Consider the following 226,565-nt stretch of genomic DNA (forward strand, 5'->3'; position numbering starts at 1 on the left):
ACCAGGTAGGGCAGCGCGATGTTCAAGGCAACCAGTACGACCACCAGCCCGGCGACGGTCCATAGTGGCCAACTGTAGCGACGTTTCATTGGGCAATTCTCCTTGCAGTTAGGAGATTGACTGTTTGGGTGGCGCCAACGTTCCTCCGACTGGACGCTTTGAAGGGTGAGGCATACCCTTGGACTTTCCTGAAAACCGCCCAATAGGACCCGTCATGAGCCGCATCTTTGCAGACAACGCGCACTCCATCGGTAATACGCCCCTGGTTCAGATCAACCGTATCGCACCGCGGGGCGTGACCATCCTGGCCAAGATCGAAGGGCGTAACCCGGGGTATTCGGTGAAGTGCCGCATTGGCGCCAACATGATCTGGGACGCCGAAAGCAGCGGCAAACTCAAGCCAGGCATGACCATTGTCGAACCCACCTCCGGCAACACCGGCATTGGGCTGGCGTTTGTCGCCGCCGCCCGGGGCTACAAGCTGCTGTTGACCATGCCGGCGTCCATGAGCATCGAACGGCGCAAGGTGCTCAAGGCCCTGGGCGCCGAACTGGTGCTGACCGAGCCGGCCAAGGGCATGAAGGGTGCTATTGAAAAAGCCGGCGAAATCGTCGCCGGCGACCCGACCACTTTCTTTATGCCGGCCCAGTTCGAAAACCCGGCCAACCCGGCGATCCACGAGAAAACCACCGGCCCGGAGATCTGGAACGATACCGACGGCGCGGTAGATGTGTTGGTGGCGGGCGTGGGCACCGGCGGCACGATCACCGGTGTGTCACGCTATATCAAGAACATCCAGGGCAAGCCGATCTTGTCGGTCGCCGTTGAACCGAGCGTCTCGCCGGTCATCACCCAGGCGCTGGCCGGTGAAGAGATCAAGCCCAGCCCGCACAAGATCCAGGGCATCGGCGCCGGTTTCGTGCCGAAAAACCTCGACCTGTCGATGGTCGACCGCGTGGAGCTGGTGACCGACGACGAATCCAAGGCCATGGCCCTGCGCCTTATGCAGGAGGAGGGGATCCTGTGCGGTATCTCCTGCGGCGCCGCGATGGCCGTGGCGGTGCGCCTGGCCGAGAAACCGGAGATGCAGGGCAAGACGATCGTGGTGATTTTGCCGGACTCCGGTGAGCGCTACCTGTCGAGCATGCTGTTCAGTGATTTGTTTACCGAACAGGAAAACCAGGCTTGATTTGAGTCAGCGCCGATAAACCGGGCCTTCTGCATACTCGCCCAAATGTTTATCATGGCCGGCTGCTACGTCTGCTGGCCAGGCGCTTATTTTCAGGAGTTGCTGCATGACCTTTTCTTTGGCCACCAAACTGTCGGTATTGCTGCTGTTCATCGGCAGCACGCTGTACGTGCACCTGCGCGGCAAGGCCCGTTTGCCGTTGTTGCGCCAGTTCGTCAACCATTCGGCGCTGTTCGCTCCGTATAACGCGTTGATGTACCTGTTCTCCGCCGTGCCGTCCAGGCCTTACCTGGACCGCAGCAAGTTCCCGGAACTGGATGTGCTCAAGGACAACTGGGAAGTGATCCGCGAAGAGGCCATGCACCTGTTCGACGAGGGCTACATTCGCGCCGCCGAAAAGAACAACGACGCCGGCTTCGGCTCGTTCTTCAAGAAGGGCTGGAAGCGGTTCTACCTCAAGTGGTACGACAAACCGCTGCCCTCGGCCGAAGCGCTGTGCCCCAAGACCGTGGCCCTGGTGAGCGGTATTCCCAACGTCAAGGGCGCAATGTTCGCGCTGTTGCCGGGCGGCAGCCACCTCAACCCGCACCGCGACCCGTTTGCTGGTTCGCTGCGGTATCACTTGGGGTTGTCCACGCCGAACTCCGACGACTGCCGCATCTTTGTTGACGGCCAGGTCTATGCCTGGCGCGACGGCGACGACGTGATGTTCGATGAGACCTACGTGCATTGGGTCAAGAACGAAACTGAAAAGACCCGCGTGATCCTGTTCTGCGACATCGAGCGACCGCTGCGCAATCGCCTGATGACCCGCATCAACCGCTGGGTCAGCAAGCAACTGGGCCGCGCGACTGCGCCGCAAAACCTGGACGATGAGCGTGTGGGCGGGATCAACCAGGCCTATGCGTGGAGCAAGACGTTCAGCGACAAATTCAGCGGCGTGGTCAAGCAATGGAAGCGCAAGCATCCCAAGGCTTACCGGATTGCGCGGCCGGTGTTGGCGGTGGTTGTTCTGGTGCTGCTGTGGAAGTGGCTGTTCGGTTAAGAGTTGAAATGCGTTCAAAACTGTGGGAGCTGGCTTGCCTGCGATAGCGGTCTATCAGTGAATATGTGGGGGCTGATCCACCGCTATCGCAGGCAAGCCAGCTCCCACATTTGATTTGCGTCGTGGTTCAGGACGCGATCAACTGGCGCAACACGTAGTGCAGGATACCGCCCGACTTGAAGTACTCCACTTCATTAAGCGTATCGATCCGGCACAGCACCTCGACCTTCTCGCTGCTGCCATCCTCCCGCGTAATCACCAGGGTCAGGTTCATCCGCGGCACGATCTCAACGTCGGTCAGCCCAAGAATGTCGACCTTCTCCTTGCCCGTCAGCTTGAGTGACTTGCGGTTCTGATCCAGCTTGAACTGCAACGGCAGCACACCCATGCCCACCAGGTTGGAGCGGTGAATCCGCTCGAAACTCTCGGCAATCACCGCCTTGACGCCCAGCAGGTTGGTGCCCTTGGCGGCCCAGTCCCGGCTTGAACCCGTTCCGTATTCCTGGCCGGCGATCACCACCAATGGCGTGCCCGAGGCCTGGTACTTCATCGAGGCGTCATAGATCGCCATCTTCTCGCCGGTCGGGATGTACAGCGTATTGCCGCCTTCCTCGCCGCCGAGCATTTCATTGCGGATGCGGATATTGGCAAAGGTGCCACGCATCATCACTTCATGGTTGCCCCGGCGCGAACCGTAGGAGTTGAAGTCGCGCGGCTCCACGCCTTTTTCCCGCAGGTAGCGGCCGGCGGGGCTGTCAGTCTTGATGTTGCCGGCGGGGGAGATGTGGTCAGTGGTCACCGAATCCCCGAGCAACGCCAGCACATTGGCGCCTTTGACGTCCTGGATCTGCGGCAGTGGCCCGGCAATGTCATCGAAGAACGGCGGGTGCTGGATATAGGTCGAGTCCTCCTGCCACACGTAAGTCGCCGCTTGTGGCACTTCGATGGCCTGCCACTGTTCGTCGCCGGCAAACACCTCGGCGTATTCCTTGTGGAACATGCCGGTGCTGACCTGCGCCACCGCGTCGGCGATTTCCTGGCTGCTGGGCCAGATGTCCTTCAGGTACACCGGATTGCCATTCAGATCGTTACCCAAAGGCTCGCTGCTGATATCGATGCGCACGGTACCGGCCAGCGCATAGGCAACGACGAGGGGTGGCGAGGCCAGCCAGTTGGTTTTCACCAGCGGGTGCACGCGGCCTTCGAAATTGCGGTTACCGGACAGCACCGAGGCGACGGTGAGGTCGGCTTTCTGGATGGCTTTCTCGATCGGCTCAGGCAACGGACCGGAGTTGCCGATGCAGGTGGTGCAGCCGTAACCCACCAGGTCGAAGCCGAGCGTGTCCAGGTACTGAGTGAGGCCCGCCGCCTTGTAGTAGTCGGTAACCACTTTGGAGCCTGGGGCCAGGGAGGTTTTTACCCACGGCTTGCGGGTCAGGCCCTTTTCCACGGCTTTTTTCGCCACCAGACCGGCGGCCATCATCACGCTGGGGTTGGAAGTGTTGGTGCAGGATGTGATCGCAGCGATCACCACGGCGCCGTTCTTCAGGCGGTAGGTCTGGCCTTCGTACTCATAGTCCGCTTCGCCCACCAGATCGGCATTGCCGACGGCAACGCCACCGCCGCCTTCGCTTTCCAGGCGGCCTTCTTCCTTGTTGGTCGGCTTGAATTGCAGGTCGAGGAAGTCGCTGAACGCCTGGGCGACGTTCGGCAGGGCCACACGGTCCTGCGGGCGTTTCGGCCCGGCCAGGCTGGCTTCCACGCTGCCCATGTCCAGGGCCAGGCTGTCGGTGAACACCGGTTCCTGGCCGGCGTTGCGCCACAGGCCTTGGGCCTTGGTATAGGCCTCGACCAGTTTGACCGTTTGTTCCGGGCGCCCCGACAGGCGCAAGTAGTCCAGCGTCACTTCATCCACCGGGAAAAAGCCGCAGGTGGCGCCGTATTCCGGGGCCATGTTGGCGATAGTCGCACGATCCGCCAAGGGCAGGTCGGCCAGGCCGTCGCCATAGAATTCGACAAATTTACCCACCACGCCTTTCTTGCGCAGCATCTGGGTCACGGTCAGTACCAGGTCGGTGGCAGTGATGCCTTCCTTCAATTTGCCGGTGAGCTTGAAGCCGATCACTTCCGGAATCAGCATCGACACCGGTTGGCCGAGCATCGCCGCTTCCGCTTCGATACCGCCCACGCCCCAGCCCAATACGCCGAGGCCGTTGATCATGGTGGTGTGGGAGTCGGTGCCGACCAGCGTGTCCGGGAAGGCATAGGTGCGGCCGTCTTCGTCCTTGGTCCAGACGGTGCGGCCCAGGTATTCGAGGTTGACCTGGTGACAGATGCCGGTGCCCGGTGGCACCACGCTGAAGTTGTCAAAGGCGCTCTGGCCCCAGCGCAGGAAGGCGTAGCGTTCGCCGTTGCGCTGCATCTCGATGTCGACGTTTTGCTCGAAGGCATCGGCATTGCCGAACTTGTCGACCATCACCGAGTGGTCGATCACCAGGTCCACCGGCGACAGCGGGTTGATGCGCTGCGGGTCGCCCCCGGCCTTGGCCACGGCGGCGCGCATGGCGGCCAGGTCGACCACGGCGGGTACGCCGGTAAAATCCTGCATCAATACGCGGGCGGGGCGGTACTGGATCTCGCGGTCGGACCGGCGTTCCTTGAGCCAGGCGGCAATTGCCTTGAGGTCGGCGCCGGTGACGGTCTTGTTGTCTTCCCAGCGCAGCAGGTTCTCCAGCAGCACCTTGAGCGACATCGGTAGCGTATCCAGGTCGCCCAGGCTCTTGGCGGCCTCGGGCAGGCTGAAGTAGTGGTAGGTTTTGCTGTCTATTTCCAGGGTCTTAAGGGTTCTCAGGCTATCAAGCGATGACATGATATGGCTCCTTATGGTCCGCACGGCTACGGACTGACGGGACGAACAGAGCTATCAAGGTAGCCCTGTTTTCATTAGCAGACTAATAACTGGACTCTATGGTTAAGTCCAAGGTTCCGATCAGCTATCATGCGCGCGTTTTCATGACAGGCATTGCGATAGCGCAAGCCGGTTACCAGGAGAGTTGATGAACACCCTTTTTATGCACTGCCGCCCGGGTTTTGAAGGCGAAGTCTGTTCCGAGATAGCGGAGCACGCCGCGCGCCTGAACGTCTCCGGCTACGCCAAGGCCAAGACCGGCAGCGCCTGCGCCGAATTTGTCTGCACCGAGGACGACGGCGCCCAGCGCCTGATGCACGGCCAGCGCTTTGCCGAGCTGATCTTCCCCAGGCAGTGGGCGCGTGGGGTATTCATCGACCTGCCGGAAACCGACCGCATCAGCGTGATCCTGGCGCACCTGCAAGGTTTCCCGCTGTGCGGCAGCCTGTGGCTGGAAATGGTCGACACCAACGACGGCAAGGAACTGTCGAACTTCTGCAAGAAATTCGAAGTGCACCTGCGCAAAGCCTTGTTGAATGCCGGCAGACTGGTGGACGACCCGAGCAAACCGCGCCTGCTGTTGACCTTCAAGAGCGGCCGCGAAGTGTTCATGGGCCTGGCCGAGTCTAACAACTCGGCGATGTGGCCGATGGGCATCCCGCGCCTCAAGTTCCCGCGTGACGCGCCCAGCCGCTCGACGCTCAAGCTGGAAGAGGCCTGGCACCACTTCATCCCCCGCGACCAATGGGACGAGCGCCTGCATGGCGACATGACCGGTGTCGACCTCGGCGCAGCCCCCGGCGGCTGGACCTGGCAACTGGTCAACCGTGGCATGCTCGTCACCGCCATCGACAACGGCCCCATGGCTGAAAGCCTGATGGACACCGGCCTGGTACAGCACTTGATGGCCGACGGCTTCACCTTCGTGCCCAAGCAGCCGGTGGACTGGATGGTCTGCGATATCGTCGAGAAACCGGCGCGTAACGCAGCGCTGCTGGAAACCTGGATCGGCGAAGGGTATTGCCGTGAAGCGGTGGTGAACCTGAAGCTGCCGATGAAGCAGCGTTACGCCGAAGTGAAGCGCTTGCTGGAACGTATCGAGGAAGGCTTCAAGACGCGCGGCATCCGCGTGGAGATCGGTTGCAAGCAGCTGTACCACGACCGTGAGGAAGTGACCTGTCACCTGCGCCGGTTGGTGGACGTAAAGAAACCCAAGCGACACTGATATCAACTGTGGGAGCGGGCTTGCTCGCGAAAGCGATATAACTGTCGAAATTTATGTTGAATGTGCCCGCGTCTTCGCGAGCAAGCCCGCTCCCACAGGAGATCGGGTTGGTTTTAGGAGTGAAGTATGAGTCTTGAACTGCCCGTCGACGCGACCTTGGATGCCACCGGCCTCAACTGCCCGGAACCGGTGATGATGCTGCACCAGCACATCCGTGACCTGCCGGCCGGCGGCCTGCTCAAGGTCATCGCGACCGACCCGTCGACGCGCCGCGATATCCCCAAGTTCTGCGTGTTCCTTGACCACGAACTGGTGGATCAGCAGGAGCAGGCCGGTACTTACCTGTACTGGATTCGCAAGAAAGCCGATTAAGCCAGCACCTTGTCCGCGCGGATGCGCCGGCGTGCACTGCGCGCCAGGCGCACCAGCAGCATCCCCGCCGCGCAGCTCAGGCCCACGATCAGTCCTTGCCACAAGCCACTCGGGCCGCTCGGCTCGCCCAGCCAATCGGTCAGCCCCAGGGCGTAGCCTACCGGCAGGCCCACGCCCCAATACGCGAACAGGGTCAGCACCATGGTCACCCGCGTGTCCTGGTAGCCACGCAGCGCGCCCGCCGCCGTGACCTGGATCGAGTCGGAGAACTGGAACAGCGCCGAGAACACAATCAGCATCGACGCCAAGTGAATCACCACCGGGTCCGGGGTGTAGATCGCCGCGATCTGCTCGCGAAACACCAGCATCAGGCTGCAGGACAGGCAGGCGTAGGCCAGCGCTGTGCCCATACCGACGCCGGCGGCGAAGCGTGCCTCGCGCGGTTCGCCACGCCCCAGCGCCTGGCCGACGCGCACGGTCACGGCCATGCTCAACGAGTAGGGGACCATGAACACCAGCGAGCTGACATTCAGCGCGATCTGGTGACCGGAGACCACGGTGGCGCCCAGGCTGCCGAGCAGCAGGGCGATTACCGCAAAAATGCTCGACTCGGCAAAAATCGCAACGCCGATGGGCAGGCCGATGCCCAGTACGCGCTTGATCACCGCCCATTGCGGCCAATCGAAACGCTTGAACAACTCGCTGCTCTGGTAGGCCGGGCCCCAACGGGTCCACACCGCCAGGCCCAGCAGCATCACCCACATCGCAATGGCCGTGGCCCAGCCACACCCGACGCCGCCCATGGCCGGCACGCCAAAGTGACCATAAATGAAGATGTAATTCAGCGGAATATTCAGCGCCAGGCCGCACAGGCCCATGACCATGCTCGGCCGCGTACGGCCCAGGCCATCACTGAAGCAACGCAACACGTAATACAGCGCAATGGCCGGCATGCCAGCGGCGATGCCGTGCAGGTAACCCATGGAGGGCTCGATCAGGTCCGGCTCCACCTTCATCGCCCGCAGGATCGGTTCGGCGCAGAGCAGCAACAGCGCCCCCGTGATCCCGACCACCACCGCCAGCCACAAGGATTGACGCACCAGCGGCCCGATCTCACTGAACTGGCCGGCACCGTAGCGCTGGGCGACTTTTGGCGTGGTGGCCAGCAGCGTGCCGGTCATCAGCAGGTACACAGGGATCCAGATTGAGTTGCCCAGGCCCACCGCCGCCAGGTCCTGCGGGCTGACACGTCCCGCCATCACCGCATCGACAAAGCTCATCGCGGTGGTGGCCAGTTGGCCGATGATAATCGGCAAGGCAAGCGTCAGCAGGCCGCGCACTTCCCGGCGGATGCGGGCGGGGCGGGTGAGGGGGGCGGTGGCAGTGTTCACGTACGGGTGTCCAGTCAAAAGGCAGGTTCAAGGACGGCGCAGTCTACGCCTTGACGCATTGGTCAGGAAAAAACCTGTGTTAGCGATTTGTAAACGATCCCCCATGCACTGCGGATTTTCTGTGGGAGCTGGCTTGCCTGCGATGCGGACAACCCGGTGTATCAGGCACACTGAGTTGATGCCATCGCAGCGGTGCGGCGATCCTTTGATCTGTACTGGAACCCAAATCGCATCCCTGTACACTGCGGTTCCGCCAAAAGGAGCCCGCCATGCTGATTGTTGCCGACGAAAATATCCCGCTGCTCGATGCATTCTTCCAGGGTTTTGGCGAGATTCGCCGCGTACCCGGCCGTTCCATCGACCGCGCCACGGTCGAGCAGGCCGATGTGTTGCTGGTGCGCTCCGTGACCAACGTCAACCGCGCTTTACTGGAGGGCTCCAAGGTGCGCTTCGTCGGCACCTGCACCATCGGCACCGATCATCTGGACTTGGATTACTTCAGGCAGGCCGGTATCCAATGGTCCAGCGCGCCCGGCTGCAATGCGCGCGGCGTGGTGGATTATGTGTTGGGCAGCCTGATGACACTGGCCGAGATCGAAGGCGCCGACCTCAGCCGGCGCACTTATGGCGTGGTCGGCGCCGGTGAAGTCGGCGGGCGGCTGGTCGAGGTGCTCAAGAGCCTGGGCTGGAACGTGCTGGTCTGCGACCCGCCCCGGCAAATCGCCGAGGACGGCGATTACGTCAGCCTGGCGCAAATCATCGAGCACTGCGATGTGATCAGCCTGCACACGCCGCTGACCAAGTCCGGCAACGGCTCCACCTGGCACCTGTTCGACCGTCAGCGCCTCAACCAGCTCAAGCCCGGCACCTGGCTGATCAACGCCAGCCGTGGCCCGGTGGTGGACAATGCCGCCCTGCGCGAAGTGCTGCTGGAGCGTGAAGACCTGCAAGCGGTGCTGGATGTGTGGGAAGGCGAGCCCGAAGTCGACGCCGATCTGGCCGATCTGTGCGTACTGGCCACGCCGCACATCGCCGGCTACAGCCTGGACGGCAAGCAGCGCGGCACCGCGCAGATCTACCAGGCGTTCTGCGCGCACCTGGGCCAGGAGGCAAGCATTCAATTAAGCGATCTGCTGCCGCCGCCCTGGCTGGCCGAGGTGCGCCTGAACGCGTCGACCGACCCGGCCTGGGCGCTGGCGACCTTGTGCCGCAGCGTGTACGACCCGCGCCGCGATGATGCGGATTTTCGTCGCAGCCTTGTGGGAACCGTGGACGAACAGCGCAAGGCCTTCGACCTGCTACGCAAGCACTATCCCGAGCGCCGTGAGATCGATGGGCTAAAGGTACGTATTAACGGCGATTCGGCCGTGTTGTCGAACATCGTGACCGCACTGGGCGCGGCGTCCGTTTAGACGCCCATAAAAACCCGGCCACCTGGGCCGGGTTTGAAAAGCGAGCGTCGGCGTTTCAGCCTTGCTGTGCAGGCTTGACCAGGCGCTGTTCCAGTTCGCTGCACGCTTGCTGGATCATTTCTTCGGTAATCTGCACTTCGTGGCCCTTGGCGTCGATATACGAGCAGGGCAACTCCTGCGGTTGGCGGATTACTTCAATCTTGGCTTCGCTGCTGTTTTGCAAGGTCATGGCCTGTCTCCTCATCAGGTTGTGTACCTACACTAATCCCACCGCGTGACCAGGCTGTTACAACTCCCTGCAAGGTCACCGGTTCGAATGCCCAGTCCACCAGAAAGCGCTATAAATATCCAGCCTGGGGTTAGACCGATAGCCTCTAGCGGCGCATATCAGTGGGCATAATTAATCTGACTCATTGCGTTCAGGAAAGTTGTTATTGAGCCAAGTTCCCCCCATGTGGGTGTACAGGTTCCTCCATTGGTGATGCCCTCCATGTTCTCAACCCGTCAACGCCGCGCGATTCGCCTGGCCAGCCGCTTCATTGCGCCGTACCGCTGGCAGGCACTCGGTGCCCTGTTGGCGCTTATCGTCACGGCCGGTATTACCTTGTCCATGGGGCAGGGCATTCGCCTGCTGGTGGACCAGGGTTTCATGACCCAGTCACCGCACCTGCTCAACCAGTCCATCGGCCTGTTCATGGTCCTGGTCCTTGGCCTGGCGGTGGGCACGTTTGCACGGTTTTACCTGGTGTCGTGGATCGGCGAGCGGGTAGTAGCGGATATCCGTCGGCAGGTGTTCAACCACCTGATCTACCTGCATCCGGGCTTCTATGAGAACAACCGCAGCTCGGAAATCCAGTCGCGGTTGACCACCGACACCACCTTGCTGCAATCGGTGATCGGTTCGTCGCTGTCACTGTTCCTGCGCAATGCCTTGATGGTCATCGGCGGCATCGTGTTGCTATTCGTGACCAATCCCAAGCTCACCAGCATCGTAGTGGTGGCTTTGCCGCTGGTGCTGGCGCCGATCCTCATTTTTGGCCGGCGCGTGCGCAGCCTGTCGCGCCAGAGCCAGGACCGCATCGCCGATGTGGGCAGTTATGTGTCCGAGACCCTTGGCCAGATCAAGACCGTGCAGGCCTATAACCATCAGGTGCAGGACGAACAACGCTTCGCCGTGACCGTGGAAGAGGCGTTCACCACCGCACGCAAACGCATCACCCAGCGCGCCTGGCTGATTACCCTGGTGATCATGCTGGTGCTCGGCGCCGTGGGCGTGATGCTGTGGGTGGGCGGCATGGACGTGATCAGCGGGCGCATTTCCGGCGGCGAGCTGGCGGCGTTCGTGTTCTACAGCCTGATCGTAGGCAGTGCGGTCGGCACGCTCAGTGAAGTGCTCGGTGAGTTGCAGCGCGCCGCTGGCGCCGCCGAGCGTATTGGCGAATTGTTGCAGTCGAACAACGAAATCCAGGCGCCCACCACTGGAACGGTGCAATTGCCTGCGCGGGTCAGCGGTCGCATGGAGCTGCAAGCGCTGCGCTTTGCCTACCCCTCACGGCCGGACAGCTACGCCATCGACGGTTTGAGCCTGAGCATCAACCCTGGAGAGACCTTGGCGTTGGTGGGGCCGTCCGGTGCCGGTAAGTCGACCCTGTTCGACCTGTTGCTGCGTTTCTACGACCCCCAGCAAGGCCGCATCTTGCTCGAAGGCCACGCGCTGACCGAACTCGACCCCATGGACCTGCGCCGCCACTTCGCCCTGGTGTCCCAGAGCCCGGCGCTGTTTTTTGGCAGCGTCGAAGACAACATCCGCTACGGCAACCCGTCCGCCACCCCGGAGCAGGTCGAAGCCGCTGCGCGCATCGCCCACGCCCACGACTTCATCCTGCAAATGCCCGACGGCTACCAGACCCACCTCGGCGACGGGGGCATGGGCCTTTCCGGCGGCCAGCGCCAACGCCTGGCCATCGCCCGCGCCTTGCTGGTGGACGCTCCGATTCTGTTGCTCGACGAAGCCACCAGCGCGCTGGATGCCCAGAGTGAACACCTGATCCAGCAAGCGTTGCCGCAGTTGATGCAGGGGCGCACCACGCTGGTGATCGCCCATCGACTGGCGACGGTAAAGAACGCCGACCGGATAGCGGTGATGGACCAGGGCAAGCTGGTGGCGGTGGGCACGCATCAGCAGTTGATCGCGAGCAATGCGCTGTATGCGCGGTTGGCGGCGTTGCAGTTCAGTGATGGAGTGGAAGTGGATTGAAGCTGCGCGATACCAGGCCCTTAAGGCATCATGTGGTCTTTCGTGAGTGAACTGGATGAGGACATGAGCCGTTATCAACCTCCGCTGACCCTGACTGCAAAGATGCTGACGCTGGTCGCCGCTATCAGTGAGCAGATCGGTCAGCTTTCAGTCGGTGACGATAAGCGTCAGACGCCCCAACTCAGGCGCGGCAATCGAATCCGCACCATCCAGGCCTCTCTGGCCATTGAAAACAACACCCTGAGTGTGGAGCAGGTAACTGCTGTCCTGGAAGGTAAGCGGGTGTTGGGGCTGCCTCGTGAAATCCAGGAAGTGCGCAATGCATTCGCTGCATACGAAGCCTTGCCCCAGTGGGCTCCGAGTGATCGAGCGCACCTGCTCAAGGCCCACGAACTGTTGATGTACGGATTGGTCGACGATGCGGGGCGGTTTCGCCAGGCAGGTGTTGGCATTTATCGCGGCAAGCAATTGGTGCATATGGCGCCACCTGCGAGTCGTGTGACGCATCTGATAGATGATCTGCTGCAGTGGTTGTCGGCTTCTGACTGGCACCCATTGATCGCGAGTTGCGTGTTTCATTACGAATTCGAGTTCATCCATCCGTTCGCAGACGGTAACGGGCGAATGGGCCGTCTCTGGCAAACCTTGATCCTCAGCCAATGGCGCCCTGTATTGGCTTACTTGCCAGTGGAAGCGGTGATTCGCGATCAGCAGGACGCCTACTATGCCGCGCTGTCGGCGGCAGACCAGCGAGCCGAGGCGACTCCCTTCGTTGAGTTCATGTTGCAGACGTTGAACCTGGCATTGGCCGAAGCGGTGCAAAGCGAGCGCCCGGCGACCCAATAAAAAATGCCCGCATCTTTCAACGCGGGCATTGCTCTTGGCGCTTCAAACTTACCGCTCGAAGTTGTGCCGCTTACTGATCATCAAAATACCGCTCATGCCAATCCACCAACGGCTGCGGTGAGTTGAGCTTCTGCCCGTAGATCACCGAATAAGACAGCACGTTCTGCACATACTGGCGGGTTTCGTCGAACGGGATGCTTTCCACCCACACATCAAAACTCAGGTGATCCGCACCGCGCAGCCACTGGCGCACGCGCCCTGGGCCGGCGTTGTAGGCGGCGGACGCGAGCACGCGGTTGCCGTTGAACTGGCTGTGCACCTGGCTCAGATACGCGGCGCCGAGCTGAATATTCTTGTCCGGGTCTAGCACTTGGGCCGGGGAGGCCAGGGGAATGCTGAATTTGCGTGCGGTTTCCTTGGCGGTGCCGGGCATCAGTTGCATCAGGCCGCTGGCGCCGACGCCGGAGCGGGCGTCGTCCATGAACGCACTTTCCTGGCGGGTGATGGCAAAGATCCAGCTGGAATGCAGGCCGCGCACCTTGGCCTCGCGCACCAGGGTATCGCGGTGGGCCATCGGGAAGCGGATGTCCAGGTCGTCCCAGTACTGCGCCTGGCTGATGGTGCGGATGGCCGGGAAGTACCACTTCATGTCGTAGGCCAGCTTGGCCTGGGCGACCATTTCGTCGCGGTTGAAGTGTCGGCTGACGTGGTACCACTCGCGGCGCCCGTCGACGATCTGGCCACGCGCATAAAATTCTAGTGCGCGCCGCACGCCGGGGGTGTTGCGGACCTTGTTGACCAGCGCCTGGCTCATCACCAGAGGCCTGTTGTTCAACTGGTAGGGCGATTTCGAGCGGTCAGCGGCAAGGAAGCCATAAAAGTCGCGTTCCTTGGCCACGTTTTTGTACAACACCAGCGCTTGCGGGTTTTTCGGCTCGGCCAGTTCCAGGCTGCGGGCCTGCCAGTAGCGCCAGCGGTTGGTGGTGGCCAGGTCCTGCGGCAACTTGCGGGTCAACTGGTAGGCATCTTCCCAGCGGGCCAGGCGCAACAGCAGGCGCAGACGCCACTCGGAGACGGTGTTGTCGCGCAATTCGGGGTCGTATTGGGTCATCACCTCAAGGGCGCGCGGGTCGTAGCGCTTGGCCAGGGTCAGGCCGATTTCCCGGGCGATGGACACTTTTTCGTCACGGGAGAAGCGCATGCTGCTGGCGTAGCCGTCGAGCAGGGTCATGGCTTTGTCCGGGTCCTGGCGTGCCAGGCGGCGCAGGCCCAGGCCCACGGCGTCCGACATGGCCTCGGTGGCCGGCAGGAACCGTGATGGATCGCTGAGCATGTCGGGCTTTTGCGCAACGTCCACCATCAAGCGGCCTTGGGCGGCGAGGGTGGGCAGAGTTTTGACTAGGCTGTTGGCCAGCGCGTAGTTGCGCGCTTCGGCGGCGAGTTTGGCGCGGTCCCAGATCTTCTGCTCGGTGAGCTGGCCGTCAGCCGCCCATTGGCCGAACGTGACATCGCAGGCCGCCGGTTGGGACTTGCCGGTCATCCAGAGTTTTTCGGCGGTCTTGTAGCCTTCGGCTTTCTGGTTGTGGGTGAGCTGGTACTGGCCATGCAGGCAGTCCAGTTCGACGAAATTGAGCTTGGCGTCGTAGTACTTTTCAAAGGTCTGCCAGTCGCCGCGCTCGGCCAGCCAGCGCAACCAGCGCAATTTCATCCAATTGGCCTGGGGCAGGTCACCGTTTTTGGCCAGGAACTGTTCGATTTCCTGGTTACTCGCGGTTTTCAGACGCGCGGTCAATTCGTCGTAGGCCAGGTACGGCGTCAGCGGATAGTCGGCCAGAGCCTGGCTGTATTGCATGTACGGGCCGGTGTCGCCTTTGGCCAAGGCGCGTTTGGCTTCATCGTAATATTGACGTTGGGTGGTGAGGTCCACGGCCTGGGCGGATTGAACGGCGGTGGCGGAAAGAAGCAGACAAGATAAAAAGTTGAAAAGGCGACTGCGCATGAGACGTCCGTGCAGAGAAATCACGACTAGCACCGGCACCGCCGACACTGATTGCCCCTAGCTTAGCCTGTTGCCTGACGCCTGAGAAAGCTTTGCTGGCCGGTTCGTTCAAGTTCGTTGGAAATGTCCTACAGAACGTGTCGGCAGCGAAAATCCCAGCCGCATCCCACCCTCAACTCAGGTAGAATGCGCGCCCGGTTTTTGGAGAAGCGTATGACCCTGCTCAAATTCAGCGATGTGTCCCTTGCTTTCGGCGCTATGCCGTTGTTGGACAAGGTGTCCTGGCAGATCGCCCGTGGTGAGCGGGTGTGCATCATCGGCCGCAACGGCACCGGCAAGTCCAGCATGATGAAGCTGGTCAAAGGCGACCAAAAGCCCGATGAGGGCTCTGTCTGGCGCGCCCCGGGCCTCAAAATTGGCGAATTGCCGCAGGAATTGCCGGTAGCCGACGAGCGGACAGTATTCGACGTGGTTGCCGAAGGCCTCGATGGCGTGGGCGCCTTGCTCGCCGAGTACCATCACCTGGCGCAGAACTGCGTGACCGAAGCCGACCTGGACAAACTGATGCACGTCCAGCAAGACCTCGAAGCCCGTGACGGCTGGCGCCTGCAGCAACTGGTCGACAGCACCCTGAGCCGCCTGCAGCTGCCGGCCGACAAGACCCTCGCCCAGTTGTCCGGCGGCTGGCGTCGTCGCGTGCTGCTGGCCCAGGCCCTGGTGTCCGAGCCGGACCTGCTGCTGCTCGACGAGCCGACCAACCACCTGGATATCGGCGCGATTGCCTGGCTCGAAGAAGCCCTCAAGGATTTCCAGGGCGCCGTGCTGTTCATCACGCACGACCGGTCCTTCCTGCAAAACCTGGCCACCCGTATCCTGGAACTGGACCGTGGCGGCCTGATCGACTGGAACGGCGACTACGCCAGCTTCCTGGTGCACAAGGAAGCCGCACTCTCGGCTGAAGAGACCGCCAACGCCCTGTTCGACAAGAAACTGGCCCAGGAAGAAGTCTGGATCCGCCAGGGCATCAAGGCGCGCCGCACCCGTAACGAAGGCCGCGTGCGTGCATTGAAAGCGCTGCGTGTTGAGCGCAGCGAACGTCGCGAGCGCACCGGCAAGGCCAACATCCAGCTCGATACCGCCGACAAGTCGGGCAAGCAAGTGATGGTGCTGGAAAACGTCAGCTTCCATCACCCGCAAGGCCCGTTCCTGATCAAGGACTTCTCCATGGTCCTGGCACGCGGCGACCGTATCGGCCTGCTGGGTGCCAACGGCACCGGCAAGACCACCTTGCTCAAGCTGATGCTCGGCGGTCTGCAGCCGACCAGCGGCAAGGTGGAAGAGGGCACGCGGATCGATGTGGCCTACTTCGACCAGTTGCGTCACCAGCTGGACCTGGAAAAGACCGTGATCGACAACGTTGCCGAAGGTCGTGACTTTATCGACATCGACGGCCAGAGCCGCCACGTGCTCAGCTACCTGGGCGACTTCCTGTTCAGCCCGCAACGTGCGCGTACCCCGGTGAAAGCCTTGTCCGGTGGCGAGCGTGCGCGCCTGCTGCTGGCCAAGCTGTTCAGCAAGCCGGCCAACCTGCTGGTGCTCGACGAACCGACCAACGACCTCGACGTGGAAACCCTCGAGCTGCTCGAAGAAGTGCTGCTGACCTTCAACGGCACCGTGCTGATGGTCAGCCACGACCGGGCATTCCTCGACAACGTCGTCACCAGCACCCTGGTTTTCGAAGGTGAAGGCAAGGTGCGTGAATACGTCGGTGGTTACCAGGACTGGCTGCGCCAGGGCGGCTCGCCGCGTCTGTTGGGCGTGACCGAGAGCAAGTCCGGCAAGGCCGACCTGACCTCGGCAGTCGTCGCCCCCGTGGCCGCCGCTGCTCCGGCACAGGAAGCCGCGCCGGCCGCGAAGAAAAAACTCAGCTACAAGCTGCAGCGTGAGCTGGAAGCCTTGCCGGGCGATATCGACGCCAAGGAACAGCAGATCGCCGCGGTGGAAGCAGAAATGGCTGACGCGGCGTTCTACCAGCGTCCGGCGGCAGAGACGGCCAAGGTCATTGCTTCGCTTGAGAAACTGAACCAGGAGCTGGAAGTGCTGGTTGAGCGCTGGGCCGAGCTGGATGGCTGAGTGATCGGCACGCAATAAAAAACCCGGTGTTCATCTGATGAACGCCGGGTTTTTCATATGGAATACAGTTAAAAATGTGGGAGCTGGCTTGCCTGCGATAGCGATGTATCAGCCACCAGATGTATCAACTGACACACTGCTATCGCAGGCAAGCCAGCTCCCACCTTTGATCTTCATTGATCTTACGAACTCTTCACCAGCTTCACGGCCAGCACATCACACGGCGCGCCATGCAGCACATCATTGGCGGTGGAACCCAGCAACAACGCCAGGCCGTGACGACCGTGGCTACCCACCACGATCAGGTCGCAAGCCTTTTCCTTGGCCAGGTGGTGGATTTCCTGGCGCGGTTGGCCATATGTCAGGTGGCAGTCTTCCTTTTTCAGGTGCGGGTATTTGAGAATCAAACGATCCAAGCGCTCCTTGGCCTGGTCAAATTGTTGTTGCTGCAACTGGGAAAGGTCCATCGGCACGTCACCGCCAAAGGCCATAGCCATGGGCTCGACGATATGCACCAGCGACAGTATGGCGCCATTGGCCAATGCAGATTCCTGCGCGCGCTTGATCACTGGATCGCACTCTTCTGTCAGGTCGACAGCGACCAGAATATGTTCGTAGGGCATGGGGCGTTCCTCCAGGGGACTGCAATAAATTCAGTATGGCTGCTTTCAAGCGGATGGGGTTGCCCCAAGTCAAATCCGCTCATCGGGAAAATCGGGAGTACACATATGACGGTCTGGATAGTGGTGTCAATCCTTCTGGTGGTTCTGAGCCCTCTGGTGTGGCTGCGCCCGTCGCGCCATCAGAGCGGACGCATGGCCCTGCGCATGGAGGCGCGACGCATTGGCCTGGCCATGCAACTGTCGCCGCAAGCGTGGCCGCACTGGCTCAAGCACCAGCCGCCGAGCCCCTGCGCGCAGTACTGCCGGCCACGGCGCAGCAGCACGCCGGCAGTCTGGAGCTACTGGCAGCTGGAACCGGGGGTGTGGGTGAATCAATGGCGCGAAGTCTGCGTTGATGAAAAGTTGTTGCCGTATTTTGCGAAGCTGCCGGGCAACGTCTACAAGATCGAGGCCGACAAGCAGATGATCGCGCTGTACTGGGGCGAGAAGGGCGAGGCGAGCGTCCTGCGCGAGATCGATACGCTGCTCAAGGCCCTGGCCTGATAAACAACAGGTAATAAAAAGCCCGACATCATCATCGGGCTGGAGTTGGCCAGGCAGGCCGGTAATGCGGTGCTGCCCGCGTGGAATGTTCATCCCGTCGCGTTACGCTTGTCGCTAGCCTAGCGGCATATCAGGTTCTGTACAGCCATTTCCCTGATCTTTTGTCTTATTGATTCCATGAATAATCAAATATTGACGAGTCGCGCATTCAGGGCCAGGGTTCTTAAATGACTGGAAAGTCGCGTTTTTCCTAGCCTTTGGAGCGATTGACAATTGCCTGGAATTGGATGAAGGTGGCGTACCCGAATCAAACGGGCGTATGAATTGAGCGTTTGTCTGTCAGACGACTCATACAGAATCCCGACTATCGCATTGGCGGGTGTGCCTGGTGCAATGGCGTGAGCATTGACGAATTCGTCAATGTCCAACCAGAGGCCAGCGTCCAGTGTGTACTGTTCAGCTTCCATATCGTGGAGATCAGTTGATGATTTACGAAGGTAAAGCCATCACGGTTAAGGCTCTTGAAAGTGGCATTGTCGAGCTCAAGTTCGACCTCAAGGGTGAGTCCGTCAACAAGTTCAACCGTCTAACCCTGACTGAATTGCGTCAGGCCGTAGACACCATCAAAGCAGATGCATCGATTAAAGGCGTGATCGTCTCCAGCGGCAAGGACGTGTTTATCGTCGGCGCGGACATCACCGAATTCGTCGACAACTTCAAGCTGCCCGATGCCGAGCTGGTGGCTGGCAACCTCGAAGCCAACAAGATTTTCAGCGATTTCGAAGACCTCAACGTACCGACCGTTGCCGCGATCAATGGCATCGCGTTGGGCGGCGGTCTGGAAATGTGCCTGGCGGCGGACTTTCGCGTCATGTCGGCCACGGCCAAGATCGGCCTGCCTGAAGTCAAGCTGGGCATCTACCCGGGTTTCGGCGGCACTGTACGCTTGCCGCGCCTGATCGGTGCCGACAACGCCATCGAATGGATCGCCGCCGGCAAGGAAAATGGTGCTGAAGACGCGCTGAAAGTCGGTGCCGTCGATGCCGTGGTTGCCCCGGACAAACTGGCCGAAGCGGCACTGAATTTGGTCAAGGGCGCCATCAGCGGCGAATTTGACTACAAGGCCAAGCGTCAGCCGAAGCTGGAAAAACTCAAGCTCAACGCCATCGAGCAGATGATGTCGTTCGAAACCGCCAAGGGTTTCGTGGCAGGCCAGGCCGGCCCGAACTACCCGGCGCCGGTCGAGGCGATCAAGACCATCCAGAAAGCCGCGAACTTCGGTCGCGACAAAGCTCTGGAAGTGGAAGCGGCAGGCTTCGTCAAACTGGCGAAAACCTCGGCAGCCCAGAGCCTGATCGGCTTGTTCCTGAACGATCAGGAACTGAAGAAAAAGGCCAAGGCCTACGACGAAATCGCTCGCGACGTGAAGCAGGCTGCCGTACTCGGCGCCGGTATCATGGGCGGCGGCATCGCCTATCAATCGGCGTCCAAAGGCACGCCGATCCTGATGAAGGACATCAACGAACACGGTATCGAGCAGGGCCTGGCGGAAGCCGCCAAGCTGCTGGTGGGCCGCGTTGATAAAGGTCGCATGACCGCGGCGAAAATGGCTGAAGTGCTTAATGGCATTCGTCCTACGCTGTCCTACGGCGATTTCGGCCACGTCGACCTGGTGGTCGAAGCGGTTGTCGAGAACCCGAAGGTCAAGCAAGCTGTACTGGCCGAAGTGGAAGCCCAGGTCAAGGACGACACCATCCTGGCGTCCAACACCTCGACCATTTCCATCTCGCTGCTGGCCAAGGCCCTCAAGCGTCCGGAAAACTTTGTCGGCATGCACTTCTTCAACCCGGTGCACATGATGCCGCTGGTGGAAGTGATCCGTGGCGAGAAGTCCAGCGAGGAGGCGATTGCCACCACCGTTGCCTACGCCAAGAAAATGGGCAAGAACCCGATCGTGGTCAACGACTGCCCGGGCTTTTTGGTCAACCGCGTGTTGTTCCCGTACTTCGGCGGCTTCGCCAAGCTGGTCAGCGCCGGTGTGGATTTCGTGCGCATCGACAAAGTCATGGAGAAATTCGGCTGGCCAATGGGCCCGGCGTATCTGATGGACGTGGTCGGCATCGACACCGGCCACCACGGTCGCGACGTGATGGCTGAAGGCTTCCCGGACCGCATGAAGGACGACCGCCGCTCGGCGATCGACGCGCTGTACGAGGCCAAGCGCCTGGGCCAGAAGAACGGCAAGGGTTTCTACGCCTACGAGGCCGACAAGAAGGGCAAGCAGAAGAAAGTTGCCGACCCGTCGGTGCACGAAGTGCTGGCCCCGGTCATCTACGAACAGCGTGAGGTGTCGGACGAAGACATCATCAACTGGATGATGATCGCCCTGTGCCTGGAAACCGTGCGTTGCCTGGAAGACGGCATCGTCGAGACCGCCGCCGAAGCCGATATGGGCCTGGTGTACGGTATTGGTTTCCCTCCATTCCGTGGTGGTGCGCTGCGTTACATCGACTCGATCGGTGTGGCCGAGTTCGTTGCCCTGGCTGACAAATACGCTGATTTGGGCCCGCTGTACCACCCGACCGCGAAGCTGCGCGAGATGGCCAAGAACGGCCAGAGCTTCTTCGGTTAAGTGCCCAGACGACTAGAGCGAGAATATTTATGAGCTTGAATCCAAGAGACGTCGTGATTGTCGACTTCGGTCGCACGCCGATGGGCCGCTCCAAGGGCGGCATGCACCGCAACACCCGCGCCGAAGACATGTCGGCGCACCTGATCAGCAAACTGCTGGAACGCAATGTCAAGGTCGACCCGAACGAAGTCGAGGACGTGATCTGGGGCTGCGTCAACCAGACCCTGGAGCAGGGCTGGAACATCGCGCGCATGGCGTCGCTGATGACCCAGATCCCGCACACCGCGGCCGGCCAGACCGTGAGCCGCCTGTGCGGTTCGTCGATGAGCGCGCTGCACACCGCCGCGCAAGCGATCATGACCGGCAATGGTGATGTGTTCGTGGTCGGCGGCGTGGAGCACATGGGCCACGTCAGCATGATGCACGGCGTCGACCCTAACCCGCACATGTCGCTGTACGCGGCCAAAGCCTCGGGCATGATGGGCCTGACCGCGGAAATGCTTGGCAAGATGCACGGCATTACCCGTGAAGCCCAAGACGCGTTCGGCCTGCGTTCCCACCAGCTCGCCCACAAGGCGACCGTGGAAGGCAAGTTCAAGGATGAAATCATCCCGATGAACGGCTATGACGAGAACGGCTTCCTGAAACTGTTCGACTACGACGAAACCATTCGTCCGGACACCACCCTGGAAAGCCTGGCGGCGTTGAAGCCTGCGTTCAATCCAAAGGGCGGCACCGTGACAGCCGGTACTTCGTCGCAAATCACCGACGGTGCATCGTGCATGATCGTGATGTCGGCGCAGCGTGCCCAGGACCTGGGTATCCAGCCCCTGGCGGTGATCCGCTCGATGGCAGTGGCAGGTGTGGACCCGGCGATCATGGGCTATGGTCCAGTACCGGCGACCCAGAAAGCCTTGAAGCGCGCAGGCCTGACCATCGCCGATATCGACTTCTTCGAGCTCAACGAAGCTTTCGCCGCACAAGCCCTGCCGGTGCTGAAAGATTTGAAAGTACTCGACAAGATGAACGAGAAGGTTAACCTGCACGGCGGCGCGATTGCCCTGGGCCACCCATTCGGTTGCTCCGGTGCGCGTATCTCCGGTACTTTGCTCAACGTGATGAAGCAAAATGGCGGCAACCTCGGGGTAGCTACCATGTGCATTGGTCTCGGCCAAGGCATTTCAACCGTCTTCGAACGCGTCTAAGCGTTGGGTTGACGGAAGCCGGGGCCCAGTGCCCCGGTTTTTGTTTTTTGGAATTTTTAATATTTTTTTTCAACACATTTTGTAAGAGGGCCAGAGCATGAAAGTCGAACCCGGGCTCTATCAGCATTACAAAGGTCCGCAGTACCGTGTTTTCAACGTGGCGCGGCACTCCGAAACCGAAGAAGAAGTGGTGTTTTACCAAGCACTGTATGGCGATTACGGTTTTTGGGTGCGCCCCTTGAGCATGTTCCTTGAGTCCGTCGAAGTTGACGGCGAACAGGTCCCGCGCTTTGCTTTGGTCCGGGCCGAACCCAGTCTTTTTTCAGGGCAATAACCGCAGGCCGCGCAGAATGCTGCGCTTGACCTCACCTTGTTGCCACTATATATAGCGTTGCCGCGACAGGCGCCAACTGCCTTTCACTTCTCGAATTCAGGAATTTTCCGATCCATGGGCAAATCGCTGGTCATTGTGGAATCCCCGGCTAAGGCCAAGACCATCAACAAGTACTTGGGCAACGAGTACGTGGTGAAGTCGAGTATCGGCCATATCCGAGACCTGCCCACCAGCGGTTCGGCTAGCGCCAGCAAGGAGCCTGCCGCCAAGCGCGGCAAGGCGGCCGCGGGCGAAGGTCCGGTACTCACCCCTAAAGAGAAAGCGCGCAAGCAACTGGTCTCGCGCATGGGTGTGGACCCGGATCATGGCTGGAAGGCCAAGTACGAAATCCTTCCGGGCAAGGAAAAGGTCATCGAAGAGCTGCGCCGGCTCGCCAAGGATGCTGACACCATCTATCTCGCAACCGACTTGGACCGCGAGGGGGAAGCCATTGCCTGGCACCTGCGCGAAGCCATCGGCGGCGACGACAGCCGCTACAAGCGCGTGGTGTTCAACGAGATCACCAAGAAGGCCATCCAGGAAGCCTTCTCCAAACCGGGCGAACTGGACATCGACCGCGTCAACGCCCAGCAGGCCCGCCGTTTCCTCGACCGCGTCGTGGGCTACATGGTCTCGCCGCTGCTGTGGGCCAAGATCGCCCGTGGCTTGTCTGCCGGCCGTGTGCAATCGGTCGCGGTGAAACTGGTAGTGGAGCGTGAACGCGAAATCCGTGCGTTCAACCCTGAAGAGTATTGGGAAGTCCACGCCGACCTGGGCACCGCCAAGGGCGCCAACGTGCGCTTTGAAGTGGCTCGCGAGAAGGGCGAAGCCTTCAAGCCGCTCAACGAAGCCCAGGCCATGGCCGCGCTGGAAAAGCTCAAGGCTTCCAGCTACAGCATCGTCAAGCGTGAAGACAAGCCGACCAGCAGCAAGCCGTCCGCACCGTTCATCACCTCCACCCTGCAACAGGCCGCGAGTAACCGCCTGGGCTTTGGTGTGAAGAAAACTATGATGATGGCCCAGCGTCTCTACGAAGCCGGCTACATCACCTACATGCGTACCGACTCCACCAACCTGTCGCAGGACGCGGTGGCGATGGCGCGCACTTATATTGAAAGCGAATTCGGCAAGAAGTACCTGCCGGAGAAGCCAAACGTCTACAGCAGCAAGGAAGGCGCGCAGGAGGCTCACGAAGCGATTCGTCCGTCCGACGCCAACACCGAGCCAAGCAAGCTCAGCGGCATGGAGCGCGACGCCGAGCGCCTCTACGAGCTGATCTGGCGTCAGTTCCTGGCGTGCCAGATGTTGCCCGCGCAGTACCTGTCGACTACCGTCAGCGTTGCTGCATCCGACTTCGAGCTGCGCGCCAAGGGCCGTATCCTCAAGTTCGACGGCTACACCCGCGTCATGCCGCAGATCGCCAAGCCAGGCGATGACGATGTGCTGCCGGACATGGCCCAGGGCGATACGCTCAAGCTGATCAAGCTCGACCCGTCCCAGCACTTCACCAAGCCGCCGGCGCGTTACTCGGAAGCCAGCCTGGTGAAAGAGATGGAGAAACGCGGCATCGGGCGTCCTTCGACCTACGCGGCGATTATCTCGACGATCCAGGACCGTGGCTACGTGGCGCTGCACAACCGTCGTTTCTATTCGGAAAAGATGGGCGACATCGTTACCGAGCGTCTGTCCGAGAGCTTCTCCAACCTGATGGACTACGGCTTCACCGCCGGCATGGAAGAGAACCTCGATGACGTCGCCCAGGGTGAGCGCGACTGGAAAAGCGTGCTGGACGAGTTCTACGGCGACTTCAAGAAGAAACTCGAAGTAGCAGAAAGCCCTGAAACCGGTATGCGCGCCAACCAGCCGGTGATGACCGACATTCCGTGCCTGACGTGCGGCCGGCCGATGCAGATCCGTACCGCGTCCACCGGCGTGTTCCTCGGTTGCTCGGGCTACAGCCTGCCGCCGAAAGAGCGCTGCAAGGCCACCGTCAACCTGGTGCCGGGTGATGAGATTGCCGCTGACGACGAGGGCGAATCCGAGTCGCTGGTACTGCGCGGCAAGCACCGCTGCCCGATCTGCAGCACGGCGATGGACGCCTACCTGCTGGACGAGAAGCACAAGCTGCACATCTGCGGTAACAACCCGGATTGCGACGGCTACGAGATCGAAGAGGGGACTTACCGCATCAAGGGCTACGAAGGTCCGAGCCTGGAGTGCGACAAGTGCGGCAGCGAGATGCAGCTCAAGACCGGCCGTTTCGGCAAGTTCTTCGGCTGCACCAACCCGACCTGCAAGAACACCCGCAAACTGCTCAAAAGCGGTGATGCGGCGCCGCCGAAGATGGACCCGGTGAAGATGCCCGAACTCAAGTGCGAGAAGGTCAACGACACCTACATCCTGCGTGACGGCGCTTCAGGGCTGTTCCTGGCCGCCAGCCAGTTCCCGAAAAACCGCGAGACCCGTGCACCGCTGGTGCTGGAGATCGTGCCGCACAAGGACGAGATCGATCCGAAGTACCACTTCCTGTGCGAAGCGCCGAAGAAGGACCCGGACGGTCGCCCAGCCGTGATCCGCTACAGCCGCAAGACCAAGGAGCAGTACGTGCAGACTGAAGTGGACGGCAAGCCTACCGGCTGGAAAGCGTTCTACGACGGCGGCAAGTGGAAGGTCGAGGACAAGCGCCAGGGCGCTTGATCGGCTAAGACGCTGCGAAAACAAAGGCCGCCTGCAACAGGCGGCCTTTTTTTTGCGCTTGCAGTGTGCTCGGCTGATCCGTGACACTGTTCAGCCAGCATTACGCTTCATTCGTTGCGGAGACTGCCTGTATGGCCAACGAACTCTATACCCGTACCAATCAGAAAATCTACTTTGCGGGTTTAGCCCTGGAAGCCCTTGGCCGCGCCGAGGAAGGGAAGGAGATGAATGCCATCGCGCTGGTCCAGGCCGGCCGCGAAGCGGCGTTGTTCCACCTGTATGGCGCCTTGCTGGGCCTGTGCCATGAAATCGCCGGGTTCTATCGCTTGCCTCAAGCCGGTTCGCCTCGCGCGGAGATGATCATGAACCGAGAAGTGCTCGAATCCATGGCCATTCCTGAATTGGCCGAGCTGGTTGAAATGGCGCAAAGCCCAGACAGCTGGATCGCCCGCTTGCTCAAGGCGCACGCCGATATGTTCCAGCCGCCGCGTGTGCCTCATGTGCCCAAGGGTGATGTCACCCAGCCGCTGATCGTGGCAGTTACGGTGCAAGAGGACGAGCCCAAGCCGTTGAGCCGCGAAGAACTGGAAGGCTGGCGCCAGGCGCTGAAAAAGATGGCACTGCGCTTTCGCGAAGGCTTGAACGAGTGCTAACGCCTGCTCAGGTCCTGAAAGCACCGTTCATCAAGCTGTAAAGAAACCTGTTCAGATCCTCTGCGGGGCTGGGTGGATGACTGATATAATCTCGGCCTTTCGTGGAGAACAGACTTTTATGCCAACGTCCTTTCTGGAAATTGTTGAGTTGCCTGACGGCCGTATCGAGCTGCGCCGGGCGGAGGACGAGGGTTCTCTGGTTATTCTGGATTTTTCCGAGGACGCCAAGGTGTTTCTGCAAGGCCAGCACGTGGAAGTGGCAAAAGCCATGTTGAGCGTGGGTGTGCAGATGGCGGGTCGCCTGGCTGAAGGCGAGCCGGAGAAGGACGATGGGCCGCGGGTGCTTCACTGAGGTCTGTGACGATCAGGCTTTTTGTGCCGCATTGATCTTGTAGTGAGCGGGCTTGCCCCGCGCTGGGCTGAAGCGGCCCCAAAACCAGACACTGTGGGTTAGCTGATATACCGCATTCATCTATGTCAGGGCCGCGCAGCCCAGCGCGGGGCAAGCCCGCTCACTACAGAGCCCATCAGAGACGCTCGATGTTCAAAGGGCCGCCTCAAGTAGTTATCCCAATCGAATATTCAAGCTCTGTGCATCGCCCACGCGCGCGGCACTGATCAACTGCTGCTTGGCGCTGGCATTCAGCGGATTAAGCCAACTCACCACCGTATGGCTACGGCCCAGGCGCAAGGCTTCGCAGGTCAACAACTGGGCACTTTGCATGCCGCGCGGCTGCAGCAACAGGATACGCTCACGGTTTAGACCGGCGTCTCGCAACCAGGCCTGGGTCAGGCTGGCGGGCGGGGCGATCAGTGTCAGCCAGCGGGCGTCCTGTTCCTCGCTCAATTCACGCAGGATCGGCGCCAGCAGGCTCAGGCAGCTGCCCGCTGCACCGCGCAACGACAATTCACTGAACACCTCCGGCTCGGCGCCCCAGGGTGCCTCGACCGTTTCCTTGAGGATAGGCGCAAGAGGTTGGGCCATAAAGGCCTCGAACAGCGACAGTTGCGTGTGTTGTGGGGTGTGGACGAGCTGCATGATGCCTCCTTTAGCGGCGAATTACGCCGACGCTCAAGCCTTCGATCACCAGGTCCTGGTCTTTCAGGTTCACTTCAATCGGGGCGAACTCAGGGTTCTCGGCCATGAGCCAGACCTTGCTGCCCTCGCGCTTGAAGCGTTTGACGGTGACTTCATCGCCGATGCGGGCGACGACGATCTGGCCATTACGGGCTTCGCGGGTGGTGTGGACAGCCAGCAGGTCACCGTCGAAGATGCCCACGTCCTTCATGCTCATGCCATGGACCCGCAGCAGGTAGTCGGCGCGAGGATGGAAGAAGGTCGGGTTGATATTGCAGGACTCTTCGACGTGCTGCTGTGCCAGGATCGGCGCACCGGCGGCGACGCGGCCGATGATGGGCAGGGTCGATTCGTCTGCCTTGGCTTCAAAGCCAGGGATGCGAATGCCGCGCGAGGCACCGGGGGTCATTTCGATCGCGCCTTTGCGAGCGAGGGCCTTGAGGTGTTCTTCGGCGGCGTTGGGGGACTTGAATCCCAGTTCCAGCGCAATTTCCGCTCGCGTCGGCGGGTAGCCGTTGTCATCGAGGCAGCGCTTGATAAAAGCCAGAATCTCAGCTTGGCGTGGCGTCAGTTTTAGCATGTTGATCGCTCTGTCTTTTTATACAGTGACTGGGATTATATACAGTGAACTGCGCTTGGCAATCATCCTTTTCCAACGCTCCGCTGGACGGTCATCGCGCCAGCTTCCCACAAGGTAGAGATAGCGCTGCCTACAGAGAGCCAGGGATGTGATTAAATAGCGATGAAATACATGACTGACCGGCCGCAAAGCGAACCCGCAGGCTTGACAAGACACAACCTGAAACGTATGTTTCAAACAAGTGTTTGTCAGGCGGAGTAGCCATGGCCCAGTCGGAAACCGTTGAACGCATTCTCGATGCTGCCGAGCAATTGTTCGCGGAAAAAGGATTTGCTGAAACTTCACTGCGGCTGATCACCAGCAAGGCTGGCGTCAACCTCGCCGCGGTGAACTACCACTTCGGCTCGAAAAAGGCCCTGATCCAGGCGGTGTTCTCGCGCTTCCTGGGGCCGTTCTGCGCCAGCCTCGACCGTGAGCTGGAGCGTCGCCAGGCCAAGGCTGACCACAAGCCGACCCTGGAGGACCTGCTGGAAATTCTGGTTGAGCAAGCCCTGGTGGTCCAGCCCCGCAGCGGCAACGACCTGTCGATCTTCATGCGCCTGCTGGGCCTGGCCTTCAGCCAGAGCCAGGGGCACCTGCGGCGTTATCTGGAAGACATGTACGGCAAGGTATTCCGTCGCTACATGTTGCTGGTCAACGAAGCGGCGCCGCGTATTCCGCCTATCGAACTGTTCTGGCGCGTGCATTTCATGCTTGGTGCGGCCGCGTTTAGCATGTCCGGCATCAAGGCGCTGCGCGCCATTGCCGAGACCGATTTCGGCGTCAACACCTCCATCGAACAAGTGATGCGCCTGATGGTGCCGTTCCTCGCCGCCGGCATGCGCGCCGAAACCGGCGTGACCGACCCGGCCATGGCGGCCGCCCAGTTGCGCCCACGCAGCAAAACCACGTCGGCCCCCGCCAAGGTTTGACCGCCCTGGGTGTGCGCGGCTGCCTGCATCCGCTAAGCTAGCCGCCATGTCGATTTCAGCTATTTACTCACGACCCGTTGCCTTCATCGAGGGCAACGGGTCGTGTGCGTTATTTAAGGAAGGTTTATGAGTGCTGCCCTGCAAGGTTCTTTGATGGTTGACGTTGCCGGCACCTGGCTCACGGCCGAGGACCGCCACCTGTTGCGCCAGCCTGAAGTGGGCGGCTTGATTATCTTCGCGCGCAACATCGAACATCCACGGCAGGTGCGCGAACTGAGCGCGGCGATTCGTGCGGTGCGCCCGGACCTGCTCCTGGCGGTCGACCAGGAAGGCGGTCGCGTACAGCGTCTGCGCCAGGGGTTTGTACGCCTGCCAGCCATGCGCGCCCTGGCGGCTCACCCCAACGCCGACTACCTGGCCGAGCAGTGCGGCTGGATCATGGCCACCGAAGTATTGGCGGTGGGCCTGGATTTGAGCTTCGCCCCGGTGCTGGACCTGGACTACCAGCGCAGCGCCGTGGTCGGCACCCGTTCCTTTGAAGGCGATCCCGAACGCGCCGCCGTGCTGGCCGGTGCCTTTATCCGTGGCATGAACAGCGCCGGCATGGCCGCCACCGGCAAACACTTCCCGGGCCACGGTTGGGCCGAGGCGGATTCCCACGTCGCCATTCCAAATGACGAGCGCAGCCTGGAACAGATTCGCACGAACGACCTGGTGCCTTTCGCACGTCTGAGCAAGCAGTTGGCGGCCGTGATGCCGGCACACGTCATCTACCCGCAGGTTGACGCCCAGCCGGCCGGCTTCTCGCGCCGCTGGTTGCAGGACATCCTGCGCGGCGAATTGCAGTTCGACGGCGTGATCTTCAGCGACGACTTGTCCATGGCCGGTGCCCACGTGGTCGGTGATGCGGCCAGCCGCATCGAAGCGGCGCTGACCGCGGGCTGCGACATGGGCCTGGTGTGCAACGATCGTGCGGCTGCCGAGCTTGCGCTCACCGCCGCTCAGCGCATGAAGGTCACGCCATCGGCGCGGATTGCGCGCATGCGGGGTCAAGCAATTGCCTCGACGGACTACAAGCAGGATCCGCGTTGGCTGGCGGCGCTGACTGCGTTGCGGGATGCTCAGTTGGTCGACTGAAAACTGCGGCGTCGCTATCGCAGGCAAGCCAGCTCCCACATTTTGATTTGTGAATACATTCAAGTGTGGGAGCTGGCTTGCCTGCGATGACGGTTTAACAGTCAGCGCTTCTCTTGTTTATTGGGCAACGGCGCAAACAACGCTTCAATATCCTCATTGCCCAACTGCCAGTCCCCGGTCGTGCGCCCATCCAGCACACCCGCCGCCAAGTCTGACTTCTCCTTTTGCAGGTGCTGGATTTTCTCCTCCACCGTGCCCCGGGCAATCATCTTGTACACGAACACCGGCTTCTCCTGCCCGATGCGATACGCACGGTCAGTCGCCTGGTTTTCCGTGGCCGGGTTCCACCACGGGTCGTAGTGGATCACCGTGTCGGCTTCGGTCAGGTTCAGGCCTACACCGCCGGCCTTCAGGCTGATCAGAAAGATCTGCAGCTTGCCGCTCTGGAAGTCCTTCACCGGCGTGCGCCGATCACGGGTCTGGCCGGTCAACAAGGCGTAGGCGACGCCGCGCTTCTGAAGCTCGAGTTCGATCAGGCTCAGCATCGAGGTGAACTGGGAAAACAGCAGGATGCGCCGACCTTCCGCAAACAGCTCCTCAAGCATCGCCATCAGGCTATCGAGCTTGCCCGAGCTGCCGCCACGGGCGGGCAGGGTGGCGTCGTTGACCAGCCGTAAGTCGCAGCACACCTGACGCAACTTGAGCAGTGCTTCAAGAATGATGATCTGGCTGCGCGCCACGCCCTTGCGCGTGATCTCGTCGCGCACCTTCTTGTCCATGGCCAGGCGCATGGTTTCGTACACGTCACGCTGGGCCTCGCTGAGGTCCACCCAGTGGATGATTTCGGTCTTGGGCGGCAATTCCGTGGCCACCTGTTCCTTGGTACGACGCAACAGAAAAGGTTTGATCCGACCGTTGAGGTGCTGCAGTCGTACATCACTGGCGCGCTTTTCGATGGGCACGCGGTAATCGCGGTTGAAGCTTTTTACGTCACCCAGCCAGCCCGGCAGCAGGAAGTGAAACAGCGACCACAGCTCGCCCAAGTGGTTTTCCAACGGCGTGCCGCTCAGGCACAGGCGCTGTCGCGCATTCAGCTCGCGCGCCGCCTGGGCTGCCTTGCTGGACGGGTTCTTGATGTACTGGGCTTCGTCGAGGATCAGTACGTGCAAAGGCAGGGCGGCGAGGTGGTCGATGTCCTTGGGCAACAGGGCATAGGTGGTCAGCAGCAGGTCATAATCCTGCAGGCCGTTTTCCTTTAAAGGCGCGAAATGCTTCTTGCGTGACGCGCCATACAGGGCCAACACCTTCAGTTGCGGTGTGAAATGCGCCGCTTCATCCAGCCAGTTGGGAATCAGGCTGGTCGGCATCACCACCATGCAGGGTCGATCCAGGCGCCCGGCGTTTTTTTCCGTGAGAATATGCGCCAGGGTCTGCAGGGTTTTACCCAGCCCCATGTCATCCGCAAGAATGCCGCCGACATCGAGCTGACGCAGCGACTGCATCCAGCTCAAGCCTTCGAGTTGATACGGGCGCAAGGTCGCGTTCAACCCTTCGGGCGCCACGCAGGTGAAGTCTTTGATATCCCGCAGGCGCTGGGCGAAGTTGCGGATCTTTTCGCCGCCTTCCCATTGCAGCGGCAGGTCTTCCAGCGGGTTCAGGCGAATCGCATCGGCCTTGGCCAGGCGCAAGGTGGTTGTGCCGGGCTCTTGCAGGTAGAACTCGCCCAAGGTAGCCAGCACCGGTTTCAGGCGTCCGTAAGGCAGCGCGACTTGCAGTGGGCCATGGCCGCCGTTGGGCAGGCCAGGGATGTTCACCAGGATCAGTTCATCATCGCGGCGCCGCGCCAGTTTCTCCGGGTTGAGGATCTCGGTGTGGGAGCGCATCAGGTTCAGCAGAATCGGCAGCAGGCTCAGGCGCTCACCGTTGACGATGATCCCCAGTTCCAGGTCGAACCAATCGCGCTCCGGGCCTTCGTCGACGGTGGCGTACCAATCGTCGACGGGGCTCAGGTCGAAGCCGAAATCTTCTTCGATCTGCAGCTCCCAACCCTCGGCCCGCAAGGTGGGCAGGGCGTTGAGGGTGAAATTGAGCCAGGCGCTGTCATTGACCAATTCGAACAGCTCGCCGGCGCTTTCCGGCAAGGCCTTGCTCTGGCGCGTGGCGATCTTGAAACCGAGCAGGCGCAGTTGTTCGCGATACGGCTGCTCAAGCTCGGGATGGCGCTTGATGCGCAGGCTCTGGGTGTCCTGGCGCACGATGATGTCGGCGTTTTTCTGCCCGCTGACATAGTTGCCCAGGTAGTTGAACGACAACGCCGCGCGATGCTGGATATAGCGCTGCATCTTGCCGTTGCGCGGTTCAAAGGCGCTGAATTCGACGCTGGCCAACCACAGGCGTGGCACGGGCAGCACGTCCTCCATGACCACCTGCGGCAGCACCGGGCGGTTTTCCAGCACGGCCTGGAGTTTTCCCAGCAGCTCGGCATCCTGGGCGGCGGCCGGGTAGGCCAGGGTTTCCTGGACCTTGAGCAGCACCGCCGCGATATGTTTGCAGTTGGTGTGCACCGGGCAGGTACAGCGGCTGTCCACCAGGATCAGCATGCCCTTGGCCGATTCGCGCAGCGAGATGGTCTGCCGGTAGACGTTGCCGCCCGAGCCTTCGCAGCTGGCGGTGATGGTGCTGTCGCCGGACTCGACGATGCGCACCCGGTTCTCCAGGGCATACCGCCGCCCGCGCTCAAGGCTCTGCTCTTTGAAGCGATTGGCCCACGAAGGGGCCAGGGGTTTGGTCAGCGACGACGTCAGGGGCATGGCGCGGGATCAGTCCTGCAGGTCGGGCGGTGGTGCGCTGGGTGGCTTGGCGGTCAACGAGGTGATCTTGATCAGCAGCGCCAGGTGGCCGCCGTCCAGGTAGTTGAGTTGATTGTTCTTGGTGCGCACGTCTTTCTGGGCCAGGTGTTCGCTGGCGATCACGCTGCCGTTGCCGTCGAACTGGTTGATCCAGAAGTCCGCATCGATGTCGGTGAAGCGGCCCAATTGCAGGTTCAAGACGCCTTCGATGGGGAACTGCCCGAACTGCTCCTGGCCGTCAGTAATCGCCAGCTTCACCGGTTGCTCGCCGAGGTTCTGCTCCCACGCCTTGTGCAGCAGCACCGTGTAGGTGGAATCGGCGCGCAGCTTGTCGACAATGTTGGAAAGGCGCGGCGGGCTCAGTTTATCGCCCAGGCGCACCGCCCCGGTGTCCCAGTCTTCCGGCGCGGCGCGGCTGTTGATCACAGGCTCGGCGTTCTGGCGCACCAGGATCATCTCCACCTGGTACGGGCTGTCGGCGAACGCCGCAGGTGCCGCTACCACCAACAACAGGCTCAACATGCGGAACAGGCGCATCGGGGCGTCCTTCAAGCAGATTTCGGGATGAGGCGCTCGAACAGCGCCTCCAAGGTATTAAAGCGTTCTTCGGCACGTTCCATCGGCACCATGAACTTGAACAGCGTAGCGCCTTCGAACTTGTAGCGGTTGGGTTGGCCCTGGATCAGCTTGATCAGCACCAGCGGGTCCACCGGCGTCTGCGCTTCGAACTCGATACGCCCGCCCTGCGGCCCGGCGTCGACCTTCTTGATGCCCAGTTGCTCGGCCTGCAGTTTGAGCAGGGTCAGGCGCACCAGGTTCTTGGTCGGCTCCGGCAGCAGGCCGAAGCGGTCGATCATTTCCACTTGCAGGTCCTTGAGGCCTTCTTCGTCCGTGGCCGAGGCGATGCGCTTGTACAGGATCAGCCGCGCGTGCACATCCGGCAGGTAGTCTTCGGGGATCAAGGCCGGCAAGCGCAGGTTGATTTCCGGACCGCCGCCGAGCGGTTGATCCAGGTTCGGCTGTTCACCCTTGCGGATGGCTTTGACCGCGCGTTCGAGCATTTCCATATACAGCGTGAAACCCACCGCCTGGATCTGCCCGCTCTGGCCGTCGCCCAGCAGTTCGCCGGCGCCACGGATTTCCAGGTCGTTGGTGGCCAGCACAAAACCTGCGCCCAGGTCTTGGGTATTGGCGATGGCTTCCAGGCGCTTTTCCGCGTCGGAGGTAATCTGTTGCCGTGGCGGCGTCAGCAGATAGGCGTAGGCCTGGTGGTGACTGCGCCCGACCCGGCCACGCAGCTGATGCAGTTGGGCCAGGCCGAACTTGTCGGCACGCTCGATGATGATGGTGTTGGCGCTCGGCACGTCGATGCCGGTCTCGATGATGGTCGAGGCGATCAGCACGTTGAAGCGCTTGTGGTAGAAGTCGCTCATCACCTGTTCGAGTTCGCGCTCGCGCATTTGCCCGTGGCCGATGGCGATACGCGCTTCAGGCACCAGTTCGGCGAGGTCGGCGGCGCATTTTTCGATGGTCTTGACGTCGTTGTGCAGGTAGTACACCTGGCCGCCGCGCAGCAGTTCACGCAGCAATGCTTCCTTGACCGTGCTTTTGTTCTGCTCCATCACGAAGGTGCGCACCGACAAGCGCCGCGCCGGCGGCGTGGCGATGATCGACAGGTCGCGCATGCCCGACACGGCCATGTTCAACGTGCGCGGGATCGGGGTGGCGGTCAGCGTCAGGATGTCGACTTCGCTGCGCAGGTTCTTCAGCTGTTCTTTTTGACGCACGCCGAAGCGGTGTTCTTCGTCGATGATCACCAGGCCCAGGTTCTTGATCTTCACATCGTCCGACAACAGCTTGTGCGTGCCGATGACGATATCGATCTTGCCTTCTGCCAGGTCGGCGACGGCGGCGTTCACTTCCTTGGCGGACTTGAAGCGGCTCATCACTTCCACGCTCACCGGCCAGTCGGCAAAGCGGTCGCGGAAGCTGTTGTAGTGCTGCTGGGCGAGCAGGGTGGTCGGCACCAGGATTGCCACTTGCTTGCCGCCATGCACCGCGATGAAAGCGGCACGCATCGCCACTTCGGTCTTGCCGAAGCCCACGTCGCCGCAGACCAGGCGGTCCATCGGCTTGGGCGCGAGCATGTCGGCGCGTACGGCTTCGATGGTGGTTTGCTGGTCCGGGGTTTCTTCGAAGGCGAAGCCGGCGCTGAAGGTGGCGTAGTCGGCTTTCGGGTCAGCGAACGCATACCCTTCGCGTGCTGCGCGGCGGGCATAGATGTCGAGCAATTCGGCGGCCACGTCGCGCACCTGTTCGGCGGCCTTGCGCTTGGCTTTCTGCCAGGTCTCGGAGCCCAGGCGGTGCAACGGCGCCAGGGCGTCATCGCTGCCGGTGTAGCGGGCGATCAGGTGCAGGCTGGCCACCGGCACGTAGAGCTTGGCGCCCTCGGCGTATTCCATGGTGAGGAATTCGGCCGCCTGGTTGTCGATCTCCAGGGTCTGCAGGCCCAGGTAGCGGCCCACGCCATGGTCGATATGCACCACCGGTGCGCCTTCGCGCAGTTCGGTGAGGTTCTTGATCACGGCGTCGTTGTTGGCGTCGGCGCGTTTTTCGCGGCGCCGTCGTTGCATCACGCGTTGGCCGAACAGCGGGCTCTCGGCGATCAACGCCAGGGCCGGGTCGTCCAGCAGCAGGCCTTCATCGAGCGGTGCGATGGTGATTGCCAGGCGTTCCTTGCTTTTTACAAAATCCGGCCAACTGTCGACGGTCTTCGGTCGCAGCTTCAGGCGTTCGAGCAGTTCCAACAGCACTTCGCGACGACCGGCGGATTCGGCGGTAAACAGCACGCGGCCGGGGAAGTCAGCGAGAAAGTTGGACAGCGCTTCCAGGGGTTGCGTGGCTTTGGCCTGGATCGCCAGGTCCGGCAGCGTTTGCGCGGGGAAGCGCTCGCGGCCGCCGCCTGCGTCCACGTCCTGCTGGCTGGCGACCACGCGCGGCCAGTTTTTCAGGCGCGCGAAGCAATCTTCCACCGGCAGGAACAGCTCGGCCGGCGGCAATAAAGGACGGGACGGATCGACGCGGCGCTCTTCATAGCGGTTACGCACGTCGTTCCAGAAGTTTTCCGCCGCCTGTTCGATGCCCGGCAGCGAGAACACTTGGGTGTCCTGGGGCAGGTAGTCGAACAGGGTAGAGGTTTCGTCGAAGAACAGCGGCAGGTAGTACTCGATACCGGCCGGTGTAATCCCGCTGCTCAGGTCCTGAAAGATCGGGCAGCGGCGGAAGTCCACGTCGAAGCGCTCGCGAAAGCGCGCCTTGAAGCGCGTGACCGCGTCTTTTTGCAGCGGGAATTCACGGGCCGGCAGCAGCTTGATCGACTCCACCTTGTCGATGGAGCGCTGGTTTTCCGGGTCGAAGGTGCGCAGGGTCTCGATTTCGTCATCGAACAGGTCGATGCGGTAGGGCAGTTTGCTGCCCATCGGGAACAAATCGATCAGCGCGCCGCGTACTGCGAACTCGCCGTGCTCGTACACCGTATCGACGCAGCGGTAGCCGCTGGCTTCCAGGCGCGTGCGCATCTGCTCCACATCGAGCTTCTGGCCGATGTCCAGCACCAGGCTGCTGCCCAGCAGGAACTTGGTCGGCGCCAGGCGATGCAACGCCGTGGTGATCGGCACCACCAGCACGCCGTGGGCCAGTTCCGGCAAGCGGTACAGGCTGGCGATGCGCTGGGAAATGATGTCCTGGTGCGGCGAGAACAGGTCGTAGGGCAGGGTTTCCCAGTCGGGGAAATGCAGCACCGGCAAATCGGGGGCGAAGAAGCTCAGCTCCTGCTCCAACCGCTCGGCACTTTGGCTGTCGGCGGTGAGCAGCAGGGTAAAGCGCTTGGCTGCGCTGGCAGCCTCGGCGATGGCCAGGCTCAGGGCGGCACCGGGCAGATTGCCCCAATGCTGTTTACCTGCCGCGGCAGGGAGTAGCGGTAGACGCAGAACGGGCACGGAAGGTTGAGCTCCAAGCGTTGCGACAAAGTCGGTAATTGTAACGGCCAGAGGTGCCGCCTGTCAGTTTCTGACTGAGCCTATTACGGTTTGCAGGAAATGTAGTGGCTAAGACAAACAAAGGCGCGTTTTGACTCAATATGTAGTGCCAAAAGACGCGATTGTTTTGGAGGGTTACAGACAAGTTGGCCGGCTCGCTGAATTGATGGCCTTCTGGAGCCCGCGTATTTGCTGGGCTGTAGCGGGGTGGTATTTTTTGGCAAGGGCTTTTTGTTGGCCGTTGCGCATTGCTCAACCGGCAGTCGGACGACATAATGTAGCCCCTTTTTTCAGCCCCTACATGTGGAAGGTTACCGTGACTCAGAAGCCCGACCAGTGTCTTGGTGAATGGATCGACCGTGAAGCACTCGCAGAAGCGATGATCCCGCTCATCGGTCAGCTGTACCGCAATAACAATGTGGTGAGCTCGATCTATGGCCGCAGCCTGATCAACCAGTCCGTCATCGCGATTCTCAAAGCGCACCGCTTTGCGCGTCACCGTTCCGCCGACGACAGCGAACTCTCCGTCCACGAAACATTCCCCCTGCTCAAAGCCATGAGCGAGCTCAAGCTCGGCGCGGCTTCGGTCGACCTGGGCAAGCTGGCCTATAAATTCCGCCAGGAAGGCGCCGGCCGCAGCGCCGAGCAGTTCGTGCGCGAAGAGATGGCCGATGTGGTTGGCCAGCAAAACGCCGCCGCCCGTAAGGGCACTGACGTGGTCCTGTACGGTTTCGGTCGTATCGGCCGCCTGCTGGCGCGCATCCTGATCGAAAAAACCGGCGGCGGCGACGGCCTGCGCCTGCGTGCCATCGTGGTGCGCAAAGGCGCCGAGAACGACCTGACCAAGCGCGCGAGCCTGCTGCGCCGCGACTCGGTACACGGTCCGTTCAACGGCACCATCGTCATCGACGAAGAAAACAACACCATTACCGCCAACGGTAACCTGATCCAGGTGATCTACGCGAAGAACCCGTCCGAGGTGGATTACACCCAGTACGGCATCAAGGACGCCCTGCTGGTGGACAACACCGGTGTATGGCGTGACGCCGAAGGCCTGGGCCAGCACCTGGCCTGCCCGGGTGTCGACCGCGTTGTCCTGACGGCGCCTGGCAAGGGCAAGCTCAAGAACATCGTGCACGGCATCAACCACGGTGAAATCACCGCTGACGACAAGATCGTGTCCGCCGCATCCTGCACCACCAACGCCATCGTGCCGGTGCTCAAGGCTGTGAATGACAAGTTCGGCATCATCAACGGCCACGTCGAAACCGTTCACTCGTACACCAACGACCAGAACCTGATCGACAACTTCCACAAGGGCGACCGCCGTGGTCGCAGCGCCGCGTTGAACATGGTGATCACCGAGACCGGTGCCGCCACCGCTGCCGCCAAGGCCCTGCCTGAGCTGGCCGGCAAGCTCACCGGCAACGCGATCCGTGTGCCGACGCCGAACGTGTCGATGGCCATTCTCAACCTGAACCTTGAGACAGCCGCCACCCGTGAAGAGATGAACGAGTACCTGCGCTATATGGCGCTGCACTCCGATCTGCACAAGCAGATCGACTTCGTCAATTCCCAGGAAGTGGTGTCCACCGACTTCGTGGGCTCGCGCCACGCCGGTGTGGTGGACGCCGAGGCGACCATCAGCCAGGACAACCGCGTTGTGCTGTACGTGTGGTACGACAACGAGTTCGGCTACAGCTGCCAGGTGGTGCGGGTGATGGAAGACATGGCTGGGGTCAACCCGCCGGCGTTTCCGCGCTAAGTATCAGTGGTAAATGAGAAAGCCCCGACTGGTTCGGGGCTTTTTCATGACTGCAAGGTTTGTGTTGTCTGGAAGGGCCTCTTCGCAGGCAAGCCAGCTCCCACATTTGATTGCATTTGTTCAGGGGGACGCGGTCGAATGTGGGAGCGGGCTTGCCCGCGCAGGCGGTGGTGCAGTCGATGCATAGGTGACTGTCGCACCTATTTCCAGCAGGATGGACTGGCCTGCGACGCGACCAAGGGTTAATGTGCGCGGCGTTGAGCTTTATATAGACTGTGCCCCGGTTCACACACTTGAGCCAAATTGTCCTTCATGCCCGCTGGCCGCGGCATGATTTAGCCCGGCGTCCTACCGTACGCCTGGCCTGTTTTGAGGAGTACGCATGGCTGTCTACAACTACGACGTGGTGGTACTGGGTTCCGGCCCGGCGGGAGAAGGCGCGGCGATGAATGCCGCCAAGGCGGGGCGTAAGGTGGCGATGGTCGATAGCCGTCGCCAGGTCGGCGGTAACTGCACCCACTTGGGTACCATCCCGTCCAAGGCTTTGCGTCACTCGGTGCGCCAGATCATGCAGTTCAACACCAACCCGATGTTTCGGGCCATTGGCGAGCCGCGCTGGTTCTCGTTCCCGGACGTGTTGAAAAGCGCCGAAAAAGTCATCTCCAAGCAAGTGGCGTCGCGTACCGGTTACTACGCCCGTAACCGCGTCGACCTGTTCTTCGGCACCGGCAGCTTCGCCGACGAGCAAACCATCGAGGTGGTCTGCCCCAACGGCGTGGTCGAGAAGCTGGTGGCCAAGCACATCATCATCGCCACCGGTTCGCGCCCGTATCGCCCGGCGGACATCGATTTCCACCACCCGCGCATCTACGATAGCGACACCATCCTGAGCCTGGGCCATACCCCGCGCAAACTGATCATCTATGGCGCCGGCGTGATCGGCTGTGAATACGCCTCGATCTTCAGCGGCCTGGGCGTACTGGTGGAACTGGTGGATAACCGCGACCAGTTGCTGAGCTTCCTCGACTCGGAAATCTCCCAGGCGTTGAGCTACCACTTCAGCAACAACAACATCACCGTGCGTCACAACGAGGAGTACGAGCGGGTTGAAGGCCTGGACAACGGCGTGATCCTGCACCTCAAGTCCGGCAAGAAGATCAAGGCCGACGCCTTGCTGTGGTGCAACGGCCGTACCGGCAACACCGACAAGCTGGGCATGGAGAACATCGGGGTCAAGGTCAACAGCCGTGGCCAGATCGAAGTGGACGAGAACTACCGCACTTGCGTTGCGAACATCTACGGCGCCGGCGACGTGATCGGCTGGCCGAGCCTGGCCAGCGCCGCCCATGACCAGGGCCGTTCTGCGGCCGGCAGCATCATCGACAACGGCAGCTGGCGCTACGTGAACGACGTGCCGACCGGGATCTACACCATTCCCGAGATCAGCTCGATCGGCAAGAACGAGAACGAACTGACCAAGGCCAAGGTGCCTTACGAAGTGGGCAAGGCGTTCTTCAAGAGCATGGCGCGTGCGCAGATCGCCGGCGAGCCGCAAGGCATGCTGAAGATCCTGTTCCACCGCGAAACCCTGGAAGTGCTCGGCGTGCATTGCTTCGGCTACCAGGCCTCGGAGATCGTGCACATCGGCCAGGCGATCATGAACCAGCCGGGTGAACTCAATACGCTCAAGTATTTCGTCAACACCACGTTCAACTACCCGACCATGGCTGAAGCCTATCGGGTAGCGGCCTACGACGGCCTCAACCGGCTTTTTTGAGCGGCTCCGGCCGGTGGCCTGAGCCGGCCGGGGAGACCGATTTCAGTAATTCCCGAGGGTGGCAGTGGCCAAACCGGGAAAGTCTGTAATCAGGCTATCTACGCCAAAGTCGGCGAGCCTGCGCATCAGCGCAGGTTCGTTGACGGTCCACACGGACACGTGCAAACCCTGGCGCTGGGCTTTTTGCAGGCGCTCGGGGGTGCACAACGTCCAGTTCAACGCCAGGTACTCACAGCCATAGTTCTGCGCGACCTTCAACGGGTCGAGCCAGGCATATTCGGCGACCAGGCCACGTGACAGGTCGGGGGTGAGTTCAATTGCCGCTTTCAGCACTTCCCGCGAACTTGAGGTGACGGTGACTTTGTCCATCAGGCCAAAGCGCACGGCCATCTCGCGGATCGCCAGTACGGTGGTGGCGGCGCGGGTGCGCGAGGCGCTTTTGACTTCCAGTTGCCAGTGATCGAAGTCGCATTTTTCGAACAACTCCTCCAGGCGCGGGATCGGGCAGGGCTGGACCCAGCCGGGGCCGCCCTTGCGTGCGTCCATCTTGGTCAGGTCCGCCGCCGAGTACTCGACGACTTTGCCGCGCCGGTCGGCGGTGCGCTTGAGGGTCGGGTCGTGAATGACCATCAGCTCGCCGTCCATGGACAAGTGCAGGTCCAGTTCGCAACGGCGTACACCGTGCTTGAGGCACTCCTGGAAGCTGGTCAGGGTGTTTTCCGGTGCTTCGCCTTTGGCACCGCGGTGGCCGTAGATCAGGGTCACAGTTGCTCCTATGCGCCAGGTCGTCTGGCGGGGTGATACGAATTCAAGTGTCTTGGGCGTCGCTCTGTTCCCGTGCCAGGCGCCGTTCCTGGGCTTGTTTCTGCAGGATATAGCGCGCGAGCAACTGGCGTTGGGCATCGGTCATGGATTCGAATTCCGTGCCCACGTCAAAGCCGTCACCCTTGGCATCGCAATGGGTGACGCGCGCGCGCAACAGCAGGCCGAGCGCCTGGGGCATCAGCACCAGCTTGACCGCCAGGTGTGCGCCCACTGTCAAGGAAGTGGCGTGTTGGAAGTCGATACCGCCCTCGGAAATGATCACCGGCTGCGGCGCACCGACTTCATCCAGCAGGCCGCGCGCCATGATCTGGCTGAGCAGGTCCAGGCGTTTGTTCTGCACGCGCAGGAACGCGGCGAGGGTGCGATCTTTCTCGCTGAGCTGGCGCAGCAGGTGCTGGGCTTCGAATTCACTCAGGTGCAATTCGCTGAGCAGGTTGAACAGCGGCGAATCATCGAGCAACACTTCCTTGCTCGCCGCTTCGGGGGCAGACAGGCTTTTGATTTGGAGTGCGATCATGTCGTCGATACGGTAGTATTCGCGGCGCTCTTCTTCATCTAATGTCGACATGGCGAACCCCAGGTTACGGTAATGGTCTGAGTGTAAAGCTGCTTACCAGACCCCGCCACCGGGACGTCTTCTTTTCCTCCGAACAAGCCCCGACATGTTCAGACCTCTCTTCGTATTTATCGGCACGCGTTATACCCGTGCAAAGCGTCGCAATCATTTTGTGTCGTTCATTTCCCTGACCTCGATGATCGGGCTCGCCTTGGGCGTGGTCGTGATGATCGTGGTGCTCTCGGTGATGAACGGCTTCGATCATGAGATGCGCACCCGCGTGCTGGGCATGGTGCCCCACGCGACCATCGAGGGCGATGCGCCCATCAGCGACTGGCAAAGCCTGGCCGACAAGGTCAAGCAGAACCCCAAGGTGCTGGCCGTGGCGCCGTTCACCCAGATGCAGGGGCTGCTGACCAACGACGGCAAGGTGCAGAAAATCCTGCTCAATGCCATCGACCCGGCCCAGGAACGCAACGTCTCGATCATCGACAAGTTCATGTTGCAGGGCAAGATCGATGACCTTGCGCCGGGCAGCTTCGGCATCGTCATCGGCGACAAGGCCGCGGCCAAGCTCGGCGTGGGCATGGGCGACAAGCTGACCTTCGTCGCGCCGGAAGTCACCGTGACCCCGGCCGGCATGTTCCCGCGCATGAAGCGCTTTACCGTGGTCGGCATCTTCCACGTCGGCGCTGGCGAGATCGACGGCTACCTCGGCCTGACCAACCTCACCGACCTGGCGCGCCTGCATCGCTGGCAGCCGGACCAGGTGCAAGGCCTGCGCCTGAAGTTCAACGACTTGTTCGACGCACCGCGCGGCGCCTGGGAAATCGCCCAGCACCTGGGCGAATCCCAGTATTACGCCCGCGATTGGACCCGTACCCACGGTAACCTGTACCAGGCCATCCGCATGGAAAAAGCCATGATCGGCCTGCTGTTGCTGCTGATCGTCGCCGTCGCAGCGTTCAACATCATCTCCACGCTGGTGATGGTGGTGAACGACAAGAAGGGTGATATCGCCATCCTGCGCACGCTTGGCGCCACGCCGGGGCAGATCATGGCGATCTTTATGGTGCAAGGCACGGTGATCGGCGTGGTCGGCACCTTGATCGGCACCGCCGTCGGGATTCTGGCCGCGCTGAACGTCAGTGCCGCGATTGCCTTGCTTGAGAAAGTGATCGGCCACAAGTTTCTCAACGCCGACGTCTACTTCATCGACTACTTGCCGTCCCAGGTTCAGGCCCAGGACGTGTTGATGGTGGGCGGCGCGGCGTTGGTGCTGAGTTTCCTTGCCACCCTGTATCCAGCCTGGCGCGCGGCACGTACCCAGCCAGCACAGGCCTTACGTTATGAGTGAATCGGGCATGAGTGAAAAAGCAATCCTGAGCTGCCGCAATCTGGGCAAATCCTACGAGGAAGGCCCTGAGTCGGTGGTGGTGCTGTCCAACCTGCAACTTGAACTGCACCCTGGCGAGCGCGTGGCGATCGTCGGCAGTTCCGGTTCCGGCAAAAGTACCTTGCTGAACCTGCTGGGCGGCCTTGATACGCCGTCCCAGGGCAGCGTGTGGCTGGCCGGCGAAGAACTGTCTGCCCTGAATGAAAAGGCCCGTGGCCAGTTGCGCAACCGTTCGCTCGGTTTTGTGTACCAGTTCCACCACCTGCTGCCGGAATTCACCGCCCTGGAAAACGTGTGCATGCCGTTGCTGATCGGCAAGACCGCGATCCCGCAAGCCCGCCAGCGCGCCAAAGCCCTGCTGGAACGCGTTGGCCTGGGCCATCGCCTGGAGCACAAACCGGCCGAATTGTCCGGCGGCGAGCGTCAGCGTGTGGCCATCGCACGCGCCCTGGTGAACAACCCGGGCCTGGTGATGCTCGATGAGCCCACCGGCAACCTCGACTCCCACACCGCCCAAGGCATCAAGGACTTGATGCTGGAACTGAGCACCCAGATGCGCACCGCGTTCCTGGTGGTAACCCATGACATGAGCATGGCGCGGCAGATGGACCGCGTGTTGCACCTGCAGGAAGGTCATCTGGTCGCCATCTGACCCGTTTCAAGCCCGGCGGCTGACGCCGGGTTTTCTATTTTTTCCAACGGTGCCCGCGAATGTTCAGACCGTTATCGATTTTCATCGGCACGCGCTATACCCGCGCCAAACGCCGCAACCGTTTTGTTTCGTTTATCTCGATGACCTCGATGATCGGCCTCGCCCTGGGCGTGCTGGCGATGATCGTGGTGCTGTCGGTGATGAACGGCTTCCAGCGCGAAATGAGCTCGCGCATCCTCGGCATGGTGCCCCATGCGACCATCGTTGGCGTAAACCCGATCGACGATTGGCAACCGGTGGCCGCCGCCGCGATGAAAAATCCGCAAGTGACCGCCGCAGTACCCTTCACACAGATGGACGGCATGTTTTCCTACAAGGGCGCGATGCAGCCGATCGAAATCAGCGGTATCGACCCGGCCCAGGAAGGCAAGGTGTCGATCGTGGCCCAGCACATCGTGCGAGGCAAACTGGATGACCTCAAGCCCGGCGAGTTCGGCGTGGTGGTCGGTGAAATCACCGCGCGGCGTTTTCGCCTGAACGTGGGCGACAAGCTGACCCTGATCGTGCCGGAACTGAGCAGCGCGCCCGGCGGTATCACGCCGCGCATGCAGCGGTTGAACGTGGTGGGCATCTTCAAGGTCGGCGCCGAGCTGGACGGTTCGATGGCCCTGATCCACATGGCCGACGCGGCAGAGATTCAACATTGGCAGCCGAACCAGGTACAAAGCGTGCGCCTGGCGGTCAAGGACTTGTACGCGGCGCCCAAGGTCTCGGCGGATATCGCCGCCAGCCTGGGCGCAAGCTACAAGCCCGATGACTGGACCCACACCCAGGGCAGCCTGTTCAGCGCAATGAAGATGGAAAAGACCATGATCGGCCTGCTGTTGCTGATGATCGTCGCCGTGGCCGCGTTCAACATCATTGCAACCTTGATCATGGTGGTGAACGACAAGGGCGCGGACATCGCGATCCTGCGCACCATCGGCGCCACGCCAGGGCAGATCATGGCGATCTTCATGGTGCAGGGCACGGTGATTGGCGTCGTCGGCACCTTGATCGGCGGCATATTGGGCGTGATTGCGGCGCTCAACGTGAGTGAACTGGTAGGCTGGGTGGAGCGGGTCACCGGGCAGCATATCTTCAGTTCGGACGTGTATTTTGTCAGCAACCTGCCTTCGGAACTGCAAGGTGGGGATGTGCTGCTGATCTGTTCGGCCGGGTTTGTGCTGAGCTTCCTGGCGACGATTTATCCGGCGTATCGGGCGGCGAAGATTGAGCCGGCGCATGCTCTAAGATATTCGTAAGCTCTGAGGTATCCACCATCTGTAGTGAGCGGGCTTGCCCCGCGCTGGGTGGCGAAGCCGCCCCACCAGGCGACCGGAGCCTAGCTGGAGGTCTGCGGTGTTTTTATTGGGGCGGCTTCGCCACCCAGCGCGGGCAAGCCCGCTCACTACAGGGCTCCTTCGCCAGTCATATACATTTTTGGAGAAAAGAGATGACATTGCGTACCCCTTTGTTGTTGGCAGCTTGCCTGCTGGTGTCGAGTGTCGATGCGATGGCTGATGCCGCCCACGCCTACGCCTTCGGCCAGCCGGCCCCCGCGAACAAAGCCACGCGTACCGTGGAAATGACGCTCCAGGACATCGCTTTTTCGCCCAACTCCCTGGATGTAAAAGACGGCGAGACCGTGCGCTTTGTCCTGGTCAACAAAGGCCGGTTGCTCCACGAATTCAACCTGGGCGACGCGGCGATGCATGCCGAACACCAGAAGGAAATGTTAAAGATGCAAGCCAATGGCATGCTCACCGCCACCGGCATGGGCGCGATGGACCACAGCGCCATGGGCCATGGTGCAATGAAACACGATGATCCCAACAGTGTCCTGGTCGAGCCCGGCAAAACCGCCGAGCTGACCTGGACGTTCGCCAAGGCCAAGGGCCTGGAGTTCGCCTGCAACCTGCCGGGGCATTACCAGGCGGGCATGGTCGGCAAACTCAACGTCGATTGATCCGCTGGCGCTTAGGCGCGCGGGCAAAGGCTGGTAGACTGGCGCGGTTTTATTCAGCCAGGTTTCCGCCATGCATCCCGCAGCCGAACATTCGCCGCTGGGCAAGTCCAGTGAATACATCTCCACTTACACCCCTTCGTTGCTGTTCCCGATCCCGCGTGCCGCCAAATGGGCCGAGCTGGGCCTGAGCGCCGAAACCCTGCCTTACAAGGGCGTGGATTTCTGGAACTGCTTCGAACTGTCCTGGCTGCTGCCGTCGGGCAAGCCGGTGGTGGCCATCGGTGAGTTCTGCATCCCGGCCGACTCGCCGAACATCATCGAGTCCAAGTCGTTCAAGCTCTACCTCAACTCGCTGAACCAGACCGCGTTCGCCGATACGGCCAGTCTTGAAGCCACCCTGCGCACCGACCTCAGCGCCGCTGCCGGCAAACCGGTGAGTGTGCGCATCCGCAGTCTGGGCGAGATCGAAGCCGAAGGCGTGATGGCCTTGCCGGGCGTGTGCATCGATGAGCTGGATATCAGCGTCAGCAACTACGAGCATCCGCGTCCGGAACTGTTGCGTTGTGACGCTTCACGCATTGTTGAGGAGAGCGTGCACAGCCATCTGCTCAAGTCCAATTGCCCGGTCACCAGCCAGCCGGATTGGGGCAGTGTGGTGGTGCAATACCGGGGGCACGCACTGGATCACGCCAGCCTGCTGGAATATATCGTGAGCTTTCGCCAGCACTCAGACTTCCACGAGCAGTGCGTGGAGCGCATCTTTCTCGACCTGCAGTGCTTGCTCAAGCCGGAGAAATTGACGGTGTATGCGCGGTATGTGCGACGTGGCGGGCTGGATATCAACCCGTATCGCAGTACGCAAGATATGGCGTTCCAAAACGTACGCCTGGCCCGCCAGTAGCCTTCACTCAAACCAAATGTGGGAGCGGGCTTGCTCGCGAATGCGGTGGGTCAGTCACCTCTCGGCTGGCTGATCCACCGCTATCGCAGGCAAGCCAGCTCCCACATTGGGTTCTGTGCTTGGCGTGGGATCGAATCAGATCCCGATGTTGCCCAAGGTGATCACGATATTACGCAGCGTCCCGGCAATGCCTGGATGATCCAGTTCAAAGCCTTCCACCGCCCGGTTTACATCGTCGGCGATGCTGGGTGTCTGGGTGGCCGGTTCCAATTCAAGCTGCACTTCGAACTTGGCGATCAACTCTTGCAGGGCTTTACGTTTTTCGGCAGGCAGCGGCGGTTCCTGTTCCAACTGCCCGCGCAGGATCTCGACCTGTTCTTCAAGTTTTTTGCGATCAGGCATGACATTCTTCCTTCTTATCAATAGGCACTGGCATAGACCGCGGCACGCCGAGAAAGGTCTACGGGCTGGCTTGTAGATTAATCCACCCGCGTCAACTGTGCATGATCCGTGTCAGGGCTTCTCGCCTTTGAGCTGGCGCAGGCTGATGTCGGCCAGGCACGTGCCGAGCTCGCCCAGGTGATCGATCACCGAATGCACGCCCAGCCCATACAGGGCAACCGTGGCCTTGCCGCGCTTGTGCTCGCGCTCTTGTTCGCTCAGCGCCTGCCATGGCTCGGGCGCCAGGCCGCACAGCGAGCCGCAGGAGGCCAGGCCAATGGTCCACAACCCGGCGTTGAGGCCTGATTGCAGCAGGCGCGGTTCGCCGCTGACCAGTACGCAGCCTTCCAAGCGTTGGATGTTCAGCTCCATCAGGGCTTGCCAGCAGGCATGGGGCGCCGGCCAGCGAATGGAGGAGGGCGATGCCGCTTTGACCCAGGCCGGCAGCGTGGCGGCCAGAGGCGTGGTGACGGACGGGGGCAGTTCGTCCAGCCAGGCGCAGGGCACGCCTTGCTCCTTCAGGCTGCGCAGGATCTTCAGCGCGCCAGGCGTGGCCTGGGAGTCGGGCGCGGGCGAATCGGTGCGCGCCCTGGAACCGAAGTCCACCAGGCAGCCACTCAGGCCAAACAGAACGGCAGTCAAGGCGGGAGCGCTGGCGATGGCTATTTCGGCGTGAGGCATGTCGACATCCCTGAAATAGCTCCAACGCTATCGGGGCCAGATGACAAGTCCGTGACAGGATTGTTAATTGTAGGAATTTTGTGCATTTCGAGTGCGACAGTTGCTGGAAGATGCCTAATTGGACACTTCCGTCATATACTGCACGCCTTATTCAGGGCATAGCGCCCATGACAGACCATTCAAGGAGCAAAAGCTATGCGCTGGAGCCACTGTTTCGCTCAGCTATCGGTGTGTGCCACTTTCCTGCTGGCGCCGTTTGCCGCCCAAGCAGCGCCAGAGGATGACCCCTGGGAAAGCGTCAACCGCCCGATCTTCACCTTCAACGACACCGTTGACACCTATGCCCTCAAGCCATTGGCCCAAGGCTATGAGTGGATCACTCCGCAGTTTGTCGAAGACGGCATCCACAACTTCTTCCGCAACATCGGCGATGTCGGCAACCTGGCCAACAACGTGCTGCAGCTCAAGCCCCACAATGCCGGCGTCGACACCGCCCGTTTGCTGGTCAACACCACATTCGGCGTGCTGGGCTTTATCGATGTGGGTACCAAAATGGGGCTGCAGCGCAGCGATGAAGACTTCGGCCAGACCCTCGGTTACTGGGGCGTAGGCAGTGGTCCCTACGTGATGCTGCCGTTGCTGGGCCCAAGCACCCTGCGTGATGCGCCCTCCAAGTACGTGGACAGTTACACTCAGCCGTACCGTTACATGGACGATGTGTCCCTGCGCAACAGCGTCATGGGCCTCAACCTCGTTGACACCCGCGCCAGCCTGCTCGACAGCGAAAAGCTGATCACCGGTGACAAATACACCTTTATCCGCAACGCCTACCTGCAGAACCGCGAGTTCAAGGTCAAGGATGGCAAGGTCGTCGACGACTTCTAAGCCGTGACGTTTTGAAATGAAAAAGGCGACCCCCAGTGGTCGCCTTTTTTGTGCGTGATCACTAGGACTACATCCTTACTTTGTGTTGTGGTCGCGCTTGTTCTTATAACTCCGGGTGATTTGCGGTGTAAAGACGCCCGGCGACCATCGGCATGAGCTTGAAACCCCTCACGGATGGGAGTACCGTCTGCGCCTTAGAAGGGCACCTCTGCTTTACCGTTGTGCATGGGCGAAATCCCAATGCTTTGTAGGACAGAGAGGCTAGAAAGCGAATCCAGTACGTGCGCCCGGCCATTGCCGAGCCGCCTACGCCAACCTAATTCTGGCGCCGTTTGCCCACATGCAAAAAACCAGTGCCACGCTGCTGATAATCGATGACGACGAAGTAGTGCGCGCGAGCCTCGCGGCCTATTTGGAAGACAGTGGCTTCAGCGTCCTGCAGGCCAGTAATGGCCAACAGGGTCTCCAGGTATTCGAGCGCGACCAGCCCGACCTTGTGATCTGCGACCTGCGCATGCCCCAGATGGGCGGCCTCGAGCTGATTCGCCAGGTAACCGAGCTCGCCCCCGAGATGCCGGTGATTGTCGTGTCCGGTGCCGGCGTGATGAACGATGCCGTCGAAGCCCTGCGCCTGGGTGCCGCCGACTACCTGATCAAACCCCTGGAAGACCTGGCGGTGCTGGAGCACTCGGTGCGCCGTGCCCTGGATCGTGCACGGCTGATGGTAGAAAACCAGCGCTACCGCGAGAAGCTCGAAACCGCCAACCGCGAGCTCGAAGCCAGCCTCAACCTGCTTCAGGAAGACCAGAACGCCGGTCGCCAGGTGCAGATGAACATGCTGCCGGTCAGTCCCTGGACCATCGACGAGTTCCAGTTTGCTCACCAGATCATCCCGTCGCTGTACTTGTCGGGTGACTTTGTCGATTATTTCCGTGTGGATGAACGGCGTGTCGCCTTCTACCTCGCTGACGTGTCCGGCCACGGCGCATCTTCTGCTTTTGTCACCGTGTTGTTGAAGTTCATGACCACACGGCTGTTGTTCGAATCCAAGCGCAATGGCACCTTGCCGGAGTTCACCCCGTCGCAAGTGCTCGGCCACATCAACCGGGGCCTGATCAGCTGCAAGCTGGGCAAGCACGTGACGATGGTCGGCGGCGTGATCGACGAAGAAACCGGTCTGTTGACCTACAGCATCGGCGGTCACCTGCCGATGCCTGTTTTATACACTCCTGACAGTGTGCGTTACCTGGAAGGCCGTGGTCTGCCGGTAGGCTTGTTCAATGAAGCCACCTACGAAGACCACATTCTGGAGCTGCCGCCGACGTTCAGCCTGACGCTGATGTCCGACGGCATCCTGGACCTTCTTCCAGAGCCTACACTTAAAGAGAAAGAAGCTGCCTTGCCTCAAAAGGTCAAGTCGGCGGGCGGCAGCCTGGATGGCCTGCGGCAGGTTTTTGGATTGGCCACGCTAGGGGAGATGCCGGATGATATCGCCCTATTGGTGTTGAGCAGGAATCTTTGATGAGTACCGGAAGAATCCAATTCGCCGAGCAAGACGGGACTTTCGTCCTGAAATTTGTCGGTGAAGTGCGCCTGACCCTGTGTTCGGCGCTGGATGCGACGATTGAGCGGATTTTCACCGCGCTGAACTTCTCGGCGATCGTGATCGATCTGACCGAAACCCGCAGCATCGACAGCACCACCCTGGGGCTGCTGGCCAAGCTGTCCATTCTGTCTCGGCAGAAGGTCGGCCTGTTGCCGACGGTCGTGACCACCCACGAAGACATCACCCGTCTGCTGCAATCCATGGGCTTCGACCAGGTGTTCAACATCGTTGACCGTCCGATCCCCTGCCCGGAATGCCTGACCGACTTGCCTTCGCAGGACCAGTCCGAAGAAATCGTGCGGATCAAGGTGCTGGAAGCGCACAAGATCCTGATGGGCTTGAACGAGTCCAACCGCGAAGCCTTCCACGACCTCGTCAATGCGCTTGAGCGTCACTGACACCACTGTCGAAACACGGTCCCCTGTGGGAGCAGGCAAGCCAGCTCCCACAGTTTGACTTGAGTTTGGCTTGCGATCGGCGAACACAAAAAAGGGCGACACCCGCGAAGGTGCCGCCCTTTTTGCAATCGCCGGCTTTTTACAGCTTGGCCGACAACAACGCCTCCAGCTTCTCCTGGTCCCGAGCAAACTGACGAATCCCCTCCGCCAGCTTCTCAGTCGCCATCGCATCTTCGTTGGACTCCCAACGGAACTGCGCTTCAGTCATATGCACACGGGCCTCGCCAGCGTGCCCAGGCGACAGCTTACGCTCCAGCGTGCCTTCATCCGCCGCCAGCTTCTCCAGCAGGTCCGGGCTGATGGTCAGGCGATCACACCCCGCCAGCTCTTCGATCTGGCTGAGGTTACGGAAGCTCGCACCCATCACCACGGTCTTGTAGCCGTTGGCCTTGTAGTAGTTGTAGATGCGCGTGACCGACTGTACGCCCGGGTCATCGGAACCGGTGTAGTCGTTACCGTTGGCCTTCTTGTACCAGTCGTAGATACGGCCCACGAACGGCGAGATCAGGAACACGCCGGCTTCAGCGCAAGCCACGGCCTGGGCGAAGGAGAACAGTAAGGTCAGGTTGGTCTGGATGCCTTCTTTTTCCAGCTTCTCCGCCGCGCGGATGCCTTCCCAGGTGGAAGCGATCTTGATCAACACCCGGTCACGGCCAACGCCGGCTTTGTCGTACAGATCGATCAGACGGTGCGCACGCTTGAGTATCGCGTCTTCATCGAACGACAAGCGGGCATCGACCTCAGTGGAAATACGCCCCGGCACCACCTTGAGAATCTCCTGGCCCACCGCCACCGCAAAACGGTCACTGGCCAGACCTACATCACCGTTGCAGTCCTGCACGCACTCGTCCAGCAGCTTGGCATAGCCCGCAATCGACGCGGCCTTGAGCAGCAGGGAAGGGTTGGTGGTGGCGTCTTGCGGCTTGAGCTTGGCGAGTGTGGAAAAATCGCCGGTATCGGCTACAACGGTGGTGAATTGCTTGAGTTGTTCCAGCTTGGAAGTCATGGGCGTGCTCTGTCCTGTGGGTCTGATGACATTACCCGAGCGCCGACAGGCGCTCAAGGGCGCAAATGGGTTCGATCGTTTGCGAGGGCAACAACCTGGAAACAGCCGTTTGAATACCCGGCCGTACTGCTCAATAGGAGGCCAAAACCGCCGCCAGGTTCAACCCGAATGACACAGGCACAACACTGTCCCCTGTGGGAGCTGGCTTGAACTGCAATGGCGGCCTCACAGTCGTCGATGTCTACCAGGTGTACATTTATCCAACGGTGGGAGTAGCTTTGCCAGCCATGCCGGCCTCAAAGCCGCCGAAATCTTCCTGATGTACACCTGTGGGAGCTGGCTTGCCTGCGATGGCGGCCCCACCGTCGCCGATATCTACCAGACGTACATCAATCCAACTGTGGGAGCGGGCTTGCTCGCGAAAGCAATGGTCCAGCCCCCCCTAATGCCCCCACTGACACGCCCTCATCACCGCCCTTCCAACAACGCTCCCGCCTGATCCAACAAAGCCAGCGGGTCACTCGCCTTGTGAATATCCACCGACAACAACTGCCTGAACTTGCGAGCCCCCGGGAAACCTGTGCCCAACCCCAACACATGTCGAGTAATGTGATGCATCGTCCCACCACTGGCCACATGCTCCACAATATACGGCCGCAACTGCGCCAACACCTCGGCCCGACCAATCACCGGCGCATCACTGCCAAACACCTGCTGATCCACCTGCGCCAGCACATACGGATTGTGATAAGCCTCGCGCCCCAACATCACCCCATCAAACGTCTGCAGATGCTCACGGCACTGCTCCAACGTCTTGATCCCGCCGTTCAGCACAATCTCCAACTCAGGAAAATCCCGCTTCAACTGCGCCGCCACGTCATAGCGCAACGGCGGAATATCCCGGTTCTCCTTGGGCGACAACCCCTCCAGAATCGCAATCCGCGCATGCACGGTGAAACTGGTGCAACCGGCATCCTTCACCGTCCCGACGAAATCACACAGCTGGGCATAACTGTCCCGGCCATTGATGCCGATGCGATGCTTCACCGTCACCGGAATCGACACCGCATCGCGCATCGCCTTCACACAATCCGCCACCAGGACAGGGTGCGCCATCAGGATCGCGCCGATCATGTTGTTCTGCACGCGGTCACTGGGGCAGCCGACGTTCAGGTTCACTTCGTCGTACCCGGCGGCCTCGGCCATGCGTGCGCAGGCGGCCAGATCAGCGGGGACGCTGCCGCCCAATTGCAGCGCTAGCGGATGCTCGGCTTCGTTGTGGCGCAGGAAGCGGTCATGGTCGCCATGGAGGATGGCGCCGGTGGTGACCATCTCGGTGTAGAGCAGGGCGTGTTTGGAGAGCAGACGCAGGAAGTACCGGCAGTGGCGGTCGGTCCAGTCCATCATGGGGGCGACGGAGAAACGGCGGGAGAGGGGAGCGGTTTGTAGGGGCATTGGGGAATCTGAGTCAGCGAGGCGAATGGGGCGCAGTTTATCAGGGATGGGTCTTGGGGGCGGAGGTGCGTTTTTGCGACCTTCACCACTTCGAGCGCGGACGTTGCCTTGTGTGGAATATGCCAAGAATTTGTAGGCGATCTCCGCGTACTCGATACGGGATCAGATAGGACCAGTTGGGTACCGCCCATTCTCGGGTGTGTTTTACCCGACCTTCACGGCCCATGGAAGGAAACTGAGCTAGCTTGTCGACGCTAGCGAAAATGGCATCGGAGAAGTCGTCAGCTGCCTTCGGATTTTCGAGAGCGATATAGTTTGCTTCGTCTTCCAGATTTTTGAGTGCTTTTTCAAGCCACTCAACCCGCATTCCGGCTCCAGCGCCTAGCGCGCATGGCCGCCACTTGGTCATCGGTGGCGAATTTGCCTTCGTCGGCGTCTTTTACCGCCAGCTCGATCTGAGCAGTCAGCGTATTTTCGTGCTCGATGTAGTCGCGAAGAACGTCCATCGCCAGGTAGCTTGCGGTCTGACCGTTGGTTTTGGCCAGGTCGGCGAGAGAGTTGGACAGGTCTTCCGGCAGGTTTAGGGATATCCCAGTCATGGCGGTCTCGATGGTGGACGGTTGTGAGGCATCTTACACCGTGAAGCGTCGGGTTGAAGCAGCAGGCCGTCGCGAGGTGTGTCAGGGAGTGAGTCGTTCGCTTTTCCTTTGCCAACTCAAAACCCGATATGGCGGATAAATAAATCTGTCCCCTTTTGTTCTTGCACTCCTGCAGTTGCCTCGGCGCGGGCCCGGCTGGGCTTGCTCTGGCATTGCTGGAAGTGAAAAAGCCTGCGAATCCCTGCAAGGGTGGGCTGTTTTGAGAAGACTTCTGAAGCGCAGTGGGGGATGGGTTTTGAGCGGTGGCTCGGGAAAAGGGTTAGTTTTTAAAATGGCAGCCTGAGAGCGGCTGAAACGCCCGTATTTACTGGGCTTGGGAGCTAACTTTGGAGGGTTAGTTATGGTTAGGTCTGAGGTTAGTAAGTTGTAACATATTGATCTATAAGGCTTTTATTTTTTGAGTTTTTAACATTTATAAAGGTTAGGAAATAATCTTCTGCTAACCAAAACCTAACTTGCGGCAATCGCCGAAAGCCGCGCAGCACAAGGCTTTCAGGGCAGTCAGCAAAAACTAACCTTCCTAACCGTTTTCCGATGGGTCAACATGAAAAGCAGAAAGCACCTAGGGGAGGGCGCTGGCTCAGGTCCGTCAGCTGCTGTGCACTCACGTTGGTGCGCAAACACTCCCAGGATCCAGTAACTGTCACCGAAACTGTCACCAGTTCTACGCAACGTCGCCTCGATACCGTTGGAAGCCTTGAAAGTAGTGGAGCGGGTGAAGGGAATCGAACCCTCGTTATCAGCTTGGGAAGCTGACAACGAGGCATCATATGAGGAGAGAAATGGAGTGGAGTCGAAAATAATCAAGCGCTAGGACAAAGTATGTCCTCGAGGAACTGGTTCTTGTCGCGCTCTTCAGTCAAAAATTTTTTTGCCTTACTCAATTCAAGCAGGGTATCAGTCTCTAAAGATTGTAGTTCTCTCCACACTAAGTCCGCGCCGAATGATTTGATAATTGTTCGAATGCTTATGGATTGTGATTCGTCGGGAAAACTCTCTAGGCCTTGTGTGTGTTTGATCGCCCAATCAATTTTATCTTTTTGAGAATGGTCGACTGAATCCATTAGTGCTTCAAAAACACGATTTGAGATGGTTTCAAATAGTTCTATACGAGTTGGATTAAATGGACCTGCTTGTAAAAAATCATATTCAGCGGTAATCGAGTAATTAAACTCGGGTTGGATTGATTCAAGGAATGCAATTAGGCTATCTTCGTTTTTTGAATTTATGAGTTTTGTTATTTCGTCAATTTGCGTGGAGAGGTTGGCTACAACGTAATCTTGCAAATATCTGGTTTTATCAATTGTTTGAAGGAAATCTAATGGGTATTTCCAGGTGTCATATGAGTTAAATGCAGCTTTATAAAAGCTTTTTGCGGTATTGTCCGGTAGCGCTTTGACAAACGCAGCGGCGTGGTAGTCTAGGATGCTCTTATGCAAAAAAGTAGTTGTATCATATCCTTCATCAAGCATTAGACATGCAATTTTGACAATGTCCTTACGAAAATTTTCTACGCCGCAGTTCTCAGTATTCATGTACTTTGATGCTTTCTCAAAGTGTTTGTTGAAAGCTTTTGTGTCGAGGGAGCGCCCACTTCCTCCTTGAACTACCATAAAACAAAATGCATCGAATAATTTTTTTAGTTCGCTCTCGGATAAACCTGAGTAATGCTGTCTATTAAATCCTGCCTTATACCGGTCATGTTTGCTAAATACGGTACCAAATAGCTTGTCAAAAAACTCAGGTAAAGTTGCAGGGATTTTTTGCTCGGTTTGGTGAACGATGACCACCAGTGTAAGCATCAATGGCGTGCAGATTACGCCCGAAATATGGGTAGAGCATTCGTCGAGCGCTTTAATTATGTCTAACCTTTTAGCTGTCGAGCTAATGAGTTTTTTGAGGAAAGGAGGATAATCATCTTTTGAAAGCTGAACTAAAGATATAACTTGAAATCCTGTTGTGTTTTGGATAGAGCTTTTTGGGCGGCTTGAGATGACAATCTTTAGATTAGGATGCTTTGCTTGAATCGTCTCAAGTTCAACGATTGTATCATTGACGCACTCTGCTGGAATTTCATCGAAGCCATCCAGTAAAAGTACTATTTTTCCAGTGCTAGCTAGATAGTCAAAGGCCTCTGCATCAGATGGCAGGCTTAATGTATCTAAAAAAGTGTAAATAGTACTCGCTAAACTTCGCTGCTCTGAGATTTTTCGAAGCTCTACCAATATAGGCACTACGGTGATTTCTTGGTCGTTGAGAACGGACATGGCTAAATAACGCATAAAAATTGATTTACCCTGTCCCACAATACCTTCGATTACCAAATTTCCTTCTGGTAGTTCTGATAAGCTGGATATTTTACTAGGGGCGCCAGCAATATAAAGTCTCGAAGGGAAGTAAAAATTTTGCAATGAGAGTTCGGATTCGGGCGACCAGATGGTTTTCACTTTGTCTAGTTTGATCAACTGATTTGCGATCTTCTTGCTGATCTGTACAAGGCTAAGTTTTTTTAATTTATCTTTAACGGACGCTTTCGCAGTGCTGTAAATTTCTGTAATTAATGGTTTTAGGGCAGTTGTTAAGATTGCGGTCGTCAAAGTAGCCATTTAAAAATCCTTATTCGCTTAGCAGTTGGCGCCCCTCTAAGGGCAGAATTAAGCTGGTTCTGTTGCTTTAAGTTTAATGATTAATGGAATATGTTGAGCATGATACTTGATGTGTCCTTGGAAGATAAGGAGAGGAATTTATCTTTTGTATTGTAATTTTTATTATAGGGAAAGTTTTCTTTTGTCCAAATCAAGGCCAGATGCATTTGAATGTTTCCATCGCCGGAAGTGATTTGCGCAACAACTAAAAATATTAGTATAGCCTCAAGCAGTCCGATCCAGCACCGAGAAAGCTGATGATTTTAGGTCGTGACTGGCAGCAATCGACAGCCGATCGCACTCACTCAGGCGTCATTAGCACTGCGATAGTCATTTTGATGAACTCTTCGTTTCGGTCGATTGCAACCAGGGCACCACGGACGTTATCGGCGACATCCCCCGACTCGTGCTGCTCGACCCACAGAGTGAGCTCCATGATTGCGGCTTCTAGGGCCAGCTGATTTTCGTTGAGCTTGTAGAGCAGGGAAGGGATCAGGTCCGAATTTGGAATTGCATTTCCTCCATAAGCAGGAAAAGCGTAGCAGCTCAACACACATGATAGGGATTAAGAGCCGCTTCTAATTTTAGGGCTTTTGAACCGCGTCGACAGAGCTCGAGATTGGACCCAAAAACGGTGGCTTAAATGTCGACGCCGAAGCGGCCCTTGGTGGACTGCATGGGAAGGCATGCGCAAGGCTGCCGGGCTCTCAACGTCGCAAGTCATAAGCGGCAGCGTAAGGTCGTTATCTGCCGGATATAAAAGCATATTGCTGTAGCGAAAAAGCTAGGTATGAGAGGGAGTGGTACAGAATTGGTACGCGGAAAGCACATTGTTGCTGTAAGCCTTAGTTTTAGAGGCTCTTGTCATTAATCGTTCCAATCCATCATCGGGACGACTTACCGAGTGTGGGGTGATTTCGGGAACAGGTTAAATCGTCTAGGAAATTTCCCACGCTTTTCTCGGCTTGCCCCTAAGACCACCCCTAGCTAACCTCCTCAAGCCGCTGCCAATCCAGCGGTCGGATGTGGAAGTCCGTACCAAGCTAAGACGCAATCGTCATAAACACCTACCGGCGCTTTTTAACGTCTGTATCATGTGTTTCGGCGGCTGTGCGCGGGGCACCTCGGTGCGCCGGGTCCTTAGCCCTGGTCTTCCACACCTGCGTACAGCTGCCACCTCTCATGTGGAAGTGAGACTGGTAGTTCCTGAATAGTTAAGGAGCTTCGCCATGTACAAGGTCACACCAAATCCGCCTTATGCTTCAAACGCTGCATCCTCTGATCCCAAGCTTCAAGCCGCAGCCCAGCGAGCAATCCATCATCACTTGCCCCCATCCGACGACGCGGCACTCGTGGAACGCCCAAGCAACAATCTATTCCTCGTCAACCCAACCCTCGACCCCGAAACCCTCCTGGCCAACGCTGCCGAAAACCTCGCGTCCGCCAACGAAATGGCCGCCACCTTGGCGTTCGACCTCGACGACTCCCAACGCGCCATCGCCCTGGGCATTCAGCAGCTAATCGAGTTGAGCTCGCTGCTCGTCGACCGAGCTCAGGAGCAAGTTGCGCCTGTAACCGCCTCAGTTAAAGCCTGACAACCAACCCTGCCGCCTCACCCAAGGCGGCAACCTGAACTCATCCTGTCCCGCTGCAATGTTTCATAATTCCCCGCACCGTTGAGGTCTACGATCCTTATCAAGAAGGGCCCCCGCGCCTCCAGCCTACAGGTAATTGAAACCATGATCTCAAACCTCGTCAAAGTCGCAGTGATCACCGGCACGTTGCTGTTGAGCGCCTGTTCATCCTCACCCGCCGTGAGCAGTGACCCGTGTTTTTCAGGTGGATGCCAGGCATTTGGGGACCACAGCCCCAGCAAAGCCGCCAAGATGAATTTCGGTGGCAGTGGGCTAGGGAGTAGTTATGGGGAGTATGGGGCGGGGTTGTTGCATGATGATTGATGGGTGGTGGGTCAGTCATTGGGGTGGTGACTGACCCATTGCTATCGGGGGCAAGCCCCCTCCCACAGTTTTATCTCCAGTGAAGCAGGACGTGGGCGTTAGTGCCCACCCTTCATGCGGCGTGCAATCAGGTAGATGCCCAGCCCAACCAGCGCCGTAGCCGCGCCGATATACCCGGTGCTCGTCCACCCCAGCCCAGCCGTAATCGCCATCCCGCCAAACCACGGCCCCAACGCATTCGCCAGGTTAAACGCCGCATGGTTGGACGCCGCCGCCAGGCTTGGCGCTTCATGCGCAATATCCATCAGGCGGATTTGCAGTGGCGCAGCCATGGCGATCATGGTGCCGACCAGGCCGATACCCAGCAGTACGCCCCACAGTGAGCTGGCGGCGAAGGTGAAGAAGATCAGCACGGCCATCGACCACACCAGGATCCAGCCCATCGCCCGAAACTGCAGGCGATCAAACAGCTTGCCGCCGGCGATGTTGCCGATGATCCCGCCCATGCCAAACGCCGCCAGGCCAAATGGTATCCACTGGGGCGACACCTTGGTCACTTCCAGCATGGTCGGCGCCAGGTAGCTGAACACGCAGAACATCCCGGCAAAGCCAATCGCGCCAATGGCCAGGGCCATCCACACTTGCGGTTTGGTGAAGGCGCGCAGTTCCTTGCGCGGGTCGCTGCGTTGTTCGTCGTGGCGGTGGGGCACGAAGTGCCAGACCAGGGCGATGGTGATGAGCGCGATCACGCTGACCAGGGCGAATGCCGAGCGCCAGCCCAGGTGTTGGCCGAGGAAGGTGGCGATGGGGTTGCCGAGCAGCATCGCCAGGGTCAGGCCCATCATCACGCGGGCGACGGCGCCGGCGCGTTTGTCGTTGGGCACCATGCTGGAGGCGACGACGGCGGCAATCCCGAAGTAGGCGCCGTGGGGCAGGCCGCTGATAAAGCGGAAGGCCACCAGTGAACCAAAGGTCGGGGTGAAGGCCGTTGCCAGGTTGCCCATGGCATACAGCCCCATCAACAGCAGCAGCAGATGTTTGCGCAGCAGCTTGGCGCCGAGGATGGCGAGCAGCGGGGCGCCGACCATTACGCCCAGCGCGTAGGCGCTGATGGCGTGGCCGACCTGAGGTTCGCTCAAACCCAGGTTCTGGGCGATGTCGGGCATCAGCCCCATGATGGCGAATTCACCGGTGCCGATCGCGAAAGCGCCCACGGCCATGGCAGCTTCCATTTTGGCGGCGCTGCGCGCGGGCAGCACGTGCCCGGATATTTGCTCAAGAGTCATGGAACGCTCTGTGTGGAGGGTGGCACGAAAAGGCCGCCGCGGATGCTACGCAAGCAGCGGCGAAGGTGTCTAGAACGACCTTTTGCCTGAGAGTTCCACGCCTGTGACCCCAGGTCGCGCCTGCCGGCCTTGACAGCGGCGGGTTAAAAGCCGCGATTTAGCGCTGTCAATTGGCCAAACGGCGCATAAACGCCGTTTGCCGTGATATTCTGCGCGCCGTCCTGGACCGGCCTCCCCGGGTGCGTACATCCGTATACGCCCCTGCGAGTGGCTGCCGCCCAGGTAGCTGAAGCCAATAATGATAAGAAGTCAGCGCAGAAGGGACATAAAAGTGAGGTCGATACGTCGGCCTTGTGTGCCCACCCCGCGGCCTTGAAACACTCAGGGGCGCTAGGGCGGATGGCGTTTTATCATAGGTGCTACTGATGTTTAAGAAAGTAAACACTGCCCTGCTGGGGCTGGCTTTGTCGATGGGGATCACGTCCGTTCACGCGGAAGAGGCAAAGAAAGTCGATGTGCTGCTGATCGGCGGCGGCATCATGAGTGCGACCCTGGGTGTCTGGCTCAACGAGCTGGAGCCGGGCTGGTCGATGGAAATGGTCGAGCGCCTCGACGGCGTGGCCGAAGAGAGCTCCAACGGCTGGAACAACGCCGGTACCGGTCACTCGGCCCTGGCCGAGCTGAACTACACCCCGGAAGACAAGAACGGCAACGTCGAGATCCCCAAGGCGGTCGAGATCAACGAAGCGTTCCAGATCTCCCGTCAGTTCTGGTCCTGGCAAGTCCAGCAGGGCGTGCTGAAGAACCCGCGTTCTTTCATCAACTCCACACCGCACATGAGCTTTGTGTGGGGCGATGACAACATCAAGTTCCTGAAGAAACGCTACGAAGCCCTGCAAGCGAGCCCGCTGTTCGCCGGCATGCAGTACTCCGAAGACCCGGCGCAGATCGCCAAGTGGGTCCCGCTGATGATGGAAGGGCGTGACCCGAACCAGAAAATCGCGGCCACCTGGAGCCCGATCGGTACCGACGTGAACTTTGGCGAGATCACCCGCCAGTTCGTCGCGCACCTGCAAACCACGCCGAAGTTCGACCTGAAACTGTCGAGCGAAGTGCAGGACATTACCAAGAACGCCGACGGTTCGTGGCGTGTCAGCTACAAAAACCTCAAGGACGGCACCAAGACTGAAACCGACGCCAAGTTCGTGTTCATCGGCGCCGGCGGCGGTGCCCTGCACTTGCTGCAAAAGTCGGGCATTCCTGAGGGCAAGGAATACGCCGGTTTCCCTGTGGGCGGTTCGTTCCTGGTGACCGACAACCCTACCATCGCCGAGCAGCACCTGGCCAAGGCCTACGGTAAGGCTTCGGTGGGTTCGCCGCCGATGTCGGTTCCGCACCTGGACACCCGCGTGCTGGACGGCAAGCGCGTGATCCTGTTTGGCCCATTCGCAACCTTTTCGACCAAGTTCCTCAAGGAAGGCTCGTACCTGGACCTGCTGACCAGCACCACCACTCACAACATCTGGCCAATGACCAAAGTCGGTGTTCGTGAATACCCGCTGGTCGAGTACCTCGCCGGTCAACTGATGCTGTCGGACGACGACCGCTTCAAGGCGCTGCAAGAGTACTTCCCGAACGCCAAGCAGTCCGACTGGCGCCTGTGGCAAGCCGGTCAGCGCGTGCAGATCATCAAGCGTGACGAAGAGCAGGGCGGCGTCCTGAAACTTGGTACCGAAGTGGTCAGCTCCGCCGACAACTCCATTGCCGGCCTGCTGGGTGCATCGCCAGGCGCTTCCACCGCGGCTCCGATCATGCTGACCGTGCTGCAGAAAGTGTTCAAGGACAAGGTGGCGAGCCCTGAGTGGCAGGCAAAACTGCACCAGATCGTACCGAGCTACGGCACCAAGCTGAACGACAGCCCTGAAGCTGTTGCCAAGGAATGGGCCTACACCGCCGGCGTGCTGCAACTGACGCCGCCGCCTGCGATCCCGCAAATGGCCGCGCCAAAGGCGACCGAGGCTGCCAAGCCTGCGGCTGCGCCGAGCAAGCCGGCGTCTGACCTGGCGCTGTAAGCAACACGCAGTAAAAAGCCCGCTGAACCGGTGACGGTCAGCGGGCTTTTTTGTGCCCCGATTTTTACCGAAATCTGCTTTTCTGTGGCGAGCGGGCTTGCCCCGCGTTGGGCCGCGAAGCGGCCCCAAAACCATGCCGCAATTTGCCTGATTCGACGAGGCGGCTTTAATGGGGCTGCTACGCAGCCCAACGCGGGGCAAGCCCGCTCGCCACAGTCATAACAAGCTCGCCGACGTTTCAGACCTTGAACTGCCTGACTTGCTCATGCAGATGCAACGCAAGTGCATTGCTGCTATCGCACAGCAGGTACAGATGCTGCGCTTGCAGGGGCGGCAGTTCTTTCATTTCTACCAACCCCTCGCCCATGCGGCTGTGCTCCATCAGGCCCACCGCCACGCCGCTGCGCACACAGGCTTCAACCGCGAAGGTATTCGGGCTTTCCAGCAGCACCCGGTGATAAATCCCGTGATCCTTCAACGCCTGCAAGGCCGCTGCCCGGTACGGGCAACCGGCGATGGGCACGGTGATGGGCAGCGGCGCGTTTGCAGGGTAGTTGAACTGCTCGGCGGCGACCCACAGCGGTTGCACAAACCCCAGTCGCTCGCCTTGTGCCAGCGGGTGTGTGCTGACCGTGATGGTCAGGTCCAGCTGGTTTGCCATGAACAGGTTCAGCAACTCACCGCTGGTGCGCGCTTCGACCTTCAGCTCCAGCAACGGATTGTCCGCAATCAATCTGGGCAAAAACTGCTGGATGAAGGCGGGCGCATAGGTGTCGGGTATCCCCAGGCGGATCTTGCCTTCCATGCGTTGCGGCATCAGTGAAATCAGCAGGCGGTCATGGCTCTTGAGAAACTCGGTGGTTTCGCCCAGCAGTTTCTTGCCGTACAGCGTCAGCTCCACGCCTTGGTTGCTGCGGCTGAACAGGCGTTGCCCGATCTGATCCTCAAGTTTCTGGATTTGTGTCGTCACGGTCGACGCGCTGCGATGCACATATTCAGCCGCCTCATTGAAACGCTGAAAGCGCGCCACGGCGTGAAAGGTGCGCAATAAATCGATATTCAGCTGCTTGGCCATGATTTCACTTTGCAGAATTGATTGTGCATATTATTCAAATATACAGAATCATGCGTGCGCCTTAGCCTTTAAGTCAACTTACAAGGCAGGAGGCGTCATGAAGCGATCTACCCTGGGGCTATTCGCCGTGCAAGCGGCGTTTGTGTTGTCGTGGAGTTCAGGCTATATCGGCGCGAAGCTGGGCACCCAAGGCAGCGGCGCATTTAATCTGCTGTTCTGGCGGTTCCTGTTGGTCGCGGTGTGTCTGGGCCTGTACTTGAACGTCAGGTTGCTGCGGGTTTCGTGGGTGCTGATCCGCCACTACGCCATTATTGGTTTCCTGTCGCAGTTCCTTTACCTGAGCTGCATCTACGTAGCGATCCAGAATGGCTTGCCTCCCGGCATCGCTGCGATTATCGCAGCGCTGCAGCCGTTGATGACGGCGGCGCTCTCGACGGGCAACGCCGCCGAACGCAGCGGCGGCTGGCAATGGGTGGGGCTGATGATCAGCTTCGCCGGGGTATCCATTGTTATCGCTGGCCAATATGGCAGCGGTGGTCGGGGTGTAAGCCTGGTGATGTACCTGTTGCCATTGGCCGCCGCCTTGGGGCTGACGCTTGCGACGTTGTATGAACGCCGCAGTGCACAGCGCCAGGAGGCGGGCCTGGTGCTGCCGCTGTTCATCCAATCGTTGCTGACCTTGATCGGCTTCACCGGCGCCGTGCTCTACACCGATACGTTGAGCATTCCCCATGAACCCGAGGTGCTGGTCTCGATTGTCTGGCTGACGGTGTTTTCCACCTTTGTCGCCTACTTGAGCCTGTGGATGTTGCTGCGGGTAATGACCGCCACCCATGTGGCTGCGTTGGTCTACCTGGAACCTCCCGTCACCCTGGTATGGGCAGCGTTGATGTTTGGCGACGTCATCCACGCATCAACCTACGCCGGCATGGCCGTGGTGGGCGCCGGGTTGCTGCTGGTGCGCTGCAAGCGACCGACCGTCGCGTGCACCTCTTGAGGCCTGCGGGTTCAGCAAGTAGACAGACACCGCCTGTTAAAAAGTACTCAGGGCCACGCAGGAGCGCGGCTGCGACAAGGGGGCTTTTTTACAGCAGTGGGCGTCAGCGCCCGAGGGTTTTGTATGTTGTTACGTTATGCGGCATTGGCGGCCATGGTCGTCGCAGCATCCGGGTGTGTGCAAGAGCGCGTCGTGCATGAGCGCAGGCCGGTGCAACGTGAATACGTCGAGGTTGTCGCGCCGCAACCGCCGCCGGTGCAAGTGGTCGAAGTCGAGCCGGCGCCACGTTACGGCTATGTGTGGTCGCGCGGTTACTGGCGTTGGGAAGGCGGACGCTATGTGGCGGTGCATGGCCATTGGGAGCCGGTGCGCGAGGGTTATCGCTATGTGCATCCGCACTGGGTGCAGCGTAACGACGGTTACCATTGGCAGGTGGGCGGCTGGATTCGGTGAACCTTGGCTGGATTCGTCTTTGCCTGCCTGGAAACCGAACTTCACCCGACAGGAGGGCGCCGAGCTGATTGGCGCCCACATCCTGGGAGCGGCGGCGCATCGGTAGACCTCAAGCCAGTCGTTTCATGCCCGCTGCCTTGGCCGCGTTGACGTCGAAGGTTGCGGTGTATTCGCAGCCGGCCGCATGCGCGCAGCGCTCGATCAGGCAGTCGGCAAAGTCGGCCTTGCTCGCAATGAACTTGCGCAGTGCCTGCCAGATGATATCGGCGTGCTCCACGGTCAGTTCGCGCGTGTGCAACAGGGTTTCCAGCACCATCACCACGTCGCTCTTGGCCGATTGGTAGCAGGACTGCAGTACCCACACCAACTCCACAAGTGTCACCAGGCTGACAAAGCCCGGTGACGCGGCGGTAAGTGATTCGATCAGTTGGGACGCCTTGGCTGATTGAGCGGGATCATCCTGGGTCACATAACGCACCAACACGTTAGTATCCAGGCCGATCATCGCGCTTTTGCTCCCTGGGCCGCGATGGCGCTGTTCATGTCTTCGATGGACACAGCCTTGGCCGGCTTGCGGATCAGCCCCTTCAGGTCCAGGACGGTTTTGCTCGCGGCAATGATGGAAAACTTGCCGTCTTCCATTTCGACAAATTCCACCCGGTCGCCTGCCTCCAGGCCCAGGGCAGTCCGGACCTGGACAGGGATGGTGATTTGCCCTTTTGAAGTGAGTGTGGCGGTTGCCATAGTGAAGATCTCCATCGTGATATTCCTTACCTTAGGGTAAGGAATGACAGAGGACAATATCCGTTGGTCCATAGATTGCTCGCAGAGGTGGGTGCGGGAAACAGTAAAAACCCTAGACCGGGTTCCTGATCTTCACACCCTCGGCCGCGCCCCAAACAGATACAAACTATGACCGACCGCCGCTGGCTTACTGCACCACGCGGTAGCACGGCACATACGCCGCGCCGCCTGGCAACTTCATGCGGTGCTGGGCGACAAACGCCTTCAGCAGCTCATCCAGCGGTTTCATGATCGCCGGGTCACCGTGAATCTGGTACGGGCCGTTCTCCTCGATCAGGCGAATCCCCTTGTCCTTCACGTTACCCGCCACGATCCCGGAGAACGCGCGGCGCAGGTTGGCCGCCAGCTCATGGGGTGGCAGCGCGTGGCTCAGTTGCAGGCCGGCCATGTTTTCGTGGGTCGGGTCGAACGGGCGCTGGAAGCCTTCATCGATCTTCAGCAGCCAGTTGAAGTGAAAAGCGTCGTTGCGCTCGCGGCGGAACTGCTTCACCGCCTTGAGGCCGGCGGTCATCTGGCGCGCCACTTCGGCCGGGTCGTCAATGATGATCTGATAGTGTGCCTGCGCGGCCGCGCCCAGTGTCGCGCCGACGAAGGCGTGCAGTTGCTGCAGGTACGGCGCTGCGTCTTTCGGCCCCGTGAGAATGACCGGGAACGGCAGGTCGCGGTTGTCCGGGTGCATGAGGATGCCGAGCAGGTACAGGAACTCTTCAGCGGTGCCGGCGCCGCCGGGGAAGATGATGATGCCGTGGCCGACACGTACGAAAGCTTCCAGGCGTTTTTCGATGTCCGGCAGAATCACCAGTTCATTGACGATCGGGTTCGGCGCTTCGGCGGCGATGATGCCCGGCTCCGTCAGCCCCAGGTAACGCCCGCCAGTGATGCGTTGCTTGGCGTGGGAAATGGTCGCGCCTTTCATCGGACCTTTCATCACGCCAGGGCCGCAGCCGGTGCACACGTCGAGGCTGCGCAGGCCCAGCTCGTGGCCGACCTTCTTGGTGTATTTGTATTCTTCGGTATTGATCGAGTGCCCACCCCAGCACACCACGATCTTCGGCTCCACGCCCGGGCGCAGCGTACGGGCGTTGCGCAGCAGGTGGAACACGTAGTCGGTGATGCCCTGGGAATTGCTCAGGTCGATGCGCTGGCTGTCCAGCTCGTTCTCGGTGTAGACGATGTCGCGCAGGGCGCTGAACAGCATTTCGCGGGTGCTGGCGATCATTTCGCCATCGACGAAGGCGTCGGCCGGGGCGTTCAGCAGTTCCAGGCGCACGCCGCGGTCCTGCTGGTGGATACGTACTTCAAAATCCTTGTAGGCATCCAGGATGGTCTTGGCGTTATCGATGTGCGCGCCGGTGTTGAGGATCGCCAGGGCGCACTGCCGAAACAGCGTGTAGATGCTGCCGCTGCCGGCTTCGCTCAGTTGCTGGACTTCACGTTGGGACAGGGTTTCGAGGCTGCCCTTGGGGCTGACGGAGGCATTGATGACTTGACGTTGGGGCATTCCGGTTCCTTGAAAGCGCAGCCACCGCGCCCGCAAGGGGCCGCGATAGCTTGAGAAGGGTGGGCGCCGAATTCGGTCGCACGAGACGGATATTTACCTCAGGCGCAAGGCCGAGCGCAAATACCGTCCAGCACCATCATGCCGCAGAACCCACTGAATCAGCTTCCAGTTTTTGTAGAAAAACCGACGCAGGGTAATGACCTTTGCACCCGATCCTGCGTTTCGGCGATTGAATTTTGTAATCAGAAGATTTGCGACTATCGTGACGCTTCGGTTTTTTGGACGTCATAGACCGGTACGATTGAAGTTGAATGGCCACCACTGGCCTTCGGCACCTTGGAAGAGGCAGAAATTTTATGATCATCAAACCGCGGGTTCGTGGCTTTATCTGTGTGACCGCTCACCCTGTTGGCTGTGAAGCGAACGTCAAGCAACAGATCGACTACGTGACTCAACACGGCGCCATCGAAGGCGGCCCGAAAAAGGTGCTGGTCCTCGGCGCATCCACCGGCTACGGCCTGGCCGCGCGCATCAGCGCTGCGTTTGGCTGCGGTGCCGACACCCTGGGCGTGTTTTTTGAGAAAGAAGGCGAAGAAGGCAAGCTGAGCTCCGCCGGCTGGTACAACAGCGCTGCGTTCGAGAAGTTTGCCGCCGAAAAAGGCCTGTACGCCAAGAGCATCAACGGCGACGCGTTCTCCGACGAGATCAAGCGCCTGACCATCGACACCATCAAGAAAGACCTGGGCAAGATCGACTTGGTCGTCTACAGCCTGGCCGCGCCACGCCGTACCGACCCGCAAGGCGTGGTGCACACCTCCACCCTCAAGCCGATCGGCAAGGCCGTGACCCTGCGCGGTATCAACACCGATAAGGGTGTTGTCGTCGACACCACGCTTGAGCCCGCGACCCAGGAAGAAATCGACGGCACCGTGAAAGTCATGGGTGGCGAAGACTGGCAGCTGTGGATCGACGCCCTGCGTGACGCCGACGTGCTGGCAGAAGGCGCCAAGACCACCGCGTTCACTTACCTCGGCGAGAAGCTGACCCAGGATATCTACTGGAATGGCTCCATCGGCGAAGCCAAGAAAGACCTCGACAAGAAAGTCCTGACGCTGCGCGACAACCTGGCTGCCCTCAAGGGCGACGCCCGCGTGTCGGTGCTCAAGGCGGTGGTGACCCAGGCCAGTTCGGCCATCCCGATCATGCCGCTGTACCTGTCGCTGCTGTTCAAAGTGATGAAAGAGCAGGGCACTCACGAAGGTTGCATCGAACAGGTCTACGGCCTGTTCAAAGACAGCCTGTACGGCGCCCAGCCGAAACTCGACACCGACGGCCGCCTGCGTGCCGACCTGGCCGAGCTGGAACCCAAGGTCCAGGACGCCGTCGCTGCCCTGTGGAACCAGGTCACCGACGACAACGTCAACGAGATCAGCGATTTCGCCGGCTACAAGGCCGAATTCCTGCGGTTGTTCGGCTTTGAAATCGACGGCGTGGATTACGACGCCGATGTGAACCCCACCGTGAAAATCAATGGTCTGATTCAAGCCTGAGTAATGTGGGAGCTGGCTTGCCTGCGATACAGACACCCCGGTCGATCAGTCAGACCGCGGTGATGCTATCGCAGGCAAGCCAGCTCCCACATTTGACCCGCGTTTTTTCAGAACCCTCCTACACGCCGTCGCGTGCCTCCTCTCTTCCAGAATCTGCCAAACTCCTGCGGCTATCAACGCATGCCAACGGAGGATCCGATGACCATTCGCGCAGTAGTTTTTGATTTCGGCGGTGTCCTGTTCGACTGGAGCCCGCACCACCTGTACCGCAAGCTGATTGCCGACGACCAAGAACGGCAATGGTTTCTCGATAACATCTGTACCCAGGCCTGGAACACTGAGCAGGATGCCGGCCGTTCCCTGGCTGAAGGCACGCGCAGCCTCATCGAACAGCACCCGCAGCATGAGCATTTGATCCAGGCCTATTACGCCCGTTGGCACGAGATGCTGCCTGGCCCGCTGCCGGACGGCGTGGCGATTCTCAAGGCGCTGCACGCGGCCAACGTGCCTCTGTTCGGGCTCACCAACTGGTCGGCCGAAACCTTTCCTTATGCGCGGGCCAATTACCCGTTCCTGCAGTGCTTTCGCGACATCGTGGTGTCAGGCGAGTTGAAGCTGATTAAGCCGGATGCGGCGATCTATCACGCGAGCCTGCGCCAGGTTCGGGCCCATCTGCCGGATATCCATCCCGAGGAAGTGGTGTTTATCGATGATGTCGCCGGCAATATCGAAGCGGCCGTCGCCCTGGGTTGGCAAGGTATCCATCACGTCTCGGCTGAGCACACGGCCGCCCGTTTGCGTGAGCTGGGCGTGGGCTTCTAGCGCGCCCATTTCTCCATGGCGAAGTCCACAAAGGCGCGCAGCTTGGGCAGGCGATAACGGTCTTGGCCGTAGAGCAGGTGCATGGGGCGACTGGGCAATCGATAAGTGGTTAACAAGGCCACCAGCTTGCCGCTTTCCAGGTCCGGCTGCACCAGGGCGTCGGCCAGCATGATGATGCCCATGCCGTTGACCGCCGCCTGGCGCAAGCCTTGCGAACTGTTGATGGTCAATGAGCCGCAGACCTGCACCTCCCGCTCGCCGCCGTCGCCGGTCATACGCCACAGTTTTTCGGTGTCGCGCCAATTGTCGTTGGCCGGGTAGGCGAACGCCAGGCAGTCGTGCTGTTTCAAGTCATCGGGCGTGGTAGGCGTGCCGCGTCGCGCCAGGTAGGCAGGTGACGCGCAGAGCGTGAGGGTGTAATCCTGCAGTGGCCTGGCGATCAGACTGGACGATTCCAGCTCGCCAAGACGGATCGCCACGTCGAAGCCGCTGTCGACCAGATCCATGCGCTCATTGCTCAACACCACGTACAAGTTGATCAGTGGATAGCGCCGGGAAAATTCGCTCAAGGCCGGGGTCAGGCGTTCGGTGCCGAACACCGGAGGCGCGGTGATGCGAAGGGTGCCCTTGGGCACGTCACTCTTGGCCTGTTCGGCCAATTGCTCGGAGTCGGCTACCAGCCCCAGCACTTCCAGGCAACGCTGGTAATACTGGCCGCCAAACTCCGTGAGGCTTTGCTTGCGCGTGGTGCGCTTGAGCAGGCTGACGCCCAGGCGCTGCTCCAGTGCGCGCAGGTGGTTGCCGACCATGGTGGTCGACATGCCGCAAGCGTGTGACGCCGCCGTCATGCTGCCGGTCTCGACCACCTTTACGTACACCGACATTGCCTGGAACAAATCCATTATAAAGCCTTGGTTTAAAGTCATTGCAGGAATGCAGAGTTTATCCAGCTCGGGTGGTTAACGATACTGCAGCCATCACAACGAAGCACTGGAGCCTCTGCCATGACCGCCGCCTGCCTGATGACCACTTACCAACCCTTGGCCCTGAGCTTTACCCGCGGCCTGGGCACACGCCTGTGGGACCAGCAAGGCCGTGAATACCTGGATGCAGTGGCCGGCGTGGCGGTGACCAATGTCGGCCACTCCCACCCCCGGCTGGTGGCGGCGATCAGCGAACAGGCCGGGCTGTTGCTGCACACCTCCAACCTCTACAGCATTGACTGGCAACAACGGCTGGCCCAGCGCCTTGCCCGGCTGTCTGGCCTGGACCGCGCCTTCTTCAACAATTCCGGCGCCGAAGCCAACGAAACCGCGCTGAAACTGGCGCGGCTGCATGGCTGGAAAAAAGGCATCGAGGCGCCGTTGGTGGTGGTGATGGAAAACGCCTTCCATGGCCGCACGCTCGGGACCATGGCCGCGAGCGACGGGCCATCGGTGCGCTTGGGCTTCCAACGCTTACCGGGAGATTTTCTCAAGGTCGGCTTTGGTGACATGGCCGCAATAGAGGCAATCACTAAAGCGTTCGGCACGCGCATCGCGGCGGTCCTGCTGGAGCCGATCCAGGGGGAAAGCGGCGTGTTGCCGGCACCACCCGGCTACCTGCAAGCGTTGCGCGATCATTGCACGCGTCATGGCTGGCTGATGATGCTGGATGAAATCCAGACCGGCATCGGTCGCACCGGCAACTGGTTTGCCTTCCAGCATGAAGGCATCGTGCCGGATGTGATGACCCTGGCCAAAGGCCTCGGCAACGGCATACCGATCGGCGCCTGCCTGGCGCGGTCCGCCGTGGCCCAGTTGTTCACGCCGGGCAGCCATGGCAGCACCTTTGGCGGCAACCCGCTGGCCTGCCGAGTCGGTTGCACGGTGCTGGACATCATCGAAGAACAAGGCTTGCTGCAAAACGCTGCGCAACAGGGTGAGCGTTTGCTGGCGCGGTTACGGGTGGAGTTGAGTGAACACCCGCAGGTGCTGGCGATTCGGGGCCAGGGCTTGATGATCGGGATCGAGCTGGCGAGCCCTTGCCGCGACCTGGCGCAGCGCGCCGCCGAGGAGCACGGCCTGCTGATCAACGTGACGCGGGGCAAGGTCATTCGGTTGTTGCCACCGTTGATCCTGGATGCCAAGGAGGTCGAGATGATCGTACGGGGTATTACTCGTCTATTGGACTGAAATACGATTCTCTGTGGGAGCGGCGGTGCGACGATTCGACTTGCCCGCGATAGCGCAGTGTCAGCTTGCCAATGTCTCGACTGATACACCGCCATCGCGGGCAAGCCCGCTCCCACAGGGGGATATTCGTGACTGCTAGAGATCATCCCCATTCAACCACTCCTGGTTCATGGTTTCGCTATCCCCCAAATACTCCAACAACCACGCCATGGCCGGGGACAGCTTGCTCTGCGCCCAGGCCACGCACGACGGGCTGGCCGGGAAGGGGCGCGACAGTTGCAGCGCCACCAGCTCACCGCGTTCGATCCACGGCAACACCTGATGCGCCGGCGCCATGCCGACACACAGTCCGTCACGCAGGCAGTCAAGCGCGGACGCCCAATTCGGTACCACCAGCCGCCGCTGGTTATCCAGGGTCCAGGTGTCGCGCTTGGGCAGGTTGCGCGAGGTGTCGGTCATGCAGAGCGAGGCGAAGGGGCGCAGTTGATCGTCGCTCAGCAACCCGTCGACACTGGCCAGCGGATGCCGCGTACTGACCACGCACAGCCAGTTCAACAAGCCCATGTCGCGGAAGGTAAAGCGGCTGGCCACCGGCACCGCGCTGGTGGCGCCGATCACGATGTCGGTACGCTCATCCGCCAGCGCATCCCATACGCCGTTGTACACCTCGTATTCCAGCAGCAATTCCACCTCGGGAAACTGCCGATAGAAATCCAGCACCAACTGCCGGCACCGCTGAGGCTTGACGATGGAATCCACCGCCACCTTCAACTGGCCACTCCAGCCATTGGCGACCTGCTGACACAGGCGTCGGGTGCCGAGCATTTTCTTCATCACGCCACGGGCCTCGTCTATGAAAAGGCGGCCGGCCGGGGTGAGTTCCACGTCGCGGTGCCGCCGCACAAACAGCGGCACTGCCAGCCACTCTTCCAGCTGACGTACCGTATAGCTGATGGCGGACGGCACGCGGTGCAGTTCCTGGGCGGCGGCGCTGAAGCTGCCATGACGTGCCACGGCGTCGACCACGTCCAGGGAATATTCGGACCACATGAGCGCTGCCTTCAAATTTATTGATAGGGATATCCAATTATTATCGCTTCACACCCAAACTGTCAGCTTCATAATGGGCGCCAGTCAGCAAATAGTTTGACGGCAGGGTTAACAAGGCTTCAATGAAAAATTCTTTTGGTTTTACCGGGTACCTGGCGGGGCTGAGCATGCTCGGTTATCTCGCCATGGACATGTACTTGCCGGCGTTCGGCGCCATGGGCGAACAGTTGCAGATTGGCGCCGGTGCGGTGGGTGCCAGCTTGAGTATCTTCCTCGCCGGTTTTGCGCTCGGGCAATTGTTATGGGGGCCGCTGTCCGACCGCCTGGGACGCAAGCCAATCCTGCTCGCCGGCCTTGGCCTGTTTGTGCTGGGGTGCGCGGGGATGTTCTGGGTCGAGACCGCGCCGCAACTGCTGGCATTGCGTTTTGTCCAGGCGCTTGGCGTGTGTTCCGCCGCGGTGAGCTGGCAGGCGCTAGTGATCGACCGCTACCCGGCCGACAAGGCGCACCGCGTGTTCGCCAGCATCATGCCGCTGATGTCGCTGTCGCCGGCCCTGGCGCCGTTGTTGGGGGCCATGGTGCTGAATCACTTTGGCTGGCAGGCGATCTTCGGCGTCTTGCTCGGGGTATCGTTGCTATTGCTGTTGCCGACAGCCTTCCTGCGCACCCCGCCGAAACGCCGGGCGGAGGAGGGCGAACGTTCGCGCCTGGGTTATGGACAGTTACTTAAGTCCCGCGTGTTCACCGGCAACGTGATGATCTTCGCCGCGTGTTCGGCCAGTTTCTTCGCCTGGCTGACCGCGTCGCCTTTCATCCTGGGCGACATGGGCTACAGCCCGAATGATATCGGCCTGAGCTATGTGTTGCCGACCTTGGCGTTCCTGGTGGGCGGCTACAGCTGCCGCAGTGCCCTGCAGCGCGTTCAGGGCAAGACACTTTTGCCGTGGTTGCTGCTGGCGTATTGCATCAGCATGCTGGCGTTGTACCTGGTCGCGACCTTGAGCGTACCGACGCTGACCACCCTGCTGATTCCGTTCTGCCTGATGGCGCTGGTCAACGGTGCCAGTTACCCCATCGTCGTGGCGAATGCGCTGATGCCCTTTGCAGAAAATTCCGGCAAGGCGGCGGCGCTGCAAAACACACTGCAACTGGGGCTGTGCTTTTTGAGCAGCTTGTTGGTGTCATCGATGATCGACCAGCCGCTGCTGATTACCGTGATCGTGATGCTGGCGACCGCGCCCGTGGCTGTGTTCGGCTATTGGCTGGCGCGGCCTAAAACCGGTCGTTCGGAGCTGGTGCGCACTTGAAGTGATAATCGGCTCAAAATGTGGGAGCGGGCTTGCTCGCGAATGCGGTGTGTCAGTCACCAGATATTTCGACTGATACACCGCATTCGCGAGCAAGCCCGCTCCCACAGTTAAGACGGTTCCGTCAGCTACTACTAAAAGGTGATTTCCATATTCACCGTCGGCGTGGATGTACGGCTGCCCCGGCCGCCGTCCACGCCGAACTTGTTATGCCAGTACTCATAACCCACCCCCAGGTACAGGTTCGGCTTCACGCTTTTGCCCGGTCGTACCGCCACCATCAGCGCTGTGCGCATCAGCGCTTCCGGCGCGGTATCGCGGCCGTGGTAGTCATCGCCTTTCTCCCCGACGTAGTTGATGAACCCCTGGAACTTCGCTGCGTGGTCGGCGATTTCAAAGGGGCGCATCCAGGTCAGGTTGAGCATGTAGGTGTCGTCGAAGGTGTGGTTCATCTCCTGCGCGCCGGGGATGCCGGTGTGGTTCCTTTCCTTGTAGTACATCAGGCTCAAGTCCAGCACACCGACGGTGTTGAACTTCAAGGTCGGGCCGATCACCAGCGCGCGTTTTTTCGCTGAAGCGAGGTTGTTGTTGCGGTTGGCGTCAAAACCCAACGTGAGCGCGTAATCCTTGACCAGGCCGCTGCCCAGCGGCAGATCGAACACCCGCGATGCAAACAGCTGGTGCCGATACACCGCGTAGACCTCGCTCCCGCCCCGGTCAGTGCCCTTGCGCGGGTCGCGGCTGTCGGACAGGAACACATCGAGGTTGAGGAAATGGCTGCCATACCGGTAGCCGCTGGCGTGGGTAAAGCTGTAGATGCGCTTGCTGAATTCATCGGGGTTATTCGGATTGGTGAACTGCTGGCCGTAGCGAAAACCTACGCTGTTGTTCATCCATTCCACCGCGACGGCCTCCCCACCGCCGAGCAAGGTGAGTGCAACGGTTGCGCCCTGTAGTGCCTTTTTCATTGTCCTGGGTCCTTTGGCGTTCTGGCTCATCACGGCCGAATTGTTTTTGTAACGCCGAGGGAGGGTATCTTGTCCGACAGATTGTATACAACTCTATGGACATCCAGTCCTAACATTGCATACAGTGGCCGCACAACAAAAACAGAGAACCCCTCACCATGACTAACCCGAAGGCGTCACCGCAGCGGCCAGAAGATGAGAATCTCGGCGTCGCCGCCAACATGGCTTACGGCCTGCAACATGTACTCACCATGTACGGCGGCATCGTCGCGGTACCGTTGATCGTCGGCCAGGCGGCCGGGTTGTCGCCGGCGGACATCGGCCTGTTGATCGCGGCGTCATTGTTTGCCGGTGGCCTGGCCACGCTGTTGCAGACCCTCGGCCTGCCATTCTTTGGCTGCCAGTTGCCGCTGGTGCAGGGCGTGTCGTTTGCCGGTGTGGCAACCATGGTGGCGATTGTCGGCAGTGATGGCGCCGGCGGCGTGCCGGCGATTCTCGGGGCGGTGATGGCCGCGTCGTTCATCGGGTTGCTGATAACCCCGGTGTTCTCAAGGATCACCCAGTTCTTTCCGCCGTTGGTGACCGGTATCGTAATCACCACCATCGGCTTGACCCTGATGCCGGTCGCGGCGCGCTGGGCCATGGGCGGCAATAGCCGCGCTGCGGATTTCGGCAGCATGGCCAATATCGGCCTGGCGGCGCTGACCCTGGTGCTGGTGCTGCTGCTGAGCAAGATCGGCAGCGCGACCATTTCACGCCTGTCGATCCTGTTGGCGATGGTGATCGGCACGCTGATCGCGGTGTTCCTCGGCATGGCGGACTTCTCCGGCGTGGCCCAAGGGCCGATGTTCGGTTTCCCGACGCCATTCCATTTCGGCATGCCGACCTTCCACGTGGCCGCGATCATTTCCATGTGCATCGTGGTGATGGTGACCTTGGTCGAAACCTCGGCCGACATTCTGGCGGTGGGTGAAATCATCGACACCAAGGTCGATTCCAAACGCCTGGGTAATGGCCTGCGCGCCGACATGCTGTCGAGCATGTTTGCGCCAATCTTCGGTTCGTTCACACAGAGCGCGTTTGCCCAGAACGTCGGGCTGGTGGCGGTTACCGGGGTGAAGAGCCGCTTTGTGGTGGCCACGGGCGGGCTGTTCCTGGTGATCCTCGGCTTGTTGCCGTTCATGGGGCGCGTGATCGCGGCCGTGCCCACCTCAGTGCTGGGCGGCGCCGGGATCGTGCTGTTCGGCACTGTGGCCGCCAGCGGTATCCGCACACTGTCGAAGGTGGATTACCGTAACAACATGAACCTGATCATCGTCGCCACTTCCATCGGTTTCGGCATGATCCCGATTGCCGCGCCGAGCTTCTACGATCAATTCCCCAGCTGGTTCGCGACCATCTTCCACTCGGGAATCAGCTCGTCGGCGATCATGGCGATCCTGCTGAACCTGGCGTTCAACCATTTCACCGTCGGCAACTCGGACCAGCAATCGGTGTTTGTGGCCGGGACGGAGCGCAGTTTGTGTTTCCACGACGTGGCGGCACTGCGTGACGGGGATTACTTCAGGGGCGGCAAGTTGTTTGATGCCGAGGGTAAGGAGATTCCGGTGGTGGCGGATGCGCCGAGGAAAGCAGCCAAGCCTGAGGCCACTGAAGTCTAGAGTTGCACTGGGACCAACTGTGGGAGCTGGCTTGCCTGCGATTACGATAGTGAATCCACTGCCGCTATCGCAGGCAAGCCAGCTCCCACATTGATCTAATCAGCCTTCAGTTTTTTGTAATTTACAGAACACACCTCATCCAGAAACTTCACCACCGTCCCCATGCACGCCTGGCGTTCTTCCACATGGGGCATGTGGCTGGAGTCCTCAAACAGCGCCCAGCGCACATCGGCGATTTCATCCAGGAACGGCTTGACCACCAGCGGCGTGGCCTCGTCGTGGCGGCCCGAAATGACCAGGGTCGGCACCTTGATCGCCGACAACCGGCCCGTCGATTTCCAGTCCTTCAGGCTGCCGATCACATGGAACTCGGTGGGCCCGCTCATGGCGTGGTACACCGTCGGGTCCGAATCGACTTGGGCGAACGTGCGCGCGACCTCTTCAGGCCACGGGTTGACCCGGCACACGTGATGGTCATAGAACACGCGCGAGGCGGCGAGGTATTCCGGGTCCTGGTAAGCACCGGCGGCTTCGTGCTTGAGCAGGGTTTCATGCACACCCTCGGGCAACAATTTGCGCAGACGGTTAGCTTCGCTCACCCAGGTGCGCATGCAGGTCGGCGAATTGGCCGGGATAAAGGCACGCAGGCCCTTGGGCTGCCGCATCGCGTGCTCACTGCCGAGCATGCCGCCCCAGGATTGGCCGAGGATCGCGTAGTTGTCGCTGATCTGCAGGTGGTCCAGCAGGTTGTCCAATTCGGCGAGGAACAGTTCCACGGTCCAGAAAGACGGGTCTTTTTCCGGCAGATGGGTCGAGCGGCCGTTGCCGATCTGGTCGTAATGGATGACGGCGTGGCCGCTGGCGGCAACGTCTTTGAAGGCATCAACATAATCATGGGTGCAGCCGGGGCCGCCGTGGATGATCACCAGGGGCGTGCGCCCGCTGCGCAGGTCGCCGGTGACGCGGTACCAGGTTTGGTAGGCGCCAAACGCCGCATACCCTTCGCGGATTTTTTCGATGAATTCCATTTCGTGCCCTGCTCTGAAAAAAAGGATCAGGCACACGATAATGTGTGTGGGATATTCAGGTAACTAGCAAAACAGCTAGGTTTTGCCGGTGGGTCAGTCTTCAAGCAAGCGGTAGTGGGTGGCGCGAACCACGGCCTGTACGCGATTCTTGGCGCCCAACTTGTGCATCGCCGAGGCCAGGTGCAGGGTGACCACCGCCAGTGAACGGCTCAATTGCGTGGCGATTTCGGCGGCGGTCAGGCCGTCGGCGGCCCATTTGAGGCACTCGCGCTCGCGTTTGGTCAGGTGGATGTGCGGGTAGGTGCGCAGCTCTTTGCTGAACAGCGGGTAGGCTGCCTCCTGCAACGCATGGGAAATCAGGCTGAAATCCGACAAGGTACGCTGCGCATCCTGCAATACGTGGCCGGCTTTGCCGGTACGCAGGCCGGTCAGCGAGGCGAAGCCGCCACGGGGCAGGTGGATCGGCACGCTGACGCCGCAGGTCAATTGCTGGTCGTGCAGGTAGGAAGACACCGGCGCGTGGCAGGGGTCGATGATCCTCTGCAAAGGCGTGTCGACCTTGACGTCATAGGACCACACAAACGGTGACACCGTGCTCAGGGCCAGGTGTTGCACCGGGTCGATCTGGTAGAACCCTTTGCTGCACCACAAGGCATGCCAGTCTGGCGGGGTGTTGCGCAGTTCGAGCACCGAAGGGGTGATCAATGCACCATCCTGGTCAATCGGCACCGGGCTGTAGTCATACACCAGCGCATCGAAACCCAACTGCTGGGCGAGGATAAACGTGTTGTCCATCTGCTCATCCAGGCTCCTGCCCGGCATCAGACGGTGATTTAAGGCAGTCAGCTTGGCCAGCATCCTTTCTGCTCCCGAATTCATATGAATCTCGACTTGCTGCAAGTAGAATGCCACGCCCCGGCGAAGGACTGCCAGGCCAAACCTATAAGAAATGCTAGGTTATGGACGCGCGGCATCCTCGGTAGTGTTGGCCTGATAAACGGCTGCTACCTGCCAGGCCGACACAACACAAGGAAGGTATGCATGTGGCGTGAAATTGCCCCCGACCAGCAGTACAGCGTGCAAGTCGATGGCCATGAACTCGTGGTCTACAGCTTCGGCCAAGGCGATGAGGTGCTGCTGTGCCTCAACGGCGGGCCGGGCCTGCCGTGTGACTACTTGCGCGACGCCCATGGCTGGCTCAAAGACCATAACCTGCGAGTGGTTGCATTCGACCAGCTTGGCACAGGCGCTTCAGCCAGGCCCACCGACGTTTCGTTGTGGGAAATCAGCCGTTATGTCGAAGAAGTCGAAACCGTGCGCCAGGCGCTGGGCCTGGGGCGCGTGCATTTGCTTGGGCATTCCTGGGGCGGCTGGCTTGGTATCGAATACGCCATCCACTACCCCGATGCGCTGAAAAGCCTGATCCTGGAAAACACCGTCGGCGATATTCCGCACCTGTCCCGGGAGCTGGAGCGCCTGCGCGGCGCCCTCGGCAGCGAAACCGTGGCGATGATGCAACGCCACGAAGCCATGGGCACCCTCGACCACCCGCAATACCAGGCCGCGATCACCTTGCTCAACTATCGCCACGTGTGCCGCCTCGACGAATGGCCCGAGCCGGTCAAGCGTTCCCTCGGTGACTGGAACATGGGCCCCTACGAAACCATGCAGGGGCCCAACGAATTCCTCTACATCGGCAATCTCAAGGACTGGAACCGCCTCGACGAGATGGCCGGGTTCAAGATGCCGATCCTGATCACCACCGGCCAGCACGACGAACTTACCCCGGCGTGCGCCCTGCGCATGAAGCTTGCGGCCACACATGCTGAACTGCACGTTTTCCCCAACAGCAGCCATATGCCGTTTTACGAGGAGCCCCAGGCGTATTTCCCGGTGTTGCTGGACTTCCTTGCACGTCACCGAGGCTGACGGATGAACCTGGCGCGCTATCGTTTTGTGCTGTCTCGGCCGCTGCAATTGCTGCCGGTGCTGCTTGGCATCAGCCTGATCACCTTTGTGCTGGTGCGCTCGATCCCCGGCGACCCGGCGCGCGCCCTGCTGGGGTCGCGCAGCACGCCGGATGCCTTGCTGAAGATTCGGGCGCAGTACGGCCTCGACCAACCGTTGTGGCTGCAATACTTCTACTTCCTGAAAAACCTGCTCAAGGGCGACCTTGGCCAATCGCTGCTGTACAAGGTCGACGCCCTCAAGCTGATCGTCACCCGCATCGAGCCCACCCTGTTATTGGTGCTGGGCAGCGTGGTGCTGGCGCTGTTGATCGCGGTGCCGCTGGCGACCTTGGCCGCGCGCAACAAAGGCGGCTGGGCGGATAACCTGATCCGCGTGTTCACCACGGTCGGCCTGGGCATGCCGGCGTTCTGGCTGGGCCTGATGCTGATCCTGTTGCTGAGCGTGCAGTGGGGCCTGTTTCCGGTCTCCGGTTACGGCCGCACTTGGCTGGATAAGGTGCACCATATGGTGCTGCCGTGCCTGACCATCGCCCTGGCGCTGTCGGCGGTGCTGGTGCGTAACCTGCGCGCGAGCATGTTGATGGAGCTGCAGGCCGACCACGTCACCGCCGCCCGCGCACGTGGGCTGTCGGAAGCCGCCGTGTTCCGCCGTCATGTGTTGCCCAATTCACTGGTGCCGGCGGTCAACCTGCTGGCGGTGAATATCGGCTGGCTGATCAGCGGCACGGTGGTGATCGAAAGCCTGTTCGCCATTCCCGGCATCGGCCAACTGCTGGTGCGCGGCATTTTCACCCGCGATTACATGGTGGTGCAGGGCGTGGCCATGGTGCTGGCCTGTGCGACGGTGGTGGTCAACTTTATCGCCGACGTGGTGACGGTGGCCCTCGACCCGCGAGTGAAGATGCAATGAGCAGCCGCCCGATGATTGCCCCGTGGCGCTTGCGCCTGCGTTTTGGTTTTCGCAACGGTCGCCTGACCGCTGCGTGGGGCCTGTTGATTCTGCTGATGTGGCTGGCGCTCGCGCTGTTTGCGCCGTGGATCGCGCCCTATGACCCGATTGCGCAAAACACCGATGCCAGTTTGCTCGGCCCCGGCCTTGCCCATCCATTTGGTACGGACAACTACGGCAGGGACATCCTTTCGAGGGTGATCTGGGGCGCGCGCATCGACCTGCAACTGGCCATCGTCGGGGTGATCTTTCCGTTCATGATTGGCACCTTTATCGGCGCGGTCTCCGGCTACATCGGCGGTCGTTTCGACAGTGTCTGCATGCGCGTGATCGATGTGATCCTGGCGTTCCCGTTCCTGGTACTGATGCTGGCGATCATGGCCATCCTCGGTCCGGGCTTGCAGAGTTTTTATATCGCCATGGCGCTGGTGGGCTGGGTGTCGTACGCGCGGCTGATCCGTTCGCAGATCCTGGTGCTCAAGGAAAGCGACTTTGCCCTGGCCGCCAAGAGCCTGGGTTTTGGCCACGGGCGCATTTTGTTCCGGCACCTGTTGCCCAATGCGATGTTCGGCTCGATTGTATTTTCCATGTCTGACGCGGTGCTGGTGCTGCTCAATGGCGCCGCGGTGAGTTACCTGGGCCTGGGTGTGCAACCGCCGACCGCCGAATGGGGAACGATGGTCGCCGAAGGGCAAGCGTTTATAACCACCGCCTGGTGGATCTGCACCTTTCCAGGGTTGGCCATCGTGACCTTGGCCATGGGTTTCAGCCTGCTGGCCGACGGTGTGGCGCAAGTGTTGGGGGACCGCTCATGAGCCTGCTGCACGTGCGCGACCTCAGCGTGATCGCCAATAACGCCGGGCGTGATCTCACGCTGGTAGACCGCGTGTCCTTTGACCTGGCCGAAGGCGAAATCCTCGGGCTGGTGGGGGAAAGCGGCTCCGGCAAGACCATGGCCTGTCGCGGCCTGATGCGCCTGCTGCCGTCGCCCAATTTGCGCGTCCAGGGCGGCGCGGTTCGGCTGGCGGGCGAGGACTTGCTGCAACTCGATGAGGCCGGTATGCGCGCCGTGCGCGGCGGTCAGTTGGGCATGATCTTCCAGAACCCCAGCAGCCACCTCGACCCGCTGATGCGCATCGGCGAGCAGATCGCCGAGGGCATTCGCCTGCACCAGGGCGCGTCGAAAAAGGACGCGCGGTTGCAGGCCATCGACGTGCTGCGCCAGGTCGGCATTCCCGATCCCCAGGCGCGAGTCGACAACTACCCCCACGAGTTTTCCGGCGGCATGCGTCAACGCGCGATGATCGCCGTGGCCCTGGGCTGCAACCCCAAGGTGCTGATCGCCGACGAGCCGACCACGGCCCTGGATGTGACGGTGCAGGCGCAAATCCTGCGGCTGTTGCTGGAGCTGCGTGATCAACGCGGCCTGTCGATTATCATGATTACCCACGACCTCGGCGTGGTCGCGCAAACCTGCGATGCCATCGCCGTGATGTATGCCGGGCGCCTGTGTGAGCACGGCAGCAAATATGAGTTGCTGGCGCATCCGCAGCATCCTTACACCGCGGGCCTGATCGATTGCCAGCCCGCCCACAGCAGCGGTCACGCGCTGTTGCGCACCATCCCCGGACAGCCGCCGTTGCTCGACGCATTGCCCGCCGGCTGCCGATTCAACCCGCGTTGCCCGCAGGCCGGCGCCTTGTGCACCGAGGCGCTGCCGCAAGGTTCGCGGGTCGCCTGTCATTACCCTTTGGGAGCGCATTCATGAGCCTGTTGCAGATCAAGGACCTTGAGGTGAAGTTTGCCGCGTCCGGCAGCGGCGTGTTCGGCTTGAACAAGCAGTGGGTGAGGGCGGTAAACGGCGTGTCCCTGGACCTGGCGGCGGGTGAAACCCTGGGGTTGGTCGGCGAGTCCGGCAGCGGCAAGAGCACCCTCGGCCGGGCGGTCTTGCACCTCAACCCGATCAGCGCCGGCCAGGTGTTGTTCGATGGCGTCGACATGGCGCACGGCAGCGCCATCGACATCACCCGATTGCGGCATGAAACCGCGATGATTTTCCAAGACCCCTACGCCGCGCTGAACCCGCGCCAGACCATCGGCGAAATTATTGCCGAAGTGCTGCGCGTGCAGCGCAAGGTTGCGCCGGTGCAGATCCCCGCCCGCGTTAACGAATTGCTCGACCTGGTCGGCCTGCGCCCCGAACTGGCCAGCCGTAAACCCGGCTCCCTCAGCGGCGGCCAGTGCCAGCGCGTCGGCATCGCCCGGGCGCTGGCGGTGGAGCCACGGCTGATCATCGCCGATGAATGCGTGGCGGCGCTGGATGTGTCGATCCAGGGCCAGATCATCAACCTGCTGCTGGAATTGCAACAGCGCATGAACCTGGCGATCCTGTTTATCGCCCATGACCTGGCCATCGTGCGGCGCTTGTGCGACCGCGTGGCGGTGATGTACCTGGGCAAGATCGTCGAGGAGGGGCCGGTGGAAGCGGTCTTCACCTCGCCGCGCCATCCCTACACGGCGGCGTTGATCCAGGCGATCCCCGAGATCGATCCGCATCGGCCGTTGCCTACGGAGCCCTTGCCGGGTGAGCCCCCGAGCCCACTGAATTTGCCTACGGGCTGCGCCTTTCACCCGCGTTGCCGGCACGCCCGCGCAATGTGTTCCGTGGTATTGCCGCCGACCCATTTCCTGCACGAGCATCGGTACAGTTGCGTGCTTGAAGAACCTTTGCTTTGACCCTCTGCCATTCATTAACAAGGAGTTGTGATATGCAATCGCGCCACTTGAAGTTGCTCGCCGCCGCTACGTTGACCGCCTGGTCCCTGACTGCAGGGCTGGCACAGGCCGCTGGTGTTCTCACCATCGGCTGCCGTGAAGACAGCACCACGTTCGACCCGATCAAAAGCGCGCAGAACCGCGACACCTGGGTGTTCGCCAACGTCTACGACACCCTCGTGCGCGTGGACAACCTGGGGACCAAGATGGAACCGGGCCTGGCCGAAAGCTGGAATATTTCTCAGGACGGCCTGACCTACACCTTCAAGCTGCGTGATGCCAAGTTCTCCGACGGCTCGGCGATCACCGCTGACGATGCGGCGTTCAGCCTGTTGCGCATCCGCGACAACAAGGCCTCGCTGTGGGCCGACCCGTTCAACCTGATCAGCACCGCCAAGGCGTCGGACCCGAAGACCCTGGTGGTCACGCTGAAGACCCCGGCCGTCGCCTTCCTTTCGCAACTGGCGTCGCCGACGGTGTCGATCCTGTCGGAAAAAGCCATGACCAGGATGGGCGAAGACGCCTACTCGGAAAACCCGGTGACCTCCGGCGCGTTTACCGTGGACGAGTGGCGCAAGGGCGATCGCGTCATCCTCAAGAAGAACCCGAACTTCTGGCAGGCCAAGCAGGTGAGCCTGGATGGCGTGGAGTGGGTGTCGGTCACCGATGACAATACGCGCATGCGCATGGTGCAGAACAACGAGCTGGACACCGCGATCTTCGTACCTTTCTCGCGGGTTGAAGAGCTGAAGAAAGACAAGAACGTAGTGATCCACGCCGACCCGTCCACCCGTGAAGATCACCTGCTGATCAACCACGAACACGGCCTGCTGGCCAAGCCGGAAGTGCGTCAGGCGCTGGACATGGCCATCGACAAGCAATCGCTGGTCAAGACCGCCACTTACGGCCAGGGCACCGTGGCCTATTCCTACATCCCGAAGGGCTCGCTGTACCACTACGCCAACAACCTGCAACGCCCGTATGACCCGACCGCCGCCAAGAAGCTGCTGGAACAGGCCGGCGCCAAGGACTTGAAACTCAACTACGTGGTCAACGCCGGCAACGAAGCCGACGAGCAGATCGCGGTGATCATCAAGGACCAACTGGCCAAGGTCGGCGTGACCGCCAACCTGCAAAAGGTCGACCCGACCCAGAGCTGGCAGATGCTGGTGGACGGTGAGTACGATATTTCGGTGATGTACTGGACCAACGACATCCTCGACCCGGACCAGAAGACCACGTTCGTGCTGGGCCACGACACCAACCAGAATTACATGACCCGATACAAGAACGACAAGGTCAAGGACCTGGTGGCCGCCGCGCGGATCGAGGCCGACCCTGCCAAGCGCGAGCAAATGTATGTCGAACTGCAGAAACTGGCGAAACAGGATGTGAACTGGATCGACTTGTATTACAGCCCGTACATCAACATCTCACGCAAAAATGTGAGCAACTTCCTGCAAAACCCGCTGGGGCGATTCACGCTTGAGGAAGTGGTGAAAAACTAACATTTCAAATCAAATGTGGGAGCTGGCTCGCGAAGGCGGTCTGTAGTGAGCGGGCTTGCCCCGCGCTGGGCTGCGGCCCCAATAAAGACACCGCCAACCTCCAGGTGGAACCGAGCCGCTTGGTGTGGGGCCGCTTCGCCACCCAGCGCGGGGCAAGCCCGCTCACTACACTGCTATCGCAGGCAAGCCAGCTCCCACATTTTTGGTTCTGCGGTGTGTCAGGGGTTATTGCGCGTCGAACGCCTGGCCATTGATGCCAGTACTGTCCGGCCCCATCAGGTACAGATACACCGGCATGATCTCCTCCGGTGCCGGCCGTTCCATCGGGTTTTCCCCTGGATACGCCTGGGCCCGCATGCTGGTGCGTGTGCCGCCGGGGTTGATGCTGTTGGCGCGCACCGCCGCGACGTCTTCGAGCTCATCGGCGAGGGTTTGCATCAGGCCTTCAGTGGCGAACTTCGACACCCCGTAAGCCCCCCAATAAGCCCGGCCCTTGCGCCCGACGCTGCTGGAGGTGAACACCACCGACGCATCCTGTGACAGCTTGAGCAGCGGCAGCAAGGTGCTGGTCAGCATGAACATTGCGTTGACGTTCACGTGCATCACGCGCATGAAATTCTCGCCGGACAACTGCTCGATCGGCGTGCGTGGGCCGATGATGGACGCGTTGTGCAGCAGGCCGTCGAGGCGGCCGAATGCCTTTTCGATCATCGCCGCCAGCTCATCGTATTGATGAGGCAGGGCGGTCTCCAGGTTGAACGGAATCACCACCGGTTGCGGCTGGCCCGCCGCTTCGATCTCGTCATACACCTGTGCCAGGTTGGCTTCGGTCTTGCCCAGCAACAGCACGGTCGCGCCATGGGCAGCGTAGGCCTTCGCCGCCGCCGCGCCAATCCCGCGACCGGCGCCGGTCACCAGGATCACCCGGTCTTTGAGCAGATCTGGAGGTGCGCAGTAATCAAACATAAATAGCCTCGACAAAATTCACAGTGAAACAGCCCTCAATGTGGAATCCAATTCCTGTGGGAGCTGGCTTGCCTGCGATCGCGGCCTGTCAGTTGGCATGTGTGCTGGCTGACAGACCGCGATCGCAGGCAAGCCAGCTCCCACATTGACCTCAGTGTTTGTAAGATTTTTTGCGATCTCAGCAACTGCACAGCGCGTTATCCAGCACCTTGCGCAATTCCAGCGGGTGATCCACCACCACATCGGCGCCCCAATGGCGCGGGTTGTCGTCCGGGTGGATGTAGCCGTAAGTCACCGCCGCCGTGCGCGTGCCGGCGTCGCGGCCGGACTCGATATCGCGCAGGTCATCCCCCACGAACAGTACGCTGGCCGGGTCCAGGTTGAGCATCTTGCACGCCAGGATCATCGGCTCCGGGTCCGGCTTGCTGTTTTTCACATGGTCCGGGCAGATCAGCACGGCTGAGCGCTCGGCCAGGCCCAGTTGCTGCATGATCGGTTCGGCAAACCGCAGCGGCTTGTTGGTGACCACGCCCCAGATCAGGTTGGCTTTCTCGATGTCTTCGAGCAGTTCGGGCATGCCGTCGAAGAGCCTGCTGTGGACCGCGCAGCCCTTGAGGTAGCGCTCGAGGAATTCCTGGCGCAGTTCTTCAAAGCCTGGGGATTCGGGGTCCATCGAGAAGGTCACGGCAACCATCGCCCGCGCACCGCCGGAGATTTCATCGCGGATGTGCTGGTCATTGACCGGTGGCAAGCCGCGGTCGGCGCGCATCGCTTGGCAGATGGCGATAAAGTCCGGCGCGGTGTCCAGCAGGGTACCGTCCATGTCGAAGATAACCGCTCGCAACTTCACAGGCTTACTCCTCGCGCAGGGTCTGGATCATGTAGTTGACGTCAACGTCGCTGGCCAGCTTGTAGTGCTTGGTCAGCGGGTTGTAGGTCAAGCCGATGATGTCCTTGACGGTCAGCCCGGCCTGGCGGCTCCAGGCGCCCAGCTCGGACGGGCGAATGAATTTCTTGAAATCATGGGTGCCGCGCGGCAGCAGCTTCATGATGTATTCAGCGCCGATGATCGCGAACAGGTAGGCCTTGGGGTTGCGGTTGATGGTGGAGAAAAACACCTGGCCGCCCGGCTTGACCATGCGAAAGCACGCATGGATCACTGAGGACGGGTCCGGCACGTGTTCCAGCATCTCAAGGCAGGTGACCACGTCGAATTGCTGGGGCATCTCTTCAGCCAGGGCTTCGGCGGTGATCTGGCGGTATTCCACGCTCACGCCGGATTCCAGCTGGTGCAGCCGGGCCACGGCCAATGGCGCTTCGCCCATGTCGATCCCCATCACGGTGGCGCCGCGCAGGGCCATGGCTTCGCTGAGGATGCCGCCGCCGCAACCCACGTCCAGCACGTTCTTGCCGGCCAGGTTGACGCGTTCGTCAATCCAGTTGACCCGCAGCGGGTTGATGTCGTGCAGGGGCTTGAACTCGCTTTCGCGGTCCCACCAACGGTGGGCCAGGGCTTCAAACTTGGCGATCTCGGCGTGGTCGACGTTGCTCATGGTGAATCCTCTAAAGCTGATAAATCGGTTTATTCGCTGTGCCCGCTGATGCGTCGTCCCCAGGCGATGGCCGTGGCGGTCAACTGTGCTTCATCCATGCGGGTCAATTGCCGGTCGTCGAGCAACTGCTTGCCGGCGACCCAAAGGTGTTTCACGCAATCGCGACCGGTGGCGTATATAAGCTGTGAGACCGGATCGTAGATCGGTTGTTGCGCCAGCCCCGACAGATCGAAGGCGACGATATCCGCGGCCTTGCCGACTTCCAGCGAGCCGATCTCGCTTTCCAGGCCCATGGCCCGCGCGCCATTGAGGGTCGCCATGCGCAGCGCGCGATGGGCGTCCAGCGCCGTGGCCGAACCGGCGACGGCCTTGGCCAGCATCGCGGCGGTGCGGGTTTCGCCCAGCAGATCGAGGTCGTTGTTGCTGGCGGCACCGTCAGTGCCTATAGCCACATTGACGCCAGCCTGCCACAGGCGTTCAACCGGGCAGAAGCCGCTGGCCAATTTCAGGTTCGATTCCGGGCAATGGATGACGCTGGTGTTGCTTTCTACCAGCAAAACCAGGTCATCCTCGCTGATTTGGGTCATATGAACGGCCTGGAAGCGCGGCCCCAGCAGGCCCAGGCGTCCCAGGCGCGCCAGTGGGCGCTCGCCGGTCTGCTCGACGGCTTGCTGCACTTCGAAGGCGGTTTCATGCACGTGCATATGGATTGCGGCATCCAGTTCTTCGGCGATCACCCGGATTTTTTCCAGGTTGTCGTCGCACACGGTGTAGGGCGCGTGGGGACCGAAGGTGATCTTGATGCGCGAGTGGTGCTTGAGGTCGCCGAACAGCTCGATACCCTGGCGGATCGCCTCATCGGCGCTGCCGGCGCCGGGAATCGGGAAGTCGAGGATCGGAATCGCGATCTGCGCGCGCATGCCGCTGTTGTGCACGCAGTCGCTGGCGACCTTGGGGTAGAAGTACATGTCCGAAAAGCAGGTGATGCCGCCCTTGAGCTGTTCGGCGATGGCCAGGTCGGTACCGTCGCGTACGAAGGCTTCATCGACCCATTTGGCCTCGGCGGGCCAGATGTGTTTTTCCAGCCAGGTCATCAGCGGCAAATCGTCGGCCAGCCCGCGAAACAGGCTCATCGCCGCGTGCCCGTGGGCGTTGATCAGGCCGGGGCTGAGCAGCATGCCGGGCAGTTCGCGCACCTCAACGGCCGCAAGCTTCAAGGCCGCGGCCCGTGGCCCGATAAAGGCAATGCGCCCATCACGGATGCCCAGGCCGTGCTCCTTGAGCACCACGCCGGCGGGTTCGACAGGTACCAGCCAGGTTGGCAGCAACAATAAGTCGAGCGGGGCGGCAGAGGCAGTCATCGCGGGCTTCTTCCCAGGCAGCTATAAAAGAAGAGCGAAGTATACCCGAGCGTCCTGGCTGGCGGATCGCTATAATCGGCGGCTTTGTTCATGAGTGCGGAGTAACGGATGCGCGATCGACTGTTGGCAGCGGAGAAAGTGAAAGCCATCGATTGGCGTGATGGCGCGCTGTACCTGCTCGATCAGCGTGCCTTGCCGTCCCGCGAAAGCTGGGTGGCCTGCGTCACGGTCGATGAGGTGGCTGCGGCCATTCGCTCGATGGTGGTGCGTGGTGCGCCGGCCATCGGTATCAGCGCTGCGTATGGTCTGGTGCTGGCCGCGCGCGAACGCATTGCTGAAGGCGGCGACTGGCAGGCCGCGTGGGAAGAAGACTACGCATTGCTGGCCGACAGCCGACCGACCGCGTCGAACCTGTTCTGGGCGTTGAAGCGCATGCGCGACCGCCTGGACCGCGTCAAGAAGCACGCCGATCCACTGGCGGTGCTGGAAGCCGAGGCGATCGCGATCCACGAGAGTGACCGCGAAGCCAACCTCACCATGGCCCAGTTGGGTGTCGAGCTGATCCGCAAGCACCAGGGCAATGCCCAGGCGATCCTCACCCACGGCAATGCAGGCGCCCTGGCGACCGGCGGTGTCGGCACGGCGCTCGGGGTGATCCGCGCGGCCTATCTGGAAGGCATGGTGGAGCAGGTGTACGCCAATGAAACCCGGCCCTGGCTGCAAGGCTCGCGCCTGACCGCCTGGGAGCTGGCGGGCGATGGCATCCCGGTGACGGTGAATGCCGACTCGGCCGGTGCGCATATCCTCAAGACCAAGGGCGTGACCTGGGTGATCGTCGGCGCTGACTGCATTGCCGCCAATGGTGATGTGATCGGCAAGATCGGCACCTATCAACTGGCGGTGTGTGCCATGCATCACGGCGTGCGGTTCATGGTGGTGGCGCCGAGTTCGACCCTGGACCTGATGATCGCGACTGGCGATGATGTCGCCCTCGAAGAGCGCGATGCCGGCGAGCTGCTGGAAGTCGCCGGCCAGCGTTTTGCCGCGGATGTGAGCGCCTACAACCCGGTATTCGACGTGACGCCAGCGGATCTGATCGATGTGATCGTGACGGAGAAGGGCGTTGTCGAGCGGCCGGATACGGCCAAGCTGGCCAAGTTGATGTGCCGTAAGCGGTTGCATTGAGGCCTTTGGCGCCTGGGAAATCGCTATCGCAGGCAAGCCAGCTTCCACACTGACTGTGTTCACACGTCAAAATGTGGGAGCGGGCTTGCCCGCGATTGGCCCTCAGGCGTCAACAAAACCCTCGGATCCACCCTCCAAAAACAGCACCACCCCACCTCTGAGCCTCTCTCGTCCCTCTCAAGCCTGTCACCGGTCAAATTACTAGCCTCCATGCGCATCAGGGGGATAGGTGCGTGGCGGCGATTGTGATAACATCCGGCGGTTTCCAGGGCCGCCCCGAGGGGCTGCCTTAAACGCGCAGATCCGTGTCATAACTCGTTGATTTGTCGTAAGTCGTTGTCAGGCACTTTGCCGGCGGCGGCGAGCTTCGTTCGTCCCGAATGGATGTGACGAGGTTTCACCCGAAAAAGGAATCAGGCTTCTCATGGGCGAACTGGCCAAAGAAATCCTCCCGGTCAATATCGAAGACGAGCTGAAACAGTCCTACCTCGACTACGCGATGAGCGTTATTGTCGGTCGGGCACTGCCTGATGCGCGCGACGGCTTGAAGCCCGTGCACCGGCGTGTGCTGTTCGCGATGAGCGAGCTGGGTAACGACTGGAACAAGCCGTACAAGAAATCTGCCCGTGTTGTCGGTGACGTGATCGGTAAGTATCACCCTCACGGCGACACTGCGGTGTACGACACCATCGTTCGGATGGCCCAGCCGTTTTCCCTGCGCTACCTGCTGGTAGACGGCCAGGGCAACTTCGGTTCGGTCGACGGCGACAACGCCGCGGCCATGCGATACACCGAAGTGCGCATGACCAAGCTGGCGCACGAGCTGCTGGCCGACCTGCACAAAGAAACCGTGGACTGGGTGCCGAACTACGACGGCACCGAAATGATCCCGGCCGTCATGCCCACCCGTATTCCCAACCTGCTGGTCAACGGTTCCAGCGGTATCGCCGTGGGCATGGCCACCAACATCCCGCCGCACAACCTCGGTGAAGTCATCGACGGTTGCCTGGCCCTCATCGACAACCCCGAGCTGACCGTCGATGAGCTGATGCAGTACATCCCCGGCCCGGACTTCCCGACCGCCGCGATCATCAACGGCCGTGCCGGCATCATCGAAGCCTACCGCACCGGTCGCGGCCGCATCTACATGCGCGCCCGCTCCATGATCGAGGACATCGACAAGGTCGGTGGCCGCCAGCAGATCGTCATCACCGAACTCCCGTACCAGCTGAACAAGGCGCGTCTGATCGAGAAGATCGCCGAGCTGGTTAAAGAGAAGAAGCTCGAAGGCATCACTGAACTGCGCGACGAGTCCGACAAAGACGGTATGCGCGTGGTGATCGAGCTGCGTCGTGGCGAAGTGCCCGAGGTGATCCTCAACAACCTCTACGCCCAGACCCAGCTGCAAAGCGTGTTTGGTATCAACGTGGTTGCACTGATCGACGGCCGTCCGCGCATCCTGAACCTCAAGGACCTGCTGGAAGCATTCGTGCGTCACCGCCGCGAAGTGGTCACCCGCCGTACCGTGTTCGAACTGCGCAAGGCCCGCGAGCGCGGCCATATCCTGGAAGGCCAGGCGGTTGCGCTGTCGAACATCGACCCGGTGATCGCCCTTATCAAGGCTTCGCCGACGCCGTCGGAAGCTAAAGAAGCCCTGATCAAGATGCCGTGGGAATCCAGCGCCGTAGTGGCCATGGTTGAACGCGCCGGCGCCGATTCCTGCCGTCCCGAGACCCTGGACCCGCAATACGGCCTGCGTGACGGCAAGTATTTCCTCTCCCCGGAACAGGCCCAGGCCATCCTGGAACTGCGCCTGCACCGCCTGACCGGCCTGGAGCACGAGAAGCTGCTGGCCGAGTACCAGGAGATCCTCAACCAGATCGGCGAGCTGATCCGCATCCTCAACAGCGCCGTGCGCCTGATGGAAGTGATCCGCGAAGAGCTGGAAGTGATCCGCGCCGAATACGGCGACGTGCGCCGCACCGAAATCCTCGATGCCCGCCTCGACCTGACCCTGGGCGACATGATCCCGGAAGAAGAGCGCGTGGTGACCATCTCCCACGGCGGCTACGCCAAGACCCAGCCGCTGGCGGCGTACCAGGCCCAGCGTCGTGGTGGTAAAGGTAAATCGGCTACCGGCGTGAAGGACGAGGACTACATCGCTCACCTGCTGGTCGCCAACAGCCACACCACGCTGCTGCTGTTCTCCAGCAAGGGCAAGGTGTACTGGCTGAAAACCTACGAAATTCCGGAAGCGTCCCGCGCCGCCCGTGGTCGCCCGCTGGTCAACCTGCTGCCGCTGGACAGTGATGAATACATCACCACCATGCTGCCGGTCGAGGACTACACCGAAGGTCACTTCATCTTCATGGCCACCGCCAAGGGCACCGTGAAGAAGACCCCGCTGGAATCCTTCAGCCGTCAACGCAGCGTGGGCCTGATCGCCCTGGAACTGGATGAAGGCGATGTACTGATCTCTGCCGCCATCACCGACGGCGAGCGTGAAGTCATGCTGTTCTCCGACGGCGGCAAGGTCACGCGCTTCAAGGAATCCGACGTGCGCGCCATGGGCCGTACCGCACGCGGTGTGCGCGGCATGCGCCTGCCGGAAGGGCAGAAGCTGATTTCGATGCTGATCCCGGAAGAAGGCAGCCAGATCCTCACCGCTTCCGAGCGTGGTTATGGCAAGCGCACGGCCATCAGCGAGTTCCCGGAGTACAAGCGTGGCGGCCAGGGCGTGATCGCCATGGTCAGCAACGACCGAAACGGCCGTCTGGTCGGCGCGGTCCAGGTGCTCGACGGCGAGGAAATCATGCTGATTTCCGACCAGGGCACCCTGGTGCGTACCCGCGTCGCCGAAGTGTCGAGCCTGGGCCGTAACACCCAGGGCGTGACCTTGATCAAGCTGGCCAAGGACGAAAAACTGGTGGGCCTGGAGCGTGTGCAGGAACCATCGGAAGTCGAAGGCGAAGAGCTTGAAGGTGACGACGTTGAAGGCGAGGTGATCGCAGCCGGCGATGACCACGTCGACGAGCCAACCCTCGATGCAGCCGCAGACGAAGAAGAACCGCAGGAATAAGCGGACACACAGGGGGCGGATGAAGATTCGCCCCCTTGTTGTTTGTCCCGTATGAAACATGTCCTTGGTCTGGCACCGATCCCTGTGGGAGCTGGCTTGCCTGCGATAGCATCACCGCGGTATTACTGGAACTACCGCGGTGCCTGTATCGCAGGCAAGCCAGCTCCCACAAGGGTTCGCTCCAGCGAAAGGGTGTTGTGGAACATGATTGCAGCCCCACCAAATCAAAGTGAGATTGGATGTGAGCAAGAGAGCCTATAACTTCTGTGCCGGTCCCGCGGCGCTTCCTGAAGCAGTCCTGCAGCGCGCGCAGGGTGAACTCCTCGACTGGCATGGAAAAGGCCTCTCCGTGATGGAAATGAGCCATCGCAGCGATGAGTTCGTGTCCATCGCCACCAAAGCCGAGCAGGACCTGCGCGACTTGCTGGACATCCCCTCCCACTACAAGGTGCTGTTCCTGCAGGGCGGCGCCAGCCAGCAGTTCGCGCAGATCCCGCTGAACCTGCTGCCCGAAGGCGGCACGGCCGACTATATCGACACCGGTATCTGGGGGCAGAAAGCCATTGAAGAGGCCTCCCGTTACGGCCACGTCAATGTGGCGGGCACCGCCAAGCCTTACGACTACTTCGCCATTCCCGGCCAGAACGAGTGGAAGCTGTCCAAGGATGCGGCCTACGTGCATTACGTCGCCAACGAAACCATCGGCGGCCTGCAATTCGACTGGGTGCCGCAAGTGGGCGACGTTCCGCTGGTGTGCGACATGTCCTCGGACATCCTGTCGCGCCCGATCGACGTGTCCAAATACGGCATGATCTACGCCGGCGCACAGAAGAACATCGGCCCGAGCGGCATCCTCGTCAACATCATCCGTGAAGACCTGCTCGGCCGCGCCCGTTCGCTGTGCCCGACCATGCTCAACTACAAGGTCGCGGCTGATAACGGTTCGATGTACAACACCCCGCCGGCGTTCGCCTGGTACCTGTCCGGCCTGGTGTTCGAATGGCTGAAAGAGCAGGGCGGTGTCGCCGCCATGGGCAAGCTCAACGAAGTGAAGAAACGCACCCTGTACGACTTCATCGACGCCAGCGGCCTGTACAGCAACCCGATCAACCTCAGCGACCGCTCCTGGATGAACGTGCCGTTCCGCCTGGCGGACGACCGCCTCGACAAGCCGTTCCTGGCCGGCGCCGATGAGCGCGGCCTGCTCAACCTCAAGGGCCACCGTTCGGTCGGTGGCATGCGCGCCTCCATCTACAACGCTGTCGATATCAACGCGATCAATGCGCTGGTTTCCTACATGGCAGCGTTCGAAAAGGAACACGGCTAATGTCCGAGCAAGAACTCAAGGCCCTGCGCGTACGCATTGACAGCCTGGACGAGAAAGTCCTGGAGCTGATCAGTGAGCGCGCGCGGTGCGCCCAGGAAGTGGCCCGCGTGAAAATGGCTTCCCTGGCAGAAGGCGAAGTGCCGGTGTTCTACCGCCCTGAGCGTGAAGCGCAAGTGCTCAAGCGCGTGATGGAGCGCAACAGGGGCCCGTTGGGCAACGAAGAAATGGCGCGGTTGTTCCGCGAAATCATGTCCTCGTGCCTGGCGCTCGAGCAGCCGCTGAAAGTGGCGTACCTCGGCCCGGAAGGCACCTTCACCCAGGCGGCGGCCATGAAGCATTTCGGCCACGCGGTGATCAGCAAGCCGATGGCGGCAATCGACGAGGTCTTCCGCGAAGTGGCGGCCGGCGCGGTGAACTTTGGCGTGGTGCCGGTGGAAAACTCCACCGAAGGCGCGGTCAACCACACGCTGGACAGCTTCCTGGAACACGACATGGTGATCTGCGGTGAAGTCGAGCTGCGTATTCACCACCACCTGCTGGTGGGCGAGAACACCAAGACCGACAGCATCAGCCGCATCTACTCCCACGCCCAGTCATTGGCTCAGTGCCGCAAATGGCTGGACGCGCATTACCCGAATGTCGAACGCGTGGCGGTCTCCAGCAACGCCGAGGCGGCCAAGCGGGTCAAGGGTGAATGGAACTCGGCGGCGATCGCCGGTGATATGGCGGCGGGCCTGTATGGCCTGACGCGCCTGGCCGAGAAAATCGAGGACCGCCCGGACAACTCCACGCGCTTCCTGATGATCGGCAGCCAGGAAGTGCCGCCGACCGGCGACGACAAGACCTCGATTATCGTCTCCATGAGCAACAAGCCCGGCGCGCTGCATGAACTGCTGGTGCCGTTCCACGACAACGGGATTGACCTGACGCGCATCGAGACGCGTCCTTCGCGCAGCGGTAAATGGACCTACGTGTTCTTTATCGACTTCATCGGCCATCACCGCGACCCGCTGGTCAAGGGCGTGCTCGAGAAAATCAGTCAGGAAGCCGTGGCACTCAAGGTGCTGGGCTCTTACCCGAAAGCGGTTTTGTGAGGCTTTAACATGAGTGGCAACTTCCTCGCCCTGGCGCAGCCGGGCGTGCAACAACTGTCGCCTTACGTTCCGGGCAAGCCTGTGGACGAGCTGGCGCGTGAGTTGAATCTGGACCCGGCGAAGATCGTCAAGCTGGCGAGCAACGAGAACCCGCTGGGCCCGAGCCCTAAAGTGTTGGCGGCGATTCATGCAGAGCTGGCCGAGCTGACGCGTTACCCCGATGGCAACGGATTCGCACTCAAATGCCTGCTGGCGCAAAAGTGCCGGGTCGAGCTGAACCAGGTGACCCTGGGCAACGGTTCCAACGACATCCTTGAACTGGTCGGCCGTGCCTATTTGGCGCCGGGCTTGAACGCGGTGTTCAGCGAGCACGCGTTTGCGGTCTATCCGATCGTGACCCAGGCCGTTGGCGCCGATGCACGCGTCATTCCCGCGAAAAACTGGGGCCACGACCTGCCGGCGATGCTGGCGGCCATCGATGCACAGACGCGCGTGGTGTTCATCGCCAACCCGAACAACCCGACCGGTACCTGGTTCGACGCGCAGTCGCTGGGCGACTTCCTGCGACAGGTGCCCGAGCACGTGCTGGTGGTGCTGGACGAAGCCTACATCGAGTACGCCGAAGGCGGTGACCTGCCGGATGGTCTGGATTTCCTGGCGGCTTACCCGAACCTGCTGGTCTCGCGCACCTTCTCCAAGGCTTACGGCCTGGCGTCGCTGCGGGTCGGCTACGGCCTGTCCAGCGCCATCGTCGCCGATGTGCTGAACCGCGTGCGCCAACCGTTCAACGTCAACAGCCTCGCCCTTGCGGCGGCCTGTGCGGCGGTGAAGGACGCCGGGTACCTGGAAGAAGGCCGGCGCATCAACGAAAGCGGCATGCGGCAGTTGCAGGAAGGCTTCCGTGAGCTGGGCCTGGGCTGGATTCCGTCCAAGGGCAACTTCATTTGCGTCGACCTGGGCCAGGTGGCCGCCCCGGTATTCCAGGGACTGCTGCGCGAAGGCGTGATCGTACGCCCGGTGGCCAACTACGGCATGCCGAACCACCTGCGTGTCACCATCGGCCTGCCGGGTGAAAACAGCCGCTTCCTGGAGGCGCTGGCCAAGGTCCTGGCTCGTGGTTGATGTCACCGCATTGCAACCTGCTGTGCCTATGATCGGTCGCCTGGTGGTGGTCGGCCTGGGGTTGATCGGCGGCTCCTTCGCCAAAGGCCTGCGTGAGAGCGGGCTGTGTGGCGAAGTGGTTGGCGTGGACCTGGACCCGCGTTCGCGCGCGCTGGCGGTTGAGCTGGGCGTGGTGGACCGCTGTGAGGCGGACCTGGCGCTCGCGTGCCAAGGCGCTGACGTGATCCAGCTTGCCGTGCCGATCCTGGCCATGGAGAAATTGCTCGCCGTACTGGCCGGCATGGATTTGGGCCAGGCCATCCTCACGGACGTCGGCAGCGCCAAGGGCAATGTGGTGCGTGCGGCGCAACAGGCCTTTGGCGGCATGCCGGCGCGGTTCGTGCCGGGCCATCCGATTGCCGGTTCCGAGCAGAGCGGGGTGGAGGCGTCCAATGCGCAACTGTTCCGTCGCCACAAGGTGATCCTCACGCCGCTTGCGCAAACCGACCCGGCTGCGCTGGCGGTGGTGGATCGTCTGTGGCGTGAACTGGGCGCGGATGTCGAGCACATGCAGGTCGAGCGCCACGATGAAGTGCTGGCGGCGACCAGCCACCTGCCGCATTTGCTGGCGTTTGGCCTGGTGGATTCGTTGGCCAAGCGCAACGAGAACCTTGAAATTTTCCGTTATGCCGCCGGTGGCTTCCGCGATTTCACGCGGATTGCCGGCAGCGACCCGGTGATGTGGCACGACATCTTCCTCGCCAATCGCGAAGCGGTGTTGCGCACCTTGGACACCTTTCGCAGCGACCTCGACGCCTTGCGCGACGCGGTCGATGCTGGGGATGGCCATCAATTATTGGGCGTGTTCACCCGAGCGCGGGTGGCGCGTGAACATTTCAGCAAGATCCTGGCACGCCGGGCCTACATGGAAACCGCTGTGAACGCCGACGACCTGACCTTCCTCGCCAACCCGGGCGGCCGCTTGAGCGGGCGCATCCGAGTGCCGGGTGACAAGTCGATCTCCCATCGGTCGATCATGCTCGGTTCGTTGGCCGACGGCGTGACCGAAGTCGAAGGTTTCCTTGAAGGCGAAGACGCCTTGGCGACCTTGCAGGCGTTCCGCGACATGGGCGTGGTGATTGAAGGCCCGCACCATGGGCGCGTGACCATTCATGGCGTGGGTTTGCATGGCTTGAAAGCGGCGCCGGGGCCGATTTACCTGGGGAACTCCGGCACCTCCATGCGCCTGTTGTCCGGCCTGTTGGCGGCGCAGCGTTTCGACAGTGTATTGATCGGCGATGCATCTTTGTCCAAGCGTCCGATGAATCGCGTGGCCAAGCCGCTGCGTGAAATGGGCGCCGTGATTGAGACCGGGCCGGACGGGCGTCCACCGCTGACCATTCGTGGTGGTCAGGCGCTCAAAGGCTTGAATTACGTACTGCCAATGGCCAGTGCTCAGGTGAAATCCTGCGTGTTGTTGGCCGGACTGTATGCCGAAGGCAGAACCGCGGTGACCGAGCCTGCACCGACCCGCGACCACACCGAGCGCATGTTGCGCGGCTTTGGGTGCCCCGTGGTGGTGGAGGGCGCGAAGGCGTCGCTGGAGTCGGGCCATGCATTGACGGCTACCCATATAGAAGTGCCGGGGGATATTTCATCGGCGGCGTTTTTCCTGGTTGCGGCCACGGTGGCCGAGGGTTCCGAGTTGTTGCTGGAACATGTCGGTATCAATCCGACGCGCACCGGGGTGATCGATATCCTGCGGCTGATGGGCGCGGACATCACCTTGGAAAATCCACGTGAAGTGGGCGGTGAGCCGGTTGCCGACTTGCGTGTACGCAGCGCTGTGCTGAAAGGCATCGAGATTCCCCGGGCGCTGGTGCCGCTGGCGATCGATGAGTTTCCCGTACTCTTCGTGGCCGCCGCCTGCGCTACCGGGCGAACCGTGCTGCGCGGTGCCGAGGAACTGCGGGTGAAGGAGTCCGATCGTATCCAGGTCATGGCCGACGGTCTGGTGGCGCTGGGCGTGAAGTGTGAACCGACACCTGATGGGATTATCATTGACGGCGGCCCGATCAGCGGCGGCGAAGTTCATGCCCACGGCGATCACCGGATTGCCATGGCTTTCAGTGTGGCCTCCTTGCGAGCGGCGGCACCGATTCGTATCCGTGACTGCGCCAACGTCGCTACATCTTTTCCGAACTTTCTTACACTGTGTGCCAATGTCGGCATGCGTGTAGCCCAAGAGGCTCAACTGTGAATATCAAAGCACCGGTGATTACCATCGACGGGCCAAGCGGCTCGGGCAAAGGCACAATCGCCGGCATCCTGGCCAAGCGCCTTGGCTGGTGCCTGCTGGATTCCGGCGCGCTGTATCGCCTGCTGGCGTTCGCGGCGCGCAACCATGGCGTCGACCTGACCAACGAAGAATCCCTGAAGCTGCTGGCGGCGCACCTTGACGTGCAGTTCGTCGGCGCGACGGAAGGTCATCCCCAGCGCATCATCCTGGAAGGCGACGATGTGACCGATGACCTGCGTAACGAACAAGTCGGCTCCTGGGCCTCCCAGGTGGCCGCGCTGCCGGCGGTGCGCGACGCCTTGCTGCAGCGTCAGCGTGCATTCCAGGAGCATCCGGGCCTGGTGGCCGATGGCCGCGACATGGGCACCGTGGTGTTTCCCGAAGCGCCGCTGAAGGTTTTCCTCACCGCCAGTGCCGAGGAGCGGGCGCGCCGCCGCTACTTGCAGTTGAAGGGCAAAGTCGATGGTGTTAGTCTGTCGAGTCTGCTAGATGAGATCCGTGCACGCGATGAGCGTGATACCCAGCGTGCGGTAGCCCCGCTCAAGCCGGCGGCTGATGCCATACAGCTGGATTCCACGGAGTTGTCCATCGAGCAGGTGCTGGAACGCATCATGAGCGAGATCGCCATTCGCGATATCGCCGGGTGACCAAGAAGGCCGCAGGGGACCAGTCATAGTCCTGTGGCGCTTCTTTTAATTGAAACTGACCCACACCGTCTGGGGTGTGGAGATGGGCGTATTCTCCGCCCTTATCAACAGGAATTAAAATGAGCGAAAGCTTTGCGGAACTCTTTGAAGAAAGCCTAAAAACCCTGAACCTTCAGGCAGGCTCCATCATCACCGGTGTTATCGTTGATATCGATTACCAAGCTCGCTGGGTAACCGTTCACGCTGGTCTGAAGTCTGAAGCTCTGATCCCGCTGGAACAGTTCTACAACGATGCTGGTGATCTGACAATCAATGTCGGTGACGAAGTTCACGTTGCTCTGGACTCGGTTGAAGACGGTTTCGGTGAAACCAAGCTGTCCCGTGAAAAAGCCAAGCGCGCTGAATGCTGGATTGTTCTCGAAGCAGCCTTCGCAGCTGAAGAAGTGGTCAAGGGCGTTATCAACGGTAAGGTTAAAGGCGGCTTCACTGTCGACGTTAACGGCATCCGTGCGTTCCTGCCAGGTTCTTTGGTCGACGTTCGTCCTGTGCGCGACACCACGCACCTGGAAGGCAAGGAACTCGAATTCAAGGTCATCAAGCTCGACCAGAAGCGCAACAACGTTGTCGTTTCCCGTCGCAGCGTCCTGGAAGCAGAGAACTCCGCCGAGCGTGAAGCTCTGCTGGAATCCCTGCAGGAAGGCCAACAAGTCAAAGGTATCGTCAAGAACCTCACCGATTACGGCGCATTCGTCGATCTGGGTGGCGTCGATGGCCTGCTGCACATTACCGACATGGCTTGGAAGCGTATCAAGCATCCTTCCGAAATCGTCAACGTTGGCGACGAGATCGATGTCAAGGTTCTGAAATACGATCGCGAACGCAACCGTGTTTCCCTGGGCCTGAAGCAACTGGGTGAAGATCCATGGGTCGCTATCAAAGCCCGTTACCCAGAAAGCACCCGCGTGACCGCGCGTGTTACCAACCTGACCGACTACGGCTGCTTCGCTGAGCTGGAAGAAGGCGTTGAAGGCCTGGTACACGTTTCCGAAATGGACTGGACCAACAAAAACATCCACCCTTCGAAAGTCGTACAAGTCGGCGACGAAGTGGAAGTTATGGTTCTGGACATCGACGAAGAGCGTCGTCGTATCTCCCTGGGCATCAAGCAGTGCAAATCCAACCCATGGGAAGATTTCTCTGGCCAGTTCAACAAGGGCGATAAGATCTCCGGCACCATCAAGTCGATCACCGATTTCGGTATCTTCATTGGTCTGGACGGCGGCATCGACGGCCTGGTTCACCTGTCCGACATCTCCTGGAACGAAGTGGGCGAAGAAGCTGTTCGTCGTTTCAAGAAGGGCGACGAGCTGGACACCGTTATCCTGTCGGTTGACCCAGAGCGCGAGCGCATCTCCCTGGGTATCAAGCAACTGGAAAGCGATCCGTTCTCCGAGTACGTTCAAGAGAACGATAAAGGCGCCATCGTTAAAGGCACTGTGAAAGAAGTTGACGCCAAAGGCGCCATCATCACTCTGGCCGACGATATCGAAGCGACTCTGAAAGCCTCCGAAATCAGCCGTGACCGCGTTGAAGACGCGCGCAACGTGCTGAAAGAAGGCCAGGAAGTAGAAGCCAAGATCATCAGCGTTGACCGCAAGAGCCGCGTAATCCAACTCTCCATCAAGTCGAAAGACGAAGTGGAAGAGAAAGAAGCCATCCAGAGCCTGAAAGCTGCTCCGGAAGCTGAAAAAGGCGAGACCACCATGGCCTCCCTGCTGCGCGAAGCAATGGCTAAGCAGAACTAAGTTCTGTAAGGCTGTAAAAAAGGGCGACTTCGGTCGCCCTTTTTTTCGCTTGAAATTTGCTGAATCAACACGTTAGAACCAAGGCATGCAGCTTAATGTCGGAATTGGCTATAGTTTTAACAGACTCTTCCCCTATTGGGCTTCATTAAGGATTTGGATGAAAAGGTTGATCGTAATACTCGCGTTGGTAGTGATTACAGGTTGCTCGACCACCAGCGCCAAGACTCACGCCAAGCGCGGCGCCAGCGGCATCGAGATCGACTGCTCGGGCCTGGGCAACAAATGGGAGAAGTGCGAGAAGCGCGCCGCCCGAGAGTGCAAGATGCAAGGCTACAAGGTCGTCACCCGGTCCAGCGACGCCAAGGATGAAGAAGGCGACTACCCGTTCGGGTGGAACCCCGCCGGGGCGGTGACCCGGACGATGTTAGTGATCTGCAATTGACCCGGGAATGTGCCCTTGGCAAGTTGCCGTGTATCCCAAAGATAAGTTATCGAGCGGGCTGTTCAAATCCATCAAGTCATGCTAAAACCTTCGAAGCGCTTTTCCTAGCTGCTTGAAAAAGAAGGGAAAAATATGACGAAGTCGGAGTTGATCGAACGAATTGTCACCCATCAAGGGCTGCTCTCATCCAAGGATGTAGAGCTGGCTATCAAGACCATGCTTGAACAAATGTCCCAGTGCCTGGCGACCGGAGATCGCATCGAGATCCGTGGCTTCGGCAGTTTCTCCCTGCACTACCGTGCACCGCGCGTTGGCCGCAATCCAAAGACAGGCCAATCGGTCAGCCTCGACGGCAAGTTCGTACCTCACTTCAAGCCCGGCAAGGAATTGCGTGACCGGGTGAACGAAGAAGAGGAGGAGGGCGTCTGAGTGTATTTGAGAGTAAGGAGAAGATAATGCGCAGGCTCAGCCGCATTTTAGCAGCGTTGATGATTTTGGTGGTTATGCTGGTGGCTTTAGTTTTTGTGCTGGAAAATCAGCAGAGCGTGTCTCTCTCTTTTCTAGGCTTTTCCTCCGGGCAGATGCCAATATCTGTGTTCGTCGTAGTCGCTTTAATTGTGGGAATGCTAATAGGCCCATTGTTGGGTTTTTTGGTCCGTACTCGTCGCTATAAGGCGTTGGACTGAAGATTTACGTCGCCTAAGAAATCGATACGCAGATCGTAGGCGTCTGTCTGTCAGATAAATTGTCTAGAAAAACTCCTTCGCCCTACGAGGCTACGATGATTGACTCAGCAGAAATTCTGCGTCTTGCCGGCTCTTGCATTCGGCGAAATCGGCATCGTCGCACTATTTCAAGCTGTTAGATGTCAAAAATACTTGTGATGGTCGTAGTTGCTCCAGCTTGCGTGCGGGCTGCAGGTCTCACGGTTACGGCAGTGTGCCAGGTGAGCAGTGTCTCGCGCCGCGTAGCTATGCATGAACTGAGCGCTCTGAATCGGTCAGACGTTTTTCGATACCCCCCAAATGCTGCACTTCGTTTGATTGCTATGAGGCAACTTGGGGCTTCCTTCAAAAAATCAAAAGCTGTAAAACGCGTCTGTCCGGTTAGGTCCAATTTGAGGGAAAAAGCTGAGCAGTGCGCGCATCCATCAACGTCAGCATGAATAATTCTCAAGGAATCGATGACGTCAAGGTCCCTGATGTTTTCGTGACCTGTGCCTAGGTAAGTGGGCGCAGAAAGTTTTCACAGATGTAAGTGTCAACGTAAAAGGTAAGGATCAATGAGCATTAAGTAAAAATGAAGTTCGCGCGATTAAGTTATTGATGGCAAGCAACGCAAGCTGCCTCGGTTTTTGAAAAAAGATGACCTTGCGTCGTGCTCAGCTGTCCGATGTACTGATATCCTTGTGCAGCTTAAGCTCAGCGCATTGATAGTATTCCCCGGTTGAAGGAGACTAATGGCTTTTCATCTCATCCGGGCAATGATAGGCCACTACGCCTACCCCCGCGGTGATTCGGCGCTCCATGACGAGAGAGCCATGCTGGAAAAATTGATTATCAACAGGTCCTTTTTTGACGATGGTAGGCGCGCTTTCAGACTGAGCCAGTGGCGGTTGTGGCGCGCAAATCTGATGACTTGTTCATATGCCTAACCCGCTAGCAAAGAGTGCATTGCGATGCCATTCGTCTTAGGCCTGCATGCCATGGAGCCCAGGTAATGAGAGGCCTTCCTGTCAGGATCGGAATGGACAGCGTCAAGACGCAAAAAATTGCCAACGTGCGAGCTTGCGGCAATGCTTGTGGTTTCCCGGATATCTTTGCTCTACGGACTTTTGATGCGGAACAACCTTAAAGACGGTAGAGTCTTTGGATGATTTCTGTGGGTTTGTCTCGTAGCACCTCGAAAAATGGAGTTTCGCCGGATGGGTCTCACGTTCAGTCCAGTTATTTCTTCGGGAGTTCCGGAGACCGCACGTCAGCTGTTTTGGGAGGTTTTTTTCTCCTCCAGAGGAAGGGGGGTCGACCTGCTCACCCACTTCCCTTGGATGTCTTGTGATGAGAACGTCTTTTGTGTCGAAATCAAGTCTACTGCAGGCTCCGATGAAACTATCGCTGCGTTGGTTATCAAGGCCCTGCCTATCAACCAAAATTCTTCGGTTGGACTCGTTGGGCTGGTCTGCGTGGAGGAGGCCTTACGGGGGAAGGGATTCGTGTCAAGCTTGATGGCCGCCGCTACAGATCTTGCAGTTAACAAAGGACTGGCTGCTCTGATGCTTTGGACACAGAAACCTGAAGTTTATGCTGGTAAAGGGTTTGTCACGGATGAGCGCAATCGATTTGGTTATATCGAGTGGACGCCAGATCAATGCGTCAAGTTGGATTACACAGTGCGGAACTGGCCAGATTTATCTCGGCCGAGTGAGCACGGCATTCCACCTTTCGCTACCGGGGGGCAGGTGATCTCAAGCAAGAACGCAACAATTGTTGTGCTTGTTTCCAGTGGCGGTCACAGCATAGCGGAGTGGAGTGGTAAGGAGGAAGATGTAGTTGATTTGATTATGTGCTCAATGCCCGGAAGATGCTCTCTCAACATTGGAGAAGAAAACTCTCTGATATCCGAGCTAGAAGAAAAGGGCGTGGAGTGTAATTTGGGGCCCGCCGCCGTCAGAATGGTTAACTATCTGAACTCCAGCGCTTCTGTAAAAGTACCACACATTAAATTTCTTAATCGGATCTGAAAATGTCAAAGGAAATTTCAACCATTCCTCTTGTCAAGGTGGCGATGCCTCCACGCGAGGTTTTGCTCCCTGCTCTGGAGGCTGTGTTGTACAGCGGAATGATCTCTGAAGGGGAGTACGTTTATCGTTTTGAAGATCGATTCGCAGAGATGTTCAAACTGAATAACGTGTTGGCCACTAGTAGCGGCACCGCTGCTCTACACCTAGCAATGCTGTTGTCTGGCGTAGAAGCAGGCCACGAGGTTATCACTACGTCAATGACCGCGGAGCCGACTAATACGACCATTTTGCAAATGGGGGCCATCCCTGTTTTCGCCGACGTTGATCCTCTTACCGGAAATCTAAGTCCGGTCGCAGTAGAAGCAGCAATCACAAATAGGACCCGCGCTATCTGTGTCGTGCATTACGCGGGTTACCCGGCGCGTCTAAATGAACTTAGAGAGATTGCTGATCGCCATGATCTTGCCTTGATTGAGGACTGCGCTCACGCGTTGGGCGCTGAATATAATGGTCAGCCTATTGGTTCAATCGGTGACTACGCTATTTATTCTTTTCAAGCCATCAAGCACATGACAACTGTAGATGGTGGTCTGCTGATGATGAAAGACCCTAGCCAAATGGCGGAGGCGCGCAAGTTGCGTTGGTTTGGCTTGGCTAAAGGCGTTCCTCGAACTGAAGTGGATATCACGAGGGTCGGTTACAAGTACAATATGCATAATGTCGCAGCCGTGATTGGCCTGAAGCAACTGGACGGTATTTCGCCGTTGTTGCAGCGGCACTATGAGAATGGGCGTTATTTTGACGGTGTTTTTGAAGGCGTTTCCGGCTTGTCGCCTGCGCCTGTGCAGCCCGGCGTTAAGCCCGCATATTGGCTCTATACATTACTAGCAGACGATGCAGATGAAGTGGAAAGGTTACTGGCTGCGAGGGGGGTCATGGCGTCAAAGCTGCACCGTCCGAATCACCTGCACTCTGTTTTCAAATCATTTGCTGGCCCTATGCCGGGTCTCGACGAATTCTATAAGCGTTTGATTCATATTCCGTGTGGCTGGTGGGTATCCGATGAGGACCGTGCACGAATTGTTGACACGCTAAAGCGTGGTTGAAGACGGAGGTATTTATGTCTAAGGTGTTTCCACTCTACCGTGCAGTCACTACCCCGGAAATGGAAAAGGCGGCGCTTGACATTTTGCGCTCCGGTAAGATTGCGAGTGGAGAATGGGTCGAAAAGTTTGAGCGGGGTTTAACGAACATCATTGGACTGCCTTATGTTGTATCGACGTATGACATGACAAGTGCTCTTTTTCTTGCGTTGTATTTGGCGGGGGTGAGAGAGGGCGATGAGGTCTTGACCACGGCTTTCGCATGCCTTTCCACAAACTCAGCGATTGCTCAGTTAAGGGCTACACCCGTATGGGTCGATGTGAGCGTCGGCTCCGTATCTATGGATGTTGTTGATCTGGAATCGAAAATCAGCGAGAAAACCAAAGCGGTCATTTTGTACCACGTTGCCGGATATCCAGGGCCTTCGAAGGAAATCAGCGAGCTGTGCAGGAAGCACAACCTTGGACTGATAGAAGATTGCGACAACGCACTGTTGGCTAAGCAAGGCTCCGAGCCGATCGGATCCTACGGCGATTTCGCGGTCTACTCCTTTTATCCAAATCGCCAGATTAATGCGACTGAGGGTGGTGCCTTGGCCTGTCGTACGGAGGTAATGGCTAAGAAAGCACGGCGATTGAGGCGCTTTGGAATTGATTTCGAAACCTTTAGAACGAAGGCTGGAGAAATCAACCCGCTTTCTGATATCCCCGAGATTGGTTGGGGAATAGCGATGAATAACCTGTGTAGCGCTTTGGCGTGTGCACAATTTGCGACTTTAGAAGCGCGGCAAAGCGCTACCTTAGAGAATGCTCGAAAGCTAGAGCGCCTTATATCGGATGTACATGGGATTAGAGCGGTACCGGTACAGCCAACCGACGTGCCGGCCTATTGGGTTTTCTTAGTTTTCGTTGAAGAGCAGGAGCACGTGCTAGCTGAACTGAAGGGCAAGGGAATAATGGCATCACGAGTGCATCAACGAAATGACACATACACGGGCTTTGGTAGCCAGGCTGTGCATTTGCCGAATACTGACTATTTGCAAAGCAATATACTCGGGGTGCCGTGCGGTTGGTGGCTTGAAGAGGCTGATCTTGTGTTTATTGCCAATGCTTTAAAGGATGCTATTGCTGCGACGCCTATCAATCAAGTTGTTCGGCACCGATGAACTGGCGGACTCCTGCGATTGGGAGAATGTTGATGTTATACGCAGGAAGGTCTTCCAGTTTGCTGGTGGCTTTTTTGTTCTTACCTCTGTATAGCCGTTTGTTAGGTAGCTCACAGTTTGGCATCGTAGCAGTTATGCTTTCGCTGCAAGCGCTTTTGGTCATGATGGATCTCGGCATGTCTACCTTGACAAGCAGGGAGGTGTCTGTTGCGACTAGTACTAACGAGTCACTGCTAACGTTGGTGCGCACTTCCGAATTAAGCTTGACCGGCTTTTATGCACTATTGCTGATCATCGCAGTCACGTTAAAGCTGCTTTATTTTGGCGAGTCAGTATCTTGGGTAGTTGTCATTGGCGCCGTGCTCTTGTTCTGGTTATTAGTGATGCAGAATCTATATTATTGCAGCTTAATAGCACGTCGTAGCTACACTATGGGCAGTGGTTTACAAATAGTAGGTGTAGTCGTTCGAGCATGTGTAACCGCCGTTGCATTAAGCCGGCTGTCGGCGACGCTTGAAGTCTTTATCATGACTCAATTGATCGTGACTGTCTTGCATTGGGGCTGGTCCCGTTATATTTTGACGTCTGCTCTTTCCGAAGGAGTCGACAGAGAACTATCAATAAAGCGGCCGACATTGGCTGACGCGTTGGCGTTGACTAAAATGGGGGGCGCTCTGGTCTTGTTTTCTGCAGCGGGTGCTGCAGTAACTCAATTAGACAAGCCGATTATTTCAATGTTCGCCTCTGCCAGTAGCGTTGCGCCTTACTACCTGGCGAGTTTGTTATGCATGACTCCGATTTCTATTCTTGCCGGTCCCGTCAGCCAGTATTTTCAACCGATTTTTCTACGTGAAGCAGCTCAGGATAAAGTCCGCGGTGGCGCAAAAAAAACGGCACTCAGATTTGCGCTGTCGGTTTTTATAGTTACCGCAGTACCTACTCTGATTCTGTGGTGGTTCCGCGTACCAATCATCGACCTGTGGATGGGGCCGGGGACTAACAACCGCATAATAGCTAACTACGTCGCAATACTTCTACCTGGCTTGGCTATTGGCGCATTTGGTTTCGTACCTTACAGTCAATTGATTTATGCAAAAGACTACCGGTTTCAGGCTGTGATGTCTGCATGCTTGACGGTCGTAACCTTGCTGCTGGCTACCGTCGCTGCGGTAGGGAAGAATGTCGAAGCAGTATGCTACGTCTACTCTGCGTACCACACGGCTTCAACAGTTGTCTCCTGGATCCGGGCTTCGACGTTACCTGATGTGGCGTTGTACGCTAGGAGTACTGCATTGCTGGTATCGACGTTGATGCTAGCGTCCATTACGGTTCTCGCAATGGCTCTATATATACTTATTTGATTGGTGGGTTTGATCATGTTTGATAACAAGGTTTTAATGATTACCGGTGGCACCGGGTCATTCGGTAATACCGTACTGAATCGCTTCTTAAGTACCGATGTTAAAGAAATTATCGTATTTAGCCGAGATGAAAAGAAACAAGAAGATATGCGGATTGCCTTGAATAATCCCAAGGTCAAGTTCCACATTGGTGACGTGAGAAGCTACGAAAGCATTAACCGCGCGATGGCGGGGGTAGATTATGTTTTCCATGCGGCAGCGCTGAAGCAGGTTCCGTCGTGCGAGTTTTACCCGATGGAAGCAGTGCTGACTAACGTTAATGGGACGGAAAACGTTTTAAATGCGGCCATTGATAATAACGTTCAGCGCGTCGTTCTGTTGAGCACTGACAAGGCAGTCTATCCTATTAATGCGATGGGCATTTCCAAGGCGATGGGCGAAAAAGTTCTGATTGCCAAGTCTCGGACAGTCCGCGAAGGCGGTCCGGTGCTATGTGCTACTCGCTACGGGAATGTGATGGCCTCACGTGGTTCTGTTATTCCGCTTTTTGTGGAAAAAATCAAGGCGCGCGTCCCACTTACTGTGACTGATCCGAAAATGACTCGGTTTCTGATGAGTCTCGAAGATTCGGTTGATCTAGTACTGCATGCCTTCGAACACGGGGAGCAGGGGGATATCTTTGTTCAGAAGGCGCCTGCCAGTACCATTGGTGATTTAACCATAGCCCTGAAAGAATTGTTTGCGAGTGATGTGCCAGTAAACATAATAGGCACTCGGCACGGTGAAAAGCTGTATGAATCTCTCGTCTCCCGCGAGGAAATGGCAAAAGCCAAAGACATGGGGCGCTACTACCGCATTCCGGCGGATAACCGGGACCTGAACTATGATAAGTTTATTATTGAAGGTCATGTCGAAGCCAACGCTGTCGACGATTATACATCGCACAATACCGATTTGCTCAATGTTCAACAAATCAAAGAGCTGCTTTTGACGTTGGCCTATATTAAGCACAGTATCGGTCGATAAGTATGACATTATTAAGTGTTATTATACCCACCCATAATCGAGCCAAGTACGCGGTTCAATCGATTAGGTCGATTCTGGAACTTTCAGACCAAATTCAGGTTGTCGTTTGTGACTCAAGTCCGGTGGACGATATTTCTGGTCAGTTCTTGGGGGAATATCCAGAATCACGACTGAAGCTTGTGAGGTCGGGGGAGGGTATCAGCGTCGTTGATAACTTTAATCTTGGCCTGCGCTCAGCAGATGGGGATTACTTGGCTTTTATCGGCGACGACGATTTCGTATCAGCAGAAATCGTTAAAGTGGCGGCATGGGCGAAATTCAAAAACGTCGATTCATTGAAATTTAATTTTCCTGCACTCTATTATTGGGACGATTTCAAGCATGCGACGCGAGGCGAATCTTACTTCGGAACATTGCATCTCGCTCCGTTCGATGGCACTGTAGTTCTTCATGATTTGAAAGCTTCCATGGACTATGCGCTCGATAACTTCGGCGGCGGCGTATTTAATATGCCACGAGCCTATGCTGGAATAATATCCTCTGATTTGGCGCGCAGGATTGAGCGTAAGTACGGTGGATTATTCGGCGGTGTCAGCCCAGATATCTACAGCTCGTTCTTGATCGCTAATGAATCGCAGAGCTGCTTCTTGATTGATTATCCTGTCATCATTCCCGGCGCCTCAGGCGTGAGTACTTCTGGACAAAGCAGTTCCGGCGGTCATTATGGCAAATTACGAGAAAATTCGCATATTGCACCTTTTAAAGATCTTGTATGGGACAGTCGCGTACCTGAATTCTACTCAGTGCCGACGGTGTGGTCATTCTCGCTATTGAAGGCCGTTGAAAAGGTTGAAGCACACAGGGGTGTTAGCTTAAGCCCTAATTTCGGCCGACTGCTGCTCAAGTGTTTTGTCTACTTTCCCCGCTCTTATAAAGAAACGTTATTTTCGTTCAGAAAGCTATGTTCCCTATATGGTGCAGGGAAGGTGATTGGTCAGTTGGTAGGGTCTGTCTGGGGTGAGTTTTTATGGGGAGCTTCTCGGATTATCAACAGGTTTCGTGCTCGCCATGTGACTAACACGATCGAAGTCTTTTCCGGTCTTGATACGTCCTATCTGGCAAGTCAGGAGCTAGGGCGGAAATTAAAGGCCCGTAAAGTTGATTTGCAACTTCCGGAATGAGTTCTGCGAGTTTTATTTATGGTGGCTGCAGCGCTGTTGTAGCCACGTTATTTGTGATTGGAAGCGTTAAATGGTTACTGAACCAGATATGCAAAGTTCGCGCGTTGCACGGGTTAGCGTGGTTATCCCTTGTTATCGCTGTAAGGACACCGTGCGACGTGCCGTTGACTCCGTCTATCAGCAATCATTGCGACCTGCTGAAGTTATACTTGTCGATGATGCGAGTCCGGATGACACACGGGCTTTCTTGGCATCGCTTGCCGAAGAATATCCGAGCGGTTGGATACGTGTTATTACGCTGACCACAAATGCCGGACCAGGAACTGCGAGGAATGAAGGCTGGAATGCGGCCAGCCAGCTGTATATAGCTTTTTTGGACTCCGATGACAGTTGGCATCGCCAGAAGATAGAGCTTCAGTATGGCTGGATGCAGCGCAATCCGACAGTCGCGTTAACAGGACAGACTGGGCTTACTATTGAGGTCTCATCCGCAGTAGCTACTAAACACTACATTGAGAAAGATGTGAATTTTTCACAAGTTTTAGGTCGTGAATTGTTGATGTCTAATCGTTTCTCTACGCCGTCAGTCATGCTGCGCAAAGATCTTCCATATCGCTTTCCGGAGGGCAAAAGGTTTTGTGAAGACTATGAGCTTTGGTGCGATCTGTGTTGCTCCGGCTTTGCATGCTACTCAATGAATAAACCGCTGACGTTTTGCTATAAGCCTCTCTACGGTCATGCGGGATTAAGCGGGAATTTGTGGAAGATGGAGTTGGGTGAGTTGCGAGTATACAGCGTTTTACGAGCCAAGAAAAAGATCCGGTTTGTCTCTTATTGCTCTCTTACATTCTGGTCTTTAGCTCGCTATGTACGTCGAACGATTAAGTTAAAGTTCGGTCATGGGTCAGTATGATATACATTTTTGGCTGGTTTCTTTTGCTCATGATGTTGCTGTTAACAGCACTCTCGGGTTATAGAACCCGGCTATTTTCGGCTGTCGCGTTACTATTTTTATTATTTGTTTCCGTTTTCCGTGGTGCAGTTGGCACTGATACCAACACCTATGAGACCGTTGTCGGCCGTTTGATGGAGAGGCTATCTTGGACGGGAATGGAGCCGGGATTTGTTTTTATGAGCTGGCTGTTGGGAGAGCTTACCGGGTCAGCCGTAATTGCTGTCAGGCTTGTCAGCGTTATTATATTCATTATTTTGTTTCTATACCTTTTTCGCTCCGATAAGAATGAAAAGTTTTTATTGTTGTCTTATATGTTGCCCGCTTTTGTTTACCAATACACAATGAATGGGTTGCGGATAGGTATCGCGGCGATGTTGCTTCTATTAGCCGTACAAAAAATCAGAAAACTACAGAAGCTTTCGGGGTTGGCGTTGGCGCTGTCCGCGTTAATGTTTCATTATTCATCGCTGGTTTCCCTGATTTTTATCTGGGCCTCACAGGCACGTTGGGCAAGGGCGTCTAATATTTTGATTGTCCCTTTCGCAAGTGCGGTAGTGCTAGCTATCTTCAGCGTTAACGGAGACTATTTTTCCGCTAAATTGCTTTCCTATCAGGGTTCTGAGTCGCCTAGTCCATTCTCTGGCTTGGGGAAGATCGCTGTGGTATTGGTGCTCGTGGTGGGAGTAGCATTGTCAAAACTGCCCCGTACGGAGCGAAGCAAGCTCATCTTTCTTGGAACCGGATTTACCGTTTTCTTCTGGATGGTCTCGAGTATTTCCTACGCAGGTTTGAGATTCCTAGATTTGATTTCATTTGCCTATCCTCTTGCGATATTACTGACCTACGGCAGATGTCAATTGGATTTTGATCGTGCCATCAAAATTTTCTTGTTTTTTGCAGGGTTGATCGCCGTGTTTAGTAGCTACAGGAATTTTGTGTCCGAGTACGGCGAGGGTCCATCGCCCTTTTTGCCGTATCATCTGAGCGAACCATTTGCCGAGTTGTAATCGAATGAAACTTCGCAATTTGCTTAATGTCAGATTTTTTAATGCCACGCCAAGTGGATTTTTAAGTAGACGGCAGCTGTTAGTTCTGTTCAGAGGTGGCGTGTGAACGTTTGTATAACTGGAGGTACTGGTTTTATCGGCAGCCCGCTTTGTGCTTTGCTTTTAAGCCAAGGTGATAGGGTCAGAATGCTCTCGCGCAGAGAACAACCAGCGATGCCTGGGCGCGAGGTGTTCGCTGGTGATTTGCTCCAGCCGTATGACGCGCTTGGTGGCTTCCTTGAGGGCTGCAACCTTCTGTACCACTGCGCAGGCGAAATCAATGACACTGATTTGATGTATGACCTGCATGTCCGCGGCACAGCCAATTTGCTCAAAGCAGTCAGTGAAAAAATAAAGCTCACTGGGGAGGCTTTTCACTGGGTCCAGTTGAGCAGTACTGGTGCATATGGCAAGCGGACACTCTCCAGACCAGAGGCTGCCGTTTCTATTGATGAGACGTTCTCTCCTGCGCCAGTGGGAGAGTACGAGGTCACGAAAACTATTTCTGACGAATTGGTGATCAGCTATTCCAAAATCGAGCCGCTTTTCAGCTACACGATTATACGCCCCTCGATCGTGGTCGGCCCGCAGATGCCCAATCAGTCTTTTTTTCAGTTATCCGCCATGGTGCGAAAGCGTCTGTTCTTCTACATAGGGTCAAAAAAGGCAGTATCGACGTATGTTCATGTTGATGATGTCGTCCGTGCGCTCGTGATGTGTGCGTCCGACGTCAGAGCAAAAGGACAGATCTTTATTTTGTCCAATGATTGCTTGCTTTCCGATGTCATTGATTCAATGGCAGACGCTTACAACGTTTCAAGGCCAACCTTGAGAGTACCGGTTGGTATCGTCCGACTTTTAGTGGGAATAGCTTCCCCGTTCGTCAGATTGCCGCTGACGGATGATCGCGTTAATGAACTCGTAAAAGAAGTTGGTTATAGCTCAGCAAAAATTGAAGAAACTATCGGTTTTAAATATCAGGCGCCAATACCAAAAGTAATGCCGGCACTCCTAAGTCAATACGTAAAAAAATCAAATTTGAAAATTGTGGCTAATAATGACTAAACAACAAAAAATATGTGTAGTGGCTACGGTGCCCGTTGCGTTGAAGGTGTTCATGGTCGAGCATATCAATAAGCTCGCGGAGACTTACAGTGTCACCGTAATGGCGAATGCTGCGTCTGAAGACATCTATCATTTTTTGGATAAGCGCATAAAATTCATACCGCTACCTATCCAACGCAAAGTGTCGATGTTTAGCGATGTTTTGTCTTTAATTCGGCTGTTTAGAATTTTTTCCGTCGAGCGATTCGATTGTGTTTTGTCAATCATGCCCAAGTCCGGGCTGTTGACGATGCTGGCGGGTTACTTCGCCCGCGTGCCTTGCCGCATTCATATTTTTACCGGGCAGGTGTGGTACACCAAAAAGGGTTTTTCACGCTTTGCCTTGAAGAAACTTGATCAGCTTCTGGCGTTTGCGGCGACTCACCTTCTGGCCGACAGCCCCTCGCAGCGTGATTTTTTGATAGAAGAAAATGTTGTGAAGCCCCCAAAGATAGAAGTGCTCGGTAAAGGCTCTATCAGTGGTGTGGACTTGGCGCGCTTTAAACCGAATGCGGTGGCGCGCGCACGAATTCGCAGTGAGCTGGGACTGGATGACGCTGCGCTGGTTTTTTTGTTTATGGCAAGGTTGACCCGCGCTAAAGGTATTGTCGATTTAGCCCGAGCGTTTACCTCCGTCGCCACGCGCGCTCCCAACGCCCACCTTCTGGTCGTCGGACCTGACGAAGAGAGTCTTGAAGGTGTGATTACTGAGTTAAGCGAGAAGTTCAAGGGACGGTGCCATCGCATCGGATTCACCAATGACCCTGAGGGCTATATGGCGGCGGCCGACATTTTCAGTTTGCCTAGCTACCGCGAAGGCTTTAGTTTGGCAACCATTCAGGCTGCCGGTGTAGGCCTGCCTGCTATCGCATCGCGAATATATGGTCTAAGTGATGCAGTTCAAGAAGGTGTCACAGGTCTTCTTCATCGGCCTGGGGCGATTGATGAGATGAGTGATGCGATGGTAAAGCTGTATTCGGACAGAGAGTTGAGGAGATCCTTAGCTGAGGCCGCCCGCCACCGAGCGCATACCGAGTTCGCCCAGCCAATAATCATAGAAGAAATGTCGTTATATATTAATAGGCTGTTGGCTTGATTTAAAAAGTACATATTCTAGCTAATCTGTCAATGCTGGAAGTTAAAGCTCTGAATTTTGCACTGGGGTATTATTGATGCATGTATTAGTTACGGGAGCGTCCGGGTTTGTAGGCAATCGATTGGTCGAGGTTTTGAGCGTTAGACAGGGGGTTCAAGTGACCGGCGCTGTACGACGCCAAGGTGTCGGCGGCAATGACGCGGTGAAACAGGTCAATGTGGGTGATCTCTCTCCCGAGACTGATTGGTCTGAGGCCCTTGAAGAAATTGATGTGGTCGTCCATGCAGCTGCGCGCGTTCACGTGATGAACGATACTGCTTCTGATCCTCTCACGGTTTTTCGGAAGGTCAATGTCGAGGGGACCTTGAATCTCGCTCGTCAGGCTGTGGCTGCCGGGGTTCGTCGCTTCGTTTTTATCAGTTCCATCAAGGTAAATGGTGAAGGAACGTTCCAGGGACGCGCCTACACCGCAGATGATGTCCCCGCACCCGCCGACCCGTACGGTGTTTCAAAAATGGAGGCTGAGGCTGGACTGCGAGAGATCGCTGCCTCAAGTGGCTTGGAAGTTGTCATCATCCGGCCGGTATTGGTATACGGGCCCGGTGTAAAAGCGAACTTTTTAAATATGATGCGGTGGCTGGATAGAGGAATTCCGCTTCCGTTTGGTGCTATCCATAATAGGCGTAGTTTGGTTGCACTGGATAATCTTGTCGATCTTATCGTCGTCGCTACTGCGCATCCATCGGCGGCCAACCAAACATTTTTGGTGAGTGATGGAGAAGACCTCTCTACGACTCAATTGCTTCGCAGAATGGCAGCAGCCTTGGATAAAAGGGCGCTGTTGCTGCCTATACCAAGCACACTGCTGAGTGTCGGCGCTAGCGTACTAGGGAAAAAAGCGCTGTCTCAGCGCCTGTGCGGCTCTTTGAAGGTCGATATTGAAAAAACACGTTCATTGTTGTCTTGGATACCACCTGTATCGGTTGATCAAGCATTGAAATTGACCGCCTCGCATTATATGAAAAGAGATAATTAATGAGCACGTGGTGGTTGATATTCATAGCTATTCTCTTATCATTTTCGCTCACGGCAGGAATGCGTCGTTACGCATTGGCAAAAAGTATCATTGACGTGCCTAACGCTCGCAGCTCCCACTCCATTCCCACCCCTCGCGGGGGCGGTGTTTCGATCGTCCTGACCTACCTCCTAATGCTTATTTTATTTGGCATTGCGAAGCTCGTTCCTTTGTCCGGCGTGATCGCACTGGGCGGCGCCGGCGCGGTGGTCGCATTGATTGGTTTTATGGATGATCACGGGCACATTGCTGCCAGATGGCGATTGCTCGGCCATTTCATAGCTGCTATCTGGGCGCTCACCTGGTTGGGCGGTCTGCCCCCGGTAAACTTTTTTGGGGTGGCGGTTGATCTTCAATGGGTGGGGCATTTAGCAGCTGCCTTGTATCTCGTGTGGATGTTAAACCTTTATAACTTTATGGATGGTATCGATGGTATCGCCAGTGTTGAAGCTATTAGTGTATGCCTGGGGGCGTGTTTGCTCTACTGGTTGACGGGATTCGAAAACTTGATCTGGCCGCCTTTACTCTTAGCAGCTGCCGTCACCGGGTTTTTGGTGTGGAATTTTCCCCCAGCGCGGATATTTATGGGGGATGCGGGGAGCGGTTTTCTTGGCGTTATTCTGGCAGGGCTCTCGATTCAGGCTGCCTGGGCATCATCTCAGTTGTTTTGGTCCTGGCTGATTTTGCTTGGCGTATTTGTCGTTGACGCGACCTTTACACTGATTCGTCGTCTCTTGCGCGGCGACAAGGTGTATGAGGCGCATCGCAGTCACGCCTACCAATTTGCCAGCAGGCGATACGGTCGTCACCTTCCGGTGACGTTGGCCGTTGCGAGTATAAATGTGTTTTGGCTGCTGCCCATGTCTTTGTGTGTTGTGTATCTTGGGCTGGACGGCGCGATGGGTTTGGTTTTGGCGTATCTTCCTCTCGTCGTGCTTGCCGTGAAGTTTCAGGCGGGTGCGCTGGAGCGGCCTTTGGTCAGCTAATTTTCAAATGCTTGATTTTTGTGAACCATGATGTGCTTAAAAACGCAGAATATGCATGCGGCAAGAAATCTATGAGGGAAGTTTAACGTGGGTGAGAGGGCTATGGACAGATTGCGCGCTTTTTTGGTCGGGTTGCCACGTCGCAAGAAGCGATTAATTCAACTAAGCACTGACGTCTTAGTTATCTGGGCCGCATTATGGCTTGCATTCGTCGTGCGACTTGGAGTGGATGAGCTAGTTAACCCTTTTCAAGCTCACGCCTGGTTGTTTCTCGCCGCGCCCTTGGTGGCCATTCCTTTATTTGTCCGTTTTGGGATGTACCGTGCAGTCATGCGTTACTTTGGTAACGATGCCCTGATCGCCATCATCAAGGCTGTAAGCCTATCGTCTCTTATCCTTGGCGTGTTGGTGTATTGGTACAGCAACCACCAAACGGTGGTCCCACGCTCCATCATTTTCAACTACTGGTGGCTCAGTTTGATCATGGTGGGTGGGTTGCGTCTGGCGATGCGCCAGTACTTTCTGGGTGATTGGTTTGCTGCGGCGCAACATGTGCCATTCGCCAGCCGCGAGAATGGTCTTCCTCGGGTTGCCATTTATGGCGCTGGTGCCGCCGGCAATCAGTTGGTGGCCGCGTTACGCATGGGGCGAGTAATGCGTCCTGTCGCGTTCATAGACGATGACACAAGCATTTCCGACCGCGTCATCTCAGGCTTGCAAGTTTACAAGCCTAAGCACATCCAGCGCATGATCGACGTCACCGGTGCTCAGGAGATCTTGCTGGCGATTCCTTCTTCCAATCGGGGACGTCGGCGGGAAATCCTCGGCTACCTGGAAGGCTTTCCGCTCCACGTTCGAAGCGTGCCCGGCTTCATGGATCTGGCGAGCGGTAGAGTCAAGGTGGATGATATCCAGGAAGTGGACATCGCTGACCTGTTGGGCCGCGACGCAGTCCCCGCCCAATCTGAGCTGTTGGAGCACTGCATCAAAGGGCTGAGCGTCTTAGTAACCGGGGCTGGCGGTTCTATCGGCTCTGAGCTTTGCCGGCAAATTCTCGCATTGCGTCCGATGACGCTGCTGTTGTTCGAGCACAGTGAATTCAATCTCTACAGTATTCTCTCGGAGCTCGAGCAACGCATCACGCGTGAGTCATTGCCGGTGAAGGTATTGCCGATACTGGGTTCGGTCCGAAATCAGCCCAAGCTTTTGGATGTCATGAAGACATGGCGTGTTGACACCGTCTACCACGCCGCCGCCTACAAGCATGTGCCTATGGTAGAGCACAATATCGCCGAAGGTGTACTGAACAACGTGATCGGGACACTGAATACCGCACAGGCGGCGCTGCAGGCAGGCGTGGCGAACTTCGTACTGATCTCCACCGATAAGGCTGTCCGTCCTACCAATGTCATGGGTAGCACAAAGCGCCTTGCCGAATTGAGTCTTCAGGCCCTAAGTCGTGAATTGGCGCCGGTACTCTTCGGTGATAATTCGAACGTATCTCGGGTCAATAAGACGCGTTTCACCATGGTGCGTTTTGGTAATGTATTGGGTTCTTCCGGTTCGGTCATTCCCCTATTTCATAAACAGATTAAGTCCGGTGGACCTTTAACGGTTACGCACCCAAAGATAACCCGCTATTTCATGACCATTCCCGAAGCAGCCCAATTGGTGATTCAGGCGGGTTCCATGGGGCAGGGTGGGGATGTGTTTGTGCTGGACATGGGCGAGCCAGTGAAAATCGTCGAGTTAGCCGAGAAGATGATTCATTTATCAGGCCTGAGTGTGCGTTCTGATAAAAACCCCCATGGTGATATCGCCATCGAGTTCTCTGGCCTGCGTCCTGGCGAAAAACTCTATGAAGAGCTATTGATTGGCGACAACGTGGTCGCCACTCAGCATCCGATGATCATGAGCGCTAACGAAGACTATCTTACGTGGGATGTGCTCAAGGACAAGTTGGCTGAGCTTCTGGCTGCTGTAGAGGAAGATGATTACGCGCGCGTTCGCCAATTGCTGCGCGATACCGTCAGTGGTTACACTCCGGACGGCGAGATCGTCGATTGGATCTATCAGCAACGCCGCCTCGATCCCTAAAGCTCAAATGTATTGGTTAACGGGCGCCCAGGCGTCATGTGATGAAAATGCGGTAGTCAAGCGTTACCGCCTTTCGATCCAACTATAATCTCTCTCTGCAGCTTTTCGTGAGACAGTGCTGGGGGGCGCTCGAATCATAGGGTGTGGTCTTTTATCGGGCTCATTACCTAAGATTTTATTTTGCCCGGAGCAATTATTTTTCAAGAGAGTGCCTGATGACGTTTTTCCCTTGTTTTTTATCTGTGGTCTTCGTCATCCGTAATAGAGCTGATGGTATCGAACAGATCCTTTGCGAGGCTGCATCTGCTATCGCATCCATTGTCAGTGATTACGAATTGATTGTGGTAGACAACGCTTCAGATGACGACAGTATTCGCGTACTGAAGAGGCTCACCAGCGAGATCGGATTGGCGAATTTGCAGGTTTATGCGTTGACCAAGGAAGTAGATGTAGACACTGCATTCTGGGTAGGCTTGGAAAACGCACTCGGTGACTTCGTTGCTGTGATTGACCCTATGGCTGATGACATACGATTCATTCCTCAAATGCTTGATCATGCCGTCAGTGGGGCAGATGTCGTATTTGCCAACAACGCACAAAAGCCCAAGCAAAGCTTGGCTTACCGTTGGGCGAATACTGCTTTCCACAGTCTTTACAATCGGTTTAATGGTGTGCATCTGGCCAGAGAGGCGCCCCAGTACCGAATCCTCAGCAAAAGTGTCATTAACTTCATCCTCCAGCATCCGCAGCCAGCGATTACCTATCGGCACCTTCCTGCTACGGGTGGCTTCGCACGTGCTTATTTGGACTACAGTGCCACGCCAGTAGCATCAACCCCAAAACGGCTTTGGGATAGTATTGATCGAGGCATGCGTTTACTCGTATCCACAACTCGTGCACCGATGCGGCTTGTCACCTCGCTTTCTCTGTTTGGTGCCGTTGCCAATTTGCTGTACTGCGTCTATGTGGTTTGCATAGCAATTTTAAAGACAGATGTTGCACCTGGTTGGATTAGTTTCTCTTTGCAATTATCAGGAATGTTTTTTCTAATTTCGTTGGTGTTGCTGGTGTTAGGTGAGTACATCCTGAACATGGCAAGCCTGTCGAATGAGGGGCCGCTCTATCACGTCGGTCAGGAGTTCACCAGCGTGCACATTACCCGACTTGAGAAGTTGAACTTAGAGGAGGTGACATCAGATTTATCTGTGGCCAAGTCTGGCGTCAATGAACGTACGCTGTGATGCAAATCGGTCATGATGCGATCATCATCGGAGGCGGCTTCTATGGTGCAGCGATAGCGGTCTATCTTGTTAGGCAGAGGGGGCTCAAGCGAGTTGTACTCATTGAGCGGGAGCCGGCCTTGATGACCCGTGCCTCTTATAATAATCAGGCGCGGGTGCATAATGGCTATCACTACCCACGAAGTTTTACCACAGCTTATCGAAGCCGAATTAATTTGCCCAAGTTCGTTCAGGAGTGGCCAACGGCAGTGAAGCAGGATTTTACCAAGCTCTATGCCATTGCTCGTCGAAACTCAAAAGTCACTGCCAAGCAGTTTGAGCGGTTTTGCCGAGATATCGGCGCTGATATTCGAGTGGCTGACCCGGCATTGCGCGGTTTATTTGAGCCTCGGTTGATTGAAAAAATATATGTTGTAAAAGAGTATGTGTTTGACGCCACCAAGCTTGCTCGTTTGGCGGAGCAAGAGTTGAGGCAGGCCGGTGTTCAACTTATTTACGACACCTCTGTTACGGCGGTTTCAAAAGGCGTGGACATTCCTTTACAGGTGGCCTTACACAACAAGCAAGGCGTACAGGAACTCCTGACAAGTCAATTTGTCTTTAACTGTACGTACAGTGGTCTCAATCAGCTTTCTGGTGATTTTTCTGGAGTATGTAGTGGACTCAAGCAGGAGATAACAGAAATGGCGTTGATGCAGATGCCTGAATCACTCTGCGGATTAGGCGTGACAGTCATGGACGGCCCATTTTTTTCATTGATGCCGTTCCCCTCCTGTGGACTGCATACGTTATCGCATGTTCGCTATACTCCTCACATGCATTGGAGTGATCAACGCGGAATTGACCCGTACGAAAAACTAAGGGGTTATCATAAGGAAACCCGAGTTGATCGCATGGTGAGAGACGCTGCTCGTTATATGCCTGAGCTATTGAAGGCAGAGTATAAAGAGTCCTTGTTTGAGGTAAAGACTATTTTAAATAAAAATGAAAGTGACGATGGTCGGCCAATTCTTTTCGAAAAGCATATGGACCTGCCTGGTTGTTATTCTGTTCTCGGCGGTAAAATCGATAATATATATGATGTCTTGGAGAAGTTGGATGAGGTCATTTGACACACTGACAATTGCCGCCATGTTACGCCCTATAGCCGCCCGGTCTCGGAGGTTCAATTGGACGCTCTGATTGGATTCTCAGGGTTTGTAGGGGGTACACTGCTTAGGCAAGCCGCCTTTGAACATCTGTATAGATCAACCAATATCGGTGAGATCGAAAACAGGCATTTTGACGTGGTAGTGTGCGCAGGTGCTCCGGCAAAAAAGTGGATTGCCAATAAAGATCCCGAAGGCGACCTTCAAAAAATCGAAATGCTGATCGCTCGCTTGAAAACCATCAGTTGTAAGATGTTTATCTTGATCAGCACTGTTGATGTGTTTAAACAGCCTTTCGGTGTTGACGAAGATTCAATTGTCGCTGAAGAGGGGCTGCACGCGTACGGACTGCACCGCAGAATGCTGGAGGTGTTTGTTCAAGATAATTTCACAAATAATTTGGTAGTTCGTTTGCCCGGTTTGGTCGGGCCAGGATTACAAAAAAATGTCATTTTTGATTTTCTTAACAATAACAATGTCAGTTCTATCGACAGTCGGGGGGTGTTTCAGTTTTATCCTATGGTCAATCTTTGGTATGACGTTCACTGCGCACTTAAGGCGGGTCTGAAGTTAGTTCACCTGACGTCGGAACCGATTAGCGTAAGTGATATTTCTTTGCTCGGGTTTGGACAATTTTTCTCCAATCAGTTGTCTCCCGCTCCAGCCGAATACGACTTCCAAAGCAAACATGCTGAAGTGTTTGGAGGGTCAGGGCGTTATCAGTACAGTCACCGGGAAACTGTCCAAGCTATCAGGTTCTACGCCCAGTCGGAACCGCTTAAGGCCAAGGGCGGGGCTTTATGAGACTTGCGGTTTCAAATATTGCATGGGATGTGTCGGAAGACGAGGTCATCGCGGCGCTCTTATATCGCTATGCTATTGATGCGATTGATGTCGCACCGGGAAAATACTTCAAAAACCCTATTGCAGCTACCGATGCTGAAATTGCACGGGTTAAAAAGTGGTGGGCTGATCGAGAGATCGAGGTCACAGGTTTGCAAGCACTTCTATACGGTACGACCGGGTTGAATGTATTTGGCTCATCCGAGAGCCGGGCAGCGTTGCAGTTGCACTTGGCTGCGGTATGCCGAATAGGTTCGGGGCTGGGGGCGACTCGAATTGTCTTTGGTTCCCCTAAAAATCGGGATCGTGCAGGGTTAGATGATCAGCAGGCGTTGGAGGTTGCGGTACCTTTTTTCCGACAGTTAGGAGATGTTGCCCAAACCTATGGTGTAACGATCTGTCTGGAACCAAACCCTGTCTGTTATGGTGCAAACTTTATGGTTGATAGCGTTCAAACTGCCCAGGTTGTGAAAGAGGTTGCACACCCTGCGATATTCATGCAGTTGGATACCGGTGCGCTCACTATCAATGGGGAGGACCCTTCTGTGATTCTGCGAGACTTTGCGGCTCTGATTGGTCATGTTCATATTAGTGAGCCCGATTTATTACCCTTGGGGGGAGGCAGAACTGCTCACGGGTTGATGTCACAGGTATTGGATCGATATTTGCCTAATCACGTGGTGACGGTCGAAATGGTCGCGACTGAGAATGAACGACATGACGTTTCTATTGAGAAAGCTATTCAAGTAGCGGTCCATCACTACCGGGATGCGTTGGCGGGGGACATCATATGAGTATCAAATGGTTGATCTTGGTCCTTGGGATCTTATCCAATGCATCTGCCAGTGTTTTGGTGAAGATGGCAATGATGGCCCCCAGAAAATTTCCCTCCCTCAACGATCCTGGCGCAGCGCTTGGTAATTGGCCTTTTTGGCTAGGCCTGGGAATGTACGGGTGTGCTTTTTTACTTTACGCAGGCGCTTTGGCACGCCTTCCGTTGAATGTGGCGCATCCGGTTCTGACTGCCGGAGCGATAGCGACGGTGGCGGTGTCTTCCGCTGTGTTTTTCCGTGAACCCTTCTACTGGACAACAGCCGCTGGGATCTTATTGGTGATCGTTGGAGTCGGTTTAATTACCGCTCGAGTGGCTTAAAGGCATACAAAATTATGGGCTCCTCTGATATTCCAGTTTCGGTGCGTGAAAAATGGGAGGTTCCATCCTTCGAAGTATCTCTATGGCTCGGGCGTCGGCATCCCTGGTGTGTGGTTATCCCAGTAATCAATGAGGGGGACCGCATCAAGAATATGTTGAGCAGAATGGCAGTTCTCAATATTTCTGATAGGGCTGACATTATAATCGTCGATGGTGGTACGAGCGACGGCTCGCTGGACATTCGCGCCTTGCAGGAGGTGGAGGTGAGGGGGCTTCTGGTCAAGACGGCGGCCGGTAAGCTGAGCGCACAGCTTCGTTGTGCTTATGCTTTCGCGCTGGATCAAGGGTACGAAGGGATTATCACCATTGACGGAAATGATAAAGATGATCCGGAAGCCATCCCACGATTTATAGAGGCTTTGAAGAGCGGGGTAGATTTTGTACAGGCATCGCGTTTTGTGATGGGCGGTGTGGCGGAGAATACGCCCAAGTCTCGGGATTTTGCCATTCGCTTTATTCACGCGCCGATGCTCAGTCTTTTTTCAGGGTTCAACTGGACTGATACTACGCAAGGCTTTCGTGCCTACAGCCGTGCGCTGTTATTGGATCCAAGAATCGCCCCGTTTCGCGATATATTTACAACATATGAGCTGCTGGCTTACCTTTCATATCGGGCTCCGAAGTTAGGATATCGTTGTATGGAACTCGCAACGGCGAGGCGTTATCCAAAAGGAGAGGTACCTACTAAGATTAGTAGCGTAAGGGGAAATCTTTCAATTTTGTCTGTTTTGTTCAAGACGTGTTTTGGGAGCTATAATCCACAACCCTGAAAGCAGCGCAGCTTTTGGATGCGAATTCAGATGCCTCTATTGCCTTCTGCATCATTCGGCAATAGACGCATTTAAAAAGTCATTTGGTGCGGCTGGATTTGCGATCTGTAAGTGTTTTAGTCATATTGGTTTTGTCTTTTTTTGAGATTTGATATTTATCAGAGCGAAAAATGAGATAGTTGTGATGAAGCATAGCCAGTAAGCATACCTTAAGTCTGCCGCGGGTGTTATGGGGAGATAGGCCAATACATAGGATAGACCTGACATGGGTAGTAACCAAAGCGAGGTGCCGCGAAAGACACGGCTGACTTTGAAATAGAGTGTCAATATCATTGAAGCCAGAAGCCAAGCGTAAGGTTTGAAGAAGCTTGGAGCTACTTGCGCAGAATAATTAACAAAATCGTTTACTAAACGCTCAACTGTTGAGGGTGTCCTAGTTTCAGAGCCTACGGTGAATGGTGGGTTTTTTACATGGAATTCATTGTAATAATAAGGCAGTAGCGACGGGGAGCGAATTAGGTTCAAGAATGCATTCACTCTGAAAGAGGCGTAGACAGAAAGGTTGCTAGGTACGCTTTCAAGCCAGGCGGCCTTTAAGGCGGCATAATGCTCACGGGTGATAGAGGTGAATTTTTCATCACTTATGCAAAAGGCAGCCCCGATTTCATGAGTGTTGAGGTATTCACAGTGCCTAATTGCGTCCACTTCCTGAACGGTTAGAAAGTTTAGAGGTACGTCGACCGCCCTGAGTTTCAGCGCCATTACATCATCGAACATGACGTAGCTTACAGAGTTGGTTTTCTTTGCCTGCAATAACGCTCCCACTGACAAGTGTGCCAGTATGGTGATTGCGCAGCCCAAGACCATAAACGCGATAGTGCTTTTTATTGTATTGAGTTTGAATATGCTCATTGCGAGGAAGGGCATTAGGAATGCACTTGCGCTGAGTGAGTTCGAGCGAACGAGTGAGCCATAAACGAATAAAATCATTACAAAGATGGCTGCGGCTCTCGGGAATTTATTCTGGTCCCTGAAATAAATACATATCGCAATAGCGAGTCCCCAGGCGTATGCCATGCCAACATCTTTCCAGATCGTGAATTGGAAGTTCAAGATCCATGGGAGAATCGGTAAAAGCAAGAACAGAAAACCAAAACGGTACTCTTCTCTGATGCACCATTTAAATAGGATTAAGGCAGTGGCCCACAATAAGGTGTAGTGAAATATCAACATTCCACCCGGACTATCGCTTATATTAAGCAATAGGCTCCAAATAAAAGCCATTGCGGGGGGTTGCCAGTCAGTATATTCGCCTGCTCTGGCTTGTCTTAGCTGATCCATACTATCCCACGTCATCGCGCCTGGATAAAAAGCAGCAACAGAGACGACCGAAAAGATGATCGACGCCAAACCAACCAGATTTAAATAGCGGTTATACACACTTTGACCTTCTAATGGAAAAATGAGTCTTTTCATTTTATCACTTATCATCATAATGATATCTACTCACATACGCGAACGGGCTGTAAGGCTACCCGTGTGCCCCTCCGTTTTGACAGGCATCAGACACGGCCTCAAAGCCGTCGAGCAACCATTCACGTCCCTAAGCCGTCAGCACAATGGCTTCGTCGGTCGCGCCAGGAGATCTTTTACAGCGCTCGGTCTCCAAGCGTTTGAGCCAAAGGCAGACGCCGTTGAGCCCCCAACAGGGGATTTTCACTGGAGTGCAATGGCGATTCAAAAGAGACCAGAAGGACAGGGTCGAATAACGGCTCGACCAGCGCAGCGAAGTCGACGGTGGGTTTTCGGGAATCCGCTGGCTGGGACAGAGGTAGGCCTTTCGACGTTGGCGTCAGTTTGCCTCTTGGAATCCTAGCTTCAGAGAAAAGTCGGAGATCCGCATCGGCGATCAGTCTTGATCGTTGAATGTGAAGATCATGGCGCTACGATTTAACACTCTGTAACCCAAGCATTTTTGACGAATCTCCAACATGACCTAAGTTTGAAAAGCAGCTTCGGAAAAGCTGCTTTTCCCCCACTTATGCCATGGAGCGTCAAATGCAAAACACTTACCTCACCTCCCTCATCTTCGCCTTCCTCACCACCCTGTCCGTCACCACCACCGCAGCCCCGTCCATCAAACCCGAAGCCCCAACCCCTATCACCGCCCAAATGGCCAAGGCCGAGCAACCCGCCAAGGTGAACCTCAACGCCGCCGACGCTGAAACCCTGCGCCGTGACCTGTTCGGCATTGGTGCCGCGAAAGCCAGAGCGATCGTGGCCTACCGCGAGAGCAATGGCCCATTCACGGCGGTGGATGAGTTGTTGGAAGTGAAGGGGATCGGCAAGGCGTTGTTGGAAAAGAATCGCGAGAGGCTGGTGCTCAATTAAGTCAGCCAAGGAGGCCGGTCACTGACCGGCCTTTTTTAAGTCAGGATTCTGCGTTTGAAACTCAAACGCCTTGGCACGAAAAGTGATTACCTCTACCAAACAGATTGTTCAACAATCACTAGGTAGCCATGACCCTCAGCCTATCCCTAGCCGACCAAATCGCCTTGGAACTGCGCGCCGACATCATTGGCGGGCGGCTTCTACCAGGCATGCCTTTGATCGAAGCCGAACTGGTGAACGCCTACAACGCATCACGCAATACCATCCGCGAAGCGTTGCACCGTCTCGGCCAGGAAGGGTTGACTCGCTACGTGCGCAATAAAGGCGTAATGGTCCGGCGATTAGAGCGGGAGGAGGTGCGTGATTTGTTTGTGGTCCGCCGCACCCTGGAGTTGCAGGCTATCGCTCAGAGTGGCGCTCTGACAGACGATCAATCCGAGGGTATGCAGAATGCAATCGACGCCACGACGCTGGCCCGTGAGCGTGAGGACTGGCGGGCGGTTGCTACCCACAGTCTGGTGTTTCATCAGCAGATTGTCGGATTGATGCGCAGCCCGTTGTTCGACGAGTTTTTTGCCCAGGTGATCGCGCAACTGCGCCTGGTGTTTTGTGCGGCGCCCGATGAGCAGCGTTTCCAGTCGCCTTGGCTGGAGCGTGATCGTGAGATCTACCAACTTCTGCTCGAAAATAATAAGCCTGCGGCGGGGGAGGCGATGAGCCTGTACCTGGACGATTCGGAGCGCCTGTCGTTGGCTTTGTTTACTCACCCTTGATCGAGGATCTGCATCATGTTCAAAAACTATCCTGCCGCATATCAGGTCAGTAAAGGTTCGGCGCTGCAGGTCGACAAGGCCTTTTATGAGCGTGTTCGTGACCAGAAGGCGCAGCGCACCCTGATCGAACAATTCGAAGTACCGATCCGCACGGGCAGGGCATGGAAAGTACCTGCCGGGCATGTGTTTCGTGTGACTACGCCGGTGGGCCCGCAGGTGGGGGACTTCAACGTGTGGAACGCCAACGACCCGCGCGAGCGCTTGTGGGCGGCGCGCACGCGTCAGTTGCAGGGCGCGCATGTGAGCACCCATGATCGGTTGTGGTCGAACCTGCCGTTTCTGCGGCCTTTGCTGACGATCACCGATGACAGCCTGGCCAGTTATGGCATCGATGAGCATGGTGGGCGTCTGCATGATTTGCTCGGCACGCGGTGTGATCCGTATGTGAACCGGATGCTGACCGGTGAGGACTTCCATCATCATTGTCATTCGAACCTGACACGGGCGGTTTTACCCCACGGTTTGACGGAGTTCGATGTGCATGACGTGCTGAATATTTTCCAGTGCACGGGCTTGAATCATGACGACATGTATTTCATGAAAGCCTGCCCGGCGCAGAAGGGTGATTACCTGGAGTTTTTTGCCGAGATCGATGTGTTGTGTGCGTTGTCGACCTGTCCCGGTGGGGATTTGTCGCTGCCGATGTGGGGGCCGGACGCGCAGGACCCGTTGACGGTGTGCCGTCCGCTGGGGGTCGAGGTCTACAAGCTGGAAGAGGCGTTGCTCAATGGCTGGAGCCAGCCGGAGCGTGCTGCCTATAAGGGGCAGCACGGGTTGCAGATCGCCAAGGCGGATTGGGAGTAACCCAAGGCTCAGCGATCCTGCGCGTCCTTGGCATCCGCCTGGGCGTTGCGTTCGGCCACGCGCTTGCGTTGTTCGTCGGTGAGTTCCACTTTGTTGGCGCTGTCACGCAGCATCATCAATCCACCGACGATCGAACCGATCGCGACCACCATTATCAACCACGCGTACCACGGCATAAGGCTCTCCTTGAGGCAGATTGCCGTGGGAGAACTTTCCCACGGGAACGACTGCTTTGAGTGACGGGCTTTCTTACTAGTTCAGTGTAGGCCCGTTCTGCCTCCAATGGATCAGAGCCCGGTCAACATCGCATCCGCTGGTGCATCGGCGCGGTCTTGCGCGGTCATCTGGAAGTAGGCGAAGCCCACGGCCATGAAGCCCAGGAAGATCAGCCCGATCAGTGTGTTGAACCAGGCCATGGCGACTAGGCACACCAGCGCCAGCACCAAGGCAATGCCTGGCACGATGGGGTAGCCGGGCGCGCGGAAGGTGCGTTCCAGCAGCGGTTCGGTCTTGCGCAGTTTGAACAGGCTGAGCATGCTCATGATGTACATCACGATGGCGCCGAATACCGCCATGGTGATCATGGCGGCGGTCAGGGTCATGCCGCCCAGATTGATCAGGCCGTCGCTGTAGATGGCGGCGATACCCACGACGCCGCCGGCGAGGATGGCCCGGTGCGGTGTCTGGAACCGCGACAGTTTGGCGAGAAAAGACGGCAGGTAACCGGCGCGGGCCAGGGCAAAGAATTGGCGCGAATAGCCGAGAATGATGCCATGGAAACTCGCCACCAGGCCGAACAGGCCGATCCATACCAGCATGTGCAACCAGCCGGAGCTGTCGCCGACCACGGTTTTCATGGCTTGCGGCAAGGGGTCGTTGATGTTCGACAGGGTGCGCCAGTCACCGACGCCGCCGGCAAAGAACATCACGCCCATGGCCAGGATCACCAGGGTCAAGATGCCGCTGATGTAGGCTTTTGGAATGGTGCGCTTCGGATCTTTCGCTTCTTCGGCCGCCATGGCCGCGCCTTCGATGGCGAGGAAAAACCAGATGGCGAAGGGAATCGCGGCAAACATGCCGGCAATCGCCGGGGCGCCGAAGGTGTCGGAACCGGCCCAGCCGTTCAGGGCGAAGTTGCTGAAGCTGAAGGCGGGCGCGACGACGCCCATGAACACCAGCAACTCCGCGACGGCGAGCACGCACACCACCAGCTCGAAGGTCGCGGCGAGTTTGACGCCGAGGATATTCAGGCCCATGAACACGATATACGCACCGACGGCTGCGTGCTTGGGGTCGAGTGCCGGAAACTGCACATTCAGGTAAGCGCCGATGGCCAGGGCGATGGCGGGGGGCGCAAAGACGAATTCGATCAGGGTCGCGAGGCCGGCGATCAAGCCGCCTTTCTCACCAAAGGCGCGCCGGCTGTAGGCAAACGGACCGCCCGCGTGAGGAATCGCAGTAGTCAGCTCGGTGAAACTGAAGATGAAGCAGGTGTACATCGCGGCGACCATCAGTGAGGTCACCAGGAACCCCAAGGTCCCGGCCACGCCCCAGCCATAGCTCCAGCCGAAGTATTCGCCGGAAATGACCAGGCCGACGGCGATGCCCCATAAGTGCAGGGTGCCCAAGGTGGGTTTGAGTTGTGTGTTCATTGTGTTGCTCCCTGAACGGTTTGGAATGATTCAAGGTGTTGCAGCGGGCATGCCAGGCTGGGAATCGGTGTCGTAAAGCGGAGCAAGCGTCGTCTGGGGGATGGTTTGGCGTTTGAATATCGGCGGGGTTGCACCAGTTGGGTGCGGTGTTGGCTGGGCGGGCCTCATCGCGGGCAAGCCCGCTCCCACACTTGACCGAGTTGTCATGCCGAACGCGGATCAAAATGTGGGAGCCGGGCTTGCCCGCGATAACGCCCGACCAGCCACTGAAAATCCCCCTGTAAACCCCGCATAAACCCACTCTTTACGCCGTCTTTACGCCCCGCCCGCTCCCTCGCTCTCGTTCCTTTACACCACTCCTGCGGACAATTGCCCCACACGCGGCACTCGCCGCTGAACGGAGAGACTTCCATGAGTGTTCTGGACGGGGTGTCACTGCTATTGGCCGTGGCGCTGTTCATTTATCTGCTGGTTGCGCTGTTACGCGCGGATCGGAACTAGGAGCTGGGCCATGCACAGTTATGACTATTGGCTGATCATCGCCTTCTTCGCGGTGGTGCTGGTGCCAGCGCCGTTCCTTGGGCGGTTCTACTACAAGGTGATGGAGGGGCAGCGCACCTGGCTCACCCCGGTGCTGGGCCCTGTGGAAAAAGCCTGTTATCGCCTGTCCGGCGTGAGCGAGCATCAGGAACAAAGCTGGCAGAAGTACATGCTGGCGTTGCTCGCGTTCAACCTCGCGGGCTTTTTGCTGTTGTTTGCGATCCTGTTGTTCCAAGACTATCTGCCACTGAACCCGCAGAAGTTGCCGGGCCAGGAATGGACGCTGGCCTTCAACACGGCGGTCAGTTTCATGACCAACACCAACTGGCAGTCCTACAGCGGTGAAGCGTCCCTGAGCTACCTCAGCCAGATGGCCGGCTTGACCGTGCAGAACTTCGTCAGTGCGGCCACCGGTCTTGCAGTGCTGGTCGCGTTATGCCGTGGGATCGGTCGCAAATCCGCCCAGACATTGGGTAACTTCTGGGTCGATATGACCCGCGCCACCCTCTACGGGCTGTTGCCGTTGTGCCTGGTGCTCGCGCTGTTCCTAGTGTGGCAGGGCGTACCGCAAACCTTCGCCCATTACGTTGATGCCGTGACAATGCAAGGCGTTGATCAGGTGATCCCCCTGGGCCCGGCGGCCAGCCAGATTGCGATCAAGCAATTGGGCACCAACGGCGGTGGCTTCTTCGGCGTCAACTCGGCGCATCCGTTTGAAGACCCGACGGCCTGGGCCAACCTGTTTGAAGTGGCCTCGATCATCCTGATCCCGGTGGCGCTGGTGTTTACCTTCGGCCATTACGTCAAGGACCTGCGCCAGAGCCGCGCCATTCTTGGCTGCATGCTGGCGCTGTTCCTGATCGGCGGCGCGACCTCGCTGTGGTCCGAATACCAGCCCAACCCGACCCTGAACAACCCGGCCGTGGAGCAAACCGCGCCGCTGGAAGGCAAGGAAGCGCGCTTCGGCACCACCGGCACCGTGCTGTGGTCGGTGACCACGACGGCGGCGTCCAACGGTTCGGTCAACGGCATGCAGGACAGCCTCAGCCCCCTCAGCGGCATGGTGGCGATGGTCAACATGATGGTCGGCGAAGTGATCTTCGGCGGCGTCGGTGCCGGCATGTACGGCATGTTGCTCAATGTGTTGATTGCGGTGTTCCTCGCCGGCCTGATGATCGGGCGTACCCCGGAATACTTGGGCAAGAAGCTGCAGGCCAAGGAAGTGCAACTGCTGGTGGTGACCCTGCTGGTGATGCCGGTTGGCGTGCTCGTGCTCGGTGCCATCGCCGCCAGCCTGCCTGGCCCGGCCGGCGCCATCAGTAACCCTGGGCCCCATGGCTTCAGCCAGTTGCTCTACGCCTACACCTCGGCCAGTGCCAACAACGGCTCGGCGTTCGGCGGTTTCAGCGCCAACACGCCGTTCCACAACCTGATGCTGGGCCTGGGCATGTTGATCGGCCGCTTCGGCTACATCCTCCCGGTACTGGCCCTGGCCGGCAGCCTGGCGATGAAGAAGGGCGCACCCATCGGCCAGAACAGCTTCCCGACCCATGGTCCGCTGTTCGTGACCCTGTTGACCGTGACCATTTTGCTGGTGGGCGGCCTGACTTTCCTGCCGACGCTGGCGCTGGGCCCCATTGCTGAACATCTGAGCATGGCTGCCTCTAAATGAAGAGCCAAGGGGATATGAAAATGAATATGCCTGCAAAAAATGCCGCTCCGGTGCAAACCCGGGAGCCCGCCAAAACTGCCGTCTCCGCCCTGTGGCGCCCGGCGCTGGTCCAGGCGTTCGTCAAGCTGGACCCGCGCCAGTTGCAGCGCTCGCCGGTGATGCTGGTGGTCGAGCTGACCGCCATTCTCACCACAGTGCTGTGCTTTGTGCCTGATACCGCCGTGCCGACCTCTGTCGCTGTGCAGATCGCCGTGTGGCTGTGGTTCACCGTGCTGTTCGCCAACTTCGCCGAAGCCTTGGCCGAAGGGCGTGGCAAGGCGCGCGCCGACAGCCTCAAGGCCGGCAGTGAAGGCCTGAGCGCACGTCGCAAGGAAGGCGACGGCAGCTTCAAGGTCGTACCGGCCACCAGCCTGCGCAAAGGCGATGTGGTGCGCGTCGCCGCCGGGGAAATGATCCCCGGTGACGGCGAAGTCATCGAAGGGATCGCGGCGGTCAACGAGGCCGCCATCACGGGTGAGTCCGCACCGGTCATCCGTGAATCCGGCGGTGATCGTTCGGCGGTCACCGGCAACACTCGCCTGGTGTCGGACTGGCTGCTGATCCGCATCACCGCCAACCCCGGTGAGTCCACGCTGGACCGCATGATCGCCCTGGTGGAAGGCGCCAAACGCCAGAAAACCCCCAACGAAGTCGCGCTGGATATCCTGCTGATCGGCCTGACGCTGATCTTCCTGCTGGTGGTGGTGACCCTGCAACCGTTCGCCCACTTCGCCGATGGCAGCTTGCCCCTGGTGTTCCTGGTCGCACTGCTGGTGACGCTGATTCCTACCACCATCGGCGGCTTGTTGTCGGCCATCGGCATCGCCGGCATGGACCGCCTGGTGCGCCTCAACGTGATCGCCAAGTCCGGGCGTGCCGTCGAGGCGGCGGGTGACGTGCATGTGTTGCTGCTGGACAAGACCGGCACCATCACCTTTGGTAACCGTCGCTGCACGGCGGTGGTCGCGGCGCCGGGCGTGAGTGGCAAGGAAGTGGCCGAAGGCGCGCTGTTTGCCTCCCTGGGGGATGACACGGCGGAAGGTAAATCCATCGTCGAATACCTGCGCGCGTTGCATCCACAGGCCGAGCCCTCGGCGGATGAGTTGACGGTCGTGCCGTTCAGTGCCGAGACCCGTTTGTCCGGTGTCGATTACCAGGGCCGTGTATTTCGCAAAGGCGCGGTGGATTCATTGCTGGCGTTTATCGGCCAACAACGCCGCGACCTTTTACCGGCACTGTCGCGGGAAATCGACAAGATCGCCCAGAGCGGCGGCACGCCGTTGCTGGTGTGTGCCGATGGCAAGTTGCTCGGTGCGATCCATCTGAAGGACGTGGTCAAGCCCGGCATCCGCGAGCGCTTTGCCGAGCTGCGCAAACTGGGTATTCGTACTGTGATGGTCACCGGTGACAACCCGCTGACCGCTGCCGCGATTGCTGCCGAAGCCGGTGTGGATGACGTGCTGGCCGAAGCCACACCGGAGAAAAAACTCGCGCGCATTCGTCATGAGCAAAATGACGGTCGCCTGGTGGCGATGTGCGGCGACGGCGCCAACGACGCCCCGGCGCTGGCCCAGGCTGACGTGGGCATGGCGATGAACGACGGCACCCAGGCCGCTCGCGAAGCCGCCAACATGGTCGACCTCGACAGCGACCCGACCAAGCTGCTGGACGTGGTGCAGATCGGCAAGGAGTTGCTGGTGACGCGCGGCGCGCTGACCACCTTTTCCATCGCCAACGACGTGGCCAAGTACTTCGCCATCCTGCCGGCGCTGTTCGCCTCGATCTACCCGCAACTGGGCGTGCTCAACGTGATGCATTTGCAGAGCCCACAGAGCGCGATCCTCTCGGCCATCGTGTTCAACGCGCTGATCATTGTGGTGCTGATCCCACTGGCGCTGCGCGGTGTGCGCGTGCAGGCGGCGAGTGCGGCGGCGTTGCTGCGGCGCAACCTGCTGATCTACGGGCTGGGCGGGCTTGTGGTGCCGTTCGTGGGCATCAAGGCGATCGACATGCTGCTGACCGCGCTGCATCTGGTGTAACCCAACCGTTCTTTGTAGTGAGCGGGCTCGCCCCGCGCTGGGCTGCGAAGCAGCCCCATTGCAATACAGCGATGCACCCAATCCATTGAGGAATCCAAAATGTCCAACATCATCCGCCCGGCCCTGAGCCTGCTGGTGCTCATGACCCTGATCACCGGCGTCGCCTACCCACTGGTGGTGACCAGCGTCGCCCAAGTCGCTTTCCCGGACCAGGCCAATGGCAGCCTGGTACGCGATGCCAGCGGCAAAGTGCGTGGCTCCAGCCTGATCGCCCAGGACTTCACCGGTGACGGCTGGTTCCACCCGCGCCCATCGGCCGGCGCTTTTGCGACGGTTTCCAGCAGCGCCAGTAACCTGGGGCCCAGCAACCCGGCGCTGGCCACACGCGTGTTCGATGACGCGCACAAACAGTTAGTGCCCAGCCAGGGTCCGGTGCCCCTGGCATCGCTGACTACCTCCGGCAGCGGTCTTGATCCACACTTGCCACCGCAGGCGATTGCCTATCAACTGGCGCGGGTGGCTGCGGCGCGGAATGTGCCGGTGTCGAGCTTGCAACGGTTGCTCGATGAGCATATCGAAAGCCCGCTGGTGGGGCCGCCGGTGGTGAATGTGCTGGCGCTGAACATGGCTTTGGAACAGTTGTAGGCAGTGACACCGCCATCGCGGGCAAGCCCGGCTCCCACAAGGAAATGCATTCCAACTGTGGGAGCCGGGCTTGCCCGCGATGGCGGCATCAAAGACTCCATATAAACACCTGAAGGAACCCCACAGCATGAGCGACTCCGGCCGCGCCGATGCCCTGTTAGCCGATCTGCCCCGCAACGGCCGTGGCCGGCTCAAAGTCTTCCTCGGCGCCGCGCCGGGCGTGGGCAAGACCTACGCCATGCTCCAGGCCGCCCATGCGCAACTGCGCCAGGGCGTCAAATTGGTTGCCGGCGTGGTCGAGACCCACGGCCGCGCCGAAACCGAAGCCTTGCTCAGCGGCCTGCCGCAGCAACCCTTGCTGCGCAGTGAATACCGTGGCGTGTTGCTCGAAGAAATGGACCTCGACGGCCTGCTCGCTGCCAAGCCCAAGCTGGTGCTGGTCGACGAACTGGCGCACAGCAACGCCCCCGGCAGCCGCCACGAAAAGCGCTGGCAAGACATCCAGGAATTGCTCGCCGCCGGCATTAACGTATTCACCACCGTCAACGTCCAGCACCTGGAAAGCCTCAACGACCAGGTGCGCGGCATCACTGGCGTACAGGTGCGCGAAACCTTGCCGGACTGGGTGCTGCAGGAAGCCGACGAACTGCTGCTGATCGACCTGCCGTCCCGCGAGTTGCTCGAGCGCCTGCGCGACGGCAAGGTCTACGTGCCGGAACAGGCCCGCGCGGCCATCGATGCATTCTTTACCCAGACCAACCTCATGGCCTTGCGCGAGTTGGCGATGCAAACCGCCGCCGCTCATGTCGATGACGATTTGGCCCAAGGTTACCGCCAACTCGGCCAGGCCGCGCCGGCGGTGCGCGGACGCTTGCTGGTCGGGGTGGACGGCGATGCGCAGGCCGAGCGCCTGGTGCGCCACGCCAGCCGCGTCGCCCAGCGCCGGCATTTGCCGTGGAGCCTGGTGCATATCGATAACGGCCGTGCACGGGATGAACAGTCGCGGTCGCGCCTGCAAGCTGCCCAGCAGTTGGCCGAACGCCTGGGCGGCGAGGTGGTGTTGCTGCGCGCGGGGGAGGTCGCCAAGACGCTGATCCAGCATGCGCGCGAACGTCGCGCCAGCCTGCTGCTGGTGGGGCAGTCGAGGATGGGTTGGCGGCGTCGGCTGTTCGGTGGCGGCCTGGCCGCGCGGTTGCTGCGCAGTGCGCGCGGCCTGGAAATCAACGTCCTCGACAGCGATGATACTCCCGCACCGCCACGCATGCCGCAGGTGCGTGGGCTGGTGTGGTTCGACTATGGGCTGGCGGTGCTGGCGACGGTGGTTGCGGCGGCGGTGGCCTGGGCGGTGTCCAGCGTCTTGCCGCTGCCGAATATCTCGCTGGTGTTTCTGGCGGCCGTTTTGCTGGTGGCGGTGCGCAGCAGCCTGGGGCCGTCGCTGGTGTGCGCGGCGTTGTCGTTCATGACCTATGACTTCCTGTTTATCCCGCCGAATTTTTCCTTCGCCATCCAGCGCGAAGAAGATGTACTGACCCTGCTGTTCTTCCTGCTCATGGCGGCGTTGACCGGCAACCTCGCCGCCCGCCAGCGTCGTCAGTTGCAGGCGTTGCGCGACACTCAGGAAGAAACCAGCGAACTGCTCGACCTGTCACGCAAACTCACCGCCGCTACCGACCGGCAGGCGGTCGTCAGCGCCGCAGCCCATCACTTGGAAGGCTGGAGCGACCTGGACCTGTGCCTGGTCAATCGCGACGGCCAGGGCGGCTGGACGATCGAGACCGGCGGCCCGCTGACCCTCACCGACGCCGAGCGCGCCGCCGCCGATTGGGCCTGGCAACATGACCAGCCGGCGGGCAAGGGCACCGGTACCTTGCCGCTCGGGCGTTGGTGGTGGTGGCCGCTGTCGGGCGAAGAGGGGCCGATGGGTTTGCTCGGTGTCAGTCCCAAACCCGGCCTGGAGTTGAGCGGCCAGCGCCGTCGCTTGCTGACGGCCTTGAGCCAACCTCTGGCCCAGGCGCTGGCACGCGCGCAGCTGGCCCAGGAGCTGGAGTCGGCACGGCTGCACGGTGAAACCGAGCAACTGCGCAGCGCTTTACTGGCCTCGGTATCCCACGATTTGCGCACGCCGCTGACCTCCATGCGCGGCAGCATCGACAGCCTGCTGGCCCTTGGCGAAGCCATTCCGTTGGAAGATCGCCGCGAGCTGCTTGAAGGCACCCGCGATGAGGCCGAGCGTCTGGACCGCTATATCCAGAACTTGCTCGACATGACCCGCCTTGGCCATGGCGCGTTGAAATTGGCGCGGGATTGGGTGTCGCCGGGTGATATCGTCGGCAGCGCCCTCGGCCGCCTGCGCGCGGTGCTGGCGCCGTTGCGGGTGAGTACCGACGTGCCGCCTGAGTTGCCGTTGTTGTATGTGCATGCCGCGTTGATCGAGCAGGCACTGGTCAATGTGCTGGAAAACGCCGCACGGTTTTCGCCGCTGCAGGGCCGCCTGCAACTGAGCGCCGGCGTCAGCGAAGATCAGTTGTTCTTCGCGGTGGCCGACGAGGGGCCGGGCATTCCGGAGGACGAGCGCGCGAAGATCTTCGATATGTTCTACACCGCTGCGCGAGGCGACCGGGGCGGGCAGGGCACCGGCCTGGGCCTGGCGATCTGCCAGGGCATGGTCGGTGCCCACGGTGGGCATATCCGCGTGGCCGACGGCATTGACGGGCGCGGCACCTGCATCACGTTGTTCCTGCCGTTGCCGACCCAGCCTGGCCTGGAGCGCGAGGCATGAGCTACCCTGGGTTCTTCACGGATTTTGATGGAACACCATGAGCCAGACCGCGACGATTTTGGTCATTGATGACGAACCGCAGATCCGCAAATTCTTGCGCATCAGCCTGGCCTCCCAAGGCTACAAGGTGATCGAAGCCGGCACTGGCACCGAAGGGTTGGCCCAAGCCGCACTGAGCAAGCCGGACCTGCTGGTGCTCGACCTTGGCCTGCCGGACATGGATGGCCAGCAGGTGCTGCGCGAATTTCGCGAATGGTCGACGGTGCCGGTGCTGGTGCTGTCGGTACGGGCCAGCGAAGGGCAAAAGGTCGAGGCCCTCGACGGCGGCGCCAATGACTACGTGACCAAGCCTTTTGGCATTCAGGAATTCCTGGCCCGGGTGCGCGCGTTGCTGCGCCAGGCGCCGGCCGGTGAAGCCCAGGAAGCGGCCTTGCGGTTTGGCCCCTTGACGGTGGACCTGGCCTATCGCCGGGTGCTGCTGGACGGTGCCGAAGTGGCGCTGACACGCAAGGAGTACGCCGTGCTCGCACAGCTCGCTCGGCACCCAGGGCGAGTGATTACGCAGCAACAATTGCTCAAGGACATCTGGGGGCCGACCCATACCGAGGACAGCCACTATCTGCGCATTGTGGTGGGGCATCTGCGGCAGAAACTGGCGGATGATCCGACGCAGCCGCGGTTTATCGTGACCGAGGCGGGGGTGGGGTATCGGTTGTTAAGTGCCTGAGTGGGGCTGTGCTTGAACTGGCCTGCGATAGGCATGGGTGTCTACACAATTTTCAACGGCTGACAAATCTCCCTGTAGTGAGCGGGCTTGTCCCGCGCTGGGCGGCGAAGCCGCCCCAAACCAGGCGACCTGATTCTATCTGGACTCGCGGTGGCTTTATGTTTGGGGCCGCTTCGCGCCCAGCGCGGGACAAGCCCGCTCACTACAAAAATGTGTAACACGCAAAATCTCAGCCTTGCTCACTTTCATAGCGATCCAGCGTATCACTGGCAATCTCCCGCCCCAGCGCGATCAACTCCGGCGCCTTGTAGAACTCGAAAAACCGGCACACGCGCTTGGGCACGTTGATCAGTACATCCGGCGGGTAGCCGGCGATCTTGTACTGCGCCAGCGAGGTCTGCATCACCTCGAAGCTCTGGTTGATCAGGTCCAGCAGTGACGCCGGGCCGACGTTGTCGATGATGAACGACCCGGTCGCCGACTTCGGCGCGCCGGGTTTTTCCGGTGCGGCGGCGGGTTGTTGGGATTCCGGCTCGGCGGACTCCAGCCACGGGTTGATCTCCGCGGCCTGGGCCTCCAGTGCCTCTTGCTCCAGCTTCATCAGCTGTTCGGCCTGCTTGCGGCGAAACGGCAGGTGCGATCCCAGGGATTTGGCCAGGTTGTTGAAGCGACTCTTGAACGCCGGCGGGCGCTGGATCACCGGTAACTGGTAGTGTTTCTGGTTGGTGGCGTTGAGGTTGACCGCGATGATCAAATCGCAATGGCTCGACACCACCGGCACGATGGGCAGCGGGTTGAGCAGGCCGCCGTCCACCAACATGCGGTTGCCTTGCATCACCGGGGTAAACAGGCTGGGAATCGCCGCCGATGCGCGCATGGCCTGATGCAGGCAGCCTTCCTGGAACCAGATTTCCTGTTGGTTGGTCAGGTCGGTGGCGACGGCGGTGTAGGGAATGCGCAGTTCTTCGATGTTGATCTCGCCGACGATCTTGCGGATCTGCCCGAAGACCTTTTCGCCGCGAATCGCCCCCAGGCGGAAACTCACGTCCACCAGGCGCAGTACATCGAGGTAGTCGAGGCTTTCGATCCAGTTGCGGTATTCATCCAGCTTGCCGGCGGCGTAGATCCCGCCCACCACGGCGCCCATCGAACAGCCAGCGATACAGGCGATGTCATAGCCGCGCCGTTCTATCTCTTCGATCACCCCGATATGGGCGTAGCCCCGGGCCCCGCCGGAACCCAGCACCAAGGCAACACGCTTTTTCATGGTCGATTTACTCCCCAAAAACAGGTGCCCACAATGCACCCATTGAGGGGGTGGCTTCAATCGTCGCGGGGTCCCACAATATTATTCCGGGATAGCCGTGGTGCTCGGGTATGCTTGGCGATGCTTGGGCCAATAGGTACTGTCAATTTCGGGCTCGGACAAGGCACTTTTCCCTGTAGGCAACGTCTACAACGTACGACTGTTTCTTCTTTTTTATTTTGAGGTGTCATCAATGAAAGCCTGGATGTGTGTGCCTGTGATCATGCTGGCGCTGGCCGGTTGTGCCGGTAAAACCGCGTACCGCGACAGCTGCGGCAGCCAATTGGACGCCGCCTGGAAAGAACTCGACCTGGCCAAGGCCGAAGGGTTTGCCGGCACCGTGAGCTACTCTAAAGCACTCTCATTGTTGACGGGTGCCAAGACCCAGCAACAATTTGAAGCGTTTGAAGGCTGCTCAAACAAGGCCGAGAAAGCACGGTTCTATATTCGTGAGTCGCGCGCCGGGCGTTGACCTAGAGTGGTGAGCAGGATTTTTCATCAGAGAGTGGGGGCAGGATGTCAGCGTTGGTCGATCAGTTAGTCGCTCAGGTCATTGGCCTGGAAGTAGGGTTACTGAGCTGCCAGGCTCGCCTCGCCGCCGTCACCGACGATGAAGCCCTGCATGATCTGCGCACCACGGTGCGCCGGCTGCGCAGCTTGTTGCGCCCCTTGCGCGGGTTGCCGGGGGTGGAACAGCTTGAGTCGTGCGCCAGCGCGGTCGGCCAATTGACGACGCCGCTACGTGACCGCGAGGTGCTGGCGGCGTATTTGCACCAGCATGGCCATCACGAGGCCGCTGACCGGCGCCTGCGTCTGCAGCCCGATGCCTATCGCCAGGTGGCGCAAAGCCCGGAGCTCGCGCATCTGCTGCTGATCCTCGATGCTTTCCCACGGTTTGTCCGTGCCTGCGAACACCAGAAGTTGCTCAAGGGCCTGCGCTCGCGTATCGAAAAGCGTTTGGCCAAGCAATGGCAGAAACTCGATGAAGCCTTGGAAGATCCCGACCATGATCGCCACCGCCTGCGTTTGCTGATCAAGCGCGTGCGCTACGCCGCCGAGGCCTACCCCGCATTGAACAGGTTGCCCGCCAACGCCATGTCGCACCTGAAAAAAGCCCAAGGTGCGCTGGGCGATTGGCACGACTGCTGGCAATGGTTGGCCCAGGCCGAGCACCAGGCGGATCTGCAACCTTGCGTTGCGGTGTGGCACCGCACCATGGCCAAGGCCGAGCGCCAGGCGGATCGGGTGCTGGATAAACTCAGCCGCGACTGTTTCTGAGCGGGTCCGGCTTTTGGCCGGATAAACGCTGTACCTGGCGGGCCCGATGGTTAATATCTCCCATCTGTTCTCTTTGATGTGAGACCGCCATGCGCTTTAGTGATTTGCTCGACGCCGCCCGTAGCAACCCGCTGGACGTCACCATCCCCGCCGAATGGGCCCAGGGTCGCGCGACCTTTGGTGGCCTGGTTGCCGCCTTGCAGTACGAAGCCCTGCGTGCCCAGGTGCCGGCCGATCGCCCATTGCGCTCGCTGGCAATCACCTTTGTCGGCCCGGTAGCGCCGGACGTTCCCGCCAGTTATCAAGTCGAAGTGCTGCGAGAAGGCAAGGCCGTCAGCCAGTTGCTCGGTCGGGTGGTACAGAACGGTGAAGTGGCGACGCTGGTACAAGCCAGCTTCGGCGCGCCCCGAGCATCGGAAATTGCGGTCGAGAATGAAGCACCACCGGTGTTCAAACACTGGGATGAGTGCCAGGAACTGCCCTACATCAAGGGCGTCACTCCCGAGTTCATGCGCCACTTGGCAATGCGCTGGAGCGTCGGCGGCTTGCCGTTCACCGGGAATAAATCCCGCGACATGGGCGGTTGGGTGCGTTTGCGAGGGGATGTCAAAGAAGAGCCGCTGACCGAGGCGCACATCCTCGCCCTGGTCGATGCCTGGCCGCCGGCCTTGCTGCCGCACCTGAAAAAGCCGGCACCGGGCAGCACGTTGACCTGGACCATAGAATTCATCCAGCCCCTGCAAGCCCTCACGACACTCGACTGGTGCCAGTACCACGTCATTATCGAGCACGCCCGCGACGGTTACGGCCACGCCGCTGCCTCACTTTGGAGCCCGACCGGCGAACTGATCGCCCTTAGCCGCCAGACCGTGGTGGTCTTTGCCTGACCTTAGTGTCGGGTGGCGCTGCTGTTCAACACAAAGCGGTCTGTGCTTCGACGCGATGACCCTGCCGCTGCAACGCCAGGCCAGCCAGGATGCCGACAATGCCTACGGCAATACTGGCGGGGCTGAGGCTGAATACCCCGGATACGATCAACAGAAACCCGATGACGAACAGCGGCACGGCAATCAGGCGCAAAGCCTGGTTGGTCGGGTGCTGGTGGTTCTGCGGGTGGGTACGCCATTGCCAGGCGGGGAGATTGGGGTGACGTTTGCCCATGATGGTGAATCCTCTGTCCGTTGAAGTGGCTTGGGCAGAGTTTAGGTGGGGTGGGGCGGAGGGGGCGAATTGGGGTTGGCTATGGGGGGCATAGAGCACAAGTTGTGGCCAGCCGTGTTTATGCCCAAATCACGCAGTCATGGTCATCCATGTGCACCAGAAAAGTGAGCTTGCTATCGGCCAGCCAGAATGGTTATCCGATGGTTTCATGTTCGGATTATTTGAAGTAGTAGTCGTCCGGCCCGTTAATGTAAACGCTAGGGTCTTTAAGTGATATGAATTTTGCATTGAACTTTATGGATGCGTTGTCGCTGATGGCTTCAAATGTAAAATAGTCACTGTCTTTGTTGATCTTTACGGTAAAAACCTCATGTGCTGGAATATTTGAAATCTTCAGGTTTTTGATCTCATGGAAAGTCAGACCTACTCTACACATGTTATATCCTTTATTTTTCCATTTTTCTGGTAAGTTATCTGGAAATTCAGGTATATCGAAACCCATGCCAATGCAAGGTTGGTCATTTTCTATTCTTATGGAAAAAAGAGCTATTTTTCCAATTTCGACAGAAAAGCTAAAAAGCTTGTTAAAAAATATGCTTCCATCTAAATCATTCCAATATTTCATGTCTACTTCCTGAATGGATAATGTCTTTTTGCGCCTTCAATATAGCCTTTTCGAGGCTTATCGATTGGTCGCAAGTTGAAGTGCGGAGGGTGATCCCCAATGCCATCTACCCGACCGAATTTATGACCAGCCGAGTGGTCTTGAATAAGTATTTTTGAACCGTCCGACCGTGTAAATTGATAAACCCTTGTGTCGATGGGCATACCGTTATCATCCAGTATTCTTTTTTCATTTTTGTCCGTCATTTTTTCGATAGCGTATTGTTTGGTCTTTCCTGTGTCTGGGTCTACTACCATGTCCGGGCTCTGGGCCATTGGTATACCGGCATCTCTTTTCGCTTCTCTGAAGGCGCCTTTGCGTGAAACATCGGGTGCTTCTGGTTCATCCGATGCTTTACAGGATGACGGGTATTTCCCTTTCGGCGGGCAGTTGGCGCTCAGCCCTAGCGGATCCACCCACCCAGTAGGATTAGGCACGTACTGGTACGCATTGATCCCACCCGCCAGCTTTACCGGGTCCGGTGTCAGGTAACGACCAATATCCGGATTGTAGTAGCGATGGCGGTTGTAGTGCAGGCCGCTTTCTTGATCGAAGTATTGGCCTTGGAAGCGCAGCGGGTTGTCGACTTTTCCTATATCGAGGCGGCTGATTTCGCCATAGGCGCGGTACTGCGCGGACCAGACGATTTCGCCATCCGGTGCGGTGAGTTCCTGTGGCGTGCCCAGGTGGTCGAGTTGGTAGTGGTAAGGCTTTGTCTCTTTTGGACCGAAACCTTCCAGCAGCGCCAGCGGGCGGAAGCTGTCCGGTTCGTAGAGATAGCTGCGGTGACGATCCGCATGGTGTTCGGCGATGAGTTTTTCGCCTTGCCAGAAGAACTCGGTAGTGATGCCGTCGACGGTTTTGCTGATGCGGCGGCCGAACGGGTCGTAGCGATAGCTGGCGGTTTGGCCGTTGGGTTGGGTGATGCCGATCAGTCGGTGCTGGCAGTCGTAGCGGTATTCGGTGACGAGTTGATGGCCTTTGCCGCGTCGTTCGCGGATGAGGTTGCCGAAGGCGTCGTAGTCGTAGTGGCGGTCGCCCTGGATCATCAGGCGGTTGCCGGCGACGATGTCCGGACCGGGGCGGTCTTGCATGAGCAGGTTGCCGGCCGGGTCGTGGGCGAAGCGTTCCTGCTCGCCTTGGGCGTGGTCGGCGCGGGTGAGGCGGTTTAGTGGGTCGTAGTGGTAGCGGTGTTCGCCTTTGCGGGTGTCGTTCAGGCGGGTGAGGTTGCCGGATTTGTCGTAGTCGTAGTGGCGTTGGTAAACCGCACCTTTGACGTCGCACAGGCCGTGGTTGAACAAGCGCCCCCGGTCGTCATATTGGTAGCTGCTGAGCAGCTTGCCTTGGCCTCTGTTGCGCTCTCGACCGGCATCGAACTGGTGCTCGGTGAGTGTGTGGCCATTTAGCGCTACCTTCCTGAGCTGGCCGCCTTTGCTGTAGTTGAACGCCAGTCGGTTGTTGTCCGGCAGGCGCAGGTTCTTCAATTGGCCGCAGGGGTCGTAGCCATAGCGCAAGGTGCCCCAGCCTTGGTGTTCGGCGGTGAGGCGGTTTTGTGGGTCGTATTCGTAGGCTAAAAACCAATGGCCGTCGTCGACGCTGAGGAGATTGCCTTGGCGGTCGTAGGCGTAATCGATGATATTGCCGTCGGGCAGGGTTTTTCTGACGAGGCGACCGGCATAGTCGCGTTCGTAGCGGGTAATTAGCTGACTGCCGTCGTCGCCGTGTTCGGTTTTTTCCTGCAGGTTGCCGTTGAGGTCGTAGACGTAGGCGGTGCGCTGGCCGTCAAAGCCGATTTCCTGCTGGATCAGGCCGTTGTTGTGGTACTGGAGTCGGTAGGTTTCGCCTGATTCGTTTTCGATCTCGGTCAGCAGTAGCCGGGCGTTGTCGTAGCGGTAGTTGACCTGGGTGCCGTCGGCGTTGATGCGGCGGCTGATCAGGTGCAGGCCGTCGGCGTATTCGTAGCGGGTGACGTGGCCTAGTTCATCGCGTTCAGAGGTGATTTTTCCGTAGGCGTTGTAGCTGTATTCCCGTGTGGCGCTACCGGGCTGAGTCAGTTTCAGCAAACGGCCTGCGGCATCCCACTGATACTGCGTCAGCGCGCCGTGTTCGTCTTCGCGCGCAATCTGGCGGCCCAGTTCGTCGTAGCGATAGCGCTTCACGCCGCCATTTGGCAATTGCTCTTCAAGCAACTGGCCGCGCGCATTCCATGCCAAGCGATGACAGCTGTGATTCGGGTACCAAACCTGTGTCAGTTGTCCGTATTTGTTGTAGCTGTAGTCCGTAGAGTTACCGTCGGGATCGGTCCTGCGCGTAACGTCGCCCTGTTCATTACGCTCGTATTTCCAGACTGCCTTGCCACGCCGCACAACCCGTACGAAACCGTGGTCATGCTCGTAGGTCGTCGGTTCATCGTCCCCCGGAAACAACGCCACCAAGCGCCCGGCTTCGTCGTACTGATACGCGGTGATCGCCCCGAGCGGGTCCTGCTCAACCGTCAGCCGGCCTTTGTCGTCGTAGGATTTGAAGTGTTGGGCGCCATCCGGATCCACCCGCTGTACCAGCCGCGCACGATCATCATGGACATAGACTTCCTGACTGCCATCGGCGTTAAAAACTGTGACCCGGCCGTCATCACCCCAGACATACCGCGTGTCCATCTGCGAAAAGCTGGCCCAATGCCGGACACATCGCGCCGTCTTGCCAGACCTTTCCCACTCCCAATAGAAGCTCGCCCCACCAGCCAACCCACGCTCAAGAATGACGTGCTGCTCGTCGTACCGATAAACCTCGATTTCGCCTACGGCATTGGTCGCCGAGACCAACCGTCCTAGGTCGTCGTAGGCGTAAGAAACAACGTTCTGCTCCGTCACCCAGACAAACGGGCCGTCGTCCACTGCCCGCTCAATCTGGTACTCCACCGCCACAATGCGGCCCGACGCGTAGCGCAAAAACAGCGAACGCCCGACACCGTTATCCAGCCGCTCGATGCGCCCCAAAAAATCCCAGGAAATCCGCAGCCGGTTGTCGTACGCATCGCTGATCGAGAACAGCACACCGTCGCGGAAGTGGTAGAACCGTGATGCCTGAGCCAGCACCAACTCATCCGGCGACGAGCCCAAATAAATTGCCGCTTCGGCCAGGCTATTGGTAATCGCGGGCCGAGAAACCGTGGGCAAGGGCAGGGTGGTAGACCGGTTCTCGTGGTCCGTCCACACCACCGAATCAGCGGAAACACTCAGCCGATGCGATAAAGAATGACTCCAGCCAAACCCCAACCCGCCATCCACTTCCACCGCACTGGTGCGGTACAACCGGGCCCACTCGAACGGCAAAACCCCGTCCAGAGCGCCATCGGTCAGCGTCAGTAATTCCTCGCCAGTGACCATCGACACGGGGCAACCGTTGGTGGCGGTTTTATCCGCAGAAGTGGCCGCATCCCCCGCCGGGTTCTTAGCCACAGCAGGCACATCGTCCACAGGCTCCTGCCGCACCAACACCGTCCGCTGGGACTTGTTGCGCACCACCGGCACCGGGTTGGAAACCAACTGATCCCCAGCCTTCAACGGCGCAACCGGCACGGCCTTGATCGGCGTCGCCGCGCTCCCCAGCAACAACGGTTTGGCCACTTCGACATGCGGTTCCAACCCAGGCCCCACGAGCTGATCCGCCAGCCTTTGCAGCCACGTGCGCACCCACCCGGACTTGATATGCCCCAGCGTCTGGACCCCCAGCCGAACCTGCACCCCCATGCCCCGCGTCGCCCAGGCCAGGAACAGATTGATCAGCACCTCGCCGGTTATCTCGCCCAGCAACTCGTACATCTGCGGCGGCGGCAGCAGGCGTATCCAGGCCACCATGGCTGACAGGTAGATGAACAACAGCGGCTCATCGCTGAGCACCAGCAGGCCTTTGGCCACGGCGTCCTTGCCCAGCTTCAGCAGCTCATCAAGTTCGGCCTGGGAGACGTACTGCAGCAGCTTCCGGCTGTTGGCCTTGAGGTCCGCCAGCAGTTCATACAACTGCGTGAGGTCGTCCCACAGGTTGTAGAGCGCCTTGCCGATCCCGGTCGAGAACGCCAACCCTTGCATCGCGCTGCGCTCGAAGGGCGTGGCGTTGGCAAAGTCGTCCCATTGCGGCTTGAAGGTCTTTTTCCACTCCTCGCGCAGGCGCTCGTCCAGCCCCGCGATCAGCGCCTGATAAGACGCATACAGCGCCTTGACGTGATCCTTGGAAACGTTGGGATAAAAAGTGATCTGGTATGGCTGATCGCGGGTGCAATCGTCGATGTGAAGCATGCCGCTGGGGCCAATCATTCGATGAATCGGCGCACCTGTCGGGCTGCCGTCGGCGGCAATTGCCTGCAGCATCACCGGCGTGTTGCCGATGGGCACAAACCGCGTGCTTTCGAACATATGGACCAGCGTCAGCGAGCCCTGGGCCTTGCACACGGCAACGGTGCGACTGGGTTCTTTAGACGACGCGGGAGTGACGAGGGAGACTTCGTCACCCACCTTGAACACCTGCTCCACTTCCAGCGCCGAACCCGTCCAGAAACTTTCGGCCCAGGCGTCAAAGGTGTTCAGGCACTGGCGCAAGTCACGAAAAACGCTGTCGACGTCCGGCTGCCTGGCGTCCAGGGGGGACAGGACGAACTTGCCGATAACCGGAATCAAGAGGCAGCCCCATTGAGCGGGGCAATGATGGAGAAGTGCATCGGCGGTCCCTCGCGCTGATTGATCAGGCGAGAGACTTTGGAGAGGTTGGCGGGTAAAAGAAGTCGGCGTTATTCGCCGGGATGTCTAGGACGTTTCGCCAAAACCTCGGGTAAACCGAGGGTTTGTAGTAGGCAAAGGATTACAGGTTGAACAATCCTACAGCTTCAACTGCCCAATCGCCTTGCTCAGTTCCGCGGCCAGGGTGGCCAGTTCATTGCTCGTGGTCGCAGAGTCCACGGTCTGCTGCACGGTGTTCTCGGTCACATCGCGAATGCTCACCACCGCGCGGTTCATCTCTTCGGCGACGTGGCTTTGTTGTTCGGCGGCGACGGCGATCTGGGTGTTGCTTTCGCGCATCTGCGCCACGGCGCCAGTGATTTCGGCGAGCGCGGCACCGGCCTCCTGGGCTTGCTGTACGCAGTCGTCAGCCTTGAATGAGCTTTCCTGCATGAAGTCCACCGCGTCGCGGGTGCCGGCTTGCAGGGCCGAGACCATGCGGGTGATTTCGTCGGTGGAGCTTTGCACGCGCTTGGCCAGGTTGCGCACCTCGTCCGCGACCACGGCGAAGCCACGACCCATTTCGCCGGCGCGGGCAGCTTCGATGGCGGCGTTGAGGGCGAGCAGGTTGGTCTGCTCGGCGATGCTGTGGATCACGCTGACCACACCGTTGATTTTCTGGCTGTCTTCGGCGAGTTTCTGGATCATTTCCGCGGTTTGTTGCACGCCGGTGGACAGACCGGCGATCGAGCGCTGTACCCGGCTGACCACTTCCTGGCCGCTGCCGGCGAGGGTGTCGGCGGTCTGCGACAGGTCGCGGGTGGCGCCGGCGTGCTGCGCGATGTGGTGGACGGTGGCGGTCATCTCGTTGATGGCGGTGGCGGCCTGGTCGGTTTCGCTTTGCTGGCCGAGCATGCCGTGCCGCACCTCGTTCATGCTGCTGGCCAACCGCGCGGCACCTTCGTCGAGTTGCTTGGCGGTGCGCGCAACGGTATTGACCACACGCTGGTAGCCGGCCTGCATGGCATTGAAGGCGCTGGCCATCTGGCCGACTTCATCTTTGCAGGCCAATGGCACGCGCGCCGACAGATCGCCGGTTTTCTCCACGTGCAGCATCACGTCCTTGAGGGTGTTGAGCTGGCTGAGCAGGAAGCGGATCAGCAGTTGTGAAGCGCCCAGCATCGCCAGCATCAGGATCAATACCGCCACGGCGTAGTTGGCGAAGCGTTCGCCGAACACTTGGCTCAGGCTTGGCGCGTAGGCCAGGATGGCGACGTATTGACCGTCAGTGCGGGCGATGACTTCAGCGCCCATCAGCGGGTTTTCACCGAACACCGGCATGGGGTTGAGTTCGACCCAGCCGAGGGTACTGGCCAGGACTGACAGATCCTGTCCAGCCATTTGTGGGACTTGGCCGCGCTTGAACGTCAGCCAGTGCTCGCCCTTGGGCAATGCTTCGCCGGCCGGCCATGCGCTGAGCAAGTGAGCTTGCGCCTGAGCCGAGGCTCGCGATGCATCGCTGCGCGCCTGTTGTTCCAGCTGCACCGCATAGAGCACCAGCAGCAGGGTGGTGATGAAAGCGACCGCGTTGACGGCCCAGAATTTGTACTTCAGCGAGATATTGCTAAGCCAGGCACCCATGGAAGGTTTTCTCTGATAGCGGAAACAGCATTGGCAAGGTGCCATTATTGTGCCGCTATCGATGAAAACCGTTTTGACATGGGTCAATGCGCCGCATTAATCCACCACGGGCAGCCCAAAAAACGCGCGGGCGCAGGCGGTACTGTGGCTGGCCAGGTCTTCCACGCTTTCGTTGCGATGCAGGGCGACTTCGCGCAGTATTTCCGCCAGATACGCGGGTTCGTTGCGACCATTTTTCGGTTTGGGACGCAAGGTACGCGGCAGCAGGTAGGGCGCGTCGCTTTCCAGCATCAGGCGCCCGCGGGGAATTTCCCTGACCAGCGGGTGCAAGTGTGTCCCACGGCGTTCGTCGCAGATCCAGCCGGTGATGCCAATATGCAGATCGAGGTCGAGGTAACTGAACAGTGCCGCTTGTTCGCCGGTGAAGCAGTGCACCACGGCGGCGGTGAGGTGGTCGCGGTAGTCCTTGAGGACGGCCAGCAGGCGTTCGTTGGCGTCACGCTCATGGAGGAACACCGGCAGTTTCAGCTCGACGGCCAGGGCCAAGTGTTCTTCCAGGACTTTTTCCTGCTGCGGGCGCGGTGAAAAATCCCGATTGAAATCCAGCCCGCACTCGCCAACTGCGCGTACGCGGCTCTCGTTGAGCAGGCTGCGCAAGCGCTGGGTACTGTCGCCGTTCCAGTCGCTGGCAGAGTGGGGGTGGATGCCGGCGGTGCTGAACAGGCGCTGGCCGCTTTCATCCAGTTTTACGCACAGCTCCAGAGCCTGTTCGCTGCTCTCGACGCTGGTACCGGTGAGCACCAATTGTTGCACGCCGGCGGCATAGGCACGGTCGAGCACGGCCTGGTGCTTTTCGTCGAAACTGGGGTTGGTCAGGTTGACGCCGATATCAATGAGTTGCATGGTGCTATCTCCGCCTGCGGCCGGAAAGCATATCAGAGCTGTAGATTTATAAGAAAAACGAAGAACTACAAAGAGTTATAGCTGTCTTTGAACGTCGCAAGTGACATTGTGGTTGGCCGAACGCCTTGCCCTGTGCCACCGTTGCGCGCAAAGCCTGCGCATAAAGCGCTCTGTTTCTGACGTCCACCGCCTCGTTTTTCGCGACGGCGCTGGCCAGTATTCTTTCCGGAGAGCGGATGATCCGACCCTCGGCGTTGCTTATGTTGTGCCTGACGTTACTGCTGCCCATGGCTGCGGTTGCGCGTCTGGACGGGCCGCTGGAAGTGACCAAGCCCGGCAAGGTTCGCGACTTGGCGCAGATTCGCTCCAGCCGCACCCTGCGTGTGTTGGTCAACCAGAGCCGCAACAGCTCCGGTGAAGTCCAGGGCCAGGCCATCGGCGTCGAGTACCACCGCCTGCGCGCCTTTGAGCAGTACCTCAATAGTCATGCCCAGGATGGGCGCGACATCACGCTCAAGATCATTCCCAAGGCCAAGGACCAGTTGCTCGGCGCGCTGGCCCGTGGCGAAGGCGACCTGGTGGCGCCCGGTGAACTGCTCGATGTGAAGGCCGCGCACAAGATCAGCGCCAGCGATCCGATTGCCAGCGGCGTGCCGCTGTGGCTGGTGGGGGTGAAGGGCGAGCGACGGTTTACCACGTTGGAGCAACTGTCCGGACGCACCCTGGCATTGACCACCGGCAGTGCGGCGGCGGATGCCATCAGCCAAGTCAACCAGAAACTGGCCCTGCACAAGCAGCCACCGATCAAGGTGGAATGGGTGGACCCGACCCTGGCCGTGGAAGATGTGCTGGAGATGGTCCAAGCCGGTATTTTCCACCTGACCATTGTCGAAAAGCCGATTGCCGAGCGCTGGTCGAAGATCCTGCCCAAGTTGCGCTTCGATAAGCAGGTGGTGATCAGCGAACCGGGCGACGAGTATTGGTTCGTGCGCCAGGATGCCTCGATGCTGAGGGCGAGCATTGATCGTTTCCTCAAGACCTATCGAACCCCCTCCGACCAGGATGTGGTGTTCCAGCGTATTTATCGTCGGCTGTACCAAGTGCGTAACCCATTGGCACGCATTGACCGCCAGCGCCTGGAAAAACTGCGTCCGGTGTTGCAAAAGCACGCCCGCGAGCAGGGCATGGACTGGCTGAACCTTGCGGCACTGGCATTCAAGGAATCGGCGCTTGATCCTGGCGCACGCAGTAACGGGGGGCCGACCGGCCTGATGCAGATCACCCCGTCGGCAGCGCAGCGTGTGGGCGTCAACAATATCGAAAACCTTGATAGCAATGTGCAGGCGGGCGCGCGCTACCTGGCAATGATCCGCCGTAAGTTTTTCGCCAGCCCCAAGCTCAACGAGCGCGAGCGCATGGCGTTCGTGCTGGCGGCCTACAACATGGGGCCGGAGCGGGTGCAGGGCATGCGTACCGAAGCCAAGCGTCGAGGGTTGAACCCCAACCAGTGGTTTTTCCAGGTTGAACGCATCGCCATGGAGCAAGTCGGTATGGGCGGCGTCAGCTATGTGAACAGTGTCAACAAGTACTATTTGGCGTTCGATCGGGAGCGGGAGTCCCTGGAGCCGCCGCCGACCAAAATTGCTTTAGCCAAGTGATCTATTTAATCGATATTAATTAGGCATTTTTTCGGCTTTTATCATTGTTTAATCTGATTATTATGGCGGCCAACCAACCCCTACTTTGAAAAGGATTGTCACCATGAGCCCACTGATCAAAAGCATCCTGTCCACCCGCGCCGGTTATGGCCTGACCATTCTGCGCATCGTGGTCGGCATCATCTTCGCCGCCCACGGTTCGCAGAAACTCTTTGGCTGGTTTGGCGGCTATGGCCTGGCGGGCACTGCACAGTGGATGGAAAGCATCGGCCTGGCGCCCGGTACGCTGATGGCGCTGCTGTCGGGCGGTACTGAGTTCTTCGCCGGCCTGGCTTTGATCATCGGCCTGCTGGCTCGCCCTGCGGCTTTGGGCCTGACGATCCTGTCGCTGGTGGCGATCTTCTCGGTGCACATCCATAACGGTCTGTTCATGGCCAACAATGGTTACGAGTTCGCCCTGGCCCTGCTCGGCGGCTCACTCGCGGTGCTGCTGGAAGGTGCCGGCAAACTGTCTGCCGACCGCGCCATCGCCCGCTGACGCTTGCGCCACACCCTGAATCGGCCCGCCCTGCGCGGGCCTTTTCGTTGCTCTGGATTCTTGACACCGCCCTACCGGCTTCTCTAGGATGCCGCTCATGCGCCGATTTAAACAGCTAATTGCGGGGCGCCATGGGTGATCGTTATCGGTCCCGACAGAAGCATGCTCCATGCTTCGAAATTCCGCTAAAGCGCTGGTTCGGTGTTGCCTCTCACCTGCCCGCAGACTTTTGAGGCAGAGACACGACACGATGAATGCACCACGCCCCCTGATACGCCTGGCCCCGATCACCGCGGACCTCACTCAACGCAATCCCAAGATCCTCCTGGGCGGCAAGCACCAGCCGACGCTGCTGCGTTACCTGGATGGCTGGCCGCGCCGTACTGGCCGACCTTCGGCGTTCCTGATCCAGTTTGTCGAAGATGGCGATTCCCTCGCGCGTTTTGCCAGCAACAGTTTTGACCTCGCGGTGATCCAGGCGCCTACGGCTGACGACGCCGACGATGTTATTCGTCAATTGACCCGCATTGCCCGACAAGGGCTGATCGCCCGTCGCTGAGCGTTCACTGGGCCAGGCTGGCCGCTTGCAGCCGGCGCCGGCGATGGCCCACGAAGACCACCCAGGCGATCAGGCATAACATCAGCGGTATCGCAAAGGTCACCATCAGCGCTATCGCCAATTCGAGGCGACGCACCTGCGCATAGGCTTCGCGCTCCAAGGCATGCAGTTCCATGGGCAAACGCAGACGTTCTTTATTGAGCGCTTGCAGCTGGGTAGTGGTGTCCACTGCCTGGGTGCCCAGGGCGGTTGTCCATGGGCTCAGTCGTTGCCATTCCTGTTCGGTGCGTTGCAGGCGCCGTTCCAGTTCGCTGGCCTTGGCACGATAGGCCTGTTTCGCGACACCGCGCATGCTCTCCAATACCGTGGGTGCGGTGCGCGGCGGCACGTGGGGGCGAATGGCCGCGAGTGTGTCGGGGGCCGACAGGTTATCCAACGTATTCAAGACAAACAGCGGGTTGCCGTCAGGCGCCGGGTGACTGACTTTGTCCATGAGCAGGTCCGTGTCAGCGACGACCACGACATGGATCTGCGCGGCTTTCTGCAAGCCGGGAGGTTGCTCCCTGAGTCCTTCGGGAAACACCGAATAGCTCGGCCCTTCTATACGCGCAGCAATCACCTGACGTTGCTCCTGGTTCGTCGCTCGTTCGATCAATGACTCGAACGTGCTGGCGCCAGTGAGGCTATCGGCATCCAGCAGGAAGGACTGCTCGGAACTTTGCAGGAGCGGCGTGAAGGACGTGCGACCTTTATTCAGCCGCAAGAGCGCACCACTGCTCGATACCGTCACCCTGTTAAGGTTCCACGTGCTGATATCGTTTGTGTTCATCGCCGGCCGAGGCAGGTTCAACCGCATCTGATTTGGCTTGCCCGGTGTCTCCCAGGGTGTGTAGAGGGCGTCCACCACCAGCTTGTCGGCTGGCATCCGGATACCCCAGGCAGCCAGCAGTTCGTCCAGCCGCGTATTGACTGGGGTGGCGTTTGAACGGTGTTCGCTCAAGGGGTCGATAAACATCATCAATTTGCCTCCCCTCAATACAAATTGCTCGATCCAGTACAGGGTCCGCTCAGGTAACGCCTGCGGGTGCACGAGCATCAGCGTCCGGATGTGCTCGGGGACCGGTGCGGCAGTCGGCTCCAGGTGGACCAGATCGAACTCCCGCCGCAGTTCCTGCAGCAACCGACCTGCAGAATCATCCAGTGCCAGGCCCGAGAGCAGCGCAACGACCGGGCGTTCCGGGTGCTGCAATTTATGGAGCAAGTGGCCGATTTCATATTCGAGCAAGGACTCTCGGTCGACGCTGAAGGAACCGATTCGTCGCACACCGTGACCGGCGCGGGTGCCGATCAGGCCGAGAAACCCCGCGTTGTCATCGAGGCCCGATAGCCGGGCTTTGTAGGCGTCTTCCGAAAAAGGTGCAGGTTCTATAACGTGCAGGTTGACCATGCCATTGGCCGCTTTTTCATATTCCTTGAGCAGATCCTCAATACGCTTACTGTAGCGTTGCACTGCGTGGGTTCTTTTCGGGTCGTTGTTCGAGTTGAAATAATACAAATCCACTGGACTTTCCAAAGTGGCGAGCATCTGCTGTACCGCAGCTGATAAGGTGTGGGTTTTGTGCTGAGAAAAATCCCACCGTATATCAGGGAGTTTACTTATCCAAACCAGATTGAAAGCCAGGAAAAGCAGGAAAGTCACGGTGAGTGCCATGCCGGTGCGCAGAGTGGACCGCATTAAGGGTTTCCCTTCTCAGCTGTGTTTGTAGTTGAGCGTGACTGTCGTCGCAGCGAGAAAGGCGAGGATCATGCTGATGAAGTAAAGCGTGTCGTGAAGGGTGAGCTTCCCATCATCGATACTGCTGAATCTCAACGTCGGACTGATTGACGCCAGCCTGTCGATCAATCCGATTGGAACTTGGTGCTCCAGCGCATCCAATACCGTAGAAAGTCCACTGGCCGCCAATAGCAAACCCAGGGTCAGCAAGAAAATCACAGTACGCTGATGCACGAATGTGCAAACAAAGCAACCGATAGACAGGTAACTGCCTGCCAGCAGCCAACTTGCCATAAATTGTGAAGCAATAACGCTGTTGTCCGCCCGGCCCAAGTAGTTGGCGGTGATGACCAGAGGAAACATCAGAACCAGGGCGATGCCTGCTACGAGCCAGGCGGCTAGAAATTTTCCGATGACCCATTCATAGGTCGTAATGGGCAGGGTTCTCATCAGGTAGAAAAAGCCTGCATTGGTTTCGTCCGACCATAGTTGCGTCGCCAGGACAGGAACCAGAAATAGATATAGCCAGGGATGGAATTGGAAAAATACCTGCAAGTCACTGCTGTTGTGTAATGGCCACGGGCTTATGTACCTGCCCAGCGTCACCGACAGTGTCAGGAAGATTGCAATGCTCAGGTAAGTAACGGGTGTGCCGGCATAGCTGGCGAGTTGACGCTTTAAAATGATGGGCATTAATTTCAAAGGGACGCCTCCTTGCTCAGATGGTGGACCACATCATTCAGACGACCCGGTTCCAGGTTCATCGAGTTGATTTTCCAGCGACGACTGGCAATCAGCGTGTTGATATGGGGATAGATGGTGTGGCCGGGCATGGCGAGAACGGTCACTGTCCCGGGTGCGTGTCGATGTTCCTCAATGCCTGCCACGCCCGGCAGCACGGCCAGTGCCAGCAGGTCCAGCGGGTTATCCGCAGCAAGTGTGACTGCCTGGAAGTGACGCGAATCGCGCTGTAGATTTGGCAATGAGGTATCGGCCACCAGGCGACCGCCTGCCATGACCAATGCACGGGAGCACAGCTGCGCCAGTTCTTCACAGTGACGAGAAGCAATGATCACGGTCATCTCTTGCGCCAATGAATGGATAAGTGCCATGAGCGCATGCTTGTGTTCAGGTGCGAGCCCTTCAGTTGGCTCATCCAGCAGTAACAGGGCGGGGCCGTGCAGGACAGCCTGGGCAATGGCGACTTTGCGTTTCCAGCCGATGCAGAGCGCATCGAGGGGTATACCGAGCACCGGGAACAATTCCAGTCGTGCGATAACCTGCTCCAACCGTGCGCGCTTTTCGGCGCCGTGGTAGCCGCGAACGGTGGCGATGAAGTCAAGGAACACTTTGACGGACATTGTTGGATGACCGATGTCCTTCGACAGTTGGTAGCCGACAAGTTGTCTCGCTTTTAAAGCATCGGTGTGGGTATTGACGCTCTGGATGTTTATATGTCCGCTGGACGGTTGCATCGATCCGGCTATTAGATCGAGCAGGACGGTCTTGGCTGAATGATCTTGCCCGAACAAGCCCAGGCATTCCTGTTGATGAGCGCTGAACGAAACATCACTGATTATAGTTGTGTTACCCGAGTGTTTTGTCAGATTGCTTATTTCGATCATTTTTTTACCGAATAAGTTAGGCATGACGTAGGGGGCGTGAAAAAAGGGTACGGGGAATGGCGGGTTTTGGGAACGTCGATAAGTATTAATCAGAGAATTCCTACGTGCAGGGCAAGCAGGCCGCTGAAACAATGCGTTGTGTTTTTGATGTCCAATTTTCTGAATGTTTATATGCTGTCTATTTAAACTTTCTGCCCGTATAAGAGGCCTGAATGCCATGATGCTGCTACGTACCCTTGTTCTTGAACGCGATGGTCAAGATGCTCCGGTTAACGGTGCACTGCTCTGTGGGTTTGCTGTAGGTCAGACGGCTTCCAACTTTCTGGTTTATAGCCTGGATGAAGAGGTTGAACCGGGAAGTTCCCGGGTATATATCGCCGCTTTGCGTAAGAAACAGGACCGGTATTTCCTGAGTGGGGTTGAGTCCAAGGAAGATCTGCAAGTGGCGCTGCACGTATTCAAGCAAATACTGACGTTGGCGGCTTCGGGGGTAAAGGCGGGCGGGGTGACTGAAACCCAGGTGCCTTATCACTTTGTCGAATTGAAAGGTTGCAAACTACCGCCGGCCAGGCCCGAGGACCACCACTCTGTGATCATCAAGAAAGCGCTGGTGATGAAAGTGATCACGTTGGGCATGTCTGCCGCTACGCTGCCGGCTATCGAGAGTGCATCATTGATCGTGCCGTCTATTCGTTTTTCATCGCAAATGACCTCTCCCCCCAAGGTGGCGAACCCTACTGAGCCCCCGCGACTGCCGATACATGAACAGCCTGTTGAAGCCCCTCTGCAAGCGACCGTCGAAGCACCCATCATGATGACGCAGGCCGCACCCTCTATCCAGCGGGAACCCGTTGCGCCGGCACAACCGACACGTGCGGCCTCAGGTAACGATAACGCTTTGTTCGAAGTGGACAGTACGTTGACCAACCTTGCGCGTGTGTCTCAGGACCTGACCCAGCAGAAACGCGCGGTAATCGAACGGGAAGCGGCTCTTGAACAGTGGCAGGCGCGCTTGCAGCAGGCGCAAAACGAACTGGACGAAAAGGCTCGAGAACTTGAGCATCGCACCACTCAATTGCATGATCAGTCGCTGGCGGTCAGCCAGAGGACCGAAGCCTTGAAGGTGATGGCGGCACAGGTGTCAGGTTTGCGCCAGAGTCTGCGAGGCATGCTGCTGGAGCTGGATGGAGTATTGGATAGCTAGACTGGCCTGGCTACTTTCTCGGGTTCATTTATTATCAACGCCAGCCAGCCGATGCATGGGCTTGAAGCCCAGGCGTATCGGCACCTATGGACATTGCCTGGGGATGCAAGCGTTTGAGTACCAAGCTGATTACCAAAGAAGGTCATGAAGCGCTGAAGAAAGAGCTGGATTATCTGTGGCGCGAAAAGCGCCCGGACACCACGCGTAAAGTGACGTGGGCGGCCTCGCTGGGGGATCGCAGCGAAAACGCCGACTATCAGTACAACAAGAAATTACTGCGCGAGATCGACCGTCGCGTGCGCTACCTGCGCAAGCGCCTGGAAGACATGCGTGTGGTGGAGTACATGCCCGAGCAAGAGGGCAAAGTGTTTTTCGGTGCCTGGGTGGACATCGAAAACGAGCAGGGCGAGACCAAGCGTTTTCGCATCGTTGGCTATGACGAGATCTACGACCGCATGGACTACATCTCCATCGACTCCCCCATGGCCCGAGCGCTGCTGCGCAAGGAAGTCGACGACGAGGCCATTGTGCAGACGCCGAGTGGCGAAGTGTGCTGGTGGATCACCGGAATCGAGTATGTAAAGTGAGCAGAGTCCAGGCGCGACGACGATCAACTGTGGGAGCTGTCGAGCCCCAGCGAGGCTGCGAAGGCGGCGGTACTGCCGGCATTTTCCTCGCCTGACCCACCGCTATCGCAGCCTCGCTAAAGCTCGGGAGCTCCCACAGGAGATCTGCTGTGTCGGCGGAATTTCGGTTGTACCTGCGAACACAATCCCCGCAGCAACGCAGCTCAAGTGTGGGAGCTGTCGAGCCCCAGCGAGGCTGCGAAGGCGGCGGTACTGCCGGCATTTTCCTCGCCTGGCCCACCGCTATCGCAGCCTCGCTAAAGCTCGGGAGCTCCCACAGTAGATCTGCTGTGTCGGCGGAATTTCGGTTGTACCTGCGAACACAATCCCCGCAGCAACGCAGCTCAACGGTGGGAGCTGTCGAGCCCCGGCGAGGCTGCGAAGGCGGCGGTACTGTGAAGATCTTTATCACCTGGCCCACCGAGCCGGCCGCACGCTTTGACGCATGCGGCCAGCAGCGTTCTAGCCTTCGCGTAACACAGTCAGCGGGCTGGCGTTGAGGGCGCGACGGGTGCCGAACACGCCGGCGCCGCCGATCAGTACGGCTCCGATTACGGGCAGCAGCAGTAGCCAGGGGTGGGGGTGCCAGGCCAGGTCAAACGCGTAGCGGTACAGCACGAAGGTCACCAGTTCTGTCCCCAGTGCCGCCAATAGCCCGCTGACGGCGCCAAGCAAGCCGAACTCGATGCGCCTGGCCTTGACCAGCAGCTTGCGTTCGGCGCCCAGTGCGCGCAGCAGCGCGCCTTGGCGGATACGTTCGTCCAGGGTGGCTTGCAGGCCCGAGAACAGCACCGCCATGCCCGCCGCCAGGACAAACAGCAGCACGTATTCCACCGCCAGGGTCACTTGGGCGAGGATGCTGCGCAATTGCTCCAGCAGCGCCTCGACCTGCAGGATGGTCACGGCCGGAAAGGCCCGCGACAGGTCGACGATTTGCTGGTCATGCCCAGGCGCCAGGTAGAAGCTGGTCAGGTAGGTCGCCGGCAAATTCTGTAAGGTGCCCGGTTGGAAAATCATGAAGAAGTTGGGCTGGAAGTTATCCCAGTTGATGGTCCGCAGGCTGGTCACCCGCGCTTCGCGATTTTCCCCGGCGATGGTGAACACCAGGTGGTCGCCGAGCTTGAGCTTGAGGCTTTCCGCGACCTTGGCCTCCACCGAAACCCCAGGCAGGTCCTCGGTGGGCTGCTGCGTCCACCACGAACCCGCGGTCAACATGTTGCCCGGTGGGAGGTCGGCGGCCCAGGTCAGGCTCAGGTCGCGTTGGACCGCACGGTCGCCGCTGGAATCCTTGCTGACGATCTCTTGCACCGGCTCCCCATTGATGCTGATCAACCGGCCGGGCACGACCGGGTAGAGCGGCGCGGACTGAGCCTGCAACTCCAGCAGGCGGGCGCCAAAGGCGTCCTTGTCGGCCGGCAGGATATTCAAGGCAAAGTAGTTGGGCGCGTCCTTGGGCAGTTGGTTCTGCCAGGTGTCGAGCAACTCGCCGCGCAACAGCGCAATCAAGCCCATGGACAACAGGATCAGGCCAAACGCCAGGGATTGACCGGCCGCCGCCAACGGGTGGCGCAGCAGTTGGCCCAGGCCCAGGCGCCACGGCAGTGAGGCGCGTGCCAGCAGGCGACGCAGGCTTTGCAGCAGCAGCAGGAGCAGCCCGCCAAGCACCAGTGCCGCCACCACACCACCACCGAGCAAGGCGAAGGTCAGCACCAGGTCGAGGCTCAGGCGCCACATGATCAAGCCCAGGGCGAACAGCGCCGCGCCATAGACCATCCAGGTGCTGGAAGGGATTGGCAACATGTCGCGTCGCAACACTCGCAACGGCGGCACACGCCCCAGTGCCGCCAGCGGTGGCAAGGCGAAACCGGCGAGAGCGACCAACCCGGTGCCGATCCCGGCAATCGCCGGTAACAGCCCGCCCGGCGGCACGTCCGCCGGCAGCAGGTCATGAAGAAAGTAGAACAGGCCAAACTGCGCCAGCCAGCCGAGCACGGCACCGGCCAGGCTGGCCAGCAGCCCCAGTACAGTCAGTTGCAGCGTGAACAGCAACATGGCTTCACGTCGTGATAAGCCCAGGCAGCGCAGCAATGCGCTGGCGTCGAAGCGCCGGGTGGCGAAGCGGTTCGCCGACAGCGCCACAGCCACGCCGGCCAGCAGCACCGCCACCAGGCTGGCCATGTTCAGGTAGCGCTCGGCCTTGCCCAGGGCCCCGCCGATCTGCTGGTTGCCGTCCCGTGAATCCTGCAGGCGCTGGTTGGGGGCAAGGCCCGGCTTGATCAGGTCGCGATAGGTTTGCAGCACGCTGCTGCCTTGTGGCCCGCGCCACAGTTCGCGGTAGCTGACGCGGCTGCCTGGCTGGACCACGCCAGTGGCGTCCAGGTCCGCCAGGTTGATCATCACCCTGGGCGTAAGGCTGTAGAAGTTGCCGGCGCGATCCGGCTCATAAGTGAGCACGCGCGCCAGGCGCAGGGTTTTCATGCCCACGTCGATGCTGTCGCCGACCTTGAGGTCCAGGGCCGTCAGCAGCCGCGCTTCCACCCAGGCTTCGCCGGGTTTCGGGCCGCCTCCCGGGGTTTCATCGCCAAAGGGGGCGCCCGCGCTTTTCAGTTCACCGCGCAGCGGGTACTGCTCGTTCACCGCCTTGATGCTGGAGAGCTGGATGCCGTTATCGGTGGCAATCACGCTGGAGAATTCCACGACCCGGGCGTGATCCAGGCCCAGCTCGACGCCGGACTGGATTTGCTCGGGGCGGGCCGGCGAGCTGCCTTCAAGCACCAGGTCGGCACCCAGGAACTCAGTCGCGCGCAGCAGCATGGCGCCATTGAGGCGGGCACCGAAATAACCGATGGCGGTGCTGGCGGCCACGGCCACCAGCAGGGCGAAGAACAGCACGCGCAGTTCACCGGCGCGGGCATCGCGCAGCAATTGGCGCATGGCAAGGCTGAACAGGCGCAACAGCGGCAAACGTGCCATCAAGGCTCCAGGGGCGCGACCATCAGGCCGGCTTCAAGGCGGATCAGGCGTCGGCAACGGTGGGCCAGGCGCTCGTCGTGGGTGACCAGCACCAGGGTCGTGCCGTTTTCTTGGTTGAGTTCGAACAGCAGGTCGCTGATGCGCTCGCCGGTGTGGCTGTCGAGGTTGCCGGTGGGTTCATCGGCAAACAGCACGTCCGGCTCGGCGGCAAAGGCGCGGGCAATCGCCACCCGTTGTTGCTCGCCACCGGAGAGTTGGCGCGGGGAGTGGGTCAGGCGCTGGCCCAGGCCTACGCGTTCGAGCAGGTGCCGGGCTCGCTCGCGGGCGTCCTTGCGGCCATCAAGCTCCAGCGGCAACATCACGTTTTCCAAGGCGTTGAGGCTGTCGAGCAGTTGGAACGACTGGAATACAAAGCCTACGTGTTCGGCGCGGATGCGCGCGCGCTGGTCTTCGTCGAGGGTGCTCAGGGCCTGGCCGGCGAGGGTGACTTCACCGCTGCTGGGCAGGTCGAGACCGGCCAGCAGGCCCAGGAGGGTGGATTTGCCGGAACCGGAACTGCCGACGATAGCCAGGCTATCGCCCTTGTTCAGTTCCAGGCTCAGTTCGTGCAGGATAGTCAGTTCACCTTCCGCGCTGGGAACCACTTTGCTAAGGTTTCGCGCGGTGAGAATGCTTGCGCCCATGGAGAATCCGATGCGAATGTGGTTTTTGAGTGCTGGCCTGGCCTTGATGTGCATGGCCCAGAACGCAGCGGCGGGTACAGTCCTGATCGTTGGCGATAGTATCAGTGCCGGTTTCGGCCTGGATACCCGTAAAGGGTGGGTCGCCTTGCTGGAGCAACGGCTCAAGCAGGAAGGTTTCGACGATAGAGTGGTGAATGCGTCCATCAGCGGCGACACCAGTGCCGGAGGCCTCGCGCGGCTGCCGGCGGCGCTTGCAGAGCATAAGCCGGAGGTCGTGATCATCGAGTTGGGCGGCAATGACGGCTTGCGCGGGCAGCCGCCTGCGCAATTGAAACAAAATCTTGCGTCGATGATTGACCAGTCCAAGGCCGGTGGCGCCAAGGTGTTGCTGTTGGGCATGCAGTTGCCGCCCAATTACGGCCCGCGATACACCTCGGCATTTGCCGAAGTCTTTGGTGCATTGGCCAAGGAAAAAAACGTCCCGCTGGTGCCGTTTTTCCTGGAGGGCGTGGGCGGGCATCCCGACATGATGCAGGCCGATCAACTGCACCCGGCGGTCGGCGCCCAGGGCAAGTTGCTGGAAAATGTCTGGCCGACGCTCAAACCGCTGCTTTGACGCTTTTCTACCGGCAGGCTTTCGGCTAAGGTGGCGCCCCCCCGATTTGGAGCCCCTGATGTCGCGTCCTGCCTGGTCCCTGTTTAATTACCAACTGATCGAGCCGGACGAGCAGCTGGATCTGTTCGCCTGCCAGGAAGTGCGGGTGCATCTGGTGGCGCGTCAATTGGAACTGGGCGGCTCCATCGATCGCACGTTGTGCGGCACGCTACTGCCGGCGCAGCCACGCTGGTCGCGGGTGGACCGTTCGATTTTCCAGGACCAGCGCCTGTGCCCGTTATGCCGGGCCATCCTGGAATCCCAGAAACGCGGTACGCCGCCGATCTGGCCGGAGCTGCGTTTCGAACTCTAGGGTGGCGACAAGCTTGCAGCTAGAGGTTCGCTTCACGTATACAATCGATTTTTACCTACCCGTCGTTCTGCGAAGGATTACCCGGATGTTGTCGCGCCTTTCCGTCGTCACCTGCTGCCTGTCTCTCGCTGCACTCTGTGCGGCCGGTTCCGCATCAGCCCTGCAGTTGCCCTTGCCGCCACCGGGTGAAGACATCGTCGGCCAGGTCCAGGTGATCAAGGCCAAGTACGAAGATACCTTTGCCGACCTGGGCACCACCTATGACCTGGGGTATTCGGAGATGGTCGCGGCCAACCCGGGCGTGGATGCCTGGCTGCCGGGGGCGGGCACCGACATCGTGCTGCCGACGCGTTTCATCCTGCCGCCGGGGCCCCGCGAAGGCATCGTGATCAACCTGGCGGAATACCGGCTTTACTACTACCCCAAGGGCCAGAACGTGGTCTACACGTTCCCGTTGGGGATCGGTCGTGAAGGCTGGGGCTCGCCTATTGCCCACACCAGCATTATCGCCAAGACACCCAACCCGACGTGGACCCCGCCCGCCTCGATCAAGGCTGAGCACGCCGCCAACGGCGATCCGCTGCCCAATGTGGTGCCCGCCGGCCCCGACAACCCGTTGGGCCCGTTCAAGTTCACCCTGGGGACGCCGGGTTACCTGATCCACGGTTCCAATGCGAAGTTCGGCATCGGCACGCGTACCAGCCACGGCTGCTTCCGCATGTTCAACAATAACGTGCTGGAGATGGCCAGCATGGTGCCGGTGGGCACGTCGGTGCGCATCATCAACGACGCCTACAAGTTCGGCAGCAGCGGCGGCAAGGTTTACCTGGAAGCGCATACGCCGTTAAATGATGACGGCACGCCGTCGGTGGTCGATAAGCACACGGCGGTGATCAACGCCTTGCTCAAACGTGAAGACCTGGCCAACCAATTGCGGGTTAACTGGGACCAGGTACGTGACGTGGTCGCGGCGGAAGACGGGCTGCCGACGGAAATCGGCGTGCCCGGCGCAGCCTCGGTAGCCGCAAGCGTACCTCTGGATCCCCTGTAGGCGCGTGGGCGTTAAGCGCAGATCCCCTGTGGGAGCGGGCTTGCCCGCGAAGACGGCAGCCTGGCAAACATTGATCTTGACTGGCCCACCGCTATCGCGGGCAAGCCCGCTCCCACAAGGAATCGCGCGCAATAAAAAAGCCGACCCATAAATGGGTCGGCTTGATAACAACCCCGAAGGATTATTACTTGCGGCTAGCTTTTTCAAGCATACGCAGGGCGCGCTCGTTAGCTTCGTCAGCAGTCTGTTGTGCTTTTTGAGCAGCAGCCAGCGCTTCATCAGCTTTACGGTAGGCTTCGTCTGCACGAGCCTGGGAGCGAGCTGCTGCGTCTTCAGTTGCAGTCAGACGTGCTTCGGTTTCTTTGGAGACGCTGCTGCAACCGGTGGCCAGAACTGCGGCCAGAGCCAGTGCAGAGAATTTCAGAACGTTGTTCATCGTGTTCCCCTTCAAGGACTTTCTATTAGATGGCTAGTTCGCCCAGAGTGAGCTAATAGCCGGCGTACATACTACCCATTACTTGTAGTAAGTAAACTGACGTAGCGCAAGAAGTAAAAAAAATTCTTGCGGCGCATCTTTTTTGGCTGATCTTGTGCAGGTTTGTATAAAAACCGTCCAGTTTCTTTCGATCGGTCGCGCATTGGATCCAGGCTAAGAGGGCCGGCCCGCATGCCTCAGGCCCTGCGGGCAGATGAAATTTTATATATCCATGTCGACACTTACGTTCCGCTTGGGTTTAGCCGACCCGGCATCTTTTACGCATATAGAGGTGACTTTAAGAGCGCGAGTTCGTCTCAAGGTTCAACTGCCGGCAATGTTCAGGCTTTCGATCATCGGCTGGTCGCAAGCCCTTTCTATATCCGCCAGCGGCAGGGAATGACGAGTGCGCCTTGAGCAATCGCAGGATTGGTGCCTACTATTCCCTACGTGCTGGCTGTGAGCGCTCAGGGTTTTCTCGCTGTCGAAACCGGCACGGGGTGGCGTAGATGTTCCTTCGCCGGAAAAACATCGGTAAGGTAGGGGTCAGAATTCAAGACCCGCGAGGAGTAGTGATGAGCGAGGCGTTGTCCATCCACCATGACCAGGCTGGTCATCAGTTCGAGACCAATGTGGACGGTCATCGTGCCTATCTGACCTACATGGACCTCGGCAAACAGACCCTGGATATCTATCGTACCTTCGTGCCCAACGCACTGCGGGGTCGTGGTATCGCGGCGGCATTGACCGAAGAGGCCCTTAAATTCGCCGAAGAGTCAGGCTACACGGTGATCCCGTCCTGCTCCTACGTCGAACGCTACATGGAGCGCCACCAGCGCCATGCCGCGAAGCTGTAAGCACCTATGACAGAATAAAAAAACGCCGGGCTCAGCCCGGCGTTTTTGTATGCGCAATTTAAAAACTCAGGTGCGCTTGCGCTTGGGCAATACGTCCTTGAGCTTGGCATGCATGCTGCGCAGGGTGTTTTCGGTGGCGGACCAGTCGATGCAGGCATCGGTGATCGACACGCCGTACTGCAAGTCGGCCAAGTCTTTTGGAATCGCCTGGCAGCCCCAGTTCAGGTGGCTCTCGACCATCAGGCCGATGATCGACTGGTTGCCTTCCAGGATCTGGTTGGCGACGTTTTCCATCACCAGCGGCTGCAGGGCCGGGTCTTTGTTGGAGTTGGCGTGGCTGCAGTCGACCATGATGTTCGGCTTGATTTTGGCCTTGTTCAGCGCCTGCTCACACAGTGCGACGCTGACCGAATCATAGTTGGGCTTGCCGTTGCCGCCGCGCAGCACCACGTGGCCGTAGGCGTTGCCCTTGGTGGTGACGATGGACACGCCACCTTCCTGGTTGATGCCCAGGAACCGGTGCGGGCTGGAGACCGACTGCAGCGCGTTGATCGCCACGGTCAGGCCGCCGTCGGTGCCGTTCTTGAAACCCACGGCCGAGGACAGGCCGGACGCCATTTCACGATGGGTCTGGGATTCGGTGGTGCGCGCGCCAATGGCCGACCAGCTGATCAGGTCCTGCAGGTACTGCGGGGAGATCGGGTCCAGCGCTTCGGTGGCGGTGGGCAGGCCCATTTCAGCCAGGTCCAGCAACAGCTTGCGACCGATGTGCAGGCCGTCCTGGATCTTGAACGAGTCATCCAGGTAGGGGTCGTTGATCAAGCCTTTCCAGCCGACGGTGGTACGCGGTTTCTCGAAATAGACGCGCATCACCAGGTACAAGGTGTCGGACACTTCTGCCGCCAGCACCTTGAGGCGCTCGGCGTATTCGTGTGCGGCCTTGAGGTCGTGGATCGAGCAAGGCCCGATAACGACAAAGAGGCGGTGGTCGGTGCCGTCGAGAATGTCACGGATGACTTCGCGGCCCTTGGTGACGGTCTGCAGGGCAGCGTCGCTCAAAGGGATTTCGCGCTTGAGCTGATCGGGCGTGATCAGGGTCTCGTTGGATTCGACGTTTAGGTCATTGATCGGTAAATCAGCCATCGTGTTACTCGTCAGGGTCACGGGTGCTGGCCGCCAGCCATCCCCGTGCGGCGGAGCACAGCATGATTTGGATGCAGGGGGGAGGAACCTTAGCGCGTAATACCGGCCCGCGACAATGGGCAAAGCCCGCTTTAATCCAGTGCTGGCGCCACAAAGGCCTCATGGGAGAATTCGCTGGCGTGGCGCGATACCCACTCGCGGGCCAGGGTTTCGAATTGCTCTGGAGTCGGTCTGGCGTCTTCATGCTGGCGGCAGTAGCGCTCTATCCGGCATGCTTGCTCACCCATTCGCGCACCGAACAGCGCATGGTCATCGGTAAACGAGACACCGACGCGGTAGCCGTCTGGCACCTTGCGGCACCACGCCACGTAGCCCGGATAACGCGCGCCGGCGCCCAGGGAAGGGATGTGCAGTTCAACCGCCGTGCCCTCGCGCCAGGCACGCGGCCAATTGCACGCGACGCCGCCCAGGCCGATAGTATGCAGGCGTTGGCGGGGTAAGGCGGGAGCGGGGCGTTGGGTCAACAAGACAGCGACATCATCAGGGTGAGGTAGAAAACGACCCATGTACACGGACTCCGAGCACCGTTCAATTGATGGCGGTGGCAGCAGTAGAGTGAAGCATCTGGAATTGACCGACCTGGATATTGACCAGCAATTGCTGGGATTGCCAGGCATTTCGCTGGTCGTATTTACCAGCGTGGGGTGTTCCAGTTGCCGTTGGGCACGCCAGCAATTACCCGGCTGGCCGTTGCCGGTGGACCGCGTGTGCTGGGTGGATGCCGGCCACAACGGCGGTGCGGTCGAACGCTACCAGATCTTTCATTTGCCGGCGTTGTTCGTGGTGTGCGAGGGTCAATTCCTAGGGCAATTGCAGACGTGTCTTACTTCTTCTGACCTGTCTGACGCCATCAACCTAGCGCTTACCCGTACTCCAGAGGAACTGCCATGACCGCACAATCGCCCCGCATTGGTATCATCGGCACCGGTGCCATCGGTGGCTTCTACGGCGTGATGCTGGCGCGCGCCGGTTTCGATGTGCACTTCCTGCTGCGCAGTGAGTACGCAGCGGTCAGCGAGCACGGCCTGCACATCAACAGCACCGTACACGGCGACTTGCACCTGCACCCGGTGCAGGCCTATGCCCGCGCCGCCGATATGCCGCCCTGCGACTGGTTGCTGGTGGGCACCAAGTCGACCGGAAATGTCGAACTGGCCCCGACCCTTGCCCAGGTCGCGGCGCCGGACGCCAAGGTGGTGTTGCTGCAGAACGGCCTCGATGTGGAAGACAGTTTGCGTGAACACCTGCCCACTTCGCTGCACCTGCTCGGCGGGCTGTGCTACATCGGCGTCCACCGCTCCGCGCCCGGCGTTGTCGAGCATCAGGCCCTGGGTCGGGTCAACCTGGGTTATCACAGTGGCACGGCGGCCAACGATGAAGCCCGGCAGAAGGCGATTGTGGAAGCCGGCGCCGCGTTGTTTCATCAGGCCGGTATCGAATCCGAAGCGATGGCCAATGTGCATCAGGCAAGGTGGCACAAACTGGTGTGGAACGTGCCCTTCAACGGGCTCTCGGTATTATTGGGCACCGGCACCACGGCCCTGATGGCGGACGAATCCAGCTGCGAACTGATCCGGGCGTTGATGGCCGAAGTGATCCAGGGCGCACACGCCTGCGGCCATGAAATCCCCAAGAGTTATGCCGAACAAATGTTCACCATGACCCAGACCATGGACGACTACCTGCCCAGCATGTACCACGACCACGTGCATAAACGCCCGCTGGAGTTGGCGGCGATCTACGCCCGGCCGCTGGCCGCCGCAAAAGCCGCGGGGTGTGAACTGCCGCGGATGCAAGCGCTCTACCAAGCCTTGAGTTTTATTGATCGGCATAATCGCTGAGCCGAGGAGCAGAGCATGGCAAAGGGGATGGGCGACAAATTGGTGCTGGCGATTTCATCGCGTGCGCTGTTTGACCTGAGTGAAAGCCACAAGGTGTACCTGGCCGAAGGTGTCGAGACCTACCGCCAGTACCAGATCGAACACGAGGAGGAAATCCTCGAGCCCGGCGATGCGTTTCCGCTGGTCAAGAAATTGCTGAGCCTGAACGCCAGCCTGGGGCGTGCCCGGGTCGAGGTGGTGCTGGTGTCGCGCAACAGCGCCGACACCGGCTTGCGCGTGTTCAACTCGATCCAGCATTACGGGCTGGATATTTCCCGCGCCGCCTTCGTCGGCGGGCGTAGTCCTTATCCTTATCTGGCCGCATTTGGTTGCCACCTGTTCCTGTCCACTCACGCCGAAGATGTGCGCAGTGCCCTCGACGCCGGCTTCGCGGCGGCGACGATTCTGTCAGGCGGTGCGCGCCGTGCCTGCAGCGGTGAACTGCGCATCGCCTTCGATGGCGACGCGGTGCTGTTTTCCGATGAGTCGGAGCGCGTGTACCAGGCCGGCGGTCTGGAAGCGTTCCAGGCCAATGAGCGGGAGTCGGCACGCCAGCCTTTGCACGGCGGTCCTTTCAAGGGGTTCCTGGCGGCGCTCAACCTGTTGCAGCGCGAGTTTGCGGACGACGCCTGCCCGATCCGCACCGCCTTGGTCACGGCCCGATCCGCGCCGTCCCATGAACGGGTGATTCGCACCCTGCGTGAATGGGATATCCGCCTGGACGAGTCATTGTTCCTCGGCGGCCTGGAAAAATCAGCGTTCCTGGAAGCGTTTGCCGCCGATGTGTTTTTCGATGATCAGGCCGGGCATTGCGAAAAAGCCATGGAGTTTGTCGCCACCGGGCATGTGCCCCACGGCATCAGTAATGAGGTCAAGCGCTAAGTCAGTCGGGTTCGCCGATGCGCTGCTAAGCTCAGTTAATCTCCGCCATCCTGGCAGTCCGGGGGGTTCCATGATTCGTTCGATGCTGTACGCCACGGACCTCGGCCTGTACGCGCCGTATGTGATGCAGCATGCGCTGGCGCTGGCCCGAACATTCAAGGCGGACCTGTATGTGGTCCACGTGGTCGAGCCCATCGGGCTGTTCGCCGAATCGGTGTTGCAGAGCTACTTGGATGAGAAAGCCCTGAGTGAATGGCAGAGCCAGGGCCTGACCACGGTGATGGCGACGATCGAACAACGGGTGCTGGACAGTTTCAGGGAGGAGTTGGGGGAGGGCGAACAAGACTTGAAGTTGATCCGCTCGGTACGGGTGATCCAGGGCGACCCGTGCGAGGTGATCCTCGACCAGTTGCGCAAATTGTCCGTGGACCTGCTGATCGTCGGCAGTCATAGCCAGGCAGCCGCGGCGGCTACACCCTTGGGACGTACCGCCGCACGGGTGCTGCAGCTGTCTACGGTGCCGGTTTACCTGGTGCCTTCGCTGCACCGTTGCCGCAGTGATGACGTGTGAGAGGCGAGAACGATAAAAAGTTCTAGATTTATCAATAAAACCTTTAATATAGTTATATACCGTCGCTGATACCCGTGGCGTCTATCTGCTTTGAGGGACACATATGAAGCTTCAACAACTGCGCTACATCTGGGAAGTGGCGCACCATGATCTCAACGTTTCCGCTACCGCTCAAAGCCTCTACACCTCCCAGCCTGGTATCAGCAAGCAGATCCGCCTGCTCGAAGATGAGTTGGGCGTCGAAGTGTTCGCCCGCAGCGGCAAGCACCTGACCCGCGTCACCCCGGCCGGCGAACGCATCATCACCACCGCCGGTGAGATCCTGCGCAAGGTCGAAAGCATCAAGCAGATCGCCCAGGAATTCTCCAACGAGAAGAAGGGCACCCTGTCGATCGCCACCACCCACACCCAGGCGCGTTATGCGTTGCCGCCGGTGATCCGCGATTTCATCAAGCAGTACCCGGACGTGGCCCTGCACATGCACCAGGGTTCGCCGATGCAAATTGCCGAGATGGCTGCTGATGGCACCGTTGATTTCGCCATCGCCACCGAAGCCCTGGAGTTGTTCGGTGACCTGGTGATGATGCCGTGCTACCGCTGGAACCGTTGCGTGGTCGTGCCCCAGGGCCACCCCCTGGCCAAGCTGCCGAAGCTGACCCTGGAAGCCCTGGCGGAATACCCGATCGTCACCTACGTGTTCGGTTTCACCGGCCGTTCCAAGCTCGACGAAGCCTTCAGCCATCGCGGCCTCACGCCAAAAGTGGTGTTCACCGCGGCCGACGCCGACGTGATCAAGACTTACGTGCGCCTGGGCCTGGGCGTGGGGATCGTCGCCAAGATGGCGGTCGACACCGCGCTCGACAAAGACCTGGTGGTGCTCGATGCCAGCGAACTGTTCGAGTCCAGCGTGACCAAGATCGGCTTCCGTCGCGGCACGTTCCTGCGCGGCTTCATGTGCGATTTCATCGAAAAGTTCGCGCCGCACCTGACCCGCGAAGTCATGGCCAAGGCGATCCAGTGCCATAACAAGCAGGAACTGGAAGCGCTGTTCGACGGTGTGGAACTACCGGTTCACTGAGTCGATTACCTGGCCTCGGTAACCGTAAAATGTTGCCGGGCGCCCGCCACCAGAATCTCCACCTCATCGCCTTCGAACTTGCCTAGCAGGCTTTTGCCCAGGGGCGAGCGCGGGGTGATGACGGTCACCGGTTGCCCGACCACGTCCACCTTCAGGCCCGCCGCGTCCGGCGCGAGGAACAGCCACTGCTGGCGGTCGTTCTCGTCTGCCAGGCCCAGCAGCGCGCCGATTTCTATACCCCGTTGCTCATCGTAGGCGCGCACTGCCATGTTCTGGCACCGTGCCAACGCCTGCTTGATTTCCTCGACCCGCTTGGCTTGCCCGGCCGCCAGGTAGGAGGCCTCGAGCCCAAGGGTGTCGTACTTGTTTTCCGCGATGTTTTCTTCGTGGGTCGCGGTTTCGTAAGCGGTCTGCGCGGCGCGCTGGGCAATGTCGAGGTCGACGCTGAGCTTTTCGAGGATCAGCAGGTGGACGGCGTGTTTATTCATGGTCGTCAATCGCAGAATTGCAGGACATTGGCCCGGGTCTTTTCGTTGGGGGCGTTCTGGTCCTGTTGCAGCCAGAACTGGCATTTGGGGTTGGACAGGTTGCGCGCATTGTTGCGGGCCTGGTCCAGGGTCTGTTGCTGTTCCTGCTTGTGCAGGTTCTGTTGGTATTGCTCGAACATGCGGTTTGGCGGCTCAGGTACCACAACAGCCGGCTTGCCCAGTTGCTCGACGGCCTGGGCCACTGGCGCAAGGCTTTGCGGGAACAGGTAGCGCGACGCCAGCCAAGTGCTCAGCACGATGGCGATAAACCCCAGCCATACGCCAAACGCGATACCCACAATCAGTTTGAATAGCGACAACGGACGATCAGCCATGATGGCCTCCTGGCAGGCATTTGCAGCGTGACGGCGATTGTCGCACGCCAGTGGGCATAATAATCGCGATCAAGCCTTCTGCATCCGCGCATTTATGCGGACAATCGAGCCTTTGATCGTTGGAGCCCGGAATGAAAGCCCGCTGGGATATTTTTTGCAGCGTCGTCGATAACTACGGCGACATCGGCGTGACCTGGCGCCTGGCCCGGCAATTGGTGGTGGAGCACGCGTGCGCTGTGCGCCTGTGGGTTGATGACCTGCGCGCTTTCGAGCGCCTGTGCCCGCAGATTGATGTGCGGCGGGACGCCCAATGGCAGGAAGGGGTCGACGTGCGGCATTGGCCGGCCGAATGGCCGGGAGCGACAGCGGCGGATGTGGTGATTGCCGCGTTTGCCTGCCAGTTGCCGCCGGACTATATGGAGGCCATGGCCGCACGCGATCGCGTGCCGTTGTGGGTGAACCTGGATTATCTGAGTGCCGAGGAATGGGTGGTGGGCTGTCATCGCTTGCCGTCGGTGACGTTCAAGGGCGTGCAGAAGTACTTCTTCTTTCCCGGCTTCCGGCCCGGCACCGGAGGCTTATTGCGTGAGGCTGGGTTGCTGGAGCAGCGTCAGGCTTTTCAACGGGATGCCGGCGCGCAGCAACAGTTCTTGCACGCCTTGGGCATATTTCCGGCAGCCGATGCGCGGCTTATCTCGCTGTTCGCCTACGAAAACGCCGGGCTGGCCAGTTGGCTGGAGCTGTTATCGACGGACGGGCGTGCCACTCATCTGTTGGTACCGGAGGGGCGCATCCTGGGTGATGTGCAGCGCTGGCTGGGTCTGGAACGCCTGGCTGCGGGGGACATCCGGCAGCGCGGCGCGCTGACGGTGCAGGTCATCGCCTTTGTGCCCCAGGCGCACTATGACCGCCTGCTGTGGTGCTGCGACTTCAATGCGGTGCGCGGCGAAGATTCGTTCGTGCGTGCCCAGTGGGCCGGGCGCCCGCTGCTGTGGCACATCTACCGGCAGGACGAAGACATCCACCTCGACAAGCTCGACGCGTTCCTCGAGCTCTACACTGCTGGCTTGTCACCGGCGGCAAGGGTTGCGCTGATCGGGCTCTGGCACGCCTGGAATACCGATGGCGATATGGCGCAACCGTGGAAAAGGCTGCTGGAACACTGGCCCGAGGTCAATCTGCACGCCGAAACATGGTGTCTGGAACAGGGTTTGCAGGCCGATCTTGCGACGGCGCTGGTGCAGTTTTATGAAAGTTGGATATGATACGCCACCTTGAATTTTGTAAATCCCATCCAAATTTCGGATATATGCAATGAAAACTGGTAAAGAACTGAAACCCGGTACAGTGATCCGTCTCGAAAACGACCCTTGGCTGGTTCAGAAAGCTGAGTTCACCAAGTCTGGTCGTAACAGCGCAATCATGAAGACCAAGCTGAAGAACCTGCTGACCGGTTACAAGACCGAGATCGTCTACAGCGCCGATGACAAACTGGACGACGTGATCCTCGACCGCAAGGAAGCGACCCTGTCCTTCATCAGCGGCGACACCTACACGTTCATGGACACCACCGACTACACCATGTACGAGCTGAACGCTGAAGATATCGAAGCCGTTCTGCCGTTCATCGAAGAAGGCATGGAAGACGTCTGCGAAGCGATCTTCTTTGAAGAGCGCCTGGTTTCCGTAGAGCTGCCGACTACCATCGTGCGTAAAGTGGCCTACACCGAAGGTTCCGCTCGCGGCGACACTTCGGGCAAGGTGATGAAGCCTGCCAAACTCAGCAACGGTACCGAACTGCAAGTGGCCGATTTCATCGAAATCGACGACCTGATCGAGATCGACACCCGCGAAGGTGGTTCGTACAAAGGTCGCGCCAAGAAGTAATCCTGGCCCGCCGATACGAAAAAAGCCCGACCTTGCGTCGGGCTTTTTCATGGGCGTTACGTTTTACTTCAGGTGTTGCTTCAACTCGTCCGAAGCCTGCAGCATCGCCGAACGTACGGCTGGCACTTGGCTGATCACGTTCAGCAAACCGTAGTCGTGGATCATGCCGTTGTAGCGTACCGCGGTCACCGGCACGCCGGCTGCATCCAGTTTGCGGGCGTAGGCCTCGCCTTCATCACGCAGCACGTCGGCGCCTGCGGTCTGGACCAGCGCGGGCGGCAAGCCTTTAAGCTGATCGGTAGTTGCCCGCAGCGGCGAGGCGTAGACCTCGGCACGTTGCTTGGCGTCGGTGGTGTAGTTGTCCCAGAACCACTTCATCATGTTTCGGGTGAGGAAGTGCCCTTCGGCGTACTGGTTGTAGGACGCGGTGTCGAAGTTGGCGTCGGTCACCGGCCACAGCAGCAGTTGGAACTTGATCGCCGGCGTGCCCTTATCCTTGGCCATCAGGCTGACCACTGCGGCCATATTGCCACCGACGCTGTTGCCCGCGACGGCAAGGCGCTTGCCGTCGACATTGATCTCTTTGCCATGCTCGGCCACCCATCGGGTCGCGCCGTAGGCCTGGTTGATCGCCACCGGGTAATGCGCCTCCGGCGAAGGCGTGTAGTTGACAAACACCGCCACCGCACCCGAGCCCACCACCAAATCCCGCACCAGGCGTTCATGGGTCGGGTAGTCCCCGAGCACCCAGCCGCCACCGTGGAAGAACATGAACACCGGCAATGTGCCCTTGACCCCGGCCGGACGCACGATGGTCAGATCCAGTGGCTTGCCGTCGACCTGAATGGTCTTGTGGCTCACATCCGCTGCCGGCAGCGTCAGCTTCACACCGGCCTGGGCGCCGGTCAAAACGGCACGGGCGTCCTTTGGCGTCAGCTGTTCTATCGGCTTGCCGGTGCCGGCGTTCAACACGTCCAGGAAGGCCTGGGTGTTGTGTTCCACATCACCGGTCGCCGCGGAGGCTTGGGTGATGGACAGGGCGAGCAGGGTGCCGGTGAGCGCTTTAGCGAATGTGTTCATGTTCGTCTCCTTGAGCGGCAGCGGTTGATTAAACGGTGATGTGCAGGCGGACATCGACGTTGCCACGGGTGGCGTTGGAGTACGGGCACACCTGGTGAGCGGCGTCGACCAGGCTTTGCGCGTCGTCCTGGGCCAGGCCCGGCAGGCTGATGTGCAAGTCAATATCCAGGCCAAAACCACCGGGGATCTGGCCGATGCCGACGTGGGCGGTGATCGAGGCGTCATCCGGGATTTTGCGTTTGGTCTGGCTGGCGACGAATTTCAGCGCGCCGATAAAGCAAGCCGAGTAGCCGGCGGCGAACAGTTGTTCCGGGTTGGTGGCCTGGCCACCGGCACCGCCGAGTTCCTTGGGGGTGGAGAGTTTCACGTCGAGGATGTTGTCGCTGGAAACAGCACGACCATCACGGCCGCCGGTGGCGGTGGCTACTGCGGTGTAGAGCGTTTGCATGGTAGTTTCCTCAGGGGTGTTTGCGCTAAATGTTTGTGCGCTAAGTAGTTGGTGGGGTGAATGTATAGCGCTAATGTTTAGTGCGCAAGATAAATTTACGAAAAAGTTTTCAACATGTGATTTTCTGACACGCCGCAAAACCAAATGTGGGGAGCGGGCTTGCTAGCGAAAGCGGTGGATCAGCCGCTGAATCAGCCGACTGACATACCGCTTTCGCGAGCAAGCCCGCTCCCACATTTTAGATTTTTGGTGTTTGGTCTACCGCGTTAGAGGCTGGCTTGCAGGTTGGCGCGCAACGCAATCAAGTCGCCTTGCAGCTTGCGCAGTTGTTCCAGCTCCAGGCCACTGGCGCCGAGGATGCAGTGCGGAATCCCCATGGCCTTCGCCTGCAAGGCACGCCCCGCGTCGGTCAGTTCCACCACCACCACCCGTTCGTCCTCACGGCTGCGAGTCCGGCTGAGCAGGCCTTCGCCTTCCAGGCGCTTGAGCAGCGGCGTCAGCGAACCCGGATCGGTCAGCAGGCGGCTACTGATTTCGCCGACGGTCAACCCATCCTCTTCCCACAACACCATCATCGCCAGGTATTGCGGATAGGTCAGGCCCAGGGCTTGCAACAGCGGCTTGTAGACCTTGGTCATCAGCAGCGACGTGGAGTGCAGGGCGAAGCACAGCTGGTTGTCCAGCATCAGCGATTCGCACGGATCGGGATTCTTGCTCATGGCGGTACCTCGAAAAAGCGTGTCTGGGCTGGAATCTAGCGGGCAAATCTTTAATGCGCCAGATAATTCTCTCCGAGCGGTCAGACCAAGCCGCTTTGCAGTGCCAGGTCCCAGGGCGGTACCGGGCTGAAGCGGGTTTTAAGGTACTCCAGCAACAAGCGGCTGCGCGCATTGGGTTGTTGTTCCAGGCGCAGCGCATAGATCCCGGTGGTCTCCGGGCTGGGCAGGCCGTTTTCGCAAAACAACGGCACCAACTCGCCGCGCACCAGGTATTCGCTGGCCAGCCAGGTCGGCAAATGCGCAATACCCAGCCCGGCCAGGGCACCGGACAGCAAGGCTTCGGCGTTATTGGCGCTCAGGCGTATACGACGCGGGCGATAGGTCGCGCGGCGCCCATCCTGCTCGAAGCGCCAGGCGAACATCGGCGCCAGGCCGTCCCAGTCCAGTCCGTCGTGCTCGCCAAGCTCCTGGGGATGGCGCGGTGTGCCACGGTTTTTCAAATAGGCCGGGCTGGCGCAGGCGATGCGCACGATGCTGGCCAGCGGCGTGGCGATCAGCCGCGTATCGACGATATGCCCGGCACGCAGTACCAAGTCGACCTTGCCCAGATGCGCACCCTGCATGTCCACAAAGCTGTCGATCAAATGCAGGTGCACATCCAGTCCGGGGTACACGCTGAGGAAGTCCGCAATCACCGGCGCCAGGTGCCGCCGACCAAACGCTGCGGGCGCATCCACGCGAATCAGGCCTTCCGGCGCATGGCTCAGGGACACCGCCTCGGCCCGCGCCAGTTGCAATTCGCTGACAATCCGCCGTGCGCGCTCGGCAAACGCCAGGCCCGCCGGGGTCGGCACCACCGCGTGGGTGCTGCGCTGGAACAAGCGGCTGCCCACCGAGCGTTCCAGGCTGTCGATGCGCCGCGCTACCGCTGAGGGCGTCAGCGGATGACGGCGTGCGGCGGCGGAAAAGCTGCCGGTTTCCAGCACATCCAGAAACAGGCCCAACTGGTCGGTCAAGGTATTCGGGTTCATCGAAGCGTCGCTTATGCGAGATTGGCACAGCCATTGTGCGTTGCTGTGCCTTTGCGCGCCATAGTCGACTGCGTAGCATGCGAGGCCTGGGATTGTGGAGTAACACGCAGTGTTGGATTTAATGATTTATCTGCTCCTGGGCGCGGCCCTTGGCACGGTAGGCGGCCTGTTCGGCATTGGTGGCGGGCTGATTGCGATACCCGTACTGGGCGTGTTGTTTGGCCTGGATCAACAATTGGCCCAAGGCACGGCGCTGGTGATGGTGGTGCCCAACGTGATGCTGGCGTTGTGGCGCTATCACCAGCGCAACCGTATCGAACTGCGCCATGCGTTGCCCTTGGGCGTCATGGGGTTCGTGTTCGCCTGGCTCGGCTCGATCTGGGCGGTAGGCCTGGACGCGGGCGCCATGCGCATCGGCTTTATCGCCTTCCTGCTGGCGCTTGGCGCCTACAACCTGCTGCGCATGTTCACGCGCAATGCGCCGCCGACCGCGCAGATGCGTTATTCCTGGCCGTGGCTTGGGGTGCTCGGTGCTGCTTCGGGGTCCATGGGCGGTTTGTTCGGTGTTGGCGGGGCGGTGGTGGCGACGCCGGTGCTCACCAGCCTGTTCGGCACCACTCAGGTGGTGGCCCAGGGTTTGTCCTTGGCCCTCGCACTGCCCAGCACGGGCGTGACTTTGGTCACCTACGCCTGGCACCAGGAAGTGGACTGGCTGATCGGCGTGCCGTTGGCCGTCGGCGGTCTGCTCAGTATCAGTTGGGGGGTGAAGGTTGCCCATGCGCTGCCGGAGCGCGTATTGCGCGGCCTGTTCTGCGGCTTTCTGGCGGTGTGCGCGGTGATGCTGACCTTTAAAGTTTGAAACCTTCGAGAATGTACTCGGCCAGGCATTCGGTGATGGGCGAGCTCATCGCCGGGTTGCGCAGCAGTCGAAGATTCATCGACGGCAGGGGCGGAAAGCCGTCTTCGGGGCCCAGTACGCGCAGGTCTTCGGTCACCAGGCTTTCCATGCTGGCCATCACCGCCAGGCCGGAACTCACCACGGCCTGGATCGCCGCCACGTTGGAGCTGTGGTAGGCAAGCCGGTACTCGCGCCCGGCCGCGTCCAGCGCCGCGCAGGTCCACTGGGTACAAAAAGCGTCGACGCCGGAAACCGCCAGCGGCAGGGCCTCGTGTTCGTCCGCGCAAAAACACGGAGATGCCACCCACACCAAGGGCTCGGTGCGCAGCAACTCGCCGATCTCATTGCCGGGCTCGCGGCTGATGACGGTCAGCGCCAGGTCCCGACGTTGCATCAGCACCGTCGAGGCCTCGCAGTGCATTTCGATCTGGATCAGCGGATACGCCTGGGAGAACCGCTTGAGAATCCCCGGCAGGAAGCGCATCACGTAGTCGTCCGGCGTGCCGATACGCACCAACCCGACCATGTGCGGTTCGCGCAGGGTGTTGAACACCTCGCTGTGCAGTTTCAGGATGCGGCGCGCGTACCCCAGCAATACCTGGCCTTCGGGGGTCAGCCGCACTTGCCGCCCATCACGCTCGAACAACTTGCGCTGCAACACGTCTTCCTCCAGACGCTTCATCTGCATGCTCACCGCCGATTGGGTGCGGTTGACCACTTCGCCTGCGCGCGTGAAGCCGCCCTGATCAGCGATGGCGACGAAGGTGCGCAGCACTTCAGTGTCGATGCTCGGGTAGCCTGGCAATTGATCAATCTCTGAGATGTATTGCATAAGAAACATTCGTTGGATTGATCATAAGGCCAGGCACACACTCGCGTCATCCCCAATGGAGGGCGAGAAGATGAAAGGTCAAAGAGGTTTTGTGTTGATGGCGAAACGTCCGTTTTCCGGGCTGTTTCAGCGGATGGCGCGTTGGCAGGCGCTGCATGAAGAGCGCCAGCTGCTGGCGAGCCTGAGCGACGATGCACTCAAAGACATCGGGCTCAATCGCGGTGACGTGGAGCAGGACCGCCACCTGCATTTCTGGCAGGACCCGCTGCGAAAATGATCGTGGATGCGGTAGGGTAGTCGGTGCGCCACTACGGAGAACCCCATGCCCGCCGACCTGTCTTTTTCACTCAAGCAAGCGCGACGCATGGCGCTGGCGGCACAGGGTTTTTCCGGACGCCAGGCGCCGGCACTGATCAAGGCGGCACACCTCAACCGGATGATCGAACGCCTGGGCGTGTTGCAGATCGATTCGGTCAATGCGCTGGTGCGTTCGCATTACCTGCCGCTGTTTTCCCGCCTGGGCAGCTACCCCCCTTCGATGCTTGAGCAGGCGGCCTGGAGCCAGGGGCGGCGGCGTTCGTTGTTCGAATACTGGGGGCATGAAGCCTCTTTGCTGCCGATGGCGCTCTACCCGTTGATGCGCTGGCGCATGGCGCGGGCGCAGCAGGGCCTGGGCATCTATTCGCAGATGGCGCGGTTTGGTCGTGAGCAGCAGGCGACGATTCAGCGGGTGTTACGGACGGTCGAGCAACAGGGCGCGCTGGGCGCCGGCAGCTTGTCGACCCGCGAGGAGCGCGCAGGTCCATGGTGGGACTGGAGCGATGAGAAACATGCGTTGGAATGGCTGTTTGGCGCCGGCCTGGTCACGGTGGCCGGCCGGCGTGGTTTTGAACGCCTCTATGATTTGCCCGAGCGGGTCATTCCGCGCGCTAGCCTTGAAGCCCGCGTGACGGAGGCCGAGGCCCAGCGCGGCTTGCTGCTGCACAGCGCCACGGCGTTGGGCGTGGGCACCGAAAAAGACCTGCGCGATTACTTTCGCCTTGACCCTGGCGACAGCCGCAGTCGCCTCGCCGAGTTGGTGGAAGACGGCCGGTTGCAAGTCTGCCAAGTGCAAGGCTGGAAACAGCCGGCGTACTGCCTGCCCGATCCAAAAGTGCCGCGCAAAGTGCCGGCCAGCGCCTTGCTGTCGCCGTTCGATTCACTGGTCTGGGAGCGCAGCCGCACCGAACGCCTGTTCGACTTTCGCTACCGCCTGGAGATCTACACCCCTCAGGATAAACGGGTGTACGGCTACTACGTGCTGCCGTTTTTGCACAACGAACGCATCGCCGCGCGCATCGACCTGCGCGCCGAACGTGCCCTTGGGCGTTTGGCCGTGCATGCGGTGCACGAGGAAGAGCCGGGGCTGGACGAGGAGGGGATGCTGGCGCTGGCGCGCAATTTGCGGCAGTTGGCCGATTGGCTGGGGCTGGAGCAGGTTCAGCTCAATTGCCAGCGGCCGAGTGCGGGGCGGTTAAGGATGGCAATGATCAATAGGGATAGTGGCCGTTAGGGCCCCTTCGCGGGCAAGCCCGCTCCCACAAGGGATAGCATTCCTCCTGTTGGAATGCATTCCCCTGTGGGAGCCGGGCTTGCCCGCGATGGCGTCAGCCCAGGCGACTGAAACCTCAGCGCTTGACCTGTTTTAACGTCTCGGCAATCAGGAACGCCAATTCCAGCGATTGATCGGCATTCATTCGTGGGTCGCAGTGCGTATGGTAGCGGTCCGACAAGCCATCCTCGGTGATCGGCCGTGCGCCGCCGATGCATTCGGTGACGTTCTGCCCGGTCATCTCGATGTGGATACCGCCGGCGTAGGTCCCTTCAGCCTGGTGTACCTGGAAGAACTCCTTCACTTCGCCCAGGATCTGCGCAAAGTCGCGGGTCTTGTAGCCGCTGCTGGCCTTGATGGTGTTGCCGTGCATCGGGTCCGAACTCCACAGCACCTGCTTGCCCTCGCGCTGCACGGCGCGGATCAGGCCTGGCAGGTGATCGCCGACTTTGCCTGCGCCCATGCGCGCGATCAGGTTGAGGCGGCCGGGATCGTTGTTGGGGTTGAGGATGTCGATCAGGCGGATCAGGTCGTCCGGGTTCATGCTCGGGCCGACCTTGACCCCGATCGGGTTGTTCACCCCGCGCAGGAACTCGACATGGGCGCCGTCCAGCTGGCGGGTGCGGTCGCCGATCCACAGCATGTGGGCCGAGCAATCGTAGTAGTCGTTGGTCAGGCTGTCGCGGCGCACGAAGGCTTGCTCATAGTTGAGCAGCAGCGCTTCGTGGGCGGTGAAAAAACTGGTTTCGCGCAGTTGCGGCGAGCTGTCCATGCCGCAGGCGCGCATGAACGCCAGGGTTTCATCGATGCGGTCGGCCAGTTGGCTGTACTTCTCGGCCAAGGCGGAGTTGGCGATAAAGTCCAGGTTCCACTTGTGCACCTGATGCAGGTCGGCAAACCCGCCCTGGGCAAAGGCGCGCAGCAGGTTCAGGGTGGCGGTGGACTGGTGGTAGGACTGCAACAGGCGGTCCGGGTCCGGCACACGGCTTTTTTCGTCGAAACCGATGCCATTGACGATATCGCCACGGTAGGCGGGCAGGGTGATGCCGTCGATGGTTTCGTCGTTGGCCGAGCGCGGCTTGGCGAACTGGCCGGCCATGCGCCCGACCTTCACCACCGGGCAGCCGGCGGCAAAGGTCATCACGATCGCCATCTGCAGCAGCACCTTGAAGGTGTCGCGGATTTTCGCGGCGGAGAATTCGGCAAAGCTTTCGGCGCAGTCGCCGCCTTGCAACAGGAACGCGCGGCCTTGGGTGACCTCGGCAAACTGGCGACGCAACTCGCGGGCTTCCCCGGCAAACACCAGCGGCGGGTAGCTGGCCAGGCTTTGCTCCACCTGCAGCAAGTGCGCAGCGTCCGGGTACTGGGGTTGTTGCTGGATCGGCAGGGCGCGCCAGCTGTCGGGGCTCCAGGGTTGGCTCATCATGAACTCGATTGGCTGATTGACGGTCGGGGGCCAATGTTATCAGCAATTAGTGCGTGACCTGTTGCCGCCGCTTGGCCGACAATCGCGCCTTTGCCGCAGCCACCCGTTAGGAGCAGTGATGACAGAGGAGCGTGTCGAGCGCGTGCTGGCCGAGGTCCATGATGACTTCGGCATGATCCGTGTGCTCGAAGTGGCCGATTACCGTTTTCTCGAGTTCGGCGACGCCATCGAGCAAAGCTGCGTATTTACCGCTGACCCGAGCTGGCTGGAGTACGACTACACTCGCGCAATGCTGATTGGCGCGTTGTGTCATGAGCAGCCCGAGAGCGCGCTGTTCCTCGGCTTGGGCGCCGGCACCCTGACCCAGGCGTGCCTGAAGTTCCTGCCGCTGGAAGATGTCGAAGCCATCGAGCTGCGCCCCGATGTGCCGCGCCTGGCCATTGAATACCTGGGGCTGGACGACGACCCGCGGCTGTATATCCGCATCGGCGACGCCCTGCAATTGCTGGAGAGCGCCGAGCCGGCAGACCTGATCTTCGTCGACCTCTATACCGACGTCGGCCCCGGCGTCGGGCACCTGGCCTGGACCTTCCTGGAAAACTGCCAGAAGAAGCTCAACCCCGGCGGCTGGCTGGTGATCAACCAGTGGGCCACCGACGATGGCAAACCCCTGGGGGCGGCGTTGTTGCGCGGGCTGTACCACCGGCATTACTGGGAACTGCCGGTGAAGGAGGGTAACGTGATTTTACTGGTGCCTGCGGAGCTGGATCAGGAGCTGGACCTGGAAGCACTGTCCGCTCGGGCGCAAGGGCTGGCGCCGCGTCTGGGGTATTCGTTGCAGGCGTTGATCAAGGCCATACGCCCGGCAACTTAGGCGCCTGTCAGGACGCCTTCGCGAGCAAGCCCGCTCCCACATTGGGACCTTATTCCTACAGGTTAAACGAGGTCGAATGTGGGAGCGGGCTTGCTCGCGAAGAGGCCATCACTGCCGACGGCTAACTCAGCCTCTTCAAATCCCCTTGAACACCCCAGGCCGCTTCTCAATCATCGCCCGCACACCCTCCCTGGCATCCTCGCTGTTGAACAGTTTATCCACCATCGGCTGCAACCCGGCCGCGGCGACGGCTTCACCTTCCATGCGCGCCAGCCGCGCCGACATCAATGTGGCCTGCACGCCCAGCGGCGCCTGCCGCGCAATGCGGTTAGCCAGTTCGACGGCGCGCGGCAGCAGGTCTTCGCTGGCCATCACTTCCTGCACCAAGCCCAGGCGCAGGGCTTCATGGGCATCGAACTCGTCACCGGTCAGCAACCAGCGCATCGCATTGCCCCAGCCGGCGATCTGATGAAAGCGCAACGTCGCGCCGCCAAACGGGAAAATCCCGCGCTGTACTTCCATTTGCGCAAAACGCGTATTGCTCGCGCACAGATTGATGTCCGCCGCCAGCATCAGCTCGATACCGAGGGTCAGGCAGTAACCCTGGGCCGCGACGATCACCGGTTTGCTCACGCGCGGGCCGCTGAATACGCCCCAGGGATCACAGCCTCCCAAGGGTGGTTGCCAGCCACCGGCCATCACGCCGCTGACATTGGCCAGGTCGAGCCCCGCGGTAAAATGATCGCCATGGGCAAACACCACCGCCACCCGCGCTTCGGTATTTCGATCAAATTCACCATACGCGAGGCTCAGATCATTAAGCAGATCCAGGTCAAAAGCGTTGCGTTTGGCCGGCCGGTCCAGCCCCAGCAACAGGACATGGCCCTGGAGTTCACGGCTGACGCGGCTGCTGCTGGCTTGATTCATCGAGTGTGCCCTCGGGCGCGGGGAAGGGTTTCAGACCAAAGGGTCGGAAAAATTCAGGTGAACCGTTTAAGCGTTATACCCAGCAGGGCCGGGCCTGTGAAAAATAGACCTTGGCGGTGTTAACTGCAAAGGCTTTGACGCAGCACGGTTTATCGGTACTTTCTGATAAAAAAAGCTCCCTTTTTCAGCTATTTCCGGTATAGTGCGCGCCGGCCTTTAACCGGGCCGCGTTTAGGTAGCGCAATTCCCCGAAGTCAGCTTCGGCTGCACGTCCGCACAGCGGACTCTCCCTTGACGAATCTTTTTCATTCATTCGTTTTCGCAAATCCCCGCCGACAAAGCAGCCAGGGCGACTCTTGAGTCTCAACACGGCATGCGCAGCTTTGGAGCATGGGTCTTTGCGGATGCACTTAGAGGCAGACCCATGACCCAGGAAACCGGCGGCTTCGCCGCTTTTAATCTCAACCCGAACATTCTTGCAGCCGTCATCGCGACCGGCTACGAAGAACCTTCGGCGATTCAGCAGCAATCGATCCCGATCATCATGGCCGGCCAGGACATGATTGGCCAGGCGCAAACCGGTACCGGTAAAACCGCCGCGTTCGCCCTGCCTATCCTGCACTGCATCGATCCTGCCAAGCGCGAACCGCAAGCCCTGATCCTGGCGCCAACGCGTGAGTTGGCGCTGCAAGTAGCAACCGCTTTTGAAACCTACGCCAAGCAAATGCCAGGCGTAACCGTGGTGGCCGTCTACGGCGGCGCGCCGATGGGCCCGCAACTCAAGGCAATCCGTAATGGCGCACAGATCGTTGTCGCCACGCCGGGCCGTCTGTGTGACCACCTGCGTCGTGACGAGAAAGTCCTGTCGACCGTGAACCACCTGGTTCTGGACGAAGCTGACGAAATGTTGAAGCTGGGCTTCATGGATGACCTGGAAGTCATCTTCAAGGCACTGCCGCCGACCCGTCAGACCGTGCTGTTCTCGGCCACCCTGCCACAGTCGATCCGTGCCATTGCCGAACGCCACCTGCGCGATCCGCAACACGTGAAGATCCAGACCAAGACCCAGACCGTTACCGCGATCGAACAGGCTCACCTGTTGGTTCACGCTGACCAGAAGACCTCGGCTGTATTGAGCCTGCTGGAAGTCGAAGACTTCGACGCCCTGATCATGTTCGTGCGCACCAAGCAAGCGACCCTGGACCTGGCCAGTGCCCTGGAAGCCAAAGGCTACAAAGCCGCTGCGCTGAACGGTGACATTGCCCAGAACCAGCGTGAGCGCGTGATCGAGTCCCTCAAGGATGGCCGCCTGGACATCGTTGTGGCGACCGACGTAGCCGCTCGTGGTCTTGACGTTCCACGTATCACCCACGTGTTCAACGTTGACATGCCGTACGATCCGGAGTCCTACGTTCACCGTATCGGCCGTACCGGTCGTGCCGGTCGCGAAGGTCGCGCACTGCTGCTGGTGACGCCGCGTGAGCGCCGCATGCTGCAAGTGATCGAGCGTGTAACCGGTCAGAAAGTTGCCGAAGTCCGCCTGCCGGATGCCCAGGCTGTTCTGGATGCGCGCATCAAGAAACTGACCAACAGCCTGTCGCCGCTGGTGGCTGACGCTGAATCGACCCACGGCGAATTGCTGGACCGCCTGACCGCCGATATCGGTTGCACCCCGCGTGCCCTGGCCGCAGCCTTGCTGCGTAAAGCCACCAACGGTCAGGCCCTGACACTGGCAGCCATCGAGAAAGAACGCCCACTGGTGCCGAACAACGCGCCACGCGGTGATCGTCCAGAGCGTACCGGCGACCGTCCAGACCGTGGTGATCGTGAGCGTCGCGCTCCGGTTCCATTGGCTGAAGGCCGTGCGCGTTGCCGTACCGCGCTGGGCGCGCGTGATGGTATCGCTGCCAAGAACCTGTTGGGCGCTATCCTCAACGAGGGTGGCCTGGCACGTGAGGCCATCGGTCGCATCCAGGTCCGTGACAGCTTCTCCCTGGTGGAGCTGCCGGAAGACGGTCTGGAAAAACTGCTGACCAAACTGAAAGACACGCGCGTTGCCGGTAAGCAGCTGAAGCTGCGTCGCTACCGCGAAGATTGATCCGCCGTTGGGCTGATTGATCGCACCTAAAAAATCCCCGACTGGTTCGGGGATTTTTTTGGCTTGGATTTCAGATCTTGGAGCTGCACTCAGTTCAATGTGGGAGCTGGCTTGCCTGCGATGACGGTGGCTCAGTCACCACAATTGTCACTGATACACCGCCATCGCAGGCAAGCCAGCTCCCACAGAGGGTGGCGTTTCGTCAGCCGAAGCGGTAGATGTCCATACCCAAGGCGCCCAGGGTGAAGCCCTGGTGCGCCACGCTGAAATCGCCCCCCGCGCCTCGCGCAAAGTACAACGGCAATAGATGCTCGTCCGTCGGATGACTGCGCACCGCATGCGGTGCCTGGCGCCGATAGTCGTGCAAGGCGGCTTCATCATCGGCTGCCAGCTTATCCACCACCCAATCCCGAAAGTCCCGCGCCCACGGCTCGATGCTCTCAGGTTCGGCGCGCCAGTCCAGCTCGCCCAGGTTGTGGGTGATGCTGCCCGAACCGATCAGCAGCACATCCCGCTCGCGCAGGCTGGCGAGCGCCTGCCCGACCCGACTCTGCAGCGCCGGACCCATGCGGCTGGGGAGGGATACCTGCACCACCGGAATATCCGCCGCCGGGTACATCAACGACAGTGGCACCCATGCGCCATGATCAAAGGGACGGCGCTCGTCGATACGCGCATCCAGGCCATCGGCCTGCAGCAACTCGACAATCTCACCGGCCAGTTGCGGATCGCCCGGCGCCGGGTACTGCACGGCAAACAATTCACGGGGGAAACCGCCGAAGTCATGCCAGGTTTGCGGCGCGGCGCTGCCGCTGACCAGGAGTTCCTGGCTTTCCCAGTGCGCCGAGACCAGCGCGATTGCCCTCGGCCTTGGCATTCCTGCGGCCAGTCGCTGGAGCGCCGGGCCGCTGGCGCCGGGTTGCAGGGCGAGCATGGGCGAACCGTGGGAGATAAACAGGCTGGGGAGCATAAGAGGGGTCCTGAGCGTTAACATGGGCTCATCTTTAATCAGTTCATCAATCAAAATCTAATATAAGTTTTAACGCCTTTTCATCGAATTTTCGGGGTGATCCATGGAACCAGAGTTTTGGCGGGAGCGCTGGGCGCGCGATCAGATCGGCTTTCATCTGCCTGAGGTCAACCCTTATTTGCAGCGGCACTGGCCGCAACTGGCGCTCACCGAAGGCGCCCAGGTGCTGGTGCCCTTGTGTGGCAAAAGCCTGGACCTGATGTGGCTGGCCAGCCATGGGTTGCGGGTGCTGGGCGTGGAGCTGTCGCAGCAGGCCGTGGAGGCGTTCTTCAACGAACAGAACCTTACGCCGCGTATTACCGAACGGGGCGCCTTCAAGGTGTATCAGGCTGCCCTGATCGAAGTGTGGTGCGGTGATTTCTTCGCCATGGGGGCCGAGTCGTTGGCCGATTGCGCTGCGCTGTATGACCGCGCTGCACTGATCGCCTTGCCGCCGTTGATGCGTGCGCGATACGCCGAGCACCTGAACCGCCTGTTGCGGCCTGGCTGCCAGGGATTGCTGGTCACCCTTGATTACGACCAGACGCAAAAAGCCGGGCCGCCGTTTGCGGTGATGGATGATGAGGTGAAGGTGCTGTTTGGTTCGCACTGGCGCTCGGACGTGCTGGAAGAGCAAGACATCCTGGGGGAGAGCTGGAAGTTTGTGCAGGACGGTGTTACGCGGCTTGATGAGCGGGTATATCAGTTGACCAAGCGCTGACCCTGCCATCGCCATCGCGGGCAAGCCCGGCTCCCACATTGCCCGCGTCGTTCATAGCTTAGGTGGACCAACGAAGATCCTGGTGGGAGCCGGGCTTGCCCGCGATGACGATATCCACACCCACAAAAAAAGGGGCGATCAGATCGCCCCTCTTTGCGTCACTGATAGGCCATCAGCCCCGACGACGCAGTGCGTCGATACGTTCTTCCAGCGGCGGGTGGCTCATGAACAGGCGAGCCATGCCTTGCTTGATGCCGCCGTTGATGCCAAAAGCGGTCAGGCTGTCCGGCATGTGCACCGGCAAGCCCTGCTCGGAGCGCAGGTGTTGCAGCGCTGCGATCATCGCCCCGGTACCGGCCAGGCGGGCACCGGCTTCGTCCGCGCGAAATTCCCGTTTGCGCGAGAACCACATGGTGATCGCGCTCGCCAGGAAGCCCAGCACCAGCTCGGCGAAGATAGTCGCCACGAAGTAGGCAATGCCGCGGCCACCTTCGTTCTTGAAGATCACCTTGTCGACAAAGTTACCGATGATCCGCGCGAAGAACATCACGAAGGTGTTCACTACCCCTTGGATCAACGCCAGGGTGACCATGTCGCCGTTGGCCACGTGGCCGATCTCGTGGGCCAGCACCGCCTTCACTTCGTCGTAGGAGAAGCGTTCCAGCATGCCCTGGCTCACCGCAACGAGTGCATCGTTCTTGTTCCAGCCGGTGGCAAAAGCATTGGCTTCATAGGCCGGGAAGATCCCGACCTCGGGCATCTTGATGCCGGCTTCGCGGGACAATTGCTCGACGGTCTGCAGCAACCATTGCTCATGCCTTGTGCGTGGTTGGGTGATCACCTGGGTGCTGGTGCTCATCTTCGCCATCCACTTGGAGATGAACAGCGAGAACAGCGAGCCGGCAAAACCAAAGACCGCACAGAAAACCAGCAGCTGATTGAGGTTCAGGTCAACCCCGTTGGCCGCCATGAACCCGTTGAAGCCGAAAAGGCTCAAGGTAATGCTGGCAATCAGCACGACCGCAAGGTTAGTGGCCAAGAACAGCAGGATGCGCATCATGGTTGTAGAGTTCTCCTCATGCTTAATATGTCGCGTACTGCGGGGTATATAAGGTGCGGCATGGGGTGATTCAACCGAGCGACTATTTCAAACTGTGTCCTACAGCCACAATGTAGAGGCTTGAAGGGCATTTCCGACACGAAAAAGGCGGCGTGATCGGTGCGCTGGTGCCTTGCAGCCCAGTAATAACAGGGGCTGGGCGGCTTTTGCCTGGACAGTGGAGTGCTGGAGTGCCGCACGGGCAGAGAAGTGTTGCCAGATACGCGCTGTACGACCGATTGCCGTTCGTACAGCGCCGTTTGCGCTACTGGCGATAGGACTTGAGGAAGTTGCCGATGCGACCGATGGCCATCTCCAGGTCATCCACGCGCGGCAGCGTCACCACGCGGAAGTGATCCGGCCACGGCCAGTTGAACGCGGTGCCTTGCACCACCAGCAGCTTTTCCGACAGCAGCAGGTCAAGCACGAACTTCTCGTCGTTCAGGATCGGGCACACCTTGGGATCGATCCGCGGGAAAGCGTACAGCGCACCCATGGGTTTCACGCAGCTCACGCCCGGGATTGCGTTGAGCAATTCCCAGGTGCGGTTGCGCTGCTCAAGCAGGCGGCCTTGGGGCAGGACCAGGTCGTTGATACTCTGGTAGCCGCCCAGGGCGGTCTGGATGGCGTGCTGGCTCGGCACGTTGGCACACAGGCGCATGTTGGCCAGCATGTCGATGCCTTCGATATAGCTTTGGGCATTGTGCTTGGGGCCGGAGATGGCGATCCAGCCGGAGCGGAAACCCGCCACGCGGTAGGACTTTGACAGGCCGTTGAAGGTCAGGCACAGCAGGTCCGGCGCCAGGGAGGCGGTGCAGATGTGCACGGCGTCATCGTAGAGGATCTTGTCGTAGATCTCGTCGGAAAACACCACCAGGTTGTGCTGGCGCGCCAGTTCCAGCATGCCCAGCAGCACTTCTCTGGAATACACCGCGCCGGTCGGGTTGTTCGGGTTGATGATCACCAGGGCCTTGGTGTTCGGGGTAATCCTGGCCTTGATGTCGGCCAGGTCCGGGAACCAGTCGGCACCCTCGTCACACAGGTAGTGCACCGGGTGACCGCCGGCCAGGGTGACGGCGGCGGTCCACAGCGGGTAATCCGGCGCCGGCACCAGCACTTCGTCGCCATTGTTGAGCAGGGCCTGCATGGACATCACGATCAGCTCGGACACGCCGTTGCCCAAGTAGATGTCTTCGATGCCGACCCCTTCGACCTGCTTTTGCTGGTAGTACTGCATCACGGCCTTGCGCGCGCTGAACAGGCCCTTCGAATCGCTGTAGCCCTGGGCGGTGGGCAGGTTGCGGATCACGTCCTGGAGGATTTCATCCGGCGCTTCGAAACCAAAAGGCGCCGGGTTGCCAATGTTCAGCTTGAGGATGCGATGGCCTTCCTCTTCCAGGCGTTTGGCGTGCTTGAGCACTGGGCCGCGAATGTCATAGCAGACGTTGGCGAGCTTGTTCGATTTGCTGACCTGCATGGCGATGTGATCCCGAAAATGAACGATCCAGACGGTGTGGACACTACCGTACTGCGAATCCCGCCGGGGCCGCCCCCATAAATACGTTTGAATGCCGGTAGCGCGGGTGCCAGACTGGCGTTTTGAAGAGGCGCAATCATACGTGCCGCCTGATCCACGGAAAAGATCCAGATCAGGGTTTTTCAGTTGCCGAGGTGTACCGATGGAAAAGCTGCAGAAAACCGTTGAAGAGTGGAAGGCAATGCTCGACCCGGAACAGTACAACGTGTGCCGGCTCAAGGGCACCGAACGACCGTTCAGCGGCAAGTACAACGAGACCAGGACGGACGGCGTGTACCACTGCATTTGCTGCAACGAACCGCTGTTCGATTCCAGCGCCAAGTTTGATTCCGGTTGCGGCTGGCCCAGCTTTTACGAGCCGATCGCCGACAGCGCGATGATCGAAATCCGTGATGTCAGCCACGGCATGATCCGCACCGAAGTGACGTGCGCCAAATGCGACGCGCACCTGGGACATGTGTTTCCGGATGGCCCGCCGCCGACAGGCCTGCGCTATTGCATCAACTCGGTGTGCCTGGACCTGGTGCCACGCTAGTTATCAGGCTGTAACCCGGTCAAAAATGTGGGAGCGGGCTTTGTGTGGCGAGCGGGCTTGCCACAGAGGTTCCAGTTTGCTGAGCGACAGCGCCAAGTCAGAGATTTGGAGGGGCTTCCCACATTGATATCGCGCCATCATCGCGGTCAATTAAATTGTACGCAATCGAGTTGGCTACTATGTTTCTTCCTCTTTAATCCCTTATCGAGCCACGGCCATGAGCGACAACCTGCTGAGCATTCCTTGCACTACCATCAACGGTGAGCAAAAGACCTTGGCCGATTTCGCCGGCAAGGCCATCCTGGTGGTCAATACCGCCAGCAAGTGTGGCTTCACCCCGCAGTACAAGGGCCTGGAGCAACTCTGGCAGCAGTACAAGGACCAAGGCCTGGTGGTGCTGGGTTTCCCCTGCAATCAGTTCGGCAAGCAAGAGCCGGGTAACGAGGGTGCGATCTCAGCATTCTGCGAGTTGAATTTCGGCGTCAGCTTTCCGCTGTTCAAGAAAATCGACGTGAATGGCGGCGCGGCCCACCCGCTGTTCGTGCAGCTAAAAAAACAAGCGCCGGGCCTGTTGGGTTCCAAGGGGATCAAGTGGAACTTCACCAAATTCCTCATTGGCCGCGACGGTCAGGTGGTCAAGCGCTTTGCCCCGACTACCAAGCCGCAGGACCTCACCCAGGAGATCGAAGCCCTGCTCAAATGAGCCGGCAGGTCAGAGATTTGTCGTCTTCGGCACCCACAGCTCCAGCAAGCCGCTGAGTTCTTCACGGCGAAACGGCTTGGCCAGGTAGTCGTTCATGCCCGCGGCCCGGCACCGTTCGCGCTCTTCGGACAGGGCGTTGGCGGTCAAGGCGACGATCGGCAGGTCGGGCCAGCGCCCGCTGCGACGGATCTGCCGGCTGGCCTCGTAGCCGTCCATCACCGGCATGTTGCAGTCCATCAACACCAGATCGAAGCGTTGGTCTTCAAGGCACCTGAGCGCCTCGCCCCCGTGGGCGGCGACGATCACTTCACACCCCAGTTTGCTGAGCATGCCCTTGGCCACCAGTTGGTTGACCGGGTTGTCTTCCACCAGCAGGATGCGCGCCCGGTGGGCCAGCGGCGCGGCTTCAATCTGGACAGGATCCAGCACCAGTCGGGCATCGCTGCGCAAGTTGCGTTCCAGTATCTGATACAGCGCGTTGCGGCTCAGCGGGCGCGCCTGTTGCTGTAACGGCGCCAGTGCCGCGACTTCTTCGCTGGGCATGAAATTGCCGTAGGCGGTCACCAGCAGGATCGGCGCGCCGATGAAAGGCCGCAGGCGAAACAAACATTCCGGGCAATCGGTGATCAGCAGGCCTGGGTTTTGCCCGGTCAAGTCGTCGTCTTGCGTATAGCAGCGGGGTGTCAGCGCCCAATGCGGCAGCAAAGTAGTCAGCAGCTCCGTCAGCCCGCTGCCGGTATTGGTAATCACGATCACCTCGCCCTTGAGCGGCGGCGGTTGTACCCCAGGCAAATGCGTCGGCAACGGCAGGTCAGCGCAGAACTGGCTACCGAAACCTACCTCGGAACTGATGCTCAGCCGGCCCTTCATCGCTTCACACAAGTTGTGCGTCAACGCCAGACCGAGACCGGTGCCGCCGAACTGGCGTGTGATACCGGCGCCGGCCTGGGTGAATGGCTGGAAGATCTTCACTTGGGCCTCCTGCGCAATGCCGATACCGGTATCGCAGACCTCGATGCGCACCCGGCCATCAAGCGCGCTGAGGCGCACATCCACCCGGCCAAAGCGCGTGAACTTCAGGGCGTTGGACAACAGGTTGCTGACGATTTGCCGCACACGGGTCGGGTCGCCGAGCACCTGGGCAGGAAACAGCGGGTCGATCAGGCAGGTCAGTTCGACGCTTGGCGCCGCGTTTTGCGACAGCAGGTTGGCGGTGTCTTCCACCAGCGAGCCCAAATCAAAGGCGATGCGCTCCAGCTCCAACTGGCCGGCGTCGAACTTGGACAGGTCGAGAATATCGTTGAGCAATTCCACCAGCACTTTGCCCGAGTCATGGGCGATGGCCAGTTGCTGGCGCTGCTCGGCATTGAGTGGGCCGTCCAGCGACAGTGCGATCATCCCCAGCAGGCCGTTGAGTGGGGTGCGGATCTCGTGGCTCATATTGGCCAGGAATGCCGCCCGCGCCTGGGCCATGCCCACGGCGTGCATTTTCGCCGCTTCCAGTTCATCGTTGGACTGGCTCAGTTGCTGGTTGCTGGCCTTGAGCTCCAGGGTGCGGGCCGAGACGATGTGTTCCAGTTGCCCCAGGTATTCGGTCAGTTGATCTTCAGCGTGACGGCGTTGCTGAATCTCGGTCTCCATGTTTTCGAACTGCTGGTTGGCAACCTTTACCAACACGCCGATTTCGTCGTGTTCGTGGCCGGGCGGGCAATCCAGGCGCGCCTGCTTGCGGTTGCTCAGCTCACGGATAATGCGTACCAGCGGTTGGGTCAACATCACGTAGAACAAGCCCAGCAGGATGCCGGTCAGCAGCAGGCTGCGCACGAAACCGTTGAGCAGGGTTATCTCGGCACGGCGCAGAAAGCGGCTGCCAAAGGCATAAGTGTCTACGTCCAGGCGCAGGATGCCGAGGGACTCGCCGGGCAGGTGGCTGAGGAACAGCCGGTCTTCAAACCGACGGTTGGCACCAAACAGGAAGTCGCTGAGAGGGCGGTAGGTGCTTTCTTGACGCGGCCGGTCGACATCGGCGAGCACGACGCCATTATTGTCGATCAACTGGGCATGAACGATGGCAGGGGAGTGCAGCAGGCCCAGGGTCAGTTCCTGGGCCAGTTCGGCGTCGATGTTGTAGGCAATGCGTGACGCGGGGTTGTGGCTGATTTCGATCAGCGAGCGAATTTCACGGTTGATGGATGCGTCTTCGCTGGCATAATCAATGCCGATCTGGATCAGGCTGAGCAAGGTTCCCAAGACGAAACCGACCAGCACCGTCAATCTGGCTTGTTTATAAGACAAGCGGTGGGCGAACTTGATATCCATCGAGTGTTGAACCACTTCACGTTTCCCTTCGCCCGGCAAGCATAGCTGAACATCCACAAGCTCTGGCTTACCCGGCATGAATCATTTTTTTTACGCAGCCTGGTGCGGTCTGCCGCAGGGTTGCCAATACGCCATCTTTTGCAAGAACTTGCCAGAGGAATAATTGTGGATTCTCGATTGAGTGCCTTTCTTGAGCGGGCCGATGCAGTGCTCACCCGCCTGGAGCCACTGTTGCCCGCACCCCGTCAAACCATCGACTGGAACCAGTGCCTGGCTGCCCGTTGGCAACGTGAAGGCCGCAGTGGTTTCCTGCTGCCGCTGGACGTGAGCCTGGACATGCGCCTGTCCGACCTGATCGGTGTCGACAAGCAACGTGAAACCCTGGCGCGCAACACCCAGCAGTTCATCGATGGCCTGCCCGCCAACCATGCGCTGCTGTGGGGTTCGCGTGGCACTGGCAAATCCTCGATGGTGCGCGCCTTGCTGGCGCAGCACGCCAAGGCCGGCTTGCGCCTGATCGAAATCGAGCGCGACCACTTGGCCGATCTGCCGCGGGTGGTCGAGCAACTGCTCAAGCTGCCGCAGCGTTTTATCCTGTTCTGCGACGACCTGTCATTCGAGGCCGGCGAAGGCGATTATCGCGTGCTTAAGAGCGTGCTTGACGGCTCCCTCGAACAGGCCCCGGAAAACGTGCTGCTGTATGCCACGTCCAACCGCCGCCACCTGGTGCCGGAAAACCAGAGCGACAACGACAACTGGAAGCGCGTGGATGGCGAGCTGCACCCCAGCGAAGCGGTGGAAGACAAGATCGCCCTGTCCGACCGTTTCGGCTTGTGGCTGTCGTTCTACCCCTTTACCCAGGAGCATTTCCTGGACGTCGTGGCGCACTGGATCGGCGAACTGGCGAACAAGGCCGGCCTGCAGTGGCAGCGTGACGACGCCCTCGACATCCTTGCCGTGCGCTGGGCCACCGGACGCGGCAACCGCAACGGCCGTTGCGCATACCAATTCGCCCGTTACTGGGTGGGCCTCAAATTGCTGGAGCGTCAACCATGATCGACCTGCAAACCGCCGGTACTGGCCTGGATGGCTATGCCATGCTCTGCGCGCAGTTGGAGTCGCTGCTGGCCGATGAGCGGGATTTCATCGCCAACAGTGCGCAGTTCTCGGCGTTCCTGTTCAACCAGCTCGACGACTTGAACTGGGCCGGCTTTTACCTCAACCGTAACGAGGAACTGGTGCTCGGACCGTTCCAGGGCCAGATCGCCTGTGTGCGCATACCGTTCGGCCGCGGGGTCTGCGGTGCGGCGGCGGCGTCGCTGCACACCCAGCGGGTGGAGGATGTGCATGAATTTCCCGGGCATATCGCCTGCGACAGCGCGTCGAACAGCGAGCTCGTGGTGCCGCTGGTCAAGGAGGGCAAACTGATTGGCGTGCTTGACCTCGACAGCCCGTCGCGGGGGCGGTTTACCCTTGAGGATCAGGCGGGCATTGAACGCCTGGCGGCGATTTTCCTGCGGTTGACCGATTGCTGAAGCACGGATATGCACACCACTGTAGTGAGCGGGCTTGCCCCGCGCTGGGTGGCGAAGCCGCCCCAAAACCATTCACCGCGATCCTCCAGACAGAATGCGGTGTTCCGATTGGGGCGGCTTCGCCACCCAGCGCGGGCGGTGCGACGATTCGACAAGCCCGCTCACTACTGTGAATCCAACTTGTGAAGCTGCACTCGCAACAACCTCTCCAATTCCAGCATTAGCTTCTCCAGGCATTTGACTCCCGCTTCAACCAGCGGCCAATCATCGCCCCGCGCGCATGCCTGTTCAACCGCTTCACATTGCCCGGCGAGCGGCGTTGCCTGAACAATACGCGCAGCCCCCTTGATCTTGTGGGCCTGCTCGATAATTTCCTGAAGCGGGGCATGTGCGTCAATCAGGGCTGTCAGTTCCTGACGATCATGTTGGCTGCTGCTCAACAGCTCCTCCAGCAGACGCCTGCTCAGTTGCGGATCGCCGCCGGTCAGGGCCTCGAAGTTGCCGAGGTCCAGGTTCAGGTCGGTGGGTTCAGGCGTAATCCGCGCCAGTTGCCGCTCCAGTGCCGTGAGGCTGATGGGTTTGAACAGGCAATCGTTCATGCCTGCTTCAGCGCAGCGCTCCTTTTCTTCAGGCTGGGCATTGGCGGTAAAACCCAGGATCACGCAGGGCGCCAGTTGCTCACGCTGCTCGTACTCGCGGATCGAACGACTCAGCTCATAACCGTTCATGATGGGCATGTTACAGTCGGCGATGATCAGGTCGAAGCGTTCCTGGCGCCAGGCCTGGAAACCTGCGGCGCCGTTCTGGGCGGCGGTGTACTGGTGCCCCAGGTAAGCCAGTTGCTGGCACATCAGCAAGCGGTTTGCGGGATGATCGTCCACCACCAGTACATTGAGCACCGGCGCGGTCGCCGGCGCCTCGGGTGGCTGTTCCACCCGTGCCTGTTCCGGCTGCAGGCGCGTCATGTTCAGATTGACATGCACCTGGGTGCCCACCAAGGGCACGCTGCTCAGGCTCAGTTGCCCGCCCATCATTGCGCACAGGCTGCGGCAGATCACCAGCCCCAGGCCGGCGCCGCTCCTGGCGAGCTGCCCGGAATTGTCAGCCTGGGCAAAGGGTTCGAACAGGCGCAGTTGATCATCTCGGCTGATGCCTATCCCGGTGTCTTCGACCACCAGTTTCATCTCGACCTGCTGCGCCTGCTCAGTGGGCAATACCTGCACCTTGATCTTCACCTGGCCGCGCTCGGTGAACTTGATGGCGTTGCTGACCAGGTTCGACAGCACCTGCTTGAAGCGCAGTGGGTCGATCAGGACTTCGGTGTCATCCAGGCTGGGCTTGAACTCAAGGGACAGGCTGAGGGTTTTCTGGCGTGCCAGGCCGTCGAAGACACGCACTACCGACTCGATGACTTCGCGCAGGTTGACCCGCTCCGGTGCCAGGCTCAGGCGTCCGGATTCGATGCGTGCGATGTCCAGGATATCGCCGATCAGTTCCAGCAGGTCCTTGGCCGAGTTGTAGGCCACTTCGATGGCCGGGCGGTCAAGATGGCCCTGGTCGGCGCGCTTGAGGGTCAGTTCGAGCATGCCGATCACCGCGTTCATCGGCGTGCGGATTTCATGGCTCATGGTGGCGAGAAACGTGCTCTTGGCTCGGTTGGCCTCGTCGGCGCGCTCTTTGGCGGCGCGAATTTCGTCGAACAGCTGGCGTCGCTCGCTGATGTCGATCCAGCCGCCGATGATGCCCTGTACTTCTCCGATGGAATCGCGGTACGGCAGGATCCAATGGTAGATCGTCAGTTTTTTTCCGCGGATATGCAGGGTGCGATCCAGAATCAGCGGGTTGCCTTCGCTCATCACTCGCTGATAATCGTCGTGATATTGAACGGCTTCGGTTTCAAGCGCCTCGCTCATCTGGATGGCGCTTTTGCCGATCACGTCCTCGCGCTTGACGTCGAACACCTGCAGGTAGCTGTCATTGCAGGTCTGCAGCAGGCCGTTTCGATCGCGCACATAGATCGGGTGCGGGGTCTCGTTGACCAGCGCGCGCATGAACTCGAACTGGTCGCTGAGGGCGCGTTCGGCCATCTTGCGGTGCCTGATCTGGCGACGCATGTAGGCGTTCCAGCCCAGCGAGACCAACAGCAGCAGCCCGGTAACGATGATGATGCGTGCGATCAGCTGGTGATAGTTGCGCCAGTAGCTATCGGAGGCGGAAGTGTAGCCTCGCCAGCGACTGTTGATGACCCCCAGTTCATCCGGGGCGATGCTCAGCAAGGCCTTGTCGAGGATCGCGCTGAGCTCGGTGGCGCCGCGCGCCGTAGCCAGGGCAAAAGTGGCAGGGAAGGTGCCGATGCCGGTGCTGATCTGCAGTTTGTCCTGGAACACCTGGGAGGACAGGAAATAGTTGGCCACCACCAGGGAATTCACCGCGCCTTCCACGTGCCCTTGGGCCAGCAGTTCGGACGCCTTGAAGGTGTCGCTGGCCTTGACCAGCTGGATCTGTGGATAGTCGCTGCGCAGGAACGACTCCAGAGGGTTACCCGGGGTCAGTGCCAGGCGCTTGCCGGCCATCTGCTCCAGGTTTGCGGGCGCACCAGGCTCATTGCGCGTCAGCAGCACGTAGGAGTTTTCCAGGTAAGGCCGACTGAAGTTCAACTGCGCTTCCCGTTCGGCGCTGGGCACGATTGCGCCGATGATATCGATGTTGCCGGCGTCCACCTGTTCGATCATCGCGTTCACGTCTCGCCCGCGCTGCAGTTCGAAGCGCAGCCCGGTGCGCAGGCGAATCAGCTCCAGCAAGTCGGCGGTGATGCCGCGGAATTTGCCGTCCGCATCGAAGAAAGTCAGTGGCGCGAAGGTCTCGTTCACGATCACCTTGACCACTGGGTGGTCCTTCAGCCAGCGCTCCTCGCGTTGGGTCAGTTGCAGCTTTTCGGCGGTCAGCAGGATGTCGCTGCCGGCGCTCCAGCGCTTGGCGATCGCCTCGCGTTCAGCGGTAGGCACGGCGGTCAACACAGCGTCAACGATGCTCAAGAGCATGCGCTGGTGCGAAGGCATGGCAAAGCTGAATCCGTAGGCCTCGTGCTTGCCGAAATTAGCCATGCGGATGTTTTTCAGGTAGCCCTTGTTGATCATGTAATGGGTGGAGATGGTATCGCCGAGAAAGACGTCGGCCTGATCGAATGCCACCGCATTCAAGGCGTTTTGATAAGAGGGGTAGGTGCGGATGATCGCCTTGGGATACAGCTTTTCCACCTCGCTCAGGGGCAGGTAGTGGTAGACCAGGGAGAGGCGCATCCCGGCCAGGCCATCATTCAGGCTGCGGGTCTCGCCCTCGCGGGTAACCAATACCGGCTGGTCCACGGCGTAGGGTTCGGACAACGTGAGGTTCGGGTTTTGCGCCTCGAAGCCGTTGGAGGAACCCAGCAGATCGATCTCCCCGCTTTCAAGCGCGCGAATCGCGTCCTCCCGGGAGGCGTAGCGCAACACCTTTACCGGCAGCGCCAGGGCTCTGGACAGCAAGCCGGCGTAATCTGCGGTAATGCCCTCATAATCGCGCCCGCTGGAGGTAAGGTCGAAGGGGGGATAATCAGGCGACGCGGCGCCCAGCACCAATTCGCGCTTGTTCTGCAGCCATTGGCGCTGCGCCTTGTTCAGGTGGGTGTCCAGTTGAACCGAGCCGGCACGGCTCAATAAGGTGAAATGTTCCGGGCCCGCTTGGTGGTTCGCGAGCACGACAGTGCTGAAGCACAGACTGGCGCTCAATATAATCAGGTAGTCCTTTATACGGCTGGGCATCCGCTTTCTCACACTAACGCGTTTCGTTTTGCCATCTCGATAAGTTCTACCAAGGATTTGGCTTGAAGTTTTTGCATCAGCCTCTTTTTATAAGTACTTACGGTTTTATTACTCAAAAACATACCTTTGGCGATCTCCTTGTTAGTGCGCCCTTGTGCAAAAAGTTGTAATACCATTAGTTCCCGATCGTTGACGGTCTTGAATAATTCAAGTTCTTGGGATTCCACGCCTTCTACGCCATTGGTCGTGAGTGCCTGGCTCGGAAAATAGTTGTAACCGGACAACACCGCGCGAATGGCGCTGAGCAACTCACTCAGGTCGCCTTCTTTGCACACATAGCCATCGGCGCCCGAGCGCATGCAGCGGGTGGCGAACAGCGTGGGCGACTGGGCTGTGAGGATCAGGGTTTTCATCGAGGTGTTCATCGCGTTGAAGCGGCAGAGCACTTCGAGTCCATCGAGCTTGGGAATGCTGATGTCGAGAATAATCAGGTCCGGCAGGCATTCGCGGACCATTTGAATGGCATCGCATCCGTTATCCGTTTCGCCGACTACTTTGTAGCCTTCGTGCTCCAACAACATTCGGATGGCAAGTCGAATAACCGGATGGTCATCGATAATAAAAACTGAGTTCATAGTCACATTCCGTGCAGTGCAAATAAAGTGGGCACATTAGCTCAGAAGCACAGTAGGGCGCATGAGCCCAGGGGGGAGCAGGTATAAAACAGGAAAATTCCTACAGTAAAAAAGGTAATGGCCTACTGGTCGCTAAGGCTTCGTGAAGCGATAGGTCAGTACTTGGGAAGGGAGTGCGTTAAAGGCGACAGCCGTGAATTTTACAATGAGGGTGCCGACGTTTTTCGCCGGGCGATGATGTTTAATTCCTACATGCGTAACTTCAGTAATGGGCAGAGCAAGTGCGCCAGTTCATCCTTGTTCAGCGGTTTTGACAAATAGCCGAGCAGTGGCAGGCCACGGTCCAGCGCCTGGCTTATCAAGCTGGCGAGTTCCCCCACCGGCAATCCGCTCAGCAGGATGGCGGTCGTGGTAAAGCGCCTGCGGCTGGCGATTTCAATCAGTTCGAGCCCGGTCAGGTCGGGCAGGCATTGATCACACAGGATGATGTCGAAGGGGACCTCGGCCTGCGCCATCACACAGATTGCCTGCTCGGCGTTTTCGGCCGGGGTCAGCCGCGCGAAGCCGAAGCTTCTGAGCAGGCACTGAGTGGCGAGGAGCTGAAAGGGATGATCCTCCACCAACAGGATACGAAGTGGATAGCTGGGCATTGGGAGCCATACGGTGAGTCAAGCGTCGATGGAGGGCGCGTAGAAGCAGCTCGCCAGTGTCGCTGGGAGCGTGCGCGATTATTCATCGTGTGCTTGTGCGAATTCGATCAGGCTGCTCTGTTCCCTTTGTAGGCGGATTCCTTTCAAGAGACAGGCAGCGTGATCGTGCTCGTTTATTGAGGGCTGGAACGTCCAGTCATCTCCCGTGCCATTTCGGTGGCGTAGCTGTCGGTCATGCCGGCGATAAAGTCGATCATGCGCAGGAACGAGGCGTGCAGCGGCCACTCGGGGTTCGGTGCGTTGCTGCCCAGCAAGTCGAGGATGCGACGGTTCTTGAACGACGGCGTGCGCCCGCCATGCTGTTCCAACGCGGCGCCGCAGAAGGCGTTCAGGAGAATTTCCAGGGTGGTGTAGGCGCCGATTTCATGCAGGGTCTTGCGCTTGTCCTGGAAGATCTTCTTGCGCGCCATGTCCTTGGCATCCAGGACGCAGCGTTTGGCGGGGCCGTGCATGTGTTCCACCAGATCGCCAGGCAGCGTGCCGGCCAGCAAGGCATCCTGCTGTTCGACGAAGGCCCGCGCCGCCGCGTTGGTCAAATGCTCGATGGCCTTGCCGCGCAGGATCGCCAGTTTGCGCCGCCGGGAATCCTGCGCGCCGAGTTGGCGATAGGTCTGGGGCAGGTCGTCGCCCACCAGGTCCAAGAGCAGCGACTCGACTTCAGCGTACTCCAGCAACTGCATTTCCAGGCCGTCTTCGAGGTCGATCAGGGCGTAGCAGATGTCGTCCGCCGCTTCCATCAGGTACACCAGCGGGTGCCGGGCCCAGCGTTGTTCTTCAAGTTGCGGCAGGCCGAGCTTGTGGGCGATCTGTTCGAGGATCGGCAGTTCGCTCTGGTAGCAGCCGAACTTGTGTTTCTTGTAGCCCAAAGAATCGGCGTGCCGGGCGGTCCAGGGGTATTTCAGGTACGTGCCCAGGGTGGCGTAGGTCAGCCGCGTACCGCCGTCGAACTGGTGGTATTCGAGCTGGGTCAACACGCGAAAGCCCTGGGCGTTGCCTTCGAAGTTGAGGAAGTCGTTGCGCTCGGCGCTGCTCATGTCATCCAGCCAGCCACGTCCCGCGGCCTGCTGGAACCAGTGGCGAATGGCGTCTTCACCGGAGTGCCCGAACGGCGGGTTGCCAATGTCATGGGCCAGGCAGGCCGATTGCACCACCATGCCCAGGTCGCTCGGGTCGCACCAGTCGGGCAGGGCGCTGCGCAGGGTCTCGCCGACGCGCATGCCAAGGGAGCGGCCCACGCAGCTCACTTCCAGGGAGTGGGTCAGGCGGGTATGGATATGGTCGTTGCTGGAGACCGGGTGCACTTGGGTCTTGCGGCCCAGGCGACGAAACGCGCCGGAGAAGATAATACGGTCGTGGTCTTTGTGAAACGGGCTACGTCCCAGTTCTTCCGGGCTGTGCAGCGGTTTGCCAAGACGTTCGCGGGTCAGCAGGGTGGGCCAATCCAAGGCGGATACTCTCCGTAGGGTGAATGACCCTCCCAGCTTCCCGGTTCAGCGCGGCCTGGGCAAGCGAAAATCTACAAGCCGGCCGCGTCGATATCGATTAGCAGCAAACGCTGAGCGCTTTCGAAGAGTGTCTGGCGGTGAGGCGATACCTGTTGCGGGTCGCGGCGCGGTAGGTCGAGGAAACACGCAGCCTGCTAAGAGAGCTGGCGAAAAAAGGCCCGGCCCTCGAAAACGAGGGCCGGGCCAGTTCTGTTGGCAAGACTGCGGCGGGTATGGCTCAGCCCTTACGCGAAGTGCCCTGCATGGCCAATTTGATCAGCGGGATCAAGCCGGCACTGAGGCGCACCAGGCGTGTCAAGCCACCGATGCCACCACCCTTGGCGCCTTTGCCCGTGAAGAACCCCATTAGGGTCACGGCGGCCACGCCCCACAGCGGCGCGTGCTTGATGCCCAGACCGCCCTGAAAACTCTGCCCCAAGTTGCGCACCTTGTTCAGTGGCAGCATCAATTGCTGGGACTCGTGGCGGATCTCCTGACGGTGCATTTCCATGCGCAGGCGAATCAAAGCCTTGCGCATTTCTCGGCGGGAGGTTTGCTGGTTTTCATTCGAGCTCATGGCAGCAGGCGCTCCCGGTCATTGGCCAGTTCTTCGAGGGTGGCGTGGAACGGCGTGGACTCATCGAACACCGCCGCTTTCAAGCGCACCCCGCAGAATGCGGCAGCCAGGGTATAGAACACGCAGAGGCAGATGATCCCGGTCAGGCGGTAGCCGGTGTCCCAGACGAGGATCATCACCAGCGTGGACAGCCCCACCAGCAACAGCAGCGCAAATACCAACGCCAGGCCGGCAAACAGCAGCAGGCTGACCGTGCGGGCCTTCTGTTCCTGCAATTCGATGCCAAACAATTCAACGTGGCTGTGCAGCAAGCCCAGCACGGCCGCGCCCAGACGTCTTGAGGTTGAGCTCGTGGTCGAGCTGGATTCGCCGATAGACATGGTATTAGCGCCTTGTAGCCAGCAGGCCGATCAAAAAGCCCACGCCGGCGGCAATGCCCACCGACTGCCAAGGATTGGCCTGCACGTAATCCTCAGTGGCCGTGACCGCCGCCTGGCCACGTTCGCGCAGGGAGTCTTCGGTCAGTTTCAGGGTTTCACGGGCCTGCAGCAGCGATTCCTGGATTTTAGCGCGCAGCTCATCGGCCTGGTCGCCCGCGAGCACCTTGGTATCGTTAAGCAACCTTTCGGTGTCAGTCACCAGGGTTTGGAAATCCGCCATCAGTATTTCCTGAGCGTTCTTTGCAGTGCTTCGGGCCATGGTTATCTCCGTGATTGGCTGATCGGTATGTAGTGGTTTCGAGTCACCGGGTTCGGTGAAGGTTCAGTGCAATTGTCTGGTACAGCGTTTACTACGCCTCGGTGCGCGGGCCAACGAGTCTGCGCTGAATCCGGGCGGTCGGGCAGTAAGCCTTGAAAAACCTTACCCTAAATAACTGAAACTCGCGGAAAAACCCTGTCGGTAATGGCCTTTGCGTTGATCGCTGCGCTAAAGCGGTTCACGCCCCCCCTGAAGAGGGAGGCCGCAGTTGCCAACCGGGCGGTGTCAGCCGGACCAGCCAATTGATCGGCGGCCGTCGGCTTACGGGTGTACGACGTGATCAAGCGCATCACTGGCTGCACCTGAGCCAGGAGCAGGCGTATTACGGTGCGGACCTGCCGATGCACAAGATCGGCGCGGTCAGTCAGGATTGATCGGTGCCTGTTCTTCATCATCCGTTTGTGCGTAAAAACCGTGCAGCAGGCGATAGCGGTTCTGCCGCACTTCATCGACCCGCGCCTGCACCTGTTGGTCCGGCAGGCCCAGCAGGATCAAGGCGTGGGAGGCGAGCATCAGGCTCGACTCCAACAGCTCGGGCACCACTTCACTGGCGCCCGCGGCTTTGAGCTCAGCCAGTTGGCTGTCATCGCGGGTACGCACCAGGATCGGCACCTTGGGGTTGATCCGGCGCGCTTCCTTCAGCACCACCAGCGCCACATCGGGGTTGTCGACCGCAATCACCACCAGCCGCGCGCGTTCCAGGCCGACCGCACTCAGCAGGGCGCCACGCCGGCAGTCGCCATAATGCACGCTGCTGTCTTCGGTGGCGGCTTCCTGAACCCGTTCCGGATCGTCATCCAGGGCAATGAAGGCCTGTTGTTCCTTGCGCAAAAAACGCCCGATGGATTGGCCGACGCGTCCATAGCCGCAGATCACCGCGTGCCCGCGTAGCTCGGCGTTCAACGCGGTGATGTGTTCCAGCTGCACTTGCTGGTTGGGTTTGCGGTGCAGGCGCAGCGCAAGGCGCGGCGCGGCGCGCAACAGCAGCGGGGTCAGCAGCATCGAACAGAAGGTGGCGGCGAGCAGCAGCCCGTTGAATTCGTCGGGTACCAGCCGGCTCTGGTGCATCTGGGCCATCAGCGCAAAGCAGAACTCGCCGCCCTGGGCCAGGGCCAGGCCGCTGCGCCACGCAGTCTCGGCGTCGCTGCCGCGCAGCTTGACCAGCGCGGCCACCACGCAGCCTTTGACCAGCATCAAGGTCAGCGTCAGGCCCAGGATCAGCAGGCTGTGGCTGACAAACAACTGCAGGTCGATCAGCATGCCGATGCTGACGAAAAACAGCCCCAGCAGGATGTCGCGAAACGGGCGGATATCCGCTTCGATCTGGTGGCGGTAGTGGCTCTCGCCCAGCAGCATGCCGGCCAGGAACGCGCCGAGGGCAGGGGAAAGACCCAGCAGGTGCGTGAGCCAGGCGGTCAGCAGCACGATCACCAGCGCCAGCAGCACGAACAGCTCGGCCGAATGGGAGGCGGCGACTTCACGGAACAAGCGCGGCAACAGCCAGCGGCTGGCCAGCAGCAGGCCGACAAATAACACCACGGTCTTGCCCAGGGTCAGCGGCAGCGCCAGGTACCAGGCCTGCTCGCCGGTGCCGGCAAATACCGGCACCAGGGTCAGCAGCAGCACCGCCACCACATCCTGGAACAGCAAGACGCCAATCGCGTTCTGGCCATGGCTGCTGAAGATTTCACCCAGGCTGGTCAGCTCTTTGCTGACGATGGCGGTGGAGGACAACGCCAGTCCGGCCCCGAGCAACAAAGCGATGCCCGGCGCGACACCCAGGGTCATCAGCAAGCCCCCCAGCAGCGCCCCGCACCCCAACACCTGCAAACTGCCCAGGCCAAACACCACGCGGCGCAGGGCAAGCATCTTCGTCAGGGAAAACTCCAGGCCCAGGGAAAACAGCAGGAACACCACGCCCAGTTCGGCGAGGTCGGGCAGCTCTTCGCTGTCATTCACCCAGTCCAGTGCGGTGGGCCCTACGGCCAGGCCAACGCACAGGTAGCCCAGCACGGGCGGCAATTGCAGCCGGCGAAACAGGGCAATCACCACCAGGGATGAGGCCAGAATGATCAGCAGGTTGGCAAACACACGCATCTCCATTGCAAGGGGCAGGCAAAAGCCTGCAAGTATTGCTGAGTCAGTTATAGGTCATTGTGACGTGGGTCAGGGATTAAGTGGTGGTGGGCATCATGCAATCAGCGGGCTTAGAATGTCTGCCTACTTTCTGACCAGGTCTGTTCGTCATGCTTCCTGAATGCCAGTTGTACGGCACCCTGGGTTGCCATCTTTGCGAGATTGCCGAAGCCGAAGTCATGCCGCTCGTCGAACACGGTTTGCTGGTGGAACTGGTGGACATCACCGACCCCGACGACCTGACCGAGGTCTACGGCCTGCGGATTCCGGTGCTTCGCCGGGTCGACACCGGTGCTGAACTGGACTGGCCGTTCGACACTGAACAGGTCGTCGCCTTCCTGCGCTGACATTTATGCGATGGCGGGTTTCCGAATATTACGTTACTGTATGTTTGTACAGCGATTGAATAGAGGGAACGCCCGTGGTGAATGTTGAACAACTGAAAAGCAGCGTCAATCGCATGTCCGCCGATGTCGTGCGCGACGCGGTGAACGAGCTGCGCCTCGATGGCCTGGTCACGGAAGGCAAGACGCCGTTTAACAAAGTGCATTTCAATACCTGCTTCGCCGAGATCGAGGCGCTGTTCCAGCGCGCCGGCTATCACAAGCAGCTGGATGTGGTGGGTTACCAGGGGTTGCTGTACGCGTTATACGATCCGGGCCGCTGGGAAGCGGTGGACGTACTGCGCTGGCTCAAGGAATTCACCGAGGCTGCGAGTGCCTCGAAGCTCCTGCGCGCGCAATTGGCCAAGGCCTGAGGTCTGGCCTAGGCGCAATCGCGCTCAGTGCGGGATAATGCCCGCCTGTTTCCCCAGGCTTCGAGCATTTCATGTCCACATCCGGTTTTACCGCGTCCCAGCATCAAGCCAGCACCTTGTACTTGCCGCCCGGCCCCTGGACGACGGTGCTCGATTGCCTGTGCGACCACTTCCCGGCGATTGGCCGGGAACACTGGCTGGACCGTATCGCCCGAGGCCGCGTGCTGGATATCCACGGCAGCCCGATTGCCCTGGACCTGGCCTATAAGGAAGGCCTGTGCATCCACTACTTCCGGGAAGTGCCGAACGAAAAGGTAATCCCGGTGCAAGAGAGCATCCTGTATGCCGACGAGCATCTGGTGGTCGCGGACAAACCGCACTTCCTGCCCGTGACGCCGGCCGGCGAGTACGTCGAACAGACTCTGCTGCGCCGCCTGATTCGTCGTCTGGACAATCCGTCGCTGGTGCCCTTGCATCGCATCGACCGGCATACGGCGGGGTTGGTGCTGTTCTCGGCCAACCCGGCCAGTCGTTCCGCGTATCAGCAACTGTTTCCCACGCGCAGGATCGATAAATTCTACGAAGCCATCGCACCGGCCCTGCCGAACCTGACGTTCCCCCTGGTGCACAAAAGCCGCCTGGTCGATGGCGAACCGTTTTTTCGCATGCAGGAAGGCGACGGTATCGCCAACACTGAAACGGCCGTGGAGGTGCGAGAAAAGAACAGCAACCTGTGGCGCTACGGCTTGTTTCCGGTGACGGGCAAGAAACACCAGTTGCGCGTGCACATGACCGCCCTTGGCGCGAGTATCTGCAACGACCCGTTCTACCCGCACGTGCTCAAGGACGCCGTGGACGACTACGCCAACCCGCTGAAACTGCTGGCTCAGGGCGTGCGATTCATCGACCCGGTCACAGGTCACGCGCGTAGCTTTCGCAGCCGGATCACCCTCGACTGGTAACCGCCGGAAACGACAAGGCCCGCGCGAGGCGGGCCTTGGGTTAACCGGATAGCTGGGGCTTTCTGATACTGCGCGGCGTCCCGTTTAGGGCGGCTTCGCCACCCAGCGCGGGGCAAGCCCGCTCACTACAGGTCTTTAACGGTGCGTACCTGGTCTTTGTTGATGCGGGTGTGCTTGCCATCAAGCTGTTCGAATTCGTAGAAACCCGAATCTTCATCGTATTTCGGGGTGTCGACGGCCTGGATTTCGCGACCGTCATTCAGGGTGATCACTGTCGGCGAGGCGCAACCGGCGAGGGTGGCGATGCCCAGTGCAAGCATGAGAGCGGCGATGGTCCGTTGAGTCATGAGTGTGTCTCCGAGAGAGTACTTTTTAAATGCTGACCTTGTGACGCGTGAGGCGCCGACAAAGTTCCTTGTGCGAGGTTCATTCTGACACGCCCGAGTGCGTCTGTAACAGCGCCGGGGTGTTCAGGTTGGCCAGGCGCGGGTCATCCGCCGGGCACTCAAGGCCCACGCCGCCCAGTTGCAGGAAGAGCTTGCGCGGGCTGCGTTCGCCGGCGTGCCAGGCGCTGTCCACCGCGTCGCGCAAGGCGGTCGGAATGATGCAGATCAGCGGTTCCCAGAATTCGCCGTGGCGCACCATCACTGGCAGCAGCGGGTTGCGCTGTGCCGTCTGACGCAGGTCGGCGATCAGTCGGGCATCGAGATGCGGCACGTCGCACGGCACGATCAGCAGGTGCCCATGGCGCGCGACCGCGAGTCCTGCGCGGATACCGGCGAGCGGGCCGGGAAAGTCCGGGCTGTCGTCATTCACCAACCGGTCGGCATACGCCGCGTACAGTTGCAGGTTGCGGTTGCAGGAGATGATCAGGTCATCCGTGAGCGGTCGCACCAGGCGCTGCAAATGCGCAATCAAGGGCTGGTCGCGCCATTCCAGCAAGCCTTTGTCCTGGCCGCCCATGCGTTGGCCGCGGCCACCGGACAGCAGCAGGACCGAACAGGGCAGGGGGGACGAATCGATAGGCATGGCGGTTCCGCAGCGGCAGCAAAAGAGGGGCCTGTGATATAACATCAGGCTGTTCCTTCGACAACCGGACCGTGCCATGAACGCCAAGGCAGATGCGCCCTTCGTACCCCTGAATATTGCCGTATTGACCGTCAGCGACACCCGTACCCTGGAAACCGATACGTCCGGCCAGGTCTTCGTCGACCGCCTGACCGCCGCCGGCCACAGGCTGGCCGAGCGCGTGCTGCTCAAGGACGACCTCTACAAGATCCGCGCCCAGGTCGCCCACTGGATCGCCGAAGACGTGGTGCAGGTGGTGTTGATCACCGGCGGCACCGGTTTCACTGGTCGTGACAGCACGCCTGAAGCCGTGAGTTGCCTGCTGGACAAACAGGTCGACGGGTTTGGCGAGCTGTTCCGCCAGATTTCCGTGGCCGATATCGGCACCTCCACCGTGCAATCCCGCGCCCTGGCCGGCCTGGCCAACGGGACCCTGGTGTGCTGCCTGCCAGGTTCCACCAATGCGGTGCGCACCGGGTGGGATGGCATCCTCGCCGAGCAGTTGGACAACCGCCACCGCCCGTGCAACTTCGTGCCGCACCTCAAACAGGCCGAGCCTTGTGAATCCCGTGGGTAAGCCGGGCAAGAGCGGCGCGCTGATGCCGGTCGAAGACGCATTGGGGCAACTGCTGGCCATGGCCGCAGCCGCGCCGATCCGCGACCGGGAAACCCTGGCGCTGGCCGATTGCGACGGTCGCGTCCTGGCGCAAGACCTGATCTCCACCCTCGACCTGCCACCCTGGCCGAACAGCGCCATGGACGGTTACGCCCTGCGCCTGTCGGACTGGACCGGTGAACCGCTGGAGGTCAGCCAGCGCATCTTCGCAGGCGCCGTACCGCTGCCATTGGCCGCAGGCACCTGCGCGCGCATCTTCACCGGCGCGCCAGTGCCCGAAGGCGCCGACTGTGTGCAAATGCAGGAAAACACGGTGGTCCATGCTGATGAACGCGTGGGCTTTACCGAGCCGTTGCGGGCGGGCCAGAACATACGTCCCCAGGGCCAGGAAACCACCGTCGGCGAATGTGTCTTGTCGGCCGGCACGCGCCTGGGCCCGATCGAACTGGGCCTCGCCGCTTCACTTGGCCGTGACCGCCTGGAGGTGATCCGCCGCCCACGCGTGGCGGTGCTGTCTACTGGCGACGAGTTGATCGAGCCGGGCTTGCCGCTGGGCCCCGGCCAGATCTACAACAGCAACCGACGGGTGCTGTGTACATGGCTCACGCGCATGGGCTGCGAAGTGATCGATGCCGGCATCCTGCCCGATGACCTGGAACACACCCGCACGCGCCTGTCCGAACTGCGCAGCGTCGACCTGATCCTGTCGACCGGTGGTGTGTCGGTGGGCGAGGCGGATTTTCTCGGTATCGCCCTGCGTGAGGAAGGTGAGCTGGCCCTGTGGAAACTGGCGATCAAGCCGGGCAAGCCGCTGACCTTCGGGCATTTCCGTGGCGTGCCGGTGATCGGCCTGCCGGGCAATCCGGCGTCGACCCTGGTGACGTTCGCCCTGCTGGCACGCCCTTATCTGCTGCGTCGCCAAGGCGTGCAAGAGGTCGAGCCACTGCGCTTTGAAGTGCCGGTGGGGTTCACCTGGCCCAAGCCGGGCAACCGCCGCGAATACCTGCGCGGACGCATCGAGCAGGGCAAGGCGATCATCTACCGCAACCAGAGTTCCGGCGTGCTGAGAAGTGCAGCGTGGGCGGAGGGGTTTGTGGAAGTGTTGGAAGGCACGACCTTGGAGGTTGGCGACCGGGTCCACTTCATTCCCCTGAGTGAAGTATTCAACTAACCCTGCACCTCCAAGGTGGGAGCTGGGTACCTACACATCTCTGTAGTGAGCGGGCTTGCCCCGCGCTGGGTGGCGAAGCCGCCCCAAACCAGGCGACCCGGGCCTCTCTGACACTCGGCGGTGGCTTTGTTGGGGCGGCTTCGCCACCCAGCGCGGGGCAAGCCCGCTCACTACAGGAGACTTTCAGCCTTTTAAAGTTTTAGGGACTTAGGGCTAACGCAGGCAAGCCAGCTCCCACAGTAGGAGCGATATGAGTCCGATAAAACTCAGTAATCATCCCCACGTTCGGTCACGTCGCGCTCGACCGGCGCGGCGTGTGGGTCATACCCCACCGGGAACTTGCCCTTCAGCGTCCACGCAAACGCGATGATCTCGGCAATCGTGCGGTACAGCTCTTCCGGGATGCTGTCGCCCAGTTCCATGCGCGCCAGCAGCTTCACCAGCTCGGCGTTTTCATAGATGGGCACTTCGTTTTCCCGCGCCAGCTTCAGGATCGCTTCGGCCAGGGCGTCATCGCCCTTGGCCGTCAGGGTCGGGGCTTGTTGTCCATCGTATTTAAGCGCAATCGCCTGGCGGGGTGGGTTGCCGTTGTTCATGCCGTTTCATCCACCCAGCGTTGCTCCAACCCGGTTTTTGGCCCGCGTGGCGGGGTGCCGAGGTGGCAGTCGAGATCGCCGACGTTGAGGCCCGATGTCACCAGGCGTTCGCGCAGGCTGCCCAAGTGGCTTTCGATCAAGCTGGCGGTGAACGGCCGAGTGGCCCACAGCTGGCTGGACAGTTTGCCCTGGCTCAGTTGCGCCTGGACCTGCAACGGTCCCAGCGGCTCCATGTCGAAGGCCAGTTCGACACGCCAGAGCATCTGCTTGGCGTCTTTCTTTTCTTTGCGTTCGGGCTGGTCCTTCTCCGGCGCGGGTTCTTCGCGCTGGAACTTGACCTGCAAGGGAACGATGTCCTGCAGGGTGCGCATGGGGATTTCCAGTTGCCAAGTGGTTTGCAGGCGGCCGTCGGCGGTGGTGCCGGTCTGCTCCAGGCTCGATAACTGATGGCTCTGTAACCGGGAGATCGCCCCGGCGGCCAGGCGCAGCAGGTTTTCCAGGTCGCCTTCGCCTTCCAGCTTGCCCATCAGCCGCTCGGGCAGCGGGAAGCTGACCGGCGCCTGCCGTGCGCTGACTTGGCCAAGGGTATTGAGGGGGCTGCGGACAAAATTGGGCAGCACCTGAGCCAGCGTGTTGGCGGCGAGAATGGCATTCAGGTTGGTGCTGGCGGGCAGGGCGGGCGCCAGATCGGCGACCAGGCGCAACAAGGCGCCTTTCATGTCCAGCGGCGGTATTTGCGGATTTTGCCCGGCCAGCAATTTGGCCTCCAGGAAGGCCCCGCTGTTCTGGATTACCTGAGCCAGCACCTTGGGGTTGCTCACCTGTGCCAGGTCCGGCAACGCCGCCAGTAAGCGGTCGGCAGCGCCGCGCAGTTCAGCGGAGGTGCTGTCGCCGCGCGGCAGGTTCTGCAGGGCGGTGAACACCGCGTCCAGCGAGCCTTGGCGACTTTGCTGGGTGGAGAGTTGCTGGGTGATAGCCAACTGATCCTTGAGCCCGCTCAACGGCACGAAATTCAGGGTCTGCGCGTTCTGCACCACGGCACTGAGCAAACTGCCCACGCGCAAGGGCTGCGGGCTTTCCACCGTCAGCGTCGCACCGGCCAGGGCGTTATTGAGTACCGTCACCAGCGACCGGTAGATCGCCGGTTGCGCGGTGCCCTGGGGCAGCATTTGGGTGGTCAGCACCTTGGCTTGCAGCAGAGTGCCTTCCGGTATCTTGGCGGTATCGATGCGCGTGAGGGCCGCCACATTCGCGCTCAACGCCTGTTGCAGGCTTAGGGTCAGGTTGCCGGCGGGCGTCTGGCTCACCGCCACGTTACTGCCCAGCGGCAAGGGTTGGGCGCTGCTGGCCTGCACCAGGGTCTGGCGGCCGCCTTCCAGGGTCAGCTTGAGCAGCAACTGAAAAGCTTCACCGCCTTGCTTGAGGGCGATGACTTCGGCATTCGCGGTTTTCCCGGGGTCAATCAAGCCGATCTGCGGCTCCAGCAATTTCAGCAAGGCGCCTGCCGCAGGCGCGGGCGTTTGCCCGGCGGCCGGCGTGGGAGCAAGCGTAGGAAGGTTGATTTCACCGGTCATCGTGCGCATCGTCTCTGGGGAAATTGCCCTCTTTAGCGTAGGGCATCGCATGTATAATGCCGCCCGTCTGCAAAGAGAGCGCTAAAAACCTCACAACTATTTGATCCAGCTCTCTAAAATCGGTCGCCAAAGCCGTTATTGTGCTTCTTTCTATAACGGCCGCTGCACCGCCGACTTGAACCGTAAAGGCCCGCGATCTCTTGACCAGCCCTCTTCTTGAAGCCGTAGCGCTCTCCTGTGAACGCGACCTGCGCCTGCTGTTCGAGCACCTCGAGCTGCGCCTGGCGGGCGGCGACATGGTGCAGGTCAGCGGCCCCAACGGCAGCGGCAAGACCAGTTTGCTGCGCCTGCTGGCCGGGTTGATGCAGCCGACGGCCGGTGAGGTTCGACTCAACGGCAAGCCCCTCGACCAACAGCGCACCGCACTGGCGCGCAACCTTGTATGGATCGGCCACGCCGCCGGTATCAAGGACGTGCTCACCGCCGAAGAAAACCTCAGTTGGCTCGGCGCCCTGCATCATCGCGCTTCCCGTGAAGCCATCTGGCAGGCCCTCGCCGCCGTCGGCCTCAAGGGCTTCGAAGACGTTCCCTGCCATACCCTGTCCGCCGGCCAACAGCGCCGCGTAGCCCTGGCGCGCTTATACCTGCCGGGTCCGTCGTTGTGGATTCTCGACGAACCTTTCACTGCGCTCGACAAGCACGGCGTCGCCCAGTTGGAAGAGCACCTGGCCCGGCACTGCGAGCAGGGCGGCCTGGTGGTGCTCACCACGCATCACACACTGGCGCGCGTGCCCGCCGGTTACCGTGACCTGGACCTGGGACGGTGGTCGCCATGAGTGTGTTCGGTCTGTTGGTCGCCCGTGAAGCACGCCTGTTGTGTCGTCGCCCGGCCGAGTTGGCCAACCCGCTGGTATTCTTTGCCATTGTGATCGCGTTGTTCCCGTTGGCGGTCGGCCCGGAGACTAAACTGTTGCAAACCTTGTCCCCGGGACTGGTGTGGGTCGCCGCGCTTTTATCGGTGCTGCTCTCGCTGGACGGGCTGTTTCGCAGCGATTTCGAAGACGGTTCCCTCGAACAGTGGGTCCTTTCGCCGCACCCGCTGCCACTTCTGGTACTGGCCAAGGTACTGGCACACTGGGCTTTTTCCGGACTGGCGCTGGTGCTGCTCTCACCGTTGCTGGCGATGATGCTAGGGTTGCCCACCGAGTGCCTGCCGGTGTTGCTCCTGTCTTTATTGCTCGGCACGCCAACCCTGAGCCTGTTGGGCGCGGTGGGTGCGGCATTGACCGTGGGCTTGAAGCGCGGTGGCCTGCTGCTGGCCCTGCTGATCTTGCCTTTGTATATCCCGGTGTTGATCCTGGGCAGCGGCGCTTTGCAAGCCGCGCTCATGGGCATGCCGGCGACCGGTTATCTCTTGTGGCTTGGCAGCCTGACCGCCCTGGCGGTAACCCTGACACCCTTTGCTATAGCGGCCGGCCTGAAGATCAGCGTCGGCGAATAATGAGGTCTGACCAAGCGTTATGCCTGGTCAGTAAAGACCCTAGGCTTCTTGCAACGGCAAGAAGCACCCGTGATGGAAACAGCAATGAACTGGACCTGGTTTCACAAGCTCGGCTCGCCCAAATGGTTCTATGGCATCAGCGGCAAGCTGCTGCCGTGGTTGAGTGTCGCCGCGATGTTACTGATCGGCATCGGCCTGGTCTGGGGCCTGGCCTTCGCGCCGCCGGACTACCAGCAAGGCAACAGCTTTCGCATCATCTATATCCACGTGCCCGCCGCGATGCTGGCGCAGTCCTGCTACGTGATGCTGGCGGTGTGCGGCATCGTCGGCCTGGTCTGGAAGATGAAGCTTGCGGACGTCGCCCTGCAGTGCGCCGCGCCCATCGGTGCGTGGATGACTGCCGTGGCGCTGGTCACCGGTGCGATCTGGGGCAAGCCCACCTGGGGGTCGTGGTGGGTGTGGGATGCGCGACTAACGTCCATGTTGATCCTGCTGTTCCTGTACTTCGGTCTGATTGCCCTGGGCAACGCAATCAGCAATCGTGACAGCGCCGCCAAGGCCTGTGCGGTGCTGGCGATTGTCGGCGTCATCAACATCCCGATCATCAAGTACTCGGTGGAGTGGTGGAACACCCTGCACCAGGGCGCCACCTTCACCCTCACCGAAAAACCGGCGATGCCCGTGGAGATGTGGGCGCCGCTGCTGCTGATGGTGCTGGGGTTCTATTGCTTCTTCGGCGCGGTGCTGCTGATGCGCATGCGCCTTGAAGTGCTCAAGCGCGAAGCCCGGGCCAGTTGGGTCAAGGCCGAAGTGCAAAACAGCCTGGAGGCGCACGCATGAGTTTTGCGTCTTTCAGTGAATTTATCGCCATGGGCCATCACGGCCTGTATGTCTGGACGGCCTATGGCATCTGCCTGGCGGTGCTGGCCCTCAACGTCGCCGCGCCGATCCTGGCCCGCAAGCGTTACCTGCAACAAGAGGCGCGTCGTCTGCGCCGGGAGACTGAAAAGTGAATCCGCTGCGTAGAAAGCGTCTGTTGATCATCCTTGCCATCCTGGCCGGCGTCGGCATCGCCGTGGCCCTGGCCTTGAGCGCCTTGCAGCAGAACATCAACCTGTTCTACACCCCGACCCAGATCGCTAACGGCGAAGCGCCCGTCGATACGCGCATCCGCGCCGGCGGCATGGTGGAGAAGGGCTCCTTGAAGCGTTCCGGCGATTCCCTGGACGTGACCTTCGTGGTCACCGACTTCAGCAGATCCGTGACCATCACCTACCGCGGCATCCTCCCGGACCTGTTCCGCGAAGGCCAGGGCATCGTCGCCCTGGGCAAGCTCAACGCCGACGGCGTGGTGGTGGCCGACGAGGTCCTGGCCAAGCACGATGAAAAATACATGCCGCCGGAAGTGACCAAGGCGCTCAAAGACAGCGGCCAATCGGCTCCCACCCCTGCGAAGGAGGGCTAAGTGATGACGTCCGCATTGTTCATTCCGGAACTGGGCCAGTTGGCGATGATCCTCGCCCTGTGCTTTGCCATGGTCCAGGCCGTGGTGCCGTTGCTCGGCGCCTGGCGCGGCGACCGCCTGTGGATGAGCCTGGCGCAGCCGGCCGCCTGGGGCCAGTTCGCCTTCCTGTTGTTCGCGTTCGGTTGCCTGACCTACGCCTTCATGACCGACGACTTTTCCGTCGCCTATGTCGCCAATAACTCCAACAGCGCCTTGCCGTGGTACTACAAGTTCAGCGCCGTGTGGGGCGCCCACGAAGGCTCGTTGCTGCTATGGGCGCTGATCCTCGGCGGCTGGACCTTCGCCGTGTCGGTGTTCTCGCGGCAGCTGCCGCAAGTCATGCTGGCGCGGGTGCTGGCGGTGATGGGCATGATCAGCATCGGCTTCCTGCTGTTCCTGATCATGACCTCCAACCCGTTCAGCCGCATCCTGCCGCAGATCCCGGTGGACGGTCACGACCTCAACCCGCTGCTGCAGGACATCGGCCTGATCGTGCACCCGCCGATGCTCTACATGGGCTACGTGGGGTTCTCGGTGGCGTTCGCCTTTGCCATCGCCGCCTTGCTCGGCGGGCGCCTGGATGCGGCCTGGGCGCGCTGGTCGCGGCCGTGGACCATCGTCGCCTGGGCATTCCTCGGCATTGGCATTACCTTGGGCTCGTGGTGGGCCTACTACGAACTCGGCTGGGGCGGCTGGTGGTTCTGGGACCCGGTGGAAAACGCCTCCTTCATGCCCTGGCTGGTCGGCACCGCCTTGATTCACTCGCTGGCCGTCACCGAAAAGCGCGGCGTGTTCAAGAGCTGGACCGTGCTGCTGGCCATCGCCGCGTTTTCCCTCAGCCTGCTCGGCACTTTCCTCGTGCGCTCGGGCGTGCTGACGTCGGTGCATGCCTTTGCGTCTGACCCGGCGCGCGGCGTGTTCATCCTGATCTTCCTGCTGTTTGTGGTCGGCGGTTCCCTTACCTTGTTCGCGTTGCGTGCGCCGGTGGTCAAGAGCCAGGTCGGCTTCAACCTGTGGTCGCGGGAAACCCTGCTGCTGGGCAACAACCTGGTGCTGGTGGTGGCGGCGTCGATGATCCTGCTCGGTACCCTGTATCCGCTGGTGCTGGATGCCTTGAGCGGCGCTAAATTGTCGGTCGGCCCGCCGTACTTCAACGCGCTGTTTATTCCGTTGATGGGCCTGTTGATGGTGGTGATGGCCGTCGGCATGCTGGTGCGCTGGAAAGACACCCCGGTCAAATGGCTGGCAGGCATGCTGATGCCGGTATTGCTGGGCAGTGTAGCCCTGGCGGTGATCGCAGGTGTAGCGTATGGCGACTTCAACTGGGCGGTGCTTGCGACCTTCCTGCTTGCTGCGTGGGTGTTGCTGGCGGGCGTGCGCGACATTTTCGACAAGACCCGTCACAAAGGCCTGCTCAAAGGTCTGCCGACTTTGACCCGCAGTTACTGGGGCATGCAGATCGCCCATATCGGCATCGCCGTGTGCGCCCTGGGCGTGGTGCTTTCCAGCCAGAACAGTGCCGAGCGCGACCTGCGCCTGGCGCCGGGTGAGTCCATGGACCTGGGCGGTTATCAGTTCATTTTTGAAGGTGCCAAGCACTTTGAAGGCCCTAACTTCACGTCAGACAAAGGCACCGTGCGCGTCGTGCGCAATGGCAAGGAAATCGCCGTGCTGCACCCGGAAAAACGCCTGTACACCGTGCAGAGCTCGATGATGACTGAAGCGGGGATCGACGCCGGCTTCACCCGTGACCTCTACGTGGCCTTGGGTGAACCCCTGGGCGAGGGCGCATGGGCAGTGCGGGTGCATGTGAAGCCGTTCGTGCGCTGGATCTGGTTCGGCGGTTTGCTCACAGGCGTCGGTGGTTTGCTCGCGGCGTTGGACCGGCGTTATCGGGTCAAGGTCAAGAGCCGGGTGCGTGAAGCCCTCGGCATGCAAGGAGCGGCGGTATGAAGCGTTGGTTGATGGTCGTGCCGCTGGCGTTGTTTCTGGTGGTGGCCGTGTTTTTGTATCGCGGGCTTTACCTGGACCCGGCCGAGTTGCCCTCGGCGATGATCGGCAAGCCGTTCCCGGCGTTTTCGCTGCCGACCGTGCAGGGCGACAAGACCGTGACCGAGGCCGATCTGCTTGGCAAGCCGGCGCTGGTCAACGTGTGGGGCACCTGGTGCATTTCCTGCCGCGTCGAGCACCCGGTGCTGAACAAGCTGGCCGAAAAGGGCGTGGTGATCTACGGCATCAACTACAAGGACGACAACGCGGCGGCCTTGAAGTGGCTGGCCGAGTTCCACAACCCGTATCAACTGGATATCCGCGATGAAGACGGCAGCCTCGGCTTGAATCTCGGCGTCTATGGCGCGCCGGAAACCTTCTTTATCGACGCCAAGGGCGTGATCCGGGACAAGTATGTCGGTGTGATCGACGAGGCCGTATGGCGCGAACAACTGGCCGCCAAGTACCAGGCGCTGGTCGATGAGGCCAAACCATGAAGCGTCTGCTCGCCGCTGCGGTGCTGGCGCTTGGATTGGCCGGCGTGGCGCACGCCGCCATCGACACCTACGAATTCGCCAGCGACGCCGAGCGCCAGCGCTTTCGCGACCTGACCAAGGAACTGCGCTGCCCCAAGTGCCAGAACCAGGACATCGCCGACTCCAATGCGCCCATCGCCACCGACCTGCGCCGGGAAATTTTCCGCATGCTGGGGGAGGGCAAGAACGACCAGCAGATCATCGATTTCATGGTCGACCGCTACGGTGATTTCGTGCGCTACAAACCGGCCCTCACCGGCAAGACCGCGCTGCTGTGGTTCGGCCCCGCCGGGCTGCTGCTGGCCGGCGTGGTGGTGATGGCGGTGATCGTGCGCCGCCGCCGCGCCGCGCCTGCCGACGGCGCCGACGCGCTGTCCCCTGAAGAGCGTAAACGCCTCGACCAATTGCTGGACACCAAGACTGATGATTGATTTCTGGCTCGCAGCCGGCTTGCTGCTTCTGATTGCCCTGAGTTTCCTGCTGATCCCCGTACTGCGCGGCCGCCGTGCCCAGCGCGAAGAAGACCGCACCGCGCTGAACGTGGCGCTCTACCAGGAACGCGTCGCCGAGTTGCAAGTGCAGCAGGACGAAGGCGTGCTCAATGCCGCGCAACTCGACAGCGGCCGCGCCGAAGCGGCCCGTGAATTGCTGGCCGATACCGAAGGCGTGGAAAAACCCCGCGAATCGCGCCTGGGCAAACCGCTGCCTTTGCTTGCCGCTGTGCTGGTGCCTGTGGTTGGCCTCGGCCTGTACCTGCATTTCGGCGCGAGCGACAAGGTTGAGCTGACCCGTGAATTCTCCCAGCCGCCGGTGTCCATGCAAGACATGACCCAGCGCCTGGAACGCGCCGCTGCTGCCCAGCCGGATTCGGCCGAAGGCCTGTACTTCCTCGGCCGCGCCTATATGGCCCAGGACCGTCCGGCTGATGCAGCCAACGTTTTCGAACGTACTGTAGCCCTGGCCGGGCGCCAGCCGGAACTGCTCGGCCAATGGGCCCAGGCGCAGTACTTTGCCGACAACAAACAGTGGTCGCCCAAGGTCCAGGCATTGACCGACGAGGCGTTGAAGCTCGATCCCAAGGAAGTCACCAGCCTCGGCTTGCTGGGGATCGCAGCCTTTGAAGGCCAGCGTTATCAGGAAGCGATCGACTATTGGAACCGTCTGTTGGCGCAACTGCCAGCGCAAGACAACTCCCGTGCGGCGCTGCAGGGCGGGATTGATCGCGCTGCGCAAAAGCTCAAGGAGAGCGGTGGCACTGTTGCGCAAAAAAGCGTCATGAAAGTGCGTGTAGATTTATCCGCCGAGGTCAAAGCCAAAGCCCTGCCCACCGACAGCGTGTTCATCTTCGCCCGCGCCGTGAACGGCCCGCCGGCGCCGTTGGCGGCCAAGCGCGTCAGCGTCGCCGAGTTGCCGGTCACCGTCGAACTGGGCGATGCCGACGCGATGATGCCGCAGTTGAAACTGTCCAACTTCCCTGAAGTCCAACTGGTTGCACGCATATCCCGTGCCGGTCAGCCGACCACGGGCGAGTGGATCGGCCGCAGCCAACCCCTGGCCAGCGGCACCACTGCGCTGCAGCAACTGACCATCGACACTCCGGACAAGTAATTTCGAGGAAACGCCCATGACCGCATTTGCACGCATCACCCTGCTCAGCCTGGTACTGGGCCTGAGCGCCTGTGCGGTCCACCGCCCACCTCCGGGGCCCACCGGCCCGACCATCCCGCCGTCGGGCCCGGCGACCCAGCCGAGCACCCAACCCTCCGGCCCGGTGACCCCACCGCCGAAGCCGGTGCCGAGTAAATCCCCAACCTTCGCTCCACCACCGGGCGCGGCCAGCCACTGGGACGGCAAGATGCAGGTGTATGTGCTCGACGACCAGCCCGACACCTTCTACCGCCAGCGCACTTACTACCGCTGGAGCAACGGCTGGAGCCGCTCGATCAGCCCCAACGGTCCCTGGGAAGAGACCGACGTGCAGGGCGTGCCACCGGGGCTGAGCAAGCAGTACGCGCACTGACAAAAGGCGACCTTCGGGTCGCCTTTTTCCTGCCTGTGAACACAGCCTCAGTCCAGCGAAGATCTTTTTGTGGGAGCCGGGCTTGCCCGCGATGGCGGTGTGTCAGGCGCCGGTTCGTTTGCCGGTACACCGCCATCGCAGGCAAGCCAGCTCCCACAGGAGATCACCTCGCTATCAAGGCACGGCACACTCCCGATCCAGCACTTCATTCACCCGTAATCGTGCCATCTCACCGGTCTGCACAACGGCCACTACCTGTTTTGATGGGCGCACCGAACGTAGTGCGCGGCGGCTGGTACTCCGGTAATGTGGCCGCGATCGACAAGCGAAGAGGGTGTTTTTGATGGCAGGCAGGTTGATCTATCTCATCGGGCCTTCCGGCTCGGGCAAGGACAGCTTGCTGGACGCCGCACGAGCACGCTTGGCCGAGCGCGGTTGCCGCATCGTGCGCCGCGTTATCACCCGCTCGGCCGAAGCGATGGGCGAAGCGGCGCAAGGCGTCAGCCCGCAGCAGTTTGCCGCGATGCAGGCCGAGGGCGCGTTTGCGCTCAGTTGGCAGGCGAATGGCTTGTCCTACGGCATTCCCCGGCAGATCGACGACTGGCTGGCGGCAGGTGATGATGTGCTGGTCAATGGCTCCCGCGCGCACCTGGCGCAGGCGCGCGAACGTTACCCGACGGCGCTGGTGTTGCTGCTGACGGTGGACCAGGCGGTGCTGCGCCAGCGCTTGATCGCACGGGGTCGTGAAGCGCTGGCGGATATCGAGGCGCGGCTGGCGCGCAATGCGCAGTTCACCGCCGGGTTGATCACCGGCAATGGCGCGGGGTTGTTCGTTCTGGATAACTCCGGGCCTTTGGAACATACGGTCGAACGCCTGCTGTGTTGCCTCGACCACGGGCATTCTGCATACGCCTGACATGGTCATGGGTATCGACACGAACTTGTAGTGAGCGGGCTTGCCCCGCGCTGGGGGGCGAAGCCGCCCCAAACCAGGCGACTCGGTTTTATCTGTAAATCAGCGGTGACTGTATTAGGGCGGCTTCGCCCCCCGGCGCGGGGCAAGCCCGCTCACTACAGTGTGTAGCTTCGCCATTTAGTCTGGGCGCAGGGCCCCGGCCAACAACTGCTCCACATATTCCACAAACGCCCGCGCCTTGGCGCTCGCCATCCTGCCGGTGGGGAATACCGCCCATAAGTCCCGGGCCGGCAATGTCCAATCGGTCAGCACCGGCTTCACGTCGCCGCTGGCCAGTTCCGGGGCAAACATCCAGGTGGATGACAAGGTCAGTCCCAGGTGGCCCAACACGGCTGCGCGTACGCCTTCGGCCGCTGTGACGCGCACGCGGCCATGGGCGAGCAGCGGGTATCGGGTGTCGCCTTGGGTGAAGTGCCAATGGGAGCCTTCGCCGCGGGTGTAGATCACGGCCTCGTGTCGCAACAGATCCGCCGGCGTGGCGGGTTCGCCGCAGCGTTCGAAGTAGGCCGGGGTGCCGAGGATGACGCACGGCGATTCGCCGATTTTGCGTGCCGTCAGGCTCGAGTCGACCAGATTGCCCATGCGCAGCGCCACGTCGATGCCTTCCTCGACCAGGTTGAGGCTGCGGTCGTCGAGTACCACGTCCACATTCAACTCGGGAAATTGCGCAAGGAAGGGCCCCAAGTGAGGAACGATATGCATCCGGGCGAAGGTCACCGGAGCGCTGATCCTCAGACTGCCCGTGAGCCCCGCGCCGGCGCCACGGGCTGCGGCGTCGGCCGCGTCAGCTTCATCAATGGCGCGCCGGGCCTTTTCGAAAAACGCCAGGCCTGCCTCGGTTGGCGTCAGGCCCCGCGTGGAGCGCAGCACCAAACGTACCGCCAGGCGCGTTTCCAGTTGCGCAATGCTTTTGGAGACAGCGGGCTGACCGATACCCAGGCGCTTGGCGGCAGCGGAGAACGAGCCGGTTTCGACGACGTGAACGAAGGTTTCCATGGCGGTGAGGCGGTCCATCGGTGTTCCCTGTTTAGCTTGGCGGCGCTCAAGCCTAAGGCGATGAACGAAGGGTGTCATGTGTTTCCAGCGTTGAGCAGCTGGGTTTTCAATATCCGGTTAACGAATATGTCCCGAGCGATCAGAAAATGAAGTAGTGGAACAAAAAAATGTTCTTTAGTTTTTGTTTTTCTCTTGTGAAAACAACTTGATGCCGTTCAGCGCGTTATGTGTTTGAGTATTTAAAATGCGAGTGGTTTTTTAATTATATCGCCTCGTATTTCGAGCTGCGAACGTGTTGCGCTCAGTACCAAATTTACGTTGGTGTTGGCTTTTTCTGTGTGGGAGCTTATCTGCGTTGTTGATGACAAGAACGCCGATTGAGTTGATTCGGCCCTCTTTATTAAAGCTTAAGGCCCCTCTAATGAATAACTATGACCTGCGTAGTGGCAGTTTCCTTAATGACCTGCTGGTGTCGGATACTGGTCCGTTTGGAGTGAGATTTGGTAACAAACCCTCTTACACAACGGACCAGGCAGCCAAACAGCTCACGCGGCAAAACCTGCGTTTTCATGACCGAAACGGCGATTCCAAAATCGATGTGAATTACACGGTGGATAACAGTTTCACTCGCGCCCAGCAGCATCGCGTCCGCCAGGCGCTGCAGTCCTGGCAGGATGTGGCCAATATCAATTTCCGCGAGCAGGGAGGCGGCTCGGACGGCACGCTCAACATTCGCAACGATCCACGCTCAGCGGGGGGGATTGCAACATTTCCCAGCCGTTACACGACCAACCCCTCGGCCACGATTGGCACGAAGGGAGAAAGCGCATCCCCGGGGCTGGGCAGTCACTTTGCGGTGACGACCATACATGAGATCGGCCACGCCATCGGCCTGCACCACCCTGGAAACTACGACGGCGGCGGCTTCAGTTACAAGAGGAATGCGGTCTACGCCGAGGATACGAAAGCGCGCTCGGTGATGAGTTATTGGTCGGAGCGGGAGCACAAAGGTCACGACTTCAAGTTGCAAAATCCGTCTGCGCCTATGATGGACGATATCGCGGCTGCGCAACGCTTGTACGGAGCCAACCATCAAACCCGTCACACCGACACCACCTATGGCTTCAATTCAAACACCGAGCGGGAGGCGTTGAGCCTCAAGAGCGCTACGGACCAGCCGGTCTTTTGTGTGTGGGACGGCGGGGGTGTCGACACCCTGGATTTCTCCGGGTTTTCCCAAGACCAAGTCATCAATTTGAACGCCGAGTCGTTTTCTGACGTCGGCGGTTTGAAAGGCAATGTCTCCATCGCCAAGGACTGTAGAGTTGAAAACGCAATCGGCGGCGCGGGTCGGGACACCCTGTTGGGGAATGAGGCTGCTAACCGGCTCAAGGGCGGTGGCAGGGGCGATACCCTCAAAGGCGGTGGCGGCGCGGACACCTTTGTCTACGACAAGGCCAGTGACTCCCTGCCGTCCGACCCTGACATGATCGAGGACTTCACCAGCGGCACCGATACGATCGACGTGTCGGGCGCGGTGAGGGAGGCGGGTGTACAGGCGCTGGTGTTTACGGATCGGTTCACTGGGCGAGCCGGGGAGGCGGTGCTCGAGCATGATGCCAGTACGGGACGTTCAAGCCTGGCCATTGACCTCAAGGGCAAGGGCGAAGCGAGCCTGGTGCTCAGCAGCAAGGGGGAGATCAAGTCAAACGATGTGCGTTGGGATGGACAGGCGCCTGAGGTCCAGCCAGCGCCAACCCCAACCCCAACGCCAGCCCCAGCCCCCGTCCCGTTGCAGGATAAAAAACCGGAAGACACCGTCGGCTTGATCCAAATGTTTGCCATTACCCTGTTAGCGTCTTTCTCGCGGCTGCTGAGCCTGCTGACGTCGCCGTCCGGCCAGGCATCGGCAGGAAAAAAACAGCCTTAAGTCCATGACTCAAGCCGTGGCAACCCTGGCCTGACGCGACGCACTCAAAAACCGCAACAGCGCCACCAGCGGGAACGCGCTGCCCACCAGCATCACACCCAGCCAGCCGCCGTGTTCGTACACGCTGCTGGCGATCGCCGAGCCGAAGGCGCCGCCGATGAAGATGCTGGTCATGTACAGCGCGTTCAAGCGGCTGCGGCTTTTGGCGTCGAGGGCGTAGACGGCGCGTTGGCCGAGGACCATGTTCATCTGCACGCAGAAATCCAGGACCACGCCGGTCACGGCCAGGCCGATCACGCTGTACAACGGGTGTACAAAAGCCGGCAGGAAGCTCAGCACCGCCAGAACCATGGCAAGCAGCGACGCGCGGTGGGTGTGGCCGGCATCGGCCAGGCGGCCGGCAATCGGCGCGGCGATGGCGCCGATGGCGCCCACCAGGGCGAAGAGTGCGATCTGGGTCTGGCTCAGGCCATGGTTGCGCACCAGTTCCAGCGGGACGGCGGTCCAGAACAGGCTGAAGCTGGCGAACATGCAGCCTTGGTAGAACGCCCGTTGACGCAGCACCGGTTGTTCACGCAGCAGGGTGCCCAGGGAACGCAGCAGTTGGCCATAGCTGGCGCTGTGGTCGGGCTGGCGCTTGGGGATGGTCATCAGCAACACCACGCTGATAAACGCCATCAACGCCGCCGCCGCCATGAACATCGCACGCCAGCCGAAGTGATCCGCCACGACGCTGGACACGGGCCGGGCCAGCAGGATGCCTAGCAACAGGCCGCCCATGATGCTGCCGACCACACGGCCACGGGACTCGGCCGGCGCCAGGTGCGCGGCCAGGGGAATCAGGATCTGTACCGATACCGAACTGAAACCGATCAGCAACGACACCAGCAGGAACAGGTTCGGTTGTTCGGTCACCGCTGCGCCCAGCAGGCTGGCGATGGCGAGTACAGTGGTGGCGATCATCAGCTTGCGGTTTTCCAGCAGGTCACCCAGGGGTACCAGGAAAAATAGGCCCAGGGCGTAGCCGATTTGCGTCAGCGATACGATCAGACTGGCCATGGCGGGCGAGAGGCCGATGTCCGGCGCGATCATTTCGATGATCGGCTGCGCGTAGTAGATGTTGGCGACGATCGCGCCGCAGCAAAACGCAAACAGCAGCACCATCCCGCGGGTCATGGTGCTTGTGGCATGTGGGGTAGCGTTCATGGTGTTCTCATAAAAGGCGAGGAAGATGGCGAGCGAGAGTAAAGACAAGGCCCAACGCCGAGTAGGCCGCTCGCGGTGATAACACTCATGCCGGGAACTGATGACCGAAACGTTAAGGTTCAGTTGGATGGGCAATGATACATTCAGACACATCTGCCGAAACAGGAAATCCACTGCGATGAAAATCACTTTGAACAAGATGCTCCTGGCTTCCACGCTGGCCGCCGCGATGGCCACTGGCTTGGCCCAGGCCGCCGACACTCCGCGCGTCGGCGTGCGCGGCGCCATTACGGCAATGCAGGGCGATGCGATGCACGTCAAGGTCAATAGCGGCGAAGACGTCATCGTGCACCTGAACAAGGACACCCAGGTCCGCGCCGTTACCCTGGCCAGGATCGATGAGATCAAGCCGGGCAGCTACATCGGCTCCGCCGCCATGCCCAATGCCGATGGCAGCCTGACTGCACTGGAAGTGCATGTGTTCCCACCGGCCATGGCCGGCACGGGGGATGGCCACCGCGCGTTTGACTTGAAAGAAGGCAGCAGCATGACCAACGGCACCGTCGGCGACCTGGTGGTCAGCAACGGACGTACGCTGACCGTCAAGTACAAGGGTGGCGAGCAGAAAATCGTGGTGCCGGAGGATGTGCCGATCGTCAACCTGGAGCCTGGGGACCGCAGTTTGCTCAAGGTAGGCACGAAGGTGGTGTTGTTTGCCGCGCAGGGCGCGGACGGGACCATCACCGCCCAGGCCATTTCGGCCGGCAAGGATGGTGTGACCCCCCCGATGTAACTGCAAAAATACAAAACCAATGTGGGAGCTGGCTTGCCTGCGATGCTGTCGCCTCGGTCTATCAGCCAGACCGAGGTGATGCTATCGCGGGCAAGCCAGCTCCCACACTGATCGCGTTTCTTCAGTTACTGACCGGAATAGATCTGGTCAAACACCCCACCATCATTGAAGTGGGTTTTCTGCACGGTGCGCCAGTCGCCAAAGGTCTTCTCTACCGACAGGAAGTCGACTTTCGGGAAGCGGTCGGTGTACTTGGCCAACACGGTCGGATCACGCGGACGCAGGTAGTTGTTGGCTGCTATCTCTTGACCTTGCGGCGACCATAGATACTTCAAGTAATCCTCGGCAGCCGCACGGGTACCTTTCTTGTCGACGACTTTGTCGACCACCGACACCGGCGGTTCAGCTTCGGCGGAAACGCTTGGGTAGATCACTTCGAACTGATCGCGGCCGAATTCACGGGCGATCATTTCCGCTTCGTTTTCAAAGGTTACCAGCACGTCGCCGATCTGGTTGGTCATGAAGGTCGTCGTGGCGGCACGGCCGCCGGTATCCAGCACCGGCGCCTGTTTGAACAGCTTGCCGACGAAGGCCTTGGCCTTGTCTTCATCGCCGCCGTTCTTCAACACGTAGCCCCAGGCCGACAGGTAGGTGTAGCGGCCGTTGCCCGAGGTTTTCGGGTTGGGCACGATCACCTGTACGCCGTCTTTCAAAAGATCCGGCCAATCCTTCAGGGCTTTGGGGTTGCCTTTGCGCACGATAAACACCGTGGCCGAGGTGAACGGCGCACTGTTGTTCGGCAGACGGGTGACCCAGTTGTCCGGCACCAGTTTGCCGTTGTCCGCCAGGGCGTTGATGTCGGTGGCCATGTTCATGGTGATCACGTCCGCCGGCAGGCCGTCGATGACCGAACGCGCTTGCTTGCTGGAGCCCCCGAAGGACATCTGCAGGGTCAGTTTGTCGTCCGGGTGCTCGGTTTCCCAGTGTTTCTGGAAGGCGGCGTTGTAGTCCTTGTAGAAATCGCGCATCACGTCGTAGGAAACGTTAAGCAGTGTGACGGGGGCAGCCTGGACGGCGCCGGCCAGGGCCAGGCCGGCGGCCAGGAGGGAGGCGCTAACGAGTTTTTTCACTGCTCATTCCTTGTTGTTCGAGAAGGTTGTCGATTCAGGGCAATATGCCAGCGACTATAGCGGGCGCGGCCTGGACGCTTAAAGATTAAAACGTACTGTGCTTATTCCACTTTCTTGAACAGCGCGTTGCCACAGCGTGAGCAAAAGGCCGCGTTGGGTTCATGGCTGTTCTTCTTGCACACCGGGCAATCGGTCTGCAGCTGCTCGCCGCGCATGGCACTCGCCAGTTCAGCGGTGAAGATCCCGGTGGGCACGGCAATGATCGAATAACCGGTGATCATCACCAATGACGAAATCACCTGGCCCAGCGGCGTCTTCGGCACGATATCGCCAAAGCCCACGGTGGTCAGGGTCACGATGGCCCAGTAGATGCCCTTGGGGATGCTGGTAAAGCCGTGTTCCGGGCCTTCGATCACATACATCAAGGTGCCGAACACCGTGACCAGCGTGCACACGCTGACCAGGAACACCACGATCTTCTGCTTGCTGCCACGCAGCGCCGCCATCAGGTAGTTGGCTTGCTTGAGGTACGGGCTGAGCTTGAGCACCCGGAAGATGCGCAGCATGCGGATGATGCGGATGATCAACAGGTACTGGGCATCGCTGTAGTACAGCGCCAGGATGCCAGGCACGATGGCCAGCAGGTCCACCAGCCCGTAAAAACTGAAGGCATACCGCAGCGGCTTCGGCGAGCAGTACAGGCGCAACCCGTACTCGATCAGGAAGATCAGCGTGAAGCCCCACTCGATATAGGCCAGCACGTCGGCGTAGTGCTGGTGGATCTGGTCGATGCTGTCGAGCATCACGACCACCAGGCTGGCCAGGATGATCAGCAACAGGATGCCGTCAAAACGCCGCCCGGCGGCTGTGTCGCTTTGGAAAACCATGACGTAGAGCCGCTGGCGCCAGTCGTTGTTGCTGTTCATAAATCCCGCCTGAAACTGATATCGGGCAAGCCTAGGGGGATTCGAAGGGCCTGTCCATGCGGGGGTTGCGCAGCACGCGCGCGCCTGCACGCACCAACCAGCACGCGAGGATGAACGGCGCGGTCAATGCAGGCAGGTGCAGGGCGGCAAAGCCCGGCGTGAGGAGGATCGCCAGCAGGATGCCGAGCAGTGGCCACCAGGGTTGGCGACGTACCTGGCTCAGGGCCAGCGCCGCGAGTGCCGGGTTGTAACTGTGCAGGCCGAGAAGGGCGCTGGCCGGTTCGTGCAGACACAGCGCAGCGAGCATGCCAGCGCTGGCGCCGATCAGCGCCCATACGGCGGCGCGCCGGTTGGCCAGCCACAGGCCCAGGGCAATCAGGGCACCCGCCATGGGCTGGTCCAGCAGCATGATCTGGGCAAGCCCGGTAAAAGGCGCGGTGAAGAGGGCCACGGTGTCGGGTTCGCTCAAGGTCAACGTGCCTTGGGGGACCGTGCCCAGCAGCAACCAGCCCAGGCCGACAAAAGGCGCGGTATAGGCCGGCAAATCATCGGGCTGGCCGGCGCGTTTCAACCATTGGCGCGTCAGGATCGCACTCAAGCCACCGCACGCCAGGATCAGCGGCGGCAACAAGGCCGACCAGGCGAAGTGCTGGCTGATCAACAAGCCCAGCAGCACACCGTTGTAGCTATACAGGCCGGCCTGGCGCTCCACCTTGGGATACCCGCGCCGCTGGGCCGTAAGCAGGCCCGCCACACCGCCCAGCAACGCCCCGCCGAAGGCCGCCGGGGCGCCGACCAGGATGGCCAGCAGGCACAGCACGCCGCACAGCGGTTGGCGCTGCAGGAAGATCTGGCTGAAGCCGTTGAGCAGGGCCTCGGCCCAGTCGGGGCAGGTCTGGTTG

General features: G+C 59.7%; 209 protein-coding genes and 3 pseudogenes (2 of these 212 cut by a window edge). 130 read left to right on the plus strand and 82 right to left on the minus strand.

Translation table 11 applies throughout. The annotated features are described in order from the left end of the window. Positions 1-89, minus strand: partial view of a DUF748 domain-containing protein gene (locus KVG91_RS17695; RefSeq protein ID WP_169376622.1) — the beginning only. The gene continues 988 nt to the left of window position 1, outside the view; the window shows 89 of its 1,077 coding nt (coding positions 1-89); the start codon lies at positions 87-89; its stop codon lies off the left edge, out of view. Positions 90-214: 125 nt separating this feature from the next. On the opposite strand from KVG91_RS17695, the gene cysK reads away from it, so the two are divergent. Further along, complete coding sequence (gene cysK / locus KVG91_RS17700; protein ID WP_169376621.1) at positions 215-1,189, plus strand: cysteine synthase A; 975 nt, start codon at positions 215-217, stop codon at positions 1,187-1,189. A 106-nt stretch (positions 1,190-1,295) separates the two neighbouring features. Then, positions 1,296-2,234, plus strand: a complete 939-nt coding sequence (locus KVG91_RS17705; protein ID WP_169376620.1) for an aspartyl/asparaginyl beta-hydroxylase domain-containing protein — start codon at positions 1,296-1,298, stop codon at positions 2,232-2,234. Between the two features lie 127 nt (positions 2,235-2,361). On the opposite strand, the gene acnA is transcribed toward KVG91_RS17705, so the two are convergent. Next, positions 2,362-5,103, minus strand: a complete 2,742-nt coding sequence (acnA, locus tag KVG91_RS17710; RefSeq protein ID WP_169376619.1) for an aconitate hydratase AcnA — start codon at positions 5,101-5,103, stop codon at positions 2,362-2,364. 187 nt (positions 5,104-5,290) lie between these two features. Between acnA and rlmM the strand changes: the two genes are divergently transcribed. Both rlmM and tusA read left to right on the plus strand, forming a co-directional pair. Further along, positions 5,291-6,367, plus strand: a complete 1,077-nt coding sequence (gene rlmM / locus KVG91_RS17715) for a 23S rRNA (cytidine(2498)-2'-O)-methyltransferase RlmM (protein ID WP_169376618.1) — start codon at positions 5,291-5,293, stop codon at positions 6,365-6,367. Between the two features lie 126 nt (positions 6,368-6,493). After that, complete coding sequence (gene tusA, locus KVG91_RS17720) at positions 6,494-6,739, plus strand: sulfurtransferase TusA (protein ID WP_076950275.1); 246 nt, start codon at positions 6,494-6,496, stop codon at positions 6,737-6,739. Here tusA and KVG91_RS17725 read toward each other — a convergent pair. Next, positions 6,736-8,130, minus strand: a complete 1,395-nt coding sequence (locus tag KVG91_RS17725) for an MATE family efflux transporter (RefSeq protein WP_169376617.1) — start codon at positions 8,128-8,130, stop codon at positions 6,736-6,738. The two genes, tusA and KVG91_RS17725, sit on opposite strands and share 4 nt — an antisense overlap. A gap of 269 nt (positions 8,131-8,399) precedes the next feature. On the opposite strand from KVG91_RS17725, the gene pdxB reads away from it, so the two are divergent. Further along, positions 8,400-9,542, plus strand: a complete 1,143-nt coding sequence (gene pdxB / locus KVG91_RS17730) for a 4-phosphoerythronate dehydrogenase PdxB (protein WP_169376616.1) — start codon at positions 8,400-8,402, stop codon at positions 9,540-9,542. A gap of 55 nt (positions 9,543-9,597) precedes the next feature. Here the strand turns inward: pdxB and KVG91_RS17735 are convergent, their stop codons facing one another. Then, complete coding sequence (locus KVG91_RS17735; protein WP_169376615.1) at positions 9,598-9,771, minus strand: PA1571 family protein; 174 nt, start codon at positions 9,769-9,771, stop codon at positions 9,598-9,600. A gap of 252 nt (positions 9,772-10,023) precedes the next feature. Here KVG91_RS17735 and KVG91_RS17740 point away from each other — a divergent pair, with 252 nt between their 5' ends. After that, positions 10,024-11,799 carry an ABC transporter transmembrane domain-containing protein gene (locus KVG91_RS17740; protein WP_169376614.1) on the plus strand — a complete coding sequence of 592 codons (1,776 nt, stop codon included), beginning with the start codon at positions 10,024-10,026 and terminating at the stop codon, positions 11,797-11,799. Between the two features lie 63 nt (positions 11,800-11,862). Then, positions 11,863-12,627, plus strand: a pseudogene (locus tag KVG91_RS17745) (Fic family protein); the annotation flags it as partial. An 88-nt stretch (positions 12,628-12,715) separates the two neighbouring features. Here the strand turns inward: KVG91_RS17745 and KVG91_RS17750 are convergent. Next, positions 12,716-14,644 (minus strand): transglycosylase SLT domain-containing protein, encoded by a 1,929-nt coding sequence (locus KVG91_RS17750; RefSeq protein WP_169376613.1) that lies wholly within the window; start codon positions 14,642-14,644, stop codon positions 12,716-12,718. 213 nt (positions 14,645-14,857) lie between these two features. Between KVG91_RS17750 and KVG91_RS17755 the strand changes: the two genes are divergently transcribed. After that, positions 14,858-16,777, plus strand: coding sequence for an ATP-binding cassette domain-containing protein (locus tag KVG91_RS17755; RefSeq protein ID WP_169376612.1), 1,920 nt, complete (start codon positions 14,858-14,860; stop codon positions 16,775-16,777). A gap of 182 nt (positions 16,778-16,959) precedes the next feature. On the opposite strand, the gene KVG91_RS17760 is transcribed toward KVG91_RS17755, so the two are convergent. After that, positions 16,960-17,400 carry a universal stress protein gene (locus tag KVG91_RS17760; protein ID WP_057704695.1) on the minus strand — a complete coding sequence of 147 codons (441 nt, stop codon included), beginning with the start codon at positions 17,398-17,400 and terminating at the stop codon, positions 16,960-16,962. A gap of 105 nt (positions 17,401-17,505) precedes the next feature. On the opposite strand from KVG91_RS17760, the gene KVG91_RS17765 reads away from it, so the two are divergent. The 7 genes from KVG91_RS17765 to KVG91_RS17795 all read left to right on the plus strand — a co-directional run bounded on the left by KVG91_RS17765 (position 17,506) and on the right by KVG91_RS17795 (position 25,855). After that, positions 17,506-17,943: a hypothetical protein gene (locus KVG91_RS17765; protein ID WP_169376611.1), complete on the plus strand. Its 438-nt coding sequence runs from the start codon at positions 17,506-17,508 to the stop codon at positions 17,941-17,943. 484 nt (positions 17,944-18,427) lie between these two features. After that, complete coding sequence (gene fadB, locus KVG91_RS17770; RefSeq protein ID WP_169376610.1) at positions 18,428-20,575, plus strand: fatty acid oxidation complex subunit alpha FadB; 2,148 nt, start codon at positions 18,428-18,430, stop codon at positions 20,573-20,575. Positions 20,576-20,604: 29 nt separating this feature from the next. After that, positions 20,605-21,780, plus strand: a complete 1,176-nt coding sequence (gene fadA / locus KVG91_RS17775) for an acetyl-CoA C-acyltransferase FadA (RefSeq protein ID WP_076950284.1) — start codon at positions 20,605-20,607, stop codon at positions 21,778-21,780. Positions 21,781-21,877: 97 nt separating this feature from the next. Beyond that, positions 21,878-22,114 carry a DUF1653 domain-containing protein gene (locus KVG91_RS17780; protein WP_169376609.1) on the plus strand — a complete coding sequence of 79 codons (237 nt, stop codon included), beginning with the start codon at positions 21,878-21,880 and terminating at the stop codon, positions 22,112-22,114. A gap of 114 nt (positions 22,115-22,228) precedes the next feature. Then, entirely contained in the window at positions 22,229-24,850 is a 2,622-nt protein-coding gene (gene topA / locus KVG91_RS17785; RefSeq protein ID WP_169376608.1) for a type I DNA topoisomerase, read from the plus strand. Between the two features lie 131 nt (positions 24,851-24,981). Then, positions 24,982-25,503: a DUF6586 family protein gene (locus KVG91_RS17790; protein ID WP_169376607.1), complete on the plus strand. Its 522-nt coding sequence runs from the start codon at positions 24,982-24,984 to the stop codon at positions 25,501-25,503. Positions 25,504-25,621: 118 nt separating this feature from the next. Continuing rightward, positions 25,622-25,855 (plus strand): hypothetical protein, encoded by a 234-nt coding sequence (locus tag KVG91_RS17795; RefSeq protein ID WP_005786160.1) that lies wholly within the window; start codon positions 25,622-25,624, stop codon positions 25,853-25,855. Between the two features lie 213 nt (positions 25,856-26,068). On the opposite strand, the gene sulA is transcribed toward KVG91_RS17795, so the two are convergent. After that, positions 26,069-26,542 (minus strand): SOS-induced cell division inhibitor SulA, encoded by a 474-nt coding sequence (gene sulA, locus KVG91_RS17800; RefSeq protein WP_169376606.1) that lies wholly within the window; start codon positions 26,540-26,542, stop codon positions 26,069-26,071. A gap of 10 nt (positions 26,543-26,552) precedes the next feature. Continuing rightward, positions 26,553-27,161, minus strand: a complete 609-nt coding sequence (gene lexA, locus KVG91_RS17805) for a transcriptional repressor LexA (protein WP_017137423.1) — start codon at positions 27,159-27,161, stop codon at positions 26,553-26,555. Between the two features lie 263 nt (positions 27,162-27,424). Here lexA and KVG91_RS17810 point away from each other — a divergent pair, with 263 nt between their 5' ends. Both KVG91_RS17810 and nagZ read left to right on the plus strand, forming a co-directional pair. Next, positions 27,425-28,132: a TetR/AcrR family transcriptional regulator gene (locus KVG91_RS17810; RefSeq protein ID WP_169376605.1), complete on the plus strand. Its 708-nt coding sequence runs from the start codon at positions 27,425-27,427 to the stop codon at positions 28,130-28,132. A gap of 126 nt (positions 28,133-28,258) precedes the next feature. Next, the gene (gene nagZ, locus KVG91_RS17815; RefSeq protein WP_169376604.1) at positions 28,259-29,269 is read left to right on the plus strand and encodes a beta-N-acetylhexosaminidase; all 1,011 of its coding nucleotides are present in this window, start codon (positions 28,259-28,261) and stop codon (positions 29,267-29,269) included. A 101-nt stretch (positions 29,270-29,370) separates the two neighbouring features. Here the strand turns inward: nagZ and KVG91_RS17820 are convergent, their stop codons facing one another. Genes KVG91_RS17820 through mfd form a run of 3 tightly spaced genes read right to left on the minus strand, consistent with a single transcriptional unit; the run spans position 29,371 to position 36,116 of the window. Then, a complete protein-coding gene (locus KVG91_RS17820; RefSeq protein WP_169376603.1) occupies positions 29,371-32,079 on the minus strand; it encodes a DEAD/DEAH box helicase in 2,709 nt (902 codons plus the stop codon). A 9-nt stretch (positions 32,080-32,088) separates the two neighbouring features. Then, positions 32,089-32,655, minus strand: a complete 567-nt coding sequence (locus KVG91_RS17825; protein ID WP_169376602.1) for a CsiV family protein — start codon at positions 32,653-32,655, stop codon at positions 32,089-32,091. 11 nt (positions 32,656-32,666) lie between these two features. After that, complete coding sequence (mfd, locus tag KVG91_RS17830) at positions 32,667-36,116, minus strand: transcription-repair coupling factor (protein ID WP_169376601.1); 3,450 nt, start codon at positions 36,114-36,116, stop codon at positions 32,667-32,669. A 340-nt stretch (positions 36,117-36,456) separates the two neighbouring features. Here mfd and KVG91_RS17835 point away from each other — a divergent pair, with 340 nt between their 5' ends. Both KVG91_RS17835 and sthA read left to right on the plus strand, forming a co-directional pair. After that, the gene (locus KVG91_RS17835; protein ID WP_169376600.1) at positions 36,457-37,920 is read left to right on the plus strand and encodes a glyceraldehyde-3-phosphate dehydrogenase; all 1,464 of its coding nucleotides are present in this window, start codon (positions 36,457-36,459) and stop codon (positions 37,918-37,920) included. 382 nt (positions 37,921-38,302) lie between these two features. Then, positions 38,303-39,697 carry a Si-specific NAD(P)(+) transhydrogenase gene (gene sthA, locus KVG91_RS17840; RefSeq protein ID WP_076950296.1) on the plus strand — a complete coding sequence of 465 codons (1,395 nt, stop codon included), beginning with the start codon at positions 38,303-38,305 and terminating at the stop codon, positions 39,695-39,697. 42 nt (positions 39,698-39,739) lie between these two features. On the opposite strand, the gene KVG91_RS17845 is transcribed toward sthA, so the two are convergent. Next, positions 39,740-40,462 (minus strand): glycerophosphodiester phosphodiesterase, encoded by a 723-nt coding sequence (locus KVG91_RS17845; protein ID WP_076950297.1) that lies wholly within the window; start codon positions 40,460-40,462, stop codon positions 39,740-39,742. Between the two features lie 43 nt (positions 40,463-40,505). Further along, complete coding sequence (locus KVG91_RS17850) at positions 40,506-41,090, minus strand: PilZ domain-containing protein (protein ID WP_169376599.1); 585 nt, start codon at positions 41,088-41,090, stop codon at positions 40,506-40,508. Between the two features lie 94 nt (positions 41,091-41,184). Between KVG91_RS17850 and KVG91_RS17855 the strand changes: the two genes are divergently transcribed. The 5 genes from KVG91_RS17855 (at position 41,185) to queF (ending at position 46,035) form a co-directional block, all read left to right on the plus strand. Then, complete coding sequence (locus KVG91_RS17855; RefSeq protein ID WP_169376598.1) at positions 41,185-42,435, plus strand: lipoprotein-releasing ABC transporter permease subunit; 1,251 nt, start codon at positions 41,185-41,187, stop codon at positions 42,433-42,435. Positions 42,436-42,442: 7 nt separating this feature from the next. Next, the gene (gene lolD / locus KVG91_RS17860) at positions 42,443-43,126 is read left to right on the plus strand and encodes a lipoprotein-releasing ABC transporter ATP-binding protein LolD (protein WP_165448107.1); all 684 of its coding nucleotides are present in this window, start codon (positions 42,443-42,445) and stop codon (positions 43,124-43,126) included. Positions 43,127-43,185: 59 nt separating this feature from the next. Further along, positions 43,186-44,430 (plus strand): lipoprotein-releasing ABC transporter permease subunit, encoded by a 1,245-nt coding sequence (locus KVG91_RS17865; protein ID WP_169376597.1) that lies wholly within the window; start codon positions 43,186-43,188, stop codon positions 44,428-44,430. A gap of 191 nt (positions 44,431-44,621) precedes the next feature. After that, entirely contained in the window at positions 44,622-45,134 is a 513-nt protein-coding gene (gene copI / locus KVG91_RS17870; RefSeq protein WP_169376596.1) for a copper-resistant cuproprotein CopI, read from the plus strand. A 70-nt stretch (positions 45,135-45,204) separates the two neighbouring features. Next, entirely contained in the window at positions 45,205-46,035 is an 831-nt protein-coding gene (gene queF / locus KVG91_RS17875; RefSeq protein ID WP_169376595.1) for an NADPH-dependent 7-cyano-7-deazaguanine reductase QueF, read from the plus strand. 135 nt (positions 46,036-46,170) lie between these two features. Here queF and KVG91_RS17880 read toward each other — a convergent pair whose 3' ends face one another. Then, positions 46,171-46,437, minus strand: coding sequence for a DUF4404 family protein (locus KVG91_RS17880; RefSeq protein ID WP_169376594.1), 267 nt, complete (start codon positions 46,435-46,437; stop codon positions 46,171-46,173). Positions 46,438-46,548: 111 nt separating this feature from the next. Further along, complete coding sequence (locus tag KVG91_RS17885; RefSeq protein WP_169376593.1) at positions 46,549-47,157, minus strand: HAD family phosphatase; 609 nt, start codon at positions 47,155-47,157, stop codon at positions 46,549-46,551. A gap of 195 nt (positions 47,158-47,352) precedes the next feature. Between KVG91_RS17885 and KVG91_RS17890 the strand changes: the two genes are divergently transcribed. The 3 genes from KVG91_RS17890 to rssC all read left to right on the plus strand — a co-directional run bounded on the left by KVG91_RS17890 (position 47,353) and on the right by rssC (position 50,046). Continuing rightward, complete coding sequence (locus tag KVG91_RS17890; protein ID WP_169376592.1) at positions 47,353-48,042, plus strand: MlaA family lipoprotein; 690 nt, start codon at positions 47,353-47,355, stop codon at positions 48,040-48,042. A 340-nt stretch (positions 48,043-48,382) separates the two neighbouring features. Then, complete coding sequence (rssB, locus tag KVG91_RS17895) at positions 48,383-49,564, plus strand: two-component system response regulator RssB (RefSeq protein WP_076950307.1); 1,182 nt, start codon at positions 48,383-48,385, stop codon at positions 49,562-49,564. Next, positions 49,564-50,046: an anti-sigma factor antagonist RssC gene (rssC, locus tag KVG91_RS17900; RefSeq protein WP_017848891.1), complete on the plus strand. Its 483-nt coding sequence runs from the start codon at positions 49,564-49,566 to the stop codon at positions 50,044-50,046. The genes rssB and rssC overlap by 1 nt, the downstream gene beginning before the upstream one ends. Before the next feature lie 139 nt (positions 50,047-50,185). Here rssC and tal read toward each other — a convergent pair whose 3' ends face one another. The 6 genes from tal to KVG91_RS27600 form a co-directional block, all read right to left on the minus strand. Further along, entirely contained in the window at positions 50,186-51,112 is a 927-nt protein-coding gene (gene tal, locus KVG91_RS17905; protein ID WP_169376591.1) for a transaldolase, read from the minus strand. Between the two features lie 468 nt (positions 51,113-51,580). Further along, positions 51,581-52,567, minus strand: coding sequence for a tRNA dihydrouridine(20/20a) synthase DusA (gene dusA / locus KVG91_RS17910; RefSeq protein ID WP_169376590.1), 987 nt, complete (start codon positions 52,565-52,567; stop codon positions 51,581-51,583). A gap of 82 nt (positions 52,568-52,649) precedes the next feature. Next, positions 52,650-52,934, minus strand: a complete 285-nt coding sequence (locus KVG91_RS17915) for a type II toxin-antitoxin system RelE/ParE family toxin (RefSeq protein ID WP_065929247.1) — start codon at positions 52,932-52,934, stop codon at positions 52,650-52,652. After that, positions 52,924-53,166: a CopG family ribbon-helix-helix protein gene (locus KVG91_RS17920; RefSeq protein ID WP_169376589.1), complete on the minus strand. Its 243-nt coding sequence runs from the start codon at positions 53,164-53,166 to the stop codon at positions 52,924-52,926. Before KVG91_RS17920 ends, KVG91_RS17915 begins: the two co-directional genes overlap by 11 nt. Positions 53,167-54,029: 863 nt before the next feature. Beyond that, positions 54,030-55,832, minus strand: a complete 1,803-nt coding sequence (locus KVG91_RS17925; RefSeq protein ID WP_169376588.1) for an NACHT domain-containing protein — start codon at positions 55,830-55,832, stop codon at positions 54,030-54,032. Between the two features lie 340 nt (positions 55,833-56,172). Beyond that, on the minus strand, positions 56,173-56,382 hold the full coding sequence (locus KVG91_RS27600) for a hypothetical protein (protein WP_318840920.1): 210 nt from the start codon (positions 56,380-56,382) through the stop codon (positions 56,173-56,175). A 718-nt stretch (positions 56,383-57,100) separates the two neighbouring features. Here KVG91_RS27600 and KVG91_RS17930 point away from each other — a divergent pair. Both KVG91_RS17930 and KVG91_RS27605 read left to right on the plus strand, forming a co-directional pair. Continuing rightward, positions 57,101-57,466, plus strand: a complete 366-nt coding sequence (locus KVG91_RS17930) for a DUF6124 family protein (RefSeq protein ID WP_169376587.1) — start codon at positions 57,101-57,103, stop codon at positions 57,464-57,466. A 144-nt stretch (positions 57,467-57,610) separates the two neighbouring features. After that, positions 57,611-57,829, plus strand: a complete 219-nt coding sequence (locus KVG91_RS27605) for a hypothetical protein (protein WP_169376586.1) — start codon at positions 57,611-57,613, stop codon at positions 57,827-57,829. Between the two features lie 98 nt (positions 57,830-57,927). Here the strand turns inward: KVG91_RS27605 and KVG91_RS17935 are convergent, their stop codons facing one another. Beyond that, positions 57,928-59,115 carry an MFS transporter gene (locus KVG91_RS17935; protein WP_169376585.1) on the minus strand — a complete coding sequence of 396 codons (1,188 nt, stop codon included), beginning with the start codon at positions 59,113-59,115 and terminating at the stop codon, positions 57,928-57,930. A 425-nt stretch (positions 59,116-59,540) separates the two neighbouring features. On the opposite strand from KVG91_RS17935, the gene mqo reads away from it, so the two are divergent. Next, positions 59,541-61,187, plus strand: coding sequence for a malate dehydrogenase (quinone) (gene mqo, locus KVG91_RS17940; RefSeq protein WP_169376584.1), 1,647 nt, complete (start codon positions 59,541-59,543; stop codon positions 61,185-61,187). A gap of 238 nt (positions 61,188-61,425) precedes the next feature. On the opposite strand, the gene KVG91_RS17945 is transcribed toward mqo, so the two are convergent. Next, positions 61,426-62,262 (minus strand): LysR family transcriptional regulator, encoded by an 837-nt coding sequence (locus KVG91_RS17945; protein WP_169376583.1) that lies wholly within the window; start codon positions 62,260-62,262, stop codon positions 61,426-61,428. A gap of 97 nt (positions 62,263-62,359) precedes the next feature. On the opposite strand from KVG91_RS17945, the gene KVG91_RS17950 reads away from it, so the two are divergent. Both KVG91_RS17950 and KVG91_RS17955 read left to right on the plus strand, forming a co-directional pair. Continuing rightward, entirely contained in the window at positions 62,360-63,259 is a 900-nt protein-coding gene (locus KVG91_RS17950) for a DMT family transporter (protein ID WP_169376582.1), read from the plus strand. A gap of 123 nt (positions 63,260-63,382) precedes the next feature. After that, positions 63,383-63,712, plus strand: a complete 330-nt coding sequence (locus KVG91_RS17955) for a YXWGXW repeat-containing protein (protein ID WP_169376581.1) — start codon at positions 63,383-63,385, stop codon at positions 63,710-63,712. Positions 63,713-63,821: 109 nt separating this feature from the next. Here the strand turns inward: KVG91_RS17955 and KVG91_RS17960 are convergent, their stop codons facing one another. From KVG91_RS17960 to ppnN, 3 genes are all read right to left on the minus strand, one after another. After that, complete coding sequence (locus tag KVG91_RS17960; RefSeq protein ID WP_169376580.1) at positions 63,822-64,217, minus strand: PIN domain-containing protein; 396 nt, start codon at positions 64,215-64,217, stop codon at positions 63,822-63,824. Next, a complete protein-coding gene (locus KVG91_RS17965) occupies positions 64,214-64,471 on the minus strand; it encodes an AbrB/MazE/SpoVT family DNA-binding domain-containing protein (RefSeq protein ID WP_169376579.1) in 258 nt (85 codons plus the stop codon). The genes KVG91_RS17960 and KVG91_RS17965 overlap by 4 nt, the downstream gene beginning before the upstream one ends. Before the next feature lie 172 nt (positions 64,472-64,643). Then, positions 64,644-66,017 carry a nucleotide 5'-monophosphate nucleosidase PpnN gene (ppnN, locus tag KVG91_RS17970; RefSeq protein ID WP_169376578.1) on the minus strand — a complete coding sequence of 458 codons (1,374 nt, stop codon included), beginning with the start codon at positions 66,015-66,017 and terminating at the stop codon, positions 64,644-64,646. Between the two features lie 356 nt (positions 66,018-66,373). Here ppnN and fabV point away from each other — a divergent pair, with 356 nt between their 5' ends. Together fabV and KVG91_RS17980 are read left to right on the plus strand one after the other, a co-directional pair. Then, entirely contained in the window at positions 66,374-67,567 is a 1,194-nt protein-coding gene (gene fabV, locus KVG91_RS17975) for an enoyl-ACP reductase FabV (protein WP_169376577.1), read from the plus strand. A gap of 198 nt (positions 67,568-67,765) precedes the next feature. Then, positions 67,766-68,389: an HAD family hydrolase gene (locus tag KVG91_RS17980; RefSeq protein ID WP_169376576.1), complete on the plus strand. Its 624-nt coding sequence runs from the start codon at positions 67,766-67,768 to the stop codon at positions 68,387-68,389. Here the strand turns inward: KVG91_RS17980 and KVG91_RS17985 are convergent. After that, the gene (locus tag KVG91_RS17985) at positions 68,386-69,291 is read right to left on the minus strand and encodes a LysR family transcriptional regulator (RefSeq protein ID WP_169376575.1); all 906 of its coding nucleotides are present in this window, start codon (positions 69,289-69,291) and stop codon (positions 68,386-68,388) included. The genes KVG91_RS17980 and KVG91_RS17985 overlap by 4 nt on opposite strands. A gap of 102 nt (positions 69,292-69,393) precedes the next feature. On the opposite strand from KVG91_RS17985, the gene KVG91_RS17990 reads away from it, so the two are divergent. Further along, positions 69,394-70,563, plus strand: coding sequence for an aspartate aminotransferase family protein (locus tag KVG91_RS17990; RefSeq protein ID WP_169376574.1), 1,170 nt, complete (start codon positions 69,394-69,396; stop codon positions 70,561-70,563). A 135-nt stretch (positions 70,564-70,698) separates the two neighbouring features. Here KVG91_RS17990 and punR read toward each other — a convergent pair whose 3' ends face one another. Continuing rightward, positions 70,699-71,613, minus strand: coding sequence for a DNA-binding transcriptional activator PunR (gene punR, locus KVG91_RS17995; RefSeq protein WP_169376573.1), 915 nt, complete (start codon positions 71,611-71,613; stop codon positions 70,699-70,701). Between the two features lie 122 nt (positions 71,614-71,735). Here punR and punC point away from each other — a divergent pair, with 122 nt between their 5' ends. Further along, positions 71,736-72,920 carry a purine nucleoside transporter PunC gene (gene punC / locus KVG91_RS18000; protein WP_169376572.1) on the plus strand — a complete coding sequence of 395 codons (1,185 nt, stop codon included), beginning with the start codon at positions 71,736-71,738 and terminating at the stop codon, positions 72,918-72,920. Between the two features lie 134 nt (positions 72,921-73,054). Here punC and KVG91_RS18005 read toward each other — a convergent pair whose 3' ends face one another. Further along, positions 73,055-73,888 carry a nucleoside-binding protein gene (locus tag KVG91_RS18005; RefSeq protein WP_169376571.1) on the minus strand — a complete coding sequence of 278 codons (834 nt, stop codon included), beginning with the start codon at positions 73,886-73,888 and terminating at the stop codon, positions 73,055-73,057. Between the two features lie 158 nt (positions 73,889-74,046). Here KVG91_RS18005 and KVG91_RS18010 point away from each other — a divergent pair, with 158 nt between their 5' ends. Beyond that, positions 74,047-75,549, plus strand: a complete 1,503-nt coding sequence (locus tag KVG91_RS18010; RefSeq protein WP_169376570.1) for a nucleobase:cation symporter-2 family protein — start codon at positions 74,047-74,049, stop codon at positions 75,547-75,549. A gap of 95 nt (positions 75,550-75,644) precedes the next feature. Here KVG91_RS18010 and KVG91_RS18015 read toward each other — a convergent pair whose 3' ends face one another. Both KVG91_RS18015 and KVG91_RS18020 read right to left on the minus strand, forming a co-directional pair. Continuing rightward, on the minus strand, positions 75,645-76,577 hold the full coding sequence (locus KVG91_RS18015) for a proline iminopeptidase-family hydrolase (RefSeq protein ID WP_169376569.1): 933 nt from the start codon (positions 76,575-76,577) through the stop codon (positions 75,645-75,647). Positions 76,578-76,670: 93 nt separating this feature from the next. Then, positions 76,671-77,435, minus strand: coding sequence for a LuxR family transcriptional regulator (locus KVG91_RS18020; protein ID WP_169376568.1), 765 nt, complete (start codon positions 77,433-77,435; stop codon positions 76,671-76,673). Between the two features lie 183 nt (positions 77,436-77,618). On the opposite strand from KVG91_RS18020, the gene KVG91_RS18025 reads away from it, so the two are divergent. The 6 genes from KVG91_RS18025 to KVG91_RS18050 are packed head-to-tail and all read left to right on the plus strand — an operon-like array spanning position 77,619 to position 83,779. Then, positions 77,619-78,506 carry a proline iminopeptidase-family hydrolase gene (locus tag KVG91_RS18025; protein ID WP_169376567.1) on the plus strand — a complete coding sequence of 296 codons (888 nt, stop codon included), beginning with the start codon at positions 77,619-77,621 and terminating at the stop codon, positions 78,504-78,506. Between the two features lie 3 nt (positions 78,507-78,509). After that, positions 78,510-79,457 carry an ABC transporter permease gene (locus KVG91_RS18030; protein ID WP_169376566.1) on the plus strand — a complete coding sequence of 316 codons (948 nt, stop codon included), beginning with the start codon at positions 78,510-78,512 and terminating at the stop codon, positions 79,455-79,457. Continuing rightward, the gene (locus tag KVG91_RS18035; protein ID WP_169376565.1) at positions 79,454-80,311 is read left to right on the plus strand and encodes an ABC transporter permease; all 858 of its coding nucleotides are present in this window, start codon (positions 79,454-79,456) and stop codon (positions 80,309-80,311) included. Before KVG91_RS18030 ends, KVG91_RS18035 begins: the two co-directional genes overlap by 4 nt. After that, positions 80,308-81,264: an ABC transporter ATP-binding protein gene (locus tag KVG91_RS18040; RefSeq protein WP_169376564.1), complete on the plus strand. Its 957-nt coding sequence runs from the start codon at positions 80,308-80,310 to the stop codon at positions 81,262-81,264. The genes KVG91_RS18035 and KVG91_RS18040 overlap by 4 nt, the downstream gene beginning before the upstream one ends. Beyond that, on the plus strand, positions 81,261-82,232 hold the full coding sequence (locus KVG91_RS18045) for an ABC transporter ATP-binding protein (RefSeq protein WP_169376563.1): 972 nt from the start codon (positions 81,261-81,263) through the stop codon (positions 82,230-82,232). Before KVG91_RS18040 ends, KVG91_RS18045 begins: the two co-directional genes overlap by 4 nt. A gap of 32 nt (positions 82,233-82,264) precedes the next feature. Next, positions 82,265-83,779, plus strand: coding sequence for an ABC transporter substrate-binding protein (locus KVG91_RS18050; RefSeq protein ID WP_169376562.1), 1,515 nt, complete (start codon positions 82,265-82,267; stop codon positions 83,777-83,779). A gap of 225 nt (positions 83,780-84,004) precedes the next feature. On the opposite strand, the gene KVG91_RS18055 is transcribed toward KVG91_RS18050, so the two are convergent. The 4 genes from KVG91_RS18055 to KVG91_RS18070 all read right to left on the minus strand — a co-directional run bounded on the left by KVG91_RS18055 (position 84,005) and on the right by KVG91_RS18070 (position 87,659). Further along, entirely contained in the window at positions 84,005-84,745 is a 741-nt protein-coding gene (locus KVG91_RS18055; protein ID WP_169376561.1) for a YciK family oxidoreductase, read from the minus strand. A 178-nt stretch (positions 84,746-84,923) separates the two neighbouring features. Continuing rightward, complete coding sequence (mupP, locus tag KVG91_RS18060) at positions 84,924-85,595, minus strand: N-acetylmuramic acid 6-phosphate phosphatase MupP (RefSeq protein WP_169376560.1); 672 nt, start codon at positions 85,593-85,595, stop codon at positions 84,924-84,926. Between the two features lie 4 nt (positions 85,596-85,599). Then, complete coding sequence (gene ubiG, locus KVG91_RS18065) at positions 85,600-86,298, minus strand: bifunctional 2-polyprenyl-6-hydroxyphenol methylase/3-demethylubiquinol 3-O-methyltransferase UbiG (RefSeq protein WP_169376559.1); 699 nt, start codon at positions 86,296-86,298, stop codon at positions 85,600-85,602. Between the two features lie 29 nt (positions 86,299-86,327). Further along, the gene (locus KVG91_RS18070; protein WP_169376558.1) at positions 86,328-87,659 is read right to left on the minus strand and encodes a TRZ/ATZ family hydrolase; all 1,332 of its coding nucleotides are present in this window, start codon (positions 87,657-87,659) and stop codon (positions 86,328-86,330) included. 108 nt (positions 87,660-87,767) lie between these two features. Here KVG91_RS18070 and mtnA point away from each other — a divergent pair, with 108 nt between their 5' ends. From mtnA to KVG91_RS18220, 30 genes are all read left to right on the plus strand, one after another. After that, on the plus strand, positions 87,768-88,844 hold the full coding sequence (gene mtnA / locus KVG91_RS18075) for an S-methyl-5-thioribose-1-phosphate isomerase (RefSeq protein WP_217894920.1): 1,077 nt from the start codon (positions 87,768-87,770) through the stop codon (positions 88,842-88,844). Positions 88,845-89,268: 424 nt separating this feature from the next. Continuing rightward, on the plus strand, positions 89,269-91,923 hold the full coding sequence (gyrA, locus tag KVG91_RS18080; RefSeq protein ID WP_169375184.1) for a DNA gyrase subunit A: 2,655 nt from the start codon (positions 89,269-89,271) through the stop codon (positions 91,921-91,923). A 241-nt stretch (positions 91,924-92,164) separates the two neighbouring features. Next, positions 92,165-93,250, plus strand: a complete 1,086-nt coding sequence (serC, locus tag KVG91_RS18085) for a 3-phosphoserine/phosphohydroxythreonine transaminase (protein ID WP_169375183.1) — start codon at positions 92,165-92,167, stop codon at positions 93,248-93,250. Beyond that, complete coding sequence (pheA, locus tag KVG91_RS18090; RefSeq protein ID WP_043047445.1) at positions 93,250-94,344, plus strand: prephenate dehydratase; 1,095 nt, start codon at positions 93,250-93,252, stop codon at positions 94,342-94,344. Before serC ends, pheA begins: the two co-directional genes overlap by 1 nt. A gap of 9 nt (positions 94,345-94,353) precedes the next feature. Continuing rightward, positions 94,354-95,466, plus strand: a complete 1,113-nt coding sequence (gene hisC, locus KVG91_RS18095) for a histidinol-phosphate transaminase (RefSeq protein WP_169375182.1) — start codon at positions 94,354-94,356, stop codon at positions 95,464-95,466. Positions 95,467-95,494: 28 nt separating this feature from the next. Continuing rightward, positions 95,495-97,705, plus strand: a complete 2,211-nt coding sequence (locus KVG91_RS18100; protein WP_256664818.1) for a bifunctional prephenate dehydrogenase/3-phosphoshikimate 1-carboxyvinyltransferase — start codon at positions 95,495-95,497, stop codon at positions 97,703-97,705. Further along, on the plus strand, positions 97,702-98,391 hold the full coding sequence (cmk, locus tag KVG91_RS18105; protein ID WP_169375180.1) for a (d)CMP kinase: 690 nt from the start codon (positions 97,702-97,704) through the stop codon (positions 98,389-98,391). Before KVG91_RS18100 ends, cmk begins: the two co-directional genes overlap by 4 nt. Positions 98,392-98,510: 119 nt before the next feature. Next, positions 98,511-100,196 carry a 30S ribosomal protein S1 gene (gene rpsA / locus KVG91_RS18110; RefSeq protein ID WP_043047443.1) on the plus strand — a complete coding sequence of 562 codons (1,686 nt, stop codon included), beginning with the start codon at positions 98,511-98,513 and terminating at the stop codon, positions 100,194-100,196. Positions 100,197-100,353: 157 nt separating this feature from the next. Further along, a complete protein-coding gene (locus tag KVG91_RS18115; protein ID WP_169375179.1) occupies positions 100,354-100,638 on the plus strand; it encodes a hypothetical protein in 285 nt (94 codons plus the stop codon). A 132-nt stretch (positions 100,639-100,770) separates the two neighbouring features. Further along, positions 100,771-101,067 (plus strand): integration host factor subunit beta, encoded by a 297-nt coding sequence (ihfB, locus tag KVG91_RS18120; RefSeq protein WP_003189779.1) that lies wholly within the window; start codon positions 100,771-100,773, stop codon positions 101,065-101,067. 26 nt (positions 101,068-101,093) lie between these two features. Next, a complete protein-coding gene (locus tag KVG91_RS18125) occupies positions 101,094-101,324 on the plus strand; it encodes a lipopolysaccharide assembly protein LapA domain-containing protein (RefSeq protein WP_169375178.1) in 231 nt (76 codons plus the stop codon). A 1,238-nt stretch (positions 101,325-102,562) separates the two neighbouring features. Continuing rightward, positions 102,563-103,378, plus strand: a complete 816-nt coding sequence (locus KVG91_RS18130; protein WP_169375177.1) for a GNAT family N-acetyltransferase — start codon at positions 102,563-102,565, stop codon at positions 103,376-103,378. Positions 103,379-103,380: 2 nt separating this feature from the next. After that, positions 103,381-104,484 (plus strand): DegT/DnrJ/EryC1/StrS family aminotransferase, encoded by a 1,104-nt coding sequence (locus KVG91_RS18135; protein WP_169375176.1) that lies wholly within the window; start codon positions 103,381-103,383, stop codon positions 104,482-104,484. Positions 104,485-104,498: 14 nt separating this feature from the next. After that, positions 104,499-105,647, plus strand: coding sequence for a DegT/DnrJ/EryC1/StrS family aminotransferase (locus KVG91_RS18140; RefSeq protein ID WP_169375175.1), 1,149 nt, complete (start codon positions 104,499-104,501; stop codon positions 105,645-105,647). Between the two features lie 32 nt (positions 105,648-105,679). Next, on the plus strand, positions 105,680-107,008 hold the full coding sequence (locus tag KVG91_RS18145; protein ID WP_169375174.1) for a lipopolysaccharide biosynthesis protein: 1,329 nt from the start codon (positions 105,680-105,682) through the stop codon (positions 107,006-107,008). Between the two features lie 15 nt (positions 107,009-107,023). After that, complete coding sequence (locus KVG91_RS18150; protein ID WP_169375173.1) at positions 107,024-108,034, plus strand: polysaccharide biosynthesis protein; 1,011 nt, start codon at positions 107,024-107,026, stop codon at positions 108,032-108,034. A 2-nt stretch (positions 108,035-108,036) separates the two neighbouring features. Beyond that, complete coding sequence (locus KVG91_RS18155; RefSeq protein ID WP_169375172.1) at positions 108,037-109,215, plus strand: glycosyltransferase family 2 protein; 1,179 nt, start codon at positions 108,037-108,039, stop codon at positions 109,213-109,215. A gap of 70 nt (positions 109,216-109,285) precedes the next feature. Then, entirely contained in the window at positions 109,286-110,128 is an 843-nt protein-coding gene (locus KVG91_RS18160; RefSeq protein ID WP_169375171.1) for a glycosyltransferase family 2 protein, read from the plus strand. A gap of 29 nt (positions 110,129-110,157) precedes the next feature. Continuing rightward, on the plus strand, positions 110,158-111,177 hold the full coding sequence (locus KVG91_RS18165; RefSeq protein WP_169375170.1) for an EpsG family protein: 1,020 nt from the start codon (positions 110,158-110,160) through the stop codon (positions 111,175-111,177). Between the two features lie 102 nt (positions 111,178-111,279). Continuing rightward, positions 111,280-112,281: an NAD-dependent epimerase/dehydratase family protein gene (locus KVG91_RS18170; RefSeq protein WP_169375169.1), complete on the plus strand. Its 1,002-nt coding sequence runs from the start codon at positions 111,280-111,282 to the stop codon at positions 112,279-112,281. Continuing rightward, the gene (locus KVG91_RS18175) at positions 112,274-113,416 is read left to right on the plus strand and encodes a glycosyltransferase (protein ID WP_169375167.1); all 1,143 of its coding nucleotides are present in this window, start codon (positions 112,274-112,276) and stop codon (positions 113,414-113,416) included. Before KVG91_RS18170 ends, KVG91_RS18175 begins: the two co-directional genes overlap by 8 nt. A gap of 76 nt (positions 113,417-113,492) precedes the next feature. After that, a complete protein-coding gene (locus KVG91_RS18180) occupies positions 113,493-114,452 on the plus strand; it encodes a UDP-glucose 4-epimerase family protein (protein WP_169375165.1) in 960 nt (319 codons plus the stop codon). Continuing rightward, positions 114,452-115,477: an MraY family glycosyltransferase gene (locus tag KVG91_RS18185; RefSeq protein ID WP_169375163.1), complete on the plus strand. Its 1,026-nt coding sequence runs from the start codon at positions 114,452-114,454 to the stop codon at positions 115,475-115,477. Before KVG91_RS18180 ends, KVG91_RS18185 begins: the two co-directional genes overlap by 1 nt. Positions 115,478-115,579: 102 nt before the next feature. After that, positions 115,580-117,574 (plus strand): polysaccharide biosynthesis protein, encoded by a 1,995-nt coding sequence (locus tag KVG91_RS18190; RefSeq protein WP_169375161.1) that lies wholly within the window; start codon positions 115,580-115,582, stop codon positions 117,572-117,574. Positions 117,575-117,789: 215 nt separating this feature from the next. Beyond that, positions 117,790-118,815, plus strand: coding sequence for a glycosyltransferase (locus tag KVG91_RS18195; RefSeq protein ID WP_169375160.1), 1,026 nt, complete (start codon positions 117,790-117,792; stop codon positions 118,813-118,815). Continuing rightward, positions 118,815-119,927 (plus strand): FAD-dependent oxidoreductase, encoded by a 1,113-nt coding sequence (locus KVG91_RS18200; protein WP_169375158.1) that lies wholly within the window; start codon positions 118,815-118,817, stop codon positions 119,925-119,927. Before KVG91_RS18195 ends, KVG91_RS18200 begins: the two co-directional genes overlap by 1 nt. A gap of 57 nt (positions 119,928-119,984) precedes the next feature. Next, positions 119,985-120,767: an NAD(P)-dependent oxidoreductase gene (locus KVG91_RS18205; protein WP_169375156.1), complete on the plus strand. Its 783-nt coding sequence runs from the start codon at positions 119,985-119,987 to the stop codon at positions 120,765-120,767. Continuing rightward, positions 120,764-121,600 (plus strand): sugar phosphate isomerase/epimerase family protein, encoded by an 837-nt coding sequence (locus KVG91_RS18210; protein WP_169375155.1) that lies wholly within the window; start codon positions 120,764-120,766, stop codon positions 121,598-121,600. Before KVG91_RS18205 ends, KVG91_RS18210 begins: the two co-directional genes overlap by 4 nt. After that, positions 121,597-121,959, plus strand: coding sequence for a DMT family transporter (locus tag KVG91_RS18215; protein ID WP_178115030.1), 363 nt, complete (start codon positions 121,597-121,599; stop codon positions 121,957-121,959). The genes KVG91_RS18210 and KVG91_RS18215 overlap by 4 nt, the downstream gene beginning before the upstream one ends. Before the next feature lie 14 nt (positions 121,960-121,973). Next, positions 121,974-122,789 carry a glycosyltransferase family 2 protein gene (locus tag KVG91_RS18220; protein ID WP_169375154.1) on the plus strand — a complete coding sequence of 272 codons (816 nt, stop codon included), beginning with the start codon at positions 121,974-121,976 and terminating at the stop codon, positions 122,787-122,789. 120 nt (positions 122,790-122,909) lie between these two features. On the opposite strand, the gene KVG91_RS18225 is transcribed toward KVG91_RS18220, so the two are convergent. Further along, positions 122,910-124,265: a hypothetical protein gene (locus tag KVG91_RS18225; protein ID WP_169375152.1), complete on the minus strand. Its 1,356-nt coding sequence runs from the start codon at positions 124,263-124,265 to the stop codon at positions 122,910-122,912. Positions 124,266-124,847: 582 nt separating this feature from the next. Here KVG91_RS18225 and KVG91_RS18230 point away from each other — a divergent pair. From KVG91_RS18230 to KVG91_RS18240, 3 genes are all read left to right on the plus strand, one after another. Beyond that, positions 124,848-125,180 (plus strand): ComEA family DNA-binding protein, encoded by a 333-nt coding sequence (locus KVG91_RS18230; protein ID WP_169375150.1) that lies wholly within the window; start codon positions 124,848-124,850, stop codon positions 125,178-125,180. A 128-nt stretch (positions 125,181-125,308) separates the two neighbouring features. Next, positions 125,309-125,953 carry a GntR family transcriptional regulator gene (locus KVG91_RS18235; protein WP_169375148.1) on the plus strand — a complete coding sequence of 215 codons (645 nt, stop codon included), beginning with the start codon at positions 125,309-125,311 and terminating at the stop codon, positions 125,951-125,953. Positions 125,954-125,968: 15 nt separating this feature from the next. Continuing rightward, entirely contained in the window at positions 125,969-126,817 is an 849-nt protein-coding gene (locus KVG91_RS18240; protein WP_169375146.1) for an urea carboxylase-associated family protein, read from the plus strand. Positions 126,818-126,825: 8 nt separating this feature from the next. Here KVG91_RS18240 and KVG91_RS18245 read toward each other — a convergent pair whose 3' ends face one another. Both KVG91_RS18245 and eat read right to left on the minus strand, forming a co-directional pair. Continuing rightward, positions 126,826-126,993: a DUF2897 family protein gene (locus tag KVG91_RS18245; RefSeq protein WP_003172675.1), complete on the minus strand. Its 168-nt coding sequence runs from the start codon at positions 126,991-126,993 to the stop codon at positions 126,826-126,828. A 111-nt stretch (positions 126,994-127,104) separates the two neighbouring features. Further along, positions 127,105-128,469: an ethanolamine permease gene (gene eat, locus KVG91_RS18250; protein WP_169375145.1), complete on the minus strand. Its 1,365-nt coding sequence runs from the start codon at positions 128,467-128,469 to the stop codon at positions 127,105-127,107. A gap of 411 nt (positions 128,470-128,880) precedes the next feature. Here eat and kdpF point away from each other — a divergent pair, with 411 nt between their 5' ends. From kdpF to KVG91_RS18280, 6 genes are all read left to right on the plus strand, one after another. Continuing rightward, positions 128,881-128,970: a K(+)-transporting ATPase subunit F gene (kdpF, locus tag KVG91_RS18255; RefSeq protein WP_003218754.1), complete on the plus strand. Its 90-nt coding sequence runs from the start codon at positions 128,881-128,883 to the stop codon at positions 128,968-128,970. Between the two features lie 10 nt (positions 128,971-128,980). After that, a complete protein-coding gene (gene kdpA, locus KVG91_RS18260; protein ID WP_169375143.1) occupies positions 128,981-130,681 on the plus strand; it encodes a potassium-transporting ATPase subunit KdpA in 1,701 nt (566 codons plus the stop codon). 20 nt (positions 130,682-130,701) lie between these two features. Then, positions 130,702-132,759, plus strand: a complete 2,058-nt coding sequence (gene kdpB / locus KVG91_RS18265; protein ID WP_178115029.1) for a potassium-transporting ATPase subunit KdpB — start codon at positions 130,702-130,704, stop codon at positions 132,757-132,759. A gap of 99 nt (positions 132,760-132,858) precedes the next feature. Then, positions 132,859-133,404, plus strand: a complete 546-nt coding sequence (gene kdpC, locus KVG91_RS18270; RefSeq protein ID WP_169375139.1) for a potassium-transporting ATPase subunit KdpC — start codon at positions 132,859-132,861, stop codon at positions 133,402-133,404. 127 nt (positions 133,405-133,531) lie between these two features. Continuing rightward, positions 133,532-136,183 (plus strand): sensor histidine kinase, encoded by a 2,652-nt coding sequence (locus KVG91_RS18275; RefSeq protein WP_169375137.1) that lies wholly within the window; start codon positions 133,532-133,534, stop codon positions 136,181-136,183. A 37-nt stretch (positions 136,184-136,220) separates the two neighbouring features. Further along, complete coding sequence (locus KVG91_RS18280; protein ID WP_169375135.1) at positions 136,221-136,910, plus strand: response regulator; 690 nt, start codon at positions 136,221-136,223, stop codon at positions 136,908-136,910. Positions 136,911-137,139: 229 nt separating this feature from the next. Here the strand turns inward: KVG91_RS18280 and KVG91_RS18285 are convergent, their stop codons facing one another. Next, positions 137,140-138,177: a patatin-like phospholipase family protein gene (locus KVG91_RS18285; protein ID WP_169375134.1), complete on the minus strand. Its 1,038-nt coding sequence runs from the start codon at positions 138,175-138,177 to the stop codon at positions 137,140-137,142. 232 nt (positions 138,178-138,409) lie between these two features. Between KVG91_RS18285 and KVG91_RS18290 the strand changes: the two genes are divergently transcribed. From KVG91_RS18290 to KVG91_RS18300, 3 genes are all read left to right on the plus strand, one after another. After that, on the plus strand, positions 138,410-138,688 hold the full coding sequence (locus KVG91_RS18290) for a hypothetical protein (protein ID WP_003172685.1): 279 nt from the start codon (positions 138,410-138,412) through the stop codon (positions 138,686-138,688). 44 nt (positions 138,689-138,732) lie between these two features. Continuing rightward, the gene (locus KVG91_RS18295) at positions 138,733-139,494 is read left to right on the plus strand and encodes a CHAD domain-containing protein (protein ID WP_169375132.1); all 762 of its coding nucleotides are present in this window, start codon (positions 138,733-138,735) and stop codon (positions 139,492-139,494) included. An 89-nt stretch (positions 139,495-139,583) separates the two neighbouring features. Further along, positions 139,584-140,381: an acyl-CoA thioesterase gene (locus KVG91_RS18300; RefSeq protein ID WP_169375131.1), complete on the plus strand. Its 798-nt coding sequence runs from the start codon at positions 139,584-139,586 to the stop codon at positions 140,379-140,381. Positions 140,382-140,415: 34 nt separating this feature from the next. Here KVG91_RS18300 and KVG91_RS18305 read toward each other — a convergent pair. The 5 genes and pseudogenes from KVG91_RS18305 to KVG91_RS18325 all read right to left on the minus strand — a co-directional run. Then, positions 140,416-140,655: pseudogene (locus KVG91_RS18305) on the minus strand (terminase); the annotation flags it as partial. A gap of 217 nt (positions 140,656-140,872) precedes the next feature. Further along, positions 140,873-141,280: an Imm50 family immunity protein gene (locus KVG91_RS18310; protein WP_169375128.1), complete on the minus strand. Its 408-nt coding sequence runs from the start codon at positions 141,278-141,280 to the stop codon at positions 140,873-140,875. 2 nt (positions 141,281-141,282) lie between these two features. Continuing rightward, complete coding sequence (locus KVG91_RS18315; protein WP_217894921.1) at positions 141,283-145,992, minus strand: RHS repeat-associated core domain-containing protein; 4,710 nt, start codon at positions 145,990-145,992, stop codon at positions 141,283-141,285. A gap of 198 nt (positions 145,993-146,190) precedes the next feature. Beyond that, positions 146,191-147,672: a methyl-accepting chemotaxis protein gene (locus KVG91_RS18320; RefSeq protein WP_169378201.1), complete on the minus strand. Its 1,482-nt coding sequence runs from the start codon at positions 147,670-147,672 to the stop codon at positions 146,191-146,193. Positions 147,673-147,768: 96 nt separating this feature from the next. Beyond that, positions 147,769-148,575 carry a TatD family hydrolase gene (locus KVG91_RS18325; RefSeq protein ID WP_169378200.1) on the minus strand — a complete coding sequence of 269 codons (807 nt, stop codon included), beginning with the start codon at positions 148,573-148,575 and terminating at the stop codon, positions 147,769-147,771. Positions 148,576-148,811: 236 nt separating this feature from the next. Between KVG91_RS18325 and KVG91_RS18330 the strand changes: the two genes are divergently transcribed. The 3 genes from KVG91_RS18330 to KVG91_RS18340 all read left to right on the plus strand — a co-directional run bounded on the left by KVG91_RS18330 (position 148,812) and on the right by KVG91_RS18340 (position 151,330). After that, complete coding sequence (locus tag KVG91_RS18330) at positions 148,812-150,233, plus strand: MltF family protein (protein ID WP_169378199.1); 1,422 nt, start codon at positions 148,812-148,814, stop codon at positions 150,231-150,233. Positions 150,234-150,336: 103 nt separating this feature from the next. Continuing rightward, entirely contained in the window at positions 150,337-150,771 is a 435-nt protein-coding gene (locus KVG91_RS18335) for a DoxX family protein (RefSeq protein WP_169378198.1), read from the plus strand. Between the two features lie 250 nt (positions 150,772-151,021). Next, on the plus strand, positions 151,022-151,330 hold the full coding sequence (locus KVG91_RS18340; protein WP_169378197.1) for a class I SAM-dependent methyltransferase: 309 nt from the start codon (positions 151,022-151,024) through the stop codon (positions 151,328-151,330). 4 nt (positions 151,331-151,334) lie between these two features. Here the strand turns inward: KVG91_RS18340 and KVG91_RS18345 are convergent, their stop codons facing one another. The 3 genes from KVG91_RS18345 to KVG91_RS18355 are packed head-to-tail and all read right to left on the minus strand — an operon-like array spanning position 151,335 to position 154,729. Beyond that, positions 151,335-153,065: a Gldg family protein gene (locus KVG91_RS18345; RefSeq protein ID WP_169378196.1), complete on the minus strand. Its 1,731-nt coding sequence runs from the start codon at positions 153,063-153,065 to the stop codon at positions 151,335-151,337. Positions 153,066-153,080: 15 nt separating this feature from the next. Next, positions 153,081-153,806 (minus strand): ABC transporter permease, encoded by a 726-nt coding sequence (locus tag KVG91_RS18350; protein ID WP_169378195.1) that lies wholly within the window; start codon positions 153,804-153,806, stop codon positions 153,081-153,083. Continuing rightward, complete coding sequence (locus tag KVG91_RS18355) at positions 153,803-154,729, minus strand: ATP-binding cassette domain-containing protein (protein ID WP_169378203.1); 927 nt, start codon at positions 154,727-154,729, stop codon at positions 153,803-153,805. Before KVG91_RS18355 ends, KVG91_RS18350 begins: the two co-directional genes overlap by 4 nt. Positions 154,730-154,946: 217 nt before the next feature. On the opposite strand from KVG91_RS18355, the gene KVG91_RS18360 reads away from it, so the two are divergent. Both KVG91_RS18360 and greB read left to right on the plus strand, forming a co-directional pair. Then, a complete protein-coding gene (locus KVG91_RS18360) occupies positions 154,947-155,933 on the plus strand; it encodes a hypothetical protein (protein ID WP_169378194.1) in 987 nt (328 codons plus the stop codon). A 113-nt stretch (positions 155,934-156,046) separates the two neighbouring features. Next, the gene (gene greB / locus KVG91_RS18365; RefSeq protein WP_092248076.1) at positions 156,047-156,520 is read left to right on the plus strand and encodes a transcription elongation factor GreB; all 474 of its coding nucleotides are present in this window, start codon (positions 156,047-156,049) and stop codon (positions 156,518-156,520) included. A gap of 501 nt (positions 156,521-157,021) precedes the next feature. On the opposite strand, the gene KVG91_RS18370 is transcribed toward greB, so the two are convergent. Both KVG91_RS18370 and KVG91_RS18375 read right to left on the minus strand, forming a co-directional pair. Then, positions 157,022-159,532 carry an ABC transporter permease gene (locus KVG91_RS18370; RefSeq protein WP_169378193.1) on the minus strand — a complete coding sequence of 837 codons (2,511 nt, stop codon included), beginning with the start codon at positions 159,530-159,532 and terminating at the stop codon, positions 157,022-157,024. Continuing rightward, positions 159,532-160,215: an ABC transporter ATP-binding protein gene (locus KVG91_RS18375; RefSeq protein WP_169378192.1), complete on the minus strand. Its 684-nt coding sequence runs from the start codon at positions 160,213-160,215 to the stop codon at positions 159,532-159,534. Before KVG91_RS18375 ends, KVG91_RS18370 begins: the two co-directional genes overlap by 1 nt. A gap of 10 nt (positions 160,216-160,225) precedes the next feature. On the opposite strand from KVG91_RS18375, the gene KVG91_RS18380 reads away from it, so the two are divergent. The 3 genes from KVG91_RS18380 to KVG91_RS18390 all read left to right on the plus strand — a co-directional run bounded on the left by KVG91_RS18380 (position 160,226) and on the right by KVG91_RS18390 (position 162,234). After that, positions 160,226-160,831 (plus strand): arylesterase, encoded by a 606-nt coding sequence (locus KVG91_RS18380; RefSeq protein WP_169378191.1) that lies wholly within the window; start codon positions 160,226-160,228, stop codon positions 160,829-160,831. Positions 160,832-160,889: 58 nt separating this feature from the next. Next, the gene (locus KVG91_RS18385; RefSeq protein ID WP_010211879.1) at positions 160,890-161,183 is read left to right on the plus strand and encodes a hypothetical protein; all 294 of its coding nucleotides are present in this window, start codon (positions 160,890-160,892) and stop codon (positions 161,181-161,183) included. Positions 161,184-161,268: 85 nt separating this feature from the next. Next, positions 161,269-162,234 carry a L,D-transpeptidase family protein gene (locus KVG91_RS18390; RefSeq protein ID WP_169378190.1) on the plus strand — a complete coding sequence of 322 codons (966 nt, stop codon included), beginning with the start codon at positions 161,269-161,271 and terminating at the stop codon, positions 162,232-162,234. Positions 162,235-162,418: 184 nt separating this feature from the next. Here the strand turns inward: KVG91_RS18390 and oprI are convergent, their stop codons facing one another. Continuing rightward, positions 162,419-162,670, minus strand: a complete 252-nt coding sequence (oprI, locus tag KVG91_RS18395) for an outer membrane lipoprotei OprI (RefSeq protein ID WP_003172710.1) — start codon at positions 162,668-162,670, stop codon at positions 162,419-162,421. A 614-nt stretch (positions 162,671-163,284) separates the two neighbouring features. Here oprI and KVG91_RS18400 point away from each other — a divergent pair. Beyond that, entirely contained in the window at positions 163,285-163,566 is a 282-nt protein-coding gene (locus KVG91_RS18400) for a GNAT family N-acetyltransferase (protein ID WP_003233387.1), read from the plus strand. Positions 163,567-163,632: 66 nt separating this feature from the next. Here KVG91_RS18400 and KVG91_RS18405 read toward each other — a convergent pair whose 3' ends face one another. Together KVG91_RS18405 and KVG91_RS18410 are read right to left on the minus strand one after the other, a co-directional pair. Next, the gene (locus KVG91_RS18405) at positions 163,633-164,709 is read right to left on the minus strand and encodes a 3-deoxy-7-phosphoheptulonate synthase (protein ID WP_053130701.1); all 1,077 of its coding nucleotides are present in this window, start codon (positions 164,707-164,709) and stop codon (positions 163,633-163,635) included. A 131-nt stretch (positions 164,710-164,840) separates the two neighbouring features. Then, positions 164,841-165,275 carry a PilZ domain-containing protein gene (locus tag KVG91_RS18410; protein ID WP_169378189.1) on the minus strand — a complete coding sequence of 145 codons (435 nt, stop codon included), beginning with the start codon at positions 165,273-165,275 and terminating at the stop codon, positions 164,841-164,843. Between KVG91_RS18410 and KVG91_RS18415 the strand changes: the two genes are divergently transcribed. The 5 genes from KVG91_RS18415 (at position 165,274) to cysB (ending at position 169,180) form a co-directional block, all read left to right on the plus strand. Beyond that, the gene (locus KVG91_RS18415) at positions 165,274-165,660 is read left to right on the plus strand and encodes a YbbN family protein (protein ID WP_169378188.1); all 387 of its coding nucleotides are present in this window, start codon (positions 165,274-165,276) and stop codon (positions 165,658-165,660) included. The two genes, KVG91_RS18410 and KVG91_RS18415, sit on opposite strands and share 2 nt — an antisense overlap. Then, positions 165,657-166,610 carry a putative 2-dehydropantoate 2-reductase gene (locus KVG91_RS18420; RefSeq protein WP_169378187.1) on the plus strand — a complete coding sequence of 318 codons (954 nt, stop codon included), beginning with the start codon at positions 165,657-165,659 and terminating at the stop codon, positions 166,608-166,610. The genes KVG91_RS18415 and KVG91_RS18420 overlap by 4 nt, the downstream gene beginning before the upstream one ends. A gap of 15 nt (positions 166,611-166,625) precedes the next feature. Further along, a complete protein-coding gene (locus tag KVG91_RS18425) occupies positions 166,626-167,531 on the plus strand; it encodes a 5'-nucleotidase (RefSeq protein ID WP_169378186.1) in 906 nt (301 codons plus the stop codon). A 70-nt stretch (positions 167,532-167,601) separates the two neighbouring features. Next, complete coding sequence (locus KVG91_RS18430) at positions 167,602-168,102, plus strand: universal stress protein (RefSeq protein ID WP_169378185.1); 501 nt, start codon at positions 167,602-167,604, stop codon at positions 168,100-168,102. Positions 168,103-168,205: 103 nt separating this feature from the next. Continuing rightward, complete coding sequence (gene cysB / locus KVG91_RS18435; protein WP_010211864.1) at positions 168,206-169,180, plus strand: HTH-type transcriptional regulator CysB; 975 nt, start codon at positions 168,206-168,208, stop codon at positions 169,178-169,180. Positions 169,181-169,185: 5 nt separating this feature from the next. Here cysB and KVG91_RS18440 read toward each other — a convergent pair whose 3' ends face one another. Together KVG91_RS18440 and KVG91_RS18445 are read right to left on the minus strand one after the other, a co-directional pair. Further along, entirely contained in the window at positions 169,186-169,668 is a 483-nt protein-coding gene (locus KVG91_RS18440) for a GreA/GreB family elongation factor (RefSeq protein WP_169378184.1), read from the minus strand. Between the two features lie 5 nt (positions 169,669-169,673). Next, on the minus strand, positions 169,674-170,042 hold the full coding sequence (locus KVG91_RS18445) for a hypothetical protein (protein WP_169378183.1): 369 nt from the start codon (positions 170,040-170,042) through the stop codon (positions 169,674-169,676). Positions 170,043-170,173: 131 nt separating this feature from the next. Here KVG91_RS18445 and earP point away from each other — a divergent pair, with 131 nt between their 5' ends. Both earP and KVG91_RS18455 read left to right on the plus strand, forming a co-directional pair. Further along, complete coding sequence (gene earP, locus KVG91_RS18450) at positions 170,174-171,307, plus strand: elongation factor P maturation arginine rhamnosyltransferase EarP (protein WP_169378182.1); 1,134 nt, start codon at positions 170,174-170,176, stop codon at positions 171,305-171,307. A gap of 49 nt (positions 171,308-171,356) precedes the next feature. Then, positions 171,357-171,929 carry an elongation factor P gene (locus KVG91_RS18455; RefSeq protein ID WP_003172723.1) on the plus strand — a complete coding sequence of 191 codons (573 nt, stop codon included), beginning with the start codon at positions 171,357-171,359 and terminating at the stop codon, positions 171,927-171,929. Positions 171,930-171,992: 63 nt separating this feature from the next. On the opposite strand, the gene KVG91_RS18460 is transcribed toward KVG91_RS18455, so the two are convergent. The 4 genes from KVG91_RS18460 to KVG91_RS18475 all read right to left on the minus strand — a co-directional run bounded on the left by KVG91_RS18460 (position 171,993) and on the right by KVG91_RS18475 (position 175,207). Then, the gene (locus tag KVG91_RS18460; protein WP_169378181.1) at positions 171,993-173,009 is read right to left on the minus strand and encodes an alpha/beta hydrolase; all 1,017 of its coding nucleotides are present in this window, start codon (positions 173,007-173,009) and stop codon (positions 171,993-171,995) included. Between the two features lie 28 nt (positions 173,010-173,037). Next, the gene (locus KVG91_RS18465; protein ID WP_169378180.1) at positions 173,038-173,457 is read right to left on the minus strand and encodes an organic hydroperoxide resistance protein; all 420 of its coding nucleotides are present in this window, start codon (positions 173,455-173,457) and stop codon (positions 173,038-173,040) included. Between the two features lie 266 nt (positions 173,458-173,723). After that, positions 173,724-174,176, minus strand: a complete 453-nt coding sequence (locus KVG91_RS18470) for a MarR family winged helix-turn-helix transcriptional regulator (RefSeq protein WP_169378179.1) — start codon at positions 174,174-174,176, stop codon at positions 173,724-173,726. Positions 174,177-174,256: 80 nt separating this feature from the next. Beyond that, positions 174,257-175,207 (minus strand): LysR family transcriptional regulator, encoded by a 951-nt coding sequence (locus KVG91_RS18475; protein WP_169378178.1) that lies wholly within the window; start codon positions 175,205-175,207, stop codon positions 174,257-174,259. 109 nt (positions 175,208-175,316) lie between these two features. Between KVG91_RS18475 and KVG91_RS18480 the strand changes: the two genes are divergently transcribed. Beyond that, entirely contained in the window at positions 175,317-176,066 is a 750-nt protein-coding gene (locus tag KVG91_RS18480) for a sulfite exporter TauE/SafE family protein (RefSeq protein WP_169378177.1), read from the plus strand. Here the strand turns inward: KVG91_RS18480 and KVG91_RS18485 are convergent. Then, positions 176,056-176,937, minus strand: coding sequence for a LysR family transcriptional regulator (locus KVG91_RS18485; RefSeq protein ID WP_178115257.1), 882 nt, complete (start codon positions 176,935-176,937; stop codon positions 176,056-176,058). The two genes, KVG91_RS18480 and KVG91_RS18485, sit on opposite strands and share 11 nt — an antisense overlap. A 70-nt stretch (positions 176,938-177,007) precedes the next feature. On the opposite strand from KVG91_RS18485, the gene KVG91_RS18490 reads away from it, so the two are divergent. Both KVG91_RS18490 and KVG91_RS18495 read left to right on the plus strand, forming a co-directional pair. Beyond that, positions 177,008-177,214: a DUF1127 domain-containing protein gene (locus KVG91_RS18490; RefSeq protein WP_225927022.1), complete on the plus strand. Its 207-nt coding sequence runs from the start codon at positions 177,008-177,010 to the stop codon at positions 177,212-177,214. Positions 177,215-177,259: 45 nt separating this feature from the next. Next, complete coding sequence (locus KVG91_RS18495; RefSeq protein WP_169378174.1) at positions 177,260-178,489, plus strand: winged helix-turn-helix domain-containing protein; 1,230 nt, start codon at positions 177,260-177,262, stop codon at positions 178,487-178,489. Between the two features lie 115 nt (positions 178,490-178,604). On the opposite strand, the gene KVG91_RS18500 is transcribed toward KVG91_RS18495, so the two are convergent. Next, entirely contained in the window at positions 178,605-179,951 is a 1,347-nt protein-coding gene (locus KVG91_RS18500) for a class II 3-deoxy-7-phosphoheptulonate synthase (protein WP_169378173.1), read from the minus strand. Positions 179,952-180,072: 121 nt separating this feature from the next. Here KVG91_RS18500 and KVG91_RS18505 point away from each other — a divergent pair, with 121 nt between their 5' ends. Next, positions 180,073-180,828: a spermidine synthase gene (locus KVG91_RS18505; RefSeq protein WP_169378172.1), complete on the plus strand. Its 756-nt coding sequence runs from the start codon at positions 180,073-180,075 to the stop codon at positions 180,826-180,828. Positions 180,829-180,963: 135 nt separating this feature from the next. Here KVG91_RS18505 and KVG91_RS18510 read toward each other — a convergent pair whose 3' ends face one another. Then, entirely contained in the window at positions 180,964-181,755 is a 792-nt protein-coding gene (locus KVG91_RS18510; RefSeq protein ID WP_169378171.1) for a crotonase/enoyl-CoA hydratase family protein, read from the minus strand. A 424-nt stretch (positions 181,756-182,179) separates the two neighbouring features. Between KVG91_RS18510 and KVG91_RS18515 the strand changes: the two genes are divergently transcribed. Further along, a complete protein-coding gene (locus KVG91_RS18515; protein WP_076950424.1) occupies positions 182,180-183,853 on the plus strand; it encodes a DEAD/DEAH box helicase in 1,674 nt (557 codons plus the stop codon). A gap of 202 nt (positions 183,854-184,055) precedes the next feature. On the opposite strand, the gene KVG91_RS18520 is transcribed toward KVG91_RS18515, so the two are convergent. After that, a complete protein-coding gene (locus KVG91_RS18520; protein ID WP_169378170.1) occupies positions 184,056-184,823 on the minus strand; it encodes a DODA-type extradiol aromatic ring-opening family dioxygenase in 768 nt (255 codons plus the stop codon). 103 nt (positions 184,824-184,926) lie between these two features. On the opposite strand from KVG91_RS18520, the gene KVG91_RS18525 reads away from it, so the two are divergent. Continuing rightward, positions 184,927-185,583 (plus strand): thiopurine S-methyltransferase, encoded by a 657-nt coding sequence (locus tag KVG91_RS18525; RefSeq protein ID WP_169378169.1) that lies wholly within the window; start codon positions 184,927-184,929, stop codon positions 185,581-185,583. 172 nt (positions 185,584-185,755) lie between these two features. Here the strand turns inward: KVG91_RS18525 and htpX are convergent, their stop codons facing one another. Together htpX and KVG91_RS18535 are read right to left on the minus strand one after the other, a co-directional pair. After that, on the minus strand, positions 185,756-186,643 hold the full coding sequence (htpX, locus tag KVG91_RS18530) for a protease HtpX (RefSeq protein ID WP_076950427.1): 888 nt from the start codon (positions 186,641-186,643) through the stop codon (positions 185,756-185,758). Positions 186,644-186,947: 304 nt separating this feature from the next. Then, the gene (locus KVG91_RS18535) at positions 186,948-188,159 is read right to left on the minus strand and encodes a pyridoxal phosphate-dependent aminotransferase (protein WP_169378168.1); all 1,212 of its coding nucleotides are present in this window, start codon (positions 188,157-188,159) and stop codon (positions 186,948-186,950) included. Between the two features lie 202 nt (positions 188,160-188,361). Between KVG91_RS18535 and msrB the strand changes: the two genes are divergently transcribed. Together msrB and KVG91_RS18545 are read left to right on the plus strand one after the other, a co-directional pair. Then, positions 188,362-188,754 carry a peptide-methionine (R)-S-oxide reductase MsrB gene (gene msrB / locus KVG91_RS18540; protein WP_169378167.1) on the plus strand — a complete coding sequence of 131 codons (393 nt, stop codon included), beginning with the start codon at positions 188,362-188,364 and terminating at the stop codon, positions 188,752-188,754. Between the two features lie 217 nt (positions 188,755-188,971). Then, complete coding sequence (locus tag KVG91_RS18545; protein ID WP_169378166.1) at positions 188,972-189,457, plus strand: glutathione peroxidase; 486 nt, start codon at positions 188,972-188,974, stop codon at positions 189,455-189,457. Positions 189,458-189,466: 9 nt separating this feature from the next. On the opposite strand, the gene KVG91_RS18550 is transcribed toward KVG91_RS18545, so the two are convergent. After that, the gene (locus KVG91_RS18550; RefSeq protein WP_169378165.1) at positions 189,467-191,776 is read right to left on the minus strand and encodes an ATP-binding protein; all 2,310 of its coding nucleotides are present in this window, start codon (positions 191,774-191,776) and stop codon (positions 189,467-189,469) included. Positions 191,777-191,941: 165 nt separating this feature from the next. Between KVG91_RS18550 and KVG91_RS18555 the strand changes: the two genes are divergently transcribed. After that, positions 191,942-192,832: an ATP-binding protein gene (locus KVG91_RS18555; protein WP_169378164.1), complete on the plus strand. Its 891-nt coding sequence runs from the start codon at positions 191,942-191,944 to the stop codon at positions 192,830-192,832. Continuing rightward, positions 192,829-193,311 carry a GAF domain-containing protein gene (locus tag KVG91_RS18560; protein ID WP_169378163.1) on the plus strand — a complete coding sequence of 161 codons (483 nt, stop codon included), beginning with the start codon at positions 192,829-192,831 and terminating at the stop codon, positions 193,309-193,311. Before KVG91_RS18555 ends, KVG91_RS18560 begins: the two co-directional genes overlap by 4 nt. Positions 193,312-193,475: 164 nt before the next feature. Here the strand turns inward: KVG91_RS18560 and KVG91_RS18565 are convergent, their stop codons facing one another. The 7 genes from KVG91_RS18565 to KVG91_RS18595 form a co-directional block, all read right to left on the minus strand. Beyond that, positions 193,476-197,111, minus strand: coding sequence for a transporter substrate-binding domain-containing protein (locus KVG91_RS18565; RefSeq protein ID WP_169378162.1), 3,636 nt, complete (start codon positions 197,109-197,111; stop codon positions 193,476-193,478). A gap of 8 nt (positions 197,112-197,119) precedes the next feature. Beyond that, positions 197,120-197,746 carry a response regulator transcription factor gene (locus KVG91_RS18570; RefSeq protein ID WP_169378161.1) on the minus strand — a complete coding sequence of 209 codons (627 nt, stop codon included), beginning with the start codon at positions 197,744-197,746 and terminating at the stop codon, positions 197,120-197,122. A 248-nt stretch (positions 197,747-197,994) separates the two neighbouring features. Beyond that, positions 197,995-198,396 (minus strand): response regulator, encoded by a 402-nt coding sequence (locus tag KVG91_RS18575; protein WP_169378160.1) that lies wholly within the window; start codon positions 198,394-198,396, stop codon positions 197,995-197,997. Positions 198,397-198,569: 173 nt separating this feature from the next. Further along, positions 198,570-199,901, minus strand: coding sequence for a deoxyguanosinetriphosphate triphosphohydrolase (locus KVG91_RS18580; RefSeq protein WP_169378159.1), 1,332 nt, complete (start codon positions 199,899-199,901; stop codon positions 198,570-198,572). A gap of 277 nt (positions 199,902-200,178) precedes the next feature. After that, positions 200,179-200,517 carry a hypothetical protein gene (locus KVG91_RS18585; RefSeq protein ID WP_169378158.1) on the minus strand — a complete coding sequence of 113 codons (339 nt, stop codon included), beginning with the start codon at positions 200,515-200,517 and terminating at the stop codon, positions 200,179-200,181. Next, complete coding sequence (locus tag KVG91_RS18590; protein WP_076950438.1) at positions 200,514-200,897, minus strand: phage holin family protein; 384 nt, start codon at positions 200,895-200,897, stop codon at positions 200,514-200,516. The genes KVG91_RS18585 and KVG91_RS18590 overlap by 4 nt, the downstream gene beginning before the upstream one ends. 4 nt (positions 200,898-200,901) lie before the next feature. Beyond that, entirely contained in the window at positions 200,902-201,216 is a 315-nt protein-coding gene (locus tag KVG91_RS18595; protein WP_076950439.1) for a DUF883 family protein, read from the minus strand. 278 nt (positions 201,217-201,494) lie between these two features. Between KVG91_RS18595 and KVG91_RS27825 the strand changes: the two are divergent. Continuing rightward, positions 201,495-201,650: pseudogene (locus KVG91_RS27825) on the plus strand (ammonium transporter); the annotation flags it as partial. Here the strand turns inward: KVG91_RS27825 and KVG91_RS18600 are convergent. Continuing rightward, positions 201,637-203,373, minus strand: coding sequence for a cation:proton antiporter (locus KVG91_RS18600; protein WP_169378157.1), 1,737 nt, complete (start codon positions 203,371-203,373; stop codon positions 201,637-201,639). The pseudogene KVG91_RS27825 and the gene KVG91_RS18600 sit on opposite strands and share 14 nt — an antisense overlap. 149 nt (positions 203,374-203,522) lie before the next feature. On the opposite strand from KVG91_RS18600, the gene KVG91_RS18605 reads away from it, so the two are divergent. The 3 genes from KVG91_RS18605 (at position 203,523) to KVG91_RS18615 (ending at position 205,131) form a co-directional block, all read left to right on the plus strand. Beyond that, a complete protein-coding gene (locus KVG91_RS18605) occupies positions 203,523-203,759 on the plus strand; it encodes a glutaredoxin family protein (protein WP_169378156.1) in 237 nt (78 codons plus the stop codon). A gap of 74 nt (positions 203,760-203,833) precedes the next feature. Further along, positions 203,834-204,169: a transcriptional regulator gene (locus KVG91_RS18610; RefSeq protein ID WP_169378155.1), complete on the plus strand. Its 336-nt coding sequence runs from the start codon at positions 203,834-203,836 to the stop codon at positions 204,167-204,169. A gap of 71 nt (positions 204,170-204,240) precedes the next feature. Next, entirely contained in the window at positions 204,241-205,131 is an 891-nt protein-coding gene (locus tag KVG91_RS18615) for a pseudouridine synthase (RefSeq protein WP_169378154.1), read from the plus strand. A gap of 125 nt (positions 205,132-205,256) precedes the next feature. Here KVG91_RS18615 and KVG91_RS18620 read toward each other — a convergent pair whose 3' ends face one another. After that, positions 205,257-205,478, minus strand: a complete 222-nt coding sequence (locus tag KVG91_RS18620) for a YgdI/YgdR family lipoprotein (RefSeq protein ID WP_169378153.1) — start codon at positions 205,476-205,478, stop codon at positions 205,257-205,259. A gap of 79 nt (positions 205,479-205,557) precedes the next feature. Continuing rightward, positions 205,558-206,160: a molybdenum cofactor guanylyltransferase MobA gene (gene mobA, locus KVG91_RS18625; RefSeq protein WP_169378152.1), complete on the minus strand. Its 603-nt coding sequence runs from the start codon at positions 206,158-206,160 to the stop codon at positions 205,558-205,560. A 76-nt stretch (positions 206,161-206,236) separates the two neighbouring features. Between mobA and moaB the strand changes: the two genes are divergently transcribed. Together moaB and KVG91_RS18635 are read left to right on the plus strand one after the other, a co-directional pair. After that, positions 206,237-206,776 (plus strand): molybdenum cofactor biosynthesis protein B, encoded by a 540-nt coding sequence (moaB, locus tag KVG91_RS18630; protein WP_076950445.1) that lies wholly within the window; start codon positions 206,237-206,239, stop codon positions 206,774-206,776. Then, positions 206,760-207,986: a molybdopterin molybdotransferase MoeA gene (locus tag KVG91_RS18635; RefSeq protein ID WP_169378151.1), complete on the plus strand. Its 1,227-nt coding sequence runs from the start codon at positions 206,760-206,762 to the stop codon at positions 207,984-207,986. The genes moaB and KVG91_RS18635 overlap by 17 nt, the downstream gene beginning before the upstream one ends. A 266-nt stretch (positions 207,987-208,252) precedes the next feature. Here the strand turns inward: KVG91_RS18635 and KVG91_RS18640 are convergent, their stop codons facing one another. Continuing rightward, complete coding sequence (locus KVG91_RS18640; protein ID WP_169378150.1) at positions 208,253-208,582, minus strand: EscU/YscU/HrcU family type III secretion system export apparatus switch protein; 330 nt, start codon at positions 208,580-208,582, stop codon at positions 208,253-208,255. Further along, a complete protein-coding gene (gene fliK, locus KVG91_RS18645) occupies positions 208,579-210,156 on the minus strand; it encodes a flagellar hook-length control protein FliK (protein ID WP_169378149.1) in 1,578 nt (525 codons plus the stop codon). Before fliK ends, KVG91_RS18640 begins: the two co-directional genes overlap by 4 nt. 200 nt (positions 210,157-210,356) lie before the next feature. Here fliK and ccmA point away from each other — a divergent pair, with 200 nt between their 5' ends. From ccmA to phnN, 11 genes are all read left to right on the plus strand, one after another. After that, positions 210,357-210,992: a cytochrome c biogenesis heme-transporting ATPase CcmA gene (ccmA, locus tag KVG91_RS18650; protein ID WP_169378148.1), complete on the plus strand. Its 636-nt coding sequence runs from the start codon at positions 210,357-210,359 to the stop codon at positions 210,990-210,992. Beyond that, entirely contained in the window at positions 210,989-211,657 is a 669-nt protein-coding gene (gene ccmB / locus KVG91_RS18655; protein ID WP_076950518.1) for a heme exporter protein CcmB, read from the plus strand. Before ccmA ends, ccmB begins: the two co-directional genes overlap by 4 nt. An 84-nt stretch (positions 211,658-211,741) precedes the next feature. Further along, a complete protein-coding gene (locus KVG91_RS18660; protein WP_169378147.1) occupies positions 211,742-212,497 on the plus strand; it encodes a heme ABC transporter permease in 756 nt (251 codons plus the stop codon). Beyond that, entirely contained in the window at positions 212,494-212,670 is a 177-nt protein-coding gene (ccmD, locus tag KVG91_RS18665) for a heme exporter protein CcmD (protein ID WP_049709263.1), read from the plus strand. The genes KVG91_RS18660 and ccmD overlap by 4 nt, the downstream gene beginning before the upstream one ends. Next, positions 212,667-213,122: a cytochrome c maturation protein CcmE gene (gene ccmE / locus KVG91_RS18670; RefSeq protein ID WP_169378146.1), complete on the plus strand. Its 456-nt coding sequence runs from the start codon at positions 212,667-212,669 to the stop codon at positions 213,120-213,122. The genes ccmD and ccmE overlap by 4 nt, the downstream gene beginning before the upstream one ends. 3 nt (positions 213,123-213,125) lie before the next feature. Further along, positions 213,126-215,114 (plus strand): heme lyase CcmF/NrfE family subunit, encoded by a 1,989-nt coding sequence (locus KVG91_RS18675; protein ID WP_169378145.1) that lies wholly within the window; start codon positions 213,126-213,128, stop codon positions 215,112-215,114. Further along, a complete protein-coding gene (locus KVG91_RS18680) occupies positions 215,111-215,647 on the plus strand; it encodes a DsbE family thiol:disulfide interchange protein (RefSeq protein WP_169378144.1) in 537 nt (178 codons plus the stop codon). Before KVG91_RS18675 ends, KVG91_RS18680 begins: the two co-directional genes overlap by 4 nt. Further along, entirely contained in the window at positions 215,644-216,117 is a 474-nt protein-coding gene (locus KVG91_RS18685) for a cytochrome c-type biogenesis protein (RefSeq protein WP_169378143.1), read from the plus strand. Before KVG91_RS18680 ends, KVG91_RS18685 begins: the two co-directional genes overlap by 4 nt. After that, on the plus strand, positions 216,110-217,294 hold the full coding sequence (ccmI, locus tag KVG91_RS18690; protein WP_169378142.1) for a c-type cytochrome biogenesis protein CcmI: 1,185 nt from the start codon (positions 216,110-216,112) through the stop codon (positions 217,292-217,294). Before KVG91_RS18685 ends, ccmI begins: the two co-directional genes overlap by 8 nt. A gap of 16 nt (positions 217,295-217,310) precedes the next feature. After that, positions 217,311-217,706, plus strand: coding sequence for a hypothetical protein (locus tag KVG91_RS18695; protein WP_169378141.1), 396 nt, complete (start codon positions 217,311-217,313; stop codon positions 217,704-217,706). Positions 217,707-218,049: 343 nt separating this feature from the next. Beyond that, positions 218,050-218,622 carry a phosphonate metabolism protein/1,5-bisphosphokinase (PRPP-forming) PhnN gene (phnN, locus tag KVG91_RS18700; protein WP_169378140.1) on the plus strand — a complete coding sequence of 191 codons (573 nt, stop codon included), beginning with the start codon at positions 218,050-218,052 and terminating at the stop codon, positions 218,620-218,622. Between the two features lie 177 nt (positions 218,623-218,799). On the opposite strand, the gene KVG91_RS18705 is transcribed toward phnN, so the two are convergent. After that, the gene (locus KVG91_RS18705) at positions 218,800-219,696 is read right to left on the minus strand and encodes a LysR family transcriptional regulator (RefSeq protein WP_169378139.1); all 897 of its coding nucleotides are present in this window, start codon (positions 219,694-219,696) and stop codon (positions 218,800-218,802) included. Positions 219,697-220,099: 403 nt separating this feature from the next. Between KVG91_RS18705 and KVG91_RS18710 the strand changes: the two genes are divergently transcribed. Further along, complete coding sequence (locus KVG91_RS18710) at positions 220,100-221,608, plus strand: M10 family metallopeptidase C-terminal domain-containing protein (protein WP_169378138.1); 1,509 nt, start codon at positions 220,100-220,102, stop codon at positions 221,606-221,608. A gap of 9 nt (positions 221,609-221,617) precedes the next feature. Here KVG91_RS18710 and KVG91_RS18715 read toward each other — a convergent pair whose 3' ends face one another. Beyond that, the gene (locus KVG91_RS18715) at positions 221,618-222,814 is read right to left on the minus strand and encodes an MFS transporter (RefSeq protein ID WP_169378137.1); all 1,197 of its coding nucleotides are present in this window, start codon (positions 222,812-222,814) and stop codon (positions 221,618-221,620) included. Positions 222,815-222,992: 178 nt separating this feature from the next. On the opposite strand from KVG91_RS18715, the gene KVG91_RS18720 reads away from it, so the two are divergent. Then, positions 222,993-223,607 carry a DUF5666 domain-containing protein gene (locus tag KVG91_RS18720; protein WP_169378136.1) on the plus strand — a complete coding sequence of 205 codons (615 nt, stop codon included), beginning with the start codon at positions 222,993-222,995 and terminating at the stop codon, positions 223,605-223,607. 125 nt (positions 223,608-223,732) lie between these two features. Here KVG91_RS18720 and KVG91_RS18725 read toward each other — a convergent pair whose 3' ends face one another. The 3 genes from KVG91_RS18725 to KVG91_RS18735 form a co-directional block, all read right to left on the minus strand. Beyond that, a complete protein-coding gene (locus KVG91_RS18725) occupies positions 223,733-224,737 on the minus strand; it encodes a sulfate ABC transporter substrate-binding protein (RefSeq protein ID WP_169378135.1) in 1,005 nt (334 codons plus the stop codon). A gap of 101 nt (positions 224,738-224,838) precedes the next feature. Next, entirely contained in the window at positions 224,839-225,663 is an 825-nt protein-coding gene (locus tag KVG91_RS18730) for an ion transporter (RefSeq protein WP_169378134.1), read from the minus strand. Between the two features lie 31 nt (positions 225,664-225,694). Further along, positions 225,695-226,565 carry the 3' portion of an urea transporter gene (locus KVG91_RS18735; protein ID WP_169378133.1) on the minus strand. Its footprint extends 5 nt past the window's final position, so 871 of the gene's 876 nt are visible here — the last part of the coding sequence; its start codon lies off the right edge, out of view; the stop codon is at positions 225,695-225,697.

This window comes from Pseudomonas azadiae (assembly GCF_019145355.1).
GTDB classification, from domain to species: Bacteria; Pseudomonadota; Gammaproteobacteria; order Pseudomonadales; family Pseudomonadaceae; genus Aquipseudomonas; species Aquipseudomonas azadiae.

Excerpts from the sequence above, each read along its gene's own strand:
- cysK (WP_169376621.1), top strand. The coding sequence starts at position 215 with ATGAGCCGCATCTTTGCAGACAACGCGCACTCCATCGGTAATACGCCC.
- KVG91_RS17705 (WP_169376620.1), top strand. The coding sequence starts at position 1,296 with ATGACCTTTTCTTTGGCCACCAAACTGTCGGTATTGCTGCTGTTCATC.
- acnA (WP_169376619.1), bottom strand. The coding sequence starts at position 5,103 with ATGTCATCGCTTGATAGCCTGAGAACCCTTAAGACCCTGGAAATAGAC.
- rlmM (WP_169376618.1), top strand. The coding sequence starts at position 5,291 with ATGAACACCCTTTTTATGCACTGCCGCCCGGGTTTTGAAGGCGAAGTC.
- tusA (WP_076950275.1), top strand. The coding sequence starts at position 6,494 with ATGAGTCTTGAACTGCCCGTCGACGCGACCTTGGATGCCACCGGCCTC.
- pdxB (WP_169376616.1), top strand. The coding sequence starts at position 8,400 with ATGCTGATTGTTGCCGACGAAAATATCCCGCTGCTCGATGCATTCTTC.
- KVG91_RS17735 (WP_169376615.1), bottom strand. The coding sequence starts at position 9,771 with ATGACCTTGCAAAACAGCAGCGAAGCCAAGATTGAAGTAATCCGCCAA.
- KVG91_RS17740 (WP_169376614.1), top strand. The coding sequence starts at position 10,024 with ATGCCCTCCATGTTCTCAACCCGTCAACGCCGCGCGATTCGCCTGGCC.
- KVG91_RS17750 (WP_169376613.1), bottom strand. The coding sequence starts at position 14,644 with ATGCGCAGTCGCCTTTTCAACTTTTTATCTTGTCTGCTTCTTTCCGCC.
- KVG91_RS17755 (WP_169376612.1), top strand. The coding sequence starts at position 14,858 with ATGACCCTGCTCAAATTCAGCGATGTGTCCCTTGCTTTCGGCGCTATG.
- KVG91_RS17760 (WP_057704695.1), bottom strand. The coding sequence starts at position 17,400 with ATGCCCTACGAACATATTCTGGTCGCTGTCGACCTGACAGAAGAGTGC.
- KVG91_RS17765 (WP_169376611.1), top strand. The coding sequence starts at position 17,506 with ATGACGGTCTGGATAGTGGTGTCAATCCTTCTGGTGGTTCTGAGCCCT.
- fadB (WP_169376610.1), top strand. The coding sequence starts at position 18,428 with ATGATTTACGAAGGTAAAGCCATCACGGTTAAGGCTCTTGAAAGTGGC.
- fadA (WP_076950284.1), top strand. The coding sequence starts at position 20,605 with ATGAGCTTGAATCCAAGAGACGTCGTGATTGTCGACTTCGGTCGCACG.
- KVG91_RS17780 (WP_169376609.1), top strand. The coding sequence starts at position 21,878 with ATGAAAGTCGAACCCGGGCTCTATCAGCATTACAAAGGTCCGCAGTAC.
- topA (WP_169376608.1), top strand. The coding sequence starts at position 22,229 with ATGGGCAAATCGCTGGTCATTGTGGAATCCCCGGCTAAGGCCAAGACC.
- KVG91_RS17790 (WP_169376607.1), top strand. The coding sequence starts at position 24,982 with ATGGCCAACGAACTCTATACCCGTACCAATCAGAAAATCTACTTTGCG.
- KVG91_RS17795 (WP_005786160.1), top strand. The coding sequence starts at position 25,622 with ATGCCAACGTCCTTTCTGGAAATTGTTGAGTTGCCTGACGGCCGTATC.
- sulA (WP_169376606.1), bottom strand. The coding sequence starts at position 26,542 with ATGCAGCTCGTCCACACCCCACAACACACGCAACTGTCGCTGTTCGAG.
- lexA (WP_017137423.1), bottom strand. The coding sequence starts at position 27,161 with ATGCTAAAACTGACGCCACGCCAAGCTGAGATTCTGGCTTTTATCAAG.
- KVG91_RS17810 (WP_169376605.1), top strand. The coding sequence starts at position 27,425 with ATGGCCCAGTCGGAAACCGTTGAACGCATTCTCGATGCTGCCGAGCAA.
- nagZ (WP_169376604.1), top strand. The coding sequence starts at position 28,259 with ATGAGTGCTGCCCTGCAAGGTTCTTTGATGGTTGACGTTGCCGGCACC.
- KVG91_RS17820 (WP_169376603.1), bottom strand. The coding sequence starts at position 32,079 with ATGCCCCTGACGTCGTCGCTGACCAAACCCCTGGCCCCTTCGTGGGCC.
- KVG91_RS17825 (WP_169376602.1), bottom strand. The coding sequence starts at position 32,655 with ATGCGCCTGTTCCGCATGTTGAGCCTGTTGTTGGTGGTAGCGGCACCT.
- KVG91_RS17835 (WP_169376600.1), top strand. The coding sequence starts at position 36,457 with ATGTGGAAGGTTACCGTGACTCAGAAGCCCGACCAGTGTCTTGGTGAA.
- sthA (WP_076950296.1), top strand. The coding sequence starts at position 38,303 with ATGGCTGTCTACAACTACGACGTGGTGGTACTGGGTTCCGGCCCGGCG.
- KVG91_RS17850 (WP_169376599.1), bottom strand. The coding sequence starts at position 41,090 with ATGTCGACATTAGATGAAGAAGAGCGCCGCGAATACTACCGTATCGAC.
- KVG91_RS17855 (WP_169376598.1), top strand. The coding sequence starts at position 41,185 with ATGTTCAGACCTCTCTTCGTATTTATCGGCACGCGTTATACCCGTGCA.
- lolD (WP_165448107.1), top strand. The coding sequence starts at position 42,443 with ATGAGTGAAAAAGCAATCCTGAGCTGCCGCAATCTGGGCAAATCCTAC.
- KVG91_RS17865 (WP_169376597.1), top strand. The coding sequence starts at position 43,186 with ATGTTCAGACCGTTATCGATTTTCATCGGCACGCGCTATACCCGCGCC.
- copI (WP_169376596.1), top strand. The coding sequence starts at position 44,622 with ATGACATTGCGTACCCCTTTGTTGTTGGCAGCTTGCCTGCTGGTGTCG.
- queF (WP_169376595.1), top strand. The coding sequence starts at position 45,205 with ATGCATCCCGCAGCCGAACATTCGCCGCTGGGCAAGTCCAGTGAATAC.
- KVG91_RS17880 (WP_169376594.1), bottom strand. The coding sequence starts at position 46,437 with ATGCCTGATCGCAAAAAACTTGAAGAACAGGTCGAGATCCTGCGCGGG.
- KVG91_RS17885 (WP_169376593.1), bottom strand. The coding sequence starts at position 47,157 with ATGCCTCACGCCGAAATAGCCATCGCCAGCGCTCCCGCCTTGACTGCC.
- KVG91_RS17890 (WP_169376592.1), top strand. The coding sequence starts at position 47,353 with ATGCGCTGGAGCCACTGTTTCGCTCAGCTATCGGTGTGTGCCACTTTC.
- rssB (WP_076950307.1), top strand. The coding sequence starts at position 48,383 with ATGCAAAAAACCAGTGCCACGCTGCTGATAATCGATGACGACGAAGTA.
- rssC (WP_017848891.1), top strand. The coding sequence starts at position 49,564 with ATGAGTACCGGAAGAATCCAATTCGCCGAGCAAGACGGGACTTTCGTC.
- tal (WP_169376591.1), bottom strand. The coding sequence starts at position 51,112 with ATGACTTCCAAGCTGGAACAACTCAAGCAATTCACCACCGTTGTAGCC.
- dusA (WP_169376590.1), bottom strand. The coding sequence starts at position 52,567 with ATGCCCCTACAAACCGCTCCCCTCTCCCGCCGTTTCTCCGTCGCCCCC.
- KVG91_RS17915 (WP_065929247.1), bottom strand. The coding sequence starts at position 52,934 with ATGCGGGTTGAGTGGCTTGAAAAAGCACTCAAAAATCTGGAAGACGAA.
- KVG91_RS17920 (WP_169376589.1), bottom strand. The coding sequence starts at position 53,166 with ATGACTGGGATATCCCTAAACCTGCCGGAAGACCTGTCCAACTCTCTC.
- KVG91_RS17925 (WP_169376588.1), bottom strand. The coding sequence starts at position 55,832 with ATGGCTACTTTGACGACCGCAATCTTAACAACTGCCCTAAAACCATTA.
- KVG91_RS17930 (WP_169376587.1), top strand. The coding sequence starts at position 57,101 with ATGTACAAGGTCACACCAAATCCGCCTTATGCTTCAAACGCTGCATCC.
- KVG91_RS27605 (WP_169376586.1), top strand. The coding sequence starts at position 57,611 with ATGATCTCAAACCTCGTCAAAGTCGCAGTGATCACCGGCACGTTGCTG.
- KVG91_RS17935 (WP_169376585.1), bottom strand. The coding sequence starts at position 59,115 with ATGACTCTTGAGCAAATATCCGGGCACGTGCTGCCCGCGCGCAGCGCC.
- mqo (WP_169376584.1), top strand. The coding sequence starts at position 59,541 with ATGTTTAAGAAAGTAAACACTGCCCTGCTGGGGCTGGCTTTGTCGATG.
- KVG91_RS17945 (WP_169376583.1), bottom strand. The coding sequence starts at position 62,262 with ATGGCCAAGCAGCTGAATATCGATTTATTGCGCACCTTTCACGCCGTG.
- KVG91_RS17950 (WP_169376582.1), top strand. The coding sequence starts at position 62,360 with ATGAAGCGATCTACCCTGGGGCTATTCGCCGTGCAAGCGGCGTTTGTG.
- KVG91_RS17955 (WP_169376581.1), top strand. The coding sequence starts at position 63,383 with ATGTTGTTACGTTATGCGGCATTGGCGGCCATGGTCGTCGCAGCATCC.
- KVG91_RS17960 (WP_169376580.1), bottom strand. The coding sequence starts at position 64,217 with ATGATCGGCCTGGATACTAACGTGTTGGTGCGTTATGTGACCCAGGAT.
- KVG91_RS17965 (WP_169376579.1), bottom strand. The coding sequence starts at position 64,471 with ATGGAGATCTTCACTATGGCAACCGCCACACTCACTTCAAAAGGGCAA.
- ppnN (WP_169376578.1), bottom strand. The coding sequence starts at position 66,017 with ATGCCCCAACGTCAAGTCATCAATGCCTCCGTCAGCCCCAAGGGCAGC.
- fabV (WP_169376577.1), top strand. The coding sequence starts at position 66,374 with ATGATCATCAAACCGCGGGTTCGTGGCTTTATCTGTGTGACCGCTCAC.
- KVG91_RS17980 (WP_169376576.1), top strand. The coding sequence starts at position 67,766 with ATGACCATTCGCGCAGTAGTTTTTGATTTCGGCGGTGTCCTGTTCGAC.
- KVG91_RS17985 (WP_169376575.1), bottom strand. The coding sequence starts at position 69,291 with ATGGATTTGTTCCAGGCAATGTCGGTGTACGTAAAGGTGGTCGAGACC.
- KVG91_RS17990 (WP_169376574.1), top strand. The coding sequence starts at position 69,394 with ATGACCGCCGCCTGCCTGATGACCACTTACCAACCCTTGGCCCTGAGC.
- punR (WP_169376573.1), bottom strand. The coding sequence starts at position 71,613 with ATGTGGTCCGAATATTCCCTGGACGTGGTCGACGCCGTGGCACGTCAT.
- punC (WP_169376572.1), top strand. The coding sequence starts at position 71,736 with ATGAAAAATTCTTTTGGTTTTACCGGGTACCTGGCGGGGCTGAGCATG.
- KVG91_RS18005 (WP_169376571.1), bottom strand. The coding sequence starts at position 73,888 with ATGAAAAAGGCACTACAGGGCGCAACCGTTGCACTCACCTTGCTCGGC.
- KVG91_RS18010 (WP_169376570.1), top strand. The coding sequence starts at position 74,047 with ATGACTAACCCGAAGGCGTCACCGCAGCGGCCAGAAGATGAGAATCTC.
- KVG91_RS18015 (WP_169376569.1), bottom strand. The coding sequence starts at position 76,577 with ATGGAATTCATCGAAAAAATCCGCGAAGGGTATGCGGCGTTTGGCGCC.
- KVG91_RS18020 (WP_169376568.1), bottom strand. The coding sequence starts at position 77,435 with ATGCTGGCCAAGCTGACTGCCTTAAATCACCGTCTGATGCCGGGCAGG.
- KVG91_RS18025 (WP_169376567.1), top strand. The coding sequence starts at position 77,619 with ATGTGGCGTGAAATTGCCCCCGACCAGCAGTACAGCGTGCAAGTCGAT.
- KVG91_RS18030 (WP_169376566.1), top strand. The coding sequence starts at position 78,510 with ATGAACCTGGCGCGCTATCGTTTTGTGCTGTCTCGGCCGCTGCAATTG.
- KVG91_RS18035 (WP_169376565.1), top strand. The coding sequence starts at position 79,454 with ATGAGCAGCCGCCCGATGATTGCCCCGTGGCGCTTGCGCCTGCGTTTT.
- KVG91_RS18040 (WP_169376564.1), top strand. The coding sequence starts at position 80,308 with ATGAGCCTGCTGCACGTGCGCGACCTCAGCGTGATCGCCAATAACGCC.
- KVG91_RS18045 (WP_169376563.1), top strand. The coding sequence starts at position 81,261 with ATGAGCCTGTTGCAGATCAAGGACCTTGAGGTGAAGTTTGCCGCGTCC.
- KVG91_RS18050 (WP_169376562.1), top strand. The coding sequence starts at position 82,265 with ATGCAATCGCGCCACTTGAAGTTGCTCGCCGCCGCTACGTTGACCGCC.
- KVG91_RS18055 (WP_169376561.1), bottom strand. The coding sequence starts at position 84,745 with ATGTTTGATTACTGCGCACCTCCAGATCTGCTCAAAGACCGGGTGATC.
- ubiG (WP_169376559.1), bottom strand. The coding sequence starts at position 86,298 with ATGAGCAACGTCGACCACGCCGAGATCGCCAAGTTTGAAGCCCTGGCC.
- KVG91_RS18070 (WP_169376558.1), bottom strand. The coding sequence starts at position 87,659 with ATGACTGCCTCTGCCGCCCCGCTCGACTTATTGTTGCTGCCAACCTGG.
- mtnA (WP_217894920.1), top strand. The coding sequence starts at position 87,768 with ATGCGCGATCGACTGTTGGCAGCGGAGAAAGTGAAAGCCATCGATTGG.
- gyrA (WP_169375184.1), top strand. The coding sequence starts at position 89,269 with ATGGGCGAACTGGCCAAAGAAATCCTCCCGGTCAATATCGAAGACGAG.
- pheA (WP_043047445.1), top strand. The coding sequence starts at position 93,250 with ATGTCCGAGCAAGAACTCAAGGCCCTGCGCGTACGCATTGACAGCCTG.
- hisC (WP_169375182.1), top strand. The coding sequence starts at position 94,354 with ATGAGTGGCAACTTCCTCGCCCTGGCGCAGCCGGGCGTGCAACAACTG.
- KVG91_RS18100 (WP_256664818.1), top strand. The coding sequence starts at position 95,495 with ATGATCGGTCGCCTGGTGGTGGTCGGCCTGGGGTTGATCGGCGGCTCC.
- rpsA (WP_043047443.1), top strand. The coding sequence starts at position 98,511 with ATGAGCGAAAGCTTTGCGGAACTCTTTGAAGAAAGCCTAAAAACCCTG.
- KVG91_RS18115 (WP_169375179.1), top strand. The coding sequence starts at position 100,354 with ATGAAAAGGTTGATCGTAATACTCGCGTTGGTAGTGATTACAGGTTGC.
- ihfB (WP_003189779.1), top strand. The coding sequence starts at position 100,771 with ATGACGAAGTCGGAGTTGATCGAACGAATTGTCACCCATCAAGGGCTG.
- KVG91_RS18125 (WP_169375178.1), top strand. The coding sequence starts at position 101,094 with ATGCGCAGGCTCAGCCGCATTTTAGCAGCGTTGATGATTTTGGTGGTT.
- KVG91_RS18130 (WP_169375177.1), top strand. The coding sequence starts at position 102,563 with ATGGGTCTCACGTTCAGTCCAGTTATTTCTTCGGGAGTTCCGGAGACC.
- KVG91_RS18135 (WP_169375176.1), top strand. The coding sequence starts at position 103,381 with ATGTCAAAGGAAATTTCAACCATTCCTCTTGTCAAGGTGGCGATGCCT.
- KVG91_RS18140 (WP_169375175.1), top strand. The coding sequence starts at position 104,499 with ATGTCTAAGGTGTTTCCACTCTACCGTGCAGTCACTACCCCGGAAATG.
- KVG91_RS18145 (WP_169375174.1), top strand. The coding sequence starts at position 105,680 with ATGTTATACGCAGGAAGGTCTTCCAGTTTGCTGGTGGCTTTTTTGTTC.
- KVG91_RS18150 (WP_169375173.1), top strand. The coding sequence starts at position 107,024 with ATGTTTGATAACAAGGTTTTAATGATTACCGGTGGCACCGGGTCATTC.
- KVG91_RS18155 (WP_169375172.1), top strand. The coding sequence starts at position 108,037 with ATGACATTATTAAGTGTTATTATACCCACCCATAATCGAGCCAAGTAC.
- KVG91_RS18160 (WP_169375171.1), top strand. The coding sequence starts at position 109,286 with ATGGTTACTGAACCAGATATGCAAAGTTCGCGCGTTGCACGGGTTAGC.
- KVG91_RS18165 (WP_169375170.1), top strand. The coding sequence starts at position 110,158 with ATGATGTTGCTGTTAACAGCACTCTCGGGTTATAGAACCCGGCTATTT.
- KVG91_RS18175 (WP_169375167.1), top strand. The coding sequence starts at position 112,274 with ATGACTAAACAACAAAAAATATGTGTAGTGGCTACGGTGCCCGTTGCG.
- KVG91_RS18180 (WP_169375165.1), top strand. The coding sequence starts at position 113,493 with ATGCATGTATTAGTTACGGGAGCGTCCGGGTTTGTAGGCAATCGATTG.
- KVG91_RS18185 (WP_169375163.1), top strand. The coding sequence starts at position 114,452 with ATGAGCACGTGGTGGTTGATATTCATAGCTATTCTCTTATCATTTTCG.
- KVG91_RS18190 (WP_169375161.1), top strand. The coding sequence starts at position 115,580 with ATGGACAGATTGCGCGCTTTTTTGGTCGGGTTGCCACGTCGCAAGAAG.
- KVG91_RS18195 (WP_169375160.1), top strand. The coding sequence starts at position 117,790 with ATGACGTTTTTCCCTTGTTTTTTATCTGTGGTCTTCGTCATCCGTAAT.
- KVG91_RS18200 (WP_169375158.1), top strand. The coding sequence starts at position 118,815 with ATGCAAATCGGTCATGATGCGATCATCATCGGAGGCGGCTTCTATGGT.
- KVG91_RS18210 (WP_169375155.1), top strand. The coding sequence starts at position 120,764 with ATGAGACTTGCGGTTTCAAATATTGCATGGGATGTGTCGGAAGACGAG.
- KVG91_RS18215 (WP_178115030.1), top strand. The coding sequence starts at position 121,597 with ATGAGTATCAAATGGTTGATCTTGGTCCTTGGGATCTTATCCAATGCA.
- KVG91_RS18220 (WP_169375154.1), top strand. The coding sequence starts at position 121,974 with ATGGGCTCCTCTGATATTCCAGTTTCGGTGCGTGAAAAATGGGAGGTT.
- KVG91_RS18225 (WP_169375152.1), bottom strand. The coding sequence starts at position 124,265 with ATGAAAAGACTCATTTTTCCATTAGAAGGTCAAAGTGTGTATAACCGC.
- KVG91_RS18230 (WP_169375150.1), top strand. The coding sequence starts at position 124,848 with ATGCAAAACACTTACCTCACCTCCCTCATCTTCGCCTTCCTCACCACC.
- KVG91_RS18235 (WP_169375148.1), top strand. The coding sequence starts at position 125,309 with ATGACCCTCAGCCTATCCCTAGCCGACCAAATCGCCTTGGAACTGCGC.
- KVG91_RS18240 (WP_169375146.1), top strand. The coding sequence starts at position 125,969 with ATGTTCAAAAACTATCCTGCCGCATATCAGGTCAGTAAAGGTTCGGCG.
- KVG91_RS18245 (WP_003172675.1), bottom strand. The coding sequence starts at position 126,993 with ATGCCGTGGTACGCGTGGTTGATAATGGTGGTCGCGATCGGTTCGATC.
- eat (WP_169375145.1), bottom strand. The coding sequence starts at position 128,469 with ATGAACACACAACTCAAACCCACCTTGGGCACCCTGCACTTATGGGGC.
- kdpF (WP_003218754.1), top strand. The coding sequence starts at position 128,881 with ATGAGTGTTCTGGACGGGGTGTCACTGCTATTGGCCGTGGCGCTGTTC.
- kdpA (WP_169375143.1), top strand. The coding sequence starts at position 128,981 with ATGCACAGTTATGACTATTGGCTGATCATCGCCTTCTTCGCGGTGGTG.
- kdpB (WP_178115029.1), top strand. The coding sequence starts at position 130,702 with ATGAATATGCCTGCAAAAAATGCCGCTCCGGTGCAAACCCGGGAGCCC.
- kdpC (WP_169375139.1), top strand. The coding sequence starts at position 132,859 with ATGTCCAACATCATCCGCCCGGCCCTGAGCCTGCTGGTGCTCATGACC.
- KVG91_RS18275 (WP_169375137.1), top strand. The coding sequence starts at position 133,532 with ATGAGCGACTCCGGCCGCGCCGATGCCCTGTTAGCCGATCTGCCCCGC.
- KVG91_RS18280 (WP_169375135.1), top strand. The coding sequence starts at position 136,221 with ATGAGCCAGACCGCGACGATTTTGGTCATTGATGACGAACCGCAGATC.
- KVG91_RS18285 (WP_169375134.1), bottom strand. The coding sequence starts at position 138,177 with ATGAAAAAGCGTGTTGCCTTGGTGCTGGGTTCCGGCGGGGCCCGGGGC.
- KVG91_RS18290 (WP_003172685.1), top strand. The coding sequence starts at position 138,410 with ATGAAAGCCTGGATGTGTGTGCCTGTGATCATGCTGGCGCTGGCCGGT.
- KVG91_RS18295 (WP_169375132.1), top strand. The coding sequence starts at position 138,733 with ATGTCAGCGTTGGTCGATCAGTTAGTCGCTCAGGTCATTGGCCTGGAA.
- KVG91_RS18300 (WP_169375131.1), top strand. The coding sequence starts at position 139,584 with ATGCGCTTTAGTGATTTGCTCGACGCCGCCCGTAGCAACCCGCTGGAC.
- KVG91_RS18310 (WP_169375128.1), bottom strand. The coding sequence starts at position 141,280 with ATGAAATATTGGAATGATTTAGATGGAAGCATATTTTTTAACAAGCTT.
- KVG91_RS18320 (WP_169378201.1), bottom strand. The coding sequence starts at position 147,672 with ATGGGTGCCTGGCTTAGCAATATCTCGCTGAAGTACAAATTCTGGGCC.
- KVG91_RS18325 (WP_169378200.1), bottom strand. The coding sequence starts at position 148,575 with ATGCAACTCATTGATATCGGCGTCAACCTGACCAACCCCAGTTTCGAC.
- KVG91_RS18330 (WP_169378199.1), top strand. The coding sequence starts at position 148,812 with ATGATCCGACCCTCGGCGTTGCTTATGTTGTGCCTGACGTTACTGCTG.
- KVG91_RS18335 (WP_169378198.1), top strand. The coding sequence starts at position 150,337 with ATGAGCCCACTGATCAAAAGCATCCTGTCCACCCGCGCCGGTTATGGC.
- KVG91_RS18340 (WP_169378197.1), top strand. The coding sequence starts at position 151,022 with ATGAATGCACCACGCCCCCTGATACGCCTGGCCCCGATCACCGCGGAC.
- KVG91_RS18345 (WP_169378196.1), bottom strand. The coding sequence starts at position 153,065 with ATGCGGTCCACTCTGCGCACCGGCATGGCACTCACCGTGACTTTCCTG.
- KVG91_RS18355 (WP_169378203.1), bottom strand. The coding sequence starts at position 154,729 with ATGATCGAAATAAGCAATCTGACAAAACACTCGGGTAACACAACTATA.
- KVG91_RS18360 (WP_169378194.1), top strand. The coding sequence starts at position 154,947 with ATGATGCTGCTACGTACCCTTGTTCTTGAACGCGATGGTCAAGATGCT.
- KVG91_RS18370 (WP_169378193.1), bottom strand. The coding sequence starts at position 159,532 with ATGGCACGTTTGCCGCTGTTGCGCCTGTTCAGCCTTGCCATGCGCCAA.
- KVG91_RS18375 (WP_169378192.1), bottom strand. The coding sequence starts at position 160,215 with ATGGGCGCAAGCATTCTCACCGCGCGAAACCTTAGCAAAGTGGTTCCC.
- KVG91_RS18380 (WP_169378191.1), top strand. The coding sequence starts at position 160,226 with ATGCGAATGTGGTTTTTGAGTGCTGGCCTGGCCTTGATGTGCATGGCC.
- KVG91_RS18385 (WP_010211879.1), top strand. The coding sequence starts at position 160,890 with ATGTCGCGTCCTGCCTGGTCCCTGTTTAATTACCAACTGATCGAGCCG.
- KVG91_RS18390 (WP_169378190.1), top strand. The coding sequence starts at position 161,269 with ATGTTGTCGCGCCTTTCCGTCGTCACCTGCTGCCTGTCTCTCGCTGCA.
- oprI (WP_003172710.1), bottom strand. The coding sequence starts at position 162,670 with ATGAACAACGTTCTGAAATTCTCTGCACTGGCTCTGGCCGCAGTTCTG.
- KVG91_RS18400 (WP_003233387.1), top strand. The coding sequence starts at position 163,285 with ATGAGCGAGGCGTTGTCCATCCACCATGACCAGGCTGGTCATCAGTTC.
- KVG91_RS18405 (WP_053130701.1), bottom strand. The coding sequence starts at position 164,709 with ATGGCTGATTTACCGATCAATGACCTAAACGTCGAATCCAACGAGACC.
- KVG91_RS18415 (WP_169378188.1), top strand. The coding sequence starts at position 165,274 with ATGTACACGGACTCCGAGCACCGTTCAATTGATGGCGGTGGCAGCAGT.
- KVG91_RS18410 (WP_169378189.1), bottom strand. The coding sequence starts at position 165,275 with ATGGGTCGTTTTCTACCTCACCCTGATGATGTCGCTGTCTTGTTGACC.
- KVG91_RS18420 (WP_169378187.1), top strand. The coding sequence starts at position 165,657 with ATGACCGCACAATCGCCCCGCATTGGTATCATCGGCACCGGTGCCATC.
- KVG91_RS18425 (WP_169378186.1), top strand. The coding sequence starts at position 166,626 with ATGGCAAAGGGGATGGGCGACAAATTGGTGCTGGCGATTTCATCGCGT.
- KVG91_RS18430 (WP_169378185.1), top strand. The coding sequence starts at position 167,602 with ATGATTCGTTCGATGCTGTACGCCACGGACCTCGGCCTGTACGCGCCG.
- cysB (WP_010211864.1), top strand. The coding sequence starts at position 168,206 with ATGAAGCTTCAACAACTGCGCTACATCTGGGAAGTGGCGCACCATGAT.
- KVG91_RS18440 (WP_169378184.1), bottom strand. The coding sequence starts at position 169,668 with ATGAATAAACACGCCGTCCACCTGCTGATCCTCGAAAAGCTCAGCGTC.
- KVG91_RS18445 (WP_169378183.1), bottom strand. The coding sequence starts at position 170,042 with ATGGCTGATCGTCCGTTGTCGCTATTCAAACTGATTGTGGGTATCGCG.
- earP (WP_169378182.1), top strand. The coding sequence starts at position 170,174 with ATGAAAGCCCGCTGGGATATTTTTTGCAGCGTCGTCGATAACTACGGC.
- KVG91_RS18455 (WP_003172723.1), top strand. The coding sequence starts at position 171,357 with ATGAAAACTGGTAAAGAACTGAAACCCGGTACAGTGATCCGTCTCGAA.
- KVG91_RS18460 (WP_169378181.1), bottom strand. The coding sequence starts at position 173,009 with ATGAACACATTCGCTAAAGCGCTCACCGGCACCCTGCTCGCCCTGTCC.
- KVG91_RS18465 (WP_169378180.1), bottom strand. The coding sequence starts at position 173,457 with ATGCAAACGCTCTACACCGCAGTAGCCACCGCCACCGGCGGCCGTGAT.
- KVG91_RS18470 (WP_169378179.1), bottom strand. The coding sequence starts at position 174,176 with ATGAGCAAGAATCCCGATCCGTGCGAATCGCTGATGCTGGACAACCAG.
- KVG91_RS18475 (WP_169378178.1), bottom strand. The coding sequence starts at position 175,207 with ATGAACCCGAATACCTTGACCGACCAGTTGGGCCTGTTTCTGGATGTG.
- KVG91_RS18485 (WP_178115257.1), bottom strand. The coding sequence starts at position 176,937 with ATGCAATACATCTCAGAGATTGATCAATTGCCAGGCTACCCGAGCATC.
- KVG91_RS18490 (WP_225927022.1), top strand. The coding sequence starts at position 177,008 with ATGAAAGGTCAAAGAGGTTTTGTGTTGATGGCGAAACGTCCGTTTTCC.
- KVG91_RS18495 (WP_169378174.1), top strand. The coding sequence starts at position 177,260 with ATGCCCGCCGACCTGTCTTTTTCACTCAAGCAAGCGCGACGCATGGCG.
- KVG91_RS18500 (WP_169378173.1), bottom strand. The coding sequence starts at position 179,951 with ATGAGCCAACCCTGGAGCCCCGACAGCTGGCGCGCCCTGCCGATCCAG.
- KVG91_RS18505 (WP_169378172.1), top strand. The coding sequence starts at position 180,073 with ATGACAGAGGAGCGTGTCGAGCGCGTGCTGGCCGAGGTCCATGATGAC.
- KVG91_RS18510 (WP_169378171.1), bottom strand. The coding sequence starts at position 181,755 with ATGAATCAAGCCAGCAGCAGCCGCGTCAGCCGTGAACTCCAGGGCCAT.
- KVG91_RS18515 (WP_076950424.1), top strand. The coding sequence starts at position 182,180 with ATGACCCAGGAAACCGGCGGCTTCGCCGCTTTTAATCTCAACCCGAAC.
- KVG91_RS18520 (WP_169378170.1), bottom strand. The coding sequence starts at position 184,823 with ATGCTCCCCAGCCTGTTTATCTCCCACGGTTCGCCCATGCTCGCCCTG.
- KVG91_RS18525 (WP_169378169.1), top strand. The coding sequence starts at position 184,927 with ATGGAACCAGAGTTTTGGCGGGAGCGCTGGGCGCGCGATCAGATCGGC.
- htpX (WP_076950427.1), bottom strand. The coding sequence starts at position 186,643 with ATGATGCGCATCCTGCTGTTCTTGGCCACTAACCTTGCGGTCGTGCTG.
- KVG91_RS18535 (WP_169378168.1), bottom strand. The coding sequence starts at position 188,159 with ATGCAGGTCAGCAAATCGAACAAGCTCGCCAACGTCTGCTATGACATT.
- msrB (WP_169378167.1), top strand. The coding sequence starts at position 188,362 with ATGGAAAAGCTGCAGAAAACCGTTGAAGAGTGGAAGGCAATGCTCGAC.
- KVG91_RS18545 (WP_169378166.1), top strand. The coding sequence starts at position 188,972 with ATGAGCGACAACCTGCTGAGCATTCCTTGCACTACCATCAACGGTGAG.
- KVG91_RS18550 (WP_169378165.1), bottom strand. The coding sequence starts at position 191,776 with ATGGATATCAAGTTCGCCCACCGCTTGTCTTATAAACAAGCCAGATTG.
- KVG91_RS18560 (WP_169378163.1), top strand. The coding sequence starts at position 192,829 with ATGATCGACCTGCAAACCGCCGGTACTGGCCTGGATGGCTATGCCATG.
- KVG91_RS18565 (WP_169378162.1), bottom strand. The coding sequence starts at position 197,111 with ATGCCCAGCCGTATAAAGGACTACCTGATTATATTGAGCGCCAGTCTG.
- KVG91_RS18570 (WP_169378161.1), bottom strand. The coding sequence starts at position 197,746 with ATGAACTCAGTTTTTATTATCGATGACCATCCGGTTATTCGACTTGCC.
- KVG91_RS18575 (WP_169378160.1), bottom strand. The coding sequence starts at position 198,396 with ATGCCCAGCTATCCACTTCGTATCCTGTTGGTGGAGGATCATCCCTTT.
- KVG91_RS18585 (WP_169378158.1), bottom strand. The coding sequence starts at position 200,517 with ATGAGCTCGAATGAAAACCAGCAAACCTCCCGCCGAGAAATGCGCAAG.
- KVG91_RS18590 (WP_076950438.1), bottom strand. The coding sequence starts at position 200,897 with ATGTCTATCGGCGAATCCAGCTCGACCACGAGCTCAACCTCAAGACGT.
- KVG91_RS18595 (WP_076950439.1), bottom strand. The coding sequence starts at position 201,216 with ATGGCCCGAAGCACTGCAAAGAACGCTCAGGAAATACTGATGGCGGAT.
- KVG91_RS18600 (WP_169378157.1), bottom strand. The coding sequence starts at position 203,373 with ATGCGTGTGTTTGCCAACCTGCTGATCATTCTGGCCTCATCCCTGGTG.
- KVG91_RS18605 (WP_169378156.1), top strand. The coding sequence starts at position 203,523 with ATGCTTCCTGAATGCCAGTTGTACGGCACCCTGGGTTGCCATCTTTGC.
- KVG91_RS18615 (WP_169378154.1), top strand. The coding sequence starts at position 204,241 with ATGTCCACATCCGGTTTTACCGCGTCCCAGCATCAAGCCAGCACCTTG.
- KVG91_RS18620 (WP_169378153.1), bottom strand. The coding sequence starts at position 205,478 with ATGACTCAACGGACCATCGCCGCTCTCATGCTTGCACTGGGCATCGCC.
- mobA (WP_169378152.1), bottom strand. The coding sequence starts at position 206,160 with ATGCCTATCGATTCGTCCCCCCTGCCCTGTTCGGTCCTGCTGCTGTCC.
- moaB (WP_076950445.1), top strand. The coding sequence starts at position 206,237 with ATGAACGCCAAGGCAGATGCGCCCTTCGTACCCCTGAATATTGCCGTA.
- KVG91_RS18640 (WP_169378150.1), bottom strand. The coding sequence starts at position 208,582 with ATGAACAACGGCAACCCACCCCGCCAGGCGATTGCGCTTAAATACGAT.
- fliK (WP_169378149.1), bottom strand. The coding sequence starts at position 210,156 with ATGACCGGTGAAATCAACCTTCCTACGCTTGCTCCCACGCCGGCCGCC.
- ccmB (WP_076950518.1), top strand. The coding sequence starts at position 210,989 with ATGAGTGTGTTCGGTCTGTTGGTCGCCCGTGAAGCACGCCTGTTGTGT.
- KVG91_RS18660 (WP_169378147.1), top strand. The coding sequence starts at position 211,742 with ATGAACTGGACCTGGTTTCACAAGCTCGGCTCGCCCAAATGGTTCTAT.
- ccmD (WP_049709263.1), top strand. The coding sequence starts at position 212,494 with ATGAGTTTTGCGTCTTTCAGTGAATTTATCGCCATGGGCCATCACGGC.
- KVG91_RS18675 (WP_169378145.1), top strand. The coding sequence starts at position 213,126 with ATGACGTCCGCATTGTTCATTCCGGAACTGGGCCAGTTGGCGATGATC.
- KVG91_RS18680 (WP_169378144.1), top strand. The coding sequence starts at position 215,111 with ATGAAGCGTTGGTTGATGGTCGTGCCGCTGGCGTTGTTTCTGGTGGTG.
- KVG91_RS18685 (WP_169378143.1), top strand. The coding sequence starts at position 215,644 with ATGAAGCGTCTGCTCGCCGCTGCGGTGCTGGCGCTTGGATTGGCCGGC.
- ccmI (WP_169378142.1), top strand. The coding sequence starts at position 216,110 with ATGATTGATTTCTGGCTCGCAGCCGGCTTGCTGCTTCTGATTGCCCTG.
- KVG91_RS18695 (WP_169378141.1), top strand. The coding sequence starts at position 217,311 with ATGACCGCATTTGCACGCATCACCCTGCTCAGCCTGGTACTGGGCCTG.
- phnN (WP_169378140.1), top strand. The coding sequence starts at position 218,050 with ATGGCAGGCAGGTTGATCTATCTCATCGGGCCTTCCGGCTCGGGCAAG.
- KVG91_RS18705 (WP_169378139.1), bottom strand. The coding sequence starts at position 219,696 with ATGGACCGCCTCACCGCCATGGAAACCTTCGTTCACGTCGTCGAAACC.
- KVG91_RS18710 (WP_169378138.1), top strand. The coding sequence starts at position 220,100 with ATGAATAACTATGACCTGCGTAGTGGCAGTTTCCTTAATGACCTGCTG.
- KVG91_RS18715 (WP_169378137.1), bottom strand. The coding sequence starts at position 222,814 with ATGAACGCTACCCCACATGCCACAAGCACCATGACCCGCGGGATGGTG.
- KVG91_RS18720 (WP_169378136.1), top strand. The coding sequence starts at position 222,993 with ATGAAAATCACTTTGAACAAGATGCTCCTGGCTTCCACGCTGGCCGCC.
- KVG91_RS18730 (WP_169378134.1), bottom strand. The coding sequence starts at position 225,663 with ATGAACAGCAACAACGACTGGCGCCAGCGGCTCTACGTCATGGTTTTC.